The organism is Nocardia flavorosea (assembly GCF_015477805.1).
GTDB lineage: Bacteria > Actinomycetota > Actinomycetes > Mycobacteriales > Mycobacteriaceae > Nocardia > Nocardia flavorosea_A.
Genome location: NZ_JADLQL010000001.1, coordinates 918,362 through 1,149,047 on the forward strand (window position 1 = coordinate 918,362; position 230,686 = coordinate 1,149,047).

The 230,686-nt window shown below is 67.6% G+C and carries 195 protein-coding genes and 1 pseudogene (2 of these 196 cut by a window edge); 107 read left to right on the forward strand and 89 right to left on the reverse strand.

Annotated elements, in window-relative coordinates:
- Both IU448_RS04130 and IU448_RS04135 read left to right on the forward strand, forming a co-directional pair.
- On the forward strand, positions 1–2,847 hold the 3' portion of the coding sequence (locus IU448_RS04130) for a non-ribosomal peptide synthetase (RefSeq protein WP_195054122.1). The gene continues 2,133 nt to the left of window position 1, outside the view; only the last 2,847 of its 4,980 coding nucleotides appear in the window; the start codon falls outside the window, past its left edge; it ends in the stop codon at positions 2,845–2,847.
- Positions 2,844–7,220 (forward strand): non-ribosomal peptide synthetase, encoded by a 4,377-nt coding sequence (locus IU448_RS04135; protein ID WP_195054123.1) that lies wholly within the window; start codon positions 2,844–2,846, stop codon positions 7,218–7,220. The genes IU448_RS04130 and IU448_RS04135 overlap by 4 nt, the downstream gene beginning before the upstream one ends.
- Positions 7,221–7,256: 36 nt before the next feature.
- On the opposite strand, the gene IU448_RS04140 is transcribed toward IU448_RS04135, so the two are convergent.
- Positions 7,257–7,712, reverse strand: a complete 456-nt coding sequence (locus IU448_RS04140; protein WP_195054124.1) for a winged helix-turn-helix transcriptional regulator — start codon at positions 7,710–7,712, stop codon at positions 7,257–7,259.
- An 11-nt stretch (positions 7,713–7,723) separates the two neighbouring features.
- Between IU448_RS04140 and IU448_RS04145 the strand changes: the two genes are divergently transcribed.
- A complete protein-coding gene (locus IU448_RS04145) occupies positions 7,724–9,013 on the forward strand; it encodes an MFS transporter (protein ID WP_228812018.1) in 1,290 nt (429 codons plus the stop codon).
- Positions 9,014–9,346: 333 nt separating this feature from the next.
- The gene (locus tag IU448_RS04150; RefSeq protein ID WP_195054126.1) at positions 9,347–9,697 is read left to right on the forward strand and encodes a hypothetical protein; all 351 of its coding nucleotides are present in this window, start codon (positions 9,347–9,349) and stop codon (positions 9,695–9,697) included.
- 93 nt (positions 9,698–9,790) lie between these two features.
- Here the strand turns inward: IU448_RS04150 and IU448_RS04155 are convergent, their stop codons facing one another.
- Genes IU448_RS04155 through IU448_RS04165 form a run of 3 tightly spaced genes read right to left on the reverse strand, consistent with a single transcriptional unit; the run spans position 9,791 to position 13,010 of the window.
- Positions 9,791–10,663 carry a sugar phosphate isomerase/epimerase family protein gene (locus IU448_RS04155; protein ID WP_195054127.1) on the reverse strand — a complete coding sequence of 291 codons (873 nt, stop codon included), beginning with the start codon at positions 10,661–10,663 and terminating at the stop codon, positions 9,791–9,793.
- On the reverse strand, positions 10,660–11,850 hold the full coding sequence (locus tag IU448_RS04160; protein ID WP_195054128.1) for a dihydrodipicolinate synthase family protein: 1,191 nt from the start codon (positions 11,848–11,850) through the stop codon (positions 10,660–10,662). The genes IU448_RS04155 and IU448_RS04160 overlap by 4 nt, the downstream gene beginning before the upstream one ends.
- A complete protein-coding gene (locus IU448_RS04165) occupies positions 11,847–13,010 on the reverse strand; it encodes a Gfo/Idh/MocA family protein (RefSeq protein ID WP_195054129.1) in 1,164 nt (387 codons plus the stop codon). The genes IU448_RS04160 and IU448_RS04165 overlap by 4 nt, the downstream gene beginning before the upstream one ends.
- A gap of 174 nt (positions 13,011–13,184) precedes the next feature.
- On the opposite strand from IU448_RS04165, the gene IU448_RS04170 reads away from it, so the two are divergent.
- The 5 genes from IU448_RS04170 to IU448_RS04190 all read left to right on the forward strand — a co-directional run bounded on the left by IU448_RS04170 (position 13,185) and on the right by IU448_RS04190 (position 18,329).
- Positions 13,185–14,225: a LacI family DNA-binding transcriptional regulator gene (locus IU448_RS04170; protein WP_195054130.1), complete on the forward strand. Its 1,041-nt coding sequence runs from the start codon at positions 13,185–13,187 to the stop codon at positions 14,223–14,225.
- Between the two features lie 256 nt (positions 14,226–14,481).
- Positions 14,482–15,225 (forward strand): ABC transporter permease, encoded by a 744-nt coding sequence (locus IU448_RS04175; protein WP_324188501.1) that lies wholly within the window; start codon positions 14,482–14,484, stop codon positions 15,223–15,225.
- A 43-nt stretch (positions 15,226–15,268) separates the two neighbouring features.
- Positions 15,269–16,309, forward strand: coding sequence for an ABC transporter substrate-binding protein (locus IU448_RS04180; protein ID WP_195054132.1), 1,041 nt, complete (start codon positions 15,269–15,271; stop codon positions 16,307–16,309).
- A gap of 17 nt (positions 16,310–16,326) precedes the next feature.
- A complete protein-coding gene (locus IU448_RS04185) occupies positions 16,327–17,130 on the forward strand; it encodes an ABC transporter ATP-binding protein (protein WP_195054133.1) in 804 nt (267 codons plus the stop codon).
- A 41-nt stretch (positions 17,131–17,171) separates the two neighbouring features.
- Positions 17,172–18,329 (forward strand): glycerate kinase, encoded by a 1,158-nt coding sequence (locus tag IU448_RS04190; protein ID WP_195054134.1) that lies wholly within the window; start codon positions 17,172–17,174, stop codon positions 18,327–18,329.
- Positions 18,330–18,424: 95 nt separating this feature from the next.
- Here IU448_RS04190 and IU448_RS04195 read toward each other — a convergent pair whose 3' ends face one another.
- Positions 18,425–18,784, reverse strand: a complete 360-nt coding sequence (locus tag IU448_RS04195) for a hypothetical protein (protein ID WP_195054135.1) — start codon at positions 18,782–18,784, stop codon at positions 18,425–18,427.
- Positions 18,785–18,837: 53 nt separating this feature from the next.
- Positions 18,838–19,767, reverse strand: coding sequence for a siderophore-interacting protein (locus IU448_RS04200; protein WP_195054136.1), 930 nt, complete (start codon positions 19,765–19,767; stop codon positions 18,838–18,840).
- Positions 19,768–19,911: 144 nt separating this feature from the next.
- Here IU448_RS04200 and IU448_RS04205 point away from each other — a divergent pair, with 144 nt between their 5' ends.
- The gene (locus IU448_RS04205; protein ID WP_195054137.1) at positions 19,912–20,727 is read left to right on the forward strand and encodes a hypothetical protein; all 816 of its coding nucleotides are present in this window, start codon (positions 19,912–19,914) and stop codon (positions 20,725–20,727) included.
- On the opposite strand, the gene IU448_RS04210 is transcribed toward IU448_RS04205, so the two are convergent.
- Positions 20,608–21,606, reverse strand: a complete 999-nt coding sequence (locus tag IU448_RS04210; RefSeq protein ID WP_195054138.1) for an MBL fold metallo-hydrolase — start codon at positions 21,604–21,606, stop codon at positions 20,608–20,610. The genes IU448_RS04205 and IU448_RS04210 overlap by 120 nt on opposite strands.
- 173 nt (positions 21,607–21,779) lie before the next feature.
- On the opposite strand from IU448_RS04210, the gene IU448_RS04215 reads away from it, so the two are divergent.
- The 4 genes from IU448_RS04215 to IU448_RS04230 all read left to right on the forward strand — a co-directional run bounded on the left by IU448_RS04215 (position 21,780) and on the right by IU448_RS04230 (position 25,064).
- Positions 21,780–22,142 (forward strand): hypothetical protein, encoded by a 363-nt coding sequence (locus IU448_RS04215; protein WP_195054139.1) that lies wholly within the window; start codon positions 21,780–21,782, stop codon positions 22,140–22,142.
- Between the two features lie 317 nt (positions 22,143–22,459).
- A complete protein-coding gene (locus IU448_RS04220; RefSeq protein ID WP_195054140.1) occupies positions 22,460–23,434 on the forward strand; it encodes an ATP-binding cassette domain-containing protein in 975 nt (324 codons plus the stop codon).
- Positions 23,434–24,255 carry an ABC transporter permease gene (locus tag IU448_RS04225; RefSeq protein ID WP_195054141.1) on the forward strand — a complete coding sequence of 274 codons (822 nt, stop codon included), beginning with the start codon at positions 23,434–23,436 and terminating at the stop codon, positions 24,253–24,255. Before IU448_RS04220 ends, IU448_RS04225 begins: the two co-directional genes overlap by 1 nt.
- A gap of 8 nt (positions 24,256–24,263) precedes the next feature.
- The gene (locus IU448_RS04230) at positions 24,264–25,064 is read left to right on the forward strand and encodes an ABC transporter permease (RefSeq protein ID WP_228812019.1); all 801 of its coding nucleotides are present in this window, start codon (positions 24,264–24,266) and stop codon (positions 25,062–25,064) included.
- 57 nt (positions 25,065–25,121) lie between these two features.
- On the opposite strand, the gene IU448_RS04235 is transcribed toward IU448_RS04230, so the two are convergent.
- The 15 genes from IU448_RS04235 to IU448_RS04305 all read right to left on the reverse strand — a co-directional run bounded on the left by IU448_RS04235 (position 25,122) and on the right by IU448_RS04305 (position 49,218).
- Positions 25,122–25,913: an ABC transporter permease gene (locus IU448_RS04235; RefSeq protein WP_195054143.1), complete on the reverse strand. Its 792-nt coding sequence runs from the start codon at positions 25,911–25,913 to the stop codon at positions 25,122–25,124.
- Positions 25,910–26,647: an ABC transporter ATP-binding protein gene (locus IU448_RS04240; RefSeq protein ID WP_195054144.1), complete on the reverse strand. Its 738-nt coding sequence runs from the start codon at positions 26,645–26,647 to the stop codon at positions 25,910–25,912. The genes IU448_RS04235 and IU448_RS04240 overlap by 4 nt, the downstream gene beginning before the upstream one ends.
- A 110-nt stretch (positions 26,648–26,757) precedes the next feature.
- Positions 26,758–27,240, reverse strand: a complete 483-nt coding sequence (locus IU448_RS04245; protein WP_195054145.1) for a hypothetical protein — start codon at positions 27,238–27,240, stop codon at positions 26,758–26,760.
- Between the two features lie 124 nt (positions 27,241–27,364).
- The gene (locus tag IU448_RS04250; RefSeq protein WP_195054146.1) at positions 27,365–29,002 is read right to left on the reverse strand and encodes a long-chain-fatty-acid--CoA ligase; all 1,638 of its coding nucleotides are present in this window, start codon (positions 29,000–29,002) and stop codon (positions 27,365–27,367) included.
- 44 nt (positions 29,003–29,046) lie between these two features.
- Positions 29,047–30,303 carry a wax ester/triacylglycerol synthase domain-containing protein gene (locus tag IU448_RS04255; protein ID WP_195054147.1) on the reverse strand — a complete coding sequence of 419 codons (1,257 nt, stop codon included), beginning with the start codon at positions 30,301–30,303 and terminating at the stop codon, positions 29,047–29,049.
- Positions 30,300–31,463, reverse strand: coding sequence for an acyl-CoA dehydrogenase family protein (locus tag IU448_RS04260; protein ID WP_195054148.1), 1,164 nt, complete (start codon positions 31,461–31,463; stop codon positions 30,300–30,302). Before IU448_RS04260 ends, IU448_RS04255 begins: the two co-directional genes overlap by 4 nt.
- Positions 31,460–31,708 carry an acyl carrier protein gene (locus tag IU448_RS04265; protein WP_195054149.1) on the reverse strand — a complete coding sequence of 83 codons (249 nt, stop codon included), beginning with the start codon at positions 31,706–31,708 and terminating at the stop codon, positions 31,460–31,462. Before IU448_RS04265 ends, IU448_RS04260 begins: the two co-directional genes overlap by 4 nt.
- Positions 31,709–31,863: 155 nt before the next feature.
- Entirely contained in the window at positions 31,864–33,183 is a 1,320-nt protein-coding gene (locus IU448_RS04270) for a lysine N(6)-hydroxylase/L-ornithine N(5)-oxygenase family protein (RefSeq protein WP_195054150.1), read from the reverse strand.
- Positions 33,176–34,717 carry a pyridoxal phosphate-dependent decarboxylase family protein gene (locus tag IU448_RS04275; protein WP_324188503.1) on the reverse strand — a complete coding sequence of 514 codons (1,542 nt, stop codon included), beginning with the start codon at positions 34,715–34,717 and terminating at the stop codon, positions 33,176–33,178. Before IU448_RS04275 ends, IU448_RS04270 begins: the two co-directional genes overlap by 8 nt.
- A 93-nt stretch (positions 34,718–34,810) precedes the next feature.
- Positions 34,811–36,283, reverse strand: a complete 1,473-nt coding sequence (locus IU448_RS04280; protein ID WP_195054152.1) for a condensation domain-containing protein — start codon at positions 36,281–36,283, stop codon at positions 34,811–34,813.
- On the reverse strand, positions 36,280–38,634 hold the full coding sequence (locus IU448_RS04285) for a penicillin acylase family protein (protein ID WP_195054153.1): 2,355 nt from the start codon (positions 38,632–38,634) through the stop codon (positions 36,280–36,282). Before IU448_RS04285 ends, IU448_RS04280 begins: the two co-directional genes overlap by 4 nt.
- On the reverse strand, positions 38,631–40,460 hold the full coding sequence (locus IU448_RS04290) for an IucA/IucC family protein (protein WP_195054154.1): 1,830 nt from the start codon (positions 40,458–40,460) through the stop codon (positions 38,631–38,633). The genes IU448_RS04285 and IU448_RS04290 overlap by 4 nt, the downstream gene beginning before the upstream one ends.
- On the reverse strand, positions 40,457–44,458 hold the full coding sequence (locus IU448_RS04295) for a non-ribosomal peptide synthetase (protein WP_195054155.1): 4,002 nt from the start codon (positions 44,456–44,458) through the stop codon (positions 40,457–40,459). Before IU448_RS04295 ends, IU448_RS04290 begins: the two co-directional genes overlap by 4 nt.
- A 267-nt stretch (positions 44,459–44,725) precedes the next feature.
- A complete protein-coding gene (locus IU448_RS04300) occupies positions 44,726–46,480 on the reverse strand; it encodes an ABC transporter ATP-binding protein (protein ID WP_195054156.1) in 1,755 nt (584 codons plus the stop codon).
- Positions 46,477–49,218, reverse strand: a complete 2,742-nt coding sequence (locus tag IU448_RS04305; protein WP_195054157.1) for an ABC transporter ATP-binding protein/permease — start codon at positions 49,216–49,218, stop codon at positions 46,477–46,479. The genes IU448_RS04300 and IU448_RS04305 overlap by 4 nt, the downstream gene beginning before the upstream one ends.
- Positions 49,219–49,576: 358 nt before the next feature.
- On the opposite strand from IU448_RS04305, the gene IU448_RS04310 reads away from it, so the two are divergent.
- Entirely contained in the window at positions 49,577–50,890 is a 1,314-nt protein-coding gene (locus tag IU448_RS04310; RefSeq protein ID WP_195054158.1) for a salicylate synthase, read from the forward strand.
- An 87-nt stretch (positions 50,891–50,977) separates the two neighbouring features.
- Here the strand turns inward: IU448_RS04310 and IU448_RS04315 are convergent, their stop codons facing one another.
- Positions 50,978–52,591, reverse strand: coding sequence for a (2,3-dihydroxybenzoyl)adenylate synthase (locus IU448_RS04315; RefSeq protein ID WP_416382954.1), 1,614 nt, complete (start codon positions 52,589–52,591; stop codon positions 50,978–50,980).
- A gap of 274 nt (positions 52,592–52,865) precedes the next feature.
- A complete protein-coding gene (locus IU448_RS04320; RefSeq protein ID WP_195054159.1) occupies positions 52,866–53,651 on the reverse strand; it encodes an IclR family transcriptional regulator in 786 nt (261 codons plus the stop codon).
- Positions 53,652–53,826: 175 nt separating this feature from the next.
- Here IU448_RS04320 and IU448_RS04325 point away from each other — a divergent pair, with 175 nt between their 5' ends.
- The 6 genes from IU448_RS04325 (at position 53,827) to IU448_RS04350 (ending at position 59,753) form a co-directional block, all read left to right on the forward strand.
- The gene (locus IU448_RS04325; protein ID WP_195054160.1) at positions 53,827–54,588 is read left to right on the forward strand and encodes a CoA transferase subunit A; all 762 of its coding nucleotides are present in this window, start codon (positions 53,827–53,829) and stop codon (positions 54,586–54,588) included.
- Positions 54,585–55,229 (forward strand): 3-oxoacid CoA-transferase subunit B, encoded by a 645-nt coding sequence (locus tag IU448_RS04330; protein WP_195054161.1) that lies wholly within the window; start codon positions 54,585–54,587, stop codon positions 55,227–55,229. The genes IU448_RS04325 and IU448_RS04330 overlap by 4 nt, the downstream gene beginning before the upstream one ends.
- A gap of 157 nt (positions 55,230–55,386) precedes the next feature.
- On the forward strand, positions 55,387–55,917 hold the full coding sequence (locus IU448_RS04335) for a nuclear transport factor 2 family protein (protein WP_228812020.1): 531 nt from the start codon (positions 55,387–55,389) through the stop codon (positions 55,915–55,917).
- Positions 55,918–56,005: 88 nt separating this feature from the next.
- Positions 56,006–57,529, forward strand: a complete 1,524-nt coding sequence (locus IU448_RS04340) for a UDP-N-acetylmuramoyl-L-alanyl-D-glutamate--2,6-diaminopimelate ligase (protein ID WP_195054162.1) — start codon at positions 56,006–56,008, stop codon at positions 57,527–57,529.
- Between the two features lie 227 nt (positions 57,530–57,756).
- Complete coding sequence (locus IU448_RS04345; protein WP_195054163.1) at positions 57,757–58,200, forward strand: RrF2 family transcriptional regulator; 444 nt, start codon at positions 57,757–57,759, stop codon at positions 58,198–58,200.
- A gap of 314 nt (positions 58,201–58,514) precedes the next feature.
- Positions 58,515–59,753, forward strand: a complete 1,239-nt coding sequence (locus tag IU448_RS04350; protein WP_195054164.1) for a globin domain-containing protein — start codon at positions 58,515–58,517, stop codon at positions 59,751–59,753.
- A gap of 35 nt (positions 59,754–59,788) precedes the next feature.
- Here IU448_RS04350 and IU448_RS04355 read toward each other — a convergent pair whose 3' ends face one another.
- A complete protein-coding gene (locus IU448_RS04355; protein WP_195054165.1) occupies positions 59,789–60,382 on the reverse strand; it encodes a TetR/AcrR family transcriptional regulator in 594 nt (197 codons plus the stop codon).
- A 177-nt stretch (positions 60,383–60,559) separates the two neighbouring features.
- Between IU448_RS04355 and IU448_RS04360 the strand changes: the two genes are divergently transcribed.
- Positions 60,560–62,815 (forward strand): MMPL family transporter, encoded by a 2,256-nt coding sequence (locus IU448_RS04360; RefSeq protein WP_195054166.1) that lies wholly within the window; start codon positions 60,560–60,562, stop codon positions 62,813–62,815.
- 91 nt (positions 62,816–62,906) lie between these two features.
- Positions 62,907–63,530, forward strand: a complete 624-nt coding sequence (locus IU448_RS04365; protein ID WP_195054167.1) for a hypothetical protein — start codon at positions 62,907–62,909, stop codon at positions 63,528–63,530.
- A gap of 38 nt (positions 63,531–63,568) precedes the next feature.
- Here IU448_RS04365 and IU448_RS04370 read toward each other — a convergent pair whose 3' ends face one another.
- The 3 genes from IU448_RS04370 to IU448_RS04380 all read right to left on the reverse strand — a co-directional run bounded on the left by IU448_RS04370 (position 63,569) and on the right by IU448_RS04380 (position 65,344).
- A complete protein-coding gene (locus tag IU448_RS04370; protein WP_195054168.1) occupies positions 63,569–64,624 on the reverse strand; it encodes an FAD-dependent oxidoreductase in 1,056 nt (351 codons plus the stop codon).
- A 213-nt stretch (positions 64,625–64,837) separates the two neighbouring features.
- Positions 64,838–65,014 (reverse strand): hypothetical protein, encoded by a 177-nt coding sequence (locus IU448_RS04375; protein ID WP_195054169.1) that lies wholly within the window; start codon positions 65,012–65,014, stop codon positions 64,838–64,840.
- Between the two features lie 168 nt (positions 65,015–65,182).
- Positions 65,183–65,344, reverse strand: coding sequence for a hypothetical protein (locus tag IU448_RS04380; RefSeq protein ID WP_195054170.1), 162 nt, complete (start codon positions 65,342–65,344; stop codon positions 65,183–65,185).
- 223 nt (positions 65,345–65,567) lie between these two features.
- On the opposite strand from IU448_RS04380, the gene IU448_RS04385 reads away from it, so the two are divergent.
- The 3 genes from IU448_RS04385 (at position 65,568) to IU448_RS04395 (ending at position 68,073) form a co-directional block, all read left to right on the forward strand.
- On the forward strand, positions 65,568–67,211 hold the full coding sequence (locus tag IU448_RS04385; RefSeq protein ID WP_195054171.1) for an alkaline phosphatase D family protein: 1,644 nt from the start codon (positions 65,568–65,570) through the stop codon (positions 67,209–67,211).
- Between the two features lie 185 nt (positions 67,212–67,396).
- On the forward strand, positions 67,397–67,678 hold the full coding sequence (locus IU448_RS04390) for an ArsR/SmtB family transcription factor (RefSeq protein ID WP_195054172.1): 282 nt from the start codon (positions 67,397–67,399) through the stop codon (positions 67,676–67,678).
- A 2-nt stretch (positions 67,679–67,680) separates the two neighbouring features.
- The gene (locus IU448_RS04395; RefSeq protein ID WP_195055021.1) at positions 67,681–68,073 is read left to right on the forward strand and encodes a VOC family protein; all 393 of its coding nucleotides are present in this window, start codon (positions 67,681–67,683) and stop codon (positions 68,071–68,073) included.
- A 44-nt stretch (positions 68,074–68,117) separates the two neighbouring features.
- Here the strand turns inward: IU448_RS04395 and IU448_RS04400 are convergent, their stop codons facing one another.
- Complete coding sequence (locus tag IU448_RS04400) at positions 68,118–68,891, reverse strand: SDR family NAD(P)-dependent oxidoreductase (RefSeq protein WP_195054173.1); 774 nt, start codon at positions 68,889–68,891, stop codon at positions 68,118–68,120.
- A 130-nt stretch (positions 68,892–69,021) separates the two neighbouring features.
- On the opposite strand from IU448_RS04400, the gene dinB reads away from it, so the two are divergent.
- Together dinB and IU448_RS04410 are read left to right on the forward strand one after the other, a co-directional pair.
- The gene (gene dinB, locus IU448_RS04405; RefSeq protein WP_195054174.1) at positions 69,022–70,293 is read left to right on the forward strand and encodes a DNA polymerase IV; all 1,272 of its coding nucleotides are present in this window, start codon (positions 69,022–69,024) and stop codon (positions 70,291–70,293) included.
- Positions 70,294–70,419: 126 nt separating this feature from the next.
- Positions 70,420–72,516, forward strand: a complete 2,097-nt coding sequence (locus tag IU448_RS04410; protein WP_195054175.1) for a neutral/alkaline ceramidase — start codon at positions 70,420–70,422, stop codon at positions 72,514–72,516.
- A gap of 39 nt (positions 72,517–72,555) precedes the next feature.
- On the opposite strand, the gene IU448_RS04415 is transcribed toward IU448_RS04410, so the two are convergent.
- A complete protein-coding gene (locus IU448_RS04415) occupies positions 72,556–73,014 on the reverse strand; it encodes a CBS domain-containing protein (protein ID WP_195054176.1) in 459 nt (152 codons plus the stop codon).
- A gap of 419 nt (positions 73,015–73,433) precedes the next feature.
- Here IU448_RS04415 and IU448_RS04420 point away from each other — a divergent pair, with 419 nt between their 5' ends.
- From IU448_RS04420 to IU448_RS04430, 3 genes are all read left to right on the forward strand, one after another.
- Positions 73,434–74,303 carry a universal stress protein gene (locus IU448_RS04420; RefSeq protein WP_324188504.1) on the forward strand — a complete coding sequence of 290 codons (870 nt, stop codon included), beginning with the start codon at positions 73,434–73,436 and terminating at the stop codon, positions 74,301–74,303.
- Between the two features lie 75 nt (positions 74,304–74,378).
- Positions 74,379–75,017 carry a response regulator gene (locus IU448_RS04425; RefSeq protein ID WP_195054177.1) on the forward strand — a complete coding sequence of 213 codons (639 nt, stop codon included), beginning with the start codon at positions 74,379–74,381 and terminating at the stop codon, positions 75,015–75,017.
- Between the two features lie 63 nt (positions 75,018–75,080).
- The gene (locus tag IU448_RS04430; protein WP_195055023.1) at positions 75,081–76,838 is read left to right on the forward strand and encodes a GAF domain-containing sensor histidine kinase; all 1,758 of its coding nucleotides are present in this window, start codon (positions 75,081–75,083) and stop codon (positions 76,836–76,838) included.
- Between the two features lie 65 nt (positions 76,839–76,903).
- On the opposite strand, the gene IU448_RS04435 is transcribed toward IU448_RS04430, so the two are convergent.
- Entirely contained in the window at positions 76,904–77,686 is a 783-nt protein-coding gene (locus IU448_RS04435) for a dienelactone hydrolase family protein (protein ID WP_228812021.1), read from the reverse strand.
- Positions 77,687–77,967: 281 nt separating this feature from the next.
- Here IU448_RS04435 and IU448_RS04440 point away from each other — a divergent pair, with 281 nt between their 5' ends.
- The 7 genes from IU448_RS04440 (at position 77,968) to IU448_RS04470 (ending at position 84,487) form a co-directional block, all read left to right on the forward strand.
- Positions 77,968–78,948, forward strand: coding sequence for a GlxA family transcriptional regulator (locus IU448_RS04440; protein ID WP_195054179.1), 981 nt, complete (start codon positions 77,968–77,970; stop codon positions 78,946–78,948).
- Positions 78,949–79,078: 130 nt separating this feature from the next.
- Complete coding sequence (locus tag IU448_RS04445) at positions 79,079–79,723, forward strand: HD domain-containing protein (protein ID WP_195054180.1); 645 nt, start codon at positions 79,079–79,081, stop codon at positions 79,721–79,723.
- A gap of 63 nt (positions 79,724–79,786) precedes the next feature.
- Positions 79,787–80,095 (forward strand): antibiotic biosynthesis monooxygenase family protein, encoded by a 309-nt coding sequence (locus IU448_RS04450; protein WP_195054181.1) that lies wholly within the window; start codon positions 79,787–79,789, stop codon positions 80,093–80,095.
- Positions 80,096–80,303: 208 nt separating this feature from the next.
- Positions 80,304–81,197, forward strand: coding sequence for an SDR family NAD(P)-dependent oxidoreductase (locus IU448_RS04455; RefSeq protein ID WP_195054182.1), 894 nt, complete (start codon positions 80,304–80,306; stop codon positions 81,195–81,197).
- 1 nt (position 81,198) lies between these two features.
- On the forward strand, positions 81,199–82,122 hold the full coding sequence (locus IU448_RS04460) for a ferritin-like domain-containing protein (protein WP_195054183.1): 924 nt from the start codon (positions 81,199–81,201) through the stop codon (positions 82,120–82,122).
- Positions 82,123–82,133: 11 nt separating this feature from the next.
- Positions 82,134–83,654, forward strand: coding sequence for a flavin-containing monooxygenase (locus IU448_RS04465; protein ID WP_195054184.1), 1,521 nt, complete (start codon positions 82,134–82,136; stop codon positions 83,652–83,654).
- 59 nt (positions 83,655–83,713) lie between these two features.
- Positions 83,714–84,487, forward strand: a complete 774-nt coding sequence (locus IU448_RS04470; RefSeq protein WP_195054185.1) for a MerR family transcriptional regulator — start codon at positions 83,714–83,716, stop codon at positions 84,485–84,487.
- A gap of 21 nt (positions 84,488–84,508) precedes the next feature.
- Here the strand turns inward: IU448_RS04470 and IU448_RS04475 are convergent.
- From IU448_RS04475 to IU448_RS04490, 4 genes and pseudogenes are all read right to left on the reverse strand, one after another.
- Positions 84,509–84,781, reverse strand: a pseudogene (locus tag IU448_RS04475) (multicopper oxidase domain-containing protein); the annotation flags it as partial.
- A 153-nt stretch (positions 84,782–84,934) separates the two neighbouring features.
- Entirely contained in the window at positions 84,935–85,957 is a 1,023-nt protein-coding gene (locus IU448_RS04480; RefSeq protein ID WP_195054187.1) for an NADP-dependent oxidoreductase, read from the reverse strand.
- A gap of 29 nt (positions 85,958–85,986) precedes the next feature.
- A complete protein-coding gene (locus IU448_RS04485) occupies positions 85,987–86,358 on the reverse strand; it encodes a hypothetical protein (protein WP_195054188.1) in 372 nt (123 codons plus the stop codon).
- On the reverse strand, positions 86,355–86,738 hold the full coding sequence (locus tag IU448_RS04490) for a nuclear transport factor 2 family protein (RefSeq protein ID WP_195054189.1): 384 nt from the start codon (positions 86,736–86,738) through the stop codon (positions 86,355–86,357). Before IU448_RS04490 ends, IU448_RS04485 begins: the two co-directional genes overlap by 4 nt.
- 92 nt (positions 86,739–86,830) lie before the next feature.
- Between IU448_RS04490 and IU448_RS04495 the strand changes: the two genes are divergently transcribed.
- The 14 genes from IU448_RS04495 to IU448_RS04560 all read left to right on the forward strand — a co-directional run bounded on the left by IU448_RS04495 (position 86,831) and on the right by IU448_RS04560 (position 100,145).
- Positions 86,831–87,973, forward strand: coding sequence for an acyl-CoA dehydrogenase family protein (locus IU448_RS04495; RefSeq protein WP_195054190.1), 1,143 nt, complete (start codon positions 86,831–86,833; stop codon positions 87,971–87,973).
- 101 nt (positions 87,974–88,074) lie between these two features.
- The gene (locus IU448_RS04500) at positions 88,075–88,863 is read left to right on the forward strand and encodes an enoyl-CoA hydratase/isomerase family protein (protein WP_195054191.1); all 789 of its coding nucleotides are present in this window, start codon (positions 88,075–88,077) and stop codon (positions 88,861–88,863) included.
- A gap of 35 nt (positions 88,864–88,898) precedes the next feature.
- Positions 88,899–89,273 (forward strand): Zn-ribbon domain-containing OB-fold protein, encoded by a 375-nt coding sequence (locus tag IU448_RS04505; protein ID WP_195054192.1) that lies wholly within the window; start codon positions 88,899–88,901, stop codon positions 89,271–89,273.
- Complete coding sequence (locus IU448_RS04510; protein ID WP_195054193.1) at positions 89,270–90,421, forward strand: thiolase family protein; 1,152 nt, start codon at positions 89,270–89,272, stop codon at positions 90,419–90,421. The genes IU448_RS04505 and IU448_RS04510 overlap by 4 nt, the downstream gene beginning before the upstream one ends.
- A gap of 10 nt (positions 90,422–90,431) precedes the next feature.
- The gene (locus IU448_RS04515; RefSeq protein ID WP_324188506.1) at positions 90,432–91,640 is read left to right on the forward strand and encodes an acyl-CoA dehydrogenase family protein; all 1,209 of its coding nucleotides are present in this window, start codon (positions 90,432–90,434) and stop codon (positions 91,638–91,640) included.
- Entirely contained in the window at positions 91,637–92,587 is a 951-nt protein-coding gene (locus tag IU448_RS04520) for a phosphotransferase family protein (protein ID WP_195054195.1), read from the forward strand. The genes IU448_RS04515 and IU448_RS04520 overlap by 4 nt, the downstream gene beginning before the upstream one ends.
- A 30-nt stretch (positions 92,588–92,617) precedes the next feature.
- Positions 92,618–93,820 (forward strand): acyl-CoA dehydrogenase family protein, encoded by a 1,203-nt coding sequence (locus tag IU448_RS04525; RefSeq protein WP_195054196.1) that lies wholly within the window; start codon positions 92,618–92,620, stop codon positions 93,818–93,820.
- Entirely contained in the window at positions 93,817–94,572 is a 756-nt protein-coding gene (locus IU448_RS04530) for an SDR family NAD(P)-dependent oxidoreductase (RefSeq protein WP_195054197.1), read from the forward strand. The genes IU448_RS04525 and IU448_RS04530 overlap by 4 nt, the downstream gene beginning before the upstream one ends.
- A gap of 12 nt (positions 94,573–94,584) precedes the next feature.
- Entirely contained in the window at positions 94,585–95,355 is a 771-nt protein-coding gene (locus IU448_RS04535) for an SDR family NAD(P)-dependent oxidoreductase (protein ID WP_195054198.1), read from the forward strand.
- Positions 95,355–96,395: an NAD(P)-dependent alcohol dehydrogenase gene (locus IU448_RS04540; protein WP_195054199.1), complete on the forward strand. Its 1,041-nt coding sequence runs from the start codon at positions 95,355–95,357 to the stop codon at positions 96,393–96,395. Before IU448_RS04535 ends, IU448_RS04540 begins: the two co-directional genes overlap by 1 nt.
- Before the next feature lie 71 nt (positions 96,396–96,466).
- Positions 96,467–97,981 (forward strand): class I adenylate-forming enzyme family protein, encoded by a 1,515-nt coding sequence (locus IU448_RS04545; protein WP_195054200.1) that lies wholly within the window; start codon positions 96,467–96,469, stop codon positions 97,979–97,981.
- Between the two features lie 48 nt (positions 97,982–98,029).
- Positions 98,030–98,653, forward strand: coding sequence for a TetR/AcrR family transcriptional regulator (locus IU448_RS04550; RefSeq protein ID WP_195054201.1), 624 nt, complete (start codon positions 98,030–98,032; stop codon positions 98,651–98,653).
- A gap of 140 nt (positions 98,654–98,793) precedes the next feature.
- Positions 98,794–99,129 (forward strand): EthD domain-containing protein, encoded by a 336-nt coding sequence (locus IU448_RS04555; RefSeq protein WP_195054202.1) that lies wholly within the window; start codon positions 98,794–98,796, stop codon positions 99,127–99,129.
- Positions 99,126–100,145, forward strand: coding sequence for an MBL fold metallo-hydrolase (locus IU448_RS04560; RefSeq protein WP_195054203.1), 1,020 nt, complete (start codon positions 99,126–99,128; stop codon positions 100,143–100,145). The genes IU448_RS04555 and IU448_RS04560 overlap by 4 nt, the downstream gene beginning before the upstream one ends.
- A 500-nt stretch (positions 100,146–100,645) precedes the next feature.
- Here the strand turns inward: IU448_RS04560 and IU448_RS04565 are convergent, their stop codons facing one another.
- Genes IU448_RS04565 through IU448_RS04585 form a run of 5 tightly spaced genes read right to left on the reverse strand, consistent with a single transcriptional unit; the run spans position 100,646 to position 106,180 of the window.
- Positions 100,646–101,410: an SDR family NAD(P)-dependent oxidoreductase gene (locus IU448_RS04565; protein WP_195054204.1), complete on the reverse strand. Its 765-nt coding sequence runs from the start codon at positions 101,408–101,410 to the stop codon at positions 100,646–100,648.
- Between the two features lie 46 nt (positions 101,411–101,456).
- Positions 101,457–103,154 (reverse strand): ABC transporter permease, encoded by a 1,698-nt coding sequence (locus IU448_RS04570; RefSeq protein WP_195054205.1) that lies wholly within the window; start codon positions 103,152–103,154, stop codon positions 101,457–101,459.
- On the reverse strand, positions 103,154–104,317 hold the full coding sequence (locus IU448_RS04575) for an ABC transporter ATP-binding protein (protein ID WP_195054206.1): 1,164 nt from the start codon (positions 104,315–104,317) through the stop codon (positions 103,154–103,156). Before IU448_RS04575 ends, IU448_RS04570 begins: the two co-directional genes overlap by 1 nt.
- Before the next feature lies 1 nt (position 104,318).
- A complete protein-coding gene (locus IU448_RS04580; protein WP_195054207.1) occupies positions 104,319–105,101 on the reverse strand; it encodes an SDR family NAD(P)-dependent oxidoreductase in 783 nt (260 codons plus the stop codon).
- Positions 105,102–105,142: 41 nt separating this feature from the next.
- Positions 105,143–106,180, reverse strand: a complete 1,038-nt coding sequence (locus IU448_RS04585; protein WP_195054208.1) for an ABC transporter substrate-binding protein — start codon at positions 106,178–106,180, stop codon at positions 105,143–105,145.
- A gap of 121 nt (positions 106,181–106,301) precedes the next feature.
- On the opposite strand from IU448_RS04585, the gene IU448_RS04590 reads away from it, so the two are divergent.
- From IU448_RS04590 to IU448_RS04610, 5 genes are all read left to right on the forward strand, one after another.
- Entirely contained in the window at positions 106,302–108,254 is a 1,953-nt protein-coding gene (locus tag IU448_RS04590) for an FAD-dependent oxidoreductase (protein WP_195054209.1), read from the forward strand.
- Positions 108,255–108,354: 100 nt separating this feature from the next.
- On the forward strand, positions 108,355–109,398 hold the full coding sequence (locus IU448_RS04595) for an ABC transporter substrate-binding protein (protein WP_195054210.1): 1,044 nt from the start codon (positions 108,355–108,357) through the stop codon (positions 109,396–109,398).
- A 35-nt stretch (positions 109,399–109,433) separates the two neighbouring features.
- Positions 109,434–110,222, forward strand: coding sequence for an SDR family NAD(P)-dependent oxidoreductase (locus IU448_RS04600; protein ID WP_195054211.1), 789 nt, complete (start codon positions 109,434–109,436; stop codon positions 110,220–110,222).
- A gap of 28 nt (positions 110,223–110,250) precedes the next feature.
- Complete coding sequence (locus IU448_RS04605) at positions 110,251–111,606, forward strand: FAD-binding protein (protein ID WP_195054212.1); 1,356 nt, start codon at positions 110,251–110,253, stop codon at positions 111,604–111,606.
- A gap of 158 nt (positions 111,607–111,764) precedes the next feature.
- On the forward strand, positions 111,765–112,202 hold the full coding sequence (locus IU448_RS04610) for a DUF4440 domain-containing protein (RefSeq protein WP_195054213.1): 438 nt from the start codon (positions 111,765–111,767) through the stop codon (positions 112,200–112,202).
- Between the two features lie 224 nt (positions 112,203–112,426).
- Here IU448_RS04610 and IU448_RS04615 read toward each other — a convergent pair whose 3' ends face one another.
- The 3 genes from IU448_RS04615 to IU448_RS04625 all read right to left on the reverse strand — a co-directional run bounded on the left by IU448_RS04615 (position 112,427) and on the right by IU448_RS04625 (position 116,845).
- Positions 112,427–113,680: an arginine deiminase gene (locus IU448_RS04615; RefSeq protein ID WP_195054214.1), complete on the reverse strand. Its 1,254-nt coding sequence runs from the start codon at positions 113,678–113,680 to the stop codon at positions 112,427–112,429.
- Between the two features lie 49 nt (positions 113,681–113,729).
- Positions 113,730–115,169 carry a basic amino acid/polyamine antiporter gene (locus IU448_RS04620; protein ID WP_195054215.1) on the reverse strand — a complete coding sequence of 480 codons (1,440 nt, stop codon included), beginning with the start codon at positions 115,167–115,169 and terminating at the stop codon, positions 113,730–113,732.
- A gap of 458 nt (positions 115,170–115,627) precedes the next feature.
- Positions 115,628–116,845 (reverse strand): MFS transporter, encoded by a 1,218-nt coding sequence (locus IU448_RS04625; protein WP_416382955.1) that lies wholly within the window; start codon positions 116,843–116,845, stop codon positions 115,628–115,630.
- Positions 116,846–117,351: 506 nt separating this feature from the next.
- Between IU448_RS04625 and IU448_RS04630 the strand changes: the two genes are divergently transcribed.
- The gene (locus tag IU448_RS04630) at positions 117,352–118,242 is read left to right on the forward strand and encodes an alpha/beta hydrolase (RefSeq protein ID WP_195054216.1); all 891 of its coding nucleotides are present in this window, start codon (positions 117,352–117,354) and stop codon (positions 118,240–118,242) included.
- Here the strand turns inward: IU448_RS04630 and IU448_RS04635 are convergent.
- The 3 genes from IU448_RS04635 to IU448_RS04645 all read right to left on the reverse strand — a co-directional run bounded on the left by IU448_RS04635 (position 118,229) and on the right by IU448_RS04645 (position 121,264).
- On the reverse strand, positions 118,229–119,278 hold the full coding sequence (locus IU448_RS04635; RefSeq protein WP_195054217.1) for a homogentisate 1,2-dioxygenase: 1,050 nt from the start codon (positions 119,276–119,278) through the stop codon (positions 118,229–118,231). The genes IU448_RS04630 and IU448_RS04635 overlap by 14 nt on opposite strands.
- Before the next feature lie 126 nt (positions 119,279–119,404).
- A complete protein-coding gene (locus IU448_RS04640) occupies positions 119,405–120,256 on the reverse strand; it encodes a crotonase/enoyl-CoA hydratase family protein (RefSeq protein ID WP_195054218.1) in 852 nt (283 codons plus the stop codon).
- A gap of 102 nt (positions 120,257–120,358) precedes the next feature.
- On the reverse strand, positions 120,359–121,264 hold the full coding sequence (locus tag IU448_RS04645) for a LysR family transcriptional regulator (RefSeq protein ID WP_195054219.1): 906 nt from the start codon (positions 121,262–121,264) through the stop codon (positions 120,359–120,361).
- Positions 121,265–121,390: 126 nt separating this feature from the next.
- On the opposite strand from IU448_RS04645, the gene IU448_RS04650 reads away from it, so the two are divergent.
- The 5 genes from IU448_RS04650 to erm all read left to right on the forward strand — a co-directional run bounded on the left by IU448_RS04650 (position 121,391) and on the right by erm (position 130,880).
- Entirely contained in the window at positions 121,391–122,386 is a 996-nt protein-coding gene (locus IU448_RS04650) for a YeiH family protein (RefSeq protein ID WP_195055025.1), read from the forward strand.
- 434 nt (positions 122,387–122,820) lie between these two features.
- Positions 122,821–124,080 (forward strand): cytochrome P450, encoded by a 1,260-nt coding sequence (locus IU448_RS04655; protein WP_324188507.1) that lies wholly within the window; start codon positions 122,821–122,823, stop codon positions 124,078–124,080.
- Positions 124,081–124,872: 792 nt separating this feature from the next.
- Entirely contained in the window at positions 124,873–127,707 is a 2,835-nt protein-coding gene (locus tag IU448_RS04660) for a hypothetical protein (RefSeq protein ID WP_195054220.1), read from the forward strand.
- A 354-nt stretch (positions 127,708–128,061) separates the two neighbouring features.
- Complete coding sequence (locus IU448_RS04665; RefSeq protein WP_228812022.1) at positions 128,062–129,618, forward strand: MFS transporter; 1,557 nt, start codon at positions 128,062–128,064, stop codon at positions 129,616–129,618.
- A gap of 431 nt (positions 129,619–130,049) precedes the next feature.
- Positions 130,050–130,880, forward strand: coding sequence for a 23S ribosomal RNA methyltransferase Erm (erm, locus tag IU448_RS04670; protein WP_195054221.1), 831 nt, complete (start codon positions 130,050–130,052; stop codon positions 130,878–130,880).
- Positions 130,881–130,947: 67 nt separating this feature from the next.
- Here erm and thpD read toward each other — a convergent pair whose 3' ends face one another.
- The 11 genes from thpD to IU448_RS04725 form a co-directional block, all read right to left on the reverse strand.
- Positions 130,948–131,817 carry an ectoine hydroxylase gene (thpD, locus tag IU448_RS04675; RefSeq protein WP_195054222.1) on the reverse strand — a complete coding sequence of 290 codons (870 nt, stop codon included), beginning with the start codon at positions 131,815–131,817 and terminating at the stop codon, positions 130,948–130,950.
- 18 nt (positions 131,818–131,835) lie between these two features.
- Positions 131,836–132,231, reverse strand: a complete 396-nt coding sequence (locus IU448_RS04680; RefSeq protein ID WP_062978384.1) for an ectoine synthase — start codon at positions 132,229–132,231, stop codon at positions 131,836–131,838.
- 14 nt (positions 132,232–132,245) lie between these two features.
- On the reverse strand, positions 132,246–133,505 hold the full coding sequence (gene ectB, locus IU448_RS04685) for a diaminobutyrate--2-oxoglutarate transaminase (RefSeq protein ID WP_195054223.1): 1,260 nt from the start codon (positions 133,503–133,505) through the stop codon (positions 132,246–132,248).
- Positions 133,505–134,140, reverse strand: coding sequence for a diaminobutyrate acetyltransferase (gene ectA, locus IU448_RS04690; protein WP_195054224.1), 636 nt, complete (start codon positions 134,138–134,140; stop codon positions 133,505–133,507). Before ectA ends, ectB begins: the two co-directional genes overlap by 1 nt.
- A 72-nt stretch (positions 134,141–134,212) precedes the next feature.
- Complete coding sequence (locus IU448_RS04695) at positions 134,213–135,307, reverse strand: sensor histidine kinase (RefSeq protein ID WP_195054225.1); 1,095 nt, start codon at positions 135,305–135,307, stop codon at positions 134,213–134,215.
- A 3-nt stretch (positions 135,308–135,310) separates the two neighbouring features.
- The gene (locus IU448_RS04700) at positions 135,311–136,024 is read right to left on the reverse strand and encodes a response regulator transcription factor (RefSeq protein WP_195054226.1); all 714 of its coding nucleotides are present in this window, start codon (positions 136,022–136,024) and stop codon (positions 135,311–135,313) included.
- A 160-nt stretch (positions 136,025–136,184) separates the two neighbouring features.
- A complete protein-coding gene (locus tag IU448_RS04705; protein WP_195054227.1) occupies positions 136,185–136,490 on the reverse strand; it encodes a hypothetical protein in 306 nt (101 codons plus the stop codon).
- A 212-nt stretch (positions 136,491–136,702) separates the two neighbouring features.
- Positions 136,703–137,812: a PP2C family protein-serine/threonine phosphatase gene (locus tag IU448_RS04710; protein WP_228812023.1), complete on the reverse strand. Its 1,110-nt coding sequence runs from the start codon at positions 137,810–137,812 to the stop codon at positions 136,703–136,705.
- Between the two features lie 132 nt (positions 137,813–137,944).
- Positions 137,945–139,318, reverse strand: a complete 1,374-nt coding sequence (locus tag IU448_RS04715) for an FAD-dependent oxidoreductase (RefSeq protein ID WP_195054228.1) — start codon at positions 139,316–139,318, stop codon at positions 137,945–137,947.
- A gap of 94 nt (positions 139,319–139,412) precedes the next feature.
- Positions 139,413–140,933 (reverse strand): flavin-containing monooxygenase, encoded by a 1,521-nt coding sequence (locus IU448_RS04720; RefSeq protein WP_195054229.1) that lies wholly within the window; start codon positions 140,931–140,933, stop codon positions 139,413–139,415.
- A gap of 205 nt (positions 140,934–141,138) precedes the next feature.
- Entirely contained in the window at positions 141,139–142,020 is an 882-nt protein-coding gene (locus tag IU448_RS04725) for a TIGR03621 family F420-dependent LLM class oxidoreductase (RefSeq protein WP_195054230.1), read from the reverse strand.
- Between the two features lie 107 nt (positions 142,021–142,127).
- Between IU448_RS04725 and IU448_RS04730 the strand changes: the two genes are divergently transcribed.
- Both IU448_RS04730 and IU448_RS04735 read left to right on the forward strand, forming a co-directional pair.
- The gene (locus IU448_RS04730; protein ID WP_195054231.1) at positions 142,128–142,436 is read left to right on the forward strand and encodes a hypothetical protein; all 309 of its coding nucleotides are present in this window, start codon (positions 142,128–142,130) and stop codon (positions 142,434–142,436) included.
- Between the two features lie 312 nt (positions 142,437–142,748).
- Positions 142,749–143,141 carry a DUF779 domain-containing protein gene (locus IU448_RS04735; RefSeq protein WP_195054232.1) on the forward strand — a complete coding sequence of 131 codons (393 nt, stop codon included), beginning with the start codon at positions 142,749–142,751 and terminating at the stop codon, positions 143,139–143,141.
- A gap of 14 nt (positions 143,142–143,155) precedes the next feature.
- Here IU448_RS04735 and IU448_RS04740 read toward each other — a convergent pair whose 3' ends face one another.
- Positions 143,156–144,709, reverse strand: a complete 1,554-nt coding sequence (locus tag IU448_RS04740) for a succinic semialdehyde dehydrogenase (RefSeq protein ID WP_195054233.1) — start codon at positions 144,707–144,709, stop codon at positions 143,156–143,158.
- Between the two features lie 169 nt (positions 144,710–144,878).
- Between IU448_RS04740 and IU448_RS04745 the strand changes: the two genes are divergently transcribed.
- Genes IU448_RS04745 through IU448_RS04760 form a run of 4 tightly spaced genes read left to right on the forward strand, consistent with a single transcriptional unit; the run spans position 144,879 to position 148,621 of the window.
- Positions 144,879–147,209 (forward strand): nitrate- and nitrite sensing domain-containing protein, encoded by a 2,331-nt coding sequence (locus IU448_RS04745; protein WP_195054234.1) that lies wholly within the window; start codon positions 144,879–144,881, stop codon positions 147,207–147,209.
- Positions 147,210–147,629 (forward strand): roadblock/LC7 domain-containing protein, encoded by a 420-nt coding sequence (locus tag IU448_RS04750; protein WP_195054235.1) that lies wholly within the window; start codon positions 147,210–147,212, stop codon positions 147,627–147,629.
- 16 nt (positions 147,630–147,645) lie between these two features.
- Positions 147,646–148,020, forward strand: a complete 375-nt coding sequence (locus IU448_RS04755; RefSeq protein WP_195054236.1) for a DUF742 domain-containing protein — start codon at positions 147,646–147,648, stop codon at positions 148,018–148,020.
- A 10-nt stretch (positions 148,021–148,030) separates the two neighbouring features.
- Positions 148,031–148,621 (forward strand): GTP-binding protein, encoded by a 591-nt coding sequence (locus tag IU448_RS04760; RefSeq protein WP_033242397.1) that lies wholly within the window; start codon positions 148,031–148,033, stop codon positions 148,619–148,621.
- 112 nt (positions 148,622–148,733) lie between these two features.
- On the opposite strand, the gene IU448_RS04765 is transcribed toward IU448_RS04760, so the two are convergent.
- Positions 148,734–149,135, reverse strand: coding sequence for an NUDIX hydrolase (locus IU448_RS04765; RefSeq protein ID WP_228812249.1), 402 nt, complete (start codon positions 149,133–149,135; stop codon positions 148,734–148,736).
- Between the two features lie 162 nt (positions 149,136–149,297).
- On the opposite strand from IU448_RS04765, the gene IU448_RS04770 reads away from it, so the two are divergent.
- From IU448_RS04770 to nuoN, 14 genes are all read left to right on the forward strand, one after another.
- Positions 149,298–149,633 (forward strand): hypothetical protein, encoded by a 336-nt coding sequence (locus IU448_RS04770; RefSeq protein WP_228812250.1) that lies wholly within the window; start codon positions 149,298–149,300, stop codon positions 149,631–149,633.
- Between the two features lie 429 nt (positions 149,634–150,062).
- Entirely contained in the window at positions 150,063–150,443 is a 381-nt protein-coding gene (locus tag IU448_RS04775) for an NADH-quinone oxidoreductase subunit A (protein WP_195054238.1), read from the forward strand.
- 68 nt (positions 150,444–150,511) lie between these two features.
- Positions 150,512–151,066 carry a NuoB/complex I 20 kDa subunit family protein gene (locus IU448_RS04780; protein WP_195054239.1) on the forward strand — a complete coding sequence of 185 codons (555 nt, stop codon included), beginning with the start codon at positions 150,512–150,514 and terminating at the stop codon, positions 151,064–151,066.
- On the forward strand, positions 151,063–151,788 hold the full coding sequence (locus tag IU448_RS04785) for an NADH-quinone oxidoreductase subunit C (protein WP_195054240.1): 726 nt from the start codon (positions 151,063–151,065) through the stop codon (positions 151,786–151,788). The genes IU448_RS04780 and IU448_RS04785 overlap by 4 nt, the downstream gene beginning before the upstream one ends.
- On the forward strand, positions 151,788–153,170 hold the full coding sequence (locus IU448_RS04790) for an NADH-quinone oxidoreductase subunit D (RefSeq protein WP_228812024.1): 1,383 nt from the start codon (positions 151,788–151,790) through the stop codon (positions 153,168–153,170). Before IU448_RS04785 ends, IU448_RS04790 begins: the two co-directional genes overlap by 1 nt.
- Positions 153,167–153,886 (forward strand): NADH-quinone oxidoreductase subunit NuoE, encoded by a 720-nt coding sequence (nuoE, locus tag IU448_RS04795; RefSeq protein WP_195054241.1) that lies wholly within the window; start codon positions 153,167–153,169, stop codon positions 153,884–153,886. The genes IU448_RS04790 and nuoE overlap by 4 nt, the downstream gene beginning before the upstream one ends.
- Positions 153,883–155,211, forward strand: coding sequence for an NADH-quinone oxidoreductase subunit NuoF (nuoF, locus tag IU448_RS04800; protein WP_195054242.1), 1,329 nt, complete (start codon positions 153,883–153,885; stop codon positions 155,209–155,211). Before nuoE ends, nuoF begins: the two co-directional genes overlap by 4 nt.
- Positions 155,208–157,694, forward strand: a complete 2,487-nt coding sequence (locus IU448_RS04805) for an NADH-quinone oxidoreductase subunit G (RefSeq protein ID WP_195054243.1) — start codon at positions 155,208–155,210, stop codon at positions 157,692–157,694. The genes nuoF and IU448_RS04805 overlap by 4 nt, the downstream gene beginning before the upstream one ends.
- Positions 157,687–159,498 (forward strand): NADH-quinone oxidoreductase subunit NuoH, encoded by a 1,812-nt coding sequence (nuoH, locus tag IU448_RS04810; RefSeq protein WP_195054244.1) that lies wholly within the window; start codon positions 157,687–157,689, stop codon positions 159,496–159,498. Before IU448_RS04805 ends, nuoH begins: the two co-directional genes overlap by 8 nt.
- Complete coding sequence (locus IU448_RS04815; protein ID WP_195054245.1) at positions 159,495–160,361, forward strand: NADH-quinone oxidoreductase subunit J; 867 nt, start codon at positions 159,495–159,497, stop codon at positions 160,359–160,361. Before nuoH ends, IU448_RS04815 begins: the two co-directional genes overlap by 4 nt.
- On the forward strand, positions 160,358–160,657 hold the full coding sequence (gene nuoK, locus IU448_RS04820) for an NADH-quinone oxidoreductase subunit NuoK (RefSeq protein WP_068036553.1): 300 nt from the start codon (positions 160,358–160,360) through the stop codon (positions 160,655–160,657). Before IU448_RS04815 ends, nuoK begins: the two co-directional genes overlap by 4 nt.
- A gap of 76 nt (positions 160,658–160,733) precedes the next feature.
- Positions 160,734–162,620, forward strand: coding sequence for an NADH-quinone oxidoreductase subunit L (nuoL, locus tag IU448_RS04825; protein ID WP_195054246.1), 1,887 nt, complete (start codon positions 160,734–160,736; stop codon positions 162,618–162,620).
- Positions 162,617–164,239: an NADH-quinone oxidoreductase subunit M gene (locus IU448_RS04830; protein ID WP_195054247.1), complete on the forward strand. Its 1,623-nt coding sequence runs from the start codon at positions 162,617–162,619 to the stop codon at positions 164,237–164,239. Before nuoL ends, IU448_RS04830 begins: the two co-directional genes overlap by 4 nt.
- A complete protein-coding gene (gene nuoN, locus IU448_RS04835) occupies positions 164,229–165,851 on the forward strand; it encodes an NADH-quinone oxidoreductase subunit NuoN (protein ID WP_195054248.1) in 1,623 nt (540 codons plus the stop codon). The genes IU448_RS04830 and nuoN overlap by 11 nt, the downstream gene beginning before the upstream one ends.
- Positions 165,852–165,864: 13 nt before the next feature.
- Here nuoN and IU448_RS04840 read toward each other — a convergent pair whose 3' ends face one another.
- Both IU448_RS04840 and IU448_RS04845 read right to left on the reverse strand, forming a co-directional pair.
- Positions 165,865–166,872, reverse strand: coding sequence for a phosphotransferase family protein (locus tag IU448_RS04840; protein ID WP_195054249.1), 1,008 nt, complete (start codon positions 166,870–166,872; stop codon positions 165,865–165,867).
- Between the two features lie 11 nt (positions 166,873–166,883).
- On the reverse strand, positions 166,884–168,092 hold the full coding sequence (locus IU448_RS04845) for an acyl-CoA dehydrogenase family protein (protein ID WP_195054250.1): 1,209 nt from the start codon (positions 168,090–168,092) through the stop codon (positions 166,884–166,886).
- Positions 168,093–168,223: 131 nt separating this feature from the next.
- On the opposite strand from IU448_RS04845, the gene IU448_RS04850 reads away from it, so the two are divergent.
- The gene (locus IU448_RS04850) at positions 168,224–169,261 is read left to right on the forward strand and encodes a TetR family transcriptional regulator (protein WP_195054251.1); all 1,038 of its coding nucleotides are present in this window, start codon (positions 168,224–168,226) and stop codon (positions 169,259–169,261) included.
- A 58-nt stretch (positions 169,262–169,319) separates the two neighbouring features.
- Positions 169,320–169,670: a hypothetical protein gene (locus IU448_RS04855; RefSeq protein WP_195054252.1), complete on the forward strand. Its 351-nt coding sequence runs from the start codon at positions 169,320–169,322 to the stop codon at positions 169,668–169,670.
- Positions 169,671–170,592: 922 nt separating this feature from the next.
- Here IU448_RS04855 and IU448_RS04860 read toward each other — a convergent pair.
- Positions 170,593–171,294 (reverse strand): class I SAM-dependent methyltransferase, encoded by a 702-nt coding sequence (locus IU448_RS04860; protein WP_195054253.1) that lies wholly within the window; start codon positions 171,292–171,294, stop codon positions 170,593–170,595.
- 466 nt (positions 171,295–171,760) lie between these two features.
- Here IU448_RS04860 and IU448_RS04865 point away from each other — a divergent pair, with 466 nt between their 5' ends.
- Positions 171,761–172,510, forward strand: a complete 750-nt coding sequence (locus IU448_RS04865) for an MHYT domain-containing protein (protein ID WP_195054254.1) — start codon at positions 171,761–171,763, stop codon at positions 172,508–172,510.
- 13 nt (positions 172,511–172,523) lie between these two features.
- Here the strand turns inward: IU448_RS04865 and IU448_RS04870 are convergent, their stop codons facing one another.
- The 4 genes from IU448_RS04870 to IU448_RS04885 form a co-directional block, all read right to left on the reverse strand.
- The gene (locus tag IU448_RS04870) at positions 172,524–172,682 is read right to left on the reverse strand and encodes a DUF1269 domain-containing protein (protein WP_195054255.1); all 159 of its coding nucleotides are present in this window, start codon (positions 172,680–172,682) and stop codon (positions 172,524–172,526) included.
- A gap of 13 nt (positions 172,683–172,695) precedes the next feature.
- Positions 172,696–173,355, reverse strand: a complete 660-nt coding sequence (locus IU448_RS04875) for a GAP family protein (protein ID WP_195054256.1) — start codon at positions 173,353–173,355, stop codon at positions 172,696–172,698.
- 96 nt (positions 173,356–173,451) lie between these two features.
- Entirely contained in the window at positions 173,452–173,865 is a 414-nt protein-coding gene (locus IU448_RS04880; RefSeq protein WP_195054257.1) for a DUF7144 family membrane protein, read from the reverse strand.
- A gap of 88 nt (positions 173,866–173,953) precedes the next feature.
- Positions 173,954–175,111 (reverse strand): TIGR00341 family protein, encoded by a 1,158-nt coding sequence (locus IU448_RS04885; RefSeq protein ID WP_267466992.1) that lies wholly within the window; start codon positions 175,109–175,111, stop codon positions 173,954–173,956.
- 211 nt (positions 175,112–175,322) lie between these two features.
- On the opposite strand from IU448_RS04885, the gene IU448_RS04890 reads away from it, so the two are divergent.
- Entirely contained in the window at positions 175,323–175,556 is a 234-nt protein-coding gene (locus IU448_RS04890) for a hypothetical protein (RefSeq protein ID WP_195054259.1), read from the forward strand.
- Positions 175,557–175,592: 36 nt separating this feature from the next.
- Here IU448_RS04890 and IU448_RS04895 read toward each other — a convergent pair whose 3' ends face one another.
- Positions 175,593–176,444 (reverse strand): hypothetical protein, encoded by an 852-nt coding sequence (locus IU448_RS04895; RefSeq protein WP_195054260.1) that lies wholly within the window; start codon positions 176,442–176,444, stop codon positions 175,593–175,595.
- Positions 176,445–176,555: 111 nt separating this feature from the next.
- Between IU448_RS04895 and IU448_RS04900 the strand changes: the two genes are divergently transcribed.
- Complete coding sequence (locus IU448_RS04900; RefSeq protein ID WP_195054261.1) at positions 176,556–177,521, forward strand: phosphatase PAP2 family protein; 966 nt, start codon at positions 176,556–176,558, stop codon at positions 177,519–177,521.
- Positions 177,522–177,534: 13 nt separating this feature from the next.
- Here IU448_RS04900 and IU448_RS04905 read toward each other — a convergent pair whose 3' ends face one another.
- On the reverse strand, positions 177,535–178,128 hold the full coding sequence (locus IU448_RS04905; RefSeq protein WP_195054262.1) for a TetR family transcriptional regulator: 594 nt from the start codon (positions 178,126–178,128) through the stop codon (positions 177,535–177,537).
- A 109-nt stretch (positions 178,129–178,237) separates the two neighbouring features.
- Positions 178,238–179,785, reverse strand: coding sequence for an acyl-CoA carboxylase subunit beta (locus IU448_RS04910; protein WP_195055031.1), 1,548 nt, complete (start codon positions 179,783–179,785; stop codon positions 178,238–178,240).
- A gap of 109 nt (positions 179,786–179,894) precedes the next feature.
- Between IU448_RS04910 and IU448_RS04915 the strand changes: the two genes are divergently transcribed.
- Together IU448_RS04915 and IU448_RS04920 are read left to right on the forward strand one after the other, a co-directional pair.
- Entirely contained in the window at positions 179,895–181,580 is a 1,686-nt protein-coding gene (locus tag IU448_RS04915; RefSeq protein WP_195054263.1) for a hypothetical protein, read from the forward strand.
- 238 nt (positions 181,581–181,818) lie between these two features.
- Positions 181,819–182,796, forward strand: coding sequence for a glycosyltransferase family 9 protein (locus IU448_RS04920; RefSeq protein ID WP_195054264.1), 978 nt, complete (start codon positions 181,819–181,821; stop codon positions 182,794–182,796).
- A gap of 28 nt (positions 182,797–182,824) precedes the next feature.
- Here the strand turns inward: IU448_RS04920 and IU448_RS04925 are convergent, their stop codons facing one another.
- On the reverse strand, positions 182,825–183,142 hold the full coding sequence (locus IU448_RS04925) for an ArsR/SmtB family transcription factor (RefSeq protein WP_195054265.1): 318 nt from the start codon (positions 183,140–183,142) through the stop codon (positions 182,825–182,827).
- A 187-nt stretch (positions 183,143–183,329) separates the two neighbouring features.
- On the opposite strand from IU448_RS04925, the gene IU448_RS04930 reads away from it, so the two are divergent.
- Entirely contained in the window at positions 183,330–184,040 is a 711-nt protein-coding gene (locus IU448_RS04930) for a M23 family metallopeptidase (RefSeq protein ID WP_195054266.1), read from the forward strand.
- A 428-nt stretch (positions 184,041–184,468) separates the two neighbouring features.
- Here IU448_RS04930 and IU448_RS04935 read toward each other — a convergent pair whose 3' ends face one another.
- Positions 184,469–184,792, reverse strand: a complete 324-nt coding sequence (locus IU448_RS04935) for a hypothetical protein (protein ID WP_195054267.1) — start codon at positions 184,790–184,792, stop codon at positions 184,469–184,471.
- Positions 184,793–185,215: 423 nt separating this feature from the next.
- Between IU448_RS04935 and IU448_RS04940 the strand changes: the two genes are divergently transcribed.
- Positions 185,216–185,551: an RNA polymerase-binding protein RbpA gene (locus IU448_RS04940; RefSeq protein WP_068036680.1), complete on the forward strand. Its 336-nt coding sequence runs from the start codon at positions 185,216–185,218 to the stop codon at positions 185,549–185,551.
- Between the two features lie 140 nt (positions 185,552–185,691).
- Here IU448_RS04940 and IU448_RS04945 read toward each other — a convergent pair whose 3' ends face one another.
- From IU448_RS04945 to IU448_RS04965, 5 genes are all read right to left on the reverse strand, one after another.
- Complete coding sequence (locus IU448_RS04945; RefSeq protein ID WP_195055032.1) at positions 185,692–186,474, reverse strand: ABC transporter permease; 783 nt, start codon at positions 186,472–186,474, stop codon at positions 185,692–185,694.
- Between the two features lie 122 nt (positions 186,475–186,596).
- Positions 186,597–187,589, reverse strand: coding sequence for an ATP-binding cassette domain-containing protein (locus IU448_RS04950; protein WP_195054268.1), 993 nt, complete (start codon positions 187,587–187,589; stop codon positions 186,597–186,599).
- Between the two features lie 46 nt (positions 187,590–187,635).
- A complete protein-coding gene (locus IU448_RS04955) occupies positions 187,636–201,141 on the reverse strand; it encodes an amino acid adenylation domain-containing protein (RefSeq protein ID WP_195054269.1) in 13,506 nt (4,501 codons plus the stop codon).
- Between the two features lie 375 nt (positions 201,142–201,516).
- Complete coding sequence (gene lnt / locus IU448_RS04960) at positions 201,517–203,181, reverse strand: apolipoprotein N-acyltransferase (protein WP_195054270.1); 1,665 nt, start codon at positions 203,179–203,181, stop codon at positions 201,517–201,519.
- 734 nt (positions 203,182–203,915) lie between these two features.
- Positions 203,916–205,514: an amidohydrolase gene (locus tag IU448_RS04965; protein ID WP_195054271.1), complete on the reverse strand. Its 1,599-nt coding sequence runs from the start codon at positions 205,512–205,514 to the stop codon at positions 203,916–203,918.
- Between the two features lie 86 nt (positions 205,515–205,600).
- Here IU448_RS04965 and IU448_RS04970 point away from each other — a divergent pair, with 86 nt between their 5' ends.
- Complete coding sequence (locus IU448_RS04970) at positions 205,601–205,999, forward strand: PPOX class F420-dependent oxidoreductase (RefSeq protein WP_195054272.1); 399 nt, start codon at positions 205,601–205,603, stop codon at positions 205,997–205,999.
- 83 nt (positions 206,000–206,082) lie between these two features.
- On the opposite strand, the gene IU448_RS04975 is transcribed toward IU448_RS04970, so the two are convergent.
- Positions 206,083–206,811 carry a glyoxalase gene (locus IU448_RS04975; RefSeq protein WP_195054273.1) on the reverse strand — a complete coding sequence of 243 codons (729 nt, stop codon included), beginning with the start codon at positions 206,809–206,811 and terminating at the stop codon, positions 206,083–206,085.
- 100 nt (positions 206,812–206,911) lie between these two features.
- On the opposite strand from IU448_RS04975, the gene IU448_RS04980 reads away from it, so the two are divergent.
- Positions 206,912–207,463: a PadR family transcriptional regulator gene (locus tag IU448_RS04980; protein ID WP_195054274.1), complete on the forward strand. Its 552-nt coding sequence runs from the start codon at positions 206,912–206,914 to the stop codon at positions 207,461–207,463.
- Positions 207,464–207,632: 169 nt separating this feature from the next.
- On the opposite strand, the gene IU448_RS04985 is transcribed toward IU448_RS04980, so the two are convergent.
- The 3 genes from IU448_RS04985 to IU448_RS04995 all read right to left on the reverse strand — a co-directional run bounded on the left by IU448_RS04985 (position 207,633) and on the right by IU448_RS04995 (position 210,150).
- On the reverse strand, positions 207,633–208,154 hold the full coding sequence (locus IU448_RS04985; protein ID WP_195055033.1) for an FxsA family protein: 522 nt from the start codon (positions 208,152–208,154) through the stop codon (positions 207,633–207,635).
- 139 nt (positions 208,155–208,293) lie between these two features.
- Entirely contained in the window at positions 208,294–208,953 is a 660-nt protein-coding gene (locus tag IU448_RS04990) for a response regulator (protein WP_195054275.1), read from the reverse strand.
- Positions 208,954–208,980: 27 nt separating this feature from the next.
- On the reverse strand, positions 208,981–210,150 hold the full coding sequence (locus tag IU448_RS04995) for a sensor histidine kinase (RefSeq protein ID WP_195054276.1): 1,170 nt from the start codon (positions 210,148–210,150) through the stop codon (positions 208,981–208,983).
- Positions 210,151–210,434: 284 nt separating this feature from the next.
- On the opposite strand from IU448_RS04995, the gene IU448_RS05000 reads away from it, so the two are divergent.
- Positions 210,435–211,202 carry a TSUP family transporter gene (locus IU448_RS05000; protein ID WP_195054277.1) on the forward strand — a complete coding sequence of 256 codons (768 nt, stop codon included), beginning with the start codon at positions 210,435–210,437 and terminating at the stop codon, positions 211,200–211,202.
- Between the two features lie 29 nt (positions 211,203–211,231).
- Here the strand turns inward: IU448_RS05000 and IU448_RS05005 are convergent, their stop codons facing one another.
- A complete protein-coding gene (locus IU448_RS05005) occupies positions 211,232–212,098 on the reverse strand; it encodes an SDR family NAD(P)-dependent oxidoreductase (protein ID WP_195054278.1) in 867 nt (288 codons plus the stop codon).
- Positions 212,099–212,207: 109 nt separating this feature from the next.
- On the opposite strand from IU448_RS05005, the gene IU448_RS05010 reads away from it, so the two are divergent.
- From IU448_RS05010 to IU448_RS05030, 5 genes are all read left to right on the forward strand, one after another.
- Positions 212,208–212,804 (forward strand): TetR/AcrR family transcriptional regulator, encoded by a 597-nt coding sequence (locus tag IU448_RS05010; protein WP_195054279.1) that lies wholly within the window; start codon positions 212,208–212,210, stop codon positions 212,802–212,804.
- A gap of 329 nt (positions 212,805–213,133) precedes the next feature.
- Positions 213,134–213,673 (forward strand): RNA polymerase sigma factor, encoded by a 540-nt coding sequence (locus IU448_RS05015; protein WP_324188509.1) that lies wholly within the window; start codon positions 213,134–213,136, stop codon positions 213,671–213,673.
- Between the two features lie 17 nt (positions 213,674–213,690).
- The gene (locus tag IU448_RS05020) at positions 213,691–214,164 is read left to right on the forward strand and encodes a peroxiredoxin family protein (RefSeq protein ID WP_195054281.1); all 474 of its coding nucleotides are present in this window, start codon (positions 213,691–213,693) and stop codon (positions 214,162–214,164) included.
- An 82-nt stretch (positions 214,165–214,246) separates the two neighbouring features.
- On the forward strand, positions 214,247–215,797 hold the full coding sequence (locus IU448_RS05025; RefSeq protein ID WP_195055034.1) for a TldD/PmbA family protein: 1,551 nt from the start codon (positions 214,247–214,249) through the stop codon (positions 215,795–215,797).
- A 5-nt stretch (positions 215,798–215,802) separates the two neighbouring features.
- The gene (locus tag IU448_RS05030; protein WP_195055035.1) at positions 215,803–217,194 is read left to right on the forward strand and encodes a metallopeptidase TldD-related protein; all 1,392 of its coding nucleotides are present in this window, start codon (positions 215,803–215,805) and stop codon (positions 217,192–217,194) included.
- A 424-nt stretch (positions 217,195–217,618) separates the two neighbouring features.
- Here the strand turns inward: IU448_RS05030 and map are convergent, their stop codons facing one another.
- A complete protein-coding gene (gene map / locus IU448_RS05035; RefSeq protein WP_195054282.1) occupies positions 217,619–218,386 on the reverse strand; it encodes a type I methionyl aminopeptidase in 768 nt (255 codons plus the stop codon).
- A gap of 75 nt (positions 218,387–218,461) precedes the next feature.
- Between map and IU448_RS05040 the strand changes: the two genes are divergently transcribed.
- On the forward strand, positions 218,462–218,725 hold the full coding sequence (locus tag IU448_RS05040) for a helix-turn-helix transcriptional regulator (protein ID WP_195055036.1): 264 nt from the start codon (positions 218,462–218,464) through the stop codon (positions 218,723–218,725).
- 405 nt (positions 218,726–219,130) lie between these two features.
- Here the strand turns inward: IU448_RS05040 and IU448_RS05045 are convergent, their stop codons facing one another.
- Positions 219,131–219,958: a mycofactocin-coupled SDR family oxidoreductase gene (locus IU448_RS05045; protein WP_195054283.1), complete on the reverse strand. Its 828-nt coding sequence runs from the start codon at positions 219,956–219,958 to the stop codon at positions 219,131–219,133.
- A gap of 233 nt (positions 219,959–220,191) precedes the next feature.
- On the opposite strand from IU448_RS05045, the gene IU448_RS05050 reads away from it, so the two are divergent.
- On the forward strand, positions 220,192–221,430 hold the full coding sequence (locus tag IU448_RS05050; protein WP_195054284.1) for a cytochrome P450: 1,239 nt from the start codon (positions 220,192–220,194) through the stop codon (positions 221,428–221,430).
- 4 nt (positions 221,431–221,434) lie between these two features.
- Here IU448_RS05050 and IU448_RS05055 read toward each other — a convergent pair whose 3' ends face one another.
- From IU448_RS05055 to IU448_RS05070, 4 genes are all read right to left on the reverse strand, one after another.
- Positions 221,435–222,223 (reverse strand): polysaccharide deacetylase family protein, encoded by a 789-nt coding sequence (locus IU448_RS05055; protein WP_195055037.1) that lies wholly within the window; start codon positions 222,221–222,223, stop codon positions 221,435–221,437.
- Between the two features lie 167 nt (positions 222,224–222,390).
- Entirely contained in the window at positions 222,391–222,627 is a 237-nt protein-coding gene (locus IU448_RS05060) for a hypothetical protein (protein WP_195054285.1), read from the reverse strand.
- A 54-nt stretch (positions 222,628–222,681) separates the two neighbouring features.
- Positions 222,682–223,629 carry an endonuclease/exonuclease/phosphatase family protein gene (locus IU448_RS05065; protein ID WP_195054286.1) on the reverse strand — a complete coding sequence of 316 codons (948 nt, stop codon included), beginning with the start codon at positions 223,627–223,629 and terminating at the stop codon, positions 222,682–222,684.
- Between the two features lie 57 nt (positions 223,630–223,686).
- Positions 223,687–224,247, reverse strand: a complete 561-nt coding sequence (locus IU448_RS05070; protein ID WP_280458269.1) for a TetR/AcrR family transcriptional regulator — start codon at positions 224,245–224,247, stop codon at positions 223,687–223,689.
- Between the two features lie 80 nt (positions 224,248–224,327).
- Here IU448_RS05070 and IU448_RS05075 point away from each other — a divergent pair, with 80 nt between their 5' ends.
- Positions 224,328–225,182 carry an SDR family NAD(P)-dependent oxidoreductase gene (locus IU448_RS05075; RefSeq protein ID WP_195054287.1) on the forward strand — a complete coding sequence of 285 codons (855 nt, stop codon included), beginning with the start codon at positions 224,328–224,330 and terminating at the stop codon, positions 225,180–225,182.
- A gap of 36 nt (positions 225,183–225,218) precedes the next feature.
- Here the strand turns inward: IU448_RS05075 and IU448_RS05080 are convergent, their stop codons facing one another.
- Positions 225,219–226,676: an MFS transporter gene (locus IU448_RS05080; protein WP_324188510.1), complete on the reverse strand. Its 1,458-nt coding sequence runs from the start codon at positions 226,674–226,676 to the stop codon at positions 225,219–225,221.
- A gap of 53 nt (positions 226,677–226,729) precedes the next feature.
- Between IU448_RS05080 and IU448_RS05085 the strand changes: the two genes are divergently transcribed.
- From IU448_RS05085 to IU448_RS05100, 4 genes are all read left to right on the forward strand, one after another.
- On the forward strand, positions 226,730–227,482 hold the full coding sequence (locus IU448_RS05085) for a TetR/AcrR family transcriptional regulator (RefSeq protein WP_195054288.1): 753 nt from the start codon (positions 226,730–226,732) through the stop codon (positions 227,480–227,482).
- 37 nt (positions 227,483–227,519) lie between these two features.
- Complete coding sequence (locus tag IU448_RS05090; RefSeq protein ID WP_195054289.1) at positions 227,520–228,293, forward strand: nucleotidyltransferase domain-containing protein; 774 nt, start codon at positions 227,520–227,522, stop codon at positions 228,291–228,293.
- 283 nt (positions 228,294–228,576) lie between these two features.
- Positions 228,577–229,068: a hypothetical protein gene (locus IU448_RS05095; protein ID WP_195054290.1), complete on the forward strand. Its 492-nt coding sequence runs from the start codon at positions 228,577–228,579 to the stop codon at positions 229,066–229,068.
- 386 nt (positions 229,069–229,454) lie between these two features.
- Positions 229,455–229,946, forward strand: a complete 492-nt coding sequence (locus IU448_RS05100) for a hypothetical protein (RefSeq protein ID WP_195054291.1) — start codon at positions 229,455–229,457, stop codon at positions 229,944–229,946.
- 176 nt (positions 229,947–230,122) lie between these two features.
- Here the strand turns inward: IU448_RS05100 and cobN are convergent, their stop codons facing one another.
- Positions 230,123–230,686, reverse strand: the end of a protein-coding gene (cobN, locus tag IU448_RS05105; RefSeq protein ID WP_195054292.1) for a cobaltochelatase subunit CobN. Its footprint extends 3,069 nt past the window's final position; only the last 564 of its 3,633 coding nucleotides appear in the window; its start codon lies beyond the right edge, outside the window; its stop codon occupies positions 230,123–230,125.

Sequence of the window (230,686 nt, forward strand, 5' to 3'; positions counted from 1 at the left end):
GTCCACGTCACACCCGCGCAGGTTTTCGAACGGCCCACCGTCGCGGGGCTGGCCACGGTCGCCACGACCGGTGCGCCCGAGCGGCATATGCTCGCCGAACTACCCGGCGGCGGAGTGGGCGAGATACCGCTGCCGCCCGCCGTCCGCGCACTGATCGAGCGCGCCGCATCCGGACGCGTGCCGTTCGACCGGTACGCCCAGCACATGGTGCTCGACCTGCCCGCGGGAATCACCGCAACCACACTGCGACAAGTGATCGGCGCGGTCGTCGACCAGCACGATATGCTGCGCGCACGGCTCTACCGCGACGCGGGCGGCGAGTGGCGCCTCTTCGCCGACCCACCCGGATCCTTCGAGATCGGGCCGGTTCTCGGCCGGGTCGATATCTCGTCGGCCGATGATGCCGAAGAAGCCGCGATCCTCGCTCGTGAGACGGAAGCCGCGATCGCCCGGCTCGACCCAGCGAACGGGGTCGTGTTGCGGTGCGTCTGGCTCGATCGGGGCCGTGACGATCGCAGTGGGCTCCTCGTTGTCGTAATCCACCACATCGCGGTGGACGGTGTGTCCTGGCGCATCCTGATCCCGGACTTCGTCGCGGCATGGGCCCGGCTCGAGTCGGGCCGGCCGCCGCGGTTGCCCGCCACGGGCACCTCGGTGCGGCGATGGGCCCACGCGCTGCGCGACAGAGCATCCGACCCAGGGCTATTCGCCCAGGGTGACCTCTGGCGGGAGCTGCTGCGGGGGCCCGATCCGCTGTTCACCGATCGTCGCCTCGATCCGCAAATCGACCACCACTCCACGATGCGCCGTATCGTCTGCGAGTTCGACGCGGCGACCACCTCCGCCGTCGTGACCACGGTTCCTCCGCGCTACGGCACCGATACGAACACCGTCTTGTTGACCGCGCTGACTCTGGCTGTGGTCGCGTGGCGCGGCGGTGACAGCTCTGTCGTTCCCGTGCGGATGGAATCCCACGGCAGGCACGGCGATCTCGTGCCCGGTGCCGATCTCGCACGTACGGTCGGCTGGTTCACCGCAGCATATCCGTGCCGTTTCGACCTGACAGGTATCGATATCGCGGACGCGATCGTGGGCGGGCCCGCCCTCGCCGCAGCGGCGAAAACCGTCAAGGAACAAATCCTTGCCGTACCCGAGGGCGGCATCGGCTACGGCTTGCTGCGCTACTTCGATACCGGTGTCGACCTGCCTGCCGAGACCACTCAACTGTCGTTCACGTATCTGGGCGCGATCTCCGCAGCGAACGGCCCCTGGCTGCCCACGGCCCTCGCGAGCAACCGTGATCCGATCGACCCCGGCCTACCTGCCGAGGTGGCCCTCGCGGTCGATACCGCGGTCGTCGGTGATCGGCTCACCGCGGGCTTCTCGTTCCCCGAAACCCTGATCCGCCCCGACCGCGTCCACGACTTCGCCGAGCTGTTCGGGACGGTCCTGCGCACCCTCGCGCGACACGCGGCCGATCCGGCCGCCGGCGGGTGGACCCCCTCGGACTTCTCCCCCGCCGGTCTGCGGCAATCCGAGATCGATCGCTGGGAGCGCCATTACGGCCGATTGTGCGATATCCGGGCGCTCACACCGATCCAGGAGAAGTTCGCCGACCTCGCGCCCGTGGACGGACCGGAGGTCCACACCCTCCAGGTGGTGCTGACCTGCGAAGGAACTCCCGATCTCGCACGTTTGCGTGCTGCCGCCCAGCATGTCGTGGATCGGCATTCCGCGCTGCGGGCAGCGTTCGTCCGCGACGGCGGCGGCCGCTGGCGTCAGCTCGTCGTCGCGACCGCGCCGATCGAGATCGGGGAAATCGACCTGGGCGAACACGGTACCGAACTGGACGATATCCTGGCCGCGGAACAGGTGCGCCCATTCGACCTGGAAACCCCACCGCTCATCCGGTTCCTGCTGATCCGGACCGCGCAGCGCCGTTACGTGCTGTCGGTGACCAATCATCGGTTGCTGTTCGACGGCTGGTCCGCGCCGATCCTGATGCGAAACCTGCTGAGCGCCTTCGCGCTCGGTGGGGACGGCCCGGACGAGGTGGACGACGGGTTCGCCACCTTCCTGCGCTGGCGGGCCGCGCAGAACCAAGGGCCCGCCGCCGCGGCCTGGCACGCTGCCCTGCACGATCTCGCCGGTCCGACTCTGGTCGCCGCGACGGGCGCCGCACCACGCGATCCGGTGCGGTCGCATACCGAGCACACGGTGACGCTGACGGCCGCGCGCACCGCCGCACTGGCCGACGTTGCCGCCGCATCCGGTGTCACGCTGAACACCGTCCTGCAGTACGTGTGGGCGTCGGTGCTGGGTGATCTCACCGGGTCCGACGACGTCGTGTTCGGCGCGGTGGTCTCCGGACGGCCCGCGAGTATTCCCGGCGTCGACGCCATGGTCGGCTCGTTCATCAACACCGTGCCGGTGCGGGTGCGCCGCCGCGACGACCGGCCGATAGGCGCTCGGCTACGAGCGCTGCAGGCCGAGCAGGCGGTACTACTCGATCACCACCATCTCGGGCCCGCCGAGATCGAGGCCGCGGCCGGCGTTCCGGTGCGCGAATACTTCGACACACTGCTGGTGTTCGAGTCGTATCCGGTCGATATCGCGCCGACCCCCATCACCGTGGGCGATCTGGTGCTGACCGATCTGTCGTCACGGGAGATCACTCTGTTTCCGCTGACCGCGACGGTATGGCCGCGCGACCGGCTGACAGTGGCCCTGAATTGGCACCGCGATCTGCTGGACGACGATCTGGCGCGCCGGGTGATCGCCCGGCTGGAAGCCGAACTGGAACGGGTCGCGACCCTGCCCGCCGACGGCGCGAACGGAGAGAGATGACGCAGACGACGGATTGCCGGATCGACTTCCCACTGACCGCGGCGCAGCAGGAGATCTGGGCCTACACCACTCTGAACGGCGCGGACCATCGCTACCACCTGGAGGGCTACGTCCATCTGCGCGGGCACATCGATCCCGGCCTGTTCGAACGCGCGCTGCGCGGCGTCGTCTCGGCCGCCGAGACCTTACGCATCCGGCTCGACACCGACGGCCCCGAACCACGCCAGGTGATCGAGGACTGCACCGAATGGATCCTGCGCCGAGGCGATTTCGGTGCGGCATCCGATCCGGTCGAGGCGGCACTGGCCTACCTGCGCGCCGAACCACCCGCCTTCGACCTGGCCGTCGCACCACTGTTCGACCACTACCTGCTGGACCTCGGTGCGGCGGGTCATCTCTGGGCCCTCCGGGCCCACCACATCGTCCTCGACGGCGCCGCATCGCTGGCACTCATCCGGGCGGTCGCGCGGGCCTACACCGCGTTGCTCGGTGGTGAGCCCGCACCGGAATTCGCCGATACGGTCGCGGGATATGTCGAGCAGGACGGGCGGTATCGCGCCTCGCGACGGTTCACCGACGACCGCGCGTTCTGGTCCGGACGGCTCGCCGGGCTGCCCGACGCGCCGATGTTCACCCATCCCCCTGTCACCGTCGGCGCGTCCGGGCCGATACGGCATTCGGGTAGTCCCGCCGACGGCGACTGGCGGGAATTCGAGCAGGCGGCAGCGCGATTCGGCGTGGACCCGCCGGCCCTGCTGGCCGCGACGACGGCGCTGCTGCTGCACGCCGACTCCGGGGCGCGCACGGTGGTCCTCGGCCTACCGGTACCGGCCAAACGCTCCTGGCGCGCGCTCGGGATGACCTCGAACGTCGTCGGACTGCGCGTCGAGGTCGATCCCGGCGCGTCCATCGGCGCACTGGCCGCGGCGACGCAGGCAGAGCTGCGAACGGTACTGCGTCACCAGCATTACCGGCGATTCGACCTGCTCGCCGACGGCACGTCCCCGGGCGGCGAGCACCGGATCACCGGCCCGGTGCTCAACCTCCTCCCCGCCACGCCCGGAATCCACTTCGGTGACGTGGTGGCCCGGCTGATCCCGGCATCCAGCGGATACACCGAGGTATTCGGCATCGCCGTCTATCTCGGTGACGGGCCGCCGCGCATCGATATGGACACCACCGCCGATCGGTGCGATCCCGCGGCCCTGGCGAGTCTGCACAACCGCTTCCTGACCGCGATGAACGATGTGGCGGCGGCGTGCGCGGATACGCCCGCCGGCCGGCTGACCCGCGCGCCCGCGGTGGTCGTGCCGCGCAGCCCGCACGAGGATCCGGCGGGCGTGACGGACCACGGGATCGCGGAGGTCTTCGATTCGGTCGTTCGCCGGCACCCCGAACGCCCTGCGCTCTGGTACGAGGGTGAGCACATCGGCTATCGCGAACTGCAGGTCCGCGCGCAACGGTTCGCCCACCACCTCGCGTCCCGGCACGGTGTCGGACTCGGGACGCCGGTGGGACTGCGCCTGCCGCGCACCCCGGAGCTGGTCGTCGCGGCGCTGGCGCTGCTGCGGCTCGGCGCGATCTGCGTTCCGCTGCACGAGCAGGACCCGCCCGACCGCATCGCCTGGATACTGTCCCATTCCGGTGCCGAACTCGTTGTCGACGATATCGCGCTGGTGCGCAACGTCTCGCGGTCCGGCGGGCCGGTACCGACCCCACCGGCCCGCCCGGTACCCGCTGATGCGGCGGCCTGGCTGATGTTCACCTCCGGATCGACCGGTGCACCGAAAGGTGTACTCACCACGCACCGGGCGATGGTGGCGCGCGCGGTCGACCGGATCGCCGCGGGGCCGGAATACGCACGAATGCTGATGCATTCGCCACACGTCTGGGACATGGTCGTCTGGGAACTCTGGATGCCGCTACTACAGGGGCACTCCGTCGTGATCGCGACACCGGACCGGCTCGGAGCCGAAGACTTCCGCCAGGTGCTACGGGCGGGAGAGGTCACTGCGGCGTTGCTGGCGACCGGGCTGTTCCAGGTCCTCGTCGACGATATACCGGACAGCCTCGGCCGGCTGCGCACCTTGTCGACCGCCGGTGACATCCTGCCTCTCGATACCGTGCGAGCGATGCGCGCGGCGGCGCCCGGACTGCCCATCGTCAACATCTACGGTCCGGTGGAGGCCACCGCCTACGCCACCACCTACTCGATTCCGACCGGGCCGCTGCCCGACGAGGCGATTCCGGTCGGCCGGGCCGTGGACCACACCGAGGTCCTGATTCTCGACGCCCTGCTGCGCCCGGTACCGCCGGGCACGGTCGGTGAGATCTATCTGACCGGAGCGGGCCTCGCACAGGGATATCACCGGATGCCCGGCCGCACCGCAACCGTCTTCACGGCCAACCCCTTCGGCGCCCCGGGGTCACGGATGTACCGGACCGGCGATCACGGCAGCTGGGGCGCCGATGGCGCCGTGCGGTTCCTCGGCCGCGGGGACCGGCAGGTCAAGGTCAACGGCATCCGGGTGGAGCCCGGCGAGATCGAACACGCGATCCGGAATATGCCCGGGGTGACCGCGGCGGTCGTCACAGCGCACCGGGTGGCGGCGGGTAAGAGCCTGGTCGCCCATGTGGTCGCCGCCGAACCGATCGACACCGCGGTGATGCGGACCCGGCTGGCGCGAGTCCTGCCCGCTTATCTGCTGCCGGCCGTGATCGTGCAGATCCCCGCGCTACCGCTGACGGCCAACGGCAAGGTCGACCGGACCGCGCTGACCATACCCGCTGCAGCCGACGCGGAGCCCCCGCGGACACCGCGCCGGCAGATCCTCGCCGGGCTGTTCGCCGACGCCGTCGGACAGCAGCGGGTCGGCGTCCAGGACGATTTCTTCCGTATCGGCGGGAACTCCCTCGCCGCGATCCGGCTCGCGGCGGCGGCGAGCCGGACCTTCGGTGTCGTGGTGAGTCCGCGCGATCTGCTCGACGCGCCCACCGTCGCCGCGCTGGAGCGGCGCATCGCCGAGCGCGGCGCCGACGCCGGCGCTGCCGACCGGGAATCAGTGGCCGTCGCATATCGGGAAAGTGACGGGACCGCCTCGAGTCCCGGTGACGCGATTCCACTCGCACCGAGCCAGCAGCGACTCTGGACGGTCAACTATCTCGGCGACGGCGCCGCCGATTACTTGATGCCCGCCGCCGTGGACCTCCTCGGTCCACTCGACGCGCCGAGCGTGCGGGCGGCAATCCGCGATGTGGTGCGCAGGCACGAGATACTGCGGACCACCCTGCCTTTCACTGCTTCGGGGCCGATCCAGCGGATCACGGCATTCGACGAGGACGCTGTCGACTACCGCGAAGTCACCGACCTCGCGGACCTGAACCTATTGCTGGCAGCGGAGCTGGACCGCGGTTTCCGGCTGCTCACCGAGGTGCCGCTGCGGGTGCGGTTGTACCGGCTGACGCCCGAACATCACGTTCTGCTCGTGATCCTGCATCACTGCGCAGGCGACGCCGAATCGCTGGCGCTGTTGCTGCGCGAATTCGAATTCGCCTACCTCGCACGCGCCGCAGGCGCGGCACCCGGCTGGCCGACGCCGCCGGTCCAGTTCGCGGATTACGCCCGATGGTTGCGTGACCACGACGAAGATCCCGCCCACGCGCAGTACTGGAGTGACCGGCTGGCCGGACTGGAGTACACCCCGCCGCTGGCCGTCGACCACCCCCGGTCCGCTGCCGGTGGATACCCGGCGGCGCTGCTGCCGTTCACACTCGACGCGGCCACCCACGCCGCAGTGCGGGACACCGCCCGTCGCAGGGGGGCGACCACCTACGCCGTCTTGCACGCAGCCCTCGTCCACGCCCTCACCGATATGGGTGCCGGGCCAGATCTGCTCATCGGCACGGCTTTGAGCGGACGCGATCGCCCCGAACTCGACACGATGCTCGGCTGCGCGGCCGAGATAGTACTGATTCGCACCGACCGCACCGCAGCACCCGCCGCCGGACCACTGATCGACCAGATTCGCGACCGCATCCTGGAAGCCCACGAGAACAGGCGCTACCCGTTCGAGCGAACCACGGCCGCCCACACCGGACCGGACCGCCCACTGCCGCAGATCGTCACCACGTTCTTCCGCGATATCCCGGTCCCGGGCGGCGCGGGCGATATCGAGGTCCGGCTGCGCGAACTGCCACCGCAACGAGCGGAGTTCGAGATCCTCATTCAGCTCGGAGAGGCCATCGGCCCGGGCGGCGAGCCGGCCGGCATCCACGGCGAGATCCGCTACGCCGCACCGCTGTGGGAGGCCACGACTATCACCGCGCTCGTACGCGGCCTGCGATCCGCGATCACCGCACTGTCGAATGGGTAGACGGCCCGGCGCCGAAGGTGCCCAGGAGTGTTCCGATCAGTTGTTTCGCACGACGGTGGTCGAGTCGATATCGACGTGATCCCCGTGCGAGTCGGTAGGGCGCAACCGGGCGAGCGGGTGGCCGCTCTCGTCCACGAGAACTGAGCGCGCCTCGTTGTCGGCGAACGTGTATCGCTCGCCCCACTGACGCATAGCCACGATGACGGTGAAGAGGTCGCGGCCCGGGTCGGTGAGTACGTAGACCTGACGGCGTCCGGATTCGGCTGTCTTTCGCTCGAGGATGCCGTGATCGACGAGGCGACGGAGCCGGTCGGTGAGGATGTTACGCGCGACCCCGGTGCGCTGTTGGAAGTCGGTGAACGACCGAGCACTGTCCATCGCATCGCGAATGATCAGCAGGCTCCACCGGTCCCCGACAAGGTCGAGCGTACGCGCGACCGGACATGTCGGGTCGGTCCAGGTTGCGCCGTCGAGGCGTACGACCGGCTCCATGACACCTCCCGATGAGTTGCAGAACGAAACCATTCTGCCATACTCCAAACAGTTGCAAAGTGCTACTGATTGGAGAAGGTGTGGGCATCACGTATGGCCAAAGGATGCTGCTCGCAGCGGTCTGCTCGGCCGCCGTCGCGACGATCTACGTCGCCCAGCCCGTACTCGCGCAGATCGGGCGAGACCTGCGAGTGCCCGAGTCCGACCTGGGATGGATCGTGGCAGCAGGACAGATCGGCTACCTGGTCGGCCTGGCTGCCCTCGTTCCCTTGGGGGACATGCTGGACCGGCGCAAGCTCATCGGGGGTCAACTCCTTCTCGTCGCCGTCGGCATGCTGGTGGCGGCGGTCACTTCGACTGCGTGGCTGTTGCTCATCGGTCTCGCGACGACGGGGCTGTTCGCCGTTGTCGTACAGACCACCGTCGCATTCGCTGCCGACCTGTCGGCGCCTACCGAGCGTGGTCGCACGCTCGGAATCGTCACTTCCGGTGTCATCATCGGGATCCTCGGGGCCCGCGTCCTGGCGGGATTCCTCACTGACCTGTGGGGGTGGCGAAGCGTCTATGTCACGCTCACGCTGCTGCTCGTCGTGCTCTCGATCGTGGTTCTGAAGCAGCTGCCGGCAGACCCCCGTTCAAATCGCAGAACCTACGGCGACGTGCTGACCGCGCTCGGGCACCTCTTCCGTGAGCCGCTGTTCATCTCGCGCGGGTTGATCGCATTCTTCCTTTTCGCGTCCTTCGGCACGCTTTGGAGCGGTCTTGCGCTGCCACTGGCAGCCGGACCGTGGCAGCTGAGCACGGCTCAAATCGGCATGTTCGGAATCGCCGGGCTCGCTGGGGCGCTGGGGGCCGCACGGGCAGGCCGATGGGCAGACGCCGGCAGAGCTGATCCCGTGACCGGTGTTGCACTGGCACTGCTGGCACTGTCCTGGCTCGCATCCGGGCAGGCGACCTGGTCACTCTGGATGGTGATCGTCGGTGTCATCGTCCTGGACTTCGCGGTGCAAGCCGTGCACGTCAGCAGCCAGTCTCTTCTCACCGCTGCCTACCCGGGCCGGACCAGCAGTGTCATCGGTGGCTACATGATCTTCTACTCGCTCGGCTCTGCCCTCGGCGCGACCGCCACGACCACGATGTACTCCACTTCAGGGTGGACAGGATCTGCCGTTCTCGGTGCCGGCTTCGCACTCGGCGGACTACTCACCTGGGCGCTGAGCCGGCGCACGGTCACCAGAACGCGCCACGACACTGCCGGTCACAGATCAGTTCGCACCGGCGCGATGCAGAAGGAAGGCTGAGGATGCCTCATCAGAACGCGCCGTTGCCCGTCGAAGGTCGGCGACGACTGATCGAGCGGTGCAAGACCCGGCCGGTCGCCCACGTGGCAGTCGAGCTGAGCACCTCACGCGCGTGCACGCCGGGATGAATCAACCGCTACCGGCGATGCGGCGCAGCCGGACTCGCCGATCGGTCCGCCGCACCGCGCAACAGCTGCGCCGTAATTCTGCGAACGCGGCACAAACTCCCTGGACATCCCAGCGAGGCCGGCGGATGATTCAGCAGCGAATAAGGAATGGCCGACCGAGGGCCGTGGGACAGTATTCGCCGAACCGACCGACCGAGGCATGGCGATGATCGAACGCAAAACACTGACCCTGTGGCGGCCCACGGGGCCGGAGGAATTGGCGCTGGTCGAGGCATCGGAATGGAAGGCGTGGCCGCCGCGGCTGCTCGAGCAGCCGATCTTCTACCCGGTGTTGAACGAGGACTATGCGATACGCATCGCACGCGACTGGAACGTTGCCGCATCGGGCGTCGGCTACGTGACCCGGTTCCGAATCGATGCCGACTTCGCGGCCAGGTATCCCGTCCGCCAGGCAGGCGGGCAAACGATCCTCGAACTGTGGGTGCCCGCCGAGGAACTCGAAGAATTCAACCGCCACATCGTGGGCCGCATCGACGTGGTGCACGAATTCCGATAGGTCCACAAGCCTGGCGCGGGTAGGTCGGGGATATCGACGAGCGCTCATCGGTTCGACTGCCGCCCGGCCGCCGAACCCGAGGTTGTCCCCCGCTCAGTCCACGAGGGCCGGCAAGACCAAGTCGCGGTAGCGCTGCTTCATCGTCTCGAGCACTTCCCGGCCGTCGCCGGCCCAGATATCGGCATTGAAGATCTCGACCTCGACGTCACCTCGGTAACCGGCGGCGCGAACCCATCCGCCGATGGCCGCGAAGTCGATGACGCCGTCGCCCATCATGCCGCGCGACAGCAGCGGGTCGGGGGTCATCGGGTTCAGCCAGTCACATACCTGATATGAGCTGATCCGTCCGGCGGCGCCGGCCTGTGCGATGTGTTCTGCGAGGGCCGGGTCCCACCAGATATGGAAGGTGTCGACCACCACGCCCACGGTGTCCGCCGGATACGGCTCGGCCATCGTCAACGCCTGGCCGAGAGTGGAAACCACGGCTCGGTCGGCGCAGAACATGGGATGGAGTGGCTCGAGGGCGAGGCGGACGCCGCGTTCGGCCGCATACGGGACGAGCAGTGCAAGCCGCTCGTCCACCAGTGCCCGGGCGGCCGCGAGGTCACGGTCGGGCATACCGCCCACCACCATCACCAGTTCCCGGGTCCCCAGTGTCGCCGCGTCGTCGATGGCACGGCGGTTGTCGTCGAGTGCCGCCTGCGCCTCGCCCGGTCCGGTCAGGAAGCCGCCGCGGCACAGGCTGGATACACGCAGCCCCGCGTCGGCGACGATCTTTGCCGCCGACGCGGCACCGATTTCGTCGACACGATCGCGCCACAATCCGATCGCGCCGAGCCCCGCGCGGGCGGCGCCGTCGGCCGCTTCGGCGAGTGTCCATCGCTTGGTGGTCACGGTATTCAGCGACAGTGAACGGTATGGATCGGCCGGATCGAACGGAGACTCCTGTGCCGCAAGCATTGTCATGACGTCAATCCGTTCAGTTCGAGATATATCCGCATGCGATGCGCGGCCAGTTCCGGGTCCGACAAGAGCCCAGCCTTGTCCGCGAGCCGGAACAGTTCGGCCAGATGGGTCACGGACCGTCCCGTGGACAGCCCGCCGACCATCGAGAAACCGGGTTGCCTGCCGTTGAGCCAGGACAGGAACGCGATTCCGGTCTTGTAGTAATAGGTCGGCGCGGCGAAGATATGGCGCCCGAGCGCCTGGGTGGCGCCGAGGATATCCGACGCCCGCGTCGAATTGCCGGTGTCGAGTTCCTGTAGCGCGGTGGACGCGGCCGGGTAGATCGCCGCGAAGATGCCCAGCAGCGCATCCGAATACCCTTGCGCGTCACCGACGATCAGCTCCGGATAGTTGAAATCGTCGCCGGTGTACAACCGCACGCCCTCGGGGAGCGCGCGTCGCAGGGCGATCTCGTGTGCCGCGTCGAGCAGTGAAACCTTGACTCCGTCGATTTTCGATCGGTTGTTCTCGATGAGCATGCGGAAGGTCTCGGTGGCGGTGTCGATATCGGCGCTACCCCAGTATCCGTACAGCGCGGGATCGAACATGGTGCCGAGCCAGTGCAGGATCACCGGCCGATCCACGCCGGCCAGCAATTTCTCGTAGACGGATACATAGTCGGCTGCCGACCGGGCGACCTGCGCCAACGCCCGGGAAGCCATCAGGATCACCTGGGCTCCGGCCTCGGTGACCACGTCGATCTGCTCGCGATAGGCGTCGACGATCGCGGCGAGACCGGCCGGTCCGGTGGGTAGCCCGGCGAGGTCGAGCTGATCGGTTCCGGCTCCGCAGGCCAGCCTGCCACCGGCCGACGCGGCCTCGGCGCCGGAGCGCCGGATCAGTTCCGCTGTCGCTTGCCAGTCGAGCCCCATTCCGCGCTGGGCGGTGTCCATGGCGTCGGCGACACCCAGCCCGTAGGACCACAGTTCGTGCCGATAGGCCAGTGTCGCGTCCCAATCGACGGCGGCGGGCGCACCTGGTGTGTTGTCCGCCGTAGCGCGCGGAATGACATGCGCGGCAGCGAAGGCCACACGCGAGGTGATCGGCCGTGTCGGCCGCGTCCACGCGCCCGGAGCACCGAGAACGTAGGTTTCGAGCCGGCCGCCGAGGGGCAGCACGACCGACACACCCGTGGATGCCGCGGTCACAGGGTCACCTCCGGGATCTCGATCCGGCGGCCTTCTGCGGAGCTACGCAGTCCCAGTTCGGCGAGTTGCACCCCGCGCGCGGCGGAGAGCATCCCGTAGCGGTGCGGCCGTCCGTTCACCACGTCGGTGAGAAACTCCTCCCACTGCAACTTGAATCCGTTGTCGAGCTCCGCGTTCGCCGGCACGTCCAACCACTGGTCGCGGAACGGCTCGGTGACCGGAAGGTCCGGGTTCCAGACCGGTTTCGGTGTGTGCGAGCGATGCTGGGCAACACATTTGCGCAGGCCGGCGACGGCGGATCCGTGCGTGCCGTCGATCTGGAACTCGACGAGCTCATCACGGTACACGCGCACCGCCCACGACGAGTTGATCTGGGCGATCACGCCGTTCTCCATCTCGAAGATCCCGTAGGCGGCATCGTCGGCGGTGGCCGGATACGGCTTGCCCGCTTCGTCCCACCGGGTGGGGATGTGGGTGGCCGCCTTCGCGGTGACTGCCTCGACCTTGCCGAGCAACCCCTCGAGCACGTAGTTCCAATGGCAGAACATGTCGACGACGATGCCGCCGCCGTCTTCGGCCCGGTAGTTCCAACTGGGTCGCTGGGCGGGCTGGCCGTCGCCTTCGAAGACCCAGTATCCGAATTCGCCGCGCAGCGAGAGGATCCGGCCGAAGAAGTTTTCGTCGACGAGCCGGCGCAACTTCACCAGACCGGGGAGGTAGAGCTTGTCGTGGACGACGCCCGCGGTGACCCCGGCGTTCGCGGCGACCCGGGCGAGTTCGACGGCCTCGGTCAAGGTTTCGGCGGTCGGTTTCTCGGTGAAGACGTGCTTACCCGCCTTCATCGCGGCGGCCAGGGCCTCGGCGCGCCGGGAGGTGACCTGGGCGTCGAAGTAGATATCGATCGAGGGATCGGCGATCACGGCGGCGGCGTCGGTACTCCATTCGGCGATCTCGTGGCGTTCGGCGAGTTCGGCCAGTTTGGTGGCATTGCGGCCGACGAGGACCGGCTCCACCCGGATACGGGTGCCGTCCGGGAGCAGCAGCCCGCCGCTGTCGCGGATCGGGAGGATGGAACGCACCAGGTGCTGGCGGTAGCCCATACGGCCGGTGACACCGTTCATGGCGATGCGGAGCGTGCGCTGCGGAGAGGAATCGGGCATGGCTGGGTGCCTCTTCTGATTTGCGTGGCTGACGACCGCGGAATGGGTCGTGGACGGCGCGGTGGGAGCCGCAGCTGTCGAGTGGACAAGTCAGCGTCGGAATGCGCTTTCCAAGCTATGCTAGTCCCGAAGTCCGGTCAACCCCACGCGCACGAGAAAACGAGGCACGAAGCCATGGCGGCTGTGAGATTGCAAGATGTCGCGAACCGGGCAGGCGTCTCCCAGGCAACCGCGTCCCGAGTGCTGAACGGTTCGGCACGGGTGCCCGGCGAAGACGTCGCCGACCGGGTTCGCGCGGCCGCCGCCGAGCTGGGGTATGTGGCAAACGCCCAAGCCCAGGCCCTTGCACGGGCCTCGACCGGCCTCATCGGACTCGTCGTGCACGATATCGCCGACCCCTACTTCTCCTCGATCGTGCAGGGCGTGCAGGCGGCGGCACGCAGCGCCGGCAAACTCGTCCTGCTGTCCAGCACACAACGCGATTTCGATATCGAACGCGAATCCGTGAGCACCTTCATCTCCCATCGCGCCGACGCGATCATCCTGGCGGGCTCGCGCCAGAGCGGCGATCTCGACCGCGATCTCGAGAAAGACTGTGCGCGATACCTGGACAACAACGGCAAAGTGGTCGTGGTCGGACAGCCGCTCCCCTTCGGTGCCGCAGTGGAGCCCGAAAACCACGCAGCCTCTGCTCAACTCGCCTACGCCCTGCTCGAGCAGGGCCACCGGGATTTCGCGGTGATCGGCGGTCCGGGCAATATCAGGACCGCCGTCGACCGGCGCAACGGCTTCGTCGAAGCGCTCGCGACGCAGGGCGTGACACCGCTGGTGGAAATCGCGGGCGACTTCTCCCGGGACGGGGGTTTCAGCGCCGCTCGCCGCCTCGCCGCAGCACTGGAACTGCGCCCCGGACAGGCCGGGGACATAACACCCTGCGTTTTCGCCGTCAGCGACGTGATGGCCATCGGAGCGATCGCGGCGTGGCGCGAACTCGGCCTCACGGTGCCCGATGATATCTGCGTCGCCGGGTTCGACGATATCCCGACGCTGCGCGATCATGTGCCGAGCCTTTCGACGGTGGCGCTGTCGCTGGTCGACATCGGCGAACGTGCCGTGGCGCTCGCACTCGACGACTCCGCGACGGCCGCACATATCCACGAATTCGTGCCGGGTCGCGTGATCCTGCGCGACAGCAGTATTTTGCGACGGGCCTGACCTGCACGAACACGAAACCCTTGACACTGTGTGGCCGGTCACACTAGCCTCTGTTCCAGCGTCGGAAAGCGCATTCCCGGCGGGTGTAGTGTGAACCCCGCTCCACTACTAGCTCTTAGGACTCCAGATGGCGGTAGTCACGTCCGTCGAGGCCGGTTCCTCCGCACCGAAAGCGACCGAACCCGCTCGCATTCGGCGCCGGAAACTCCCACCCCCATCCACAATATGGTCGTCCATATGGCGGCCGCTCGCCCTGGTGGCAGTGCTTGTCGCCGCTTGGTGGGCCGTCACCGAATTCGAACTCGTCGAACCGTATATTCTGCCGTCACCGGCGGATACCTGGCGCACCGCCGCCGACAACTCGGCGTATCTGCTCCAGAACACATGGGTCACCACCTACGAAACCGTGGTCGGTTTCGTTATCGCCGCAGTGATCGGCGAAGCCGTCGCACTGGTGATGATCTACTCCCGCGGCGTCGAGCGGACGATGTATCCGCTCATCCTTTTCGCTCAGGTCATCCCCAAGATCGCGATTGCTCCGCTGTTCATCGTCTGGCTCGGGTTCGGCACCAGCCCCAAGATCCTCGTCGCCGTATTGATGGCTTTCTTCCCGATCGTCATCGCCGGTATGGCCGGGCTGCGCTCGGTCGATCCCGAAATACTCGAACTCACGTCCACCATGGGTGCGAGCAACTGGAAAACGTTCGTGAAGGTGCGTTTTCCGGCATCACTGCCGCAGTTGATGTCCGGCCTCAAGATCGCCGCCACTCTCGCGGTCACCGGTGCCGTCGTCGGTGAATTCGTCGGCGCGAACGAAGGCCTCGGCTACGTGATTCTGCAAGCCAACGGAAATATCGACACCGCCATGCTCTTCGCCGCCCTGATCATCATGTCCCTGCTGGGCATCATCCTGTTCGCGATCATCGAAATCGCCGAACAGTTCCTTATCCCCTGGCACGCCTCTCGCCGATCCACGGCCTCCGCCGTCGGCACGGTCTGAGCATGCCGAACCACCGCATTCACGCCACAGCTGGAGAACTCGCATGAAATTCGTAACTCGCAGACTCACGACGATGGCCGCCGCTGCGGCTGCTTCACTTCTGTTGTCGACCGGCTGCGGGGCCGGCGGCAACGACGCGAAGGACCCCGGCGCCGACGGGGAGACCACCACGGTGTCGCTGATGCTCAACTGGTATCCCTATGGGGAACACGCCCCGTTCTATTACGGTGTGCAGGAGGGCATATTCGCCAAGCACGGAATCGACCTCGATATTTCGGCCGGCCAGGGCTCCACCAAAACCACACAGGCCACCGGCTCCCAGCAGACCGATTTCGGCTGGGCCGATACCCCGGCCGTGCTGAGCAATATCGATAAGGGCGTGAAGGTCAAAAGCGTCGGCGTATTCCTCCAGACCACGCCGTCGGCAGTGCAGGTCTTCGCCGATTCGAATATCCGCACACCCGCAGACCTGGCAGGGAAAACGATCGCCGTCTCCGCGGGCGACGCACCGACCACCACCTTCCCGGTCTACCTCGACAAAGCGGGCGTTGCGGCGGATCAGGTAACCCAGCAGAGCCTCGACTCGGCAGGCAAGATGTCGGCGATGCTCTCCGGCCGCGTCGACGGCCTCATCGGGTTCGCGCACGATCAGGGCCCCACCATCGCGAACAAGAGCGGCCGGGAGGTTCGCTATCTGCGGTATTCCGACCAAGGACTGAGCTTCTTCAGCAACGGGCTCATCGCGAACGAGGCCACCATCGAATCCTCACCCGAGCTGGTACAGGCCATGGTCGATGCGACCAGCGAGGCCTTCGCCGCGGCCGTCGCGCACCCGGAGGCCGCGGTAGCGGCGATGGAAGGCAAGGATCCGCAACTGCCGCCGCAGGAGGTCCTGCTCCAGCAGTGGCAGCAGACCGTCCCGCTGCTCAGCACGCCGGAAACCGAAGGTGCAGCGCCGGGCACCAACTCCGAAGCCGATTGGCGCGCCACCGTCGAGGTCCTCAGCAATGCGAAACTCCTCGACAAGGCCGAGGACCCGGCCAAGTACTGGGAATCGGCGTTCACCCCCACCAGCAAGCCGTGACCGGAGCAGGTGACGATATGAGCACACCCACCGACACCCTCCCCCGCACCGATACCGCCGTCGCGGTAGCGGACCTGACCGTACGGTTCTCGTCCAAACGCGGCGAGGTGACCGCGCTCCACGATATCGGGCTGCACGTACGCCGGGGCGAATTCGTTTCGATCGTCGGCCCGTCCGGCTGCGGCAAATCGACACTGCTGAAAGTCGTCGCCGGCCTCACCGATCCGAGCGGGGGCAGCGTCGAACTCGGCGGCGTCCCGGTACGCGGGGCACAGCGCAATATCGGCTACGTATTCCAGCGGTCGGCACTGCTGGAATGGCGGACCGTCCGCAAGAACATCCTGCTCCAGGCCGAGATGCGCGGTTTGAACAAACGGGCGGCCGAGGCCGAATGCGCGCGCCTCATCGAGATGACCGGGCTCGGCGGATTCGAGAACGCCCTGCCGCACGAACTCTCCGGCGGTATGCAGCAGCGGGTCTCCCTGTGCCGGGCCCTGTTGCACGAACCGGAAGTGCTGCTGATGGACGAGCCGTTCGGCGCGCTCGACGCACTCACCCGGGAACGGATGAATATCGAACTGCATCGGATCTGGCGCGAAACGGGCACAACGGTCCTGCTGGTCACCCATTCGGTGGCCGAGGCGGTCTACCTCGCCAACCGGGTGGTCGTGATGAGCCCGCGGCCGGGCCGGATCGTCGAACTGCTCGACGTGGACCTGCCGGCCCACCGGGAGTACGCCACGACGATGGAACAGCCCGAATTCATCAGCGTCGCCAACCGGGTCCGGGAATTGCTCGGCGCGGCAGCGCACGCGGACTGATACTCGATCCACCGCCCACATACCGACAGGAAGCCGACCGCGTGAAGGTCCTGATTGCCCCCGACAAGTTCAAGGGAAGCCTCTCGGCATCCGAGGTGGCCGACCGGCTGGCGGAGGGCTTGGCGGCGGCGGGGGTCGACAGTCACCGGATGCCGCTGGCCGACGGCGGTGACGGGAGCGTGGACGCGGCGATCGCGGCCGGATTCACGCCACGACCGGTGACTGTGGCCGGGGCGGCGGGTACCCCGGCATACGGGCGGATCGCCGCCGGCCACGGCACCGCGGTGATCGAGGTCGCCGGCACCTGCGGTCTCACCACCCTGCCGAACGGTCGCAAGCTGCCGTTGGACGCGAGCAGCCTCGGTATGGGACAAGCCATCTCGCAAGCACTGCGTTATCGGCCGCGCCGATTGGTCCTCGCCCTCGGCGGCAGCGCGAGTACCGACGGCGGGATGGGACTGCTCGCTGCGCTGGGCTACACGTTCGCCGATGCGAACGGGGTACGACTGCGTGGCTGCGGACGGTCTTTGGGGCGAGTCCATACGATCGACTCCTCGCGGGCCGCGCGGCTCACCGGAGTCGAGATCGTGGTCGCCGGCGATGTCACCAATCCCCTGCTCGGGCCGAACGGTGCGGCAGCAGTGTACGGCCCGCAGAAGGGGGCCACCGGAGAAGAGGTGCGGTTTCTCGACGCCGGTCTGAACAACCTCGTACAAGCGTTCGCCCGTAGTGGCTACCCGGACGCGAGAGCTGCCGCGGAGGCGGCCGGAGCTGGTAGCGCGGGCGGAATGGGCTTTGCCGCGTTGATGCTCGGCGCCGAAATCGTATCGGGTGCCGGCTACTTCCTCGATCTGCTCGACTTCGACCGCCATCTACCCGGGTGCGATCTGGTCGTCACCGGGGAGGGAAGTATCGACGAGCAGACCGTGAACGGCAAATTGCCCACAGTGGTGGCCCGCCGCTCATACCCCGTTCCAGTTGTCGCTGTCGCCGGCCGGAGCACCCTGCGCCCCGACCGTTGGGGCGCCGCAGGGTTCACCGATATGCACACCCTGGGCGACCACACCGACCGGGATACGACCGACGACCCCGGCCTGACCCGCCGGCTACTCACCCGGATCGGCCGGCAGATCGGATGTGCCGCCGCATACGGTTCCGCCGGGGTCGGAGCTGGCAAGCAGCCGGGTCTGCGTCGTTGACTGTTCTCCGAAACTCGATGTACCGGTCCCGTTCGCTCCCCTGGACGGACGACTACCTCCGTCGGCCACCGTGCTGGTGGAGCCCTATAGCCTGCTCACCGAGAAGAACTGTCCGTCGGCGGCCGGTCGTAGAAGATCCGCTCGACCGTCTCCCGGAGTGGTCGATCCAACCGCTTCCCGCCGGTGTCGAATCCAGGCGCCGGATTATCGGCGAACCCACCGATCTGCTGCTTCTCCCCGTCCGCCGTCCCGGCCCAGACCTCGGTGTCCGGGGGCCGCCAGATGACCAGCAGGTCGGGATAGTGCGACAGTTCGGCCGACATCGAATCCGGTCCGCGGAACGTCAGAACAACCTTGCCCGCCGCGGGGAATTCATACGTCATCGCCTCCGGCTCGACGATAATCGAAAAATGGTGGCTGTCCGGCTGGGCCGTGACCGCCAGTGTGAACTCCATCTGCTGATTGTGCCGGACATTCCCGGAAAAGCCGACTGTCCGGTCTGATTCGTCTAGCTGATCGGCGTCGCCCGAGGCTCGAGCACAAGATCGCGGCCGACGCCGCCCAGATCGATGGACTCGGCCAACTCCGGATCGCGGATATCGGCACCGGCGGTGGCGGCATGCCGATAGGCCATCAGGTTCACCGAATCGTTCTCGGTGCTGGTGACGCCACGTTTCCAGTAAGCCCTGGCGAGGAGATCGCAGCGATCGACTCCCCATACACCGACGGCATGCGCGCGGATATCGCGCACCGCGGCCGCTTCGGCAGCGACCCAGACCTGAGTTCGGCGACCGCCGGCTATCGAGGCAGGTGCGTGATCGACGACCCGGGTGATATCGGCGAGGTGGTGCAGCGTCAGTTTCGGATGGGGCGCAACGAGTTCGATATCGGCAGGGTCCGGGGTGGCGACATATGCCGATACGGCATGATCCGGGTCGAGACCGTCGAGAATGGCCGAGATGGCCGGGAGTGCGGTGCCGTCGCCGATCAGCACATGATCACGGATTCCGGCGCCGACCGCCCATTCGGGTCGCATTCCGGACAGCGATACCGGGTCGCCGGGGCGCGCGGCAGCGAGCCAGTCGATTCCCACACCGTGATCGTGCCGCGCCACGTCCATGGTCAACCGGCGTGCCGCCGGGTCGAATCCGCGGACGGTGAAAGCGCGAAGTACCGGCTCCACGGTATCGTCGGGCCGTTGCGGAAGCCCGGACCCGCTGCGTGCCGGTGTCGGCACCGCGGAGATCCGCGCAGGTGGCAGCATGAGTTTGAATGCGTCGGCCGGATGCGGGTCGCGATATTCGTCCAGAGCCGTTCCTTCCAGGACGACGCGAGTGAATCCCGGCGTGAGGGAACCGATCCCCGCAACGGACAATTCGAGCGATAACAGCCGACGGCCCCGCGTTCGCTGCCAGACCCCCGCCTTGATCGACTCCACTGCGCCACCTCTCGATATTAGGCCACCCTAATTTCGATGGTAGCCCATCCCCGGATGCACGGGCGAGACCACGCGATGCAGCCTCGGGGCTGATCGAAAACACCGACTGCATCGGGGACGCGGCCTGGACGTACTGTGGCCGACGTGGCCGACTCCGATCATTCCGGGCCCGTGACGAGCTCCGCGGAATTGGTGGCGGCATGCCGCGAAGACACCGCGGTGCTGACCGAACGGCTCATTTCCGCGATCTTCACCGACAATCCCGAGTGGACCGACTACTCGGCAGTGGCCCGGGTGGACCTGGAGCAAGGTTGCCGGCGGTTCCTCGGTCGGGTGCTGGATCGCGTCGAGCAGAACGAGCTCCACGCCGAGCACGACGAGGTCGCCGCGGCGATCGGCGCGCACCGGGCGGTACAGGGCGTGCCGTTGGAGGCGATGCTGCGCACCTTCCGGCTGGGTGGGCGGATCGTCTGGGAGGCGCTGCTGGACCGGGGCGGCGCGCTGCCGGCGCCGGACTTCCGGGAGATGGGCACGACGATGTGGGCGGTCATCGACGGCATGTCCTCGGCGCTGGTCACCTCCTATCGCGGTGCGGAACTCGACCGGGTTCGGCTCGACGAACGCCGCCGCCACGCGTTGATCGAGGATGTGCTGGCCGGACGTGGGCGCGATGCCCGGTTTGCCCGGCAGTCACTGACCGATCCCGGCCGAGGACACGATCGCGGTATCCGGAATGCGGTCGGGCCGGCCTGTTCGCTGGTCCGGCCCGGCTGCCGAGGCCGGCCATCGAGCCCGTGTCGAGGGTCGCCGGGTCGGATTCTGTCGACCCGAACGGAAGCCCTACCTACGAGCGAAACGGGCCGGTTCCTCACCCGGCACCTGGACAACGAGCTCTCTTGCCACGAGGTGACGGAGGTGGGCAGCCGCCTCGGACAGCGCCATGTTCTTTCCCAGCGGTGAGATCTCCGCCCACGGCTTGTACCATTTCATCCGCTCGGCGACCTGCCACACCGTGAGCCGGTCATCGCCGAAAGCGCTGTACAGGTGATCCAGTCGCTCCTCGTGATGGTCGATCAAGGACGCCGCGCGACCCCCGACGTCGTCGATCGGAAGCCCGTGCGCGCCGAGCCCGCGCGTGACGCCCATTGCCTGCACCCGCCGCAGCGAATCGGTGAACTCCGCCAACGCGTCGCGCGCTTCGAGCGGGTAGACGAAATTGCCGACGTGCGGTGTCGTCTTCTGGAGAATGTGGTCGCCGGTGAACAGCACATCGGCGTCCTCGAGATAGAAGCACACGTGGCCGGGGGTATGCCCCGGGGTGTAGACCGCGCGCAGGTCGCGGCCGGTGAGCGCAATACGCTCGCCGTCGACGAGAGTGCGGTCGGGAGCCGAGTCGCGGCTCACCCGCGTCTCCTCGTGCACGGCGCGCTCGTATGCCTCCACATCGGCGTCGGCGGCGCCGGCCCGGGCCAGGTTCTTCTTCTGACCCGCCAACCACGCCGCGTCTCTGTCCGCTGTCATATCGGCAAACAGCGAATGATCGGCTTCGTGCATCGCGATCCACGCGCCCGAAACCTGCCGCACCCGGCCGCACAAGCCGCTGTGATCCGGGTGGAAGTGGGTGAGAACGACACCTTCGACATCCCGCACCGAGAAACCGATGGTTTCGAGCCCTGCAGTGAGCCCGTCCCACGCGTTGTCGTCGTACCAGCCGGCATCGATGAGCACAATTCCGCGCGGCGACTCCAGGGCGTATACGAGGGTGTTCCCGAGCGGGTTACCGGTGATCGGAACCGGGATCCGGAAAATACCGTCACCCACAGATATCGCGGTGTCCATCACTCCACCATATTCCTTAGGAACTATAAGTAATTTATTGGATCCCAGTACCAACTGATCGACCGGCGACGCGCTGTCCGAGGTGGCATGCTTTCCAGATGTGTGCACGTGTGGTGCGCTCGCGTGCGGAGCGGATGAGTGTGTATCGCCGAGTCTTGGAGACTCGGGATCCGATGACCGGCCCGGATCGCCTGCGCGAATTGGCCGCGGATCCGGTCCTGCCGGTCCGGCTGTGGACGGCCCGCAATCCCAACGTTCCGGCGGACGCGTTCGTACGTCTCATTGTCGATGAGGACAACCCCGTCCGGTGGAACGCGATCACGAATCCCGGCGTGCCGCCGGCGGCGCTAAGGCACGTCGCAGCACTGGAAGCGGACCGGCACGGGGACCAGGACTTCACGCTGCGTGAAAATCTGGCACATCATCCGAACGCCACCGCTGAGTTCCGAGCGGAGTTGATCAAGGCCGGAACCTGCCGAAATCCCGCCAGTTGCCCGGAACCGTGGTACTACCGCAACCGCTTCCACGGTAGGTGACAGGCGCCGTCTTCAGCCGGTGTCCGCCCGGCGGCCGAACAGCAGCCCTCGCCACAGTGAGCAGGAGGTGGACGTCCGCGATCACCTCGTGTCGTTGCCGGCCCACAACCGTCTGGACCGATCCCGATCTCTTCCGTGCACACGCCGGACCTGAGCAGCCTGCGAGTTCGGCTCTGCCGGAACCCGACCGGCATGGATTTCCGAATTGCCTCGGCGGCACAGCCATTCCCCCCACACCAACGAAAGATAGTATAGCCTTCCCTAAGTGCCGGACGGGGTGGCTTCGCCGCACCCGCAGAGAACCCGGTGCCGATGCGATGACCTCCATAGAAGGAGTACATGTGGCTGCGATCAAGGTCACCGATCTCGTCAAGACATACGGTGAGGTGGCGGCCCTCAAAGGTATCTCGTTCGAGGTCGAACGCGGCGAGATACTCGGCCTGCTCGGCCCGAACGGAAGTGGTAAGACCACAACGGTCACATTGCTGTCCACGCTGCAACGCCCCACTTCGGGCAGCGCACGGATCTGTGGTGACGATGTGGTCGCCGAGGCGGCCCGGGTGCGTGAACATATCTCGCTCACCGGGCAATACGCGTCTCTGGACGAGGGGCTCACGACCGTGGAGAACCTGTCCGTGTTCGGCCGGCTCACCGGTTTGCGCGGGTCGCGACTGCGCACCCGCATCGACGAACTCGCCGAGCAGTTCGACCTCACCGCGGTGCGCAATCAGCGAGTCGGCACACTCTCCGGCGGGATGCGGCGCCGGGTCGATATCGCCGGCGCCCTCGTCACCCGGCCCGAGGTGCTGTTCCTCGACGAACCGACCACCGGTCTGGATCCACGCAGTCGCGCCGCGGTCTGGGATACCGTCGCCGGCCTGCGGAAGGAAGGGATCACGGTCCTGCTGACCACCCAGTACCTCGAGGAAGCCGACCGGCTCGCCGATCGCATCGTGATGCTCAACCGCGGGACCGTGGTCGCCGCCGGTACGCCGGGTCAGCTGAAAAAGCAGGTGGGCGCGGCTGTGTGCGAAGTGACCCTCGTGGAGCGGGCCGATACGGCCCGGGTCCTCGAATTGCTCGAGGGGCTGGAACTCGTCGAATCACCGGCGGACGGCACGGCCGCGGGGCCGCAGGCCCATCCGCGACTGGTGGTCCGGGCGCCGAACGGGATGGCGACGGTGTCCGGCGTTATCGACCGATTGGACACCGCGGGAATCGATGTGGTCGATATCGGCCTGCGCCAGCCCTCGCTGGACGAGGTGTTCCTCCAACTGACCGAGACGGTCTGATGACGACGACCGCTGTCGAGCACGGGCCGACCATGAATACCACCGCTACTGCCGTGCCCCGGAGTTCGGTCGGGCTGGTACCGGCCACTGCCACGCTCGCCCGCCAGAAGATTTCGGCCGCGATCCGCTCGGGTGATGTCATCTTCGCCGTCTTCGGGCCGGTGGTGTTCTTCCTCTGCTTCTATACGCCGCTGCACCGCCAGTTCGAACTCGGCGGGGGCGACTATGCGCAATTCCTGACGCCGATAATTCTTTTGCAGGCCGGGCTGTTCACCGCTATCACCGCGACCGAGACCGCCGGGCAGGACGCACGCGCCGGTGTGCACGAGCGGATGATGTCGCTGCCGATCCCGCGCGTCGCCCCGTTCCTCGGGCGTATGGCCTGGGTCGTGGTGCGGATGGTCCTGACGCTCGGCGGCGGGCTCGCCATCGGCTGCGCCCTGGGCTTCCGGTTCCAGGGCACGATCGTGGAAACCTTTTCCTTCGTCCTTCTCGTCGTCGTATTCGGCTCGGCGCTGAGCATGGTCACCGATGCGATCGGCACGGTGGCCCGTAATTCGGTGTCGATCGCGAGCGTTCTCATGATCCCGCAACTGATCCTGGTGATGGAATCGACCGGCCTGGTCGCCGCGCAGGCATTCCCCGACTGGGTACAGCCGTTCGTACGCAATCAGCCGATGTCGGTCTACGCCGACACGCTCCGGGCGCTCGCCTCGGGCTCCGCGGTCGAACCACTCGCGGTGCTGCTCTGGTCGGTGGCGCTGCTCGCCATCGGCGTTACGGCAATTGTGGTGGCGGGTCGAGCGCAGGTGAAACGATGACGGAGACGATGACATACCCAGCAACCTGGCCGCGCCGGCAGACCGTGCCGGTACTGCGCCATTCGATCGTCCAGGCGGGTGCGCTACTGCGATCCTGGTCGCGCGATCCGGGGATCGTGGTCCAGTCGATAGTTTTTCCCGCCTTCATGCTGTTGATGTTCCAGTTGGTGCTGGGCAAAACCGTGACCTCGATGGGCGGCGGTGACAGCATCTTCGGCAACACCGGCCTGGTGGCGCTGGTGGGTGCATTGTTCGGCACGCTGGCCACGGCCATCAGCCTCATCCACGAACGCGATACCGGGCTGCTGGCCCGGATGTGGACGCTGCCGGTGCCACGTCCCGGTTTCCTTGCCGGACGGCTGCTCGCCGAAGCACTGCGCACCGGGATAGCCACTGTTGTGCTGTTCGCCGTCGCGGTCCCCCTCGGGTTCCGGTTCGAGCAGGGCATCGCTGCCGGTATCGGCGCGGTGCTGGTGGCCATGCTGTTCGCGGTCGGGATCGCGGTACCGGTGATCGCCATGGCGACGGTTGCCTCCGGCCGGCAGGCCGTCCAGCAGCTCAATGGCTTCTTCTTGCTGCTGTTGTTCTTCAACGGAGGTTTCGCGCCCGTCGGCGAGTACCCCGGCTGGCTGCAGCCGGTGGTCCGCCATCAGCCCATGACACCGGCGATCGACACGGTTCGTGGTTTGACCGAGGGCGGGCCGGTGGCGCAGCCACTGGCCGCCACGGTGCTGTGGACGATCGGGCTGATCGTCGTGTTCGGCCCGGTGGCGTCCCGCGGCTACCGGCATGCCGCGGAACGCCGCTGACAATGCGGCGGTGCGCACCGCTTTTCCGAGCGGTGCGCACCGGAGTCCCGGCCTCGATCAGTCGCTTTTCATATCGCCGGTGGACAGGCGCAGGATGCCGAGCACGAAGATGATCAGGCACGGCACCGCGAAGTACAGCAGTGATCCGTTCGGGCCGCCGAAGTAGCTTTCGATGGTGGAGAGCTGGCCGACGCCCAGTTCGCCGTTCTTGAACGGCGACAACCGCTGCAGCATGCGCCCGAGGTCGTTGTTGACGAAAGTGACGAAAACTTCGATGCCGAATTTCCACAGCAGCACGATCATCACCACCAGGCCGGGTTTCGGCAGGAGTGCGGCCAATCCCAGGCCGAGAGCACAGACCAGCATCGTGAAAACGGGCACGCAGATCAGCAGGCGGATACCGGTGCCGGAGAAGGCGTCCACATCGCCCCATACGTCCGGGAACAGATACGGAAAGCCGCCCAGCAGCAGGAGCGTGGTCGCTCCGGCGACCGCACCGGAAAGCAGGCCGAACACGATCAGCTTCGCGACAGGCAGCAGCCAGCGGCGGGCCTGGATTCCGGCGACCGTCTCGACGGTCTTGTCCTTGAATTCATTGCTCAGCGAGGACACCGCGCCCGACATGAGAATGAAAGTCGAGAAGATCAGCACCCAGTAGGTGGTATTGCTGGTCTCCATTCCGCCGTAACCGTTGATGGTTTGGGCCTGGGATGCCTTGGCGATGCCGAAGTTGAGCGCCACCGGAATCAGGATCGCGAGCGGGACGATCGTGTACCACAGCGGGTTATGCCACGACAGTTTCGTGAGTTCGCTGCGGATCGAGCGAACAAGATAGCGAGCGAGCATCATTGTTCCCCCTTGCCCGTGGTGTATTCGACGCTGTCCGCGGTGAGTTCGAGGTAAGCCGATTCCAGCGGTCGCGGGCCGGAGCCACGGACGACCAACTCGTCCTTGCTCGTATCGGACAGCACTTTCCCCTTGCCCATGATGACGATCCGATCACCGGTGATTTCGACCTCGGTGAGATTGTGCGAAGCCACCAGCAGGCATTTCCCCTCGGCGGCGAGCCCGGTGACGAGTTCGCGCAACCACAGCGTGCCCTCGACGTCCAACCCGTTGGCCGGTTCGTCCAGAACCAGAGTCCGCGGATCGCCCAGTAGCGCCGCGGCGATACCGAGTCGCTGCAGCATGCCGTAGGAGAATTTGCCGACCGGGCGTCGAGCGACCTTTTCCAGCCCGACCCGTTCCAGTACCCGGCCGACGGCGGCCGCCGGCACTCCCCCCAAGCGCGCCTGCCACAGCAGATGCTGGGTCGCCGTATGCCGGGGATTGCGGGTGAACGCGCCGAGACCGAAACCGATTTCGCTTATGGTGTCCCGGAAATCCAGGAGGCCCTTACCGTTGATAGTGAGCTTCCCGCCGGTAGGCCGGGTCAGGCCGGCGATCATCCGCATAACGGTGGTTTTGCCGGCGCCGTTGGGCCCGAGCAGATAGGTGATCGAGCCCGGTTCGGCTTCGAAGCTGACATCGTCTACGGCTACGTTGTCGCCGAAGCGTTTGGACACGCCGCGAACACTGATCATCGATACATTCCTGAACGAGGTGAATTGCTGGTGCAGATGCGCATACGCGCAGCGACTCCCCGTTCGGCCGTCGCGGCGCCGGGGAGTCGCTGCGGAGATAGTGCGGGGAATCAGTATCCGAAGTCCGGGTTACCGGCGCACTGCATTTCGGCGCAGATCGCTTTCCAGTCGTACTTCCACAGACCGCCTTCACGGACGAAGTGATAGTTGGTGGAGGTGGCCGGGAAGCCTGCCATCACGCCCTCGACCCGCACCGACATGGAATTACCCGAGACATTGACATTGCCGACGGCGCGGCCCTGGATCGAGAAGAAATCCATGGTCTGACTGTTCGCCATGACCTTCTCGATCGCGCCCCGCGCCTGCGCGCCGTTATAGCTGACCTCGAGTTTGGGGGCGATACCGATATTCGGATTCCAGAAAGCAGCGAACTGCCGCTCGAGCTGGCCGAGATTCGGCACCTCGTCGCGAATGTAGAGGTCGCCGACCTTGCCGTCGCGAATCGACACATCGGCCGCGGCGGGATGGGCCAGGCCCAGACCCAGTAAAGCGGCGAAAACCACGGCGGAAACAATCCTGATGAGCTTTGGCATGGCGGTCCCTTCGAGCCAAATGAGAAACAGACCCGAGCCTCCGGGCCGGTCCAACAATAATCCGCGTAAGTTAGGACAGTCAATCCTAACTTCGCGCCGATCGGTGTACACGGAACGCGTCCGATCAGGACGAAATCAGGTGCGCGGCCGACGAACGACGCAGCTTGCCCGACGGCGTCTTGGGCAGCGCGCCCTTGTGCACGATCGTGACGACTGCCGGGGCGATGCCGATATCGTCGTACACCGCGCGCGCCACTTCCTTACGGATCCGCTCGCTCGCCTCGGCGTCCTCGGCGAGGTCGGATTCGGCGATCACCGCGATGCCCTCGCGCGCCATCCCCGGCAGCCGCACGGCCACTGCCGCCACGCTGCCGGCGCGTACGCCACCGACTTCCGCCGCCGCACGCTCCACCGTGGTGGGCGCGATATTACGGCCGGAAACAATGATGATGTCCTTTTTACGTCCGGTCACCACGGTCTCACCGGTATCGGTGCGGTACCCCAGATCACCGGTGGCAAGCCAGCCTTCGGCGTCCACGGCCGATACATACCCCTCGGGCAGGAGGTACCGCCGGGCCACCGCGTCGCCGCGGACCAGGATCTCGCCGATACGGTCGGCCGGTAGCGCCGCGCCGGCGGCATCGACCACCTTCAATTCGATCCCGATGACCGGTGTTCCCAACCGCATCAGTGTTCGCGACAGGCCGCCGGAATCGCGTTCGACCACACCTGCGACTTCGGCCCGTGCGGAATCGATGACATCCACCGAATACCGCGCGGCGGCATCGGTGAACGATGTCGCCAGGGTGGTCTCGGCCATCCCGTAGGCCGGCATCAGAGCTTCCGGCCGGAAGCCGAATCGTTCTGTCGCGTCCAGAAATTCCAGCAGAGTCGCTTCGTCGACGATCTCCGCACCATTGACCGCGACCCGCAGACAGGACAGGTCGTAGGCCCCGTCGGGCGCGCGGCGCAGCCGCCGGGCCAGCAGTGAATAGGCGAAATTGGGCGCCGCGGTGTAATTTCCGTCGAATCGACCGATCAGCTCCGCCCAGGACAGTGGACTTTTCAGGAACGCGAGCGGTGGCACGATCACCGTTGTCGCCTGCGCCAGCAGCGGCGTCATGAGCATGCCGATCATCCCCATATCGTGGTAGAGCGGCAACCAGCTGACACCCACCCACTCGGCGGTGAAACCGGTCCGGTCCACCATGGCAGCATGATTCTGGTGCAGGTTCCGGTAGGAGATCGCCACCGCCTTTGGCACACCGGTGGTGCCGGAGGTCAGCTGCAGGATCGCGGTATCGTCCTCGGCGGTCGGCATATGCTCGATCGATTCGGTTCGTTCGGCCAGTTCGCCGAGTACGGCAACGGGGGCACCGAGGTCGAGACCGCGCACGGCCTCGGTGAACGGCTCGCTCAGTACCACCACCCGGGCACCCAGCATCTCGATCACGGCACGCGTATCCGACAGCCAGGTCTCGAGATTCATCCGCGGGGTGGGCTGATGCAGCATGGTGAACGCCGCGCCACGCATCCAGATCGCCTGGACGGCAACGGTGACGTCGTCGGCCGGGCCCGCGAGGATGGCGACGGAATCGCCGGGTAGCACACCGGCTTCGGCCAGTCCGGCGGCCACCCGGCGGGCCGTGCCCCGCAGCTGATCCCAGGATCGGAAAGTAAGCTCCGACGCGTCCGGCCCGCTCCACAAGCCTGTGGCCTCGGAAACCGGTTCGTCGAAAAGCGACTGGGTGATTCTGCTCATCGGAATTCCATTTCTGCCCACCGGATACTGCCGGCCGGGGCGCACTAAGCCTCGCCGATTACCCGGTCGAAGTGCTCGATGAAGGTGTCGGCGTACCCGGACGGCAGGGCCGCGGGGTCGATGACGATACCGAACGATGTCCGCTTGCCCAGAATGAGCGATGTCACCGAGAACGAATAACCGGCCAGCGGCGACAGCGCGGTCAGTTCCGTGATCGGTTTCCCGAGCACGGAACGCACCCGGGAGAAACCGGGATTGATACCGATATGGATATCGGGGCTCATATGTTTCATGGCCGCGCCGCCGATGATCCGCCGCAGTGCCCAGGGCAGCGCCGGTTCCGTCGCGGGCGCCGCGGAAGCCAGTTCGGGGCGGCGCCGCTCGACGACGGCCAATTCCGCTTTGCATCGCTGGATCTGCCGGTCGAGATCCGGTTCGTTGCCGGCCAGATTGAGCGGCGTGACGATCACGGCATTACCGGTGTGCCGGAATTCCGGATCGTTGGTCACCGGCAGGGTCACCCGGATGATTTCGGCGGGGACGCAACCGGGCGGGGCAAGGCTGATCGCGCGGCCGACGGCGGCGAGCAGGAACTCGTGCACCGAGGCGCCGTGCGCTTTGGCAGCGCGGCGAAGGTCGCGGGTGGACGCACTGTACAGGGCGTATTCCCGGCGGCCGGATGTGGTGAGTTTCGGCCAGGCACGGCCGGTCTTGCCGGCGGCATGCTGTTCGGCGAAGGCGGCCTTGGCCTCCTTCAGCACGGCCGGATCGATCTCGGGCGTACGGAACCGGGGGCTGGTCGCGAATCGCTCGAACTCGGCGAGTTCCGCGGCCGACCCGTCGGCCAGTAGTGCGGCGAAGGCGGCACCGGCGATACCGTCGGATACCGCGTGGTGCACCCGTAGCAGGAAGTACTGGGAGCCCGCGCCGGCCGGGGTGAACAGGGTCAGATGCCACATCGGCTGCGGCCGGGGCAGCGGCGTCTCGAGCAGCACAGTGATCTGCTGGTTCAACTCCGTCGCGTCGGCGTAGCCCGCCGCGGCGAGATGCCGGTTCACATCGACTTTCTCGGCTACCGTCTCGCGCGGGCGGCGCCACCGTCCGCGGTCGATGCCGAGCCGGAACAACTCGAACAGTTCACTGCGCTCGCGCACCCGTTCGCGCACGTCACCGTGATCCAGGTGGCCGCCGTCGGCGGACAGTTCGAGCAACATCGCCCAGTGCATCGGGCTGCTGTCGGTATCCAGGTGCAGGTAGGTGTGATCCGTCGGGGTCAGCTTCGTCACCGGGGCATCGGTCATTGCGTATCCACTTTCGCGAGGAGGGCCCGATAGCCGTCCGTATCCGGTTTCATGGCCGCGGCCACCAACTCCCACAGCACCTCATCGGTGCCGCCACCGACGCGCGCCAATTTCATGTCCCGGAACCAGCGGTTCAACGGGAGCCCGATATCGAGGTAACCGATACCGCCCCAGATGTGCAGGCACTGGGAGGCCACTTCTTCGCCGAGCCCGGCCGCGGTGGCCTTGAGCGAGGCGGCGGTTCGCAGGTTGATTCGCCCCTCGGCGGCGACACCGGCGAGCGCGTAGCGCAGCAGATCGACCCGCGACTGCAACTCGGCGACGCGTAACCGCAACGCCTGATGATCGTAGAGCCGCTTGTCGAACTGGGTGCGGTCGTACATGCGGGCGAGAGTTACGCCGAGCATGCGCTCGCAGGACGCGGCGATCTGACCGGCCACCGAATAGCGTTCGTGCGCCAGCCCCCAGCTGATCACTGCCAGGCCGGTGCCGGGACGGGCGAGGAGCGCTTCCGCCGGAATCCATGTGTCGATGCCGACCGCGGCGGTGTCCAACGGTCCGGCACCGAGCTTGTTGTAGGGCTTACCGACCTGCACCTGTGCAACCGGCACCACGGCCAGCGCGACATTGCCCGATCCGGTTGCCGGGTCGTCGCCGCGGCTGCGCCCGACGACGATCATATAGTCGGCGATCGGCGCGAGGGAGACGAACTTCTTGTGGCCGACGACCCGGTATCCGCCGTTCTCCGGCTCGATCCGGGTCTGGGCGTTCTGCAGGTCCGAGCCGCCGGATTCTTCCGACGCCGCGATGCACAGCACCGTATCGGCCGCGATCGCCTCCTCGGCGAGCTGCCGCAGGAAATCGGTGCGCCCGAATCGGCGCAGCATGGCGATCGCCGAATCGTGCAGGCTGACTCCGACGCCGATCCCCGCCGAACCGAGCGCACCCAGTTCACGGGCCAGTGCGAAATGGTCGCCGAGATCGGTCAGCTTCCGGTTGTCCCATTTACGCGCGAAAACGCCTTCGGCACCGAGGTGTTCGAGCAGGACTCGCGGAAACTCGTTGTCCTGTTCGGCCTGTTCGGTCCACTGGACCACGCGGTCGTCGAAGGCCCGGGCGAGCAGATCGGCGTACGAATCCGCGGGGGCGGCGACTGTCATGCCACGGCGCCGGACTTGGCACGGATCAGATCCTCCAGATCCCCGACCGACGCCGCCTCGGCCATCTCCCGCTCGGTGAGCTTGACGCCCAGACGCTCTTCGATTGCCACGACGCCGATGGCGAAGGCGACCGAATCGATGCCGAGATCCTCCACCAGGAGTGCATCCCGGTCGAGGTCGGTCAGCGACAGGTCGAGATCTTCTTCCAGGATGCTGTTGAGCACATCGCGAATTCGGTCGGACATCTAGAACTCCTCAAAATACTGTTCGGATCCGCCGGACGGGGGCCGGCGATTTTCCTCCGGCCGGACCGGAGGAACGCCACTGGTGGTGTCCGGCGAGCCGGCGCGGCTGCCATGAACACCGGAAGCACAAGGCAGGTCGGACTGACAAAGAGTGGCTAGTCCTGCTCGACGACCTCCTCGCCGGTGACCCCGAAGCTGGTGAACGCCGTATTCCGCGGAATGCGGTAGACCTCGCGCCCGGTCACGGTGTTGAGGATCTTGGCGTTGCGCACAGCACCGATGTCCAGGTTCGGCGCGGAGACACCGTGGCTGTGTTCCTCGGCGTTGGCCACGAACAATCGATCCCGCAGCGCATCGTCGGCACGTACCGAATGGTTGTTCTCGACTATCGGACGGCCGCGCGAATCACGGCGCAGGTGCTCTTCCAGAGGTCCCAGGAAGTCGGTTCTACGGTGCCGGTACCCGGTGGCGGCGATCACCAGGTCGGCGGTGTGTGCGATTTTCGTCCCGGTGTCGCGGTGCTGTCCCCGGACCCGGAGGCGGCCTTCGGGCAACGTCTCGAGGCCCTCGACCGCGACACCGTTACGCAACTCCACGGGCCGCGACTTCTCCAGCAACTGACGCCGGTAGAGCAGATCGTGCAGGCGTTCCAGGGTTTCGGTGGAGATGCCCTTGTGGAACTGCCAGTGCCCGGCCCGCACTCGGTCGCGGGTGTCCTCCGGCAGACTGTGGAAATAGTCCATGTAGGCCGGAGTGGTCATCTCCAAGGACAGCTTGGTGAAATCCAGCGGCGCGAACCACGGCGTGCGGGTCCACCAGCGCACGGCCGGACCACCGCGCAGATTCTCTTCGAGCAGGTCGATGACGATTTCGGCACCGGACTGACCGGAGCCGATCACGGTGACCGCGTCCGCGCAATGAGCGTTGTCCCGGTGGTACAGGTACTGGGCGCTGTGCACCAGCGCGGCGGAATCGGTCGAGAGTGCTTCCGGAATCGAGGGTTCGGTGCCCACCCCGACCACCACATGTTCGGCATACAGCGTCGAGGTGGTGCCGAGGCCGGATATCGACACCTCGAAATGCCCGCGAACGGCATCCCAGCGCACCGCGTCGACGGTGCTGCCGAACCGCAGCGAGTCCAGCTTCCGGACTGCCCACAGCAGGTACGCCTCGTACTCGCGCCGGGTGGGGAACCAGTCCTCACGCACCAGGAACGGGTACAGCCGGTCGACGTCGGCCAGATAGGCCAGGAACGACATCGGATGCGTCGGGTCGACCAGCGAGACCAGATCGGACAGAAAGCTGACCTGTAGTTTCGCCTCGTCGAACAGGAGACCGGGATGCCAGCGGAATTCCGGCGCGGAATCGACTACGAGTATGTCGAGGCCGTCGATCGTGGAGGCCATGGCCGCCAGCGATAGGTTGAACGGCCCGCAACCGATCCCCAGAACGTCTACTTTCCGTATGTCACTCATGGATCTTCACCATCTCGTCGTGCGCGCTGCGCAGCCCTTCCGATTCCACTTCCAGCCCGGCACGCAGCAGTTCATCGAACAGGACATCGATATCGCGTTCGGTGGTCTCGGGGTTGAGCAGAGTGAGCTTCACGCAGGTGCGGGGCTCGCCCTCGCCGTGCACGCGCACCTGGGTGCGGCCGATGAGCGCCTTACCGGAGCTGATCAGGCGCCGGCGCAGTTCCCCGTTCACCTGGTCGAGGTCCAGGTCCTCACAGCGGTAGCGGAATACGACGGTGGTCATGGTGACCGGTGCGACGAGCTCGAGCTGCGGCTCGGTCGCGATACGACGCTCGGCATGGCGCGCGAGAGCGTGGCAGGTATCGAGCATCTCGCCCAGCCCGGTGCGGCCGTAGGCGAGAAAGGTGGCCAGGACCTTGAGCACATCGGGGCGGCGGGTGGTCTGCAAGGTCTGGCCGAGCAGGCCACCGAAACCGGCCTCGATATCGTCGTCCGGGTTGAGGTAGGCCACCGACCGGTTCAGCGAGGAGAATCGTCGGTGATCGGCGAGCAGCAGCACACTGGCTGCGGCAGGCTGCCAGCCGATCTTGTGCAGGTCCAGAGTCACCGAGTCGGCCCGGTCGAGGCCGGTGAGCAGCCCGGCCAGCTTATCGGAGAACAGCGTGCCGAAACCGTATGCGGCATCGACGTGCATCCAGACATCGTGGCGCGCGGCGATATCGGCGATCTCGGGCAGCGGATCGACAGACCCGAAGTCGGTGGTGCCCGCCGTGGCCACGACCGCGACCGGGGTGTGGCTCTCGGCGAGTTCGGTGAGCAGTTCGTCGAGGGCCTCCGGGATCATCCGGTGCGCGGAATCGACCGGAACTCCGATCGCGGCGCTCTCCCCGAGACCGAGTGCGGCGCAGGCGCGATGGACCGAGAAATGCGCGATCCGGGAACACAGCACCACCGGGCGGGGCAGGCCGCTCACACCGTTGCGGCGGATATCGATGCCGAGCCGGGCGGCGCTGTAGTCGCGAGCGATCAGCAGTGCGAGCAGGTTCGAGTAGGAACCACCGGGACCGAAGACGCCACCGGACCGTTCGGTGAAACCGGCCAGTTCGGCGAGCGCGCTGATGGTCCATTTCTCGATCGCCAGAGTTGCCGGCCCCGAATCGTAGGTATCCAGCGATGCGTTGGTGGCGCTGGCCAGCGCATCGGCGACCACGGCCACCCGCAGCGAGGGCGGCTGCAGATGCGCCGCCGCATGCCGGTGGGTCAGGTCCAGGCCGTAGGCCGCGATCAGTTCGGCCACCCGGTCGAGCGCCGCGGCCTCGCCCATCCCGTTGTCCGGAACCCGCTCCGGGCCCAGTTGCCCGGCCACCGCGTCGAGTACTTCGGCCGGATTTCCCCAGGGCAGCGGTGCGCCGTGGTGCCGGGTGCGGACCGGATCGGCCAGCCGCGCGAGACCGCGGCCGACTGCCGTCCAGCCCTCTCCCGGCGTGACGAACTCGGATCTCTGTCTTCGGGGGACTGCGATTTTCTCTGACACGGGTAGCCTCATCGACTCGAATACGGATAACGACTGCGTTCGGCCCCCGTTCGTCCCCACCGCGACGCCCGACGCAATTTTCGACAGCGTGATCTAGGTGGTTCCGGCCGTGGATTCGCGGACCGTCCGGACGAATTCGTTCAGGGGGCGGTCCAGTGCACGCGGAATGGCCGTGACGACTGCGGACACCAGTACTCCTGCCTCGCGGGCGAGTTCGGCGCCGACTACCTCCGGCTGATAGTCGATCTCCAAGTGGACGCGTTCGTCGGCACCGCGTTCGAACGCCAGCGTCAGCGGATAGTTGCCGACGCCGTGGAACACCGACTCGCAGTTCACCCGGCCCCGCTCCGGCCTCGGGATGCCGCGTAGCGGCGCGTTCCGCACCGAAGCCATGATTTCGGCGACGGGGAAGCGCCCGCCCGCGGTGCGCAGCGCGGTCAGCACGGTGCCGTAGTCGACGGTGGCGAATTCCATCGCCCGGTATACCACCGACACCGCCGCGCGCAGGGCATCGCGCACGCTCGCCGCGGGCTCGAAACCGAAGCGCATCGGGACGATGTTGCCGCTGTAGCCGACCCGGTCGGGGCCGGCCCCGGGATCACGATTGTCGGCGGGCACCAGCAGGACGTGGTCGGCGGCACCGGTGAGCGCGTACACGCTCACGGCACAAACGCCGATGAGAAGCGCGTTGAGGGTGGCACCCACTTCGCGGGCGACACCGTCCATGGCCTCGATGCCGGCCGGCTCGATCGGGGTTTCGACACGGATACCGGCGGCATCGACGAGCGGAGCGAGCCAGCTCTGCTCGGCGCTGTCCGCCGGTAGCTCACCGGACAGTGGATACCGGACGTCCGCGGCCGCCCACGTGTCCTGGGCGTGCTGTAGTGCCCGGGCGATCTCGCCGGGGCTCGCGGCCGTCGCCGGCCGCACCGGACGGCCGGCGTCGGCGGGCCGGGAGCCGGAGACCAGCGTGCCCAGCAGCAGGGGCCAGGAAGTGTCGTCCACCGCCAGGTGATGCACGACCAGCGCCATCGTGGCCGTGCCGTCGGCATTCGCGTAGATCCGCGCCCGCAACGGCGGTTCCCGGGTCAGGTCGAAAGGCATCTGCGCCGATGCCTCGGCGGCCGCCCGGATCTGCGCTCGGCCCATCGGTTTCCCCGCAGCGGTCGCGACAGGGCCCGGCGGCAGCGTGCCCCACTCCCAGACGGCCCCGGGCTCGACCCAGCGGCCGGTGTGCTCCACGGGTTCCCGGCGCGGTTCCGCGTCGGCCTCGGCGACGATCACCGAGCTGAGCACGGCCGCACCACCCACCATGAGCTCGAACGCGGCGATCACCGAGTCGATCGTGTGGGTGCCGGTGAAGTCCAGGATCAGGCCGATATTGTGGGATACCGAGTTCGGGTCGAGCTGGTAGATCTTCCACATCCGGCGTTCGGCGACGCCGAGACCGCCGGTGGCAGCCGTCTCGATGGTCGCGGGGTTCGCGACCGGGCCGCCACCGGCTCCCGCGACAGCGAGGCGCCGGCGCAGGACTTCCAGTCGTGCATCGGTCAATAATGTCGTCATACTTCTTCCTGCCTCCGGGTGAGCGGGGCCTGCGCCGGTGCAGCGGGCACCGGCTGCGCGAACCGCGTGGTCCCGGCAATCCGGGTGAATTCATCGCGCTGCACCGCGGTGTCCCGCACTGTCGTCCAGTCGCTGACGATGTCGATCAGCTCCCCCCGTGCCCAGACCGGCGCCTGATCTTCGAACCAGGGCGAACGCGGATCGCCACTGACGCCCAGCGGCACGATCCACCGGCTCGCGTCACGGTCGGCCAGGTCCCACGCATACCGAGCGGCCGACCCGACACCGCACGCATGCGAAAAGCCCACCGCGCTGGCGTTGGCCATAACGCATTCGGCATCTCCGCCCAGCGGCTGCGGCCGCGGGCGCAACTGCCGCGCGACCTCGGGATGCTTCGGTGTGGCCCCGACCAGATCCCATCCGTGGATAGGAGCGAGTACGTGCACACTCCCCCACGTCGGCAGCGGCGAAGCGCCGGCGGACTCCGCGACCGCCTCGAGTGCGCCGGTGAGCAAGCCGGGGATATCGACGCCCAGCGCCGGGGCACCGCCGACAACCGATTCCAGCGCGGCCGCGATCCGGGTCTGCGCCAGAAACCACGGGGTGAAGGTGACGCCGAACCCGTGCGGTGCGGCCAGCCCGGCCAGAGCGGGATCGGCGGTGATCGCCCGGACCAGGTGTGCTCGTAGCTCGGCGAACAGGTACGCGTCGGTACTGTCGGCGTGCATCCGGCGGTCCCATTCCAGCAGCCGTCTCCGCAGCCGGTCGGCGGCCGCGCTCAACCCGGTCAGCGGCGGGAGCAGGCGAAGCAATGCGTCGGCCGCGGCGTTGTGCACATCGGCATGGACGCGTTCGCAGTCGGCCACCGTCATGGCCGGTGCGTCCGCGAGAAGCGCATCGATACGGTCGGCGCGATGGGGCGGCACGGTTTCGGTGGTGGTCGGCTGGAGCGCAAGCGTTTCGGGGATACGCTGGTTCGCGATCACCGAATAGCCGGGCACGAGGGCATCGAACCGGTCGTCGCGCACCGATTCGGTCACGTAGCCGCGCCACTGGTAGCGCTCGTCCCAGCCGGGCACCGGCAGCCAGTAGTTCTCCGGGGCCCGCAGCGGGAACTTTCCGGTGACATGGTGGGTGAGCCGCCCGGCGGTGTCGGCGATGACGATCCGGTTGACGGGCTCGACCCACCGGCCGAGCGCTCGTTGCACCTCGGCGGCGTTCGCGGCGAACAGCACATCCAGCGCGGCGTCGAAAGTCGTCTCGGGATCGGTGAGCATGGGCGTTCGCAGGCTCACCGCGAACGGTGCTTCCGGACCGCCGAATACGACCGCGCCGTTGCCCGTGGTGATGATCTCGAGCTCGACCGGGTCGCCGTCGCGGACCAGAATCCGCTCGGTTCGGGTCTCGGCGGGGCGAGGGCCGTCGGCGGTGGCCGCGAGCACGCCGGCGCCGGTCCGGGTGAGCCGCTCGAGGTACAGATCCTGGTAGTCGGCCATCCCGTTGGTGATGCCCCAGGCCACGGTCCCGGCGTGGGCGAAATGCGGCGTACCGGGTACCCCGGCGAAGGCGAAGCCGACAATGTCGAATTCCGGTGCCGCCAGATGGAACTGCTGGTAGATACCGGGCAGTTCCAGGAACCGGTGCGGATCGCCCGCGATCAGCGGTGCACCGGTCGCGGTGCGAGCTGCGGCGACGCCCCAGGCATTGCTGCCGGACAGGGCATCACCGAACGACTCCGTCACCGAGGCGATCCGCTCGGGGCCGGTGGGGAAACCCGCCAGCAGTTCGGTGAGGAATGCGTCGTCCGGATACTCGGGCACCGTGTCACCGGCCGGATCCACCCCTTCGCAATCGAACAAGGTCAACGCGTCACGGCCGAGCGCGCGCACCGCATGCAACCGCCACAGCTTGGTGAGGAAACGGCCGAACAGGATGTGGTGCATGAGGAACACCGCGATCGGTGTCCACGGCTGCCAGGGTGCCGGACGGTGCGCGAGTTCGGTCAGTTCCGGGGCCTCGGCCGTTTCGAGGGTGCTGTTGACTCCCTCGGCATAGGCCGCGAGCAAGCAGCGGGTACGTGCCGAGGACGCCTGGTAGATCCGGCGGGCGGCGCGATCCATTCCGGAGCGGCGGGCAAAGGCGTCCCATTCGACGGTGTCCGCACCGAAAACCTCCGCGGTACGACCTTCGGCACGCAACCGCAGGAATTCGATCTGCCAGGCGCGGTCGGTCCCGCATGCATATCCCTGGCCGAACAGTGCGCCCTCGGCCGAAGCCGCGGTGATATGCGGGATGCCCCGGTCGTCCCGGATGATTTCCAGATCGGGTCTGCCGTCGGTTGTGGTGTTCACGCGGCATGCACCTGCTTTCCGGCTGCCGTGATCGCGGATCGGTGCCGGGCGATGGGATTCACCAGCGCGTGCTCGTCGTCCACCAGTGTCGAATACGAGTCACCGAGGTTCACCATGCGGCGGCTGTTCGCCATCTGCAGTCGATTCATATGAATGGCCGGGAAGGTCGGCACGAACAGATCCCATTTCTCGAAGCGATCGGCCAGATCCGGATGCCCGGCCTGGAATTCGGCGATACTGTGCGCGACCACGGTCCAGAATTCCGCGTCGGTGACCAGCCCGCTCTCGTGCAGCAGCGCTGCGAGGTGGCGCAGGAAATCGTCGAACACATCCGAGAGCACACCGAGATTGCGGATTTCGTCGCCTTCTTCGGTGACCGCACGACGACAGTCCTCCGGGATATCGTCGGGCGCGTCGAATATGCAGATCTCTTCACCGATGTCCTTGAGGATTGCGCGCACCGGCACCCCGCCTTCGAGTACGAGGATCAGATTCTCGCCGTGCGGAGAGAACTTGAACTCGTAGCGATAGAGGAGATAGACGATCGGGTGCAGATAGGCCCGCAGATACCGGGCCAGCCACTCCCGCGCGGCCAGCCCCGATACCTCGATGAACGCCCCGACCAGCGGAATACCGTTGTGGTCGATATGCAGCAGGGCGGCCATGGTGGTCAGCTGTTCGTGCTCGGCGACCCGGGGCACGGGGCTTTCCCGCCACAGCGCGCTCAGCAGCTTGCGGTATTCCGAGCCCGGCCGGGTGAGGGCGGTGAGCGTGGTATTGCGGTAACCGATGGCGGCGACCTCGTAGATCAGTTCGAAGCCGATCGAGGCCAGGTACCGGTCGCCGTGCAACCGACCGCGGACCCAGTCGTTGATCAGCGGGGTGGTGCGCATGTAGTCGGCGGACATACCCCGGGTGAAGCCCATATTGACGATCGACAGCGCCGTTTTCACATAGTGGCGTGCCGGAGCCGACACGTTGAACGCGGTCCGGATGGACTGCTGCGGCTGGTACCGATCCGGCCCCGCACCCAGCGGCACGATCCGGTGTTCGGCGATATCGAGCGCGTAGATCCGGGCGACTTTCGCCGACCACTGCCACGGATGTACCGGCATGTAGTAATAGGACGCCGGGTCGAGCCCCTGCCCGGTGAGCACGCGATCGAACCGGGCCAGGGTGCCGGCGCCGAGTTCGTCGCGCACCAGGCTGTCGTAATCGATACCCGAGACCGCGGCGAAATCGGTGTTCGCCCGGAGCACCGCAACCCAGATCAGAGCGAATCGGCCGCCCGATTCCGGCGCGTACCGCTCGATATCGTCGGCAGTGAATCCGAGCCGGCCCGCATTGGCGACCAGGCACGGGTGGCCTTCGGTCATCGTCTTCTCGATGGTCTGGAAATCCGCGACCGCGAGATCCGCCGCCGGGATCCGGCGCGAATCGGGACGGTTCATGCTGATCGTGGCGGTGTTGACGAATTCCTCGAGGTATTCCGGTAGCGCATCGCCCGGGATACCGAGCCGGCCGCTCAGGTCGACGAGCAGGTCGATCGAGTCGATCGGCAGTTGCTCGCCCCGGCGGATTCGCCGCAGCGACGCCGGGTCGATGCACCAGCTGTCGAGCGACAGGACCTCGGCGCGGAACCGGTATTCGGTCTCGCGATCGTCGGAGTGAACGACGTACTCGCCCGGGGACAGCTCGGTGGGCCGGAGGAACCGTTCATGACAGAATTCGGCCAGTATCTTCCGGGCGAGCCGGGTGTTGTAGACCTGACGGTACGAGCAGGTGGAATCGGGTAGCTCGGCGGCATCCGGGATATCGATGCTCACGACTCGACCTCTCCGGCCAGGGTACGGCCGTTATCGGTCGCCCGGGCAAAATCTTCACGGGTGCAGTAGCTGAGCCGGGCAATTTTTCCCGGCACCGGGAAATCACCGGCGACCCGGAACCCGACGGCGGCGTTGAGCCGCTGCACATCGGTATTGCGCACATCGGGTTCGACCACCACACGATGGGCGCCGGCCTCGAAGAATACGGTGCGCATGATGTGCAGCATGACCGCACCCGTGAAACCGGGCAGCCGCCGCTCGCTGCTGGATACCAGCAGATGCATACCGATATCACCGGATTCGTAGACGTAGCCGGTACCCGGCCGGGCCAGATCGCTTGTCTGCGGGTTGTACAGCTCGAAGAGGAACTGACGTTCACCCTCGAAGTACCCGATGCGCATGCCGAATCGCGGATCCGGATCGGCGCCGGCATCGCGGATCAGCTTTTCCACCTCGCCGAGCGAACTGTTCAGCATGTCCCAGTAGTGGGATTTGGGGTGGTTGAGCCATCGGTGCACCGATTCCAGATCCCGGTCCACATCGATTCTGCGGGACTGGAAATGATACGTCGTGGCGCCGGCACCGGCCTCGGCCCGAACCTGCTCGTCGGATAGTTGCGCCACGTCGAGGAAGATTTCGGCGACCTGCGCTGTCCGCTCACCTTCCAGTTCGACGAGTCGTTCGGCCAGTGCCGCCAGGGTGCGCCGCCGGAAGATATCGGACACCGTCAGGCGCGGCACGTCCAGCCATTGGCGTACCTGTGCGACGAACGCGGTGGCCAGCACGGAATCACCGCCGAGCGCGAGAAAATCGTCGGTGACCCCGATGGGGCGGGTACTCAGCAGTTCGCCGAGCACGGTGACCAGGGCTGCTTCCAGCGGGGTGCGGGGGGCGACGGATTCCACCCGGTCGACGGCCGCGATCAGGGTACCGATCGCGACGCGATCGTATTTGCCGTTCGAGGTGAGCGGCAGCTCGTCGAGCACGGTGACGGTCCGCGGGATCATATGGGCGGGAAGCACTTCGGCGAGTGCCGCGCGGATCGCGGCACCGTCCGCGCGGCCGGCGGTCACGGCCGCGCCCAGTTCCCTTCCATCCGACCAGGCCACCGCGGCGGTCACGGTGTCCAGGGTCAGCAGGCCGGCCTCGACCTCGCCGAGTTCCACCCGGTACCCCCGGATCTTGACCATATGGTCGGCCCGGCCGAGGAAGTCGAGGAAGCCGCCCGGCAGGTACCGCACCAAATCTCCGGTGCGGTACCAGCGGACGCCGTCGTAGTCCACGAATCTGTCCGCGGTGCGATCGGAGTCGCCCCGGTACCCGCCGGCCACGCCCGCACCGCCGATCCACAGCTCACCGGGGACGAGATCGGGCCGGTCCCGGCCGGCCCGATCGACCGACCGGCACCGCACACCGTCCAGCGGGACGCCGTAGGGGACGAAAGCCGCGCCCGCGGGCACGTCGGCGGCTTCGCAGATGGTCGAGTGGATCGCGGTTTCGGTGGTACCGCCGAGGCCGGCGACCCGGCATTGCGGCAGTTGTCGCGCCACACGGTCGAGCAGGGAGACGGGTACCTTGTCGCCGCCCATGATCACCACCCGTAGCGATTCGGGCAGCGGCGCGAGGTCCAGCAGCATGCCCAGGATCGACGGCACGCAGTTGAGCACGGTGACAGCCCCGTCCCGCAGCAGCCGGGACCATTCGTCGACTCGGGTGTCCTCGTCGGCGCCGGGGACCACTACGGCCCCGCCGACGGCGAGCAACCCGAAGATATCGAAGACCGAGAGATCGAACTCCAGCGACGAGACCAGCAGGCTGCGGTCCCCGGCACCGAGACCGAATCGTCCGGTCAGGTCGGTGAGGGTCGCCACCGCGGCACGATGGGGCACCTCGACCCCCTTGGGCTGTCCCGTCGAACCCGAGGTGAACAGGATGTAGGCGAACGCATCCGGCGAGACCGGCACCGGTTCGACAGCCGTGGCGGTCCGCGCGGCCGCCAGGTCGAGGACCCGGCTCGGCGAATCCGCCCAGCGCTCCGGCCGATCGGTGAGGACGGCGGCAGGGGTCGCGACCGTGGCGATCCGTTCTCTGCGCATCCGTGGCTGAGTGGGCGCCATCGGCACGTAAGCGGCCCCGGCGGTGAGCACACCGATCGCTGCGATGATCTGGTCACCGCTCTTGGGCAAATCGACGATCACGGTATCGCCGGACCGCACGCCCGCCGCGTGCAGCGCGCCCGCAATGCGCCGAGCCTCCCCGGCGACCTCGATATGGGTCCAGGTCCGGGTGTCGGTGACGATGGCGGGTGCATCTGCGCGGCGGTCGGCCGCGGCCAGGAAGTGCCCGTGCAGAGTGCCGTCGAAAGCGTCGGTTTCCGGTAGCGGACGCTCGGTCGCCCGCCGCTGCGCCAGTACCTCGTCCGGGACCGGATCGGGCGCGGGACCGTCCCACTGCCCTGCGATCAGCAGGTCCAGCAGGCGCACGTAGTAGGCGAACATCGCCCGCGCGGTCCGCAGTTCGAGATCGGACGCCCGCACGTCCCAGTTCAGCAGCAGACCGCCCGCCACCTCGGTGATTTGGGCATCCAGCAGTACCTGTGGGCCCTGGGAGACGATCCAGGACGGTTCGCCGAGCACATCGGTGACAGCCTGCGAGAACAGCTCGCCGAGACCCAGCGCACTGGTGAAAACCACCGGCGATACCACGGGTTCGCCACGGCGGCGGCCGAGTTCGCGCAGCACATCCAGACCGCCGAAACTGCCGTGCGCGGCGGCCTCGTGCATCGCGGTACGCATCTGCCCGGCCCGCTCGGCCAGGGTCGCGGGTGCGCGCAGATCGGCATCTATCACGAGCGAGGAGGTGAAATCGCCGACCACCTTGTCGACATCGGCGTGCACCATATCGCGGTCGAACAGCGGGACGGTGAGCAGGAAGCGCGGGGTGGCCGAGTATGCGCCGACGGCCTCTGCGAACACGGCTGCCACCGCGGCTGCGGGTGTCACGCCGCGGCGATGCGCGTGGTCTTCCAGACGGCGCCGGTCGCCGGCGTCGATGACGTGATGGAGCCGGACAGTGGCGGCATCCCGGTGGGCTCGGTCTTCGTTCCCGGGCAGTTCCGGCGGGCCCGGCAGGTCGGCGATCTTCTGCTGCCACCAGGCGATATCCTCGGCGCGAGCGGTACGCCCGGCCCGGTGCGCCGACAGTTCCGGGAAGGTGACGCCCAACTCCGGCAACTCCTCGCCGCGGTAGAGATGGGCCAGATCGTCGACGAGCACCCGATAGCTCATGGCGTCGGCGGCGATCATGTCCACATCCAGGTGCACCCGCGAGCCGCCGGCGGGGAGCCGGGTCAGTTCGATGCGCAGCACCTCGCCGTCCTCGATCGGCAGCGCACGGTGCGTTCCCTCGTTCCGGCGGCGCTCCAGGATTTCGGCGGCCGCCTGCGGAGTTTCCGATGACAGGTCGTGCATTGCGAAAACATCCGCATGCTGTCCGATGATCTGCCGTCCGTCGGGCAGCACCCGCAGCCGCAGCATCGGGTGACGCGCCACCAGTGCTGTCACGGCTGCCCGGAAACGTTCCGGATCGAGTTCGCGACCGTCGAACTCCACATAGAGGTGGGCGGCCACCCCACCGTAGGTGAGGCTGCTGGAGCGACCGATCCAATACGCGTGCTGCATCGGCGCCAAGGGGAAGGGCTGCTCGATATCCATTGCGGGAGTGGCGTCGCGAGTAGCATCCGGCTGATCCGGGGCGTCGCCGGGCCGCACGAGCTCCGCCCACGCGCCGATCGTCGGCGCGGTGGCCAGCCGCGCGAAGTCGATATCCATTCCCCGCTTACGCCACCGGCCGGCCAGGCGCATCATGCGCAGCGAGTCCAAACCCTGTGTGACCAGGTCGGTATCGAGTTCGAGAGATTCCGGGGAGACACCCAGGATCGCTCCCACCTCTGCCCGGATATCGATATCCGCACTCGTGTCCGGACGAGCAACCACCATGAGAGCGCCTCTCGAAGATCAACATCTAGCGGGCTTAGCCTACCCTAATGATTTAGGTTAGGCTAACCAACCCTTGACACCAGGAGGCCGCACGGAAACCACTGCACAGCAGCGCAACCGTGAGCGCCCGCGCATCAAGGTATTCAAAGGTAGCTTAGCCTAAGCTAAGCGAAGTAGAAATGGGATGTTTCCACTTTCCCCTCGGCCGGAACGGAACCGGGGCACCCGCCTGCCACGGATGCGCCGCCCGACGACCGGCCGTGGCCGTCAGAGCAGGCCCACCGCCGCGGAGTCGGCACCGATCCGCCATCCGGCAGCCGCGTGCTGCTGCGCCCAGAATTCGGCGAAACGACCATTCGCGGCACGCAACTCGTCGACCGTGCCGTCCTCGACGATCCGGCCCTCGTCCAGAAACAGCACCCGATCCGCTCCCGCGATGGTGGCGAGGCGATGCGTCACCACCACCCGCGTCCGCTGCTGCGGGTCACCCGTGATGGCAGCCACCACCGCGGCCTCGTTCTCCGCGTCGAGCGCACTGGTGCCCTCGTCCACGAGCAACACCGACGACGGTTTCAGCAGCGCTCGCGCAATCGACACGCGCTGGCGCTCACCGCCCGACAAGGCGGTCCCTGCCTCCCCGACCAGGGTGTCCAGCCCGTCCGGCAGCCGCGCCGCGAGCTCGTCGACCCGGGCCAGGCGCAATGCCTGGGCGAACTGTTCCGGATCGGCCTCCGGCGCACCTGCCGCGACGTTCTCCCGGATGGTGCCGGCAAAGAGATACGGCTGCTGGAACACCATGCTGACCACGGCCGGACGATGCGCGGCATCGAGAGCACCGCGGTCCACACCGGCAACGGTGACACTGCCGGACCCCGGCGCTTCCAGACCCGATACCAGTGCGAGCAGCGTGCTCTTACCGGATCCCGACGGTCCGACCACCGCCGTCACCTTGCCGGCCTCGAACTCGACATCGAAACCGTCCAGCACCGGTTCGTCGCCATAGGCGAAACACACCTGGCGCAACGCAACCGGAGCCGGCTCGTCGGCATCGCGCGCCGCCGTGCTGTTCCGCTCCGGTTCGGGCGCCTCGACGACGGTGCGGATATCCTGCAACGCACCACGACTGGTTTCCAGCGCCGTCGCGAGATCGCCGAACGCCGCGAACGGCTCCAGAAACCGCACCACCACGACGATCAGCGCAACGGCCTCGGGAATCCCGATGGCGCCGGCGACTGCCAGCCATGCGACGGTTCCCGCCATCAGCAGGAGCACGAGCTGGCTCGCCAGACCGAACAGCACCTGCCCCGGAATGTTCAGCAGCAGCAACCGAGTCGTCGCACCGTGCTGGGCGGCCAGTGCCGCACCGGTCTCGTTGCGGGCCGGCTCCGCGCGTCGCGCCGCCCGCAGCGCGGCCTGGGTTCGAGCGAACTCCAGAATGCGCTCGGTGAGCACACTGTTGGCTTCCTTGGACACTGTGGTGGCTTGCCGGGTGAGCAGGCCGGTCAGCCACAGCGCACCCAGCATCAACGGCAGCGCCAGCAGCGCGACCAGACCCAGCTGCCAGGCGATCGGCACCAACGCGACCGCGATCGCCACCGGTAGCGCAACCGCCTGGAACAGTGGCGTCACCAGGTAACCTACGAGGCCCACCAGATCCGGGCCGGTGGTGGCGATCGCGCGCCGGGTGACCGCCGAGTTGTCCTCGGTGAACCAGCGCAGCGGAATTCGCGCCACCTGAGCCGATACCGAGCGCTGGGCATTGTCGAGAAGGTGGAATCCCAGGTCGAAACCGATCCGCGAGGTGATCGTGTCCACGACCCAGCCGGCGACGACGGCGACCGTCAACGCCCCCACCCACCGCCACGCACCGGCCGGGTTGTCTCCGAACAGTTCCGTGACCAATGGCACCACCAGCACCACGGCGATCGCCCGCAGGATCACCGAAATGATCAGGAGACCGAAATATCCGGTGGTCCGGCTGCGCTGCTCGACCGGCAGCAGACTCAGCATGGTGCGGATCATCGGGCGGTCTCCTTCGTATCGGCGCCGGCGTTCCACAACTGCCGATAGCGGCCGCCGGCGGCGAGTAGTTCGCTGTGCGTTCCGGATTCGGCGATCCGGCCGGCCTCCAGGACCACGATCCGGTCGGCCTCGGTGATCGTGCGCAGCCGATGCGCGATCACCAGGACCGTCCGCCCGATGGTCAGCCGGTTGAGCGCCTGCTGCACCAGATACTCCGATTCCGGGTCGGCATACGCCGTGGCCTCGTCGAGCACGAGTACGGGGGTGTCGGCCAGCAGCGCCCGGGCGATGGTGAGCCGCTGCCGTTCCCCTCCGGACATGGTGCTGTCGGCGCCCAGCATGGTGTCGTACCCCTGTGGCAACCGCAGAATCCGGTCGTGGATCCGGGCGTCCCGCGCGGCCCGCTCGATCGCGTCATCGGAGGCATCGGGCACCGCCAGGGCGATATTCTCCCGGACCGTACCGCGGATCAGCTGGGCATCCTGGAAGACGAACCCGACCTGCGCGTACAGCTCGTCCGGCGGCAGTGTCGTGATATCTCGGCCGCCCACCCGGATCGCACCGGAACCGACATCGTGGAAACGGGCCAGCAGTGCGGCCACTGTCGACTTTCCGGCGCCCGAGGAACCGACCAGCGCGGTGACGGTACCGGGTTCCAGGGTGAGCGAGATGTTCTCGATCACCGGCGCGCCGGGCCGATAGCCGAAGGTCACCTCGTCGAACACCACTCGGCCCGGCTCGGCCGCCGGAGCCGGTTGCCCCGAGCGCACCTCGAGCTCGTCGGTGTCCAATACGACCTGGATCTTCTGCGCCGCTTCCCGGCCCTCGCGCAACCCCATCATCCCGTAGCCGATGCCGAGCAGGCGCGAGCCGAAGGTGGTGCCGAGGAACAGGAACGGCAGCAGATCCACCGGCGCCAGGCTATCCGCCGCGATCAGCGCAGTGCCGGCCACCAAGATCAGCCACAGGAAAGTGACCGGCCGGGTGATGAGGTCCATCGCCGACTTCTTGCCGACGAACGGCCGCTGCCATCCGTCCAGGAAGCCGATGTATTGATCCAGGCTGCGCCGGAACGGCGACGCGGCCGAACCGCCGAATACCCGGATCACCGGCTGACCGTCCATATAGGAGGTCGCCTCGCGTTTCATCCGCTCGCCCCAGCGCTGCGCCTGCATCGTCTTGGGGCCCGATGTCGCCATCATCGTCATCATCGTGAATATGTAGGCGAGGATGGGGATCAGCAGCACCAGGCCCATGCGCCAGTCCACGAAGAACAGGTAGACCAGCACCGCCAGCGGCGCCACCACCGCGGCCACCGCGTCCACCACCGCATGCGTGATCAGATAATGCAGCGACAGTGTGTCGCCGTTGATCAGTTTGTCCACCTGCCCCGAACTGCGCGCGGTGAACCAGCCCAGCGGCAGTTTCGCCAGTTTGCCCAGCAACCGGCCCCGCAGATCACGACTGAACCGCGCGTCGACCGAGTGCAACCACAGTTGCAACGCCGATTCCACCAGTAGGCCCAACCCGGACAATCCCAGCGCCCACAGGCCGATACGCCACAGTGTGTCGGTTGCGCTGCCCGCGAGAAGCTCCCGCGCCAGTTCCACCAACAGCACGTAGGGCGCCAACTGGATCAGCGTGACGAAGAATTGGAGGATGCCCGCCGCATAGAGCTTCGGTTTGACGCCGGCGAACAGGCGGCTGCCCGCTTGGGAACGCCAGCTACCGGCCCGGATGGATCGCGCCGCCGGCGCCGAACTGCTCCCGGTGTCCTGCCCTGCGCCGTCCCCGTCGGCGCGCGGCGCGCCGTCCGCGGCATTCGGCACTGCCGCGACGACCGCGCCGGACCCGGATTCGATTTCGACGGCCTTCGGCGCCGGACCACCAGGCGCCTTCGACACACCATCGGCCGAAACAGCGGCGACACCCCCGCTCTCCGCGGCACCGCCCGGGGGCAGGCCGGGGGCCGCCGCGGCGCGTTCCTCGCCACCGCGCTCCTTGCCCATCGCCCGGCCGTGCACCCAGTACGCCTGGGCGTACACATCCGTCTTGGGGAAGCCGAATTCCTTCACCCGCGCCCGAAGATGCTTCAGGGCCTTCGATTCCGGCCCCATCCAGGCGTACCAGTTCGACCAGTCCCGCACTTCCAGGGCCGCGGCAAGGGCTTCCTCCGAGGTCCGCGGCACCCAGTGCACCCGCGCCAACGGGTGCTGCACCAGCGGGATCAGCAGATCGTCCTCGTGATGCTGTTCGAGGTACACCTCGACGGCCACCTGATGCGGTAACGCGGCCAGGATCGTATTTATCGCCGGAATGGATGCCGAATCACCGATGAGCAGATACCCGGCCGGCAGATCCTCCGATACGGAGAAACCCCGGGACCCGAACGAGGTCACCTCGATCGTCTCACCGCCGGTGACGTTCAAGGCCCACGCCGAGGCCGGTCCCGCGGGCTCGTGCAGTACGAAATCCACCGCGAACCGGCCGGCGGTATCCGGATCGACCTCCGCGATCGTGTATCCGCGCTGGAACTCGGCGTCCGTTCCCTTGTTGTCCGGGAACCACATCCGCAGCCATGCCGTGGGTTCGATATCGATATCCGCCAGCAGGGTCGGCGCGCTCAACCAGACCCGGCGCATACGCGGTGTCGGTTGCTCTGTACTCGTGACGGTGGCGGTGTGGTACTGAACGCCGAAGGCGTTCAGTACCACACCTTGAAATCCTCTGCGCGCCATTGCGGTATGTGCCCTCCGATACCAGACTCGATGACCGTCAGGTCACCTGCCGAACAACACGGCGCACGAGTCGGGCGCACCGCCTCCTGCGCCGCCATCCCGTCTCCCATTTCGGGACACGCCCGGCAACTTTGGTTAGCCTACACATACCAAGGGTTCGAAAACCAGAGCCGGGAAACCGGCCGCGCCACATCCACGAATCGAAGGCCGGTACTCCCGCAGACAGGTTCACCACCCACTACAGCCGTCTCACAGGGCGGCATGACCAGCCCTTTCGCGCCACACCACGAACCCGCCCCACCAAGGTAAGGCTATGCTAGCCTAATTCTTCGCTGGTACGCATGATCTTGGAGGACCGTTGTCGATCACGGATGAACGTTCACAGGCGGAGTATGTGACCGATCCGGTGGCAGCGGTAGCGGGGCTGGCGGGGGCCGACCTGTTCGGCGAGTACGTGGTCTACGAACGCCCCGGAGAGTGGGTGTTCGCGGCCGATCCGATCGGCACTGTCGAGCTGGGCGTCGAGGAACTGCGGGTCGAATGGGACGGGCACAGTCGTTCACGCCGGTGGACAGGCAGGCCCGCACACGCCCTCGACCAGGCCCTGCGCGCGCTGCCCCTCGAGGGCCGGAATGTGTACGGATGGATCGGTTTCGAATTCTGCGCATGGGCGCTGGAGGCCACTGCCCATGTGGCAGCGCCGACGACACTCGCGCATCTGATGATCCCGCGTATCGAGGTACGGATCGCGACATCGGGGATCCAGGTCTGTGGTGCGACCCCCGAGGAGACCCGGGCCATCCACGATCTCGTCGTGGCCGCGCAGGACAGTGCGACGCCGATCCCGCATCCGACGGATATCCGCAGCGACCGGACCGGCTACCGCGAACGAGTTGCCGAGGCGTCCGCGGAAATCCGGGACGGCCGGTACCGAAAGGTCATCCTGTCGCGAAAGGTCGAGTTGCCCTTCATGGTCGACGTACCGGCCACCTACCGGCTCGGCCGGGCACACAACACCCCCGCTCGCTCCTTCCTGCTGCGGCTGGGCGGGTTGGCGGCAGCGGGATTCAGTCCGGAATTGGTCGTTTCCGTCGACGACGGCCGCGTGATCACCACCAAGCCGATGGCCGGCACCCGACGATTCGGCCGCAGCCACGCGGCCGATCTCGCCGCGCGGGCGGATCTGCTCGGCGATCCCAAGGAGATCGCCGAGCATGCGATGTCGGTGAACACCTCGTTCACCGAGGTCACCGGTATCGCCGCCCCCGGCACACCGGCCATCAGCGAGTTCATGACGGTGCGGGAACGCGGTAGTGTCCAGCACCTCACCTCCACCGTGCGCGGCCTGCTCCCCGCCGACCGCACCAGCTGGGACGCCCTGGAAGCGCTGTTCCCGGCTGTCACCGCCGCGGGAATCCCCAAACGTGAAGGCGTCGACGCCATCTTCCGGCTCGACCGCGATCCGCGCGGATTGTATTCCGGTGCGGTGCTGAAGGTCTCCTCCACCGGCTCACTGGAGGCCACGCTGGTACTGCGGGCGGTCTACCAAACCATCCACGGCGCATGGCTACGGGCTGGTGCCGGGATCATCGAACAATCCACCCCCGAGCGCGAATTCGAGGAAACCTGCGAGAAACTGGAAAGTATCGCGCCCTACGTCGTCGCGGCATAACGGGACAACGCCGGGCGACCGGCGCCCACCCGCGCTCGCCGCGGGACCCCGCGCTCGAACGGTTTGCGCCGGCCGGAGACCCGTCCGTCAGCCCGCGTTGCGCAGGGCTTTCTTATCGATCTTGCCCACCGCGGTCGTGGGCAGGACCTCCGCGCGCCGCAGCACATCGGGCAGCTTGTACGTGGCCACACCGCGAGCGGTCAGGAATGTCTTGATCGCGGGCAGCGTCGGCATCTCACCGTCGACGACCAGGACGGCACAGACCTTCTCGCCGAGCGCGGCGTCGGGCAGCCCGACGGCAGCGGCGTGGCGGACCGCCGGATGCGCGAGCAGATGCTCCTCGAGTTCATCGCAGGAAACGTTCTCACCGCCGCGGTTGATGACGTCTTTGATGCGACCCGAAACAACGAGATGACCGCTGGGCAGGAGGCGCACCAGATCGCCGCTGCGATAGTAACCGTCGGGAGTGAAGGCGCGGGCGTTGTGCTCGGGGGCCCGATAGTAGCCGCGAATCGTGTAGGGGCCCTTGGTGAGCAGCTCCCCCTCGTCCCCGGGAGCGACATCGTTGCCGTCACCGTCGACCACGCGGATTTCGTCGGCCGGGGACAGCGGCCGGCCCTGCGTGGCGTGCACCAGCTCGTCCGGATCGTCGAGACGGGTGAAGTTGAGCAGGCCCTCGGCCATCCCGAACACCTGCTGCAACCGGGCCCGCAGCGCAGGCTCGACCTCGCGAGCGTTCACCTCGGCCAGCCGGGCGCCGCCGACCTGGAGCAACCGCAGCGACGACAGGTCCGCCTCCTCCCATTCCACTGCTGCACACCACAGTTGGGCCAGCGGCGGTACGACCGCGGTCACGGTCACCCGATGCCGTTCGATCACGGCGAACGCGTTCTCCGGACTGGGCTCGGTGACGAAGGCGACCGCGCCGCCCACGGCGACGGTGCCGAGGATTCCGGGGCAGGCGAGCGGGAAGTTGTGTGCCGCGGGAAGGGCCGCCAGGTACACATCGTCCTCGGTCAGTTCGCACAGCCGGGCGCTTGCGGTCGCGTTGTAGACATAGTCGTCATGGGTGCGGGCGATCAGCTTCGGCAGCCCGGTGGTGCCGCCGGAAACCAGCATGAGCGCGATATCGCCCGGATCGACCACGGGCAGCGAATCACCGTCGCGCGGGACGGAATCGAGGGCGGCGAACGGACCGGGGTCACCGAGCACGAGTACGTGCCGCAGCGACGGCACTGCCGCCCGGACCTCGGCGGCCAGCTCGCGGTAGTCGAAGTCACCCAGCCGGTCGGCGACGATATAGCCCACTGCTTCGGAAAGCCGCGCCAGATGCTCGATCTCGCTGCGCCGATGCGCGGGCAAAGTGAGCACCGGGATTATTCCGGCCCGCAACAGCCCGAACAACACCGGCACGAACTCGACCACATTCGGCAGTTGCACCACGACCCGGTCCCCGGGGGCCATCCCGAGCGCACGGAATCCGTGTGCCATCCGATCGGCTTCCGCGTCCAGCGTCGCATAACTGCACGCCGCGCCACCGAGTAACGCAGTCCGCTGCGGAGACCTTTTCGCGGTCTCACGCAGCAGCTCACCGAGCGAGCGACCCTGCCAATAGCCGGCGCTGCGGTATTCGGCGGCCTGTTCGGCGGGAAAGGGAACGTAGCCGTCGCGATAGGTGGTGGACGCGGTAGGGGGTGTCACGATACGCCTCTCAGATATCGGCACGGGAGCCGTTGCTTAGGCTTACCTTACATTGACAGCCGGTATCGCTGCGACTCGATGAGCGACGCTTCCCTTACGACGTACCGTCCGTACTGTCGCGGTGGCTGTAGGTCCGAATGCGCCTACTGGACGCGCCCGAACCCCACCGTTGCGTTGCAACCGTTTCGACACCACAACTGTCGCACCCGGGCCGGCAGCCGGGCGGAACCCGGCGAGCGGTCGGCGACCCGAGCGGGCCGACGACCGTCGAGATTCACCGAATGCGTCCCGCGGGGCGGCGGCGTAGCTCCCGAGACAGGTTGTGGGCGTGGCGCAGTAGCAGACGACCCAGCTCGGGGCGACGGTCGGCACGGAATCGGCTCTCGACACCGGTGAGGCTGAGCGCCCACTGGGGTTCGTCGCGCCGGTCGAACACCGCCGCCGCCATACCCCAGCTGCCCTCGACGAGCAGGCCCGGGTTCACGCACCATCCCGATTCCCTGGTGGCCGCCACTCGCCGGGTGAGCTCACCGCGCGCGTGTGCCGCACCCCAGTCCCCGCTCAGATCGATATGGGCGAGATAGTCCTCGATATCGCGGTCGGGCAGGTGCGCGAGGATCACCAAACCCGCCGACGCGACGCCGAGCGGAAAACGGATCCCGGGATACAGCACATGGGAGCGGAGCGGGAAACTACCTTCCTCGCTGGTGAGGCATACCGTCTCGTCACCGCGACGGGCGGACAGGAATGCGCTCTCCCCCGTCTCGCGGGCCAGTTCCCGCAGCACGGGCCGGGCCGCGTGCGTGATGTCGTAGCGCTCGGCCGCGAGGGAGCCCATGAGGAACAGTTCCGGACCGAGCAGCCACCGGCCCGACCCGGCGTCACGATCCAGGAAACCTTCGTCGGCGAGGGCAACGAGCAGTCGATGCGCTGTGGGCCGCGCCAAACCGGCCCGGCGCGCCAGCTCGCTGGTCGTCACGCCCTGTTCGCCTTCTGCGGCGACCGCGCGCAGCAGCGACACCGCGCGTCCGACCACCGACGGATTGGGCTCAGCGCTCATACCTCGACCATACGTTCACTGAATGGACGGTGCACAGTGTGGTGTCCACTCGACGAGCAATTCCTACTTCGCTCGCCCCGAGTGCTTGCCAGTCGATATGGGCGAATGCTGTGGTGGAAACACCGCGGGAGCAGCGTTTGCTGAGTGAACGTAATCGACGAAAGGCAAGCTGGGAATGGAATCGAAAGTGGTGGAGACCGCCGCCGCTGCCGTCGCCGATATCGGTTCGGGGGCGACCCTGGCGGTCGGCGGGTTCGGGCTGTGCGGCGTCCCGGACGCCCTGATCGCCGCCATCGCCGCGGGCGAGGCAGGCGATCTCGCGGTGTTCTCCAACAACTGCGGAGTCGACGACTACGGGCTGGGAATCCTGTTGTCCGCGGGCCGTATCGCCCGGGTGACCGCCTCCTACGTCGGGGAGAACAAGGAATTCGCCCGGCAGTATCTCGGCGGCGAACTCGAAGTCGAACTCCTGCCCCAGGGCACTCTCGCCGAACGACTGCGGGCCGGCGGCGCGGGCATCCCCGCCTTCTATACACCGGCCGGGGTCGGAACTCCGATCAGCGAGGGCGGGTTGCCGTGGCGGTACGCACCGGACGGGTCGGTGGCGGTCGCCTCGCCGCCCAAGGAGGTGCGCGTGTTCGGGGGCCGCCGCTATGTGCTCGAGGAGAGCATCGTCGCCGATTATGCCCTCGTGCACGCCGTCGCCGGCGATACCGACGGCAACCTGGTGTTCGAGAAAACGGCCCGGAATTTCAACCCACTGGCCGCGATGGCCGGGCGGGTGACCATCGCCCAGGTCGAGCGACTCGTCGCCCCCGGCGAACTGGACCCCGGCCACGTCCACCTACCGGGCGTGTTCGTCCAGCGGGTCGTGCACACCGGGCCCCAGAACAAACGAATCGAGAAGCGCACCGTACGGCAGGAGGCCACCCGATGAGCTGGACGCGCACCGAAATGGCCGCCCGCGCGGCCCGTGAACTCACGGCCGGCGAATACGTCAACCTCGGCATCGGCCTGCCCACTCTGATCCCCAACCATCTGCCCGACGACGTGCAGGTCGTCCTGCACAGCGAGAACGGGATCCTCGGCACCGGCCCCTACCCCACCGAGGACGCGGTCGACGCCGACCTCATCAATGCCGGCAAGGAAACCGTCACCGTCGAACCGGGGGCCGCATTCTTCGACTCCGCACTGTCGTTCGGCATGATCCGCGGCGGCCATATCGATACCGCGATCCTCGGCGGTATGCAGGTCTCACGAACCGGTGACCTGGCCAACTGGATGGTGCCCGGCGCGATGGTCAAAGGCATGGGTGGCGCGATGGACCTGGTCCACGGCGCCCGCCGGGTGATCGTGCTGATGGAACACACCACTCGCGACGGCTCGCCGAAAATCGTCGACACCTGCACCCTGCCGCTGACCGGACAAGCCGTCGTCCACCGGGTGATCACCGATCTCGCCGTCCTCGATATCGCCGGTGGTCAAGTGGTCCTGCGCGAAACCGCACCCGGAGTGAGCGTCGAACAGGTGCGGCAAGCGACCGGGACAGCACTCACCGTGAGCACCGCTGCGGTCTGACGCCCGGACATCGCAAGGCATAGTCACCGGACTGGTTGTGCTCGTCGCGGTCCTGGCGCGCGTGGCCCAGGTCCGCGGGCCGGCCATGACCGGTGCCGGTGTTTCGGAGCCCACGGTCCGGGTACCGCATGCGTCGACACGACGAGGAGGTGCGAGCGTGAGCGTGGCCGACGACCAGGACGACTACGACCCCGACGCGGACCCGGAAATGCTGCAGCCACAGCGTCTTCGTCCGCAGCCCGACCAGGCCGAGGGCGCCGACGACCCCGCCGAAACCGGGGAAACCGGGCCCGACCGGCTCTCCGCCCGCACAACCGGCGAAGTCTTCGACGACCACCTGCGCCTGGCACAGGTCCGGGACGTCGACACCGATCTCGAACGCAACTACGCCCACGACTGCGTCATCCTCACCGGCCGCGGGGTCTACCACGGTCATGACGGCGTCCGCAGTCTCGCGGATGCCCTGGCGGCGGAACTACCGGAGGGGCGATGGCACTATCGTCTCCGCCTGGTGGAGGGCACCATGGCCTATCTCGAATGGTCCGCCGACGCCGGGGCGGCCGCCGTCGAGGACGGCGCCGACAGTTTCCTGATCGTCGACGGCAAGATCGCCACCCAGACGATCCACTACACCGTCCGCGCACCCGACGGCCGTATCGTCATCGGCCCCGACGGACGACGGAGGTGACCCGAGCCTCCGGGCCCTCCGGCGACGTTCGCCCGGAGAAAGATCACGGTTGCCCGGATATCCGGCCGTGGGGTGGTTCACTGTGACCATGACCTCGCCGTCCGAGAGTGTCGATCGCCCGCGCCTGCAACAGAAGCGCGCACTGAACGATCTGGCGACGCGGCTGGGTGTGCCCTGGACCTGCGCGGCGGCCTGCGACGGCGCAACATCGATCACCGGACTCTCCCAGGATTCGCGCCTGGTTTCCGCCGGCGAGATGTACGCGGCGCTCCCCGGCGCGAACCATCACGGTGCCGATTTCGCCGGCGAGGCCGCCGCACGCGGCGCAATCGCGGCGATCAGCGACCGGCCCTGCGCGGGATTACCGACCTTCGTGGTCGCCGATCCGCGGCGCGCCCTCGGTCCGCTCGCCTCCTGGGTCTACGGCGAACCGTCACAACACCTCGACGTCATCGGCGTCACCGGAACAAACGGCAAAACCAGCACAAGTTATCTGCTCAGCGCCGGCCTGAGCGGGGCGCGCGTCGAGAACGGGCTGATCACCGGCATCACCGCCCGCGGACCACAGGGCGCGTACCCGACCGTACGGACGACCCCGGAAGCCGGTGAACTGCAACGGACACTGGCCGCGTTTCGTACCCACGGCGCCCGTGCCGTCGCGATGGAAGTGTCCAGTCATGCCCTGGCACTGCACCGGGTGGAGGGCACCCGCTTCCGTATCGGCATCTTCACCAATCTGGCCGCAGACCACCTCGATTTCCACAGCGACCTCGACGACTACTTCTCGGCGAAGGCCACACTGTTCGAGCCCGAGCGCTGCGATACCGCGGTCGTCGATATCGACGACGACCACGGAAAACGGCTCGCCGCCGCACTGGACATCCCTTACCGCACCGTCTCGACGCAGTCCACGGCCGCGGACTTCTACGCCGACCGCATCCGAGCCGACGAGCACGGCACCTCGTTCGTTGTCCACGGCGGCGGTCGTAGCGCCACGGTCGAGTTGAAGCTGCTGGGAGCACACCAGGCCGACAACGCGCTCGGCGCCATCGCCGCGCTCGACCTGCTGGGGATCGATCTCGACGCGACCATCGCCGGTATGGAAGACCTGGACTGCGTTCCCGGCCGTATGCAGCGGATCGACGCCGGCCAGCCCTTCCTCGCCTTCGTGGATTACATGCACAACACCGCCGGTCAGCAGCGGCAATTCCCCTACCTTCGGTCGTTGACCGCAGGCAAGGTCATCGCCGTCATCGGCGCCACCGGAGAACGCGACCCGGGCAAACGCGGACCGCTGGGGAGGACGGCGGGCGATTTCGCGGATACCGTGATCGTCACCGACGAAAGCCCCTTCTCCGAAAGTGCCGCCGCCCTCCGGCACGCTGTCGCCGCCGGGGCCCGCGCCGCCCACCACGCCGAAGTCATCCTCCAACCCGGCCGCGCCGATGCGATCGCCCTGGCCACCACGCTCGCACAGCCCGGTGATGTCGTAGTCGTCGCCGGTCGAGGGCACGACCCGGTACAAACATTCGGCGCCACCACGTTTGCCTTCGACGATCGGGACGAGTTGCGCCACGCAATACACCGGTCGGCACTCCAACGGCTGCGATAATCGCGGCCGGCGTCGGTGATCGCAGGGCGGTCAACAGCAAGGCCTCGAGTTCGGCCGGTGGCACGGGCGCGCGACCACGGCGATGCCTTCGTCGCCTTCCAGGAGGCGAACGAACCGGCTACCTCGGCTTCGGCTCGCGCGGCGGGCTGAGCCCCCACTGCGGACGGCGTGCCGAACGCCACATCGAAAAATTCGCGTTTCAAACACCGGATTAATAGGCTGGTCCGGTGCAACTGTCCCGCTTCAGCGATCTCGGCCTGCGGGTGATGATGCGCCTGGCCGTCAGCGGGGCCGTCGCCGAACGGGTCACCGTCAAAATCGTCGCCCGCCAGGTGAATGCATCGGAACACCACATCGCGAAAGCGGTGACCGAACTCGCCGAGCTGGGCCTGGTGGATTCCCACCGCGGGCGCACCGGTGGCATCTTTCTCACCGAGCGCGGGCGCACGGCCACCGTCGGGCAGATCGTGCGGGGTCTGGAGCGACGCACCGAGGTCGTGGCATGCACGGGCGCCCGACCGTGTCCATTGGCATCGGCGTGCCGGTTACGGCATATGCTGGCCGACGCCCAGGAGAGTTTCTACCGGAATCTCGACCAGTACACCCTGGCCGATCTGGTCGACAGCCGGACGGTGCAATTACTCTATATGCCGGCAATTCCGGAAAGTTAGACATTCCACTCACCGATAATCTCCGCGTGACCGGATAAATCCACGATTTCGCTGCGGAGGAATTGATTACAACAGCGAACTCTGCCGGCTTTTTCCATCCCCCTCTGTGTCGCGCACGGCCCCGAGCCGCCGGTGATTCCGCCTGCGGTCCCGACGTTTTCGCCCAGTCCCGCCGACGGTGTGGCGCGGCCGACATATTCCGCACAATGGCGGGTAATTGACTTCACGCCGCCGCGGCCTATTCCGCGCGATCGAATTCGATACCGTGTTCTCGTGGCATTCGAGCCGCAAACAAGCTCGACGAGGAGAACAGCATGACAACCGTCGCGACATCGGCTCCGGACCTTCCCGCGGAATTGGAAGAACACCACGCCGAAGTGGTCCGCGCGACTCTCCCGGTGATCGCCGCGCATATCGACGACATCACCGCATTGTTCTACAAGAAGATGTTCGCCGCCCGCCCCGATCTTCTTGCCGACCTGTTCAACCGCGGCAACCAGGCACAGGGCGCGCAGCAGCGGGCGCTGGCCGCGTCGATTGCCACCTTCGCCACCCACCTGGTGGATCCGGCGCTGCCGCATCCAGCGGAGATGCTCGCCCGGATCGGGCACAAGCATGCCTCCCTGGGGATCGTGGCCGAGCAGTACCCGGTGGTGCACGAGCATCTGTTCGCCGCGATCGTCGATGTGCTGGGCGCCGATACCGTCACTGCGGAGATCGCCGCGGCATGGGATCGCGTCTACTGGCTGATGGCCGATACCCTCGTCGAATTCGAGCGTGGGCTCTATGCCGGCGCCGGGGTGGCGCCCGGTGATGTGTTCCGCGAGACAGTGGTCACCGAACGTATCGACGACCCGTCCGGGGTGGTCACCTTCGTCGTGGAATCCACGGACCCGACCCGCCCGCTGCCGGATTTCGTGCCGGGGCAGTATGTTTCCGTCGGCGCGACGCTTCCCGACGGGGCCCGGCAGCTACGGCAGTACAGCCTGGTCCGGGCTCCGGGCGACGGACGGCTCGCCTTCGCCGTACGGCCGGTGGCCGCGACCGCGGCCCAACCTGCCGGGGAGGTCTCCAACCACCTGTCCGGTCATCTCGCGGTCGGCGACAACCTGGCGATCACCCTGCCGTTCGGCGACCTCACCATCGATCCCGCGGCGGCCACACCGCTGGTGCTGATCTCGGCCGGAATCGGCATCACGCCGATGATCGGCATTCTCGAACACCTCGCCGCCGGTGGCTCGCAACGTCGGGTGCTCGCCGCGCATGCCGACCGCGATACCGGTTCCCACCCGTTGCGGGCGGTCCAGCGCGGCCTCGTGGCCGCGCTGCCGAACGCCGCCCTGGAACTCTGGTACGAAAAGCACACCGGCGAGGGCCGGCCCGGCACACTCACCGTGGCCGAACTCGAATTGCCCGCGGACGCCGATTTCTATCTGTGTGGCGGCGCGGGGTTCCTCCGGTCGGTTCGCGCCCAGTTGACCGCCGCGGGGATTCCACCGGAACGTGTGCACTTCGAACTGTTCAGCCCGGACGACTGGCTGTTGCCCGAGTGAGCCGACCGGATAGCCCGGTGCCGGGGTTCCGAGGGCTAGGGGCGTAAGGCGGCCAGGGCGAGACGGGCGTAGCGGCGCCATACCGCGGGATCGCGGATATCGAGGTCGATGAGCGCGCGGGCGACACCGGACACCAGGATCTGCACATCCATCCCGGTGGCGTCCGCGCGCAGGCTTCCCTGTCTCCGTCCGAGCGTCAGGATTTCCTCCAGCCGGTCCCCCAGACCCTGGTCGAGTCCTTCGAAACCGCTGAGTACCTCGATCATCAACCGGTCCTGGGCCAGCCGGGTGGTCACCTGCTCCAGCAGTCCCTCGAGCGCGCGGTAGGCGTCGTCGCGCGCTGCGGCGACCGCGGTGGCGGCGAGTTCGTGGAACCACTCGATATGCTGCTGCGCCAGCGCGCGCACCAGGTCGGCCTTGGCCGGATAACTGCGGTAGACCGTGGCCTTGCCGACTCCGGCCCGGGCGGCGACCTGCGGGATGGTGGCGCCGATACCGTGTTCGGTGAACACTTCCCGCGCCGCGGCCAGTACCCGCTCGTGGTTCAGCCGGGCGTCCGCCCGGCGGCCCGCCCAGTTCTGCGCGTCGTCGCGCGTGGTATCCGGCAGCGCTGCCGACCTACCGGTCATGGTGTCGCCTCCACGAAATCCGCATCCATCCTGCCGGATCGAGATGCACGTCTCTTCCCGGACACAGGGTGAGTTGCTCCACAACTTCCTCGCCGAAGTGGACCCTCGGGTCCGCTCGCTTCTACCCTGAAGCATAACCGGACCATTGGGTCCACATAATCGCTCGGAGGAAAGCGCATGGCGTGGCAGTTGTTCCGGCTCGGCCGCTGGTCGTTCGTGCACCGCAGGGTGGTGGCGGCGATCTGGGTGGCGTTACTGGCCGTTCTGGCGGTCGCGGCGATGACCTTGTCCGGGAAGACCAGCGATAAATTCGAGCTGCCCGGTATCGAATCCACGCAGGCCTTCGAACTCATCGAACAGCGCAACCCGCACGCCGCACCGGACGGCGCGACCGCACGTCTGGTGTTCGAGGCCCCCGGGGGCCGGTCGCTCACCGAACCGTCCTACAACTCGGCGGTCGCCACGGCGTTACGGGAACTGTCCACCGAGAACGTGCAGTCGGTGGCCGACCCCTTCACCGGAGGCACCCTCTCTCCCGACGGCCGGGTCGGCTACGCCGCGGTGACCTACAGCAAAACCGCGAACGAACTTTCCGACGCCGACCGGTCCGCGCTGGAAACCGCCGCCCACAACGCGGAACAGGCCGGCCTCGACGTCGCCATCGGCGGTGACGCACTGGCCGCGTTCGAGATGCCACTGGCGGAAGTCGTCGGTATCGCGGTGGCGCTGGTGGTACTCGCGATCACCTTCGGATCGCTGGTCGCCGCGGGGATGCCGCTGTTGACCGCGCTCGTCGGCGTCGGCGTCGGCATGCTCGCCATCACCACTCTCACCGGGTTCGTCGAACTCGGCTCCACAACTCCCGCGCTGGGCACCATGCTCGGCCTGGCGGTCGGGATCGACTACGCCCTGTTCATCATGTCTCGCTACCAGAGCGAGGTCCGCGCCGGACGTCCGCTCGCGGAAGCGGCCGGCCGGGCGGTCGGCACCGCCGGGTCCGCGGTCGTCTTCGCCGGAGCGACCGTCATCATCGCGCTGGTCGGTCTGGCGGTGTGCAATATCGGATTCCTCACCCAGATGGGCCTGGCCGGCGCGTTCACGGTCGCTGTCGCCGTACTCATCTCGCTGACCCTGCTCCCGGCCATCCTCGGATTCGCCGGTGACAAGGTCATGCGGGGCAAGCCCCGCTATCTGAAGCAGCAGACCGGCGACACGGAATTCCGCACCCACGGCCGGCGCTGGGTGGAAGGTATCGCCCGGCACAAATGGCTCGCCCTGGCCGGCGGTATCGCCGTCGCCGCCGTCGCCGCGCTGCCGATGGCCTCCATGCAGCTGGCGTTGCCCGACGATTCCAGCAAACCCGCCGGTAGCGACGCCCGCGTCGCCTACGACCTGATCGCCGAGAACTTCGGCGCCGGCGCCAACGGTCCGCTGGTCGTGGTCGTCGACACCGCGAACGCGGCCGACCCCGCGGCGGCTGTGCATACGGTCACCGCCGATCTGCAGAACCTGGCCGGCCGGTCAGATTCCGGTATCGCCGCAGTCGTCCCCGCGCTCACCAGCGATACGCCGCAGGCCCGGCAGATCTTCGCCCAGCAGCTCGAGACGGTCCGGTTCGCCACCATCACGGTCATTCCCGACTCCGGCCCCTCGGATCAGGCCACCAAGGACCTGGTCGCCGACATCCGGGCCACCGTCGCCGGCCTACCGGCGGAGACCGGCGCCCGCGCCCTGGTCACCGGACAGACCGCGGTCGGCGTCGATATCGCCGACAAGCTCACCCAGGTGTTCCCGCTCTACCTCGCCGTGGTGGTGGGCTTGGCGATCATCCTGCTGATCGCGGTGTTCCGTTCGATCTGGGTTCCGGTCAAGGCCGCACTGGGCTTCCTGCTCTCGGTCGGTGTCTCGCTCGGCGCCACCGTCGCGGTCTTCCAATGGGGCTGGCTGAACGAGCTCGTCGGCCTGGACACCACCAGCCCGGTGCTGTTCATTCTGCCGATCCTGCTGACCGGTATCCTCTTCGGTCTCGCGATGGACTACGAGGTCTTCCTCGTCACCCGGATGCGTGAGGCCTACGTTCACGGGACCCCGGCGCGGCGGGCGGTGCTCGACGGGTTCGCCCACAGCGCCCGCGTGGTGGTGGCCGCCGCGATCATCATGATCGGCGTCTTCGCCGGGTTCGCCCTCGTCGACGACGTCATCCTGAAATCCATCGGCTTCGCCCTAGCGGTGGGTGTGCTGGCGGATGCGTTCCTGGTCCGGATGCTCATCGTTCCCGCGGTCATGCTGATCGTCGGCGAGCGGATCTGGTGGATGCCGAAATGGCTGTCCCCGCTCGTGCCCGGTTTCGATATCGAGGGCGAACGACTCGCCGAGAGGCTCGACACGGCATCCACCGAACCCGCCCCGGAGCGAGTACTCGCCGGAAACTGAGCGGAACCACGCGGACCCACAGCGCCCGGCCGTTTCCCAACCGCAACCTCTCCGTGGTGTGGACGACGCGGTCCCGGGTACCCGGGGCCGCGTGAGAACTGCGAATACGAGCCCGGACAGCACGTTGCCCCGGAAGAACCGTCGCCCGTCACGCGGATGCGCGTGGTGGCCGGCGGTTCTCTCCGCGATTGCACTGCTGATCACCGGTTGTTCTGCCGGGCAGGAAGCCCAGACCGCCGAACAGGCGCCGGCGATCAACGGTACGAACGGCAGCGTCGGCGCCATCGACCTGGAGAATGTCTACCTGCACGCCGAGGTCGCCGATCAGCCCTCCCCGATCTACACCGATGTCCGGCTGGCGTTCACCGCGGTGAATACGAGCCAAACGGAATCGGACCGGCTGGTCGAGATCGAATCACCGGCTGCCGAATCGGTGGCGATCCAGGGCCCCGGGCCCGCACTGGAACTGGGCCCGCAGAGCAGCCTTGCCGCGGGCGAACCCGTTCAGAATCTCGATCCGGAAACCGCTCCGGACCAACCGATCACAGTCGCCGTCACCATGAAGGATCCCGGCGCATCGCCCGGGCTGACCTTTCCGTTCGATTTCACTTTCGAAAAAGCCGGCACCGTCCGGCTGACGGTCCCGTTCGACGTCTGGACGCCGGGTGAATCACAACCCACCGAGCGCCCCCTGCCACCCTCGGTGACTCCGTAACGGCAACGCGGAGCCGCGCGCGTATGCAGACTCCGCTGTCACTGCGTGGCGGCAGCGCTGCGCATCCGGCGGGCCACCTGATGCCGTTCCTCGGTTATCGCGCGGCGGCGGATCGACATGGCTGCGGCGGGCGACTCCCCCGCCATGATCGCCTCGTACACGGCCACCACGTCCTCGATGCACTCCCGGGCGCCGACACCGGCCGCCGGGGTGATGGCGTGGTCGGCATCGCCGACCAGCACCACCGGTTGGGCGGGCGGCGCCGCGGGACCGAGTGCAACGTTGCGGGCGTTGGAGATATGCACCCGTTCGGTCGCGGCCACCAGCTCAGCGGTCAACTCGCGGACCGGTCCGGGCGCCGCGGCCACGACCGCCGCGGCCCACTCCCCGACCCGCCGGATTCCGGTCTCCGGCGCAGCCAACGGCGCCCGGGTAATCCGCAGAAACCACAGGGCCGCACCGGCTCCGGGCCGCCAGATATGTCCGACTGTTGCGGCCGGACGACCATCGGAACCGGCTGCCGCATCGAAATGCAGGACGAAGGGGTCCGTCGGGCACTGCACCGCACGTTCGGTCATCCCGTAGATCACCACATCCCCCGCATATTCCGCCGACCGGTGCGGTTCGATACCGGCACGCGCCACCGAATCGATACCATCGGCGCCGATTACGAGTTCCCGGGTAGTCACCGTACTGCCGACGAACCGCAGCACGGTGCCCTCGACGGGATCCACCCGGACCGCGGTGACCGGGTCGTTGTACCGGATGTCCGCGCCGGATTCCGCCGCGAACCTGTTCAGCACCGCCATCAGATCGCGGCGCAACCAGAACCGGTGCCCCGCACTGGGACGTCGCTGGGTGACACCGCCGTCCGGGGTGTACCGCAGTTCGTCGAGCGCATACGACGCGGCATGCAGGTCTCGTTCCGGCACACCAAGGTCGATCAGGCCACGATGCCCGCGACCGTCGAGGATCAGGAACGCTCCGCCACCGTCCCCGCGACGCTGTTCGTAGACGGTGACCGGCCGGCCGGATCCGGCCAGCGCACCGGCCAGTGCGGTTCCGGCGATACCGCCGCCGAGGACAGTGACCATCCTGAATCCTTCCGTCGCGGTGCACGGCTCGTCACCGGTGTGTATCGGGACCGGCTTTCGAGGACCGACCTTAAAGGACTGCGGCTCGATACACCGTGACATCGGTATCGCCCGGCCCGAGTACCCGTGTCTGCGCGCGCCGGGGTAGCCGAGGCGGGAATTTCCGTGCCCGGTGGCGCCGCCGGCTGTCCCGGGCACAGCGAACCCGCGTCATCACGAGGATGTGGCGAGTTCCGCCGCGATCGCGTCGATACCACGCATACCGGCGGCGATCAGCGGATGCCGCCCACTGCCCCGGCGGATAATCTGCCCGCGAGTGCGGGGCGGGGCCGTGGAATCGGCGATACCGGTCATCCGCGCCGGGTGTTCCGGCGGGGCGGTACCTGCCACTGACCCGTCATAGGCCGACAATAGCGAAATCAACCGATATTACTCGGGAACGCCGAGACGTAGCGACTCACCTCGTCATACGTACGCGGACGCGACCAGCCTGATTCGCCGACCGCCGGCGGCGGCGCGCGCCACCGCGAGGACTCGGCGGAACGGTGCGTCCCGGATTCAGCGGTACGCGTCGCGGATTTCCCGGTCCCGTGGATGTTTGGGCTTGCGCCGGTAGCCCTTTCCCGAGGGAATGGGTTGCGCGGCGCTGGAACGACGGAGTTGCTGGCGTCGGCGCCAGCCGGTGAGGTCCGGGCGTTCGGGTTCGTCAGGGACAGGCATTGCTACTCCGGTCGGTGGGAGAATTCGGTCGGATCTCGGTCTCGTACTCGTTCATGGCATAAATGATCGCGCGGGCAGCGCATTTGCGCCCGCGAATATTTTCGCGGCACAGGTCCGCGTTGACCGCCGCCGATCCGCGCACGGTCACGAACAGTGGCCGGCGCGAACCGCCCGGCACGATTCGATTTGCCGATTCGCTCGCCGTCCACTGTGATCGGTGCACGTGAGCGGAGACAGGATCGTTGCGAAAGCCGCCGGCCCGGGCGTGCTGGGTCGCCGGGCGTTGTTTCAGGCCGGCGCAGTGACAGCAGCCGGTGTGCTGACCGCGCCGGCCGCCGGCGCGGCAGTACCGGTATTCGGCCATGGTGTCGCTTCCGGAGATCCGCTGCCCGACGGAATGATTCTGTGGACGCGGGTGACCGTCGGCGCGGAAGCGGTGCCGGGCTCCGGCGCCGGGGCGCCGGCCGCCGTGCGCTGGGAGGTGGCCGAGGATCCTGATTTCACCGCGATGGTGGCATCGGGAAGCGTGAACGCCTCCGCGGCGAGCGACCACACCGTGAAGGTCGATGTGCGGGGCCTGGCTCCCGCGCGGGATTACTGGTACCGATTCACCGCCCTGGGCGAAGGATCGCCCGTGGGCCGCACCCGTACGGCGCCGCCCGCCGCGACCGCTCCCGCGCGACTGCGTTTCGGCGTGGTGTCGTGCTCGAACTGGGAGGCCGGTTATTTCGCCGCCTACCGGCACCTGGCCGGCCGCGACGATCTCGACGCGGTCGTGCATCTGGGCGACTACCTCTACGAGTACGCGGCGGGGTCCTACGGTGGCGACGCCGGGTCCATCCGGCGCCACGAACCGGCGCACGAGATCGTCTCGCTCGCCGACTACCGGGTCCGGCACGGACAGTACAAGACCGATCCCGATCTCCAGGCGCTGCACGCCCGGCTACCGTTCATCTGCACATGGGATGACCATGAGTCGGCCGATAACTCCTGGTCCGGCGGTGCCGGTAACCACGACCCGGGCGCGGAGGGCGACTGGCCGGCCCGCCGGGCCGCCTCGGTGCGCGCGTACCTGGAATGGATGCCGGTCCGAGCCGAGGACACGGCCTCGGCGCCCCGGATCTACCGCCGGTTGCGGTTCGGCACGCTGGCCGAGCTGTCCATGCTGGATCTCCGCAGTTATCGCGACGCCGCGCCACGATTCGGCTCCCGCGACGTCGACGCCCCGGCCCGCACCATCACCGGTGCAGCCCAGATGGATTGGCTCACGGCCGGGCTGGTTTCGGGTTCGGCACGCTGGCAGCTGGTCGGCAACTCGGTGATGATCTCGCCGCTGGCCTTCCCGCCCATGGACCCGGCCACCACAGCCGCGGTGACCGAGGTTCTCGGGATACCGCGGGAGGGCTTGGCGCCCAACACCGATCAATGGGACGGGTATACGGCCGACCGGCGGCGTCTGCTGACGACTCTCACCGACCTGGACGCGACGAATATCGTCTTTCTCACCGGCGATATCCACAGTTCGTGGGCCTCGGACGTCCCGCTCGACGCGGGGTCCTATCCGCACTGCCCCACTGCGGGGGCGGAGTTCGTGGTCCCCTCGGTGACGTCCCTCGGCATCGGCGATCTGCTACCGGGCCCGCCGCGCACGGGGGCGGTCGCGCTGGAGAACTCGATCCGTACGCTCAACCCGCATATCCGCTACACCGAGCTCGATTCGCACGGCTACGGCGTAGTCGACATCGCCGCCGAGCGGGTGCGCATGGAGTGGTTCTATACGGCGGATATCACCTCACCGGGGGCGGGGGCCGCGCTCGGCGCTTCCTGGGTCCTGCCGCACGGCGGCCGGCTCCGGCCGGGAACCTGAGGGCGTAATCGAGGGTTGCGCGGGCGCCCCGGCCGGCCGCCGAAGGCGTTGCGGCCCGCTTCACCCGGGCCGAACGCCGTGTGCCCGGGTGTTGTCGGCGTACCGCCGTCCGGCCTCGCGACCCGCACCGCCGGTTCGACCGCCCACACTTGATAGGCAAGTAATTACTTGCGTATAGTGGTTCCGTGCACGCCGACCAGGGTCCGATCTTCAAAGCACTCGCCGACCCGACCCGGCGGGCAATTCTCGACGAACTGGCCGACCGAGACGGACAGACACTGTTCGAATTGTGCGGGCGGCTCACCATGATGCACGGCCTGTCGTCCACCCGACAGGCGATCTCCCAGCATCTCGACCACCTGGCCGCCGCGGGCCTGGTGCACACGCGCCGCGCCGGACGGCACAAATTCCATTATCTCGACCGCGCGCCCCTGCGCGGTCTCACCGACCGCTGGCTGGAGGAATAATGCTGAGGATCAATATCACCAGCGTCTACGTCGACGATCAGGACGAAGCCCTGCGCTTCTACACCGAGATACTCGGATTCCGGAAGAAGACCGATGTTCCGGTCGGCGATGCCTCCTGGCTGACCGTGGTCTCTCCCGCCGAACCCGACGGCGTCGAATTACTGCTCGAACCGACCGGCCATCCCGCCGCCAAGGTGTACAAGGAGGCCCTGGTGGCGGACGGGATACCTTTCACCTCCTTCGCGGTGGAGGATCTCGCGGCCGAATACGAGCGGCTGTGCGGGCTCGGCGTGCGGTTCACGCAGAAGCCGGTCGACTACGGCACCGTGAAAACCGCGGTTTTCGACGACACCTGCGGCAACCTCATCCAGATCGCCCAGGAAACCCCGGCGTAGACCGCACACCCGACAGCAAGCGACGCCGCCGGCGCCGGAGGCGATCAGGCGGTGTATCCCCCGTCCACGTCCAGTGTCTGCCCGGAAATGAAATCCGCTCGATCCGAGGCGAGGAACGCGACCGCTTCGGCGATATCCTGTGCATCGCCGAAGCGACGCAGCGGAATATTTGCCCGGGCGATCTCGAGGGCCGCCTCCTCGAGATCACCGGATCCGATCAGCCGTTCGGCCATCCCGTCGGTGAGCATTCCGGGGCCCACACAGTTGACCCGGACGCCATAGCGCCCCTCCTCCACGGCCAGCCCCCGGGCTACCGCCTCAACCGCCCCCTTCGTCCCGGCGGACAACCCGTCCCGGACCGGGTATCTCCGGGTCGCGGCGGTGGTCACGGCGACCACGGCCCCGCGCGAATCCCGCAGCAGCGGCAAGGTGGCATGCATCAGATTGAAGAACGCCGCGGCATCGCCGAGTAGCTGGTCGCGGTATTGCTGTGGCGGCACTCTGCTCAGGTGGACCATGGGAACATGCGGGCCGGCGGCGTACACCACCGTGTGCAGGCCACCGAACCGTTCACGGAACCGAGCGACGATATCGGCCACCGCGTCCGGATCCGCCAGATCCAGCGGCCATGCCGAGACCGAACGACCGAGTCGCACAATATCGCCGGCCAGGGCATCGGCCTTCGCCCGGTTCACCCGATAGGTGAACCCGATATCGCTGCCGCGCCCGGCGAGCAGCCGCACCACCGCGGCGCCGATTCCACCGGTCCCGCCGACTACCAGCGCAGCTCCGGGACGCCCGGAGAAATCGTCCACCATCCCACCTCCAACCTACCAAGCATTTGCTTGCTGAGCGTAGCAGTAAGACATCCACTCCATCAGCCCCAGCTGCGACTACGCCTCGTTGCGGCCTGCTGTTTTCCGAACGACCGAGTGTTAATGTGAACATATGTTCGAATCAGGCGACGGTTTGCGGCAGCGTGGGCGCACTCGTCACTCAGCCGCCTCCGCCCCGCGGCCCCGGATCGCCGCGCGGTCGCAGGCATCGATCCTGCACGCCGATCTGGATTCGTTCTACGCCTCGGTCGAACAGCGAGACGAGCCACATCTGCGCGGGAAACCGGTACTGGTGGGCGGCGGGGTCGTGCTCGCCGCCAGCTACGAAGCCAAGGCCCACGGGGTGCGGACCCCGATGAATACCGGCCGGGCGCTGCAGCTGTGCCCGGAAGCGATCGTGGTGCCGCCGCGAATGTCCGAATACGCACGGGCCAGCAAAGAGGTGTTCGCGATCTTCGCCGATACCACACCCATCGTGGAGGGCATTTCCATCGACGAGGCATTTCTCGATGTGGCGGGGCTGCGGCGAGTGGCCGGGGAACCGCATACCATCGCCACGGCACTGCGCGCACGGGTGCGGCGCGAGGTCGGCCTGCCCATCTCGGTGGGCATCGCCGGCACCAAATTCCTGGCCAAGGTCGCCAGCGCGGTATCGAAACCGGACGGATTGTTGCTGGTGGAGCACGGCGGCGAACTCGAGTTCCTGCACCCCCTGCCAGTACATCGCCTCTGGGGAGTCGGACCGGTGACGGCAGCAGCCCTGCGCGGGCACGGTATCGAGCGGATCGGACAGCTGGCCGAGCTGGGTGAGCCGGGCCTGCGATCGATCGTCGGCCGGGCCGCGGCGCGGCATCTGCACGCCCTGGCCTGGGCCCGCGACCCGCGCCGGGTGGAAACCGGACGGCGGCGGCGCTCGATCGGCGCGCAGCGCGCACTCGGCCGCGGGGCGCGGTCGCCGGCCGAGATCGAGGGGTATCTGCACGGTCTCATCGATCGCCTCGCCCGGCGGCTGCGGGCGGCGGATCGCGTATGCCGGACCGTGGTGCTGCGTCTGCGTTTCGACGATTTCAGCCGCGCGACCCGCTCGCACACCCTGCTCGATTCCACCGATCACACCGATACGATCCTGCGCACGGCGCGTGGACTGCTGACCGAGGCCCGGCCGCTGATCGATGAACGCGGACTCACCCTGATCGGATCGGCACTGACCAACCTGGACGACGCGGACCCGCGCCAGCTCGCGCTTCCCTTCGATCACGGACCCGCGCCGGAGCTGGATACCACTCTCGACGAGGTGCGCACCCGCTTCGGGTCGAGCGCCGTCACCCGCGCCGCCCTTCTCGGCCGGGGCGAAGGGCTGTCCGTGCCGCTGCTGCCGGACTGATCGCGGCCGTATTTCCGCCTGGCGCACGGCCCCTCCGGCACACCGTGAACTGAACAATTGACCAACCGTATCTGGACGAACGTTCAACAGTGTGGTTCGCTGCCACTCGACAGGAAAGGAACCGCGATGGCAGCGACCCCCGAATCCCGCACCGCCCCCGGCCAGTCCGGCGACCGGTCCGCCGCGCTACCGCGCCGCACCGTACTGGCCGGTGCTGCGGCAGGGACCTTCGCCCTCGGTTCGGTCACCGCACTCGGCCCCGGTGCCCCCGCGACGGCGGCGCCGCAATCCGGCGAATACCTGATCGGGATGGGAATCTCCGATATCACCGGGCCCGCCGCCGAATGCGGGATGATGGGGTATTCCCAGCAGGATCAGACCACCGCCGGGATCCATCTGCGGCCCCGCGCCCGCGCGTTCGTCATCGTCGCCGGTACCGAGCGGGTGGTCTTCGCGGTCGCGGAAAACGCGATGATCTTCCAGTCGGTGCACCGGGGTGTGCTCACCGAACTGGCCCGGCGCTTCGGCGACCTCTACACCGAACGCAACGTACTGCTCACCTCCACGCACTCCCATGCCGTATGCGGCGGCGCAAGTCACGACTACGCCTACAACCTGTCGATCCTCGGATTCCAGCAGCAGGTCTACGATGCCGAGGTCGGCGGACTGGTCGAGGCGATCACCGCCGCCCACGCCGATCTCGCACCCGGCACCATGGCGCTGGGCCGCGCCGAACTGCACGACGCGAGCGTGAACCGGTCCCGAGTCGCATTCGATCGCAACCCCGCCGCAGACAAGGCCCACTTCCCCGGCGCCATCGATCCGGCCGTCACCGCCCTGTCGATCACCCGGGCCGGACGGCCGGCGGGGGCGATCACCTGGTTCGCCACCCACAACACGTCGATGACCAACAAGAACCGGCTGATCAGCTCGGACAATAAGGGTTACGCGGCGTTCACCTGCGAACACACCGAGCACGGCGTCCGCTACCTCGACGAGAGTCCACCCGGTTTCGTCGCCGCCTTCGCGCAGACCAATGCCGGTGACATGTCACCGAACTTGAACCTGCGACCGGGTTCGGGGCCCACGGAGGACGAATTCGACAACACCCGGATCATCGGCGAACGGCAGTACCACGCCTCCCGCGCGGCGCTGGCCGCGGCCCGCCCGCTGACGGGCCCGGTCGGGTCCGTGTTCTGCTATATCGATCTGGCAGACGTCACCGTGGACGGCCGGTTCACTCCGGACGGCACGGTCGGCCGTACGGCGCCCGCCGCCGCGGGCGTCTCCCTGCTGGCGGGCAGTGTCGAGGACGGGCCCGGCCTGCCCGGCGGGCCGATCCCCGAAGGTGTGCGCAACCCCTTCATCGACGCACTGGGCGACCCGCACCTGCCCGCGCCCGACTGGCTCGCCGACGCCCAGGCGCCCAAGGCGATCGCGGTGCCGTTCAGCCTGCTGCCACCTGCCCCGTGGGTGCCGAATATCGTGCCGATCCAGATCGTGCGCATCGGGCAGCTGTATCTGGCAGCGGCCGGAGGTGAGTTCACCATTGTCGCGGGGCTGCGCGTACGCCGGGCCGTCGCGGCGGCACTGGGCGTGGATATCGCCCAGGTCCTGTTGCAGGGCTATGCCAACGCGTACCACGAGTACGTCACGACTCCGGAGGAATACGACGCCCAGCAGTACGAAGGGGCGTCCACCCTGTTCGGTCGCTGTACCCTGCCCGCTTACCAGCAGGAGTTCACCCGCCTGGCCGCGGCATTCGCCGCGGGCACGCCCGTGGCGCGCGGCCCGGCCCCGCGCGATATCTCGCATCTGCAGCCGAATTTCGTTCCCGCGCCCGGCCCGGATACCGCACCGCCCGGGTCCGATTTCGGCGCGGTGCTCACCCAACCGGCGCCCACCTACACCGCCGGCACCCGGGCGAGCGTCGAGTTCGTCTCCGCCCATCCCAAGCACAACCCGCGCCGCAACGACACCTTCCTTGAAGTCCAGCGGTCGATCGACGGCCGCTGGACCCGGATCGCCAACGAAGGCGAATGGAATGTGCGCTTCCACTGGAGCAAACGCCCACCGGCGACCTCCATCGCGGCCTTCACGTGGGACATCCCCGGCGGCACACCGGCCGGGCGGTACCGGTTCGCCCATCGGGCCGACCGCCTGTCTCCCGACGGGACCCTGCACCCCGTCACCGGCACGAGCAACGAGTTCGAGATCCGCTGACCCCCTGCCGCTGCCGACCGGCCGTCTCCGCGGCGGCGATCAAACCCCGAGGGCGGGTTCACCGACCCGGGCCGGCAGTTGCTGCTCACAGACCGCCTCCACGAATTCGCCGGTCTGCGTATCCGATACGCCGTGGGCGATATCCGCCTCGGTGATGATGCCGACCAGCCGGCCGTGCTCGGTGACGGGCAGGCGGCGGATCTGGTACTGCTGCATGAGCGCCAGGATCTCGCCGAACTCCGTATCCGCCTCGACGCTGCGCAGTTCGTCGCCCTGGGCGAATTCGCCGGCCGTCGCCGTCGCGGGATTTCGGCCCAGTGCCAGGCAGTTCACCACGATATCCCGGTCGGTGACGATTCCGACCGGATGTCCCTCACCGTCGCAGATCGGCAGCGCCCCGATATCGCGCTGCCGCATCTGCTGAGCGGCGGTGTCCATGGTGTCGCGCACACCGATGGTCACCACATCGGTGTGCATGAGCTCGCGTGCTGTGATCATCGTGCTCTCCTTCCACCGTGATGCAACCCTGCCGGGGACTCACCTTGCTGTGCTGCGAGTGTTTCCACCCCATGGTCCGCGCCGCGGGGATCGCTGTCCAGACTCGTCCGGCACCCGGCCGGCCCGGCCGCCGCGCCCGCTCGGGCCGACGGGCGGCACCGGCCGGTCGGCCGACCTCATCGAACCGATGCTCGGGTGCACGGCATTGCCGCAGACCGGCTACGCGGTACCACTGCAGGTGATCATGGAGTCCTCACTCAACAGGGTCTTTCGGCCCTTCCTGAAGAGGACCATCGCCCGCATCCTCCGCTCCGTGCCGCGTTCTAGTGTCGGCGGCGAGTCTGTACAGCGGAGTTGGCCCGGCTACGCCGAATGCGGTTGGTCGAGGGCAGCAGACCACCCGAGCGAAAGGAATCCCCGTGACCGCGCGCACGCGAGCCCCCGTTGTCGTCGGCATCGACGGGTCGTCCGGATCGATGGCCGCACTCTGGTGGGCGGTACGCACCGCGGCACGTCACCGCACCGCGCTGCATCTGGTGTCCGCCGTCGCGGTCCCCGGGGAACCCGGCCCCGACCACGGCGCCGATGTCTGCGACGATCGGGCGCTGCGCGACGATGCGGCGACTTTGCTGTCCACCGCCCGCGATCTCGCGCGCGACCGCGCCGGAGGCGAATTGGATATCGTCTGCACGGTTGCCGATGCGCGGCCGGAGACCGTGCTGATCGACTGTTCCGAGGACGCCCGCACCGTCGTCGTCGGAGTCCGCGGTGTCGGGGCCGTCGGCCGGGGTGTGCTCGGTTCGGTCAGTACCTCCCTGGCACGCCATGCCCACTGCCCTGTCGCCGTGATCCCGGTGCCCGACAGTGGCGTGGCCGATCTCCCGCCCCGGCCCGTCGTGGTGGGTGTGGACGGATCCGCGTGTGGCGCGGAGGCGGTGCGGATCGCCTTCGAGGAGGCGTCTCGGCGTTCCGTCGGCGTTGTGGCAGTCACGACCTGGTCGGAGCTTTCGCCACACGGGGCACGCGCCGCCATGCACGCGCGGGCGCAGGCTCTGCAATCGCGGAGCCTGGCCGAGCAGGCCGAATGGTATCCCGATGTACCCGTGACCCAGATCGTCGTGGAGGACCGGCCGGCCCGGCGCATCCTGGCCGAGGCCGACCGCGCCCAGCTCGTGGTCGTCGGCAGTCACGGCCGTGGCGGTTTCGCCGGGATGACGCTGGGTTCCGTCGGCCAAGCGGTCCTGCACGGCACCCAGGTCCCGTTGATCGTCGCCCGCCCCCGGAACTGACCGAACTCTCCACTGCGGCCCGCGCCCCGCCGCTCCCGTTTAAGCTTGGACAGAACTCGGGAGAGGGGGCTCGGTGTGATCACGGTATTCCTCGTCGACGACCACGAGATCGTCCGGCGCGGTGTCGCGGACCTCATCGACGCCGAAGACGATATGGAAGTCATCGGCGAGGCGGGCGATGCGGCGCGGGCGTTGGCACGTATACCCGCGCTTCGCCCCGATGTGGCGGTTCTCGACGTGCGCCTGCCCGACGGCAACGGGATCGAGCTGTGCCGCGAATTATGTTCGGCCCGCCCGGATCTGCCCTGTCTCATCCTCACCTCCTTCACCGACGAACAGGCAATGCTCGACGCCATCCTGGCGGGCGCGCGCGGGTATGTCGTCAAGGACATCACCACGCTCGCGCTCATCAGCGCCATCCGCGATATCGCGGCCGGCCGGTCGCTGCTCGACAACCGGGCCGCGGCCGCACTCATGCGCAAATTCCGCTCCGAGGCCGAGGCCGCCGCGGGCCCGCTGTCCGGGTTGACCGATCGGGAGCGGGCCCTGCTCGCCCTGGTCGGCGAGGGACTGACCAACCGCCAGATCGCCGAGCGGCTGTGCCTGGCGGAGAAGACCGTCAAGAATTATGTGTCGAGGTTGCTGTCCAAGCTCGGGGTGCAGCGGCGCACCCAGGCGGCGGTCCTTGCCACCAAGTACCAGAATCCGGCCTGAACAGCGACTGCCCGGATCGGACCGACGCCGGATCCGTGCGGCGGATGACAGAATGCGACGGTGATGGGACACCACCGGGGCGGCGAAATAGGCGTGCGGAGAACGGTTTCGGCCGGGTCGGAGCGAACCCCGGTCTCGGAAACGCTCTCCCAGTTCCGGCTTCGTGAACTGCTGCTGGAAATGCAGGACCGGATCGCGCAGATCATCGATGTCCGGGACCGGATGGACCGGCTGATCGAAGCCATGCTCGTCATCACCGCCGAACTGAATCTGGACGAAACCCTGCGCACGATCGTGCACACGGCCATCGAACTCGTGGACGCCCGGTACGGCGCGCTGGGGGTGCGCGATACCGAGCAGAGCGGTCACGAACTGGCCGAATTCATCCACGAAGGAATCGATCTCGAAACCCATACCCGGATCGGTCATCTTCCCCGCGGCCACGGGATGCTCGGCCTGCTGTTCCAGCAACCCGAACCCATCCGGCTCACCGACCTGTCCGTGCATCCGTCCTCGGTCGGTTTTCCGCCGCAGCATCCCCCGATGCGCAGCTTTCTCGGTGTTCCGGTCAAGGTGCGCGACGAGGTGTTCGGCAACCTGTATCTCACCGAGAAGTCCGGTGGTCACCCGTTCACCGAGGACGACGAGGTCGTCGTCCAGGCGCTGGCTGCGGCGGCCGGTATCGCGATCGAGAACGCCTACCTCTACGAACAGTCCCGGGTTCGCCAGCGCTGGCTGGAAGCCACCAAGGACGTCGCCACCGAACTGCTCGAGCGCGGCGAACCCAACGACGTTCTCGATCTGGTCGTCGATCGAGCGCTGGCGCTGACGGATTCGGCCTATACGTTCATCGCGCTCCCGGAAGAGCCCGATCTGCCCGCGGCCGAGGTCGGCGAACTGGTGGTCGTGGCCGCCGCCGGATCCGACGGCGCCGAACTGGCCGGACAGCGGATCGCGTTGCACGATTCCCATTCCGGCCGGGCTTTCCGGCAGGGACGACCGGTCGCGGCGGACCGGCCGGATTCCCCACCGCACCCGGATATCGCGGGCGATGCCGGCCCGACGCTCGCCCTGCCGCTCCGGGTCGGCGGAACACCGATCGGCGTACTCACCATGGTCCGCCCGCCCGGGGCCCGGCCGCTCAACGATCACGCGAAAACAATGATGCTCGTCATCGCCGACCAGGCCGCTCTCGCGTTGCGGCTCGCGGCGAGCCAGCGGCGGATGCGCGAGCTCGACGTGGTCGCCGATCGCGACCGGATCGCTCGCGACCTGCACGATCACGTTATCCAGCGGTTGTTCGTGGTGGGCCTGTCCCTGCAGGGCACCTTGCAGCGGGCCCGCACGCCGGAAGTCCGCGACAGGCTCAGCTCCACCATCGACGATATCCAGGATATCGTGCAGGATATCCGGCATTCGATCTTCGATCTGCACAGCGGGACGGTGGATCTGCGCCGGCATCTGCACCGGCTGTTCGCCGAGATGACCGCGGAAACCGAGCTGCGCACCAACCTGCGGATGACCGGGCCCGTCACCGTTCTCGCTGCACCGCTGACCGACGATGTGGAGGCGGTGCTGCGGGAAACCGTCAGCAATGCCATCCGGCACGCACAGGCGTCCACCCTGTCGGTCGAACTGCGCGTCGGCGACGAGGTCACGGTCACGGTCAGTGACAACGGGAAAGGAATACCTCCCGATATCGGCCGGCGCAGCGGCCTGGCGAACCTGACCGCTCGCGCAGTGGCCGCCGGCGGCCACTGCGATATCGAACCCATCCCCGGCGGCGGGACGACCGTGCGCTGGCAAGCGCCCCTACCGTGACCCACGCCGACGGACTACGGCTACCAAGCCCGTGTGCGCCGGTGCGCGAGCGACCCATCAACCGGCTACTCCCGACCGTCTCCGCTGACGGAGTTCTCGGACACGCTCGCAGACCCGCCCGGGGGCAGGGTTGCCAGTAGTTCGCGGTAGTGCCGTTCAGCAGCCGCGGGGTCGTAGGCGGAGGTATCGGCCTGGGTGAAGCCGTGCCGGGCCCCCTCGTAGACCTCGGTGCGGTGCCGGACGCCGGCGGTGGCCAATGCCTCGTCGAACCGGTCGATATGTTCCGGCGTCATATGGTCGTCCTCGCCCGCGTGGGCGAAATACAGTTCCGCGGTGATGTTTCCGGCCATCAGATGCGGACTGTCCGGGGTGTCGGTGACGAGCGGCCCGCCGTGAAATCCTGCCACCGCCCCGACTCGGCCGGGAAACATGGCGGCGACCAGCACCGCAAGCCGCGCCCCCATGCAGTAACCGGTGACACCGACCTTCCCCGCGGCCACCTGCGGTGCTGCCGCCAGCCACTCGAGGTAGGCGGCGGCATCCGAACGCAGCAGCTCCGGTGTGAGCTCGCGGATCATCGGGAAGACCTGCTGGAAGATCTCCGGCCGCTGTTCCGGATCGATGAAATCCGGCAGTTCGATCACCGGCGCACGCCCGTGCCGGTAGTAGGCGTTCGGCAGTAGAACCGTGTAACCGTGGGCGGCGATACGGTCGGCCAGCGACCGCAGACCGGGCCGCAGGCCGAAACCGTCCTGGATCACCAGTACTCCCGGATGGGGAGCGCCGTCGCCGGGGTAGGCGAGATACGCGTCGGCCACCCCATCGGCCGTCCGCACGTCGACCGGCATTCCTTGTATTGCAACCATCGGTGAACCCTTCTGTCGTAGTCGATGTTCTGCGATCGATTCGACGAAGGCGGAGCCCGGGCAGTACAGCGGAATCCTGTGCAGCACAGCGGACCCGTACCCGCCCGCGCGGCGCTCAGAACAGCACCGGGTAGCCCATCTGTGTGTGGCGCAATGCCGTCCCGGTAATCATCGCCACAGACCCTAGCAACGTCGCACCGATGGCGCGATCTGTGGGATGTATGTCGTTGACGCCACCCCACGTACAGCAGAAGGTGGGGAGTGTGCAGCAACGCCGTGTCGTATTCGTCGTCTTCGATGATTTCCAAGCGCTCGACCTGGTCGGCCCCTACGAGGTTTTTCAGGGCGCCGGTGAGTACGACTGCCGGGTCGTGGCCACCCGTCCGGGATGCGTGCGGTCCGACAGCGGGTTACCAGTAGGTGTCGACTGCGGTGTGGACGATGTGGACCCGGCGACCGTGGATACGCTCGTAGTCGTCGGCGGGCCCGGCGTCGAGACCGCCCGCGACGATCCCCGCCTCATGCGGTGGATCCGGGCCGCCGCGGGGGCCCGCCGCGTCGCCTCGGTGTGCACCGGCGCGTTCCTGCTCGCCGCGGCAGGGGTAATCGATGGGAAGCGGGTTACCACGCATTGGGCGTTCACCGCGCAACTCGCCCGCGAGTTTCCGCGGGTCGGCGTCGAGGGCGATCCGATTTTCGTGCGCGACGGAAATACCTGGTCCTCGGCGGGCGTGACCGCCGGGATGGATCTCGCGCTGGCTCTCGTGGAGGATGATCTCGGCCGCCGGGTCGCCCTCGAACTGGCGCGTTTCCTCGTGTTGTTCCTGCGCCGTCCCGGCGGGCAGACCCAGTTCAGCACGGCGCTGTGGCGACCACAGCCCGCGACCGACCCGGTGCGGTCGGCCGTGGCGGCCATCCACGCCGAACCCGGCGCCCGACACAGTATCGGCGATCTCGCGGCACGGTCCGGATTGAGTCCCCGCCACTTCCAGCGCCGTTTCAGCGCCGAACTCGGTGTCGGACCGGCGGCCTATGTCGAGCAAGTCCGGATCGAAGCGGCTCAGACGGCATTGGTCGACGGCGATCCAGTGGACACCGTCGCCCGGCGGTGTGGTTTCGGTACCGCCGAATCACTACGTCGCGCCTTCCATCGACGGCTCGGGGTTTCGCCCGCGGCCTACCGGGACCGCTTCCGCTCCACCACTCCCGCCGCCGTCACGGCGCAACCCGCCGTAACCGCCTGACCGAAACCTCGACCGGCCCCCCTCTCCCAGCCCGGCGATAACGACCGGCCCCGGCCTGCACGGGCCCGGCCGTCCACCGGCATGCGTCAACGCACCTCTGCCACATGTCCTTTCACCCCGAGGAGTTCCCATGTCCCTGGACCTACCGACCACGCCCCGGGCGCGCGCGGCGCAGACCGTGATCGATACCGAACTGACCCCCGCGCTGCGCAATCACAGCGTCCGCTCGTTCCTGTTCGCCCGGGCCGCGGCCGCCGACCGTGGACTGCGGCCCGGCGTGGACTACGACGAAGAAACCGTGTACCTCATCTGCGCCCTGCACGATATCGGCCTGGCCGAAGTCGCCAACGGCGACCGACGATTCGAGGTCGACGGCGCCGACTACGCCGCTGAATTCCTGGAATCCCACGGCGTGACCGACGAGCGAGTCGACATCATCTGGGATGCCATCGCCGCCCACACCACCGGACTCAGCGATTCCCCCGTCTACCGTCGCCGCCGCCCCGCCGCCATCTGGGTCGCCGTCGACGGTATCGCCATCGATATCGGCGGCAACGCAGACATGCTCCCCCGGGGATACGCCGACCGCGTACACACGGACTATCCGCGACTCGGCGGAATCCGCGCACTGACCCGCCTCGTCGAAGAGCAAGCCGTCGCGAATCCCGCGAAGGCGCAACCGGGTTCGCTGCCCGGTGAAATCGTCCGCCTCACCCACCCGGAACTGGTGCCCACCTGGCAGGACATCATCGCCGCAGGCGGCTGGGGCGACTAGCGACACGCCGGCACGAACCCTTGGTCTCCCTTCCCCACCGTTCAGAACAGTCAGGAGTCTGTCGTGACCGATCCCGGTGTCACCTTCATCAACGTCATCGAACTCCCCGCCGAGGCGGTCGACGAGTTCATCGCCCACTGGCGCGAACGGGTAGCTCGTATGCGGTCCGCCCCCGGCTTCCGAGATGTCCGCCTGCACCGCGCACTGCTCCCGGACTCCCGGTTCCAGCTGGTCAATATCGCCCATTGGGACAGCGCCGAGGACTGCCGCGCCGCCGGCGCCGATCCGATTGTCACGGCCTCGGTGGCGGAAGCGGAGAAGTCCGCCGTCGCGTACCCGAGCCTCTATCGAGTTGTCGCCGAATTCAGCTGAACTGCGAAATCATCGATCGACGGACCAGGACAAGACCCCGGCATCAACACCGCCCCGACCGGGCGTCCGACCAGCCCGGGAATCGGTACGGCCGCCATCGACACAATCCGCCATTGACAAATGGCACATTCGTAAATGATCCTTACAGGTATGAACAGGTCGACGAGGACCTCACCACCGGTGTCCACGGCACGAAAGGTGGGCTGACATGCTCGGACTCGATATCTTCCGGCCCTTCGGCCCGCCGCCACGCAGCCGCGGCGCCCGGGCGGTCGTCACCGGCGCGGGCAGCGGTATCGGCCGGGCCTTCGCCCACGAGCTGGCCGCTCGCGGGGGCCGGATCGTCTGCGCCGATATCGACGAGGATCGTGCAGCCGAAACGGTGGCATCGATCGGGCGCGAGTATCCGGGCGTTGCCTACCCATTCCGCTGCGATGTGGCGAAACGCGACGATGTCGAGGTGCTGGCCCGCTACGCCGAATCCGTTTTCGACGGCCCCGCCACCCTGGTGATCAACAACGCCGGGGTCGGGTCGGGCGGGCTGCCCGTCGGCGAGATCGGTTTCGCCGAATGGGAGCGCACCCTGGGCATCAATCTGTGGGGCGTCGTCCACGGGTGCGAGATCTTTGCTCCACGGCTACGCGAGGCCGGCCACGGCGGCATCATCAATGTCGCCTCGGCCGCGTCGTTCGGCACCGCACCGCGGATGGCCGCCTACAACACCGGGAAGGCCGGGGTGCTCGCGCTGTCGGAGACGATGGCCGCGGAATTCGGCGGAACCGATATCGCGGTGACCGTACTGTGCCCGACCTTCGTCCGCACCAATATCGCGCGTGACGCACCGGTCCCTGCGGGGCCCCGCGAACTCGCCGACACCCTGATGCGCTGGACCGGGTTCTCCCCCGAAAGCATCGCCCGGACCACGCTCGACGCGCACGACCGCGGCCGGTTACACGTCGTCCCGCAACTCGACGCGCAACTGCTCTGGTTACTGAAGCGGCTGTTCCCCGGCCAGTACACAGCCGTGGCCGGTCTGCTCGCGCGACTGTTGCCCGACGAGGAAGCGGCAGCGTCCATCACCCCGGAAAGAACAGGAGTCTGAGATGGCGACCATGGACTTCGACGATATGCTCGGCAAGATCAAGGACCGGCAGTGGGCGCTGGCCGATATCGATTGGGACGCGCCCGGCGCGGAAACGCTCACTGCCGAACAGCACGCCCGCCTGAAGCCGTTCATGGCAGATCTGATGTGGATCGAGAACGTGGGTGCGCGCGGTTTCGCGGCGATGGCGAAAAAAGCGCCCACCGAGACCCTGCGGGAGATCTACCGCTGGTTCCATGCGGAGGAACAACGGCATGCCAATGCCGAACTGGCGCTGATGCGCCGCTGGGGAATGCTGGACGGCGACGAGATCCCGCAGCCGAATATCAATGTCAAACTCGTGATCGACTTCCTGGACAAATACTCCGACGATATGTCGCTGTCGTTCCTGGGCACCGTCATCCCGATGCTGGAGGTCGCGCTGGACGGCGCCCTGGTGAAGTTCATCATGGACGAGATCGAAGACCCGGTCTGCCAGGAAACGTTCCGCCGGATCAATGCCGACGAATCCCGCCATCTCGCCGTCGATTTCGCGGTGATGGATGTGCTCGGGCACGCGGAGCTGCGTAAACTGCTCATCGACCTGGTCGGCGGCTGGGTGAAACCGACGTTTCTCATCGGGGTCCTCAGCTATGTGCCGTTGCTGAACAAAATGCGCGACAATATCGTCGCGATGGGTGTGGACGAGCAGAAGCTCTACACAGCCATGGAGCGCTACCGCAAGGTGGGCGAGCGTAGCGAATTCGTGCGCCGGCTCCCGATGTATCAGATCGTGAAATTGCAGGCGAATTGGGTTGTCGACCGCGGCCACCCCTATCACCTTCTCGCCGACGCGCTGGTGAAGATCACCGGGGCCATCCCGCGGCAGCTGCTGCGTAAGGACCCGACCTGGTCCAAAGAGTTGACCTACACCCCCGCCGCGTGAACGAGGACACCATGACCACCAACCATGCGGCGCCGCTCGACGTCGCCGTGATCGGTGCCGGCTTCGCCGGAATAGGCACCGCGATACGTCTGCGCCAGAGCGGTATCGATAATTTCGCCGTATTCGAGCGGGGGTCCGCGATCGGCGGTACCTGGCGTGACAACACCTACCCGGGCGCTGCCTGCGATATTCCGTCGCGGCTGTACTCCTACAGTTTCGCACCCAATCCGGAGTGGTCGCACACCTACTCCGGGAGTGCTGAAATCCTCGGCTATATCGAGTCGATTACGGCGAAGTACGACGTTACGCCGCATATTCGCTTGCAGCACAATGTCACCGGTATGTCGTTCGACGAGGAAACCGGTCTGTGGGATATCACATTCGAGGGCCGCGAACCTGTCCGGGCGCGGGCGGTGGTGCTGGCCTCCGGGCCCCTCACCGAACCCGGCTTCCCCGATATTCCGGGGATCGACACATTCACCGGGCATAAAATCCACAGCGCGCGGTGGGACCACGATTACGACTTCACCGGCAAACGGGTCGCGGTGGTCGGTACCGGGGCGAGCGCGGTCCAGATCATCCCCGAATTGGTTCGCAAGGCCGGTTCGGTCAAGGTTTTCCAGCGCACGCCCGGCTGGGTGCTGCCCCGGGTCAACCACCGCACCGGCGCCCTGGCCAAAGAGATCTACCGGCAGGTTCCGGGGGCGGAAACGCTGGCCCGGCAGGCCTGGTTCTACGGTCACGAATCGGTGGCGCTGGGCGTCGTGTGGAATACGCCCCTCACCCGGGTGGTCGAATTGGTCGGGCGCGCGCAGTTGCGGCGCCAGGTGCGCGATCCGTGGCTGCGCCGTCAGCTCACCCCGGAATTCCGGGCCGGTTGCAAACGTCTGCTCATGTCCGACGACTACTACCCGGCGCTACAGCGCGACAACTGCAAGCTGATCACCTGGCCGATCGCGCGGATAGCCCCGGACGGTATCCGCACGGCCGAGGGAATCGAACACCGGGCCGACTGCATCGTGTTCGCGACCGGCTTCGATGTCTCCAAGAAAGGCACTCCGATCCCGATCACGGGACGTGACGGCCGGGTGCTCGCCGACGAATGGCGACGCGGCGCATTCGCGTACCGCAGCGTCACGGTGTCGGGGTATCCGAACCTGTTCCTCACCTTCGGTCCCAATTCCGGCCCGGGACACAATTCGGCGCTGGTGTATATGGAATCGCAGATCGACTATCTGGTTCGCGCCGTCCGGATAATCCTGGATCGCGACCTGACAATGCTCGACGTCCGCCCGGACCGCCAAGAACGTTACAACGCGGCGATTCAGCGCCGGCTGGGCGCGACCACCTGGAATTCGGGCTGCCGGAGCTGGTATCTCACCGAGGACGGTTTCAACCCGACCATGTACCCGGGTTTCGCCACCCAGTACCGCCACCAGCTGCGCGACGTCGACCTCGACGACTACACGGTGACGACCGCCCGGATCGGCCATTCCGCCGACGTCGCTCCCGGCGTTCTGAGCGGCGGCTAGACTCGATCACTCGAACCGGGGGCAACCGGGCGGTAGGCGGGCGAGGAGGTGCGGCGGAGATGCCGAGGTATCGGATCGACGATCTGGCCCGTGCCGCGGGCACCACCTCCCGCAATGTCCGCGCCTACCAGGAGCGCGGGCTGCTCCCGCCGCCCGCGGCCAAGGACGGCCGCGCCAGTATCTACGACGATTCCCACCTCGAACGGCTCCGTCTCATCGACGCGCTGCTGCAACGCGGCTTCACCACCGCGCATATCTCCGATTTCATTACCAGCTGGGAGACGGGCAAGGACCTCACCGAGGTACTGGGCCTGCAGCACGCGGTCACCGCCAACTGGTCGCAGGAGGAACCGTTCGAGGTCTCCCGGGAACTGCTCACCACCATCCTCGGCGCCCGATCCGAGGAACTGGTGGACAAACTGCGCCGGATGGACCTGGTCCGCACCGACGGCGATACCGTGACGATCACCGATACCCAGCTACTCACCTCGTTCACCGAACTCCACGAGTACGGGATCGACCTGGGCACCCTGATCTCGGTATATGCCGAGGTCGCAACCCGGATCGACGATATCAGCGGGATCCTCATCCGCGCGGCGAAGAAACATATCGTCGATGAACACGGGCCGGGTTGGCTGCCCGATACCAATGAAGAGATCGCCGAAACCACCCGCATGCTCAACACCATGCGCGAACTCGGCGTCGCCGCCGTGCACAGCAGCCTGGCCCGTTCCTTGGACGCGACGCTCGCGCGCGAACTCGGTGACTACCTCGCCACCGCCGCCGAGCGCGAACGCGAACGCAAAGCGGGCGGCGTGGAACGCGGCCGCTGATCCGCCGGGTGCCACCCGTTCTTACTCGAGGGACTTGTCACCCCAGCGGATGCATCGCAGCAAACCGCCGGCAGCGAGGACCGCCTCGAGCTGTCCCGTGTAGGTCATCCGGTTCTCGGACACGAACTCGGGAGTCAGCTTTCTCGATTGCTGCAGTAGCAGCATCCCCGCCAGACCCGCGTAGACGTCGGCGCGCATGATGCCCATCGGATGGTCGTGGTACCGGCGGGTCCCGGCGTCCTGCCGCAGCGGATAGCGGTGGTCGACGCTCTGCCCCGGCATGATCAGCTGTTCGGGATGCCCGTCGCTGTCCGGCCGCCCGCGAGTCCGCCCAGCGCACCCGCGACCGCCCCGCGCGCCGCCCGATCGCCCAGTTCATGATCGTGCCTGTCGCTCGCACCGGGCGTTTACCATACCATCGAGTATGGTCCGGTGCCCGCGGAATCGTCAGAAGGCGAGCCGGCAGAGGGTTTTCCCCATGGTGAGCCCGGACAACATCGCCGGCAGAGCTGTGCTCGCCGACTCGATCCCGTCGAAGACGGTTTCCCGGTAGACCAACCGGCCGTCCGCGAGGTAGCTGCTCACTTCACGGCGCATCGATTCCTCGAGATGCAGGAAAGACCCCGCGCGGAAACCGCGCATCCGCAGGCCTTTCGACACCATGGTGAACAGGTTCGGCGGTCCCGGCGGTGCGGCGCCGTCGTAACCGGAGACCGCGCCGCACAGCGCGATCCGGCCGGACGGACGGAGGGCGTCCAGGGCGGCGGTGAGGTGATCACCGCCGACATTGTCGAAATAGGTATCGATACCGCCGGGCGCGAGCGCTGCCAGCGATTCCGGTAGCGGGGCGTCGTGGTAATCGAAGGCGGCGATGCCGAGTTCGTCCCGCAGGAACGCGACCTTCGCAGGGCTTCCGGCGGAGCCGAGCACGGTGGCGCCGCGAATCTTCGCGAGTTGCGCGGCCAGCGCGCCGACCGCGCCCGCGGCGGACGAAACCCACAGAGTGTCGGCCGGGCCGAGGTCCAGGATTTCGAACAGCCCCACGTAGGCGGTGAGGCCGGCGCTGCCGAGCGGCCCGAGGAACCACTGGGGCGGAAGGTCTGCGGCGTCGATCCGGGACACGGCGCCGTAGCCGCCGATGGTCTGTGTCCGGGCGCCTACCAGCGCGTACTCCCGGTATCCGAGAGTATGCGAAACCAGATCACCGACGGCGAAATCCGGGGATCTCGATTCGACGACGGTGCCGAGAGCGAGCCCGGACAGCTCGTCGCCCGGCCGCAGCGGTGGCAGATACCCGTGGGGAGTGGTTTCGGCGAGCCGGATCCGGATCGATGGGTCGATCGACAACCAGGTGTTGCGGACGAGTACCTCTCCCGGGCCCGGTTCCGGAATCGGCTCCTCGGCCAGCTCGAGGTCGGTGGCGGCCAGTTTCCCGGCCGGGCGGCGGGCCAGCCGCACGTGACGATTCACCTTGTGGTTCCTTCGTTCCGGCGCGCGGGTCAGCGCACGAACGCGACCTCGGGGGTCCGGGCAATGAGCAGGCGGCGGACGGCGCCGGTGGAGTCGAGTTGCGCGGTCGCGTTGAACGACGCCTCGAACGCCCCGTCGCGGGTGGTGCGACCGACGACCAGCTCGTACGCACCGGCCACGGCGCCGATATCGATGTGGTGGATCAGCGTGCTCTTTTCGCGTTGCGCCAGGTAGGCAACCAAACCCGCTCGGTCACCGACGAATTCGGCGCTCCGCCCGGCCCCTTTGGAGAATTGCACGGACATGGTGAAATCATCGGCGATCATGCCGAGCACCCGGTCCGGGTCGTCGGAGTCCATATAGCCGAACCATCGGGTGAGTACCGGGACCGCCGTCGTCATGCCTGAGCTCCTTCATCCGGAGTTTGTACTGGTAACAGCGCGAAATCCGCGCTGAACGCGACCTGATACCGGTCGATCCGGCCGTCGGCGCCGATATGCATGGCGGCGACGAACCAGCCGGTGGTCACGGAGTCGTTCTCGGTGACCGCACCGTGCGCGAACTGCATATCGCCGTCGACGGCCACCCGCAGCAGCCGGTGTTTACGGTTCACCTTCGGCCTGCCGTTCAGGTAGTCGAACATGGCCGCGCGACCGCGGTCCCGGTTGACTCCCGTCGGCAGGACCATCGCGAATTCGATGTCCTCGGCCAGCATCGCCGTCGCATCCCGCAGTTCGCCGCTGTCGACCGTCGCGTAGTAGTCCTCGATCACGTGGGTCATGAAATGAACTTAGTTCAGCCCACCTCTTCTTGTCGAGAGGGTCAGCGGCTAGGCTCGATTCTATCGAATTGAACTCAACTCAAGGGGAAAGAATGTCTCCGACCTCGGCAGCCGGCGCCGAACACCCCTGGCCACGTTCGGAACCTCCAGGACTCACCCCCGACCCCGAACAGATTCAGCTACGCGAAGCACTGCGGGGATTGCTCGGGAAGTACAGCGATATCGAACAGGTCCGCGCAGCCGCGGACACCGGACCCGGATACTCACCGCAGCTGTGGCGAATTCTCGTCGACGAGATGTCGGTGACCAGCCTGGCGGTACCGGAGGACAACGGCGGCCTCGGTTACGGAACGGCCGAGCTCGCGGTCGTCCTCGAAGAATGCGGGCGGGCGCTGGTCTGCGAACCCGTCTACAGCTCCGCAGTCCTCGGCACACAGGCACTACTGACGGCCCCGGAAGCCGAAGGCAATCCGCTTCCGGACGTTCTCGCCGGGAACCTCGTCGCCACGATGAGTTCACTCGGTCGGGCCACCGACGATCTCCGGGCCGCGCCGAGCCCACACGGCTGGCGAGTCGGCGGCGCGGTCACCCACCTCATCGGCGGGCACGGCGCCGATATCGTCATCGCCTCGGCCGAAACCGCCGACGGCCCGCGACTGTTCGCGCTGCGCCCACCGGAGGATGCGCTGCGTACCGAACTGCGGGTACTCGACCCGACTCGGCGGCAAGCCGATCTGTCGGTGCGGGACTGCCCGGCCGTGGCGCTCACCACTGCGGACACCACCGCGACGGTGCGCACCCGGCTGCGGGACCTGGCGACGCTCGCCCTCGCCTGCGAGAACACCGGAATCGTCGAACGCCTGCTGGAGATGACCGTGGGGTACGCCGGCACCCGGCACCAGTTCGGCCGGGCTATCGGATCGTTCCAGGCGGTCAAACATCGACTGGCCGATCTGCTGGTATCGCTGGAACGCGCGCGCTCGGCGTCGCGGTACGCAGCCGCGCTCTACGCCGAGGACCCCGATTCGGCCCGGCTGGCGGTGGCCGTGGCCGGCGCGGTGTGTACCGACGCCGCCGTCCACGCCGCGGCCGAGGCGGTGCAGCTCCACGGCGGTGTGGGGTTCACCTGGGAACATCCCGCGCATTCCTATTTCCGCCGGGCACTGGGAAACGAAGCAGCACAGGGCGATGCGCGCAATCACCGCGCCCGTATCGCCGCACTGATCGGCGTGTGACCAGCCGCGACGTTCTCCGGAAATCCGTATTGACGCGCTTCGCGACGTCGAGTACAACTGAAGTGAATCCAGTTCAGGAACCGATCCCGAAAGAGGCTCCGATGATCGACACCGACCACATCGTCCTGGAGAAAGACGGCGAAATCGCACGCGTCTGGCTCAACCGCCCGCACAAGAAAAACGCGGTCACGGTGGAACTGCTGCACCGGCTCGACGAGATCATCGTCGAGGTCGACAACGACCCCGAGCTGAAGGTGCTGGTGCTGCGCGGTCGCAACAACACGTTCTGCTCCGGTTTCGATCTCGACGAACTGCGCGAGAACTACGTCGGCAAAACCAATGCCATGGACGTCGCCGTGCTCTCCGCGAAGGTCTGCGACCGGCTGTACTCGATGAACACGCCATCGGTCGCGGTGCTCGAGGGCTACGTCACCGCGGGCGGATTCGAGCTCATGATCTCCTGCGATTTCGCGGTCGCCGCCGACGATGCCAAGATCGGCGACTTCCACATCCGGCGAGCCCTGTTCGGCGGCGCCGGCCCGATCTACCGGCTCCCCCGGATGATCGGTATCCGCAAGACCAAAGAGCTGATGCTCACCGGCAAACTGCTCAGCGGCCGCGAAGCCGCCGATTTCGACCTGATCAACGCTTCCGCCCCCGCGGCGGAACTGGATGGACTCGTCGCCGATTTCATCGCCCCCATCGTGGACAAGAGCCCGTTCGCCATGAAGCTCACCAAGATGACCATCGACCGCGGCCTGGATGCCGATATCCAGTCGCTGATGGTGATGGAACACCTCGCCGTCGGCAATGCCCTGCAGTCCGAGGACGCGCGCGAAGGCGTGAACGCCTTCCTGGAGAAGCGTGAGCCGAAATGGGTCGGGCGCTGAAACCCCGCTAACAGCGACGAATCGGAAGGGACGACATGGGCGAGCAGGTGAAACCGAGACTGGAAGGCAGCAGGTGCGCGGTATGCGGCACGGTCGGTTATCCGGCGAGCGCGAACTGCGCGCGCTGCGCCGCGCCGACCGCCGAACCGTTGACACTGAGCACGAAAGGCATGGTGTGGGCGCATACCGTGCAACGGTTCGCACCGAAATCGCCGCCGTATGTCGTTCCTGCCGACGGCTTCACGCCGTACGCGGTCGGCTATGTCGAACTCCCCGAGGGCATCAGGATCGAGGCAGTTCTCGACTGCGACGATTTCGCCGATCTGGACCGGGCACCGGTGCGCCTCGTCGCCGTGACTCCGGTGCCCCGGTTCGCCACCCTGTCCCGTCTGCAGAGTGAGGTCCGGTGACCCAGCAGGTTTCGATAATCGGCAGCGGACTGTCCCGGTTCGGTCGGCAGCCCGGGGTCAGCGGGCGGCAACTCGCCATCCAGGCGATCGGTAATGCGCTCGCCGATGCCGGGTTGACCTGGCCCGATATCCAGGTCGCCTATGGCGGCAGCGACGGATCCGGGCTGGCCGACACCCTGGTGGCCGAACTCGGCTTCACCGGGATCCCGTTCACCAACGTCAAGAACGGTTGCGCTACGGGTGGTAGTGCCCTGTTCTCCGCTGTCAACGCGGTGCGTTCGGGCGCCGCGGAGATCGCCTTGGCGGTCGGTTTCGACAAACATCCCCGGGGCGCCTTCGATCCCGACCCCGCCGACTGGGGCTTGCCCGAGGGATACGGCACGGCCGGGCTCATGGTGACGACACAGTTCTTCGGCGCCAAGATCGGCCGCTATATGCGGGAACACGGTATCTCGGCGGCGACGCTGGCCGCCGTCGCCGAGAAGGCGTACCGCAACGGCAGTCGCAATCCGAATGCCTGGCGCCGCGAACCGATGTCGGCGCAGCAGATCCTGTCGGCCGAGCTGGTCAACGATCCGCTCACCAAGTTCATGTTCTGCTCGCCGGGTGAAGGTGGCGCGGCCGTGGTCGTCGCGAGCGAAACCGTCGTCCGCCGTCTCGGCGGCCGGCCGGTGCGATTGCGGGCGATCAGTCATCGCACCCGGCGGTTCGGCTCCTTCGAGGTGTTCAGCCCCGCTGTCCAGGGCACCGGCGAACCGACCAGTGTCAGCGCGGATGCCGCCGCGGCGGCATTCGAACAGGCCGGTATCGGCCCGGAAGAGATCGGCGTCGCGCAACTCCAGGACACCGAAAGCGGCGCGGAGATCATGCATATGGCCGAATGCGGGTTCTGTGCCCACGGGGAGCAGGAGGCGATGATCGCCGCGGGCGCCACCGAAATCGACGGCCGGCTGCCGGTCAACACCGACGGCGGATGTATCGCCAACGGCGAGCCGATCGGCGCCTCGGGCCTGCGGCAGGTGCACGAGATCGTCACCCAACTGCGCGGCGAGGCAGGCGCTCGGCAGGTACCGGGGGCGCCGAAAACCGGATTCACCCATGTGTACGGCGCCCCCGGGATCAGCGCCTGCACGGTTCTGTCGGTCTGAGGTGGACACAGTGAGTACACAGCAGCTTCCCGGCCTCGCCGAATTCACCGAACAGGCCCGGGCCTGGCTCGCGGGGTCGGCGGCCCCGCGTACCGAATCCGCGTGGGGCGACGGCGACGATTCGGTGGCGGTCTTCGAGAACTGGACCGCGGCCGAAGAACGGCGGCACACCGACGACATCCGCGCCTACGAACAAGCCAAATTCGATGCGGGCTGGGGCGCGCTCACCTGGCCCGCCGACTACGGCGGCCGGGGACTGCCGATGTCCTACGCACTGGCGTTCCGGCGCGTAGAAGAACAGTTCGAGGTCCCCCGGCGCACCGAAATGTTCTCCGTCACCCAGCAATTGGTGGCGCCGGCAATCGAGCAGTGGGGTACCGAACAGCAACGGGAACGCTATGTGCGGGCGATGCTGCGTACCGATCTCATCGCCTGTCAGCTGTTCTCCGAAACCGAGGCCGGTTCGGACCTCGCAGCGGTGCGCACCCGCGCGACCCGCAATGCCGACGGCACCTGGACACTCGACGGTCACAAGGTGTGGACATCCGGGGCCCGGGTCGCCGACCTCGGGGTCGCGGTATGCCGGACCGATCCCGCGGCGGCGAAACACGCGGGGCTCACCGTGTTTCTCGTACCGATGGACACGCCGGGGATCACCGTCCGGCCGATCCGGCAGATGACCGGCGGCAGTTCCTTCAACGAGGTGTACCTCGACAGCGTGGTGCTCGACGACGGGTTCCGGCTCGGGCCGGTCGGCAAGGGCTGGCAGGTGGCGCTCACCGTGCTCGCCGCCGAACGGCTCGACGGCGCCGGGCTGGGTCTGGCGAACGCGGATCAGGCGGTGGAACTGGCTCGCCACCTGGGCCGCGAACTGACCGAGCTCGAACGCGACCGGGTCGCGGACCTGGTGACCCGTAGTTATGTCCAGCGGATCGCGGGAATGCGAGTGGCCGCGGCGGTGGTCGCGGGCCGCGATCCCGGACCGGAGGCGTCGGCCGGCAAATTGCTCGCCACCGACACCATGGCCCGGACCTCCGAGGTCGTGCGGCTACTGCTGGGCCGGGAACTGATCGCGGATTCCGGGCGCTGGGGCACCTATGCCTGGGCCGAGCACGTACTCGGCGCGCCCGGGTACCGGATTGCCGGCGGTACGGACGAGATCCAGCACAACATCATCGCCGAGCGGGTGCTCGGCCTACCCAAGGAGCCGCGGCCATGACGCTGGAACAGCGGGTACGCCACCGGTTGCGCACCGACCCGGATATCGAGATCACCGGGTTCGAGACGCTGCCCGGCGGGCATTCGGGCCTCACCTACCGGGTCACCACCACCGGCCCGGAGTTCGTGGTGAAGGCGGTGCCCGAGGGCCGCCGGCCGGTCGGCCGCCACGATATGCTGCGGCAGGCCCGGGTGATGCGGGCGCTGGCCGGTACCGACGTGCCGGTGCCCCGCATCGTGGCCGTCGACGACGCCGAGCCCGCCTGGTTCGCCATGGAATTCGTCACCGGGGAATCGCTGGAACCGGTCCTGGACGACCCGGCCGTCGAACCCACCCTGGCGGCGGCCCGGATGCGGCGGGCCGCCGAGGTGCTGCCCCGGCTGCATGCGGTCGACCCCGGCTCGGTGCCGGGCGCCGAAACCGCCCTGACACCGGCCGACGAATTGGCGCGCTGGGCACGCACGTTGGGCGCGGTGCCGCCCGAGCTGGTCGCGGGCGGCGAGCGGCTGCTCGACCTGCTGGGCCGGACGATTCCCGAACCTGTGCCCCCGACGCTCGTACACGGCGACTACCGGCTCGGCAATATCATCGCCGCCGGTACCGAACCGGTCGCGCTGATCGACTGGGAGATCTGGAGCGCGGGCGACCCGCGCGTGGAACTCGGCTGGTTCCTGGTATTCGCCGACGGCACGAATTTCCCGGAGGTGGGCCGCATCGTGCGAGGTCTGCCCGATCCCGCCGAACTCGTGGAACGCTACCGCGCGGGTGGTCCGCAACTGCCCGATCTGCCCTGGTTCGACGCGCTCGGCCGGCTCAAGATGGCCGCCATCATGGGCCACAACCTGCGGCGCCACCGCGAAGGCCGGCACCACGATCCGGACCAGGAAAAACTGCCCGCCACCATCGATCGCCTCATCGAGACCGGAACCGCGCTCCTCGCCGGTTGAGGTCCTGTCCCCCTATTCAGGAGCCGTACAGTGGATTTCGCCTACTCCACCCGCACCCGCGAGCTGCTCGACCGGCTCGGACAATTCATGGAAGAGTACGTCTACCCCGCCGAACGGGTGTACGACGAACAGATCGCCGCCGCGGGCAACCCGCACGAACAACCGCAGATCATGCGCGAACTCCAGGCCGAGGCAAGGCGGCAGGGGCTGTGGAATCTGTTCATGACCCACGACGGCCTCGGCGCCGGGCTCTCCAATCTGGAATACGCCCCGCTGGCCGAGATGGTGGGCCGGTCGATCATCGGCAACGAGACGATCAACTGTTCGGCCCCCGATACCGGCAATATGGAAATCCTCGCCATGTTCGGAACCGAACAACAAAAGCAGCGGTGGCTGAAACCGCTGCTGGACTGCGAGATCCGCTCGGCGTTCGCCATGACCGAGCCGGCAGTGGCCAGTTCCGACGCCACCAACATCACCTCCACCATCCGCCGCGACGGGGACCACTACGTCCTCAACGGCCGCAAATGGTACATCTCCGGAATCCTCGATCCGGATTGCAAACTGATCATCTTCATGGGCAAATCCGACCCGGCCGCCCCGGCCTACCGACGGCAGAGCATGATCCTGGTGCCCGCCGACGCACCCGGTATCGAGGTGCTCCGGGACCTGCCGATGTTCGGGTTCCACGATCGGCTGGGGCACGGTGAGGTGCAGTTCACCGATGTGCGGGTACCGGCGGAGAACATGCTCGGCAGCGAAGGCGATGGTTTCGCGATCGCTCAGGGCCGGCTCGGGCCCGGCCGGATGCATTACGCCATGCGCGCCATCGGAATGGCCGAACGCGCCCTGGAACTCATGTGCCGGCGGTCGCTGCAACGCACGGCGTTCGGCGGACCGCTGGCCGACCGCGGGGTGGTGCGGGAATGGATCGCGCGCAGCCGGATCGAGATCGATCAGATCCGGCTGCTGACGCTACAGGCATCCTGGCTGATGGATACGAAGGGCAACGCGGCGGCGCGTTCGGAGGTCGCGGCCATCAAGGTCTCGGCGATGGAGGTCGCGCACAAGGTGGCCGACCGCGCGGTGCAGACCTTCGGCGCTGCGGGGGTCAGCAACGACACCGTCCTGGCCCGGATGCACGCCATCACCCGCGCGCTGCAGATCGCCGACGGCCCCAACGAAGTACATCTGCGCACCATCGCGCGTCTCGAGGTGAAAAAGTACCGATGAGCACAACGGATCTGAGCGGCAAAGTCGCGTTGGTGACCGGCGCCAGCCGCGGACTGGGACTGGCCATCGCACGTGGATTACGCGATGCGGGCGCCGGCGTGATCGTCTCCAGCCGCAAACTCTCGGCCTGTGAAGCGGCCGTCGCCGCGCTCGGCGACGGGCCGGGCGGCGCGTACCCACTGGAATTGCATGTGGGCCGGTGGGACACCCTCGAGCCGGCGATCGACGGGATCATCGAACGTTTCGGCAGCCTCGACATCCTGGTCAACAATGCCGGGATCGCCCCGCTCGCCGAGAACCTGGCATCGGTTACCGAAAGCCTGTGGGACAAGACCATCGAGGTGAATCTGAAAGGCCCGTTCCGCCTCATGGCGGTCGCCGGGGCCCGGATGGCCGCCGCAGGCGGAGGTTCGATCATCAATATCTCGAGCATCGGCGCGGTGCGACCGAGCCCACCGGAGGCGATGTACGCCGCCGCCAAGAACGGGCTCAACGCGCTCACCATGGCTTTCGCGCAGGAATATGCGCCGGCAGTGCGGGTGAACTGCGTAATGCCGGGCGGGTTCGCCACCGACATGTCCGAACACTGGGACGACGAGTTCGTGGGCAAGATCATCGACCGGTTGCCCGCCGGACGGCTCGGCGATCCGGCCGAGATCGCCGGGCTGGTAACCCATCTCGCGAGCGGTGCCGCCGGTTATACGACGGGTGCGCTGATCCCGGTCGACGGTGGCCGTACCGCGGTGTACTGAAAGGCGGCGCAGATGAACGCACCGGCATTGCAGGATCTTTTCGGATTGGACGGCCGGGTCGCCGTGGTCACCGGAGCGTCCTCCGGCCTCGGGGCCGGTTTCGCGCGGGCGCTCGCCGCGGCGGGCGCCACCGTCTACGCGGCCGCCCGCCGAGTGGACCGGATACAGGCGCTCGCCGCGGAAGAACCCCGGATCATCCCGGTACGCTGCGATGTCACCGACCCCGGTGACCGCGCCGAATTGGTGGATGGCTGCTACGAGCAGTACGGACGCCTGGACATCCTGGTCAACAACGCGGGCCGGCCCGGACCGCCGAATGCGGAGCAGGAGACCGACGCGGAGTTCCGCGCCATCCTGGACCTCAACCTGCTGTCCGGCTTCCATCTGTCGGCCTGCGCGGCATCCCGGCTGCCCGACGGCGAACGCGCGTCGTATATCAATATCTCCTCCGTGATCGGTCTCGTATCGACCGCACCTATCGGCGGCGCCAGCTATGCCGCCTCCAAGGCCGGAACCCTCGGATTGACTCGCGAACTGGCCGGACAGTGGGGCCGCCGCGGTATCCGGGTGAATGCCGTGGTCCCCGGCTGGTTCGATACCGAGATGACCGATGGCTTGTTCACCAACGACAAATCCGCGGGCTGGGTACGGCGGAACACGATGCTCGGGCGGGGCGGCCGGACCGGTGAAGTGGACGGTGCGGTGGTTTTCCTGGCCTCGGACGCCTCCTCGTATATGACCGGGCAGGCGCTCGTCGTCGACGGCGGCTGGACAGCGCGCTGATGCTGGCCGTACAGCTCACCGCCTGGGGCGCCGAACCAGAACTCCGCGAGATCCCCACTCCCCGGCCGCATGGTGCGGAACTGCTCGTCCGGGTAGCAGCGGCCGGTTTGTGCCGTTCGGACCTCCATGTCATGGATGCGGCCGCGGGCAGTTTCGACTACCCGCTGCCACTCACCCTGGGACACGAGGTGGCCGGAACCGTGGTGGCGGCGGGACCGGACGCCGATCGGGCCTGGCTGGGCGAACAGGTGGTGGTGCACGGTATCTGGAGTTGCGGCGGCTGCCGCAACTGCCTGCGCGGTCGGCAGAACTACTGCCTGCGCCTGCGCCCGCGCGACGGTCGCGGCGCACCCATCGGCAACGGGCTCGGTTATCCGGGCGGACTGGCCGAAGCGATGATCGTTCCGGCGAGCCGCTTCCTGGTGCGGTCGGCCGGGGTCGACCCGGTGCTCTGCGCGCCGCTCGCCGACGCCGGTCTGACCGCCTATCATGCGGTCCGGGAACACCGAGATCTCCTCGACGCACAGAGCGTATGCGTGGTGATCGGCGTCGGCGGCCTGGGTCATCTCGCGCTTCAGGTGCTGCGCGATTTCGGCGTCGGACGTATCGTCGCGGTCGACACCCGCTCGGACGCACGGGATATGGCCCGCGGGCTGGGAGCCGATGCCGTATTCGGCGATATCGGCTCCGCCGCCGCGGCCTTGGGCGAGGGCGCGGACCTGATCCTGGATTTCGCCGGCGCACCGGATACGGTCGCACCGGCCGCCGCCTCGCTGGCGCCCGGTGGGCGATTATCGGTGGTCGGTAGCGCCGGCGGACGTATCGAAGCCGGTAAGGATGTGGGGCTGGCAGCCGGGTGGGGAATCACGGCCCCGTTCTGGGGTCCCCACGCGGATCTGGTGGCAGTGGTCGATATGGCCCGGCGGGGCGCTCTGCACGCCACCGCACAGACCTATCCGCTCACCGCGGCGACCGAGGTCTACCGACAACTGCGGTCGGGGCGGATCACCGGCCGCGCGGTTCTGGTCCCGCCGCCGTGAGCGGCGCAAACCGCCCCACGGCGATCCGGGGGCGGGTAAACAGAGAGCACAGCGGCACGAGGAACGGGTAGATGAAAGCACTTGCGCAGGAGATGCTCGAGCGGGCCCGCCGGACTCCGGCGGAAATCGCCGTGGTCGACGAGCACGGACAACACACCGTGGGCGAGGTCATGGCGACAGCGCATACGCTCGCCGAACGTATCGCGGGCATCGACGGCCGGGGCCCGACGGTGATCATCCAGGCCGACAACACCTGGCGCACGCTCGCCACGGCGCTGGCCGTCGGCCTGCGAGGTGGAGTCGTGGCGGTGTTCAGCCCGCATGCCACCGAATCGGAATTCCGGCTCGCGCTCGAGGATATCGAGCCCGATCTGGTGATCGGCGAGCCCGCGACCCTGAGTCGATGGGATGTGCCCGCGACCGAGTTCCCCGCGACCGCCGCCGCCTTCGGCAACCATCTACTGCGTTCCCGTGGCATACCATTCGGCCCGGTACAGCGGTGGCGTGGCGGCAGCGCCATCGCCATGACCTCCGGCTCCACCGGCCGGCCCAAATGCGTGGTGCAATCCGAGGACGCCATCCGCTACGCCTGCCGCAGCACTATCGACGCAGTCGGGCTGCGCCCGGGCGAATCGGTGGGCGCGTTCGTACCGCTGTCCTCGGTGGCCGCGTTCTGCTTCGGCATGTATCTACCGGCATTACTGGGCGGCACCATGGTCACCATCGGCAGGTGGACTCCGGTGGCCGCGCTCGACGCCGTCGCGGAGCATCGGGTCGCGTGGACGATGCTGGTGCCGACCATGGCCCTGCAACTCTCGGTCACCGGCAACAGCGCCGGGCGGCTGGCCGGTATGCGGGCCATGACCGTGGGCGGTGGGCCGATGAACCAGCGGGCTCTGGCCGACGCCGAGACCAAGCTGGGCACCACCTTCCTGCGGGTCTTCGGAATGTCGGAATGTCTCGGTCATACGACCCCGCGGCTCGATGATCCCCCGGAGATCCGGCTGGGACGCGACGGCCGGCCGTTTCCCGGAACCGTTGTCCGCGCGGTCGACGAATCGGGTGTCCGGCTGCCGGTCGGCGCGATCGGCGACGCGCAGGTGAAAGGGCCTTCGCTGTTCGTCGGCTACGCCCGCGGCGGCGTCCCGATCCAGCCCGAACTCACCGCCGACGGATTCCTGCCCACCGGCGATCTCGTGGAGGTCGCCGCGGACGGGTCCATCCGGGTGATGGGCCGGCAGAAGCAGATCATCATCCGTGGCGGTCGCAATATCGATATCAACGAAATGGAGTCGGCGATCGCGGCGCTACCGGGGATCGTGCAGGTCTGCGTGGTGCCGGTGCCCGACGAACTGCTGGGCGAGCGAGCGGCGGCCCTGGTCGTCGCCGACGGCGGCATGCCGACGCTGGACAGCGTCACCGACCAGCTGGCCGCGGCGGATTTTCCGAAGTTCAAATGGCCGGAATACCTCTTCTCGGTCGCCGACCTGCCGCAGAACCGGGTCGGGAAACTGTCCCGGCCGGACGCGATCGCGCTGGCCATCCGACTCGCCGCAGCTGACTCGAATTCATCTCAGGTCGGGTAGTAGAGTTGACCGATCCACACACAGTCGAATTTTGGGGGCAGGTAACTCATGACCGTTGACACCGGAGCCCGGCGGGAAAGCCCGCGGTCGAAACGCAACAGCATTCTGACGGCCGCCATCGAACAGTTCGGGCGGATCGGTTACGAGCATACGAAATGGGCCTCCATCGCCGACGAGGTCGGCATCGGCCAGACCGCGCTCTACCACTACTTCGAGTCGAAAGCGCACTGTCTGCTCACGATCATGCGCCTGGAGCTGGCCGATTCGGTCGATCGTTTCGTCTCGGCGACCGAGAACGAGACCGATCCCGAGAAAGCCCTGCGCGCCGCGGTGGCCGCCGCCCTGCGCGCCGAACCGATCGATGCACTGCAACGCCGCATTCTGCAGAACCATATGGACCTGCTGGCCCAGCCGCGCCAATCGGAGAAAGAGGAAGCCGAACGGATCCGGTCACGGGAACTGGTTCAGGAGATCGAACAGAACTGGACCGAACTGATCGAGCGGGGTATCGAGGCCGGTGTTTTCACCGGTGGCGATCCCAAGATCCTCGGCCGGATGGTACTGGCCGTGGTGATCAGCGTCTGGCGCTGGTACCGCCCGGACGGCGCACTGACCTTGACCGAGATCACCGAAACCGTCACCGATACCGCGGTACGGATGGTGCGCGCTTGATGAACGCTCCGGCACGATGCCGGACCACCGGTTCCGCACCCCCGGGGCCAGGACACTACGTCTGATCTCCGGGGCGGCGGCAACCGGGCGGTGCCGTCGCCTACCCCACCAACCCGAACAGAATTCAGTTAGGAGATACCGTGTACAACCTCATCGTGCTGGCATCCCGGCCCAGCGATTGGTCGCACGAACAGTTCATCGATTGGTGGCGTGGCGAACACGCCGAGGTGACCTACCCGCTGCCCGGCCTGCTGCGCTGGCAGCACACCGAACTCCTCGACACCTTCGACGACAAATCGGCCGGGTGGGACGGCTTGTCGATCCTCAGCTTCGAATCCCGCGAAGCGCTCGACGTCGCGCTGGCGAGCCCCGAATGGAAAGCCGCCGTCCAGCATGTCGGCGCGATGCGCGGCCGCCGCATGATCTGGTTCGGCGAAGAACAAACCATGGTGGCTTCGGCCGGCAGCGACGAATGAGCACACACTGGGCCGAGCCCGGCTGCTACCCGGTCGCCGACGGTATCCACCGTATTCCACTGCAGCTACCGCAGGACGGACTACGCGCGGTGAACGTCTACGCACTGGAAACCGATACCGGGCTCGCCCTGATCGACGGTGGCTGGCACCGCCCGGACACCTACCGCGAGCTCACCGCCGCACTCGCGCGAATCGGCCGATCCCCCAGCGATATCCACGATGTCCTGGTCACCCATATCCACCGCGACCACTACACCTTCGCGGTGGAGCTGCGGCGCCGCCACGGCTGCCGAGTCCATCTCGGCGCCGGCGAATCCGCCGGGCTGGCAGCGATCCGCGCACTCGGCAACAACGTGCCCACGAGCTCCCTGCGCGAACTACGCCGCGCCGGCGCCACCGGTATCGCGGCGCGTGCCTACGCCGACAGTATCGGCGAACCGTTCGACGTCGCCGACTGGACCGCCCCCGACCGCTGGCTACAGCCCGGGCCGCTCACCCTCGGCGGGTACGAACTCGAAGTTTTCGCCACACCGGGGCACACCAAGGGACACCTGGTCTTTCAGGACCGCGCCCGGCGCCTGCTGTTCACCGGCGACCATCTGCTGCCGACCATCACCCCCTCCATCGGTTTCGAACTGGGCACCTGGGAACTGCCGCTGGACAATTTCCTGAATTCGCTCGCCCTGCTCCGCGACGACGACGATCAGACCATGCTGCCCGCCCACGGTCCCGACGGCGGCAGCGCCGGCCGGCGGGCCCGAGACCTGCTCGAGCATCACGACCGGCGGTTCGCGCAGATCCGGACCGCCGTCGCCGAACTCGCGCCATGCACGGGCCTGGAAGTCGCCCGCGCGCTGACCTGGACGCGCCGGGAGCGCCCCTTCGAGACCCTCGATACGTTCAATCAGATGGTGGCCACCTGCGAAACATTGGCGCACCTCGATGTTCTGGTCGACCGGAATGTACTGAGCACCGAAGCCGACTCCGGCGTAGACATCTTCGCGCCCGCCCGCTGACCGCACTCGGTCCACCCGGCAGTCCCCCGTATCTCGGGGTCGGGCCCCAGCGCCCAGCGGTCCCATTTTCACGATATCGACCGGGGTCCGGATACCCGGCGCGACCCCGGCTCACGTATTCGGTTTCCGCGCCGGCCCTCGCTCAGCGCAACGTCACCGACCCCCGGTGCTCGACCCCACCGTCCGGCGCCACCGGCACCGCACTCGCCACGAATACGATCTGCAGTAGCGCAACTGCACTACAGATTTGCAATGCCGCCTCCGACGTACCCGCCGACCGACGGACCGATGTGCCGAGTCGACGAACGGGATCGCCGTGCCGAACGGATGGAGACCTCGACGGCCGGCCACGGTACCTCGAAGTGGAGACCGGACAGGTGGTTCGACTCGGCAGCTCGGCGCACCGGCGACGGCGTCGCCGCAGGCCCGGCCTGCATATGCCTTATCGCCGGGGGTGCCTCCACCCTCATCCGATGGAGACACCCCCGGCGTCCGCGCTGTCAGGCGCAGGTCCAGCCCCCGTCCACATACAGTTCACTGCCGGTGACGAAGGTCGAGTCGTCCCCGGCCAGGAAAGCCACCGCGGCGGCTACTTCTTCGGCCCGTCCGAGCCGATCCATCGGCGTGTTCGCGAGCATCGCGCGATACCGGTCGGTGCCTTCGTAGCGTTCGAGGAGTTGTTCGGTTTCGATGAAGCCGGGATGTATCGAGTTGACCCGCACCCCTTTCGCCGCCCAGTGCAGGGCGGCGTTCTTCGTCATGGTCCGTACCGCGCCCTTGGCGGCCGCGTAGGCGACGCTGTTACCGAGTCCGCCGACGGTTCCCAGGATCGAGCAGAGATTGACGATCGCCCCGCCCCCGCTCTGCTCGATCAAGGCTCCGGCATGTTTCATTCCCAGCCAAGTGCCGGTCTGGCTCACCTCGATCACCCGGTTGTAGCGGTCGATATCTTCGTCGACCACCGAGGCCAGGCTGCCGATTGCGCCGTTGTTGACCAGGGCGTCCAGTCGGCCGTACCGATCGCGCACCGCGCTGACCGTGGCGCCCCATTCCACCTCCCGGGCGATATCGAGAGGCCGGGTGAGATGGCGGTCCGGCCGGTCCAAGGTGGCGACGAGGTCGGCGCAGGCCGCCTCGCCGAGGTCGGTGACCACGAGCACGGCGCCTTCCGCGGCGAGCCGGCGCACGATCTCCACACCGATACCGCCGGTCGAGCCGGTCACCAGGACCACCTTGCCGGTCAACCGCGACGGACCCGTAGCCATGGCAGGCCTTTCTGTTTCGAGGACTGGGACGCGGACGAGCCGCGGTTCACAACTTGTTCAGCACATTCCGGCCGCCGACGAGCATCGCGACCCCCACACCCGCGGTGGTGACCGCGGTCATCAGCAGCGCCATCGCGGCCACGAGCGGATATGAGCCGTTCTGCCACAGATCGAACAGCAGAGTGCCCATCACCTGCGTGGTCGAAGCGCGCACCAGTAGCGAGGCGGCGAATTCATGCGTCAGCAGGATGAACATCAACGCGACGGCACTGAGGATGGTGGGCCGCATCAACGGCAGCATCACCCGCAGATTCGTCATCAGCGGCGAGGCCCCGCTGGTCGCCGATGCCTCACTGTAGGTGTTGCCGAGCGAAAGCATGGCGGTCATCTGCATCCGGGTCGCGTAGGGCAACATCAGCACGATGTAGACCAGGATGATCACGGTCTGGGTTCCGTACAGGATGAGCGGCGGCTCGGTATAGGTGAGCAGGAAGCCGACACCGAAGATCACCGCCGGAATGCCCAGGGGCAGGGCGGTGATCAAATCGGCGAGCAATGCCATGATCTTGAACTGCCGCCCGCGGACCAGCAGGGTGGCCATCAGGTAGCCCAGTGGTACGCAGATCAGCACGGCGGCCAGTGAGGTCGACACACTGGTGAGCACGGAACTCACGATGGCACTGTCGGCGGCCAGGGTACGGAAGTTGTCCAGGGTGAGCAGGTCCCAGGACAGCGATCCGGACCAGTACGGGGTGAGCGCGACGATGATCAAGCCGATCAGCGGGATGATCAGCGCGAACAGGGCATAGACGATAATGGTCACCGTGGCCCACAGCGAGCGGCCGCCGGCCGGCGCGAAGGATTTGCCACCATGAGTGACGAATCGGGACTGGTTGCCCAGCAGTCCTTTCTGGATCAGCACCAGCACCAGCCCGAAGATCACCAGCGGAGAACCGGCGGCGGCCGCCGCGGCGAAATCCGACGGCGATTCCGAGACCCGGCGATACATTTCGGTGGTCAGCACCTTCACGCCGTAGTTCTGACCGAGCAGCAGCGGGCCCGTGAACTGGCCGAGCCCGAGCAGCAACGCGATACCGCCGCCGTAGATCAGCGACGGCCGCAGCAGCGGCAGGACGACGCGGAAGAACACTCCCACGGTGGAGGATCCGCTGATCTGCGCGGCCTCCAGATGTTCGGCACCGATGTTCTGCATCCCGGCGCTGACGAACAGGTACACGAACGAGGTGAGCCCGAACCCGGTGAGAATGATGATCCACGGCACGGTGTACACATCGATCGGCCCGGAATCCGAACCGCTCCACCAGGGCAGCTTCCGCAACAGCACATTCAGGTAGCCCGGCCCGGGTGAGAGCAGGAACGCCCAGCCCACGATATTGGCGACCGCGGGCATCACGATCGGCAGGATCGGGATGATCCGCAAGAACCCGAACCGTTGCGGCAGCCGGCTCGCCGCGAACGCGAGCAGCGTACCGAGCACCATGGCGATCACCAGCGACCCCAGCGCGAGCGCGACGGTGGTCCGGATGGTTTCGCCGATATCGAAGCGGGTGTACTGCGCCCGGTATCCGCGGGCACCGTCCTCGAAGGCCAGCGACTGCAATCGGATCATCGGCAACACCACGAGGTATGCCAGTACGGCAAGCAGGGCGAAATACCCGAGCCGGGTCCGCCACTGCGCCGGTATCGCGAAGGGACGATTCGCGGCGGCGGTCACGGTGGCCATCAGGCGCGGCCTCCCGTGGTGACGGCGACGGGCGACGGCGCGGCGGTGGTCTCGTCCCCGGGGACCGCGAAAACACGCAGACTCGCCGGGGAGAAGCTCACGACCAGCGGTGCGCCCGGACGGCTACCGCGCAAGGCCGCACTGTGCTGGGCGGCCGGTGCCCGCAGAATCAGCTGTTCACCACCGGTTTCGACGGTGACATCGAAGTACCGTCCGCCGTATTCGTAGGTCACCAGCTCGGCATGCAGCGCGACATTGCCCACCGGGACCTCCTCGGTCCTGGCGTGCAGCAGCACATCGTCGGGCCGCAACCGGGCCACGGCGGCGGTGCGCCGGTCGGCGGAATCACGGACCACACCATGCGCCAGATCGATCGGATCGCCGGCGGCGGTCTCCCAGCCGTCGTGTCCGCGCCGCAGCGACAGTTTGTTGCTCATCCCGATGAAGGCGGCGACATAGTCCGATACCGGATTCTCGAAGACGACTTCGGGAGCGTCGTACTGTTCGATCCGGCCCGCTTTCATGATGGCGAGCCGGTCGCCCAGTGCGAATGCCTCGGACTGATCGTGGGTGACGAATACCGCCGTGAAACCGAGTTTCTGGTGCAGCCGGTGGATCTGGGTACGCACCTGATCACGCAGCCGAGCGTCGAGGTTGCTCAGCGGTTCGTCGAACAGGACCAGATCCGGCCGCGCGACCAGACCACGGGCGACGGCGACCCGCTGCTGCTGCCCGCCGCTGAGCTGCGCCGGATACCGGTCGAGCAACTGCCCGCAATCGACCATCTCGGCGGCGGCCTCCACCGCTCCCCCGGCGACGGCTTCCTTCATTTTCCGCACCTTCAGCGGATAGCGGATATTGTCACGGACGGTCATATGCGGCCACAGCGCGTACGACTGGAAAACCATGCCGATATTGCGCTTGTACGCGGGCACATTCAGCCGGGCGTCGGCATCGAAAACGGACCGCTCCTTGAATGCGATCGTGCCGCCCTGTGGTGTTTCCAGCCCGGCGAGACAACGCAGTGTTGTTGTTTTCCCGCACCCGCTCGGCCCGAGCAGGACCAGGAATTCGCCCTCCTCGATCGTCAGGTCGAGCCGGTCGACCACGACATTGCTGCCATAGGTCTTCGTCAGGCCGGAAACGGTGAATTGCGACGTCATCTCATGCCTTCTGGGTCGATAGTCTGGGAGTGCGTACGCCGGCGGCGGTTCCGCCGTCGACGAGAAGATCGGTGCCGGTGACATAGCTGCTGCCGGCGCCGGCCAGGAATGCGATCACCGCCGCCACTTCGGCGGGTGCGCCCCGGCGCTGCATCGGAATACTGCGGACATATGCCTCGACGTCATCGGCGGCGAATCCGGGCGCCGACGTGATCTCGGTGGTGATGCTGCCGGGACACACCGAATTCACCCGGACACCCTGTCCGGCCAGTTCCAGTGCGGCGACCTTGGTCAGCGCGCGTACACCGAATTTGGCGGCGCCGTAAGCGCCGAGTTCGGCGGTGGCGAGCACACCGCGCAGCGACGAGATGTTCACGACCGACCCACCACCGGTCATCGCCGCCGCCGCTGTTCTCAGCCCGAGGAATGTCGCGACCAGATGCTGGTCGACCATCCGGCGGAAATCGTCGAGCGTGGTCTGCGCCAGGGTCGCCTTCATCGCGGTTCCCGCACTGTTGACCAGCACGTTCATAGGATGCCCCGACTGCTCCATCACATCGGCCACGGCCTGCCAGCCGGCTTCGTCGGTGACGTCGAGGTGGTGGTAGTGGGCGCGGGGGCCCAGCGCCGACGTCCGTTTCCGGCCGGCGATATCGTCGATATCGGTGAGGTAGACCGTCGCGCCCTTCGCGGCAAACAGTTCGGCGGTCGCCCCGCCTATTCCCCCGGACGCCCCGGTCACCAGTACGTGGGTGCCGTGCCAGGGCTCGGCCGTATCGTCCATACCTGTCCTTCGTCGATGGTTCCGGTAACGGTGGAGCGGGATCAGCTCTGGAAGCGCCGGGCCCATTCCTGGGAGTACTGCGCGACCTTGTCCGGCGTCAGATCACGGGTATCGGGTGCAGCGATATCCTGGGCCTGCACCACGGCGCCCGGGATATCGGGCAGCGCCGCGGCGTAGCCGTCGTTCAGCGCCGTCTGCCCTTCGCGAGTTGCCAGGAAGTCGACCAGTACCTGGGCGGCATTCGGGTGCGGCGCCACACTCACCGCGTGGCTGTACCAGGGTGTCCCCCACGGCTTCGCCGGGAGGGCCCAGTCGACCGGGGCGCCCGCGGCCACCTCGGTCACCAGCGGCTGGACCGAAGGGGTCACCACGATCTCGCCCGAGGTGAGAGCCTGTGCGATACCGAGCGCACTCGGATATACCCGCGGTTCCAGCTCGGCCATCCGCTCCCAGTAGTCGGCGCCATAGGTATCGGCGTAGTAGCGGTAGAGATCGACATACGAGGCGATGCCGGTCGGGTTGACGATGCCGATCTTGCCGGTGTATTTCGGGTCGAGGATGTCATCCGGGGCGGTCAGGCCATCCGGCACCGCCCGGGTATTCCAGCCCAGCGCGAAGACGGCCGCGCTGCTGAGCGCGAAGCGGTTCTCCAGCACACTGGTCCGCGGCCGGTATTCCGGCGCCCGCAGACTCGGGCCGACCAGTTCGGTCGAATAGTTGCCGGATTGGGCCGCGTTGGTGATCCAGGTGGCGTCGGTGAGCATATGGACATCCGCGGTCCCGCGACCGGTCCGGTTCTCGGTTTCCACCCGGGGATTGATATCGGCGTCCGTGCCTCGCACGAATTCCAGGTCGATACGCGGATACTCCGTCTCGAACGCCTCCTCGAGCCGCTCGAGATTGGCCGGTTTCTGGCTCGAATAGAGCAGGACGCTGCCTTCGTTCTCGGCGGCGGCGACCACGTCGTCCCAGGTGCCCGATACCGGTGCCGTCGTTCCCGGACCCGTCCCACAGGCAGTGAGGACGGAGGTGACGGCGAGAGCCGCGACGGCCGCCGTGACCTGTAACAGCAACTTCATAGTGCGAATACCCACATCCCGCAGAACTGAACTGATGTCAGTTTGAAACTATGCCATACCCATTGTGGTGTCAATCACCTTGTGGCAATAATATGAAGTGAATCCAGTTCAAGGAGGAACTTTGGTCTCCCCTCTCCTGTCGTCCCCGTTCCGGATAGGCGGTCTCGAGCTGCGTAATCGCCTGGTAGCGACCGCGCACGGCTCCGGTGTGGTCAGTGCCGGCGCCGCCCAGCCGGGCGATGACGACTACTGGCGACGGTGCGCCGCCGGGGGTGCGGCCATGGTGATCGCGGGCGGAACGGTCGTCGCCTCCGACTCCGGCAACCGGACAGGAAACATCACCGACGCCTCGCTGCCCGATGCGGTTCCCGGGCTGAGGCGGCGCGCCCGGGCGATCACCGAGGGCGGCGCCGTACCGGTCTGCCAGCTCGTACACCTCGGACGCGAAACCCTGGGCGCCGAGATCTGGGAGCATCCGGTAGCACCGTCGGCCGTCCGGTCCCCACGCGAGCCGGTCCGCGCGCGAGTAATGTCGGATGCCGATATCGACCGGGTGATCGCCGATTTCGTCCGCAGTTCCCGCCACGCCACCGCAGCGGGTTTCGCCGCCGTGGAGTTGCACGCCGCCCACGGATACCTGCTGGCGCAGTTCCTCTCCCCGGTCACGAACATCCGGGCCGATGCCGTCACTCCCGCCGGCCGGGCCGCGATCCTGCACCGGCTGCACGCCGAAATCACCGCGGCCTGTCCCGGTGTCGCCGTCGGCGTGCGGGTTTCGGTGGACGGCGCCGAGGAAGCGGGTCTGGACGCCGACGGCCTGTGCGAACTACTGCCCCTGCTGGACATGTTCGACTACCTCAACATCACGGCGGGCGTGCGCACTACCTACGTCCGCGATATGGCGACCACCCAGCCTCCGCTGCTGCCCCTGCTGGGCCGGCTGCGGACTGCGACCACCCGCCCGTTGCTGGTTTCCCAGGCGTTCCGGTCGCGACCGGAGATCGAAGGGGCCCTCGCCGCCGGCGCGGACCTGGCCGGCATGGCGCGGCCTTTCGTCGCCGACCCCGAGTTCGCGGCGAAACTGCTGCGCGGCAACGACTCCCGCATCCGGCCGTGTGTATCGTGCAATGAGGACTGCCGTTCGTTCACCCCGGTACTGCTGTGCACGGTGAATCCCACCCTGGCGCCGCCCGGTCACTCGGCACGCCCGGCGCGACCCGTACAGTTCGGCCGGCCGCACAACACAACCGGGCGGGTCGTCGTCGCCGTCGTCGGTGCCGGACCGGCGGGCCTGGAGGCCGCTCTCCGGTTGGCGTCGTCGCACGAGGTCACCCTCTTCGACGCGGACCCCTGGATCGGCGGCCAACTCCGGATCGCCGCGCAGGCACCGAATCGGACGGGCTGGTCGGCACTGCTGCGCTACTACCAGGACAACCTGGGCGGCGTCCGGACCGAACTCGGACACCGGGTGTCTCCGGCAGATCTCACCGATTTCGACGAGATCATCGTGGCAACCGGAGCCACCGAAGCCGGCACGCCCGGCGCCGTGACGACCACCTCGGTCCTGACCGATCCCCGGCAGATCCGGCCCGGTTCCCGCGTGGTGGTGGTCGACGACGGCTTCGGCTACTGGCCCGCACTCGGCGCCGTGGAGGCCGCGCTGACCGGTGGGGCCGGGCAGGTCACGGTGCTCACCCCCGGTCCCGCGATCGCGGCGGGTATCCCGGCCGAGAGCCGGGTGCAACTGCTGCGGCGGTTGGCGGGACGCCCGGTCGATTTCATCGTCCAGGCCGGATCGGTCGAGGTGAGCGGCGCGGGACCCGACGTCGTGGTGGGCTACCGCACCCTGCTGTCCGGGGAGTCGCGGGAGCTGACCTGCGCTCGGGTCGTGGTCGCCGGGGAACGGATCGCCACCGAGTGGCGCGCCTTCCCCGACCGACTGCCGCAGGCGAGAGTGCAGATCATCGGTGACGCACTCGTCCCCCGGCGGGTATCGCATGCCGTCGCCGAGGGGTACGCGGCCGCGGAAACGATTATCGGCGGCGTGCGGCCGGTGCCGGCGGACGCCGGGTGACAGCGCCCCAGAGAACTGCGCCGGTACCGGCGTGACCGGCGAGCGGCCGGACCGGGATGTCTCGGCCCGGCCCGTAGCCACGGAAAAGGATGAGGTACATATGCGGAAAACCCTTCGAACGAAGGCTGCCGGAACGGCAGCAGTGCTGGCTGCGATCACGTTGACGCTGGCCGGATGTGGTGGTGCCACCGCGGTCTCCCGGCCGGTATCGGGATCCTGGGACGAGGTGGTGGCAGCGGCCAACGAAGAAGGCGCCGTCACGATCTACTCCACCCAGGCGCAACCGGTACTGGCGGATCTGGAGAAAGCCTTCGAAACGGCCTACCCCGGTATCGATCTGAGTGTGGTCCGGGGCGTGGACGCCGATCTGCTCTCCCGGATCGACGCCGAGGCCCGTACCGGCAAGGGCGCCGGGGATATCGCGGTCATCACCGATGTCGCCTGGATGCAGGCGGCAGCAGATACCGACCACGCCGTCGAGGTGATCGGTCCCGCGTTCGACGCGCCCGACTACCGGCGCGCCGACAGCCTCGTCGACGGGAAGTTCTTCCTCGAGGGCGCGGTGGTCCTCGGCTTCGGGTGGAACACCGGCGCATACCCGAAGGGCATCCGGTCGGCCGAAGACCTGCTCGATCCCGTACTGAAAGGCAAGATCGGCATCGTCACACCGGCCACCTCGCCGACCTACATCGACTACTACGACCACATCGAGGAGCATTACGGCGGCCGCGAATTCCTCGAGAAGCTCGCACAGGACGAACCCCGCATCTACCCGAGCTCACAACCACTCGGCCAGGCACTGGCCTCGGGCGAGATCGTTGCCGCGCTGATGTGCAATCCGATGCTGCCGGAGCGTGCCGCGGGCGCTCCCGTGGATTGGACCGCCGGCCCACACGTCTGGGGCGCACGCTGGTACGGGCTCGCGCTCGGTTCCGCGCCCCACCCCAATGCAGCGCAGGTACTCGCCGATTTCATGGTGAGCCGGCCGGGCCAGGAGGCGACGTCGCCGGGTTACGGGTCGGTCCTGCCCGGTATCGAGGGAGCGCTGGCGGTGGCGCAGGACGTTCCGGACCAGAACCTCGAGGTGACCATCGGCGAAGGAGCCGAAAAGTACCGCAACGACTGGGAGGACATCTTCCAGTGAGCGCCGCAACACCAACAGCACAGGAGGAACCGGCCGTGCCTGCACAGCAGTTCACCGGAAAGGTGGCGCTGGTGACCGGCGCCGGATCGGGGATCGGCGCTGCCACCGCACGACTGTTCGCCCAGCGCGGCGCGGCGGCGGTCCACCTCTGCGATATCGACCGGCAGGCCGCCGCCGGGGTGGCGGCGGATATCGCCGGCGGAGTACCGGTGGAACTGGACGTGGCCGATTCGGCTCAGGTCGACCGGGCATTCGCCACCGTGCTGGCCCGGCACCGGCGCGTCGATATCGTCGTCCACGCGGCCGGTGTCGACGATCCGCGCAGTAAACAGCGCATCTACGCGGCCGCCGAACAGAACCGGCCGCCGGATGTGCTGGCCCACCTCGAGGACGCCGACTGGCGGCGTATTCTCTCGATCAATCTGGACGGCACCTTCCATGTCCTGCGCGCTGCGGTCCGCACGATGAAGGAAACCGGTGGCGGTGCGATCGTCACTGTGGGTTCGTCCGCCGCATTCGACACCTTGGCCGGCTATCCGCACTACGCGGCGTCCAAGGCGGGTGTGCATGCGCTCAGCCAGTCGGTGGCGAAAGAGGTGGCGCATCTCGGAATCCGAGTGAACACCGTCGCGCCGGGACCGGTCGATACCGGGATGGCCCGCCGTACGCCGCCGCACCTGCGGGCGGCCATGACCGAAGGCGCCGCGCGCGGTTACGCCACCGCCGAGGAACTGGCCGACAACATCCTGTATCTCGCCGCACCGTCGGCCGCCAACGTGGTAGGCGCAGTGCTGTTGAGCAACGGCGGCCGGTTCACCGTCTGACCGCCGGATCGAGCAACGAGGAGCAAGTATGCAGAGGATCGAAACCGACGTCCTGGTGATCGGCGCGGGTATGGCGGGCCTCACCGCCGCGGCCCGTTCGCTCGACCGCGGCGCGTCGGTCGTGGTGGTCGAGAAAGCCGAAACCGTCGGGGGCTCGGCGCGCTTCGCCGGCTACGCCTGGACCGCGCCCGACCGCTCGGTGATGGAGGGGGTGAATCCGGACGGCGATCCGGCGCTGCGCACCGCACTGGTCGACGGATTCGCCGACGGGATCGCCTGGATCCGGGCGCTCGGCGTGTACTGCGCCGACGCGGTGCCGATCCTGCGTTACGGCCGGGGCCACCAATTCGACACCAACCAGTACCTCGACGAATGCCGCCGCCGGGTAACCACCGGCGGGCAACTGTTCACCGGGACCGAGACGTCGGCCCTGCGCACCGAGGACGGCGCGGTGACCGGTGCCCGAATACGCCGGCCCGACGGCACGGAAATCGAGATAATCAGCGGCGCGGTCGTTCTGGCGACCGGGGGTTTCCAGGCCGATAGCGCGCTCGTCGCCGAGCACATCCATCCCCGCGCCGCCGAGATGCAGGTGCGTGCCAATCCGGTGAGCGCGGGCGACGGTCTGCGCCTGGCCGAAAGCGTGGGCGCCGCGACCGGGAACACGCGCTCGGGCTTCTACGGGCACCTGGTGCCGACGCATGTCCCGTTCCGCGATCCCGCCGATTTCGTGGCGCTGTCGCTGTACTACAGCGAGCACGCACTGCTGTTCAACCTCGGCAACCGGCGATTCACCGACGAAACCCAGGGGGATCACCTCACTGCGATGCATCTTCTCGAACAGCCGGAATCTCGCGGACTACTGGTTGCCGACGAACGGGTGTACCGGGAGTGGGTACTCGGCAGCTACGTCGAGGGGGCGATCGCGGTGGACAAGTTCGAGCTCACCCAGCGTCGCGGTGGCCGCTGCGGTATCGCGGAGACCCTGGCGGATTTCGCCTATCTGCCGCCGGAGTGGGGATACGACGGGGCGGCCGTCGCCGAGCAGATCAGGCAGGTCAACGCCGCCGGTGCCGATATCCGGCCCACCCGGGCCCACGACACCCGACCGCTGGACGCCGGCCCGTACTACATCATCGAAACCTGCCCCGCGCTGACGTTCCCGTTCCACGGCATCCGGATCGACGCCACCGCACGAGTCCTGTCCGCGGCGGGCGGCACGATACCGGGGCTTTTCGCCGCGGGTTCCGATACCGGCGGTCTCTACCACTACGCCTACGCCGGTGGGATCGCCCCCGCACTCGTCTTCGGTCTGGCCGCCGCCGATGCCGCGACCGGGCACCCGCGGGCCGTTCCAGGCGTACCCGCGGCGAATATCGGGTAGCCACATAATGCGCTGGGCCGCCGATGAGGGGCGGTCCAGCGCGGGTCCCTCGCCGATCGTCGATCGGCGAGGGGCGGGTGGGATCACCTTCCGCGGACCGCCGCGCGGAAACCGGCTCGATGACCTGATCCCGGCCACCGCGGCACTATTCTGCTCGGATGACGGAAACTCCCCGGTCACCCGGCCGCACCGGCGCCGCCGATATCGCGGCCGATATCGAGCGGGTCCACGATCTACTCGCGACTTGGCTGGGTTCGGCCGCGTCGCCGCGGGTTCTGGATACTTTCGCCGCCGCCCACGACGAGGACTTCTCGATGGTCACGGCCGCGGGAACGGTGGTCCGCAAACGCGAACTACTGTCCGGCCTGCACCGGGCACGAAACAGCCGGCCCGGGCTGGTGATCGAGATATCCGACATCGAAACTCTGTCCGAGACAGGCGATACCACCGTGGTCCGCTTCGTCGAATGCCAGCGTGACGGTGGCGGGCAGGAGTACCGCCGGACGACCGCGGTGGTCCGGGTGGGTCCGGAGCAGTCGTGCCGTTGGCTGGCCCTCCAGGAGACGACGGTGACCGCGGACGAGCATCTCCGGTAGGAACCGGGAGGCATTCGAGTACTGCTGCCGCGCAGTGGACGATTCCCTCCTTCCGGAAACGAGCAGGGCGCCGGCGCGTCGAGAGCCCAGGGGGTGGGGAGCCTGGACCGAACCGGTGAAGATCGCGAAATGGTGGGGCCGGCCGATTTCCACAGCACCGTCAACGTGCGGGACGGCGGGCGATTCGATGTGGTAGTGCTCGGCCGGACGGCACCGGCCAGGGCTCAGTCGATCGGATCGCGCGCGATCGGGCAGGTCATACAGTGACCGCCGCCGCGACCTCGGCCCAGCTCGGCGCCGACGATCGTGATCACCTCGACCCCGGCCCGGCGCAGTGCGGCATTGGTCTGGGTGTTGCGGTCGTAGGTGAACACCACACCGGGGGCGAGTGCGACCGCATTGTTACCGGAGTCCCACTGCTGGCGCTCGGAGGCGTACATATCACCGGCGGTTTCGACGACCCGCAGCGCCGGGAAGCCGAGCTCCCGCGCGACGACGTCGACGAACGGTGTCCCCTGTTCGTCGGTGATGTCCACACCCGGCGCCTTGTCGGCGGGCCGGAGGGTGAACGGATGGATACCGTCGACGATCCGGGGATGGACGGTCACCAGGTCGCGGTCGGCGAAGGTGAACACGGTATCCAGGTGCATCGCGGCACGGAGTTTGGGCATACCCGCCACGACGACGGTATCGGCGGCCTGCGCGTCGAACAATGCCTTCGCGAACTGGGTGATCGCCTGGCGGGATGTCCGTTCGCTCATTCCCACCAGCACCGTGCGGTTACCGACCGGCATGACATCTCCGCCTTCCAGTGTGGCCTGGCCCCAATCCTGTTCGGGGTCACCCCACCACACGGTCGAATCCGAGTAGCCGGGGTGGAACCGGTAGATGGCCTTCATCAGCAGTGTTTCGTCGTGGCGGGCGGGCCAGTACAGCGGATTGAGGGTGAGGCCGCCGTAGACCCAGCAGGTGGTGTCGCGGGTGTACAGGGTGTTGGGCAGGGGCGGCATCAGATACTCGGGGGTGCCGAGGGATTCGCGGGCCAGCGCGAGGTAGGGGGTGCGGTAGTCGGCGGGCAGATCCGTGGTCGACAGACCACCGATGAGCAAGCGGGACAACTCGCGCGGGCTCAGGGAATCGAGATAGGCCCGAGTGGCATCGAGCAGCCCCAGCCCGACCCGGTTCGCGATGATCTTGCGATCCAGCAGCCAGGTACGGGCCTCGGGAACGGCCATGGTTTCGGCCAGCAGATCGTGTAGTTCGACGACTTCCACCCCGCGATCGGTGAGTTCGCCGACGAAATCCGAGTGGTCGCGCTGGGCGGCCTCGACCCACATCACATCGTCGAAGAGCAGTTCGTCGGAGTTGGTCGGGGTCAGCCGTTCGTGTGCCAGGCCGGGCGAGCAGACGAGGACTTTGCGCAACTGGCCGACCTCCGAATGGACGCCGTGCCGGATGGGTATGGAGTTCACGGTCATTGCGCTACCTTCCGTCGTCTGAACCGGGGTTCTGGGCAAGCGGATGCGGTCACAGGGTCACCCACCCCGCCACGAGAGCGACGATGCCGAGCACCGCGCCTGCCGCGACCAGCGCGAACAGAGTGGCTTCGGGGGGCGTGAAGACCCGGCGACCTTGTTCGCGGCGGGCGAGGACGAACAGCACGGTCGCCGGCGCGTAGAAGATCAGCGAGACGAGCACGAACTTAGGGCCCGCCGCATACAGCAGGAATGCGGTGTAGAGGGTGGCCAGTATTGCGATCGTGAGATCAGCGCGCCAGGTCGCCGGCCGCTCGTCGGCATAGGTTTCGCGGGTCAGGCAGAGTTTCAGCGCGTAGAGCGCGGCGAGCAGGAACGGGATCAGCGTCAGCGAGGCGGTCAGATCGAGTGCGAAATCGAACGCGTCCTGCGAGAACATGGTGATGATCAGGACCACCTGCGACAGCGAGGTACTCAGCAGCAGCGCGTTGATCGGGACGTCGCGGTCGGTGGAGCGCGCCAGGAACGCCGGCATATCCGCGTCCCCGGCCGCCACGAACAGCACTTCCGCGGCCATCAGCGCCCAGGCCAGATAGGCGCCCAGCACCGAGATGATCAACCCCGCGCTGACGAACGCGGTACCCCACGAACCGACGGCCGCGTCCAGCACACCTGCCATCGACGGCTGTCGCAGTTCGGCGATCTGCCCGCTCGGCATGATGCCGTAGGACACCACCGTCACCGAGGCGAAGATCGCCAGCACGCTGAGGAATCCCAGGATTGTGGCCCGCCCGACGTCCTCGCGGCGCCGGGCGTGCCGGGAGTACACACTCGCGCCCTCGACCCCCAGGAATACGAACACCGTCACCAGCATGGTGTCGCTCACCTGCTCGAACAGTGACCCCGCGTAGTCCGCGCCGCGGAAATTGTCCGCGAAAACCGCCGGGTCCAGCAGGAAGACGGCGAGCAGGACGAACACCAGGATCGGCACCAGTTTGGCGATGGTGACGATCCTGTTGATGGCGGCGGCCTCCTTGGTGCCGCGCCGGATCAGCAGAAAGAAACCCCAGAGACCGAACGAGGAGAGGACCACCGCGATCAGTGTGTCCCCCGTGCCGAGCGCCGGTATCCACTCGCCCAGCGTGCTCATGATCAGCACCCAGTAGGTGACGTTTCCGACGCAGGCACTGGCCCAGTAGCCGGCGGCGGAGTAGAAACCGGTGAATTCGCCGAACCCTGCTTTGGCGTATGCGTAGACGCCGGCATCGAGACCGGGTTTGCGGACGGCGAGCCGCTGGAACACCAGCGCCAGCATGAGCATGCCGGTACCGGCGATGACCCAGGCGACGATCGCACCACCCACACCGGTTTCCTGCGCGAACCGCCGCGGCAGCGAGAAAACCCCGGCGCCCACCATGGATCCGACCACCATCGCCGTGAGCGTGAGAACCGTAACCTTCGCCGCCCGTTCCGGCGCCTGCTGCTGGGCCATCCACCCGACCTCTCCGCTCGCCCCGCTACCGAGTAACACCGCAGATCATCAGCCGACAACTCACGACCGATGATGCCGTACGGCCGTCGATGCGCGGGTCAACCCGGAGCGGAGTGAATGCGAGCGTGCCGCCGGGGCGGATACGGGCACCGTCTCCCTCGGCCGTATGCGAGGTACCGCGGGGCCGCGGCGGTTGCCGTGGGCGCGGACTGTGCAGCGGCGTTGAGGCAGCGTGCATCGAGGTCCTACCTGGGCGATCGCTGCGGGCGGCCGGATATCGCGCATTCCTCGGGCACCGTATCCGGCACACGTTCCCCGGTGCGCCCCGGCACGCGATGCCGTGCCCGCGGCGGGAGACCGATGCGACACGCCGGAGCGCGCGGTCGACGTGTTCCGGTGGGGCGAACAGGGCCGCAGACCCGTGCTCACGTCCCGGTGCCGACGGATCCGCCAGGTCCTCAGGTGCGCCGGGCCGCCCACACCGTGCCGGTGAAAAGGAGGACGCCCAAGAGGGCAAGCCCGGCTCCGACCACGGCGGGCGCCGTATAGCCGTAGCCCGCGGCGATCACCAGCCCGCCGATCCAGGCACCGGCCGCGTTCGCGATGTTCAGGGCGGCGTGGTTCAGCGCCGCCGCCAGGGTCTGGGCGTCGGCGGCCACATCCATGAGCCGGGTCTGCAGTCCGGGTGCGAGGGCCGCGCCCGCTGCCCCGACAAGCAGCGCGCCGATCCCCGCGGTGACCGGATTGTGGGCGGCGGCCACGAATACCGTCAGGATCACCATCATCGCGCCCATGGCCAGGAAGATGGACCGATCCACACCGCGGTCGGCGAGCACACCGCCGACGATATTGCCCAGCACCATGCCGACCCCGAACAGCATCAGCACCACCGGCACCAGCCCGGCGCTCAAACCGGCCACATCGGTGAGGGTCGTGCTCACATACGTGTAGACCGCGAACATGCCACCGAATCCGATCGCACCCACGGCCAAGGTGAGCAGCACCTGCGGCCGGCGCAGGGCCCCCAGTTCGGTGAGCGGGTTGGTGACGGCGATCCCGGTCAGTACCGGCACACAGCGCACCAGGGCCGCCACGGTGGCCACGCCGATCACCCCGACCAGGACGAAGGCACTGCGCCATCCGAGGTGCTGCCCCAGCCAGGTCGCGGCGGGAACACCGAGAACATTGGCGGTACTCAGCCCGAGCATCACGGCCGCCACTGCCTTCGCACGCTGCCCCGCGGGAGCCAGCGTCGCCGCGGCCAGTGACGCGACCCCGAAATAGGCGCCGTGCGGCAGCCCGGCCACGAAACGCGCCGCGACGAGAGTCGCGAAGTTCGGCGCGAAGGCCGAGGCCAGATTGCCGACCGTGAACGCCACCATGAGCAGGACCAGCAGACGTTTGCGCGCCACCGACGCACACGCCGCCGCGATCACCGGCGCCCCGACCACCACCCCGAGCGCATACGCGGAGACGGCATGCCCGGCGGTGGGCTCGGATACGGCGAACGCGTCCGCTATATCGGGCAGCAGCCCCATCGTCACGAATTCGGTGGTACCGATCCCGAAGCCGCCGAGCGCCAGCGCCAGCATCGCCGGGATATGCCAGCTGGTACGAGCAGTCGGCCCCGGGGGCGCGGTCGTGCCGGTAGCGGTAGAAGTCACGCTTTCGTGCAACAGATGGCCCGTGGGCAGGTTTCCTCATCCAGATTGTGAGTTCGCCCACCGGAGCTGCACCTGCCGGCGATCGGCCTGGATAGCCCGGACGAGACCTCGACGGGCCGGCCACCGCTCCGGAGCGAGCTGAGGCCGGGCACCGGGCGGTGTCTCGCGGTTCAGGCCGAACAGGCAGTCACGGGCCGGTGTCGTCTACACCGATCGGACATCTGCCGTCTTCGGCGATATCCCGCTACGGGGCATGTTCATCCTCGGCGCTGCCGATGTCATGGTTCCCGCCGCGGCGTGGCACCCGGACGAAACCGCAGCCGCGGCCCCGGAGCCGGCGCGGGGTTGTCGGCCTCGCCTCGATCGACCAGGCATCCGACCGGGCGGCCCGGACGATACGATCGCCGGGGCCACGAAGTCCCGGGATCGTGCCGGCGAACACCCGGGATTTCCGTACCACGAAACGCGAGGGAACACGCCCAGAATCTCGGGCGGCACGCCAGAGACGAGGACGGCGGATGCACGATCTACAGGTCCGGGACCTGACACTCGACGGACTCCGCGGCGCGGTCCCGGTCCGGGATTACCTGCCTGCCGGCTCTGATCCGGCGGCGGCGCCGCTGCTGTGGATTCACGGTGGTGCTTTCGTCTCCGGTGGGCTCGATCAGGATGAGTCCCATGCGGTGGCGTTGCGGGTGGCCGGGTCCGGCCGGCGGGTACGCACCGTCGACTATGCGCTCGTGCCGCGGTTCCGGGTCTGGGGCCCGCCGGTACTGCGCCCCTCGGACAACCGGTACCCGGCGCCGTTGGACGATGTCCTCACCGCCGCCACCGACCTCATGGCGGACGGAAAGCGGATCGTGATCGGTGGCGCCAGCGCGGGCGCCTGTCTGGCCGCGTCGGCCGCGCTGCGGCTGCGCGACCGGTCCGCGGAGGTGCCGGTGGGCATGATCCTCGCCTACGCGACTCTGCACGCCGAACTGCCGCCGCTGCCGGATTCCGTCCGGGCGCGAGTGCGGGGACGGCGCCGGATCGCCACCTACACGCCGCAGATGATCCGCCGGATGAACCTCAACTACGTGGGGTCGCCGCAACTGCTCGCGGATCCGGACGTTTTCCCGGGCGGCGGTGAACTCGCCGGCCTGCCGCCGGTGCTGCTGCTCGATGCCGCCTACGACACGCTCAGCGCATCGAGTACCGCCTTCGCCGGGGAACTCACCGAGGCGGGGGTCGCGGCCGAGCACCGAGTGATTCCGGGCACGCGGCACGGATTCCTGGACCGTCCCGATTCCCCTGGTTTCCGTGCCGGGACCACGTCGATCCTGGACTGGCTCGGCCGCACCGCGCGCGACGGCCGGCCCCGATGCCGGAAGGGTCCGGCGGAGGGGACCGGACTCAGCGTGCGGTGACCGGTTGTCCTTCGGCCGGATGGACCCCGTACTGGTCGGTTTCCATCAGATGCGCGATATCGCGGCCGGCCGGGGTCATCGTCAGCGGGGACCGGGTCTCCAGCAGCCAGGCGCGGTAGCCGGGCTGGACGTTCTCTTCCGGCCCCTGGTGCAGGATGCCCTTGGGAGTCCAGGTGATCGTGCCGGGCGTATCGACCGAACCCCACGGCGAAGGACCCGTGGCGTAGCAGATGACCTCGTCGAAATCGGCATTGTGATGGACCGGGGGCCGCGCGCTGTGCCGGCTGCCGACACCGAAAATGTAATCGCGGCCGGAAGTGCTGCTCATCAACTGGGCGGGCGCCAATCCCCCCTCGGCGACAGCGAGGCCCTGCACATGCTCGATATTGAATCGGGCCACCAGCGGAGCGCCGATGACATCGAGGCACGGGATCGGGTCGACATCGTAGAAGTAGGAGGTGAACCTGTTACCCGTGCGAACCACGATCTCGTATTCGTCGTCCACCGGAAGTCCGGGCCGGCCGTGCGGGACGGGGCGGTCCAGGTGGAGGTCGGGGTTGAAGGTCGCGGGTGCGCCCTCGGGGTCCAGGCGTAGTTCGCTGGTGGTGACCACGATGAATTCGTTGATCTCTTCGGCGATTTCACCCCAGCGGTAGGTGACGGCACGCGGGATGAGGACGAAATCTCCCGCGCGGACGTCGAGCGTGCCGACCTCGGTATCGAGTTGTCCGCGACCGGAGACGATGTAGTGCAGTTCGTCGGCCCAGACGTTCACGTAACCGAAGGTCGTGGCGGCGGAACGGCGGTTCAGCTCGAGACTTGTCCCCTCGCCCTCCAGGATCGCCACCGGAAGCGCTTTGGGTTCGGCGAATACCTGTTCCGGCAGATCCCAAGTGTGGAACCGGCGCGGTAGGTATTCGCCGCGGGCCCGCAGGAAACGAGGCCGGTACTGGGCCCGGACGATGGTCGTGTTCGGACCGGCGAAACCGTTCCGGGAGAAGAGTTCGATATTGGGCGCCAGGACTTCGTCCGGCATGTAGCACCTCCGAAAAACGTTGTGCCACAGATCCTAGACAAGAGACACCATGTCCGCGCACTTTTGCGAACTCACGATTCCAAAGTTAACTGGTACCGAAAGTACACTCGCGCTGGCGAATCCGGCTCACCCCCGGAACGGCGGGACCGGCAGATCGGTGCCGAAAATATCCGGGGTATCGCGCAGCACACTGTCGGGAAACTGCGCCGCCCGTTTCTCCAGGAACGACGAAACACCCTCCTGCGCATCGGCGCTCGACCCGCGACTGCGGATACCGCGGGATTCCACCCGGTGCGCGATCATCGGATGATCGGCGCCCAGCCCGCGCCACAGCATCTGCCGCGACAACCCCACCGACACCGGCGCCGAATGCTCGGTGACACGACGAGCCAGGGCATCGGCCTCGTCCAGCAGGCTTTCCGGCGAATACAATCCGTAGAACAACCCGGCCTCGTATGCCTCCGACACCTCCACGAGCCGACCGGAATACACCCAGTCCAGCGCCTTCTGCATGGAAACCAGCCGCGGCAGGAACCAGCTGGAACAGGATTCGGGGACGATACCGCGCCGGTTGAAGACGAACCCGATCCGGGCGCCCTCGACCGCCAGCCGGAAATCGGCGGCCAGGGTCATGGTGATACCGACCCCCACGGCGGGACCGTTGACGGCGGCGATAATGGGTTTACGCGATTGGAACATGCGCAGCACCACTTCCCCGCCGCCGTCGCGGAAGGATTCCGAGTCGTCGCCGTCGGGCGCGACGAAGGTCTGCCCGCCGGCCGAGAGATCGGCGCCGGCGCAGAAGGCCCGGCCCGCACCGGTGACGATGATTGCGCGTACCCCGTCGTCGCGGTCGCAGGTGTCGAACGCCTCGATCAGCTCCTCGCCCATTGCGGTGGTGAACGCATTGAGCTGGGCCGGGCGGTCCAGGGTGATGGTGGCAACGGAATCGGAAACAGCGAGGCGGATATCGGCCATAACCGACAGCATGCCACGTGTGTCCCGGACAGTGCGCCCTGAAGGATGGCTGCCCGTACACGACGGAGCTCACGCCGGCCCGAACTCACCGAACGTGGGGGCTCAGGCCCTGGTGGCGCACTGTACGAGCAGGTCCGCCGCGCCGGCCGGCGGGGCCGCGCGGCGCCAGATCACCCGGAACTGCCGGTCGAGGACCACCGCGCCGGCGAGCGCCACCCGGCGTAACGCACCACTCGCGAGTTCGGGGGCGGCGACGAGCGAACTGAGCACGGCCGGAGCCATTCCGGTCCGGGCAGCCGCGACAATGGCGACCGCGGAGCCCAGTTCGGCGGCCGGCGGGGCCGGCGGCCCGTACCCGCTCAGGATCTCCCAGACAGTGTCCCGGGTACCGGAGCCCGGTTCGCGCCACAGCAGTGGTGTAGCGACCAGCTCACGCAATGTGACCGGCTCGGCCCGGGTGGCCCACGGGTGCGCGGGGCCCACCACCAGCAGCAGCTCATCGGCGCCGAGTGTCCGGCCACCGAGGTCCGGCGGCGGATGGGGGCCTTCGACGAAGCCGAGGTCGGCGTCACCGGCACGCACCATGGCTTCCACCTGCGTGGTGTTGTCCACCTCGAGCGATACCGCGATATCCGGCCGGATCCCGCGCAGCGCCGCCAGCCATTGCGGCATGCGGTGGTCGGCAATGGTTTTCGAGGCCGCGATGCGCAGGCGCAGGGCGTCGGTGCGGTGCAGCGCGGCGACGGTGTCGTTGAACGACCGGGCCGCGTCCAGCACCGTCCGCGCCGCGACGACCGCGGTCCGGCCGGCGTCGGTGAGCGTGGAGCCGGTGGGGCCGCGGTCGAGCAGGCGCACACGCAGCCGCCGTTCGAGCGCGCTGATCCGCATGCTCGCCGCCGGCTGGCTCATCGCGTGCCGGCGTGCCGCCGCGCCCAGGCTGCCCGTATCTGCGACCGAGACCAGCAGGTCCAGTACGGCGAGATCGGGGGTTCCGGGTGGCAGGGTCACAAGCTCGATTATGGGTGGTCGCCGACTCGGCCTGCCCGGCACCCATCAGCGCCGCTTATGAGCTCCTGCGGACTCGACGGCTACCGGTCCCGGATCAGGTCCGACAACGTGGGATCGGTGAACGAGATGTATCGCAGAATTCCGGGACTCGGCCTCGCCGCCGGCCTCGCGACGGTAGCGACGCTGCTCGGCGCGCTCGTACCGGTCGCGGGCGCACCGGTCCTGGCCCTGGTCGCCGGCGCCGCGGTCGGTATGCGCGCCGGAGCTCAGGTGGCGGATTCGGGCCGGTTCGGGCCGGGGCTGAACTGGGCGCGGCAGCATCTGCTGGGCGCGGCGATCGTGCTGCTCGGGCTCGGTCTCCCGATGGGCGCGGTGTTCACGGTCGGCCGCGAAACCGCCGTGGTCCTGCTCGGGACCCTGGGCGCGGGCGCTGTGGCCGCGCTGATCGTCGGCCGGTTACTGGCGCTGCATCGTGAATCGGTGATCCTGATCGCCGCCGGAACCACGATCTGCGGCGCCTCCGCCATCGCCGCCACCACCGCGGTACTGAAACCGGACCGTGAACGCGTCGCCTACGCGCTCGGTACCATCTTCGTCTTCAATATTGTCGCGGTCCTCGCCTATCCCCCGCTCGGCCGGGCCCTCGGGATGTCGGAGGAGGCGTTCGGCCTGTGGGCCGGGACCGCGATCAACGACACCTCGTCCGTACTCGCTGCCGGTATCGCGTTCGGACCGGCGGCCGCGAGTTTCGCGGTGATCGTGAAACTGGTCCGCAGCCTGATGATCGTCCCGCTCTGCGTGGGCTTGCATTTCACCGGCCGCCGGTCCGGCAGGCACGCCGCCGCCGGAACCTCGCTGTGGCGGACCATCCCCGTGTTCGTGGTGCTGTTCCTCGCCGCCTCGCTCATCGCCGGCACCGGCGCCCTGCCGTCGTCCTGGACCGCGCACCTCACCGCGCTCAGTTCCTGGCTGGTCGCCGCCGTACTCGCCGCGATCGGCACGTCGCTCACCTGGCGGCGACTACGAGCGGCCGGGTCACGACCACTGCTGTTCGGCGGCGTACTCGCGGTGGTCCTCGCGCTCTCGGCGCTCGCCCTGCAGTGGTCCACCGGCTGGCGCTGACGCTGCGCCCGGCCAACGGCTGCGGCAGTCCACCCGAACAGCCCAGCCGGGAGAAGAAGCCGTCCGCCGACGACATGCGGCCCCGTCCCGACCGGACAGGGCCGCATGCGGCCGCCCTGCGTATCCACCACAACACTGCCGAACACCGGCTGCGCCGGAGTCAGCAGTAGACCGGCCGCAATATCCGGACAAGCACCGATCCCGTCGAACTTCCGGTCGCGGTCGAACTTCGGCAGGCACCGGCGCTCATCCGACGCGAACGCTGATCTTCCCCGGCGACCCGCAGCGCGACGGCGTCCCGCACAGCGGCTGTTCAGGTGGGTATCATTTCCGGCCGTGCGCGAAAGGCGTACCGGCCGAACCCTTTCGAGCAGGTCGTTCCGGCCGTTCCGGACCGCGCCCGGAGTCTCGGCGCACAACCGCAGGGGGTACCAGTGTCTGGGCAGTCCCGGCCGGCGTCCACGCGACGTCGCGGCAGCACCATCACACCGGCGGATTCCACCGGCTCCCGGATTCCGCTGTACTCGCGCGAATTCGCGACCGACCCGCACGGGTTCTACCGGTGGATGCGGCGGCGATTCGGCACGCTCGTCCCGGTGGACCTCGCGCCCGGAATACCCGCCACCCTGGTGGTGGACGACCGGACCGCGCGCCGAATCCTCGATGATCCCACCGGTTTCCCGTCCGACCCCCGCGCCTGGCAGCAGAAGGCACCGGCCGGTTTGCCGATCGTGCCGATGATGCAGTGGCGGCCCAATCCGCTGCGCAGCCACGGCCCCGACCATGACCGCTACCGTGCCGCCACCGTGGACGCGCTGGCCGGTGTGGATCCGAATTCGCTGCGGGGCACCATTTCACGGATCGCGATGGACCTGATCAACCGGTTCTGTTCGGAGGGTGCGGCCGATCTGCTCGACCGCTATGTGGTGCCGCTGGTGTTCCGGACGATGGACGATATCCTCGGCTGCCCGCCCGAACTCGGCGATCCGCTGCGGGTGGCGTTGACCGAAATGATCGATGGGGCCGCCGCCGACGATTCCGAGGCTCGTATCCAGCGGCTGCTCACCGAACTGATTGCCGGTAAACGTGCCGAACCCGGCGATGATGTCACCAGCCGGCTGGTCCGGCATCCGGCGAGCCTTTCCGACGAGGAACTCGTCCACCAACTGCTGGGCCTGTACTGGACCGGGATCGAACCGCCGCGCAATCTGATCGCCGGCACGCTACTGCTGATACTCACCGATCCCCGGTTCGCGAGCGATCAGACCGGTTTCGCGCCACCCACCCGCGCGGCGCTCGACGAGGTGTTGGCAAGCGACCCGCCGCTGGCGAATCACAGCATCACCTATCCCCCGCTGCCCGTCGTGGTCGACGATGTCGCGCTTCCCGCGGACCAGCCGGTACTCATCGGCGCGGCCGCTTGCCACGGCGACCCGGACCACCCGGGTACGGCCCTGCCCAGAGCGGACCGGGACCTGGCATGGGGCGGCGGCGCGCACGCATGCCCGGCCCGGGCGCGGACGATCTCCCGCCTCCTCGCCGAGGAGGCAGTCGATCAACTGCTCGACGCGCTTCCCGATCTGAGCCCCGCGTTCGATCCGGATCGGGCGATCTGGCGTCCTGGCCCCTTCCATCGCGCGCTTCTCGCACTGCCGGTTCGATTCCCGCCCGCACCGGGAATGCCGCTGGGCTGATCACCGTCGCGGGCCTTACCCGGTCCTCGTCGGTAGGTGCCCGTGACGATCGACGCCCTGACGCGGCGGCCCGTGCGGGCGATTACCCCGGTGTACGCGCTCCCGATCCAGCTACGCAGGCCACCGATGATCACTCCGGCCGTTGTCCCGTCCAACCCCGTTCAAGGCATGATCATGGAACGGAGCCGGGTTCTTGCCCTTTGTCGTCCGGCGGCGGATGCATGGTCATCCTGTAGAAGGCCGGGACGGGATGCCGTGGTGTAGTCTGTCGGTGTCGCCGTTCGCGCATTTCTCGCCTCCGGTTTATGTGTAACCCTCGGTAACACATACTTACGGCGGGTCGGTTTCGATACTCCGGCGGTTCCCCGCTGGTCTACCGGACTCCCTACGAGTGCACGGCCCAGCACCGCGTACAGGTCGCGGAGCCAGGCGCGGTCGGTGTGTCCGTCGATTTCTTCGACCGGGTGGTGCGTTCGGCATCGATGTGGAACAGTCGCGCACACCAGCTCGACACAGAACCTGTTCCTACCACGCGCCACGCAGCCCGGCGCGGCGCTGCAACTCCGCCCGCCACCGACGTCACGGAGATCCGGCCGGCGGTCTGGGCGCGCTGCCGGGCAGCGCACTCACCACCGCCCGGTGTATGCGCTCTCGGGACGTTCGAACGCGAGATGGCCGCACTCGAATGTGTCCCACGGAATCCCCACACACGCCGCGTATTCGGCGAGTACGGTATAGCCACCGCATTGCTGCGGGGTGATTCGAAGCGGTGGGAAAGGCGGGGCACAGGATATGCACGATCCGGGATCGCCGGGTGTCGGATTCATTCCGTCGCAGGCCGACAGGTCCGCACCGGTATCGGGGGCCGGTCAATTGCCCAGGTATCTACGCGGCGGATATCGCGATGCCACACCGTTGCTGACGCCAACTCCGCGGCCACCCTCCGGACCGCGGCACAGCGCAGAGCCGGCACCACAGCGCCGCACCCTCGCCGCCCGCTATCGCAGCGCCGATCCGATCGATCTCGACGGCGCCACGGTATATCCCATGTACAGCGAACAGTTGCCGGCCCCGGCGTCGGCGCTGACCATGACTCTGCTGTCGGCGACGCCACCGGCCCCATTGGCCGCCGTCGGTATCGGCCTGTCGGTCATCGACGGCTACATCGATCTCGACGACCGGCACCTGGCCGGGGTCGATATCTGGCGCGACGCGCTGGAACGCGGGATCACCTTCGATCTGGTCGCGGATTCGGCGAACGCCCTGTTCGCGCTCACCCCGGTCTGGTCGATTGCCGCGGGCGAACCCCAATCGTGGTCCGGGAACTACGGAATCGTCGTCGAGCGCACGGATACGGGCCGGACCGTTCTGTGGTGCAGTATGGGGGAAGGCCCACCCCATTTCGCCGATCTGGTGATCGAGGTGCGGAGCACGCCGCTGGCCCCGTACCCGCGCCTGTTCATGTCCGGAGCGATCCCCACCGTTTCCACGGCCGCGCCCCGCGAACTCCGGCCCAACAGGCACCATTGGGAGCAACCCGATGCCCCCGCCTCGGACGACCCCGAACACGACCTGGGCGCACCGCATCATGAACTCACCGCCGACCATTGCCCACCGGCACCGCCCGCCGGTGATCCCGCACCGACACCCGCCACCGGCGCCTCCGCAGCGGTATCCACCACACACGAGCCCGCACCGACCCCGGGTACTCACGAGCTCGAGCAGGCGCCCACCGACCCATTGTCCGTCCCCAACGCACCGGCACACACCACCGCCGATCCTCCGGCGGCCCACACAGTCTCGATGCACACCACAAGCGACCCGCTGCCCGCAACCACCCCATCGGCCCACACGACAGCCGACGCACCGACCGCGAGCACCATGTCGTCGCATCCCGAAGCCGGCCGCGCGGTAGTGCCGCTCGTATCGGCACCGGCCGGAGCCAACCCACCACCCGACTCCGAGGCAACGGCGCACACCACAATCGACCGACCAATCGCATCCGCGGAATCGGCACTCACCACAGCCGAGTCTCCGACGGCACCCCACACATCGGCACTCACCACAACCGGTTCTCCGGAGGAGTCCCGCGTGCCGACCGTATCGACATCCACCACGACCAGCCCGGGTCCCACGCCCAGCGCGCCGGCACACCCCACAGCCGACTCCCTGCACACGCGCACCGGGTCGAAGCACACCACGGCCGGCCCGCTGCCGGCCGTACCGGAGTCCGTCACGGCCGATTCGCCGCACGTCGCGCCCAACGCGTCGGCACCGTCCACAGTCGCCTCTCCGGCAGTGCCGACCGTATCGACACCTACCGAGACCAACCCACTGTCCGCATCCACCATGCCGACTCCCACCGCACGCGGTTTCACGACCGCACTCACGGCAACCGACACCCTGACAGCGACCACACCCCACAGCCACCCGACGGCATCGACGGCGCACAACGCGCTGACCGGCCCCATAGACCTCGACCATTCGGCGGCGCCCATGGACAACCCCCGGCCGGCAGCCCGCAATTCGCCCGGGGCACACAACAATGCCGACTGGTTGACAACACCCGCCGCCGATTCGCCGGTGGAATCCCCCTCCGGTGCAACGACGACAACAGCCGCTGCACTCGGTTTCCCGAACGAATCGCCGAATGCCGAAACCGCGCCGACGACCCCCGGGCTCGGTTTTCCGAGCATATCTCCTATCGGCGAAACTGCGACGCCGACCGCCCGATCGGCTGCTGTGCCGAAATCCGGGGAAGACGATGCCGAGATACAGGGCTATCCCTGTAGTTTCGCCGATATCCTGCTGTCCACTCCGGCGCGCGATGACGGTCCCGGCGCCGCCGGGAGTCCGGAGGCCACCGCTGCGCATCATGCGCTGGTCGATGATCTCGCCGGCTACGACGATCCGCTCACCGGAACAGAAGCGAACCACCGCTTCCGGGAGAACACGGACGCGGCCCACCGTGTCTCGGACGACACGGATTCGTATTCGGGCACCGGGCGGCACGGCTGGGTCGAGAATCCGGAACTGACCGGTCTGGTCCCGGTTGTCCGCGATGCCGGATTCACCGACTACGGCCCGGAACCGCCCCGGCAGCCGGCGACCGATTCCACCGCCACGACTTCCCTGTACGGCACACCGCTGCTCGCCGGAGACCGAGCGGCCACGGAATTCGCGGTGCACGACGACTCCTCACTCATCGACACTATCGCCGATGATTCGCTCGCCCCGGTACCACCCGCCGACCGGCCGCCTGTGGACGACGGAGCCGACCTCACCCGGCTCCACTCGCTCGGCGCGGTGGCGCACGCCCAGGGTGATGACGACCGCGCGCACCTGCTGTGGACCCGCGCCGCCCGGGCGGGGCATCTGGGCGCCATCTACGACCTCGGCGCACTATCGCTGCGCCGCGACGATCCCCGGGCGGCGGAGCGGTGGTGGCGGGCCGCGGCCGCCCGGCGGATGATTCCCGCCATGGCCGAACTCGCGGTTCTGCTGGAAAAGCGCGGCGCCGGTGCGGAGGCCCGGATGTGGCGTACCCAGGCGGTTGCCGAAGAGGTGATCGCCACCGCGACCCGCCGCCCGGCCGCCGGCGAAACCCTCACCGGTATGCGTCTCTGAGGGGGCACGGACGGCCTTTCCGCCTCGAAATCGTTTGAAACGGCGGCCGGGTTCCGGCGAAGATATCGCGACCATCACGGATAGGCCCGCCGGATTCCCCGATACCGGTCGGTCGCCGGCCGCCGGTCTGCTCCGGATCGAAATGTTCCACGCAGCTGCGATCGAACCCGCTACCGCGCACCGGCCGGGCACACCGCCGAAACCGACGGACGCGGCTATCGGGGAGAACACCGGCCGGGTTGTCGCGCGACCACCCGGCGGCTCCGATGAGTTTCGGGCGCGGGGGCGGTCCAAGGTGGTGATATGCCCACCGGTCACCGCTTGACCTAAACCAATGTCGAGGTTGTTGAGTTCATGAGTATGGAAGCCCAGAATCGGCCTGCCGACGTGACCGGTACCCGCCTCGACCTCGCCGACCCGGCAGTACGGACTTTCGCCCAGCTGCTGGTGAACATACTGCTCGTCTCGTTCACCAACTTCACGGTCTGGTTCGGTATCACGTTCTTCGTCTACCTCGAGACCCGTTCCGTTTTCGCCACCGGAATGATCGCCGGCATCTTCCTGGTCGCGATGGCCGGCACCGGCGTGTGGTTCGGCAGTATCGTCGACCATCACCGCAAGAAGTCGGTGATGCAGGCCTCCGCGCTGGTATCGCTGGCGATCTATTCGGTCGCTCTGGTGTTCTACCTGGTCACCCCGGCCGAGGAATGGCGCGATGCGGCCGGTAGCCACCTGTGGGTGCTCATCGTGCTGGTGATGGCCGGCGTGATCGCCGGCGGTCTGCGCACGATCGCGCTGCCGACCGTGGTCACCGCCATGTTCGATGCCCGTGTCCGGGATCGGGCCAACGGCCTGGTCGGCACGACCACCGGTATATCGCAACTGGCGACATCTGTCGCCAGCGCACTGCTCGTCGGCTGGAACGGAATGCTGGGTGTGCTGGTGATGGCCGTCGTCGTCCTCACCGCAGCTGTGCTGCACCTGCGACGTCTCGGTTTCCCGGACACGCTGTCCCACGCCGCGGCCGCCGGCGACCCCAAACGGGTCGACCTGCGGGGAACGGTGCGGATCATCCGCGCAATTCCGGGCATGATCCCGTTGATCGCCTTCACGGCGCTGAACAATCTCCTCTTCGGTGGGTTGATGGCGCTGATGGACCCCTACGCCCTGTCGATGATGTCGGTGCAGGCGTGGGGCATCATCTGGGGCGCGCTGAGCGCGGTGATGATCGCCGGTGGCCTGCTGGTGGCCAGAACCGGCACCTCGAGGAATCCGGTGCGGTTGATCCTGCTGATCAACCTGGCGCTGTGGGCGGTGATGCTGGTGTTCCCCCTGCGGGATTCGGTATTGCTGCTGGTGGGCGGAATGGCAGTGTTCATGGCGCTCATGCCGTTCGCGGAGGCCGCCGAACAGACCGTCTTGCAGAAGGTGGTCCCGTACGAGCGGCAGGGCCGGGTGTTCGGTTTCGCGCAGAGCGTGGAACAAGCGGCCTCTCCGCTCACTGCATTCCTGATCAGCCCACTGGCACAGTTCTTCTTCATCCCGTTCATGACCGACGGTTCGGGCGCCCGCTGGATCGGCGGCTGGTTCGGCACCGGCGAAGCCCGTGGTATGGCACTGGTGTTCGTCCTGCTCGGTGTCCTCGGACTACTGTTCACCGGTTACGCTCTCGGCAGCAGGCATTACCGCCACCTGAGCCGCAGCTACCGGGTGGGTGGCCTCCCGCATGAGGCGCACCCGGTGCACGGCCCGAGCACGACAGATCCCGACTGCGCGGTCCCCGACGACGCCGCGGGCCTCGGCACGCCGCCGATCGATCCTCCTGCGACCGCCTTCGCCACCGAGCTCGTCGATCCGGCACCGGACCAACCGCGCGACGCAACCGGATGCGAACCCGCCGGCGTGCGGTGAGCAGACACAACCCGGTCAGCACACGCGGCGGCATGGCTGGATACCCACCGGCACCGGGGCCGGCGGAGGAACCGCGAGATCACGCCGTCCGGACGGCGGCGTCCTTGTCGGATCTGCCGGAAAACGGCTGGACGAGTTTCCGCAGGCAGTCTTAGGGTGACCGGTATGGGAACTTTGTGCACCACCGGAGTGTGCGCGGGCGCGTACTACCTCCGCCTGCGCACGGCAGCTCGGACTCTGCCGGCGCACCCCGCACTCCGCTGACGCCACCGGGTCGTTCCGTCGACGGAACTTCCCGACCGTAGGCAATACCGGTCCGCTCGACCGGTATTCCGTCGAGTTCATCCGGCGCTTCGGCGCCGCGTCCCGCACCGGCATGGGTCCGGGCGAATCAGCGCACTCCGATTCGACCCACTTCCCCGGAGGACCCCATGTCCCGCCCGCGCACCCATATGCTCGCGACCCGGAAAAGGTTGTCGCAGAATTTCCTGACCGATCCCGCCACCGCCCGCCGGATCGTGGCTTCCGCCGGCCTCAGCCGCGGCGATCTCGTCCTGGAGGTCGGCCCCGGCGACGGTATGCTCACCCGCCACCTGCTCCGGTACACAGACCGGGTGGTGGCCTACGAAAAGGACCCGAGCTACGCCCGCCGGCTCGCGGTACGGTACGCCGGCGACGAACGAGTCTGCGTCGTGCACAGGGATTTCCGTTTCACCGAACCGCCGGATCGACCGTTCGCTGTCATCGGCAATATCCCGTTCGGTGTGAGCACGGATATCCTGCGCTGGTGCCTGGCCGCGCCGCGGCTCACCGCCGCCACATTGCTCACCCAATACGAATTCGCCCGGAAATACAGTGGCGATTACGGCCGCTGGACCAAATCGACCGTAGTCCATTGGCCGGATTGGCTTCCGGCCCTGGGCGAACGGGTCGATCGCGGTGAATTCTTTCCGGTGCCCCGAGTCGACGGCGCAATACTGCGGATCGTGCGTCGCCCGGTACCGCTCCTACCACCGGGCGCCCGCGGGGACTACCGGCGAATGGTCGAAACGGGATTCTCGGGAGTAGGCGGCTCACTCGCCGCCTCGCTGCGGCGCGCGTATCCCGCCCGGGCGGTGACACAAGGCTGCGCGGCGGCCGGTATCGCGACCGACCTGCCGGTGGGGCTGGTTCCGCCGGCGGCATGGCTCACCCTGTACCACCGGCTACACGCGGTCACGCCGCCGCAGCACGACCGCCCGGCGCGCCGGCGACGCCGCTGACCCGGACACGACGACGGGGACGAACCCGCCGGGATTCGTCCCCGTCGCCATGGGCGAGATGTCCCTTCTACACCGCCGTGAAGTCGCGACTCGCGATATAGTCCGGTCGGCGTGCCGGAGCCGCGAACGGTTCTTCCAAGGTGTTCTCCACACTGTTGAACACCAGGAAGATATTCGACCGCGGGAACGGCGTGATGTTGTTCGCCGACGCGTGCATGATGTTCGAATCGAACAGCAACGCCGACCCGGCCGGGCCGGTGAACTGCTCGATTCCGTATTTATGGGCCAGTTCGGTGATATCGGCCTGGCTCGGTACCCCGATCTCCTGCTCGCGCAGCGATTCGCGGTAGTGATCCGCCGGTGTTTCGCCCTGGCAGGGCACGAAGGTGCGATGCGATCCCGGCATCACCATCAGGCTGCCGTTGTACGGGTAATTATCCGTCAACGCGATGGACAGACTCACCGCCCTCGGCACCGGCATTCCGTCTTCGGCGTGCCAGGTCTCGAAATCGGAATGCCAGTAGAAGCCCGTACCGAAGCCGGGAAGGTAATTGACCCGGCTCTGGTGGATGTACACATCCGAACCCAGAACCTGTCGGGCCAGATCCACGACCCGGGATTCGCGTACCAGCTCCTTCACCGCCGGGCTCAGCGTATGCACATCGAATACCGAGCGCACCCGCTGCGACGTCTTCTCCACGATGAGCCGGTCGTCACCCCGCAAATCCGGATCGTTGGCCAGCCGGTCGATTTCGGCGGCGAACCCGGCCACCTCTTCGGGGCTGAGCAAACGATCCAGAATCGCGTAACCGTCGGTATCGAACGCAGCCAGCTCCGCGTTGCCGATCCGGCCCCATACCGTCGCGTCGTGTCGCTCCTGCAGCGGCAACCGCTCGGCGGTTCTGGTCGGATAGCGATCGATCCGATTGTCAACCAACGTCGTTCGTCCTTCCTCTCAGTCGGCCGGAACGGCGATCAACGGATAAACGCCGTTCTCGTCGTGCACCTCCTGCCCCGTGACAGGAGGATTGAACACGCACAGCATCCGCATCCGTGTCCGTGTCCGCACCTCGTGCTTCTCGTGCCCGTCGAGCAGGTACATGGTGCCCGGGGCGAGATCGTAGGTGCGGTCGTTGGTCAGATCGGTCAGGGTTCCTTCCCCCTCGACCAACCAGACCGCTTCCACATGGTTCTGATAGTGGAAGACGTGGGTGGTGCCGGCCTCGATGGTGGTCTCGTGGAACGAGAACCCGACACCATCGCCGCCCAGCACGATCCGTTTGCTACGCCAACCCTCCGCACCGACATCGCGGTGGGTGCCGGTGATCTCGTCGGTGGTGCGCACGATCATTTCGGTAGTTCCTCTCAGCTGCAGACGGTCTCGACGGCATCGCCCAGGATGCGCAGACCGTGGTCGAGCTCGTCGTCGGTGATGGTCAGCGGCGGCAGCAGTTTCACAACCTCGTCCGACGCTCCGGAGGTCTCGGCCAGCAGGCCACGTTCGAACGCGACCTGGCAAACCTTTCCGGCCTGCGAAGCGTCGTCGAAGACCAGGCCGTGCACCAAACCGCGGCCCCGAGTCGAGATTCCCGGTACGGCCACGGCGATATCGTTCAACGCCGTGGCCACCCGCTTACCCTTGGTGCCGGTGGACTTCTCCAATACATCATCGGACCAATAATGCTCGAGCGCCACCTGCGCGGTCACGAAGGACGGATTGTTACCCCGGAAGGTGCCGTTGTGTTCACCCGGTGACCACACATCGTGTTCCGGCTTGAACAGCACGAGCGCCATCGGCAGGCCGTAACCGCCGATCGACTTGGACAGGGTGACGATATCGGGGGTGATCCCGGCCGCTTCGAAGGAGAAGAACGGACCGGTGCGACCGCAGCCCATCTGCACATCGTCGACGATGAGCAGGATGCCGCGGGCCGAGCACAGCGAGGCCAGGTGCCGCAGCCATTCGGCGCGGGCCAGGTTGACCCCGCCCTCGCCCTGCACGGTTTCCACGATCACGGCGGCCGGCCGGTCCAGGCCGGACGAGGAATCGTCGAGCACTCGCTCCATCCACTGGAAGTCGGTGGTGGTGCCGTCGAAGTAGCCGTCGTAGGGCATCGGCGTCGCATGGTTGAGCGGAACACCGGCCCCGGCCCGCTTCATGGCGTTACCGGTCACCGACAACGCACCCAGGGTCATCCCGTGGAAGGCATTGGTGAAGCTGAGGATGGTCTGGCGACCGGTCACCTTACGTGCCAGTTTCAGCGCCGCCTCCACCGCGTTGGCGCCGGTCGGGCCGGGGAACTGGACCTTGTAGTCCAGGCCGCGCGGCGCCAGCAGGGTATCGCGGATGGTCTCCAGGAGTTTGCGTTTGGCGACAGTGGACATGTCCAGACCATGGGTTACACCGTCACCGGTCAGGTAATCGATCAGGGCCGTCTTGAGCAGCGGGTTGTTGTGGCCGTAGTTCAGCGCGCCCGCGCCGGCGAAGAAATCGAGGAAGTCCCGGCCGTTCTCGTCGCGGAGCCACGGCCCCTGAGCGGTCTCGAACACCGCGGGCCAGGAGCGGCAGTAGCCGCGGACGTTGGATTCCAGGTCGTCGAAGATCGTCGTTTCAGGGGTAATCATCAGTGATCCCTTTCGTTTTTACGGGCGATCGGGGAGATGGTGTAAAGGTCCTCGGCGGCGTGGCTGTCCGGGAACACATCCGGTTCGAACAGTGTGCTGCGCACCATTTCGGCGCCGCGGCGGCGAGCCAGCGAGGCGAACATGGCAATCGAGGCGGGGTTATCGGGGGACACGGTGGTCTCCATCGTGTCGACGGCACCGCCGGCCGGATGATCCGGCGCGGTGACTGTATCGACCAGCCAGTCCAGCATGGCGACCCCGGTTCCGCGGCCACGCTGGTCGGCGTCCACAGCGACCTGCCAGATGAACAGGGTGCCGGGCGCATCGGGTCTCAGGTAGCCGGTGATGAAACCGACGACGCGGCCGTCGCTCTCGGCCACCACTGAGGAGGCAGCGAAATCTCGGCACCACAGGAGATAGGCATAGCTCGAATTGACGTCCAGGACCTGCGACTCGTCGGCGATCTGCCACAATCGCGCGGCGTCCGTGATCCGCGGTGCGCGCAGGCGCACGCCGGTACTGGCGGGCTCCGCATCGGTAGCGGCGGACGAGGTGGTCGAGCCGGCGCCGGGGGTACCGGCGGTCTGCGTGCCGGTCGAGCCGGCAATCTGCGTGGACTCAGTGTGTAAAGACATACAACTCCGATGTCTGCTTGCAGTACTTTCCCAGGCTTACGAATCAACTTTGAGGTGGCCTGGTCGAGTTCTTTACGATTGTGTTACAGGCTTATGACGCCCCTCTCGATCGATGGCAGGAAGCCGGAGGACGAACCGGGCGCCCCCGCCGGGGCGTTCGGTACATTCGACCCGGCCGCGGTGGGTAGCCACGGTCTCGGCGACGAGCGCCAGGCCGATTCCGGTACCGCCGGTGGTGGACCGGCGGCTGTTGCGGGTAGTTGCGAAACGTTCGAATATTCGGTCGCGATCGGCCGGTGCGACCCCGGGACCGGCGTCATCCACCTCGATAACGGCTTCCGCGCCGTCTCGGCGCACCGTCACCGCTACCGCTCCCCCACCGTGCCGGTCGGCATTCTTCAGCACATTCAGCAGCGCGCGCTCCAGTTCCAGTTTACGGCCCAGCACGGTGACAGGCGCGGCCACTGTGAGCAGTTCGGCAGGCCGGTGACTGTCGCGCAGCGTATGTACCAGCAGGTCTCCCACGGAGACGGGATCCGCGTCACCGTGATGCATACCCGCCTCCACCCGCGCCAGGGCGAGTAGATCGTCGAGCAGCCGGCGCAAATGCTGCACCTCGGCACTCACCAGGTCCAGGGCCTGCTGGGATCGCGGCGGAAGTTCCGCACGTGAGCGTTCCAGTACACCCACCGCGGTGGTCAGGGTGGTCATCGGGGTGCGCAGCTCATGGCTCACATCGCCGAACAGCCGATGTTCGCGATCGATCCGGCGCTGGAGCGAATCGACCATCCGGTTGAAGGACGCGACCGTACTCGCGAGGTCCTGATCGTTGCTGTCCGGCAGCCGGGTGCCCAGTTCACCGGAGGCGATGAGCGCGGCCGCCTCGGCGACGTCGCGTAGCGGTTTGAGCATGCGCCGGCCCACCGCGACTCCGACCGCGGCACCGACCAGCGCCGCGGCAACGGCACATCCCACCAGCAGCGCCGGACGGTGATGCAGCCGGTCGCTGAAGGTGCGGTTCTCATCGCTGACCACGGCGAACACCGCCAGGACGAGCACCAGCGCCATCAGGCCGGAGGAGGCCGCGAACGCGGTCGTCACCCGGCTGCGCAGGCTCCAGCGCCCCGGATCGCGTTCGACCCGGGCCACAGTCGTTGTTCCGGCCATCGATCAGCGCTGTACGTCCAGCCGGTAACCGAGGCCACGCACGGTGACCACGATCTGCGGATCGGAGGGGTCGCGCTCGATTTTGGTACGCAATCTGCGCATATGGACATCCACGATTCGCTCGTCACCGAAGAATCCCCGGTCCCAGACGCGCTCCAGCAGAACATCACGGCTCAGGACCCGGCCCGGAGCATCGGCCAACTCACACAGGAGCCGGAACTCGGTGATGGTGAGGTTGATCTCCTCATCGCCGCGGCGGACAGCGCCGCCCTCCGGCGAAAGGATCAAGGGTGCGGTGGGGTCGGCGTCCAAGACGACTTCGATCGGCGCCGTCTCGCGTTCCACCGACAGCCGCGCGCGCCGGCGCAGGGCCCGCATGCGCGCGGTGATCTCCTTGATCTCGAACGGTTTGGTGACGAAATCGTCGGCGCCGGCCTCCAGGGCGGCCACCACGTCGTGGGTATCGTCGCGCGCGCTCACCACGATGATCGGCACATCGTGGTCGCGGCGGATCTCCCGGATGCAGGTGAATCCGTCCATTCCGCCGAGCATCAGATCGACGATCATCACATCGGGTACGCCGATCGTCCGCAGATGGGTGAGCGCGGCCTCGGCTTCCTCGGCCTCGGCGACGTCGTAGCCTTCGTCCTCCATGGCCAGGCGTAAAGCACCCCGGACCCGGTCGTCGTCTTCCACGATCATCAGGTTCGCGCTCAATTTTCAATCCCTTGCAGACGCACGTGGCGTGCCGCGGCGCGGGTTTCGCATCCCCAAACCGACGCGACAGCCCGCTACTCAGCTTACTCGAGCAACCTTCCGGTTATACGAGTAGCCGCAATGCCTGCGAAGTAAACCCCCGAAGTGAAATGACTCACTGTCAGATGTCGTGCGCATGCTCCAGGCGGAAGAAGTTACTCGGCGTTCCGTCGGCGCGAAGTTCCTGGTAACGAAAGCTCAGCTTGCGCGCGTCGAAGCTGGCGAACCAGTCGGTCCAGCTGACCGGCTGGAGCACCGCGCCGCCGTAGTGCGGGAAGTCCAGGCGCAGGACTCCCACCTCTCCGTCGTACTGACTGCCGGGCGTCGTCGCCGGATTGGCACCGCGCCGCTGGGCCCACTGGCGGATGATCTCATGATTCGTGGTGACCATGGTTGTTCCGGGAGCGGCGGAAAGGCCACCCTTCATGACGAACCTCCTTGCGGTAGGTGCGTACGTGCTCACCGTGCGACCCTCGTGGCCACACCGGCTTTCCGGACTTGTACCCGGCTTCGCACTTTTGCAAACACAGCGGACAGGCAAATGTCCTGTGTGTCCGCACCGTCGAACCGACGGTGAACGGCGCCCGATACCGGCTCCCCCGCGGATTTGCCACAGATTCGCCGAGGCCGGGAAACCGATCACCTGCCGCCGGAAATCGGGGCCAGAGCCACCGTGATGTTATCGCTGCCGCCACAGACGACCGCATAGTCGACCAGCGCCCGCGCGCCGTCGCTCGTCGGCATCCCGAGCGCGCGCTGCGCCAGCTCGATCGGCCCGGGTAGATAGTTCCACAGACCGTCGGTGCACAGCAGCAGCGAACCCGGACCGTCCACGTAATAGGACCGGATGCTATCTCCCGACCAGGGCTGCTGCCCGGCGTCCGCGCCGAGCCAGCGCATCAGGGTATGCGCCCGCGGATCGGCCATGGCGGCCTGCTCGTCCATGGCACCCGCTTCGATCAGCGTCTGCGCCCACGAATCGTCGACCGTCAGTTTCTGCGGCCCGGTGAGCGGGCCGGCGTGCCCCGGACGCGCCGGCTGATCCGAAACCCGGTCTCCGGCGGCCAGCCAATAGGCACGGCTGTCGCCGATATTCGATACGGTCACCGAAACCCGGCCGTCGGCCTCGGTGCGCACGATCGCCGAAACATAGGTGCACGACGGCGCATCCCCGTCCGGCCCGACCAGATTGCGTACCGCCTCCGATGCCGCCGCCATGCCCGCGGCCGTCGCCTCCTCGGCCGTCCGGTGCTCGGCGAGCGCGGTCAGGCAGGCATCCACCCCGGTGCGAGCGGCGGTCCCGGAGGCGGCCTGCGGATCCGGCGAGGACGAAACACCGTCGCACACCACCAGTACGAGAGTCTCCGGTTGCCCGCTGTCGTCGGGAACCACCGCGGCGGCCACCGCGTCCTCGTTGCGTGCGTGCACGATACCGCGGTCGGTTACCAGACCGGCAATTCCGAGATCCGCCTCGAACCGGTCCTGAACTCGATGCGGATGATCGCAACCGGGACAGCGCGGCCCGCGCCCCTGAGTTCCGCAGTGCACGCAGACCACATCGGACAGACCGTCGTCCGGCAACGCCACCCGGTGGATCCCCGGGGCGAGAGCCTGCCGCGGCACGGTCCGCTCCGCGGCGGCGGCCCGGCGGCGAGTGTCCAAGGTGTCGCGGACCGCCGGCATGGGTTCGGTCACCGCGTCGAGGATGTCACCGGGTTCGGCGCCCCCGGCATTCGTCTCCCGGTTCATCCGGTCACCGCACTCTCGAGTAGATCCCGGCGCCCCCCGACCCGGATACCGCGAGTCCGCACACCGCCCCCTTCGTTCGACCCGTTGCGTTCTGACGATCGAAGATAGTACGCGGTGGCCGGGTGAGCGCGTTCATCCACGCTCCCCAACCGCGCGTACGGCTTTGCGGGCCGCAACCAGCACGGGATCCCAGACCGGCGAGAACGGCGGGGCATACCCCAGATCGAGTGTGGTCAGCTGCGCCACAGTCATCCCCGCGGTCAACGCGACCGCCGCGATATCGACCCGTTTGCCGGCGCCTTCCCGGCCGACGATCTGCACGCCGAGCAGCCGTCCGGTGAGACGTTCGGCCAGCATCTTGACCGTCATCGGTGCCGGGTCCGGGTAATAACCGGCGCGGCTGGTGGATTCGATCGTCGCCGTCACGTACTGCAGACCGGCGTCCCGGGCATCCTTCTCCCGCAACCCGGTTCGCGCCACCTCGAGATCGCAGACCTTGCTGACGGCGGTGCCGACCACACCGGGAAATGTCGCATAGCCGCCACCGATATTGGCACCGATGATCTGACCGTGCTTGTTGGCGTGGGTGCCCAGCGGGATATGGCGGCGCATACCCGAGACGAGGTCGAGCACCTCGACACAGTCACCCCCCGCCCAGATGTTGTCGTGCCCGATGACCTGCATCGCGGAATCGGTCAGAATCCCGCCGTAGCCGCCGATCGGTAGCCCGGCCGCACGGGCCAGTTCGGTCTCCGGGGCGACCCCGATCCCGAGCACCACCACGTCCGCAGGGTATTCGGTACTACCCGCTACCACGGCGCGGGCCCGGCCGTCGGCGCCGGTGCGGATCGCGGTGATCTCGCGGCCGCCGGCCACCACGATGTCCATTCCGCCCAATGCTTCGCGCACCAGGGCGCCCATATCGGGATCGAGCGTAGACATCGGTTCGGCCCCGCGGTGCACGATCGTGACCTCGAAACCGCGGCGAATCAATGCCTCCGCCATCTCGACCCCGATATATCCCGCACCGGCCACCACGGCTCGACGTCCCCCGGTGGCGGCCAGGGTCGCGATGAGCGCCTCACCGTCGTCGAGTGTCTGCACTCCGTGCACACCGGGCGCATCGACACCGGGCAACGGCGGACGGATGGGTCGCGCGCCGGTCGCGAGCACCAGTTGGTCGTAGCCCGTCCATGTTTCGGCACCGGTCGCCAGATCGCGGCTGCGCACCCGGTCGCCGGCGATATCGAGTTCGACGACTTCGCTGCGCAATCGCACGTCGATCGCCCGCGCGCGGTGCTCGGCCGGGGTGCGAGCGATCAGCTGATCCCTGTTGCCGACCTGCCCGCCGACCCAGTAGGGAATCCCGCAGGCGGAGTAGGAGGTGAAATGCCCGCGTTCGAAGACCACGATCTCCAGGTCGCCGGCCTCCCGGTACCGGCGTGCCTGCGCGGCCGCCGACATACCGGCCGCGTCACCGCCGACGATCACCAACCGCTCGGTCATACGACCAACCTACCCAGTCGGTCACGGTCCGCCGCGCTGCCACCTGCGACCGCGCAGCCCCTGCTGCCCCCGCGCTCAGGCGGGACAGCACCGATCAGCGGGAGCCGGTGCCGGCCGTGCGTGCCGGGCGGCGCGCACCGGCACTCGACCGGCCGGCACTGTCGGTGAAGGTCAGGATGCCGTCCTCGATCGGGCTCTTACGCAGGTAGGAACGGTCCCGGAAATAGCTGTTGACCACCTTCCACGGTCCGCCGGTGCCCTGACGCGGCATCACCGCGTCACCGCGCTGGATATAGCCGGAACTGAGCGCACCACCCATCACCGAGACCTCGGAGCGGTCGCTGTCGCGCGCAGTCACCACGAACCGTGTGTAGCCGCGTTCCCGCATCCGGTTGAGCACCTTGCAGAAGTATTCCGCGGCGAGATCAGCTTTCAGGGTCCACGAGGCGTTGGTGTATCCGAGAACCATCAGCGCGTTCGGTACACCGTCGAGCAGCGCCCCCTTGTACATGACCCGTTCCCGCGTCACCACCGGTTCGCCGTCGACTTCCAGGGTGACCCCGCCCAGGATCTGGATGGTCAGGCCGGTGGCGGTGACGACGATATCGGCGTCTATTTCCTCGCCCGAGGAGAGCCGGATGCCGTTCTCGGTGAACGTGTCGATGGTGTCGGTGCGAATCGATGCCTGCCCGCGGCGCAGCGCCTTGAACAGGTCGCCGTCGGGTACCACGCACAGCCGCTGATCCCACGGCGCGTAGTCGGGGCTGAAATGCCGCATATCGATATCGGATCCCACCGCCGACCGGACCCAGTTCAGGAACATTTTCCGGGCCAAGGCCGGTTGCCTGCGCGAGAGCTGGTAGCTGGCCTGCTGGACGGCGATATTGCGTGCGCGGCCGACTCGGTAGGTGAGGCCGGCCGGGGATTTGACCTTCGTGAGACCGACCGCGACCGGGTCGTCGGCCGGGATCGAGGCAATATAGGTGGGCGAACGCTGCAGCATCGTCACGTGTGCGGCCGTGGCGACCATCGACGGCACCAGCGTGATGGCGGTGGCCCCGCTGCCGATCACCACGACCTTCTTCCCCCGGTAGTCGAGATCTTCGGGCCAGTGCTGGGGATGGACGATCCGCCCGGTGAAGTTCTCCTCCCCGGGGAACGACGGCCGGTAGCCCTTGTCGTAGTCGTAGTAGCCGGTACAGCCGACCAGGAAACTGCCGGTCCACAATTCCTCGGCACCGGTCGCTTCTTCGACGACCCGGACGGTCCAGCGGTTGTCCGCACCGGACCAGCTCGCCGAAACCACTTTCCGGCCGAAGTTGATATGCGGGGTGACTCCGTACTCGGCGGCGGTTTCCTCGATATAGCGGCGGATCCCGGCGCCGTCGGCGAGCATCTTCGTTCCGCGCCAGGGCCGGAAACCGTAGCCGAAGGAGTACATATCGGAGTCCGAGCGGATTCCGGGGTATCGGAAGAGGTCCCAGGTTCCGCCGATGGCGGTGCGCCGTTCCAGGATCGCGTAGCTGCGCCCGGTGCTCTCCTTCTCCAGGTGACAGGCCACATCGATACCGGACAGACCGGCTCCGATGATCAGTACGTCGACATGCCGCGTCATTGCGTTCCTCGTCTGCTCGTGCCGGGTTCGCCGTCGAGCACGACAGACGCACCTTTTACCTGTAACCGACAGTATCTTATATCGCGGCCGGTTCGGGCGCGACCCGTCGAAGCGCCGCAGGGCCGACATACCCCGCCCCGCCTTTTAACGTGATATTCACCTCAATTTTTCTTTTCTTCTATGGACATCGCCGCCGGCATCCTGCTCACCGGAATTCGGCGATGACCGGCGCGAAGGTATCCATATCGGGTTCGAGCACGGTGATATAGCCGAACCCGAACCGCTCCCGATTCGCCCGTAGCCGGTCGGCGATCTCCCGGGGACCGCCCAGCAGCACCGTGGGCAGTTCGTCCACCGCGGCCAGCACCTCGGGCGCCACGGCCGAGGCGTACCTGTCGAGGAATTCGGCGCGCTTGCCGGCGGGCACCACCGACTGGACCAGGATGTTCAACTCCACCTCGGCGGCACGCTCCCCCAGCGCGGCCCGGACGAAACCGACCCGTTCATCGATTTCCGCCGGTCCGGCCAACCGCAGCCCGCCGGCGGTCGTGGCGGCGGCGCCGGTCAGCGCGACGACGGAGGCGTAGCGAGCGGCGAGGGTGAGCATCCGGTCGCCCCAGCCGCCGATGAGCAGTGGCGGGCCACCCGGCCGCGCGGGCTGCGGCCCGAAGCCGGGATCGGCGAACAGATCGCGCAGCGTTCGCACAGTCTGCTCGACATACTCGACTCGGCTCGCCCCGCTGCCGAAAGGGATACCGGCGGTATCGAATTCGGCACGCACATAACCCGCGCCCAGCCCCAGTTCCAGCCTGCCCTGGACGAAGCGATCCGTTCCGGCGACCTCCCGGGCCAGTAGCACGGGATTGTAGAAGGGCACGTTGAGAACGAAGGTGTTCAACCGCACTCGTTCGGTGTTCTCGGCGGCCAGTACCAGGGCGGGAAACGGCGGCGCCATGCCGAGATGGTCGGCTACGCCGATCACGTCGTAACCCAGTTGCTCGGCCCGCCGGCATTTGTGTACCCATTCGTCGCGGGAATGCGGCACGACCATGTTGACGCCGAACCGGAAGTCTGTCGGTGAACTCATACCTTCTGCATACCCGCACGGCTTCGCCCCGGCGAGCCACCGGACATAGGGTGGGTACTCGTCCCGGGCAGGCGCGGCGCCGGTCCGAGCCACCAGGAGGATTGTCGATGAATGCCACGAAAACCCGGTACGGGCTGTTGATCGCGGCCGCCACGCTCGCACTGGCCGGGTGCACCGAGATCGAGCAGGCGTTGAACAAGGGCGGCGATACACCTTGCCGCGAGTACATCGCGCAGGATCCGGAAACCAAACGGGTCACCATCACCAAATTCCTCGAGGAACAGCGCGGGCAGGCACCGACCGGCACCAATGTGGACCTGTCCATGGCGGCCGTCGACGGTTTGTGCACCGTTCAGGCCAATGCCGACACCCCCATCGAACGGGCCGATCTGGCCGGTATCTTCATCCGGAAATAGCACGCCTGCCACTGCGGTTTCCCTTGCCGACACCGGACGAGCGGGCTTCCGGCCGCCTCCGCGCCGCCACCTGCCCTATACCACAAGCCTTTTCGCCAGGCCATTGACACCCACTCGCCTCCGCCGACGTGATACGCAAGAATGTGTTCGCAAAAGTGCTGGCGAAGTAGCGATCCGGATACCGGGCGGTGGCGAGCGGAATCGGTGCGCCCGGCCGGTGCCGGCACCGGAACCCAGTTGCAAGGAGCGCGGAATGTTTCATCGGATCGGATCGGTAGCGCCGCGGTGCCGCAGCGCGGCGCGGAGTTCCTGATGGCGTATCGCAGCGACCGCGTAGCGGTGACCGACAGAGCCCGCAACGCGTTACGCGAATTGATCGAACAGCACGGCCCCATCCTGCTCTACCTGCGCCGTCACGACGCGGGCGAACCAGCGCCCGACTGGCTGCCCATCCGCGATTTCCGGGCGGCTACGGGCGATACTCTCTTCGGCCGGCTGGCCTGGCATACCGAACTGTGGATGAGCGAGCAGGCCTACGAGCATTTCGAACGCGATCACCTGACCGTGGACGTCCCCGCCGACGCCGGGCCACCGGCCGGTGGTGACGAACCCGCGGCGGATACCGCGGTGTTCCTGCTGCGCGCCCGCCGGCTCAGCGCCGCCGAGAACGCCGCCTTCGAAGCTCGCAAACGTAGCCGGGGCTGAACCGCTCGCGGTGATCACCGTCCGGGCAGGTATTTCAGCCCGCGCGCGATGGTCATCAGGATCGGCTGCCACAACTCCTGCGGGATCAGCGGCGGCGGATCCAGGTTCAGGAAGCGAGTGGTCACCACCGACTGGGCTTCGGTGAATTTCAACAGTCCGCCGGGGCCGTGCCGGCGGCCGACCCCGGACGCCTCCATCCCGCCCATGGGCGCGGCGGTAGTTCCCCAGGCCGGGGCGTAGCCCTCGTCGACACACACCGTGCCCGTCCGCAACCGGCGGGCGATCCGCTCTCCTTCGGCCGACGTGGCAGCCCACACACTGGCGTTCAGCCCGTAGTCGGTATCGTTGGCCGCCGCGATCGCCTCGTCCACGGATTCGACGGGGTAGACAGCCACCAGCGGCCCGAAGGTTTCGTTGCGGCCACAGATCATCTCATCGGTCACGCCGGCGAGCACGGTCGGTTCGAAGAACAGCGGCCCGATATCGGGCCGGGCGTTGCCGCCGGTGAGTACCCGGGCACCCCGGGCGACGGCATCGGCGAGGTGACGGGTGACGGTTTCGAACTGCGGCTTCGAGATGAGGGAGCCGATATCGGCCGAATTATCGTAGGCCGCGCCCAGTTTCGCCGATTCGACGGTAGCTGTGAATTTTTCGGTGAACTCGTCGGCGACGGATTTCTCGACATAGATCCGTTCGATGGAGATACACAACTGCCCGGCGTTGGAAAAGCATGCCCGCACCGCCGCGCGGGCCGCCCGGCCGATATTCGCGCCCGCGGTGACGATCATCGGGTTCTTACCGCCCAGTTCCGCGGAAAACCCGATCAGCCGGGCACCGCACCGCTGTGCCAGTGCCCGGCCGGTCTCGGTGGAACCGGTGAACATCAGATAGTCACATCGGTCCACCATGGCTTCGCCCACAACCGGCCCGGGACCGGGCACGACCGCCAGCAGGTCGCGCGGCAGGCCCGCACGGTAGAGCAGTTCGGCCCCCGCGAGCGCGGAGAACGGTGTCCGGCTGTCCGGTTTCAGCAGTACCGCGTTCCCGGCCAGCAGCGCGGGAATCGCATCGCCGAGCGATAGCACCAGCGGATAGTTCCACGGCGAGATCACCGCGACGACACCTTTGGGCCGGGCACCGACCCGGGCCCGGTTGAGAATCGGAAAGGCCCCGGGCACCTGCTGTTCGTCCAGCAGTCCGGGCGCGATCCGCGCGAAATAGCGGGCCGCGAACATCAGGCCCATGATCTCTTCCTGTGCCGCCCACCGGGCCTTGCCGGTTTCGGCCTGGATGACATCCATCAGCACCGCGCGCTGCGCGACGACCAACTCCCGGAAACGGTGTAGCACTCGGGCACGTTCGGTGGCCGGGCGGGCAGCCCAGTGCGTTTGCGCGGCCCGGGCCCGCGCGACCGCGGTGTCCACATCCGCCGCGGTGCCCACCGGCATCGACCCCAGCGGCGCCCCGGTGAAGACCTCATCGATCGTGCGCTGCGCGCGTGCTGCGGTCTCGTCGACCGCGGCCCCTGCGCTCAAGCGGTCGAAGACCGCGGTATCCGGGACGGGCATCGGTGCCTCCTACCTGGTCGGTAATCCACGCGATACGGACGAATCTACCCATCCGGCACGCCCGGGGGCGGTCACGCGGCCGAAACCACTGTCGGTCGCGAGGTCGAAGGGAGTCCTGTTCAATGGGATCCGATGTGCCGGAAGCGGGGCGAAAGGTTACTTTGTGGCGATGTTCAGAGCGAGGCTCGGTGTCCGCGCCCGGATCCTGGCGATCGCGCTCATCCCGAGTTTGACCCTGTTGGTGGTCGGTGTGGGCGCGACCGGCTATCTGATCGACCAGGGCCAGCACGACCGGCAGGTGACCGAGGCGATGCGGGCGGCGTCCGGCCCCACCCGCACGGTGTACGACATCGTTCAGGACGAACGCCGCCTCACCCTTGCCTACCTCGCCGGTGATACGGATGCGGCCGATGCACTGACCGCTGTACGGCCCGACAGCGAACGGGCGCTACTCGGCCTGCTCGACGCCTCCCAGCAGCTACGCGAACTGCAACCCGACCAGATCACCGACGATGTCGGCTCGTTCGCGACGCTCACCCAGCAGCTGGGCAATATCCGGGGCGCGGTCGACAGCCGCTCGGTTTCGGCCGGCGATGCCTACACCTTCTACGCGCGGCTGCTGGATGCGCTCGCGGTCGGTGCGCAGCTCTCGCAGTCCTTCGCGCCGGATGCGCATTCGGCCACCCAGCTCACCCTCGCCACCCGCATCATGCACATGCTGGAGGCCACCTCCCGTAGCCATGCGCTGGCCGGTGCGGCGCTGCGGTCCGGCCGGCCGGTGGCACTACCAGATGAGTACATCCAGCAGACCGGCTTCTACCACATCGAAACAGCGCTGCTGGCCCGCGAGCTCGACCCGGAGCTCGGTGAACGGCTGAACAATCTGCTCAGCAGCCCGCAATGGCAGCTGCTGACCCGCACCGAGAACACACTCATCGCCCGCAGCCTCCCGGGCTCGGACGGTGACGGCGCCTCGGAGCTGCCGCCCGCCCAGTTCGCCGCCTGGCAGGATGCGGCCGACCATGTCGATCACGAGATGCTCGAACTCTGGGACGAGCAGAACCTGGTCATGCAGCGGGCCGCACTGGATGCCGCGGCCCGCACCACGACGCAATCGCTGCTGATCGGGCTCGCCGTCCTGGTGGTGTCCGCGGCGGCGTTCGGCATCTCCCTGGTTCTGGCCAACCGGTTCATCCACCGCCTGGTGCGGTTGCGCGACCATACGCTGGCCCTGGCCGACGAGCGGCTGCCGGATATGCTCGACCGGCTCCGCGCCGGCGAGGAGGTCGACGACACCGCGGCCACGGCGAAACTCCACTTCGGCCACGACGAACTCGGTGCGGTGGCCACGGCGTTCGAACATGCGCACGCGGTCGCCGTCACGGCCGCTGTCACCGAGGCCCGCAACCGGGAAGGCGTCAAATCGATCTTCCTGAACATCGCGCACCGCAGCCAGATCGTGGTGCACAAACAGCTGGAGATCCTCGACGAGGCCGAACGGCGCGAAGAGGATCCGGCGATGCTGGACGTATTGTTCAAACTCGACCATCTGGCCACCCGGGAACGCCGTAACGCGGAGAACCTCATCGTGCTCGGCGGCGGGAAACCGGGCAGGCAGTGGCGTACCCCCGTACCGCTGGTCGATCTGGTGCGCAGTGCCGTCGGCGAAACCCAGGACTATCCGCGGGTGCGTCTGGCCCGGCTGCCCGAGCTGCGGGTCGCGGGTAGCGCGGTCGGTGATCTCATCCATCTGCTCGCCGAACTCGTCGACAACGCGACCTCGTTCTCACCGCCGCAGTCACGAGTCCAGGTGACCGGGTCGGTTATCGGCAAGGGCGTGGCCATCGAGATCACCGATCAGGGCATGGGGATCCCGGCCGACAGCCGCGACCGGCTCAACGAGATCTTGCAGAACCCACCCGACTTCGAGGTCGCCTCGCTGCAGCGGGACTCCCGGCTGGGGATCTTCGTGGTCGCGCAGCTGGCCCACCGGCACGGTATTTCGGTACAACTGCGGGAATCCGAGTACGGCGGCGTACGGGCGGTCGTGATCGTTCCGTCCGCCCTGCTCACCGATCCCGCGGAGGAGACCGCGCCACTGACCGGGTTGACGCGCCCGGCCGCCCCGGTACCGGCCCCCGAAGAACGCGCAGCGGCCCCGGCGGCCACCCTTGTCGAGGACCGCCCGCGCCCTGATCCGGTGCCGACGGGCCGCCCGACGGCGGAGACCGGTTCGGCCACCACCGAACCGGAGGTGCTGCCCGACGGTCGTCCGGCTTTACCACGCCGTACCAGGCAGGCTAAAGTCGCACCGCGACCGGAAGATTCGGGCGCCCAGCAGGCCGCAGCGGCGCGGCCGCGCTCGGCCGAACAAGCCCGAGATCTGATGGCGGCGATCGAGATCGGTACCCGGCAGGGCCGTAGGCCTCTGCCCGCCGCGGATTCCGGCGCCGCGAACCCGGCGCCGGACGGCGCATCCCCGGATGAACAGGAAGGCTAAGTGTCAACTTCCACTCAAGGTGACCTGAACTGGCTGCTCGACGATCTCGTCGAGCGACTCGCTGGGGTCCGGCTGGCGGTCGTACTGTCCACCGACGGAATGCTGCTCGGCCACTCCTCGAAAATGGACCGCACCGAGGCCGAGCATTTCGCGGCGATGTCGTCGACGCTGCACGGCCTGGCTCGTAGCGCGGGCGCACGATTCGAGGGGGGTAACGTCCGGCAGGCGGTGATCGAACTCGATCGGGCCGTCCTGTTCGTGACCTCCGCGGGCGACAACGCCTGCATCGCGGTCCAGGCGGCCGCGGACGCGAACCTCGGCATGGTGGCCTACGAGATGAACCTGACCGTACAGCGGGTCGGTACCCATCTCTCGACCAGTTCCCGCAGCGGAACCGGGGACCGACCACAGCAGTCGTGAGAACAGCGATACGGCGATGACCGGTACACGGGATTCCTGGTTCGACGACGATGCCGGACCGCTGGTGCGGCCGTACGCGATCACCCGGGGGCGAACCGTCGGTGCCGGACACGATCTGGATATGCTCACGATCGTGGTCAGAGCCCACGGAGCCCCGCCACTACGTCGTACCGAACCCGAATATCTAGATATCGTGCAGTTGTGCACGGAACCACAGACAGTGGCGGAGGTGGCAGCCGCCTTGAAACTGCCGCTGGCGGTGACCAAGATTCTCGTCGGAGATCTGATCGGTGACAGCCATCTGATCTTCCGGACTCCGGTGCAGATGGAGTCCGGACCCGGCGACTTCAACATATTGCGAGCGGTACTGGATGGAATCCGAAAAATTTGACCCTGCCCGGATGGACCCCGCGGCGCCGGCCCTGGCCGCGTCGGTCAAGGTCCTCATCGCCGGCGGCTTCGGCGTCGGCAAAACCACCATGGTGGCCTCGATCAGTGAGATTCCGCCGCTGCGGACCGAGGAGATGATCACCGAACTCAGCACGGGGATCGATGATCTGTCGGGTGTCGAATCCAAGACCACCACGACGGTGGCGCTGGACTTCGGCCGGATCACCATCGACAAGGATCTGGTGCTGTACCTCTTCGGTACGCCCGGCCAGGACCGTTTCTGGTTCCTGTGGGACGAACTGGCGCGCGGCGCGCTGGGAGCGGTGGTGCTGGCCGATACTCGCAGGCTCGGTAACTCCTTCGCCGCCATCGACTACTTCGAACGGCGCGGACTGCCGTTCCTCGTGGCGGTCAACTGTTTCGACGGTGCACCGCGCTACACCGTGGACGAGGTCCGCGACGCCCTGGATCTGGACGGCTCGATGCCGGTGATGCTCTGCGACGCGCGGGATCGGGTGTCGGCGAAGAACGTGCTGCTCAGCTTGATCGAGTATCTGATCGATCGGGCCACCCGGCCGGATCTGACCGCCAATCCCGGGTGATCCGCTCAGGCGGAGCCGCTCGCCGGCTCCGCCTGAGCGCGTCGGGTTCGGAACCGGTAGGTAGCCTGAACACGTACGGCCCGCGCTCAGGCGCAACAGGCACAGCCGAAGCTCAGCGCAAGGCGCCCGCCGCGTGCAGTTCGTCGAACAGCAACTGGTCCACCGGTGGTACGTGCGGGCGGTCGGCGTAGCCGAACCACGCGAGCTCGGCGATCTCGCTGCTCGCGGTCAACTGCCCGCGGTAGTCGGCGCGGTAACAGCTCATCCGGACCCGGGCGGCGCCGTCGGCGGCCTCGTAGACGCCCACCGGTTCGACGGTTTCGGTGACCAGTCCGACAGTGAGTTCTTCGGCGATCTCACGAATCAGGGTCTGCTCGTCGGATTCGCCCGCTTCGCGTTTTCCGCCCGGGATGTAGAAGATCTCCTTACCCGCCGGGCGGGCACACAGGATGCGCCCGTCCACGATCAGCACCCACGCGACCGTATCGATGAGATCATCGGCCATTTCGTCCATCACGCCGGCAGCTTAGACCAGCGCGGCGCGCGGACCATCTCGGCCAAGCTGCCCCCATCCGCGCGGTCGTGGACGTACCATGCGGACGTGGCCGATGCGAATCCTCCCGCCGTGCTGCGGGTCCTGGTCTACAGCAACGACGCCGATACCCGGGGTCAGGTGATGCTCGCGCTCGGGCGTCGCCCGCATCCGGACCTACCGCCGCTGGAGTATCTCGAGGTCGCCACCGCCCCGGTGGTGCTGGAGCGGATGGATGCCGGCGCGGCCGATCTCGCCGTTCTCGACGGTGAATCCGCGCCGGTCGGCGGGATGGGCCTGGCCAAACAACTCAAGGACGAGCTGGCCGAATGCCCGCCGCTGATCGTGCTCACCGGCCGTGCCGACGATGCCTGGCTGGCGAACTGGTCGCGCGCCGAGGCTGTTGCCGCCCATCCGATCGACCCGTTGCGGCTCACCGAGATCGTGGTCGCCCTGCTTCGCCGCCGCCCGGCTGCCTGAGCACTTCGTACCCGCAGCGGCAGCGGCACGTCACCACGAACATGCGCGCGCCCGGGTGCAATGGACACCGCCTGAGCGCGCCCGGCCCCGAGGCGGGATGGAAGCGTACCCATGGCGGGCTCGGCTCGGGCGCATCGGACACCGCCGGAGCCGATTAGGTTCATTCGCTCATAAATCTCAGTCCCGAATTCGATCAAACCGGTCTGTTGATCCGCGTTCTTCCTGCCGCGACAGTTGTAGGCTGTGCTGTAGCTCACATGAGCGCGGGAGATGACATATAACCCGCGACACCGAAATCCTCCCCAGCCCATTCTCGATTCCGGGGGAGATCCGGCGGCGCGGGCCGTCCCCATCGCCCGCCCGGCCCCGTTCGCGGGTCCCGCGGCACAACCGCCGGGCCCGGAGTTCGCAAGGAGGGGAAGCGCAGTCGTGAACACCGAACTGCCGATACTGGTCCTCGGCGCGGTTGCCGCCGCGTTCGCGATCATCTCGGTCCTGATCGCCGGCCTCATCGGCCCGAAGCGCTACAACCGCGCGAAACTACAAGCCTACGAATGCGGTATCGAACCGACGCCGCACGCGGTGGCCGGCAGCGCGGGAAGCACTACCGGCCAACGTTTTCCGGTGAAGTACTACCTCACCGCGATGCTGTTCATCATTTTCGATATCGAGATCGTGTTCCTCTACCCGTGGGCGGTCCATATCGATGCGCTCGGGGTTTTCGGCCTGGTCGCGATGGCTCTGTTCATCGTCAATGTCTCGGTCGCCTATGCCTACGAATGGCGGCGCGGCGGCCTCGGCTGGGACTGAACCGCGAACCTCCGATCAGCCGCGGCCCGTGCTCCGGCACGGGCCCATAGCCCAGGGAGTAGTCGGATATGGGTTTGGAAGAGAAACTGCCCAGCGGTTTCGTACTCAGCACGGTCGAGGCCATGGCGGGGTACATGCGCAAGGGTTCGGTATGGCCGGCCACCTTCGGCCTGGCCTGCTGCGCCATCGAGATGATGGCGACCGGCGGCGGCCGGTTCGATTCGGCGCGTTTCGGTATGGAGGTTTTCCGTGCCTCGCCGCGGCAGGCCGATCTGATGATCGTCGCGGGACGGGTCAGCCAGAAGATGGCGCCCGTGCTGCGCCAGGTCTACGACCAGATGACCGAGCCGAAATGGGTACTGGCCATGGGGGTCTGCGCGTCGTCGGGCGGAATGTTCAACAACTACGCGATCGTCCAGGGAGTGGACCATGTGGTGCCGGTCGATATCTACCTGCCGGGTTGCCCCCCGCGACCGGAAATGCTGCTCAACGCGATCATTGCCCTGCACGACAAGATTCAGCACACCCCGATGGGGGTGAATCGCGCCGAAGCGATCCGGGCGGCGGAGCAGGCCGCCCTCGCCGCGACCCCGACGATCCGGATGGAGGGGTTGCTGCGATGAGCGCCGACCGTCCCGAATCCACCGACAGCCGCGCCGTCGAACCCGAACAGCCGATCGGCTCCCAGGACGAGGTGATCGGCCGCCGCCGCGGCATGTTCGGTATCTCCGGTAGCGGTGACACCTCCGGTTACGGGCGTCTCGTGCACGAGATCGCTCTGCCGGGCGGCACACCCCCGCCGTATGGGGGCTACTTCGATACGGTCGTCGACCTGCTGCGCACCGCGCTCGGCACCGGCGCCGGATTCGAGGCGGCGATCGAGAAAGTGGTCGTGGACCGCGACGAACTCACCCTGCACGTACGCCGGGACCAGTTGGTGGCGGTGGCGCGGGCATTGCGCGACGATCCCGCCCTGCGGTTCGAATTGTGTCTCGGGGTGAGCGGCGTGCACTACCCCGGCGAGACCGGCCGCGAACTGCACGCCGTCTACCACCTGAACTCGATCACCCACGGTCGGCGGCTGCGCCTCGAGGTGGCGGCGCCCGATACGGACCCGCATATCCCCTCGCTGTACCGCGTGTATCCCACCTGCGACTGGCACGAACGGGAAACCTACGACTTCTTCGGTATCCGGTTCGACGGGCATCCCTCGCTGACCCGGATCACCATGCCCGACGACTGGCGCGGTCACCCCCAGCGCAAGGACTACCCGCTCGGCGGGATACCGGTCGAGTACAAGGGCGCGCGCATTCCGCCGCCCGATGAGCGGAGGACCTACAGCTGATGAGTGAAATCGATATCCGGCCCGGCGTATCCGGTCAGCCGGACCACGACGACTCCGGTACCGGCGCCGCCTCCACCGCACCGGGTGCGGATTCCGGTCAGCAGGTGGTAACGGTCGCGGGCCAGGACTGGGACGATGTCGCCGATGCGCTCCGTGGCGCCGGGGAAGAACGCATCGTCGTCAATATGGGGCCGCAGCATCCCTCCACGCACGGCGTGCTGCGGCTCATCCTCGAGATCGAGGGCGAAACCGTGGTGGAGGCCCGCTGCGGAATCGGCTACCTGCACACCGGGATCGAGAAGAACCTGGAGTTCCGCACCTGGGCGCAGGGCGTCACCTTCGTCACCCGAATGGACTATCTGTCGCCGTTCTTCAACGAGACGGCCTTCTGCCTGGGCGTGGAACGGCTCCTCGGGATCACCGGCGATATTCCCGAGCGCGCCACCGTGATCCGGGTTCTGCTCATGGAACTCAACCGCATCTCCTCACATCTGGTGGCGCTCGCCACGGGAGGTATGGAGCTCGGTGCGCTCACCCCGATGCTGTTCGGTTTCCGGGAAAGGGAACTGATTCTGGACGTCTTCGAGGCCATCACCGGCCTGCGGATGAATCACGCCTTCATCCGGCCCGGCGGCATCGCCCAGGACCTGCCCGACGACGGGGTCACGAAGGTGCGGGAACTGCTGGAGCTGATGCCGAAACGGCTCCGGGATATGGAGCATCTGCTCACCCACAATCCGATCTTCAAGGCCCGCACCGAAGGCATCGGCTATCTGGACCTCACCGGATGTATCGCCCTCGGTGTCACCGGCCCGGTGCTGCGGTCCACCGGACTCCCGCACGATCTGCGCAAGTCCGATCCCTATTGCGGATACGAGAACTACGAATTCGATATCCCCACCACCGATACCTGTGACTGCTACGGCCGCTACCTCATCCGGATCGAGGAGATGAAGGAGTCGCTGAAGATCGTGGAGCAGTGTCTGGACCGGCTGCGTCCCGGGCCGGTGATGGTCTCGGACAAGAAGATCGCCTGGCCGGCGGATCTCACCCTGGGCGAGGACGGCCTGGGCAACTCACCACGGCATATCGGCAAAATCATGGGCACCTCGATGGAGGGGCTCATCCACCATTTCAAACTCGTCACCGAGGGCATCCGGGTGCCACCGGGGCAGGTCTACGCCGCGGTGGAATCACCGCGCGGGGAACTGGGGGTGCATATGGTCAGCGACGGTGGTACCCGGCCCTATCGCGTGCATTATCGCGATCCATCCTTCACGAACCTGCAGGCCGTGGCCGCGATGTGTGAGGGCGGCATGGTCGCCGATGTGATCGCCGCCGTGGCCAGTATCGATCCGGTGATGGGCGGGGTGGACCGATGACCGAGATCCTGCTGCGCCTGAGCACCCGGCCGCAACCCTATCCGGACGACGTCCGGGCCCGGCTCGAACCGGATGCGAAGGAGATCATCGGCCGGTACCCGTATCCGCGTTCGGCGCTGCTTCCGCTACTGCACCTCGTGCAGTCGGAAGAAGGCTGTGTGAGCAGCACCGGTATCGAATTCTGCGCCGAGTTGCTGGGCCTCACCGCCGCCGAGGTGACGGCGGTCGCGACCTTCTACTCCATGTACCGGCGCACTCCCACCGGTGATTACCACGTCGGTGTCTGCACGAATACGCTGTGCGCGGTCCTCGGCGGCGACGCCATCCTCGCCGTACTGCGCGAGCATCTGGGTATCGCGCACGGGGAGACCACCGATGACGGGAAGATCACCCTCGAACACATCGAATGCAACGCCGCCTGCGATTACGCGCCGGTCGTCATGGTGAACTGGGAATTCTTCGACAACCAGACACCCGAATCGGCGAAGACCCTGGTCGACGATCTCCGCGACGGTCAATCCGTCCGGCCGACCCGCGGGGCGCCGTTGTGTACCTTCCGCGAAACCGCACGCGTACTGGCCGGATTCCCCGATCCCCGCCCCGGTGTGCTGGACGGCGAGCCGGGCGGTCCGACGCTGGCGGGTCTGGAGATCGCGCGCGAACAGGGAATGCGTGCCCCGGAGGTCCCGGAGACCGGTGAGGACGGTGCCCGATGACCTTGACACCGGTACTGAGCAGGTTGTGGAATCTGCCGAACTCCTGGACCCTCGACACCTACCGTGCGCATGGGGGGTATGAGGCGTTGCCGATCGCGTTCGGCATGACACCCGACGAAGTCATCGCCACGGTCAAGGACGCCGGGCTGCGCGGCCGTGGCGGAGCCGGTTTCCCCACCGGGATGAAATGGGGTTTCATCCCGCAGGGTCCCGAACCCGACGGTACGGTCAAACCGCACTACCTGGTGGTCAATGCCGACGAATCCGAGCCCGGCACCTGCAAGGACATCCCCTTGATGCTCGCGGCCCCGCATTCGCTCGTCGAGGGGGTGATCGTCGCGGCCTACGCCATCCGCGCCGCGCATGCGTTCATCTACCTGCGCGGTGAAGTGGTCCCGGTGCTGCGCCGGTTGCAGGCGGCTGTCGCCGAGGCCTACGCGGCCGGATTGCTGGGCTCCGACATCCTGGGCTCGGGTTACGATCTCGAACTCACCGTGCATGCGGGGGCCGGCGCCTATATCTGTGGTGAGGAAACCGCTCTCCTGGATTCGCTGGAGGGCCGCCGCGGCCAGCCCCGGCTGCGGCCGCCGTTTCCCGCGGTCGCCGGGCTCTACGCCAGCCCGACGGTGGTCAACAATGTCGAATCCATCGCCAGCGTACCGCCGATTCTCCGCAACGGGCCGAGCTGGTTCCGGGCCATGGGCACCGAGAAATCGCCGGGTTTCACGCTGTACTCGCTCTCCGGGCATATCACCCGGCCGGGCCAGTACGAGGCACCGCTCGGGGTGACCCTGCGAGAGCTGCTCGGATACGCGGGCGGGGTCCGGGCGGGCCATCGGCTGAAGTTCTGGACACCGGGCGGGTCCTCCACTCCCCTGTTCACCGCCGAACATCTCGACGTACCCCTGGACTACGAGAACGTGATGACGCACGGGTCGATGCTGGGCACCAAAGCGCTGCAGATCTTCGACGACACCACCTGTGTGGTCCGGGCCGTGCTGCGCTGGACGGAGTTCTACGCGCACGAATCGTGCGGTAAATGCACGCCGTGCCGGGAGGGCACCTATTGGCTGGTGCAGCTGCTCACCCGGCTCGAAGCGGGCCTCGGCACCTCGGCCGACCTGGACAAACTCCTGGATATCGCCGACAACATCAACGGTAAATCGTTCTGCGCGCTCGGCGACGGCGCCGCCAGCCCGATCGTGTCCTCCATGAAGTACTTCCGCGACGAATACATCGCCCATCTGGAACGAGGCGGCTGCCCCTTCGACCCGGCACGCGCCACCGCCTGGGCCCCGACCGCGGCCGGAGAGGTAATCCGATGACAGCTACCGTTCGTTCCGATTCCGCCGATCTGCAGCCCGCCGACCTGGTCACCCTGACGATCGACGGCACCACGGTGAGTGTTCCGGCCGGGACACTGCTCATCCGGGCCGCCGAGCTGATCGGCGTCCAGATCCCGCGTTTCTGTGATCATCCGCTGCTGGCGCCCGTCGGCGCCTGCCGGCAATGCCTGGTGGAAGTGGAAGGTCAGCGCAAACCGGTGGCTTCCTGCACCATGGCGGTCGCCGAAGGCATGGTGGCCCGCACCCAGTTGAGTTCGGCGGCCGCGGCGAAGGCACAGCAGGGCGTGATGGAACTGCTGCTGATCAACCACCCGCTGGATTGCCCGGTCTGCGATAAGGGCGGCGAATGCCCGCTGCAGAACCAGGCCATGTCCACCGGGCGCACCGAAACCCGGTTCGAAGGGGTCAAACGAACTTTTCCCAAACCGATTCCGCTGTCGAGCGCGGTACTGCTGGACCGAGAACGCTGTGTGCTGTGCGCGCGCTGCACCCGGTTCTCCCAGCAGATCGCCGGAGATCCCTTCATCGAATTACTCGATCGCGGCGCACTCCAGCAGGTCGGCACCGCCGAGCACGAACCGCTCGACTCGTACTTCTCCGGGAACACCGTGCAGATCTGCCCGGTCGGCGCGCTCACCGGGACCAGCTACCGGTTCCGGGCCCGTCCCTTCGACCTGGTGTCCAGCCCCAGTGTCTGCGAACACTGCGCCTCCGGCTGCGCCCAGCGCACCGATCACCGGCGCGGAAAGGTGATGCGCCGGCTGGCCGGTGACGACCCGCAGGTCAACGAGGAATGGAACTGCGACAAAGGCCGGTGGGCATTCGCCTACGCCACCGAACGGGACCGCATCACCACTCCGCTGCTGCGTGGTTCCGACGGCGAACTGGCACCCTGTTCGTGGCCGGAGGCACTGGCTGCCGCCGCACGTGGGCTGCGGGCCGGAGTGGGGAACGCGGCGGTGCTGCCGGGCGGGCGGGTCACCGAGGAGGAGGCTTACGCCTACGCGAAGTTCGCCCGGGTGGTGCTGGGCACCAACGATATCGATTTCCGGGCTCGCGCCCATTCCGCCGAGGAGGCCGAGTTCCTCGGCGCGTGGGTCGCCGGGCACACCGACTCGGTCACCTACGACAGCCTGGCCACCGCACCGGTGGTTCTGCTCGCAGGTTTCGAGCCGGAAGAGGAGTCACCCATCGTCTACCTGCGGCTGCGCAAGCAGGCGCGTCTGCGGGCCTTGCCCATCTACTCGGTCGCCGCGTACGCCTCCCGCGGTCTGGAACGGATATCGGGCACGCTGGTTCCGACGGTCCCGGGCGCCGAAGCGCAAACTCTCGCCGCGCTCGGCGGAGCCGACGGACCGGCGTCGACCTCGGCTGTAGCGGAGCCCGTTTCGGCGAACCTGGCACAGTTGCTGCGCGAACCCGGCGCGGTGATCCTGGCCGGCGAACGGCTGGCCGCTGTCCCCGGGGCGCTGTCGGCGGCGATCCGGCTCGCCGCCGATACCGGCGCCGCACTCGCGTGGATACCACGCCGGGCCGGTGAGCGCGGCGCGGTGGAGGCGGGCGCCCTGCCGGGTCTGCTGCCGGGCGGTCGGCCCATCACCGACGCGCAGGCTCGCCGGCAAGTCTGCGCGGTATGGGGCATCGACGAACTTCCGATAACTCCGGGGCGCGATACGGGCACGGTCCTCGACGGCACCGGCCGCGTCGGCAGCCTCGTCATCGGCGGCGTCGAACTCGCCGATCTTCCCGAACCGGCCGCGGCCCGGGCGACGCTCGCACGGGCCGATTTCATCGTCTCCCTGGAGCAACGGCACAGCGAGATCACCGCGTACGCCGACGTGGTGTTCCCGGTCGCGACAGCAATGGAGAAATCCGGTACCTACCGCACCTGGGAGGGTCGCCCGAGACCGTTCACCGCGGCGCTCACCGACAGCACGGTGCGCCGGACCGCCGCCCCGCTCTCGGACCAGCGGGTATTGCACAGCCTCGCCGCGGAACTCGGTATCGCGCTGAGCCTGCCCGATACCGCCGCCGCTCGCGCCGAACTCGATCGGCTCTCCGGCTGGTCCGGGCCCACCGTCACCGCACCCGCGTATCCGCCCCGCCGGATGACCGACCCCGCGGCCGGAACCGCGATCCTGGCCGGCTGGCGAATGCTGCTCGATCGCGGGCGGCTACAGGACGGTGAGCCGAATCTCGCGGGGATCGCCCGGGCGCCGGTGGCCCGGATGTCGGCGGCCACCGCGGCGGAAACGGGAGTGGCCGAAGGTGATCCGGTCACGGTCGGCACCGAAAACGGTGCCGTCACCCTCCCGCTGGTGGTCACCCCCATGCCCGACCGGGTGGTGTGGCTGCCGATGAATTCTCCCGGCTGCTCGGTCCACACCGATCTGGGCGCCGGACCGGGCAGCGTCGTCACCGTGCGGCGTGCCGAACCGACGGAGGTCTCCGATCATGACTGACCTGTCCCTCTTCGGCCTCGACCCGCTGTGGCTGGTCGCCGCCAAAGCCGTCGCCGTTTTCGTCTTCCTGCTCTTGACCGTTCTGTTCGGGGTACTGGTGGAACGCAAGGTCGTCGCCTGGATGCAGATGCGGGTGGGGCCCAACCGGGTCGGCCCCAAGGGCCTGCTGCAGAGCGCGGCCGACGGGGTGAAGATGGCGTTCAAGGAGGACATCGTCCCCGCGATCGTGGACAAGCCGATTTTCGTTCTCGCCCCGATCATCTCGGTGATCGCCGCGGTGATGGCGTTCGCGGTGATCCCGTTCGGGCCGGAGGTGTCGATCCTGGGGAACAACACTGCCCTGCAGCTCACCGACCTGCCGGTGGGTGTGCTCTACATCCTGGCGATCACCTCGATCGGGGTGTACGGAATCGTACTTGCCGGATGGGCCTCCGGGTCGACCTATCCGCTGCTCGGCGGCCTGCGTTCCACCGCCCAGGTGATCTCCTACGAAATCGCTATGGCCCTGTGTTTCGCGGCCGTGTTCCTGCTCGGCGGCACCATGGCGACCTCGGGCATCATCGCCGCCCAGCAGCCCACCTGGTATGTGTTCCTGCTGCTGCCGTCGTTCCTGATCTATTGCATCTCGATGGTCGGCGAGACCAACCGCGCGCCGTTCGATCTGCCCGAAGCCGAAGGCGAGCTCGTCGGCGGTTTCCACACCGAATACTCGTCGCTGAAGTTCGCGATGTTCATGCTCGCCGAGTATGTGAACATGGCGACAGTCTCCGCGCTGGCGACCACCATGTTCCTGGGCGGCTGGCGCGCTCCCTTCCCGATCAACCTCTGGGCGGGTGCGAATTCGGGCTGGTGGCCGCTGCTCTGGTTCACCGCCAAGGTGTGGATGTTCCTGTTCGTCTTCATCTGGTTGCGTGGCACCCTGCCGCGGCTGCGTTACGACCAGTTCATGAACCTCGGCTGGAAACTGCTGATCCCGACCTCGCTGGCGTGGGTGATGGTCGTAGCCACCGCCCGTGTCCTGGATCTGGAGGGTTATGCGGCGGCCACACCGATCCTGGTGATCGCCGGTCTCCTGGTGACCGCGCTGTTGATCGGTGTGTTCCTGCGGGCCGGCCGTACTCCTGCCCCGGCTCCCGAATTCCCGCCGGACGACGATATCGCCGCACCCACCACGCAGCAATCGAGCGGTTCCGAGGTATTCCTCGGCTTCCCGACCCCGCCCCTCCCCGAGCGGACCTCCACCATCAGCTCCTCGCCCGGGCTGTTCGAACCGCTGGCCGGTTTCGCGGTGACCGCCGCCACCATGTTCAAGAAGCCCAATACCGAGTTCTACCCCGAGGAAAAGGTACCTACCGCGCCGCGCTATCACGGCCGGCACCAGCTCAACCGGCACCCGGACGGGCTGGAGAAATGCATCGGCTGCGAACTGTGCGCCTGGGCCTGCCCGGCCGACGCGATCTACGTCGAGGGCGCCGACAACACCGAGGAGCAACGCTTCTCGCCCGGTGAACGCTACGGCCGCGTCTATCAGATCAACTATCTGCGCTGTATCGGATGCGGCCTGTGCATCGAGGCCTGCCCCACCCGGGCACTGACGATGACCAACGACTACGAGCTCACCGATGACAACCGGGCCGACCTCATCTACGAGAAGGATCAGCTGCTCGCGCCTCTGGGACCGGATATGCAGCCTCCACCGCACGCCATGCAGCCCGGCACCACCGAAGCCGACTACTACCTCGGCCGGGTGCACGGCGATACCGGACGACCCGTCGCCGGCGTGGCACAGGCAGGTACCCGATGAGCCCCGCGACCACACTCTTGGCAGCCGCCCCCGTCACCGAGACCGGAGCCGGTGAAGCCGTACAGTTCTGGATCCTGGCGCCGCTGGCGGTAGTCGGTGCGCTCGGTATGGTTTTCGCGGCCAAAGCCGTCCATTCGGCGATCTGCCTGGCCGCCACCATGATCAGCCTCGCCGTTTTCTATATCGCCCAGGACGCGCTGTTCCTCGGTGTCGTCCAGATCGTCGTATATACCGGCGCCGTCATGATGCTGTTCCTGTTCGTGCTCATGCTGGTCGGTGTCGATTCCGCGGAATCCCTGCGGGAGACGCTGCGCGGACAGCGGATCGCCGCCGCGTTGGTGGGTATCGGCTTCGGGATTCTGCTGTGCACCGGGATCGCGCACGGTATCCGGCGTTCCGGTATCGCCTTCCCCGCATCCGGTTTCCCGGGGCAGGACGTGATCGGCGCGCTCGCGGAGTTGATCTTCGTGCGTTATGTGTGGGCCTTCGAACTCACCGGAGCGCTGCTCATCGCCGCCACCATCGGCGCCATGCTGCTGGCGCACCGCGAACAGTTCAGCCCGAAACTCGGCCAGCGCGAACTGTCCCGGCGGCGGTTCCGCGATGCCGGCCACCGGCCGACACCGCTACCGACTCCCGGCGTCTACGCCCGGCACAATGCCGTCGACATCCCCGCCCGGCTCCCGGACGGCTCCTTCGAGGAACTGTCGGTCTCCACCATCCTGCGGCATCGCCGCGCCCGAGCGCTCACCGATGCGGCGGTCCTGTCCGTCGCCGCCGCGCCGCCCGGCACCGGGGATACCGCACCGCCCGGCACCGGACACTCCACCGCTCGCCCGGCCGATGAGGAAGGTAACCGGTGAACCCCGAGAACTATCTGTTCCTGTCCGCGCTGTTGTTCACGATCGGCGCCGCGGGAGTGTTGTTGCGGAGCAACGCCATCATCGTGTTCATGTGCATCGAACTGATGCTCAACGCGGTCAATCTCGCGTTCGTGACCTTCGCCCGGATGCATGCGAACCTCGACGGCCAAGTCTTCGCGTTCTTCACGATGGTGGTCGCCGCGGCCGAGGTCGTGGTGGGACTGGCCATCATCGTCACCATTTTCCGCGCCCGCCGCTCGACCTCGGTCGACGACGCCAACCTGCTGAAGTTCTGACATGTTCGGGTCAAACGCGGAAGCGGCAGCGCAGTGTAACCACGCAGCGCTCCCGGACAGGTCGAAAGGACGCTAGATGGACACCGCAACGCTGTGGCTGCTGCCCGCCCTGCCCCTCGCCGGCGCCGCCGTCCTGCTGCTCACCGGCCGCCGAGCCGATGCCTGGGGCCATCTGCTCGCGACCTTCGCCGCGCTCGCCTCCTTCGCCGTCGCGATCGTGGCCTTCGTGGGCATGCTGGGCCGGGCCGATCCCGACCGCGCGGTGGCCGCGGACCTGTTCAGCTGGGTCCCCGTCGCCGGCCTACAGGTCGATTTCGGCCTGGCGCTGGATCAGTTGTCGATCTGTTTCGCGCTGCTCATCACCGGCGTCGGCTCGCTGATCCACATCTATTCGGTCGGATATATGAGTGACGACCCCGGCCGCCGCCGGTTCTTCGCCTATCTCAACCTCTTCCTCGCGGCCATGCTGCTGCTGGTGCTGGCGAACAACTATCTGGTGCTATACCTGGGCTGGGAGGGTGTCGGCCTGGCCTCGTATCTGCTGATCGGCTTCTGGTATCACAAGCCGACCGCGGCGACAGCGGCCAAGAAGGCGTTCGTGGTGAACCGGGTCGGTGATATGGGATTGGCGCTGGCCATGATGGTCATGTTCGCCACCTTCGGTTCGGTCGGTTTCGACGCCGTCTTCGGGTCCGCTTCCGCCGCAAGCGACGGCACGCTCACCGCGATCGGACTGCTCCTGCTGCTGGCCGCCTGTGGTAAGTCCGCGCAGGTGCCGTTGCAGTCCTGGCTCGGGGACGCAATGGAAGGCCCCACCCCGGTCTCGGCACTCATCCACGCCGCCACCATGGTCACCGCGGGGGTGTACCTGATCGCCCGCTCCAATCCGGTCTACAACCTCGCGCCCACCGCACAGGTTGCGGTCGTGCTGGTCGGGGCGGTGACTCTGCTCTTCGGCGCGATCATCGGCTGCGCCAAGGACGACATCAAGAAGGCACTCGCCGCATCGACCATGAGCCAGATCGGCTATATGGTGCTGGCCGTCGGCCTCGGGCCGGCGGGCTACGCAGTGGCCATCATGCATCTGCTGACCCACGGCTTCTTCAAGGCCGGCCTGTTCCTCGGCGCCGGGTCGGTGATGCACGCCATGGACGATGAAACCGATATGCGCCGCTACGGCGGATTGCGTACGTTACTGCCGATCACCTATGTCACCTTCGGACTCGGATATCTCGCGATCATCGGCGTACCGCCGTTCGCCGGGTTCTTCTCCAAGGACCGCATCATCGAGGCCGCGTTCGCCGCAGAGGGCGTCGCCGGGCCGATCCTGGGTACCGTCACCCTGATCGGCGCCGGGCTCACCGCCTTCTACATGACCCGGGTCATGCTGCTCACGTTCTTCGGTGAGCGCCGCTGGAAACCCGATAACCACCCGCACGAATCCCCCGGTGTGATGACCGGCCCGATGATCCTGCTGGCGCTCGGTTCCGTCGGTGCCGGTGCGGTATTCGTCTGGGGGTCGTCACTGCAGAACTGGCTGGCTCCGGTCGTCGGCGAGCACCACGGCGAGCCCGCACTGCCGGTACCCGTGATCACCGGGCTCGCGCTCGGGGTGGTCGCGATCGGCGTCGCGCTCGCCTACCGGCAGTACGGGCGCGCGAAGGTACCGGACACCGCGCCTGCGGCGGTCTCCGCTGTGACCGTGGCCGCTCGCCGTGACCTTTACGGGGATGCGGTCAACGAGGCGGCGTTCATGCGGCCCGGCCGGCATCTCACCCGGGCGCTGGTTTTCCTCGACAACCGCGGTATCGACGGACTCGTCAACGGTTGCGCCGCCCTCATCGGCGGTTTGTCCGCGCGGGCACGCCGAGTCCAGACCGGATTCGTCCGTTCGTACGCCCTGTCCATGTTCACCGGCGCGGCCCTGGTGGCCGCCGCCCTGCTGGCCGTGAGGATCTGGTGAGCGCCGTGCCCTGGTTGACCGTGCTCTGGCTGCTTCCCGTGGTGGGTGCGGCTGTTGTACTCCTGCTGCCCGCCGCCCGGCGGAATGCAGCCCGCTGGACCGGCCTGTCGTTCGCGGTGGCGACCCTGGCCGTGGCGCTCGCCGTCGCCATGGCCTTCCAGCCGGGCGGCGAACAGTTCCAGTTCGTCGAATCCCACACCTGGATACCGGCATTCGGTGCGGGCTACACCCTGGGCGTCGACGGAATCGCGCTGGTGCTCACGCTGCTCACCGCCGGGCTGGTGCCGCTGCTGATCGTCGCGGGCTGGCACGACGACCGCGAGGTCGGGTCCGGGCGGCGCGCGGCGCATATCTATATCGCCCTCACCCTGCTGGTCGAGGGGATGGTGCTGGTTTCCTTCCTGGCCCTCGACATCCTGCTGTTCTATGTGTTCTTCGAGGCCATGCTCATTCCGATGTATTTCCTCATCGGCGGGTTCGGACCACGCACCGACAGCGCGGCCGTCCGGCAGCAGCGCTCACGGGCCGCGGTGAAATTCCTGCTGTACAACCTGCTCGGCGGGTTGATCATGCTGGCGGCGGTGATCGGTCTGTACGTGCTCACCGTCCAACAGGATCTCGGTGCCGACGGGGCGGGCACGTTCGATCTGCGCGCGGTGGTGGCGGCGGCGAACGCCGGCGATCTCGGCGCGGGCCCGGCCGTGCTCAATGCCCTGTTCCTGGGGTTCATGTTCGCGTTCGCGGTGAAAGCGCCGCTGTGGCCGCTGCACACCTGGCTGCCGGATGCCGCGGTCTCCGCGACACCGGCCAGCGCGGTGCTGATGATGGCCGTGGTGGACAAGGTCGGCACCTTCGGCATGCTGCGCTACTGTCTGCTGTTGTTCCCGGCCGCCTCGGATACGTACGCGCCCTTGGTGATCGCCCTGGCCGTGATCGGCATCCTCTACGGTGCGCTGCTTGCGATCGGGCAGACCGATGTGATGCGACTGATCGCCTACACCTCGATCTCGCATTTCGGTTTCATCGTGCTCGGTATCTTCGCCATGACCAGCCAGAGCCAGACCGGCGCGACCCTGTACATGGTGAACCACGGCATATCCACCGCGGCGCTGTTCCTCGTGGCCGGCTTCCTGGTGTCCCGCCGGGGCAGTCGGCTCATCGCCGATTACGGCGGAGTACAGAAGGTGGCTCCGGTCCTGGCCGGCACGTTCTTCATCGCCGGACTGGCCACGCTGTCGCTACCGGGCCTGGCGCCGTTCGTCAGTGAGTTCCTCGTGCTCATCGGCACATTCAGCCGCTACCAGGTGGCCGCGATCCTAGCCACGGGAGCCCTGGTGCTGGCCGCGATCTACGTGCTGTGGCTCTACCAGCGGATGATGACGGGGCCGGTGACCGAGGGCAACGAGGGCATCCGCGACCTGGTACCTCGGGAACTGGTCGTGGTGGTTCCGCTGGTCGGTGCTCTGATCTTCCTCGGGGTGTATCCGAAACCGGTGCTCGATTTCATCGATCCCGCTGTGCACCAGACCCTCACCACCATCGGCAGTGTCGATCCCCCACCGCCGGTCCCGGTACAACCGGAGGCGGCGAATACCGGAGGTGTGCCCCATGAGCGCTGATCCACGCGGCAGTGACATCCTCGCCACCTCGATACCGGCGCCGAGTATCGAATATCACGCGCTGGCCCCGATTCTGATCGTTTTCGGGGCAGCTGTGCTCGGGGTCCTGGTGGATGCGTTCTTACCGCGATCCCGCCGGTATCCGACTCAGGTGGCGCTCACCCTCATCGCTCTCGTCGCCGCGTTGACCGCGGTGGTGCTCCTTTCCGGCACGCGGATGACCGCCGTCGCCGATGCGGTCGCGGTCGACGGGGTGACGCTGTTCCTTCAGGGCACATTGCTGGTGGTCGGGATTCTGGCGGTACTCTTCGTCGCCGAACGTGGCCCGCTTCCACGGCCGCGGTCGGGCCCCGGTACCTGGAGTCGCGCCGCAGCCGTCCCCGACTACGGAATGGACGCGTTCACGCCGCAAGCGTCCGCCGTGCCCGGCAGCGGTGCCGAACGGTCCGCGGCAACCGCGGGTGTCACGCCCACCGAGGTGTTTCCACTCCTGCTGCTGGCCCTCGGTGGTTTGCTGCTTTTCCCGGCGGCCAACGATCTGCTCACCATGTTCGTCGCGCTCGAAGTACTGTCGCTGCCGCTGTACCTGTTGTGCGGGCTGGCGCGCCGGCGCCGGTTGCTCTCGCAGGAGGCAGCGCTGAAGTACTTCCTGCTCGGGGCGTTCTCGTCGGCGTTCTTCCTCTACGGGGTAGCGCTGCTCTACGGCCAGGCCGGGACCGTCCGGCTGACCGGTATCGCCGAGGCGCTCGCGGCCGAATCCGGTGCGCCGACACTCGCGTTGCTCGGTGTCGCCATGCTGGCGGTGGGCCTGTTGTTCAAGATCGGCGCGGTTCCGTTCCAGGCTTGGGTGCCCGATGTGTACCAGGGCGCGCCCACACCGATCACCGCCTTCATGGCCGCGGCCACGAAGATCGCGGCGATCGGTGCCCTGTTGCGGGTGCTGCAGGTAGGTGTGGCCGAGATCGCCGACGATTGGCGGCCGGTGCTGGCCGCCGTCGCCGTGGCCACGATGGTGGTCGGTGCCGTGCTGGCGATCACGCAGACCGATATGAAACGTATGCTCGCGTATTCCTCGATCGCGCACACGGGTTTCTTGCTGACGGCGCTGGTCGCGGCGAACGACCGCGGTATCTCGTCGACACTGTTCTACCTGTTCGTCTACGGATTGGGCACGCTCGGCGCGTTCGCGATCGTGAGTATGGTGCGCGAATCCGACGGGACCGAAGCCACCGCACTGTCGCGCTGGGCCGGTCTGGGCAGGCGCGCCCCGTGGCTCGCCACCGTCTTCGCCCTGTTGCTGCTGTCGTTCGCCGGTATCCCGGTCACTGCGGGGTTCGTTGCCAAGTTCGCGGTTTTCCAGGCGGCGGCCGCCGGTGATGCCGGGCTGCTCGTGATCGTGGGCGTACTGGCGAGCGCGGTTGCGGCCTTCTTCTATATCCGGGTGATCGTGCTGATGTTCTTCACCGATCCCCCGGCCGATCCGCCGATCGTGGTCAGGCCACCGGCCACCATGGTGTCGATCGCCGTTGCCGCAGTGGCCACGCTGGTTCTGGGCATCGCGCCGCAACCGCTGCTGGATATGGCCGGCCGGGCCGCCGAATTCGTGGGCTGACCGGCCGGCCCGGTCATTTCCGCCCGGTCTTCAGCGCCCGCAACCCGGCCGCCATGAACTCCGGCGTGGCCTCGGCCGCCCGGCCGGCCGCCGAACCCGCGTCGGAGCCGTGGCGGGCCCGGTGGGTGATCCCTTCGCCGATCACACCGAGCTTGAAGTTGGCGAGGGCGAGGTAGAAACCCCAGTGGCCGAGATCGCGACCCGACGCGACGGCGTATGCCTGGGCGAGTGCGTCGGGAGTGGGCATCCGGTCGCTGGTCCAGGCGGCCCGGGAACCGAGCACCAGATCGAAGACCGGCGTCCGGTACACGCACATCAGAGCGGCGTCGGTAAGTGGATCGCCGAGTGTGGACAGTTCCCAGTCGACCACGGCGCGCACCTGGCCGGGGTTCGCCGAATCGAGGATGGTGTTGTCGATTCGGTAGTCGCCGTGCACGATCGAGGCCGCCGATTCCGCCGGAACCGCGTCCACCAGCGCCGTGTGCAGGGCCGCGACATCGGCGAGTTCACGGGTTTTGACCCGTTCCCACTGGGAGGCCCACAGGTTGACCTGACGAGTCAGGAATCCGGCCGGCCGGCCGAACCGTTCGAGGCCCACCGCCGCGGGGTCGACTGCGTGCAGCTCCGCGAGGACCCGCACCAACTCCGTGACACCGGCACCCACTTGTTCGTCGCTGAGCGCGGCGAGGTCGTCCTGATCGCGGATCACCGACCCGTCGACGAATTCGACGACCGTCATCGGGGCGCCGAGCGTGGTGCCTTCCGCATCGAACGCGACCGTTCTCGCCACGGGCACCGCGGAATTCTGCAGCGCGTCGGTCACCGTGTACTCGCGCGCCATATCGTGTGCCGACGGAGTGAGCCCGGCCACCGGTGGGCGGCGTACGACCCACCGGGAGATATCGTCGGCCGCGGTGAAGGTCAGGTTCGACCGGCCACCGCTGATCAACTCCACCCGTAGTTCACCGCGCACCTCGATACCCTGTTCCCGAAGGAACCGCTCGAGCGCGGCGACGTCCATACCCGGTAGGTTCATTCGCTGTCCCGAAGTGCGCGTTTGGCGGCGCCGACCGTACGTTTGGCGATTGCCCACCGATGGACCTCCGAGGGCCCGTCGTAGATCCGGAACGGGCGCACCTCACGCGAGAGCCGCGCCAGCGGCAGATCACCGGACACCCCGAGACCACCGCACATCTGCATACTGCGGTCGACGATCCGGAAGATCGCCTCGGCCGCAAAGGTCTTCGCGATCGAGGTGGCATTACCGGCGGACTCGCCACGGTCGAGCTCCCAGCAGGCCCGGGTCAGCAGGGCCCGGGTGGCGGCGATATCGATCTCGTTGTCGGCGACCATCTTCTGCACCATGCCGAGATCGCCCAGTTTCGAACCGAAACCTTCCCGCCGAGCCACCTGGGCCACCGCCACATCGTGTCCCCGGCGCGCAGCACCGAGCCACCGCATCACATGCGTCATCCGGGCCGGTCCGAGCCGGACCTGCGCGTATTCGAATCCGCGGTCGACCTCGCCCAGCACCGCCGACTCGGAGACCAGCACATCTTCGAAGAACACTTCGCAGTGACCGCCGACCATCGACCGGTCCAACGTGTCGAGATGGCGCCCGACCCGGATGCCTGGAGTGTCGGCCGGGGCCAGGAACATCGTCGCGCCGCCCCGTTCTCCGGGTTCGCCCGAGGTGCGCGCCATGATGATGAACAAGCCTGCACCGTCGGCTCCGGTGATGAAATGCTTGGCGCCGTTGATCCGCCACCCGCCCTCGGCCCGGACCGCACGGGTCGCCAGCGCCGAAGGATCCGACCCGGCACCGGGAGCCGGCTCGGTCATGGCGAACGCCGAACGCACCTCACCGTGCGCGAGCGGCGCGAGATACTGCGCTTTCTGCTCCGGGTTGGCGATATGCGCGAGCATGTGCACATTGCCCTCGTCCGGCGCGGCGATATTCAGTGCCGTCGGCCCGAACAGGGAGTACCCCGCCTCCTCGAAGACCGGGGCCCGATCCGACATCCCCAGACCGTGCCCGCCGTACTCGACCGGCGCGTGCGGCGCGAACACCCCCGCGTCCCGGGCTGCTTGCTGCAACTCGACGCGGAACTCGTCACCCCCCGCCGCGGCGATATCACCGTCGTGCGCGTCCTCGAGCGGCACGACGTGTTCGCGGATGAAACTGCGGGTTCGATCGACGAGCGTTTGCACCTCGCCAGGAAGGGACAGATCGATCGCCACGGGTTGACTCCTCCATCTCGTGCGCCGAACGATCGCTCGGCAATCACCGTCCAAGCAGAGTGTCATGCCTCGATTGATGCTGTCAATCGAGGTCAGGACCAGACGGTCAGTGTTCAGGTATTCTGAACAGCATGAGCGACTCGGACCAGGCGCGGCACAGCGTGGGCGCGAGGGTGCGGCAGGCCAGGATTGCGGCGGGACTCTCGTTGCGGGCGGTCGCGCAGCGGATGGAAATCAGTCCGGCAACCCTCAGCGCCGTGGAGAACGGCAAGACCGGCGTATCCATCCCGCGCCTGCGCGCGCTGGCGACTGTCCTCGGCACCACTGTGTCGTGGCTGGTCGGCGAACAGGAACTGCCCACCACCGGAACATCGCGACCGGATATCGCGCGCGCGAACCGCACCGAATTACGCACCGGGCCGACCGAGACCTGGCGGGCTTTCCCGCCGCTGGATATCGATCCGGTCCTCGCGGCGGCCATCGCCTCGTTCGTCGAAACCGGGTATCACGGCGCCACCATGCGTTCGATCGCGCGGCGCGCCGGCATGAGCGTGCCCGGCGTGTACCACCACTACCACGACAAACAAGAACTACTGGTGCGGGCGCTCGACTTGACCATGGAGGAATTGCACTGGCGGGTTCGAGCGGCGCGGCGCGATGCGAACACCGCGTGTGCCCGCGTTTCCCACATCGTCGAAGCGCTCGCCCTTTTCCATACCCACCGCCGCGAACTCGCGTTCATCGGAGCCAGCGAAATGCGCAGCCTGACCCACGACAATCGCGTGCGGATCACCGATTCCCGCAACGAACTCCAGTACCTTCTCGACGAGGACATCGACGCGGCCCTCAGCGAAGAGGGCCTGAGCATCGGCGGGGCCCGAGTCGCCGGCCGGGCGATCGCGACAATGTGCACGTCACTACCCCAATGGTTCCGGCTCGACGGACCCGCGACACCCGAGCAGATCGCGGTCGAATACGCCGGCTTCGCCCTCGATCTGCTCGGTATTCGAGTTCGCGGGTCCAGGACGGTTTCCGGATGCCGTTCGGCGCCGGACTCGCCACATCGAACCCCGGCGAGCACTGAATCGCCGGCTTCCCGGACCGCTACCGGAACACCCGGAAGGGACCCCGGTACCACCGGGTCCGAACAGCGCGCGGATGCGGAGTAGATTCCGATTTACGACTCTATGTAGTAGCCGATCGAGAGATCGAGTAGCGTTCTGTTGTATGGAAATCGTCTACAACGTTGTGGTCGTCACCCATCTGCTCGGGATGGCGGCCCTCGTCGGCGGATACGCCGCCGGGCGGCCCGCGGTCAACGAGGTGATGGTCTGGGGCGCGCGGGCACAGCTCATCACCGGTGTAATCCTGGTCGGGCTGGCCGAATCGGTGTCTTCACTAAACACCGACCTGAACATGATGAAGATCGGGATCAAGCTGGTGATCGCGGTACTGGTGGCCGGGTTCGCGGAAGTAGCGCGGGCCGATGCGAAACGCGGTAAGGATGCGGCCTGGATGCCCGACGCGGCCGGTGGGCTGGCAATCGTCAATGTGCTGATCGCCGCGCTCTGGACCTGATATCGGACCCGATTGATTGCCACCGCGTCGCCACCCACCGGGCATCGGCCGGGAACGCCCTATTAATTCGCCGCCCAGCCGACAGGTTCGTCCACTGGCGGCGGTGCACGGGCTGGAGCGGCGAAACCGGGTCACCGACTGGTGCCGCTCCGAACAAAATCGCCGGTATCAAATATCGTCCCGAGAGCAGTCGGCACCGCTGCCGCCGGAAATGATTCACAGCCCGAAGTTATTGCCCGACGGGCGGTCACATGGTCGCACCGGCTCAGGTCGTGGATACATCACACCGCCTGTGTCGTGAACCCGAACAGCAGAGCCCAGCACGCGAACGGCGATTTCAGAAGATTCGATCCACGGTCGATCGATACCCCGATTCCGAATTTTCAAGAGCCCCATCGGCAACCGAATTTCATCGTCGAAAAACAGGAAATAACAGGGTGATTCGGGAAATAGGAGAACGGCCCGCCGGACATTGGTCCGGCGGGCCGTTCATGCAGGTCTACCTGCTCGTACGAGCCACTTGTCACTCGGCGGAGAAGCTCGTCAGATCGCCGAATCCGCTGAAGATGCTCCCGAACGCGCCCAGCAGAGTCCCGAGGTTTCCCAGGTCGACAGAACCCATTTCCTTCTCCAATCAATCATCCAACCGGTGACGCCTTGTGCGTCGCCCACATTGGTAGTGACGTAATTCGAACGTACCCGTTCCGTTTTGCAAACGTTATACGAAACCGAGGTTAATAGAATTCAAATACAACCGGAGCCGGAAATACGATACATGGAATTACACCAATGTATTTCATCGAATTATATTGCGCGAGCCGGTCACTCGTTTCGAAATGGAGATATCGGACATTCACGGAATGCGCGGGACGCCGGACAGGTGGTGAGCCGGCGCCCGCCGATCCACCCCCGCTGCGTCCGATCAGCCGCGATGAGCCGAGAGCAGCCAGGCCGGAACCGACTTTCGACCCTGCGGCTCGTCGCGCATGGTCTCCAGCCGGAACATCGGGGCGTCCATCGGGGCTTCCAGCACGGCGGCGGGGATATTGCCGTGGATGCGCGCCGGCTCGACCTCCTCGACCACCCAGTACTTCGACACCGCCGCCCGCAACTCGTCGGCGGAGACCGGGGCCGGCCCCGGACCCACATTCTCGGGAAACGCGGTCCGGTCGAAGACAAGTGCGAAGTAGGACGCGCCGGGCGCCGCGGCCCGGGCGATCGAGCGCAGGTAGCCGTCCCGGGCCTCGACCGGTATCGAATGAAAGAGGGTACTGTCCACGACGGTGCCGAAACGCCCGTCGTAGCCGCTGAACGAGGTGATATCCGCAACCTCGAACGTGGCGTTGTCCAGGCCGCGACGGCGAGCCTCGGCGCGGGCGGATTCGATCGCGGTCGGCGCGAGGTCCAGCCCTACAGTGGTGTAGCCGCGGGCGGCGAGCTCCAGGGAGATCGCGCCTTCACCGCATCCGGCGTCGAGGATCTCACCGTGAAACCGCCCCCGCTCGATGAGCGCGGCGAGCGCGGGCTGCGGTTCCCCGATACTCCAGGGCGGCGCGGCGCCGGGCCCGAAGGGTCCGCCCGTGCGGTAGATGTCTTCGAATTCGAACTCACCCGGAGTAGTCATAACCAATGACTATCAGCCGGCCCTGCCCGTGTACATGTAACCGTTCGACGATATCCGGCGATACCTCTTTTGCAGACCACCCGGGCGCAACAGCAGGGAACTCGAGGAAAGTTTCGACAGCCCCGGTTACGGAGTGGCTACCACCGACTTCGAACCGGTCGACACATTTACGTTTCAGATCTCCGCAGACACCGATCGATTTCGCCGACCCCATCGTCATATCGCGGACAGACCTGAAACATCCTACGAGTGGGGTCTTTACGGGGGTTACACCGAAACACTCCGCCCCGGCCATCCGATTCGGCAACCCCTTCCAGAGAATGCAATATTGCGTAATCACACCGGCGATGCATCGAATGTGATGCAAACCACCGCAAATCGGCAAACAATCAGCACACTTCGCGGATCCGCCTGTCGTACTGTCTATCTCGGATAACAGGACCGGGATTTCCCGGCGGAAAATTGGATGGACATGCTTCACCTGGAACACTTCGCACTGGGCTGGCTCACGCCCGCACTGGCGTACTTTCTCTCGGCCACCGGCTGCGCCATCGGGCTCCAGTGCACCAAACAGGCCCGCCGTGGGCGGCGCCGGCTCGGCTGGTTGGTCATGGCCTCGATCGCGATCGGAGGCACCGGTATCTGGGTCATGCATTTCGTTGCGATGCTGGGTTTTTCGATCGACGGTGCCCAAATCCGATTCGACGTCCCGCTCACAGTGCTCAGCGCGGTCCTCGCAATCGGCGTCGTCGCGGTCGGCCTGTACCTGGTGAGCACGCCCGGTTCGGGACTCGCCACCCTGCTCACCGGGGGTGTGATCACCGGGCTGGGAATCGGCGCCATGCACTACACGGGCATGGCGGCGATGCAGACCGACGCGCAGATCGATTACGACCCCGCCCGTATCGCCCTGTCCCTGCTGATCGCCATGGGCGCGGCCACCGTCACCCTGTGGTTCAGCCTGCGCTCCTGGGGTGCCCTCTCCACGGTGGGCGCGGCGCTGGTGATGGCGGCGGGCGTGGCGACCATGCATTACACCGGAATGTCGGCAATGCACGCCCATGCCGCGGAGCACGCCGCGGAACCGAAAGGCGCCGAAGCACTGGAAGTCCTCGGCCCACTGATCGGCGTGATCAGTATCGTGACCGTCGGGCTCCTGATCGGCATCAGTATGACGTTGACGGACCCGCATCGAACCTCGGCACCGGAACGCTGACAGCGCACCGGATTCAATCGGCGAACGCCCGGCGCAAATTCTCCTCCTGTGCGTGTGACAGGTCGGTCGATAACAGTTCCGGGCTCTGCCCGTGGAATTCGTCCCGGGCCCGGTCCATCACAGCATCCGAACTGAGGATGAACAGCGCCGAGGTAAGCCTCCGCGCTTCCATCCGGACACGGCATTCACCCGAGCCCGCCGATACCTTTGCCGAGCACAACCGCGCCCATGATCAGCAGAACAATCGCCATCACCGCGTGGTTGTTCGTCTGGAGCCAGTCCTTGGTGGTGGCCAGCGCACCCGATATCCGATTCGCCGCGGCCAGATAACCGCACACCGGAACCAGCACCGATGCGGCCGCGACCAGCGTGTAAACCAGCAGCGCCGCGATATCGCCGCAGAGACCGAGCCCCCCGGTGCCGATCACGATACCCGCGGAGACGCACAGCAACAGGTTTTTCGGATTCACGGCCGACAGGACCACCGCCAGACCGGCTGCTTTCCCGAAGGTGAACTCGTCGATCGCCCGCATCCACTTCGGCGTCGACGTATCCGCACGAGACCACCACTGCCGCAGCGCGAGCACGATCAGCAGTACCCCTAGGACGGTCTTGACCCACGCCCCGGCCGTTCCCCCTCCTCCGCTGCCGGACCCCAGCGAACCCGCTGCCGTGAGCACGATCGCGGTCACCAGCAGAATTCCCGTCACCCATCCCACGGCGAAGCCGATTCCGGTGATACGAGCATTGCGTGACAACAGCATCAGCACGACCGCCACGATCGGAATCGGTGAAATCGCCACACCGACCGCCAGCGGCAACAGATCACCGACTACCGTGCCCATATCGGAATTCCTCTCCGCCGGTGTGCCGATCCAGGTCACCCGGGCGACCGGTGCAAAGCGGTTCAACCGGCGGGTCGCGGGGCGCGCGGCCCCGGCTCATCGCCGGTCGGGTGTCCAGGTGGTCACGGCCCAGATCACCACGATGTCCAGGGCTATCACGAGAATCGACCACCACGGGTAGTACGGGAGCCACAGGAAATTGCCGATAATCGACAGGGCGGCCAGGAATACCGCGGTGACCCGCGCCCAGACCGCCCCGGCCAGCAGGCCGACTGCCGCGATCACGATCAGCGCACCCACCACGATATGCACCCAGCCCCACGTCGTGGTGTCCAGTCGATACAGGTAATCCCGCCCCTCGACGAACAGGTCGTCGGCGGCGACGGCGGAACCGCCGGCGAAAATGGACAGCACCCCCACCGTGAGCAGTAGCACCGCGACCCCGAGCGAGGTCACGGCCGCGACGCCCTGCGAGACCGGGTTGCGGGGTGTACCTGTCGTGTGCGTCATGTGTCCTCCTGGTCCGAACCCCCGTGGACAGATATGCCGTATCCGCGCCGACGGCCGCGTCACCCGGATCGGATGAAGTCGCCGGGACTCAGTTCGCGATCCGGCTGCCCACCGTATGCACGACTACGACGTCGGGATGCCAGGGCACCAGGTCGTGCACCGACCGCTCGAGGCTGTCGGTGGCTGGTAGATCGCCCGGTGACAGCACCTGGATCGTCGCGGTATCGGAGTGCAGGGCGACATCGGTGACCTGCGCGCCGGGAATATCTGCCAGCCAGTGACGAGTCGCGTCGGCGATCTGGTCGGCCCACAGCGAGGACAGCGAATTCACCAGCATCGGGATGGCCACCACTATCAGCCCCGCCGCCAGAACCGCATACGCGCGCCCGCGCCGCCGGGCACCCGCCCCGGCTTCGGCCGGATAGCCGGTGACCACCAGGATCACGGTGGCGGTGATGACCATGGCGACCATATTCGACGCGAACAGGACAAAGGCGCCCAGCGCGAGTCCCGGCGCGCTCGAACCCAGGCAGACACCCACCACCGCCAGCGGTGGCACCAGTGAGATCGCAATCGCCACCCCGGGCAGGACATCGCCGACATCGCGCCGGATGATCGCCACAACACCCACCAGCCCGGTGGCCAGCGCGGCGGTGAGATCCATCAGTTTGGGTGATGTCCGGCCGATCACCTGCGAATTCGACAGTACATTCGTCGGATTCGGCAGCACCTGCGCGAACAGGAAACCCACCAGAACGACCAAGACGATCCCGGCCAGAACGAGCAGCAGGCTCCGGGCGACGAACTCCCCGCGGCCGGTGGCGATTCCCAGTCCGACCCCCAGGATCGGCACCGACAGCGGGGCGACGATCATTGCGCCGATCACGGTCGCGGTCGAATCGCCGATCACCCCGGACGCGGCGATGATGCCGGAGAGAGTCAGCATGATCCAGAAGGCGGAACGCTTCGTGGTCGTTTCACCGATCCCCAGGTCGAGCCGGTCGGTGAGCTCATCGAGCGTGCGTCGTCGACTTGCGGGAACCAGCAGTGACATGGGCATGACCTCGATCCGGTGCGCGCGACACACGAGAAGCGCCGTGCCCGACCGCCGCCGCACCACCGGTGGGGTTCCGACGACCTGGCCGGCTACCGGTCGATTGTGCTCAGCGGTTCTGGATGCGGCCTCATCCACAAAGGGTGAGACCGCGCACGATCCGGTACCACGCACAGGATGCGGGTGCACCATTCGCTCAGCTCTCCGGTTCGCGCACCCGGACCTGGACGTAGGCGGCCAGGGGCGGTCGGCGCCGAGTCCGCGGCGCTGGTCGGCGGCGCACACGCCCAGGCGTGCGCGGTTCCGGCGTGTTTGCCAGGTACCGGGCCGGGTACGGCGTCCGATGACACCAGGCCGGCGGCACGGTCGGGCGCCGGCCGACAACACTCGGGAGGTGTGGACGATGGCCACCTGCGTTACCTGCGGTAACGATTACGACAAGACGTTCACTGTGAGCCGCGATGGGCAATCGTGGACATTCGACAGTTTCGAATGCGCCGCGAGCGAGCTCGCACCGGTATGCGCGCACTGCGGCTGCCGGGTACTCGGCCACGGTGTCGAGGCGGCGGAACAGGTCTTCTGCTGTGCGCACTGCGCACGCCGGGCCGGGCACCGGTCGCTGGCCGATCACGCATAGGTACGGGTCGGGGAGGTAGCGCCCTTCCTCGGGCGCTCATTCCGACTTCCGCTGTGCCCGCTCCAGTTCGGTTGTCGCGCTGCGGACATCTCGACGGGCGGCACGTTCGGCCTGCTGCGCGAAACGATGGTGTTCTTCGGCGGCGGCGAGCTCGGCACGCAGTTCCGCCAACCGGCCCTCGCTGCGCCGTAGTTCCTCCGCGGCCTGCCGGGCATCGTGTTCGGCGGCGTCCAGGGCGCTACGCGCTCGCCGTTGCGCGGCCCGTAGCTCCTCTTCCCGACGTGCCCGGTGTTGCGCCTGCTCATCATCCGATCGCTTTGCGCGCGGGCGGTTTGTGGCCGCTCTCCGCCCGCGCGGCTTGTCCCCGGCCCCGGCGGCGTCTTCGTCCTCCCGTACGACGGCCAGGTCCGGGCCCACGGGGCCGAAACCCGCGTAGTTCGCTGCCGAGGCGAGTGTCGCAGTGCGGACCCGTTCGGCCACCTCGGGGTCGGCGAGGGCGGCGGTCAGCGTCTCACCGACCTGGCGGAGCACGGCATCGGTCGCCGGCTGCCCGTGCTCGGCGGCAACCGCACCGGCGCGGGCCGCGAGCGCGTCGACCACCTGCCGGCGCTGCGCGGTGAGCGAGCGCAGTTGTTTCCCGGACAGTTCCCGCTGCGCGGTACGCAGGTCCGCACCGAGCCGCAGCAGAGCCGCCACCTCGTCGGGTGCGGCCCGGACCAGCATGTTCACCGTCCACGCCGCCACGGTGGGTTTGCGCAGGGCTGCGATATCGGCGGCCAGTTTCATGTCCCCCGCCGCCTTGGCGGCACGTACCTGCTCGTTGCGCGCAGCCACGAACTGCGCGGGTGTGCGCCCGTACAGATCCGCGGCCACATCGCCCACTCTCATACCGTCCGAGCCTAACGCGCGCGGAAAACGAACGGCCGCGACTGGGCGGCGGATGTCATTTCCCGGTGGCCGCCCGTTCATCTGGCAGTCGGATGGTGGAAAACTGGGAAGATGGGTGCCCCCGCAATCGAGGCGCTGACCGGGCAGCGGCCGCGCCGGCTGCTGCGCAGCGGCGTGTGGTCGGCCTATCTGCTGGCTTTGGCGGTTGTCACCGTCGTGTTCGGACTGCCGACCGACCGGATCTACCAGGCCGTCTGGCTCATCGCCGGGATCGTCGCGTTCAATCCGGACCGCCCGTGGCGCGACCATGTGCGCACGCTGATCGATTGGATCCCGCTGATCGCCGCGCTGGTGGTCTACGACCACACCCGTGGTATCGCCAACACCCTCGGAATGCCGGTGCGGGTCGAGGAATTGGTCACGGCGGAGAGTTGGTTGTTCGGCGGCACCATTCCGACGGTGTGGCTACAGGACCACCTCGTCCACGACGGCACCCAACCGTGGTGGACCGTGTTCACCGGGCTGGTCTACACCAGCCACTTCGTACTTCCGTGGTTGATCGCCGCGATCTTCTATGTACAGTCCCGGGAGCGCTGGTCGAAGTACATGCGCCGGATCGTGTTGTTGTCCTATCTCGGTCTGCTGACCTATGTCCTGTTGCCGGCCGCTCCCCCGTGGTATGCGGCCCGCGAAGGCGTGATCGATACCGAGGTCTACCGGGGTACCGGGTTCGGGTTCCACCTGGTGGCGGTGAATATCAGTGGCGACTGGCTTGCGGCCCAAGGCAACCCAGTGGCGGCACTGCCGTCACTGCATTCCGCGTTCGCCCTGCTGGTGACGGTTGCGCTGTGGCCGCTGGTCCGGAACCGGTGGTGGAAGATTCCGCTGGCCCTGTTCCCCTTGGCCATGGCGTTCACGCTGGTCTACGGAGGCGAACACTATGTGGTCGATGTGCTGGCGGGCTGGGTGTATGTCGGGCTCACGATTCTGCTGGCCCGCGCCTGGGAACGACGGCGAAAACCTGCCGAGCCGCCGGTGGAGCCCGAGCCCGAGCCGGACGCGCAGCCGGCATCGTAGCTGCCCGGCGGTGTTATTCCCGTCCGGCCCACGGGGCCAGTAGCAGGGCGCACGCTCGGCGCATATCGGCCGCGGCCTCCGCCGCATCCAGTTGCCCCGCCGTGGCCCAGGTCATGATGCCGTAGGCGGTTTGTTCCACCAGCCGCGCGAGCTGGTAATCGCCGACGTCCGGGTCGGTGATGTCTGCGACGGCGAGGATGCGGTCGCGCATCCCGATCTCGTTGGCGGCGGTACCGGCCGATCGCACGGCATTGGCCGACACCAGCATGGCCCGGCCCAGCCGGGGACTGCGCAGCAGCGCGACCACCGCGGTCTCCAGGAAATCCGCCACGGCGCCCACCGGGTCGCCCGGTTTCCCCTGAGGCGCGGGCAAGTCCTCGACAGCGTTCGCCAGTACTCCCCAGTACAGGTGATGCTTCGACGGGTAGTACCGGTACAGGGTGCCCAGCGCGACTCCGGCGGCCGTTGCGATCTCCGACATCTGGACCCGCTCCAGGCCCGCTTCCGCACCGAGCCGGGCGGCCGCGCGCAGAATGGCGCGCCGGCGTGCCTGCTGCCCCGTGGTGGACGGTTGCCCCGGCTCACGGGGCTCCGCTATCCGTGGCACGGGCCCACCTCCGAATCGAAAAACTAGAATTCACTCTAGCAGCCGGGCGAGTCCGGCAGTCGACCGTATCCCATCGGGTGCCGGTACCACGGCGCGATCACCGCACCCGCTACAGGGGCATGAGGTGGTGTTTACGCGGCCCGTGCCGGACGGACTTGTCGCGGAGCAGGCGTAGCGCCCGGCGGATCTCCAACCGGGTCTGCGAGGGTTCGATCACCGCGTCGACATATCCGCGTTCGGCCGCCGTCCACGGCGTCGCCACTGCCGTGTTGTAGAAGTCGACCATCTGCTGCCGCAGGACCGGACGCTCCGCCTCGGACACGGCGGCGAGCTGCCGGCGCTGGGTCAGGCCCACGGCAGCCTCGGCCCCCATCACGGCGATCCGCGCGGTCGGCCAGGCGAGATTGATATCGCCGCCCAGTTGTTTGCAGCCCATCACCGCGTAGCCGCCGCCGTAGGCCTTGCGCACCACCACGGTGACGATCGGTACGGTGGCCTCGACCACCGCGTAGAAGAACCGGCCGCCACGTTTGATCACGCCGATCTTCTCCTCCTCCACCCCGGGCAGCACACCGGGCGTATCGACGACGAAGACGAGCGGCAGGTCGAAGGCATCGCACAAGCGAATGAAATGTGCCGCCTTGTCCGAGCCGCGGGCGTCGATCGCGCCGCTGGACACCAGCGGCTGATTGGCCACCACGCCGACACTGCGGCCGTCGACGCGGGCGAAACCGGTGATCATATTGCGCGCCGTCGCATCGCCGACCTCGTGGAATTCACCGTCGTCGAAGATCCGCAGCAGGACGTCGTACATGTCGTAGCCGGCACGATCGGAATCCGGGACGAGCGAATCGAGCTCGCGGTCGGAATCGGTGAGTCCGGGTTCGAGGCCGGGGTTGACCAGCGGCGGCCGGTCGAAACAGTTGGACGGCATGAAGCTCAGATAATTGCGCACCCACGCGAAAGCGGCTTCCTCGTCGGCGGCGACGTGATGGATATTGCCGTTCTGGGCCTGATTGTGGGCACTGCCGAGTTCTTCGAGCGTGATCTCTTCGCCGGTGGTCTCCCGGATGATGTCGGGGCCGGTGACGAACATATAGGCGGATTCGGTCGCGACCAGCACATCGGTGTTGATCGGTGAGTACACCGCCCCGGCCGCGCATTTACCGAGCATCACCGAAACCTGCGGCACCACCCCCGACAGCCCCAGCTGCCGCCGGCTCATGGCCGCGTACCAGGCCAGCGAGGTGACCGCATCCTGTACCCGGGCGCCCCCGGAATCGTTGATCGCCACGAACGGGCAGCCGATCTCGGCGGCGAGATCCATGGCCGCGGCGACCTTGCGACCGAACATCTCGCCGACGGAGCCGCCGAATACCGTCTGATCGTGGGCGATGACCACGACGGGGCGGTCCTCGATCATGCCGTGCCCGGTGACGACGCCGTCACCGTAGAGGCTGCCGGGATCGCCGGGCTGCCGGACCAGTGCGCCGATTTCCACGAAACTGCCCTTGTCGAGGAGCATATCGATACGCTCGCGGGGGCTGCGGATACCTTTGGCGGCCCGTTTGGCGGCTCCCGCCGGGCCGGCCGGTTCGTGCGCAACCGCCAGATTCTCCTGCAGTTGTTTCAGTTTTGCAGCGGTCGTCGCCTCCACCTGCATGCCCTTCGTCGTCTCGATCGAGCTCTGGATATCGCTGTGCCGTGACGACACTAGCTCCAATAGACGCGTTCACAGCGCTGTGCACTGCAATAGACTGTCCGGCATGTCGTCTACAGCAATACATCGCACACCCGACCCGAGCTATCAGCGGCGCAGCGGCCGAGCGCTCGAAGAACGGACGAAGGCGATGATCGTGGCGGCAGCCGAGCAAGTGATGACAGCCCGCCTCGGCGAGGCGGACACCGACGATGCGCTCGCCCATCTCACCACCGCCGATATCTGCGCCCAGGCCAGTGGATACATCCGCCGCGACGGCACCGAGGGACCGATCCCGAAGGCCACGATGTGGAAACACTTCAAAACAATCGAGGCCCTGGCCGCGGCGGTGGCCGATACCATGACCGCAGCCGACCGGCCGGTTCCCGACCAGGTACTCCGGCTGGCGGCGGGTCGCACGGCGACCCCACCGGCGGGCGTGGACACCCGGCGGCTCGAAGCCAGATTCGCCGGCCGGCACTACGACCTCGATCAACTGGCGGACCAGTTCGAGCGCGCCGCCGCCGCGGCCGACCGCACCGATATGCTCTACTGGGCCGCCGAACTCGCCGAGCGCGGCCTGCGCGAACGCCGCCGGGGCGATCACACCCCGGTCGCCGCCGCCCGCGACTGGGCACGGCGCGGCTTGGAACTGGCCGATCCGGCCTCCCGCCTCGACTGCATGATGGGCATCCGCTGTGCCCGCGCCGCGGCCGCGGCCGAAGCGGTGCTGTCGCGGAATCTCGATTACGAACCAACAGGTCTCAGCCGGATCCGCACGATCAGGGAAGCCGAACTCGAATTCGCCGAGGCACTCGGCTGGGACCTGCACCGGCTGCTCGCCCGATTCCACATCGACCACGCACGCGCGCTCGCCGAGGAGGATCCGCAGCGCGAGATGCGGTGCGTGCACACCGTCGCCCGGGAACTGCCCGCACTCTGCGCGCCGGATTCGGGCCGCGGCCACGAACCGCAGGATCGCCTGCACGCCGGTGAACTGGCCGAGATCATTGCCGCACTGTGCCGGGTCGATATGGCCTACAACTGTGCTCCCGGGCACGGTGAGCAGTTCGCCGCGCTGTTCGGTGACGGTGTGCAGGCACTGATGCTGGATCTGCTGGCCTGCTTCGCGGTCACCACCGACGAGCGCAGGCGGCACGAGGGCAACGTCCGAGCGTTGTTGCGCCTTACCGAATTCGTGCGCCGTACCGAACGCGCCGCCGATCCCGCGGCGGTGGCCGCGGCTGTCGAGGACTACCGGCAAGCCGCCGTGGACCTGCTGCGCACCGCCGAATTCGGCCCGCTACGAGACCTCTTGGTCGCGCAGTACCTCACCGCCAAGGCACAGTCGCTGGCCGCGGCGGAAGCGGATACGAATACGGCCGGGCCGGCCATCGAACCGACCGCCGGATCGATCGTTCACCCGAGACCCGAAGGCCTGATCCAGGCTGCCGTCCAGTTCTACGATCACGCCGCCCGGGTGACCAGCCCGCGTGGATCCGCCGGTGTCCTCCGCGCCCGGGCCGCGCAGGCCGGTACCGAACTGCGACAATCGATTCCGGCCTCGAATGATCGGCATACCGCGTTGACCGCAGTACCCGGCGGGGGTGAATTCGACAGCATCGCCCGGGCCATCAACGATCTCGTGCTCATCATCATCAGCCGTCGCAACAGGTTCACCGATGCCGAAATCACGCGATTGCTCGAACTGGTCGACCCGATGTATTACTACATCACCGCCGGCCGGAATTGACCGGAGCACCATGAGCGGCTGTGGCCGGCTCCTCCCCCTTACCGGCCGGCACAGCGACCGGTCACGGCCGACCACCGCATATTCTGTGAGCCACGACATGTGATCCAGGCCGCGATCGGCCAACGTTTGCCCACCGACCTCACGGGTAGTCAACGAAAGGAATGCTCTCGTCGTGGTCCACCCCTCGGGATGGTGCGGGGAGGGGGCGCAATGGGCAACAGGTGGCTAGGAGAGTCGGGTGTCGGTAGTTCTCGTGCTTCAGGCACGCGGTCTCGGTGAACTGCTCACCGCTGTTCCGGCGTTGCGTGCCCTGCGACGGGCCCGGCGTAACGATCATCTCGTCCTCGCGACCCCGCATCGCCTACGCCCGATCGTCGAATTGATCGCCCTGGTGGACGAGATGGTGCCGATCGCCGATCCGCAGGGATTGCGCTGGGACGGGCCGAAGCCTTCGCTCGCCGTCAATCTGCACGGCGCCGAAGCCACGCCGATCGTGGAGCTCGCCAAAACCGGCGCCGAACGTATCCTCACCTACCGCAATCCGGCGTTCCCGGAGATTCCCGGCCCGGACTGGCACGACGATCGGCATCCGATCGACCGCTGGTGCCACCTGCTGGAGTTCGACGGGATCGGCGCCGACCGGCGCAATCTCGGGCTGGTACCGCCGGTGGCCACCACCAGCCACCGCGACTGCGTGGTCGTGCATGTCGGTGCGGGCGCTACCGCGCGGCAGTGGCCGGCCGATCGGTTCGCCGCGGTGATCCGGCATCTGCTGGTCCTGGGCCACGAGGTGGTCCTCACCGGCAACGAAGGCGATCGCGAACGCGCCCACGGTATCGCCTCCCGGGCGGGGCTGGCCGGACAGCGGGTGCTGGCCGGTAACCAGAATCTGATCGAACTGTCGGCCACCGTCGCCGAGGCCTCGGTGGTGCTGTGCGGCGATACCGGCGTCGCGCACCTCGCGACCGCGTTCGGGACGCGCACGGTGCAACTGTTCGGCCCCACCGCCCCCGCGCAGAGCGGACCGCCCGGGCACCTGCTCAACCGGCACGAAGTGCTGTGGGCGGGTCGCATCGGGGACCGCGAGGGCGCCACACCCGACCCCGGTCTCCTGCAGATCGGCGCCGCCGAGGTGATCGCGGCACTGGACCGGCAGCTGAGCAAGCGCCGCTCCGAGGCCGGGGTGACGGGCGCCGCGTACCGCCGGGTGGGCTGACCGCCTACGGGGCCGGGGCAGCCCGGTCTCATACGCGTCCGCGCGCCTCGCTCACTGCGGCGGCATAGGCGGCGAGGGCACTCGGCCAGAACTGCTCCAGGTAGTCGCGGGCGTCTCCGAGGCCGCGCGGATCGAGCGAATAGAGCCGCCGGTTGCCCACCGGGCGCACCATCACCAGGCGCGCTTCGCGCAGTACCCGCAGATGCTGCGATACGGCCGAACTGCTGATCCCCACCTGTTTCGCCAACTCCCCCACCGACCGCGGCCCAGAGGGCAACGCTTCGAATATCGCCCGCCGGGTGGGGTCGGCGAGGGCGATCAGCGGCGCAACTCTGTTAGCGACCACTCATACAGTGTCTCCATCGGGCAACCCCTCGGTCAAACCCCCGCCGAATGTCTCATTTGCGCAGCTCGGCACGGCAAATTTCGGGTTTCGTTACCGTTCGGTTATCAGCGACCTGGGCTTATACACCCAGGGTGACGGTTGCCACACGCTTGCTGACTCCGCGTGCAAGTCCCCTAACTTGTAACTCATGCCCGTGACCCTTCCGTTACCTCTCCGCAAGCTCACGGTGCCGTCGATCGGCCGTCGTCGCGTAACGACGCAGGTTGTCGCCACCACGACTGCGCTGTGCGCCGGTTTCGGCCTCCTCGCCGCAGGGGCCGATTCCGATAACGAAAACATCAAGAACGTGGCCGCCACCGCGCCCGCCGAGCAGGTCGCCGACGATGCGCCCGCCGCCGAGCAGCAGGCCCACTCCCACGATCCGGCGGCCTGGGACCCGAACAAGCCCGCGGCCGACAATCAGCCCGTCGCGTTCCCCTTCCTGCCGCCGCCCCGGCCTACCACCGTACGTCCGGTCGACGCCGTGGTCAGCTCCGGTTTCGGCCCGCGCTGGGGTGCCAACCACTTCGGTATCGACTTCGCCGGTCAGCAGGGTGTGCCGATCCGCTCGGTCACCGACGGTGTGGTGATCGAGGCCGGTCCGGCCACCGGGTTCGGCCTGTGGGTCCGTGTCCAGCAGGACGACGGTACCGTCGGCGTGTACGGGCATATGCAGGACATTCTGGTCCACGTCGGCCAGCCGGTACGGGCCGGCGATGTGATCGCCACCGTCGGCAGCCGCGGCCAGTCCACCGGACCGCATCTGCACTACGAGGTGCATCAGCCGGGTGTCGGCAAGATCGACCCGCAGCCGTGGTTCGCCGCGCGCGGCCTCGACGTCATGAACTTCCCGGGCTGACCTGCCCCGCACCCATTCCGGCGGCCGGCACCGGCACCCCGGTAGCGGATCCACTCGGTCCCGCAGCGGGACGTTGCGGGTGCGGTGCCGTTCCTGCCGCCGGTCCACGTTCGCGATATCACCGCCCGGCGAGCCGGAGTTTCCGGCCGCTCCACAATCTCCGATCTTCGTCGGGTGATCGGATGCCTGCACCGGCCATTGCTGCTCTGTACCGCAGCGATGGCCGGTCTGGTGTTTCTACCCGATCGCGACGGTTGCCGAGGATCGGCAGCTGCTCGATGATTCCGTGCCGCTGAAGTACCGCAGCTCTCGTTGCGAATCTGCTGATTGCCGTGATCGTTTCGATACGGCCCGGCGCGAATAGGCCGACCGTCCGGGCGATTCGCGCCGGACCGGCGAGGCGGGATACCGATCACCCGCGGCCGGGATCAACGCAAGCGTTCGGCGTCCCGGGCGAGTTCCACCAGCACCGCGCTGAGACGTGCGAGTTCGTCGTTATCCGCTCCCTCGTCGATGGCCGTCGCCACATCCTCGGCGGCACAGCGCGCCGCGAACCAGCGATCCGCGAGAGCGGCAGCTTCGGCCGCACTGAGCACCACCGAATCAGCGGGGATACCAGTGCCCTTCACATTGTTGCGGTGCTCATAGGCGCGCTGACGGCAGGACTGCCGGCAATACCGGCGCCGCCGCCCCGCTTCCGTATCAACGATTTCCCGACCACACCACAGACAGGACTGCAACCGGCGCGACATGACCCGACACCCTAATAGGCGCTCGCTCAGCAGCACACACCGCACACCGCGCAGAGTTCCCAGGCCCGACGCCGTACAATTACAAGGCTCTCCCGAACTGGGAACGGAACGACCCTCGCGAACGTTGACAAGAACAGGGCGCACGGCCGTAACCGGCACGAACCGCGGTTCATATAGCGGGAACGGCCCGCAGACGTGACCCGAACGGTCGGCGGAAGGTAACGGCCGGCGATACGCGAACCCACGAAGTTCGCGACAGCACAACCACAGGGGTCAACCCACCGGTTCGCCCCGGGCGGGTTCCGGTGCACCGCAGTGGATACGCCGAGAGGTGTTTCCGATCCGGTGACCGGAACCGAACAACCGGGAACCCGCGGACCTGCGCGCGGTAACGCGCCGACAACACAGAGAGGACCTGTACAGATGGCAGATCGCGTACTCCGGGGCAGCCGGCTCGGAGCGGTGAGCTACGAAACCGACCGCGACCATGATCTGGCTCCGCGCCGGATCGCCCGGTACCGGACCGACAATGGTGAAGAATTCGATGTCCCGTTCGCCGACGACGCCGAGATCCCGCCGACCTGGCTGTGCAAGAACGGTCAGGAAGGGGTACTGCTCGAAGGCACCTCGCAGGAGGCCAAGAAGGTGAAGCCGCCGCGCACGCATTGGGACATGCTGCTGGAACGGCGCAGTAAGGAAGAGCTCGAGGAACTGCTGAAGGAGCGCCTGGAACTGCTCAAGACCCGCCGCCGGGGCTGAGTCGCAGCTCTTCGGGAGTTGTGGATCGGGGCGCGACCCGAACACCGGCTGACAAAGGCCGTACCCGCCGGATGATCCGGCGAGTACGGCCTTTGCCGTGTTTCGGTGGTGGGGCCGGGTGGCGGCTCCACCACGCTGGTTCAGCGGCTGGCCACCCGGCGGTAGCGCAGCAGTGCCAGCGGCATCGCTATGAGCAGGATCACCACCGAGCAGATCACGGCGTATTCCACACAGTGCTCGGCCGGCCAGCCGGTCGGCGCCTCGAACGTCGGCGGCGCACTGTTGTCGAACAGTTTCCGGCCGGTCGCCGCGACCGCGGTGATCGGATTCCATTCGGCGATCGTGCGCAGCGGGCCGGGCAGGGTTTCCGCGGAGATGAACGCCGAGGAGATGAACGACAGCGGGAACAACCAGATCAGCCCGGCGCTCTGCGCGACCTCCACATTCGGCGCGAGCAGGCCGGTGAGCGCGCCCACCCACGACATGGCGAAGGCGAACAACAAGATCACACCGTAGGCGAGTGCGGCATCGGCGAGACTGCCCTCGATACTCCAGCCGACGATATATCCGCAGACGGTCATCACCAGCAAGCTCAGCACACTCACCACGAGATCCGACAGGGTCCGGCCCATCAGCACCGCCAGCCGCGACATGGGCAGCGCCCGCATCCGGTCGATGATGCCCTTCTCGAGGTCGCCGGCCAGACCGACGGTGGTGAACGCGGCGCTGAACGCGACGGTCTGCGCCATGATCCCGGCGATCAGGAATTCCCGGTATTCGCCACCGCCGAGGGAGGCGCCGAAAACGTAGGCGAACAGGAAGACAAACATCAGCGGCTGCACGGTGGCGGTGACCAGCAGTGTGGGTACCCGCATGATGGTGAGCAGGTTGCGGTGCGCGACGATCGCGCTGTCGCGAACGATCCGCAGCCGGGGCTCGGCCGATTTCGGGATCCGGTGCGAGGCGGGCGCGTGTTCGGTTTCCGCGGTGTCCTCCTCGGTCCGGCCGGTGGTTTCGGTTTTCTCGACCGCCACTTCTGCGGTGCTCACGACATGATCTCCTCGGGTACATCGCTGCTGGTTTCCGGCTCGGAGTCCGGGGTCGCCGGAGAGCCGGTGAGGGACAGGAATACGTCGTCGAGACTGGGCCGATGCACGCGGGCATCGACTGCCAGTACGTCTGCGTCGTCGAGGCGGCGCAGCGCTTCGACCATGGTGCGGGACCCGTCGGCGACCACCACCGATACCTCGTCGGCACTTGCCTCGTGCGCGGGTTCGCCGAGGCCGACATCGGCGAGCACCCGCAGGGCGGGCGCCGGATCCTGGCCGGGTGCCAGGGTGACGGTGAGCCGGTCCCCGCCGATCGAGGATTTGAGTTCGTCGGCCGAACCGCGGGCGATGACGCGGCCCTTGTCGATCACCGTGATCTGATCGGCCAGCCGGTCGGCTTCCTCCAGATACTGGGTGGTCAGCAGGACGGTGGTGCCGTCGCGTACGAGATCACCGATCACCCGCCACATATCGGTGCGGGCCCGCGGGTCCAGGCCGGTGGTCGGCTCGTCGAGTACCACCACCGGCGGCCGGGCGATCAGTGCGCCGGCCAGGTCGAGCCGGCGGGTCATACCACCGGAGTAGGTTCCGGCGCGGCGGTCGGCTGCGTCCTCGAGCCCGAACTGCCCGAGCAGTTCGCGGGCCCGGTCGGCGGCGCTCTCGCGACTCATTCCATAGAGCCGGGCGACCATGCGCAGGTTCTCGTAGCCGGTGAGGTTGGCGTCCACCGCCGCGTACTGGCCGGACAATCCGATCAGGCGGCGGGCGGCGGCCGGATCGTGCAGTACATCGACCCCCGCGACCCGCACCGTTCCGGCGTTGGGCCGCAGCAGCGTGGTCACGATACGGACCGTGGTGGTTTTCCCGGCGCCGTTGGGGCCGAGCAGACCCATCACGGTGCCGGCGGGTATTTCGAGATCGACATCGTCCAAAACGCGGACCCGGCCGTAGTTCTTCACCAGGCCGGTGATCTGTACCGCGGGCTTCACTGAGCGTTCTCCTTCGTTTCGGTACCGGGCTGGTCCCCGCGCGCAATCAGGTGCGCAGGCGCGCGCGGAGGTGTTCGCGCAGTACGGGTCCGATCACCGCGAGGGATTGCGCCGTGGTCATCTCCGCGTGCGTGCATTCGATGTCATGAGCTGTCACCGCGCCGGTGACGAACTGCTGCCAGGCGCCGGGGCGGCGGTCGGCTGCGGCCCGGTTCACCGGATCGGTGGCGGCGGCGAAGAACAGCAGGTCGCCGTCGAATACGCCGGGCCGGAACCCGTTGGCCTGTACCGTGCCGTCGGCGTAGCCGGCGTAGAGCCGTTCCAAATGCTCGAGAGTGAGCGCCGCGAACGGCCCGGGCCGGGATCGCAACATTTCGGCGGCCTCGGCCAGGGTGGGTTCCGCGCCGTCGACGCCGAGGTCGCCGCCGAATTCGCCGATGATCTCGGTGATCGTCGGCATCGCGTGTTCGGCCAGATCGTCGGAGAGCCGGTAGCTGTCCAGCATGGTCAGCGAGGCGACCTCCTCACCGTCCGCCTGCAACCGGACGGCGATCTCGTGGGCGATGAGACCGCCCAGCGACCAGCCGAGCAACTGGTAGGGCCCGTGCGGCTGCACCGACCGGATATGACTCAGATAGTGCTCGGCGACCTCGGCGATCGAGCCGAATCCGGGCTTCCCCGTCGCCTGCGGCGCCTGCAGTCCGTAGACCGGCTGATCGGCGGGCAGTTCGGCGAGCAATCCGGCGTAGCACCAGGACAGCCCGATAGCGGGGTGGATACAGAACAGCGGGGCGCGGCCCGATCCGGAATCGGGTCGCAGCGGCAGCAGCGGCGCGAGGGCAAGAGCCATCGCGTCGTCCGCGGTGCCGTCGCCGAGCCGCGCGGCGAGTGCGGCCGGGGTGGATTCCCCGAACAGCAGTTGCATCGGCAGGTCCAGTCCGGCCGCACGCGCCTGGGCGACCACCTTCGTGGCGAGCAGGGAGTTACCGCCCAATTCGAAGAAACCGTCCCCCGCGCCGACGCGTTCGACTCCGAGAACGTCGGCGAAGATTTCACACAGGGTGGCTTCTACGGGGTTCGCCGGGGCCCGGTATCCCTCGCCCGCCGCGAACACGGGCTCGGGCAGTGCGGCCCGGTCGAGTTTGCCCACCGGGGTCAGCGGCAGCCGGTCGATCAGCATGATCGACTGCGGGACCATGTAGTTGGGCACGAATTCGGACAGGTGCGCGGTCAGCTCGGTCGCGGTGGTACCGGGTGCGGCCTTCACATACGACACCAGCGCGGTGGCCCCCGCCGGGGTGCGGTGCCCCGCGGTATGCGAGAACTCCACCGCTGGATGCCGGCTCAGGGCGGAGTCGATCTCGCCGAGTTCGATCCGGAAGCCGCGGATCTTCACCTGGTGGTCGGTCCGGCCGACGTATTCGATATCGCTGGGGCCACCGTCGGCACCCGTCCGGATCCGCACCAGGTCGCCGGTGCGGTACATCCGCTCGCCCGGTTTCCCGAAGGGGTTGGCGACGAACCGCTGCGCGGTGAGCCCGGGGCGATCGTGGTAGCCGCGGGCCAACGCGCCGCCCGCGAGATACAACTCACCGGTGACGCCGAGCGGGGCGGGCCGCAACCGGGAATCCAGCACCATCGCGGCCACCCCGCGGATCGGTTCCCCGATCGGGATCGGCCCGGACGGCACCAGCGGATCCGAGACCACAGTGACGATGGTGGTCTCGGTGGGCCCGTAGACATTGTGCAGGTTGCGGCCCGGCGCCCAGCGGGCCACGACTTCGGCGGGCAGCGCCTCACCACCCACCAGCACATGCTGGAAGTCGGTGATACCGGCCGGGTCCACCGTGGCGAGGGCGGCCGTGGTGATGAAGGCGTGGGTGATGCGTTCGGCGATGAGTACCCGCGCCAGTTCCGTTCCGCCGACCACCCCGGGCGGAGTCAGGACCAGGGTGGCGGCACCGCCGAGCGCGAACAGCAGATCCAGCATGGCGGCGTCGAAACTCGGCGTCGCGAAATGCAGAATGCGGCTGCCGGGCCGGACATCGAACCGCTGCGCGGTTTCCGCCGCGAAGTTCGACAGACCGCGATGGGTGACCACGACCCCCTTCGGAGTACCGGTGGATCCGGAAGTGTAGATGACATAGGCCGGGTGGTCCATCCGCAACGGCCCGGTCCGTTCCGCATCGGTGATCGGTGCGCTGGAGGCGTCCAGCACCTCCTCCCGGAAATCGGGATCGTCGAGGGCCAGCCACTGGACTGCACCCGCCAGTTGCGGCCGGTACTCGGCGAGCGTGAGCCCGAGCGCGGCACCGGAATCGGTGAGCATATGACTGATCCGGGCCGCCGGATAACCTGGGTCGACCGGAACGAACGCAGCGCCGGTCTTGGTTACCGCCAGTACCGTCGCCACCGATTCCACGGTGCGCGGAATCCCCAGCGCCACCAGGGTTTCCGGGCCGACACCGTAACCGACGAGAACCCGCGCGAGCCGGTTGCTCCACCGGTCGAGGGCATCGTAGGTGACCTCCACGCCCGCGGCGGCCAGCGCGACCGCGCGCCGGTCGACCGAGGCGGCCGCCGCGAAAACCTCCGGCAGCGTGACCGGCTGGTCCGGATCGGCCCGGCGCAGCGGGGCCAGCGCCGACCATTCCGCCGGTTCCAGCAACTCCAGCTCGCCGATGACCGCGGCCGGGTCGGCCGCGACGGCGGCGAGCAGCCGGACCAGCCGGCGGCCGAGCCGGGCGGCGGTCGATTCGTCGAACAGGTCCGCACTGTAGTTGACCGCGACGGCTATACCGTCCGGCGACCGATCCTCGCCCCGGCATTCGGTCAGCGTGAACTGGAGATCGAATTTCGCGATACCGGCGTCGATATCCATCGCCTCGATACTCAGTCCCGGCAGTTCCACTGCCCGCACCGGCTCGTCGCGCACCGACAGCATCACCTGGAACAGCGGATGGTGCGATTGCGACCGCACCGGGTTCAGTACCTCGACGAGCCGTTCGAACGGCAATTCGGCATGCGCGAAGGCGTCGAGATCGGCCTCCCGCACCGTATCGAGCAGATCGGTGAATTGCCGGCCGGAATCGACCGGTGTCCGCAACACCAGGGTGTTGACGAACATACCGATCATCCGGTCGAGTTCGGGGTGGCCACGGCCCGCGACCGGGGTGCCGACGGCGATATCGCCGGCCCCGGTCAGGCGGTGCAGCAGTACCGCCAGCGCGGCGTGCAACACCATGAACACGCTCACGTTGTGCCGGGCGGCGAGATCGCGCAGATCCCGGTGCGCGGCTGCGTCGAGCCGTTCCGTCACCGTGCCGCCGCGGTAGGACGGCACGGGCGGACGTGGCCGGTCGGCGGGTACGGCGAGGAGTTCCGGTGAGCCGTCGAGCGCGTCGCGCCAGTACCCGAGCTGTCCACTGATCACCGAGTCCGGATCGTCCTCGGCACCGAGCAGTTCACGCTGCCACAGCGTGTAGTCGATGTATTGCAGCTGTTCGGCCGCGGGTCGCGGCTCGGCGCCGAGCCGCACCGTCCGGTACGCATCCGCCACATCGGCCGCCAGCGGTTCCAGCGACCAGCCGTCCATCGCAATGTGATGTACCACCAGAACCAGGATGTGATCGTCCGGCGAGATGATGAACAACCCTGCCCGCAAGGGGATCTGCGTGGACAGGTCGAACCCCGGGGCGATGAACCGCGCAATATCGGGGCGCGGTTCGCCGGTGATCACCTGGGTCTGCAACTCGACCGCGGCGCCGGGGAGCTCGCGTACCAGCTGGGTGGGTTCCCCGTCGATCTCCGGAAACACCGTCCGCAGGGTTTCGTGCTGCTGCTGCACCGTGTGCAGGGCGGTCGCCAGCGCCGCCCGGTCGAGCGGGCCGCGCAACCGCAGCACCACCGGAATGTTGTAGGCGCCGGGGGTGGCCGCCGGATCGGAACCACCGAACCGGTTGAGGAACCACAGCCGCTGCTGGGCCGGGGACAGCGGAACCCGGGCGGGCCGTTCGCGCCGTACCAGCGCGGGGCCGCTCTCACCGGCGTTCTCACCGTCCAACCGGGCGGCCAGTTCGGCGACGGTGGGCGCGGTGAAGACCGAACGTACCGCCAGCCGCACACCCGTAGCCGCTTCCAGCCGCCCGACCAGCTGGGTCGCCAGCAGAGAGTTGCCGCCGATCTCGAAGAAATTGTCGCCGATATCGGTGACGGGTGCGTCCACCAGATCACCCATGATCTCGGCGACCAGGCATTCGGTGGCGGTCTGCGGGGCCCGCCCGGCGGCCCCGGAGGGCAGCGCATGCGGTTCGGGTAGTGCCGCGATATCCAGTTTGCCGACCGGGGTCAGCGGAATCTCGTCCAGCAGTGTGAAGGCGGTGGGCACCATATGGCGGGGCAGCCGCTGCGCGAGATATTCGCGCAGCTGCTCGGGTTCCGGCCGGCGGCCGGGATCGGACGGGTGCACATAGGCCACCAGGCGGTCCACCCCGGCTACCCGGCGTACCGCGGTGTGCGCGAAATGCACCGCCGGATGGGCGGAGAGCGCGCCGGCGATCTCGCCGAGCTCGATGCGGAACCCGCGCATCTTCACCTGGTTGTCGCTGCGGCCCAGATACCGTAGGTCACCGTCGGCGGTCCAGCGGACCACATCGCCGGTGCGGTACATCCTGGCACCGGCGGGACCGTACGGGTCGGCGACGAATCGGGCCGCGGTGAGACCGAACCGTTCGTGATAGCCCTGGGCCAGGCCGGGTCCGCCGAGATACAGCTCGCCGGGCACACCGGTGGGCACGGGACGCAGGTGTTCGTCGAGGACCACCGCCCGTACCCCGCGGATCAGCGACGCCAGACCGGCGGGCCGGTCCGGCACCACCGGGGTCACCGAGACCACGACGGTGGTTTCGGTGGGCCCGTAGCCGTTGAACATCCGCCGGCCCGGTGCCCAGCGCGCCACCAGTTCGGGGCCGACGTGTTCGCCGCCGACCATCAGGCCGCGCAACCGCGGCAGCGGCCACCGGTCCGGGTCGATGGTGGCAAGGGCGGCCGGGGTGATGAAGGTGTGTGTCACTTCGGCACGGGTCATGAGGTCGGCCAGTTCGTCGCCGCCGTACACCTCCGGCGGGACGATCACCATGGCGGCACCGGGACCGATGGCGAGCAACAGGTCCAGCACCGCGGCGTCGAAACTCGGCGACGAGAAATGCAGTGTCCGCGCCCCGGGGTGGATGGCGAGCCGATCCCGGAACTCGTCGGCGAGATCGGCCAGCGAACCGTGGGTGGCGATGACGCCCTTGGGTTTCCCCGTGGACCCGGAGGTGTAGATCAGGTACGCCGGATCGGCGACCCGGACCGGGCGGACCCGGTCGGCATCGGTGACCGGGTCCGCCGGGACACCGGTTTCGCGCCGCCCGGCGGGAGTGTCGAGCAGCAGCCAATCGATATGGTCGCCGCCCGCGGCGCGCAGCGTCTCCGCATGTCCTGCGCGGCTGATCCCGACGATGCAGCCGGAATCGGCGAGCATATGCGCAACCCGCTCGGCGGGATAGTTAGGATCCACCGGAACGAACGCAGCCCCGGATTTGGCGATGGCCAGCATGGCGGTGACCGAATCGGCGGACCGGGTGAGCCCGAGCGCGACCCGGTCTCCGGCGCCCAGACCGCGCCGGATCAACGCCCGCGCCAGCCGGTTGGCCCGCCGATCCAGTTCGGCGTAGGTGAGTACGGTGTCCTCGGCGTAGAGCGCCGGGCGGGCACCGTGCGCGAGAACGGTCGAGGCGAACAGACCGGCCAGGGTACGCGGGATTCCGGGGACCGGACCGCGGGCGGGGCTGTAGGTGGCGCGTTCGGAATCGGTGCGCGTATCGATATCGCCCACCGCGATATCGGGTCGTGCGGTGACGGCGGCCAGGACCCGCAGGAACCGCTCGGCCAGAGTGTGCACCGTAGTGGCGTCGAACAGTTCGTCGGCGTAGACGAATTCGAGTTCCCCGGTGCCGAGATCGCCGGCCCGGAGCTCGAGATCGAATTTCGCGCGGGCGATATCGAGCGGGGCCGCGTCCACTGCGAGCCCGGGCAGTTCCAGGGTCGGTACCGGGGTGTCCTGGACGGTGAGCGCAACCTGGAACAGCGGATGCCGGCCGGTGGCGCGCGGATCGTTGCCCAGTGCCGAAACCACCTGTTCGAACGGGATGTCGGCATGGGCCAGGGCGGCGAGTTCGGTATCCCGGTCTGCCCGCAGCAGATCCGTGAAGGTCCGGGCCGGGTCTACCTCGGAACGCAGCACCAGAGTGTTGACGAACATGCCGACCAGCTCGTCGAGCCGCCGATCGGTCCGCCCGGCGACCGGGGTACCGATGGCGATATCGCGGCCGCCGGTCACCGAACGCAGCAGTACGGCAAGCGCCGACCGCAACAACATGAACGGGCTCACCCCCTGGTCGCGGGCCAGTTCCGCCACCGCACGCCGCAGGGGCGCCGGGATCGGGTACCGTACGCTCCCCGCGGTCTGCTGTGGTTCGGCCGGGCGGGGCCGGTCGTAGGGCAGGGGCAGCTCATCGGGCAGCCCGGCGAGCCGGTCACGCCAGTAGCCGAGTTGCCGGGCGGCGAGGCTGTCCGGGTCGGTGGCGGCGCCGAGGTACTCCCGCTGCCACAGTCCGAAATCGGCGTACTGCACCTCGAGCGGAAGCCATTCGGGCGCGCGGCCGGCACATCGGGCCTGATAGGCCAGAGCGAGGTCGCGGGTGAGCGGTGCCAGCGACCAGCCGTCCGCGGCGATATGGTGTACCACCACGCCCAGCCGGTACCGGTCCGCGCCGATCCGCAACAGGACGGCGCGCAGCGGGGCTCCGGTGGTGAGATCGAAACCGGTGGTCGCCGCTTCGTGCAGGGCCGCGGCGGCACCGGCCGGATCGGTATCACGAACCTCCAGCGGGGGCAACGCCCAACTGCCGGGCAATATCCGCTGCTGGGCCCCGTTTCCGTCGTCGGGGTAGGCGGTGCGCAGCACCTCGTGCCGTTCGACGATATCGCCGAAGGCGGCACGCAGTGCCGCTACCTCGAGGGCACCGTCGATATCGAGCACGAAGGCGATGTTGTAGGCGCTGGATTCGGGTGCGAAGCGGTTGAGGAACCACAGCCGCTGCTGCGGCAGCGACAACGGGAGACGTTGCGGCCGTGGATCCCGGGCGGTCAGCGGCATCCGGACCGTCACCGGCGTCCGGGTGACGAGTTCGGCCAGGGCGGCAACGGTCGGGGCGTCGAAAACGGTGCGCACGGGCAGGTCCACGCCGAAACGGTCGTACAGACCGCCCACCAGCCGGGTCGCCAGCAGCGAATTACCGCCGAGGTCGAAGAATCCGTCCTCGACCCCGGTGATTTCCCGGCCCAGCACCTCGGTGAACACCTCGGCCACCCGCCGCTCGGTATCGGTGGCCGGCGGCCGGGAGGTCGCGGCGGTGACCGCGAAAACCGGTTCCGGCAGCGCCTTCCGGTCGAGCTTGCCCGAGGGGGCGGTGGGGAATTCCGGCAGCACGGTGACGGCGTCGGGCACCATATAGCCGGGCAGCCGGCCCCGGGCCGTCGCGCGCACTGCGGCCGGGTCGACGCCCGCGTCGGCGACGATATAGGCGGCGAGACGTTGCCGGCCCCGCGGGTCGGTATGCACAACGGTCAACGCGCGCCGCACCCCGGGATGGGTGCGCAGGACGTGGTCGATCTCGGACAGTTCGATCCGGAAACCGCGCAGTTTCACCTGATCGTCCGCGCGCCCCAGGAACCGCAGCCGACCGGAACGGTCGGCCACGACCAGGTCACCGGTGCGATACATCCGTTCCCCGCGGCGGCCGTAGGGATTGGCCGGGAACCGGGCAGCGGTGAGCGCATACCGCCCGTGATATCCGCGGGCCACGCCCGGCCCGGACAGATACAGCTCGCCGGGCGTCCCCGGCGGCACCGGGCGCAACCGGGAGTCGAGAACGAAAAGCCGCATACCGCGCACCGGATGGCCGAGCGGTACCGGTCGGCCCGGCCGCATGGGTCCGGACATGGTGGCGGCGACGGTGGCCTCGGACGGGCCGTACATATTGTGCATGCGGTACCGGCCGGCCCAGGTGGCCACCAGTTCGGGACCGCACGCCTCCCCGCCCACCATGACCGTCTGCAGCCGGTCCAGCCCGGCCGGGTCGACGGTGGCCAGCGCGGCGGGGGTGACGAACGCGTGGGTGACGCCTTCGACCCGCAGGAAGGTCGCGAGTTCGCTGCCGCCGTAGATCTGCGGGGGCGCGATCACGACGGTGGCGCCGCAGACGAAACCGAGCAACAGTTCCAGCACCGACGCGTCGAAGCTCGGCGAGGAGAAATGCAGTGTGCGCGCGGCCGGGGTGACCCCGAACAGGTAACACTGTTCCGCGGCGAACGAGGCCAGCCCGCCGTGCGTGACGATGACGGCCTTCGGGGTGCCGGTGGATCCGGAGGTGTAGATCAGATAGGCCGGGTGGAAGGTACGCACCGGCCGGATCCGGTCCGCGTCGGTTACCGGTGCGGGCGATACTGCCGCGCAGGCCGATTCCAGCTCCGGCGTACCGAGCACCGACCACCGCCGGACGGCTCCCGGTTGCTGCGATACCAGGTCCAGCTGTTCCGGGCCGGTGACGCCCAGCAGGGCACCGGAATCGGTGAGCATATGTGCGATCCGGTCACGCGGATAGCCCGGATCGACCGGTACATACGCCGCACCGGTTTTGGCGACCGCCCAGATCGCGGTGATCGCGGCCGGCCCACGCGGCAAGGCGATCGCGACGACGGTTTCCGGGCCGGCCCCCTGCGCGATGAGCAACCGGGCCAGCCGGTTCGCCCGCTCGTCCAGTTCCCGATAGGTGGTGTCACGGCCATCGAAGCGCACCGCGATACCGTCCGGGTCACGGACCGCGGACCGGCCGAGAAGTTCGGCCAGCGACACCGGCGGTTCCGCCGGACCACCCGCCAGCGGTACGAGATTGCCGTATTCGCGCCGGTCCAGGACATCGATATCGCCGACCGGGCGCTGCGGCGCGGCCACCGCGGCATCGAGTACGGCGACGAACCGCCGGGCGATCGACTGCACGGTACGTTCGTCGAACACATCGGTGGCATAGCCGATTTCGGCGTGCAGTTCACCACCGGAGTTGTCGTCGTGTACCTCGAGCTGGAGATCGAATTTCGCGATATCGGCGTCCAGCGCCAGGATCTCGGTCCGCACCCCGGGCAGGGTCAGGTCGAATTCACCGGCATTGTCGTAGGACAGCATCACCTGGAACAGCGGGTGGCGCGCACCGGAACGCTCCGGGTTCACCACCTCCACCAGCCGCTCGAACGGCACATCGGCGTTGGCGAAGGCATTGAGATCGGTTTCCCGCACGATATCGAGCATCCGGTCGAAATCGGCGGTGGGATCGACTTCGGTTCGCAACACCAGCGTGTTGACGAACATCCCGACCAGCTCGTCCAGCGCGGGATCGCTACGGCCCGCGATCGGGGTACCGATGACGATATCGGTACTACCGCAGATCCGGGACAGCAGAGTCGCCAGTGCGGCATGAACCACCATGAACATACTCGCACCGCGGGTGGCCGCCAGTTCCGCCGCCGCGCGGCGGGTACCGGCCGGGATGGTGAACGCGACCCGCCCGCCCTCGGTGGACCGGTGCGCGGGCCGCGGCCGGTCGAGCGGGAGATCGAGCTGGTCCGGCAGGCCGGCGAGTTCGGCACCCCAGTGGGTGATCTGGCGGCTCAGCGCACTGGCCGGGTCGGATTCCTCACCGAGCAGTTCGCGCTGCCACAGCGCGAAATCGGCGTATTGCACGGGCAGCGGAGTCCAGCCGGGCGCCCGGCCCGCGGCCCGGGCGGTGACCGCGACGGTGAGATCGCGGACCAGTGGCGCCACCGACCAGCCGTCGCCGCAAATATGGTGCAGCACCAGCACCAGCACATGACAGTCGGTGTCGACGGCGTACAGCGCGACCCGGAACGGGAACTCCGTGCGCAGGTCGAACGGCCGCGTGACGAATTCGGCGGCCAACTCCCGGACTCCGCCGGCGCCGACCTCCTCCGGCACCAGCGTCAACGGCACCTCCGCGGGCGGATGGACCGATTGCTGCGGGCCCGCCCCTTGGTCGGGGAAGGTGGTGCGCAGGCTTTCGTGCCGTTCGAGCACGTCACGCAGGCCGGCGCGCAGCGCATCGATATCGAGGTTGCCGTCGAGCTGTACGGCCAGCGGCATATTGTAGGCCGCGGCGTGTTCGGCGAACCGGTTGAGGATCCACAGTCGCTGCTGTGCCGGGGAGAGCGGAATACGTTCGGGGCGGTGCACCGGCACGAGCCGCGGCGAGGCGAGGTCCGGCTCGTGCACGGTGAACCGGTCGGTGAGCGCGGCGATACTGCCGGCCTCGAAGAGGTCGCGAATCGTCAGGGCAGTGCCCAGCGCGGTATTGATCCGCGCCACCGCCCGCGCGGCCACCAGCGAATTCCCGCCCAGTTCGAAGAAGCCGTCGTCGATACCGACCTCGGGTACGCCGAGCAGTTCGGCGAAGATCGTGGCCAGTACCTCTTCGACCTCCGTGCGCGGCGCGGTCCGCACCCGGTCGCCGGTGGGGCCGGGCGCCGGCAGTGCGGACCGATCGATCTTGCCGTTGCTGTTCAGCGGTAGTTCGGGCAGTACGGTGACCGTCGTGGGCACCATATACCCCGGTAGCGTGCGCGCCAGCCCGGCTCGCAGCTCCGTGGTGTCGAGTGCCTCGTCACCACGGACCACGACATAGGCGGCCAGCTGATCGCCCGCGGGGGTGGCGTGGGCGATACAGACCGCGCGGGCGATCCGCTCGTCGTCCAGCAGTGCCGCCTCGATCTCGCCGAGTTCGATCCGAAGCCCGCGGATCTTCACCTGGAAATCGGTGCGGCCCAGGTATTCCAGGACGCCGCGGCGCGTATCCGGCGACGCGAGCTGCCAGCGCGCCAGATCACCGGTCCGGTACATCCGCGCGCCGGGGCGGAAGGGGTCGGCGACAAATCGCTCGGCGGTCAACGGGGCCTGCCCGAGATATCCGCGGGCCAGCTGCACACCGGACAGGTACAGTTCGCCCACCGCACCGGGGGCGACCGGGCGCAATGCGTGGTCGAGCACGTAGGTCCGGGTATTCCACACCGGTGAACCGATCGGTACGGCGACCGGATCCGGCGGGCACTCCCAGTAGGTCACATCGACCGCGGCCTCGGTGGGGCCGTACAGGTTGTGCAGCTGCGGGCCGGGCAATGCGGCCTTGAAATCACGAACCGTCGCGGGCGGCAGTGCCTCACCGCTGCAGAACACGCGCCGTAGTGACACACAGTCGGCCACCTCTGTATCGGTGACGAAAACCGAGAGCATGGACGGAACGAAATGGGCCGTGGTGACCTGTTGTTCACGGACGAGCCGGGCCAGATAGCCCGGATCGCGGTGACCGTCCGGCTGCGCCACCACCAGCCGGGCTCCGGTCTGCAACGGCCAGAAGAACTCCCAGACCGAGACATCGAAGGTCGCCGGGGTCTTCTGCAGCACCGTATCGGTGTGGTCGAGCGGGTACTCGTGCTGCATCCAGCGCAACCGGTTCACGATCGCGCGGTGGGTGACGCCGACCCCCTTCGGGGCCCCGGTCGACCCGGATGTGTAGATCACGTAGGCGAGGTGATCGCCGCGCAGCGGCAGGGTCCGGTCGCTGTCGGTGACCGGCTCCGGGTCCATCCCGGACAGATCCACCGTGTCGACGGTGATCGCCGCGATGGCGCCGGGCAGTTCGAGGCCGTCGCGGGCCGCGGCCAGCAGCGCGACCGGCCGGGCCCGGTGCACGATCTGTTCCAGCCGCTGGACCGGATGTTCGGGGTCCAGCGGCAGATAGGCGGCACCGGACTTGATCACGGCGTACATCGCGACCACCAGGTCGAGGCTACGGCGCAGGCACAGTGCCACCACCTGCTCCGGGCCGGCTCCCGCCGCGATCAGCAGGCGCGCCAGCCTGTTCGCGCGGGCGTCGAGTTCCCGGTAGGTCAGCGCGGCGTCGTCGAACCGCACGGCCTCCGCATCCGGTGTGCGTGCCGCGCGATCAGCGAAAATACCTGCCAGCGTGCCCGGTTCCACGGCTGCGGTGGTGTCGTTCCAGGTGTGCAGGACTTGCCGGTGCTCGGTTTCGGTGAGCGCGGTCAGCTCCCGCACCGGAGTGTCGCGGCCGGCGGCCACGAAACGTTCCAGGAAATCCAGGTACCGCTGTCGGTGTGCCGCGACCTCGGCGTCGCTGTAGAGCTGCGGGTTGGCTTCGAAATCGAGCTGGATCCCGGCGCCGTCGCTGTTGTAGAGGTTGACCGACAGATCCTCGACCGGACCCGTCGCCAGCACGTGCACGGAGACCTCGAGATCGGCGAACCGCAGCGGCCGGGCGAACAGCATGATGTTGATCATCGGGCCGAAGAAGCCGCGGGTATCGCGGTCGTATCCGCAATCGCGGCGGATATCGTCGTGCCGGTAGCGTTGATGGCGCAGCGCCCCGGTGATCTGGCCGCCCACGGCGCGCACCACATCGTCGAGGGTGGTCGCGGGTCCGAATCGGATCCGCAGCGGCACCACATTCGAGACGACCCCGGCCGAGCGGCGCAGCGATACGGTGGTGCGCGCCGACACCGGCAGGCTCAGCACCACATCGTCCTGCCCGGTCATCGCCCGCACATAGCAGGCCATCGCTGCCGCGAAAACGACCGGATTGGAGGAATCGCGCTGTTCGGCGGCGGCCGCGACCGCGGCCTCGGTCTCCGCGCTCAGGACGCCGGTGGCCAGCCGGCGCCCCGCGATCGCCGTGGCCGGCGCATTGGTCACGGTGGAAAGGCTGACGACTTCGCCCGCTCCGTCGAGCACCTCTTTCCAGTACGCACCGTCGGCGGCGCGGCGCGATGAGTTCCGGTAGTCGATCTCGCCGGCGTACAACTCCGCCAGCGGTGCCGCCCGCGAAACCGACGGTTCGCCGCCCTCCGCGTAGGCGGTGTAGATCTCGGCGGTACGGATCAGCGCGTTCATCGCGGCATAGCCGTCGAGAAGGATGTGGTGCACCCGGGAGTACCAGATGTAATCGCGTTCCCCGGTGCGCAGAACGGCGTTGAAGACCAGCGGATCGCGGTCGATATCGATCGGCGTACGGGTATCGTCGTGCATCCAGCGCAGCGCCGCGGCGTGCGGGTCGGGCTCGTCACGCAGGTCCAGCCGGGCCCAGCCGGGGCGCGCGGTGGGATCGAGCACCTGATGCGGTACACCGTCCACCTGCACGATGCGCTGCAGGACCACCTCGGTTTCCACGCCGAAGCGTTCGATCGCGTAGAGCAGCAGGCCCGGGTCCAGGTCACCGTGGAACTCCACGTATTCGGCGATGATGAGAGGGATCTCCGGCTGAATCCGCTGGGCGTACCACATCGCGGTCTGTGCCGGTGTGAGCGGAAAAGGTTCGGCCGAAAGCTCTGCCGACGAACTGTTATCGACCCCGGTGGCCGACGATCTCATCAATCACTCCGTTCTACAGCTCGACACTCCCCGAACAGCCCACGGCCGACCGATACCGGTCGTGGGTGTGATTCACGACTGGTTATTCGGAGCATCACGTTGAATGGATTGGCAGTCGAAACCGAATGGTTACCTGGAGCCGGAACAGCGTTCGGACCACGGTGTCCGAATTCCGGCGCCGTCATACACTTCCAGGCGGAATTCCGCCTTACTTCTTACCCGGCGGCCCGGGCGTTGCCTAGATACTACGCATCGGGGGCGAGTCTGTTTACCCTCCGCGGGCAAAAAATAAACCGGTCACTTGCGGTTACCGTATCGACGACCGGCGAAGTACCGGCAAACCCTCCACGGACGGCGGCAACCCCGGCCGCGGAGTCAGGGACGGACGGCGGCTTCCCCGCTGTCGGCATGGCGCGCGCCCGCCCGCCGACGGAGTACCGCGAGCACCACGCCCACTGCTGTCACGAGTACGGCAGCCAATTCCGGCCACGGCCCCAGCGCGGTCGCCGCAGTGGTGGAAGTACGCAGCGGAACGTCGGCAACCAGCGCTTCCGGCACGAACAACGCACTTTCCTGCCGGACGCTTCCGTCGGCGGCGATGATCGCACTGACGCCCGAGGTCGCGGCGACGACCAGCGACCGCCCGTGCTCCACCGCCCGCACCCTGGACATCGCAAGTTGCTGGTAAGTCATTTCACTGTCACCGAAAGTCGCATTATTTGTCGGCACCGCCAACAATTGCGCACCCGACTGCAGCGAATCCCGGAACGCCCGGTCGAAAGCAACCTCGTAACAGGTTGCTATCCCGATTTCCGTACCTGAAGTCCGAATTGTTCCGTCACCGTGCCCCGGGACGAAGTACCCGGCCCGGTCCGCATAGTCGGAAAAAAGCCGGAAGAAGCCGCGCATCGGCAGGTATTCACCGAAAGGCTGCACGATTTTTTTATCGTGCCGCTCGCCCGGGCCACCCGCTGCGGTCCAGACCATTACCGAATTCGTCGTGGTGCGGTCATCGTTGACCAGCACCGCCCCCACCAGAATCGGCGCGGCGATACGCCGTGCGGCTTCGGAGATGAGCGCAGCCGCGTCCGGATTGCGCAACGGGTCGATATCGGACGAGTTCTCGGGCCAGACGACCACATCCGGAGCCGGGAACCGCCCGGCGGCCACCTCATCGGCGAGCTGTTCGGTCCGCCGGACGTGATTGTCGAGTACGGCTCGGCGCTGGGCGTTGAAGTCCAGGCCCAGGCGCGGCACGCTACCCTGGATGGCCGCCACCGTGAGGGTGCTGTCTCCCTCCATCGGAGCCGGCAGCGCCGCGCGCAGACCGAGCCCGGCCGCCGGGAGCAGCAGACAGGCCAGTGCGGCGGCGATCGGGGCCGCACGGCGCCCGCGCGCCACCGCTTCGGATGTTGCATTCGCCTCATGGTCACCGAGGAGTTCGTGACGAACCGCCAAGAGGACTGCCGCGGCGCACGTACCGCTGAGCGCGACAGTGAAACTCACCAGTGGCGCCCCGCCGAGCATCGCCAGCGGCAGAAACCATCCGTCCGCCTGACCGAACGCCAACCGGCCCCACGGGAAGCCGCCGAACGGGAAGCTCGATCTACCCCATTCCGCCGCAGTCCAGGCCAGCGCGATCCACAGCGGCCAGCCGGGCAGCCGGCCCAGCAACCGGGCCAGCAACCCGAACAAACCGCCATACACCGCACACGCGGTCGACAGCGCGATCCACGGCAGTGGGCCCACATAGATCCCCGTCCACGGCAACAACGGGAGAAAGAACCCGAGTCCGGCGAGGAAGCCGTAGCCGAAACCGGACCGCAGCCCGGTCCCGCTCCGCAGCACAAGGGTCAGCAGCGCGATCCCGACGGGTGCGAGAAACCACCACGGCCGCGGCGGGAAGCTGCCGAACAGCAGCAGCCCGGCCACCACCGCCGCAAGCGATCGCGTCGCCGCGGGATATCGCCCCAGCCGCTCGGACCACCGGTTCGCCGTCCTGACACCCTGTTCCACACCCCTATCCTCGCGTCCCCTCATCCCAGGGGCACGCCCGCCCTGCACCGATGTGCCCGAGCGCACCCGGCATGGGAGTTCACCCGCTTCGCGAACCGGGCTCCCCGGCGCGGCGAACTGCGACAGCCTCCCGCACCGAGCCCGGTACTCGTGCAGTCCGGCCCGGATCACCGCGGTGCAGTGCACCGGCCGGAAACCTGCGCACACCGAACCACCGGGCCGCCGCGGAGACACCACTGCCCGGTGCTCCGAGACTCCCGCGCCCGCAGACATCCAGAGTGGTACCCGGTATGTACAGACAAAGCCGATCGCGTGTTCGCCACCGACTGCGCAGGCAGAGGTTCCGGGCGGGCGTCGACGCCAGCGGCGGCCATCCCGAAGGTGCGCGGCCCCGGCCGGTACTGCTCGTCGCCGACCTTTGCCGTCGATAGGTCTCGCTGCGCGGACGTCCGGCACCTAGGAGAACACGGTCGATAGGTCGTCCGCACGCAATCCTGCAGACAGCCGGGCGGCGGCCGCGCTCTGTCAGGAGACGACGCCGACACCGCGCGAACTGATCCACGCAAGTCCACCGCACCCCGGCTCACCTGCTCCCGCAGGGACCAGATCAACGCGTTCACTTCCGGCCAGGGATTCCGACGCAGCGAGCATGCCCGACCGCGATATGACCGGTCTCGTGACCGATGAGGAACACGGGCCCATCCGGTTCGCGGGCAACGGCGCTGAGCCCGAGCAGGTCACCGCAGACCATCCCGGCGTCACGCAGCGAAAATTGTGGTGCCTCGGTGCACCGTGCGCACGCAGCGCGGTAGCTCGGCATCGGGGGTCAGCGGCGGCAGTCCCGGCACCCGGGAACGTGGATCGGTCGACCAGCGTTGCACCGAATCCGCGGGTGCGGCGACCACGAGTTCGTCGGCCTCCCACACCGCGTAGGAAGCAGGCGCACCGGGTACCAGCGTCCCGGCCACGCCGTCGCGGACTCCCCCGGCCCGCCAGGCTCCCCGGGTTGCCGCGGCGAAAGCGGCACGGGGCGAGAGGCCGTGTCCGGGAGTGCGGTGGTGCACGGCAGCCCGCACCGCCGCCCATGGTTCCAGCGCCGTGACCGGCGCATCCGAGCCGATGGCCAGCGAGACCCCGGCCGCGGCCATGGCCGCGAACGGGTTCAGCGCCGCGGCGCGAGTGGCGCCCAGGCGTTCGGCGTACATACCGTCGGCGCCGCCCCATTCGCGGTCGAACGCGGGTTGCACACCGGCGATGATCCCCCAGCGGGCGAGCGCCTCGATATGAGAACTGTCGAGCAGTTCGGCGTGTTCGACGCGGTGGCCGCACGCCGCGACCGTGGGACCACCGAGTTCAGCGGCCACCTGTCCGATACCCGCGACCACCGCGTCCATGGCCGCATCACCGATCGCGTGGAACCCGGCCTGCACACCGGCTTCGGTGCAGGCGCGCACATGGTCGGCGATCTGCCCGGCATCCAGGTAGGAGACGCCGGTTCCGGGCGCGTCCGAGTAGGGGTCACGCAGCCACGCGGTATGCGATCCCAGGGAACCGTCGACGAACAGGTCCCCGGCCAGTCCGTGCGCGCCGAGATCGTGCCGCAGTTCGCGCACCTCGTCGGCGGTCCGTACCGCCCTCCCCCAGTACGCCTGCACCTGCACGCCGTGCTCGAAGGCGAGCAGCTCGCGCAGATCGGTTTCTCCTTCTATATCGGGGCCGGCGCATTCGTGCACCGCGACCACCCCGCGCGCGGCCGCGATATCCAGCGCCGCCCGCCGCGCGGCGTCCCGCTGTTCCCGGGTGAGCAGAGCCCGCGCCGCCGCCCGCACCAGATGATGGGCGTCGGCCCGGACCGGTTCACCGGTCCGATAGCCCGCCGCGTGTACCAGACCCGGGACCTTGTCCAGCAGGGCCGAGGAGGCGATCGCCGAATGACCGTCGACCCGCGCCAGATATACCGGACGGCCGCGCGGTACGGCGGCATCGATCTCGGCCACGGTCGGCGGCCGGCCTTCCGGCCAGCGCGTTTCGTCCCAGCCGTCGGCCAGAATCACCCCGCCGGGCCGATCAGCGGCGAACTTCGCCACCAGCTCCAGACACTGCGCCAGGGAATTCGCTTCGGACAGGTCCAGCCCCGACCGTTGCAGACCGTAGGCGGTGGTGTGCAGATGCGGCTCGACGAACGCCGGAGTCACCAGCGCGCCGCCGAGGTCGATCACCTCGGCATCGGGATGCAGCGCCCGCCCCACATGATCGGCGCCCAGCCATACCACCATGCCGTCGGTCACCGCGAGCGCCGTGGCCTCGGGTGCGCTCGCACTGTAGATCCGACCTCCGACCAGCAACTGCGTACTCACAGTGGACCAGTGTGCCGCACCGGTCCGCGACCGTTGCGACCGGTCGCGCCCGCACTCGTGGCCCGCTTCCGAATTACTCTGCGTACATGTCCAACACGCTCGGTGCGGTCGGCACCGCCGACTATGTCCTGCTCACCACATTCCGCAAGGACGGCACCCCCGTCCCGACCCCGTTGTGGGCAGTCGCCGAAGAAGGCAAACTGTACGTCTGGACCGTCACCGATTCCTGGAAGGTCAAGCGCCTGCGCCGCAATCCCGAGATAACGGTTCAACCCTGCGACTACCGCGGCAACCCGCGCGGCGAAGTGATGCACGGTACCGGTCGCATCCTCGACGAATACGGCAGCGAGCACGTCCGCAAGCTGATCCGGCGCAAATACAAGCTGTCGGGACCGTTGATCGTCCTCGGCAGTATTCTGCGCCGCGGTAAGAAGGGCACGGTCGGCATCGAGCTCATCCTGTCGGCCACTACCGGCACCGGGTAACCCGCCCCGATCGCCGCCGGAGCCGCCCGGGGTGCCGCCGCGGTTCGCCGCGGAAGCGCTGGTCCACTTCTGGAGGTCGGCGTTCACCGTCCATCGGCGTCGAGCCAGGCGGCGAGATCGTCGGCGGCATCGAGTTCGCCGGCGAGTTCGGCTCGTTCGGATTCGGTCAGCGACAGTGCCGCGAGGTCGGCGCGTCGCGCGTCGGCCTTGGCCGGGTTCTCCAGCGCCACAGCCAGTTCGGCGAGCGCCGCGTACGCCCGGGCGAGGTCCTTGCGGCCGGCGTCGGCTCCGTGACGGCGCACCCCGGCCTCGAGTGCTCGTTCCGCGGCCTTGTCATCGTCCTTGAAATCCCGCAGAATCCGGGCGTTGTCGATGACCTTGGCCAGCCCGGAGAGCTCGGCCGAGCCGCCGTATTCGACCTCTTCCGGTTCTCCCGCCTGGATATAGGTGATCCAGTTACCGTCCGGATCGACCGTGCTGAACCGGGTCTGTCCCGGCCGGAACCGAGTGATCCGCCCGAACCCGTTGGTCGGCATCTTCCCGTACCGCTCCCGTAGCGCGGCGGTGAAATCGCGGTGCCGGCCCGCAATATCGTCGACCATGATCAGACATGCGGCTGTTTCGCTTGCCTGCCGTTCGTGCCCGGTGGCCGGTGCCCCGTAGTAGTGGATCTCGCAGTCGTGCGCGCGCAATGCCCCGTAGACGTAGGGCTTGTGCTGTTCGTGCGTGACCGTGTAGCCCAGCGTGCGCCAGAACTCCAGGGTGCGGGCCAGGTCGTGGGTGGACAGTACGGGGACCGCGGTATCGCCCATGAGGACCTCCAATAATCAATTTTGACTACCCGAAGGTATCGGCAGCAATTCGGGTCGTCAAATTTGACTACCGTACTGTTCCGGTGACGAAGGGAGTCCGATGTCGGCGGTACGGCTACTGGTTCTCGGGGTGACACGACGGCAACAGCCGACCCACGGTTACGCGGTCCGCCGCGAGCTGTTGTCCTGGCGCGCGGACACCTGGACCAATGTGCAGCCGGGCTCCATCTACCACGCCGTCAAACAACTCACCCAGGAAGGCAAGCTGCGCACCCTGGGCACCGAAGGCGGCAGCCGCGGCCCGGGCCGAACCCTGTTCGAGCTGACCCCCGATGGCGAAACGGAATTCTTCGAACGCCTCGATACCGCACTGACCAGCGTCGATATGGAAGAACTCGGCGCCGGAATCGCTTTCATGGACGCACTCCCCCGCGCGGAGGTGATCGCGAAACTCGAACAGCAGCGCATCCGCAGCCACGCCGTCCGCAACGATCTTCTCGCCATGATCGCCGACTACCCCGGACGCTACGAACCCCCGCACTTCACCGATCTACTCGAACTGTGGAGCGGGGTCTTCGACAACCTCACCGGCTGGACCTCGGGTGTCCTCGACCGGCTGGAGCGCGGCGAATACCGGCTGTCCGGCGACTGACGCCCACCACCGCTCATTCGCCCGGCGGAGAAATGGACCGGGCCCCGGGGATTACCAGGCCATCCCTGAGCCTGCCGCGGCAATCATCGAGTCCACGGATGCACCCCCGATCCGGTGGCCGAGACCGAACGAGGCGGAGGTAGCGTGGCGACGCCGAAACGCGGAACGATCAGTTGCGGGCGCCGGGCTCGGAACTGTCAGGGATGACCGCGCGCTTGTCCAGCGCGATCGCCGAGCGCGGGGGCTCGTCGGTGTACCACTCGTCCACCACGACACCATCGACGATATCGGCGTCCACAACCGTCACCGACTGCCGCGGCATGGTGGCGGCGATCGCGGCGACCCGGCGAGCGGCCAGTGCGGCGAGCAGCGGACGGAACAGCGCGCGGGTGGGCGGGAGCAGCATGAGCAGCCCCACCACCGAGGTGACCAGGCCGGGGACGAACATGAGGACACTGCCCAATGCCACCAAAGCACCGTCGGCGACCGCGGCACCCGGGGTGATCTCCGCACGGGAGGCGCGGCGGAACTGTTCACCCACGCGCCGCCACTGGGAGCCGAGCAGCAGCATGCCCGCGGCGGAGCTGGCGATGAGCAGCAGAATCGCCGGAACCGCGCCGAGCCAGGACACGGCAGCGGCGAAAACAGCGATCTCGACGACGAGATAGACGATGAAGCCGAGGGCAGGCAGGCGCGGGTCGGGCCCGGCGGCGGTAGCGGAGCGTGACCACGCAGGGCCCTCGGGCCTGCCGGATGGATACTGCATGGGCGAACCTTTCGGTCGGACTACCCGTACAACGCACGAGATGTCCGTTTTGCTCCCGGACCGGTCAACCGCCGGGCCGCACCAGCCCGGTTTCGTAGGCCAGCACCACCGCCTGGACGCGGTCACGCAGATCGAGTTTTGTCAGCACCCGGCCGACATGAGTTTTGACCGTGGCTTCGGACAGGAACAACCGGCCGGCGATTTCGGCGTTCGACCGGCCCGCGGCGATCTCCTCCAGCACCTCGCGCTCCCGCGCCGTGAGCACATCCAGGACCGAAGGATCGCGGGACGGCGCAGGCTGCTCGGCGATCAGGCGGTCGAGCAGACGTTTGGTGACCTTCGGCGAAACCACCGCATCCCCGGCGGCGACGCTGCGGATGGCGGAGATCAGATCCTCCGGCGGGGTGTCTTTGAGCAGGAACCCACTGGCCCCGGCACGCAGCGCACCCAACGCGTGCTCGTCGAGGTCGAAGGTCGTCATCACCAGCACCCGGGCGCCGTGGCCGGCCTCGAGAATCCGGCCGGTGGCGGTGACACCGTCGACCACCGGCATCCGGACATCCATCAGCACGATATCCGGTTTCAGTTCGGCGGCCTGACTGATGGCGGTGGCGCCGTTCTCGGCCTCACCGACCACTTCGAGATCGGGGTGGGCACCGAGCACCATCTTCAGACCGACACGCATCAGTTCCTGGTCGTCGACAACGAGCACGGTGATCGGCACGAACACCAATGTAGTGGCGGTGGCCGGTTATTCCGCATCCGGCGATGTCAGCGGGATCCGGGCGTGCACCCGCCACGCCCCCTCGGCGGTTCGGCCGGCCTCCAGGCTGCCGCCGAGTATCGCCATCCGTTCCCGCATCCCGGCCAAACCCAGCCCGCTGCCCTGGATCCGGGCCTGCGGGTGCACCGGTACGCCACCGGAGTCGGTGATCTCGATCTCGACGTCCCGGACGTGCCGGTGCACTCGTACCCATGCCTTCGGATGGGCACCGGCATGCCGGAGAGTGTTGGTCAGCGCCTCCTGCACGATGCGGTGTACGCCCAATCCGACCTCAGGAGCGATATCGTCCAGCTCACCCGAGAGTTCGAGCTCGACCGCCAGGCCGGCGTCGCGCATGAGCTGCGCCACTCTGGCCAGCCCTGCCGTGCCGTGCTGAGGCACTTGGTCGGGTGCGTGTTCGGTGCGCAGCAGTGCGACGGTGCGGCGCAGTTCGCGCAACGCGTCCCGCCCGGTACCGGCGATGGTGACCAGAGCCTGTTCGGTCGTGTCCGGCGCGGTGCGCAGCGCATAGCGGGCGCCGTCGGCCTGGACGATCATCACGCTCACCGCGTGCGCGACCACATCGTGCAGCTCGCGGGCGATCCGGGTGCGTTCGGCCGAGACCGCGTCGTGCGCCCGCCGCTCCCGTTCGGATTCGGCGACAGCGTGCCGGGCCGCCACTTCGGCGTCGTAGGCGCGCCGGGCGCCCGCGAATTCGGCCAGCACCCAGCAGAAAGCGAAGTAGATCACGACGAATGCCAGATCGCTGAGCTTGAATCCGGTCGCCGCCGCCATCCCGTAGGCGGTATCGGCCACCAGCGCCAGCGCGTACAAAAACCCTTCCAGCCGGCCGATATACGCCACCAGCGTGTAGAGCATGATCCCGTGCCCGAGCAGCGCGGCGTGCACTGTGGGATCACCGACGATGTAGCCGATGGTGCTGGTACAGAACGACAGCACCATGAAGGTCACCGCCATCGCCCGCGGATAGACCCGCCGCAAGGCGATCGGCAGCGGGAGCAGCACGGAGAACACCAGGAACGCGGCCGGGTTCGCGCTCTCGCGGGCGATCACCAGATCGAGGATCAGCAGTAACAGCGCGAGCATGGAATCGGCGACGACAGGTTTGTCTCGAAGCCACAAACTGAACCGGCGCACGAAACCAGCTTAGAGCCGGGCCGCCGGCCGGTAACCGCAGCAGTGTCCGGTAGCTACCGGCGACGTACCCGCAGTCGCGTCCGCACGTCCCCGGCTTCCGGATGACATGTGGCGGACCCGGCGAAACCGGAGTCCGAAGGGATGCGTTGCACAACCGTTCGGACAGCGGCACCGAGCGGAGCCGGTTCCCGTCGCGACCGGCCCGGCTGTATATCCTGACCTGTCGTGCGCTCATCGTCTCCGCTGGTCATTGTTCATTTTTCTGTCGATGCCCCGATCACCCGATGGAGCTGACCGACTGGGTGGTGCTGCTCTCCGCCGCCACGGCGGCCGGCTGGGTCGATGCGGTGGTGGGTGGCGGTGGGCTGATCGTGCTGCCGACGTTGCTGCTGGTATCGCCGGGCATTGCGCCGCAGACCGCGCTCGGCACCAACAAACTCGCCGCGGTCGCCGGTACCGCAACCGCGGCGGTCACCTTCGCCCGCAAGGTACCGCTGCAGTGGCGGTTGCTTGTCCCGGCCGCGGTACTGGCGGCGATCACCGCCGCGGCCGGCGCGGCAGCAGTCTCCTTGATCGACCGCGACCTGTTCATCCCGATCGTGCTGGTGGTGCTGGTGGGCGTGGCGATATTCGTCACCGCTCGGCCGTCGATCGGCATCACCCTCGCGACCCATCCGCCGTCACGCCGCAAAGCGGTGCTGGTGATCGCGCTGGCCGCCGGGCTGATCGGCGCCTACGACGGCCTGCTCGGTCCAGGCACGGGCACGTTCCTCATCATCACATTCGCGACCCTCCTGGGGACCGAATTCGTACGCGCCGCCGCGATGGCCAAGGTGATCAATTGCGGGTCGAATGTCGGTGCGCTGATCTTTTTCGGGTGCACCGGCCACATCCTGTGGGCGCTGGGTGCGGCCATGGCCGTGGCCAATATCGCGGGGGCGGTGGTCGGGTCACGGATGGCGCTGGCTCGGGGTGCGAAATTCGTTCGCGTGGTCCTGCTCGTGGTCGTCGTGGCGATGGTGATCCGGCTGGGCTGGCAGCAGTTCGCCTGAGCCGCTGCCGCCCCGGCCGGTCACCCGGATCACGCACCAGAGGGGACGGGCCGCTCCGAACGTCCCTCATGGGCGTGCGATCCCGCTGCGCCGGCGACCGCTCCCGTTACCCGTTTCGCGATCCGCGCCACCAGGGTGCGCGGCCGCCGCGGCATCAGGTGCGCGGCCGCGAAGTTCTGGCGGCCGGGAACGATATAACCCTTGTTGCGCGCGAGAGCCCGCAACGAGGCCTGCACGACTTCGGTCGTGGTGCCCATCGAGCCCGTTACGGCGGCGTCGCGAGTACCGACCACATCGAAGAACCCGGTTTCGGTGGGGCCGGGACACACCGCGAGTACCTTGATACCGCGCTCGCGGTATTCGCTCCACAACGCCAGGCTGAAGTTGAGCACGAACGCTTTGCCCGCGGCGTAGGTCGCGAAGTACGGCGCGGGCTGTAATGCCGCGGTGGAAGCGATATTGACCACTTCACCGTATCCGCGCGCCACCATCCCCGGGATCAGCCGATGGGTAAGCCCCTCCAGGGAAACAACATTGATCATCAACTGGCTGTGGTCTATCTCGGCGGCAATATCTTCGTACCGGCCGGCGCTGCCGAAGCCGGCGTTGTTGACGAGCACGTCGATCGAAATACCTCGTGCGGCCAGTGCGGTCACGACCCGTTCGGCGGCCCGGGGTTCGGTCAGGTCCTGGACCACCACCTCGACCGCGACGCCATAACCGGCGCGCAGTTCGGCAGCCAGCGATTCCAGGCGATCCGCCGAGCGCGCAACCAGGACGAGATCGTCGCCCCGGGCAGCGAGCGCAGTGGCGAACTCGGCGCCGATCCCCGAGGAGGCACCGGTGACGAGCGCGGTTCTGGTCGAGCGATTGATATCGAACTCTTCGGATTCCATGCACGAAACAGTAGCAGTTTCTCCATAAACCGCAACATATAAGTTGCAGTTACCTCTGAAGTCGCTTCGTTCGAGTAAGCTATCGAGGAAGTCCACCCGAGAGGAGCCCATGCACCCGCCCACCGGAGCTCGACCACTTCGCGCCGATGCCGAACGCACCGTGCGCACCATCCTCGACGCCGCCGAACGTGTCCTCGGCCAGAATCCGAACGCGACATTGGAACAGATCGCCGAGGCCGCAGGAGTCGCGCGCACCACCGTGCACCGCCGATTCGCCAATCGAGACGATCTCGTCCGGACCATGGCGATCGAGGCGTGGCAACGGATGGACGCCGCCGTCGACGCCGCCCGCCCGTACACCGCACCACCGCTGGTGGCGCTGCACCAGGCCACCGCCAACGTCGTCGCGATCAAACACGGCGCCGCGTACGCCTTGGACCGGGTGGGTCCCGCAGATGATGAGGTCGCCGAAATCCAAGCCGCGGTGTTCGGCAAATGCGATGCCGTTCTCCGCCGTGCGCAAGCCGAGGGGGTCGTCCCGGCCGAAGCGGACCTCGACTGGGTCCGGCGTGTCTACTTGGCACTCATCACCGAAACCGTCCACGGCGAAACCGACGCCGATCCACCAGCCGATCCGGACACTCTCGCCCGCCGAGTGATCGATACGCTGCTGCACGGGACCGCCGGTCGTCCCCGGGATCGCTGACCCGGTGGCGAACCTTCCGATCGGCCGGAGCCGCCGCCCCCAGCCCCGCCGGTCATCCGAGCCCCCGGCTGCACTGCACCGCGGTGACCATATGATTCGCCGGCTTCGGCGGGTCGTCCGTGGTGGCCCCCAAGTCGATCGAGAACGGGAACCGGCGCCGTGCTCCGGCGGTCACGGTGGTGTTCTGGGCTCGGTGCGAATCCTTTCGCGGGCTAGCACGCTCATATAGGTTATGAGACTGCGACCGAAACAAAGCAGCGCGATAGGCAATGCCCCGCCCGCTCCACACTCACCGGCCGCCGCACCGGGCCCTCGAGGAGGTGAGTGGAGTGGGCCGTGACTGGGCCGGTGAACAGCTCGTCCTGGCGGCCCAGCGCGGTGATCCGGAAGCGATCTCGGCGGTCGTGCAGGGGGCCCACCCGCATGTGCGGCGCTTCGCCCAGCATTTGTGCGCGTCGTCCGCCGATGCCGAAGACGCCGCGCAAGAGGCCCTGATCACGCTGTATCGCAAGATCGGGACCCTGAATGCCACCGCGGCTCTCGCGTCGTGGATGTTCCGTATCGTCCGCAACGAATGCCTGCGTCGTGCCCGATACCTGCTCGATCGCGGGCCGCTGACCGCCGACTTCGCCCCGGAGATCGTTGCCTCGGCGGAGGACGAGGTCTTGCACCGCCTCGACGCCGACCAGCTCACACAGGCGATCAGTGCGTTACCCGATCTCCAGCGCCGAGTCCTGATCATGCGCGATGTGCTCGGCTACCCCGGGCGTGCGACAGCCGATGCCCTCGGCCTGAGCACCACGGCGATGAAATCGCAATTGCACCGGGCACGCACCGCTATCCGCCACAACCTCGACCGTAACCCGTGAATCGAAGGGAACCCCCCATGCTCACATCCGGATCCCCCGCACCCGACCTCGTACTCGAGGACACCACGGGGCAGCCCTGGCGGTTGTCCCACCACCGCGGTGTACACAACGTTCTGCTGTATTTCATGCGGTCGACGTCGTGCCCGATCTGCAACCGGCACGTTCGCGATCTCATTGCCCGGCGAGACGAATTCGACGCCGACAACGTTCATATCGCCATCGTGGTACCCGAGGACCGCGATGCGGGGCAGGCATGGAAGACCAGGCGCGGGATCCCGTTCCCTGTCCTGTCCGGCGCCGCGACACCGTCGTACGAGACGGTCGGGCTCGCCCGCAAAATCTTCGGTTCGATGCAGCAGTCCGGCACCCTCCTCGTCGACCGCGACGGCATCGTGCGGCACGCCCATGGCGCCACCCTGCCCCTCAACAGTTACGACAAGAAGGGACTCGCGACTGCCGTCGAATCCCTACGCAGCCACACGCTCAGGTGACACCCGCCGGATCGAGCGCCCGGCGCAGGATCCGAGCAGTCGCCGGAAATATTCCGCGGTTGGTAAGTTGGTCGGGGTGAACATGGCGACGTCCACCGAACCCGGCGGGCACTCTTGCGGGCACGATATCGATCCCGAATTCGCGGATCTACCGCTGCGGAGTCTGACCGATGCGGCGCTGTCCGCGGCCCGCGCGGCCGGCGCCGAACACGCGGATCTGCGGGTGCACCGGCTGTGCACGCAGTCGATCAGGTTACGTGACGGCCGCGTGGAGGCGTTGACCGATACCGTGGAACTGGGTTTCGCGGTACGGGTCATCGTGGACGGCACCTGGGGTTTCGCCTCGCATGCGGTGCTGAATCCGGAAACCGCCGCGCAAGTCGCGCGTTCGGCGGTGGCGGTCGCGACGAGTCTGCGGGCGCTGAACCGGGAGCGGGTCACGCTGGCGGACGAACCCCGTTACGACAACGCGCGCTGGGTCTCCGCCTACGGGATCGATCCCTTCACGATCCCGTCCGCTGACAAAGTGGCGCTGCTGCAGCACTATTCGGGCCGGCTGTCGGCCGCGGACGGGGTCGATCACGTCACCGCGGCCCTGTTGCAAGTCAAGGAACAGACCTACTACGCCGATACGGCAGGCTCGGCGATCATCCAGCAGCGGGTGCGCCTGCAACCCGAACTGGAGGCGATCACGGTCGATACCGCCTCCGGCGGGTTCGAGACCATGCGGACGCTGGCACCGCCGGTCGGACGCGGCTGGGAATACGTCACCGGTGCGGACGGTGTGTGGGACTGGGATACGGAACTGAGCCGGATCCCGGAGTGGCTGACCGAGAAGGTGCAGGCACCGAGCGTGGTGCCGGGCCCGACCGATCTGGTCATCGACCCCACCAACCTGTGGCTGACCATCCACGAATCCATCGGGCACGCCACCGAATACGACCGGGCCATCGGCTACGAATCCGCCTACGCCGGCACCTCGTTCGCCACCCCCGATCTACTCGGCACACTCCGATACGGAACGCCGGTCATGCACGTCACCGCCGACCGGGTGCAGCGGCACGGCCTGGCGACCGTCGGCTACGACGACGACGGGGTGGCCGGCCAGCGCTGGGACCTGATCCGCGACGGCGTCCTGGTGGGCTACCAGCTCGATCGGGTGTTCGCGCCCCGCCTCGGCCTGGACCGGTCCAACGGCTGTTCGTACGCCGATTCCCCACACCATGTGCCGATCCAGCGGATGGCGAATGTCTCCCTGCAGCCGGACCCGCAGCGCGACACCAGCACCCGGGAACTGATCTCGCGGGTCACCGACGGTATCTACATCGTGGGCGATAAGAGCTGGTCGATCGATATGCAGCGCTACAACTTCCAATTCACCGGCCAGCGGTTCTTCCGGATTCGCAACGGCGAACTGGACGGCCAGCTGCGTGATGTGGCCTATCAGGCCACCACCACCGATTTCTGGGGTTCGATGGAGGCGGTCGGCGGCCCGTCGACCTGGCAGTTGGGTGGCGCGTTCAACTGCGGTAAGGCGCAACCGGGGCAAGTGGCAGCCGTCAGTCACGGCTGTCCGTCGGTCCTGGTACGCGGTGTGAACGTGCTCAATACGCGGACGGAGGCAGGGCAGTGACGGCACTGACCGGCGCGGGGGTACTGCCCGCGAATGCGGTGGTCGAGCGGGCCCTCGGGTTGTCCCGGGCCGACGAGGCGATAGTGATCGTCACCGACGAAGCCGAGGCGTCGCTGCGCTGGGCCGGTAATTCCATGACCACCAACGGCGCTTCGGTGGCGCGGCGCTGGTCGGTGATCTCGGTGCTGCGTGCCGGCCCGCGGTCGGCGCGGGTCGGCAGCGTGGCCTCCACCAGCGTGGACCCCACCGATATCGAGGCCGTGGTGCGGGCCAGCGAGGCGGCCGCAGCGGCCGCCGAACCCGCCCGCGATGCGATGCCGCTGCTCGGTGCGGCGGATACGGCGCCGGATTGGGAGCATCCCGCCGCCGGCACCGGTATCGAAGTGTTCTCCGGTCTGGCCGCCGACCTGTCCACCGGATTCGACGGCACCGACCGCCTCTACGGTTTCGCGCACCACCAGGTGCACACCACCTGGCTCGGCACCTCCACCGGTATCCGCCGCCGCTACACCCAGCCCACCGGGTCGGTGGAAATCAACGGCAAACGTGGAAACGGTACGGAGCCGGCCAGCGCTTGGGTGGGCACCGGAACCACGGATTTTCGCGATGTGGACACCTCCGGCCTGCTCAGCGAACTGTCCCGGCGGCTCGACTGGTCGGCGCGGCGGGTGGAACTGCCGGCCGGTCGCTACGAAACCCTGCTGCCGCCGTCGGCCGTCGCCGATCTGCTGATCTATATGTATTGGTCGATGGAGGGCCGCGGGGCGCATGAGGGCCATACGGCGTTCGCCGCCCCCGGCGGTACGCGAATCGGCGAGAAACTCACCGATATCCCGCTGACTCTCACCTCCGACCCCGCCGCGCCCGGCCTGGAATGCCTCCCGTTCGTGGCCACCCAGGCGTCCTCGGAAACGGTTTCGGTCTTCGACAACGGGATGGCCGCCCCGCGGGCCGACTGGCTCCGCGACGGGGCGATCGCGGATCTGGTGTATCCACGCGCCACCGCCGCCGACTACGCCACCTCCCCCAGCGTCCCGGTGCAGAATCTGCTGTTGACCGGCGGTTCGGCAGCGAGTCTCGACGAGATGATCGCCCGCACCGAACGCGGTCTGCTGCTCACCACGCTCTGGTACATCCGCGAGGTAGACCCCACCACACTGCTGCTCACCGGACTCACCCGGGACGGGGTGTATCTGGTGGAGAACGGCGAGGTCACCGCGGCGGTCAACAATTTCCGTTTCAACGAGAGCCCCCTGGACCTGCTGCGCCGGGCCACCGAGGCCGGCGCGACCGAGCAGACGCTGCCCCGCGAATGGAAGGACTGGTTCACCCGGACGGCCATGCCACCGCTGCGGATCCCGGATTTCCACATGTCCTCGGTGAGCCGGGCCACCTGAGTTCCCCGGGCGCAGCCACCGACCCCGATCACGACCGTTACGTAGCAGCGGCATCGTCACCGAGTATGAGATCGGGTGGTGGAAGCCGAGGTCGGCGGATCGCCGATGGTTCACACGATTACACCGGATCCGGCTCGGCGCGCGTCGACGTGCGCTCAACGGCAGCGCTGTACAACTTCGGTTGGCCCCGAGCCGGCGTGAACGCTCGCCGTTCGGGCCGCTCGGGGCCACATGAGCGCATGGTTCCCGGCACGGCGGGGGATCGACTCCGCGATGATTGCCGCCGGCGGCCATCGAAGGTTCGGCGGACGCTCGCCGGGTAGGCGGTACGGTGCAAAAGTCCGTCCGGGTGCCCGAACGCCCGACATCGGTGCTCGTCGGCGTCCTGCAGGTCCTGGCTGCGCACCTGTGGCCGCTGTGCCGCTCACCCCGCGGTGGTGAGCACCCGCGGACCGTCCGGAGTGATCGCGATGGTGTGTTCGGAATGCGCGGTGCGTGACCCGTCGGCCGAGCGGATGGTCCAGCCGTCCGGGTCGGTGACGATCCGGTCGGTGGTTTTCGCGAACCACGGTTCGATCGCGATGGTCAGCCCGGGTTTCAGCGGGAATCCGCGTCCCGGTCGCCCGGCGTTGGATACGTGCGGGTCCTCATGCATGGTGCGGCCGAGTCCGTGACCACCGAATTCGGTGTTCACCGGGTAGCCGTGGGACCGCGCCACCGCGGAGATCGCCGCCGAGATATCGCCCATCCGGTTCCCCGGTTGCGCTGCCGCTATCGCCGCCGCGAGGGCCTCCTCGGTGGCTCGGATCAACCGCTGGTCCTCGGGATCGGGTGTGCCGACGATCACGGTGGTGGCGGCGTCGGCGACCCAGCCGTCGATACTCACCGCGAGGTCCATGGTCAGCACATCGCCGTCACGCAGTGCGTAGTCGAACGGCAGTCCGTGCAGCACGGCGTCGTTGACCGACAGGCATACCGTATTACGGAACGGCCCCCGCCCGAACGACGGCGCGTAATCCCAGTAGCACGATTGCGCGCCGCGCTCCCGGATCCTTTCCCGCACAATCTTTTCCAGCTCGAGCAGATTCACCCCCACCGCGGCCGCGGCGCGCAGTTCGGCCAGGGTCTGCGCCACGAACGCCCCGGTGACGCGCATCCGCTCGATCTCCTCGGGCGTTTTCAGTTCCACCATCACAACCTCCATCAGTCTCCGGTATTTCAATACCGTTTCTTGCGGTACTTTAATACCACTCTTAAACTGATGACCATGGTCCGCCTCCCCCTGACCCCCGCCCAGATCGAAGCCGGCCGCCGCCTCGGCGTCCGGATCCGGGCCGCCCGCGCCGACCGGGACCTCGGCGAGGTCGCCCGCACGGCCGGCATCTCACCGGAAACCCTGCGCAAAATCGAAACCGGCCGGCTGCCCTCGCCCAGTTTCGGCACGGTGGTCTCGCTGAGCCGCGCACTCGACCTCCCCCTCGAAGAGCTCGCCGGAATCTGGACCGCGGACAAACTCGCCGAATCCGCCTGACCGCGAACCCCGCGCCGGCGGGAATCACCCGAGCGGTCTGGATGTCCCCGCACGCACGCGGGAGCCACTCGGGCCGCGGCCGATCGAGCCGCCGACACAGGACACTGTCGGCCGGCTGCCCGGCCGAGCGACCAAAGTGACGGCCGGGCCGGCGATGGAACAGCCACTCGGGCTATAGGCCGCGACCAGAGAGATCACCCAGTTCCGTCGCGCGGGAACTGTCGCCCCAACGTGCGCCTCGATCAATGTCAGCGGCGAGGTGATCACTCCCGGCGTACAACTCGTCCAGCTCGCGGCTGCTTCCTCCGCTGTAACGGAGCCGTGTTCCCGTTCCAGCCGATCGACGAGTTCGCCGAGCAGGTTTGCGCCGACGCCGCTCCACAACAACAGCGGCGCCGGACCTGCTTACAGCGTCCCGCCCGCGTCGACCATCTGGGTGGTCCCGGTGACATAGCGGGCGGCGTCGGAGACGAGGTGCAGGACCGTATCGGTGATGTCCTGCGGCTCGGCCGCCACGACCGGGAGGCTGTTGAGGGTGCGGGCCGCCTCGTCGAAATCGGCACGGGTCGGGTTCTCCAGGTCCGGCCGGAACAACCGGTAGGTCGCATCGTTGAGGACCATGGGCGTGGCCACCGTCGACGGGTGCACCGTGTTCACCCGGATGTTCTGCGGGGCAAGTTCTTTGGCCAGCACCTTCATCAACATCACCAGCCCGGCCTTGGAAGCCGCATAGTGCGCGATGTTCTCGTTGGCACGGACCGCCGCCAGCGAACTCGTGATCACGACCGAACCGCCGCGTCCACCGTCGATCACGTGCGGGACCGCGGCCTTCAGCGTTTTCCACACGCCGGTGAGGTTGATATCGATCATGTCCTGCCAGACCTCTTCGCTCATTTCGAGCGTCGGTGCGGGGCTGGAGATTCCGGCGTTGGCGACCACGATATCGAGCCGCTCGAAGAGCTTTACGCCCTCGGATACCGCGGCGGCCTGGGCCGCGTAATCGCGGACATCGGCATTACGGGCGATGATCCGGCGGCCGGTGGCCTCGACCAGGCGGACCGTCTCGGCGAGATCGTCGGCATCGGCGAGCGGGTAGGGAACACTGTCGACTTTCGCGGTGGTGTCGATGGCGATGATATCGGCGCCTTCACGCGCGAAACCTATTGCGTGACTGCGCCCCTGCCCGCGCCCGGCACCGGTGATGAAGGCGACTTTGCCGTCCAGTTTGCCCATGAGCTACTCCCGATTCGCGATAGATGACCCGACGCTCGGCACACCAGCGAGAATATGACACCAACTGACATAAGTCGACAGTGTCATCGGTCGTGGGAAGACGTTGGCCCGTACCGGTATCCGGCCGTGCCCTATGATTTCGAAACCCCGCAGCGTCGCGGTACCGGCCTAGTTTCGCCAGGGCCGACGTCTCGTTTTCCATGTTGTTGTCCCTAGACCTGCCTGGAGAAGCCATGACCGACCTGTCGACTGCCGGGCGTGCTCACACCGCCCCCGGACGAGGCATCGAAGAGCGCGTCCCGTTGTACACCGCCGAATTCGCCGCCCACCCACATCGCGCATACCGCGAAATGCGCGAACGTTACGGCTCTCTGGTGCCGGTCGAGCTGGCTCCCGGGGTTCCCGCAACCCTGGTGATCGGATATCGCAGCGCATTGCGGATCCTCAACGACCCCGACCGTTTCCCCGCCGACCCCCGCACCTGGGAGAAAACCGTCGCCGGTGACTGCCCTGTGCTGCCGGTCCTGCAGTGGCGGCCGAACGCCCCGCGTAGCGCGGGCACCGAACACATCCGCTATCGCCGGGCGACCACAGCAGCCCTCGACGGAGTCGACCTGCATGCCGCACGCCACACCGTGGAGCAGTTCGCGGTTCCGCTGATCAACAAATTCTGTTCGACAGGAGCGGCCGATCTGGTCCGCGAGTACGCGTTCCCACTCGCCTTCGAGGTCATCAACGCCATGCTCGGCTGCCCGCCGGAGATCAGCGAGCGCGCCGCCGCCGCGACCGCCGCCATCTTCGACGGCATCGACGCCGAAGCCGGCAACCGGAGATTCGGCGAAGCCGTCGCCGATCTCGTGGCGTTCAAACGCAGCACCCCCGGCGACGACATCACCACCCGGCTACTGAACGACCCCGCCGACTTCGACGACGCAGAAATGCTGCACCAGGTGCTGTCGCTCTACGGCGTCGGGATGGGGCCGATGCAGAGCCTGATCATCAACGCGTTGAGTCTCATGCTGACCGACGACCGTTTCGCCGACGAAATGCTCGGCGGCGCCGTCTCGACCCGAGACGCCCTCGACGAGGTGTTGTTCGACGATCCGCCGCTGCCGAACGCCAGTGTCACCTACCCCCGTCAGCCGATCCTCGTCGGCAACACCTGGCTGCCGGCCGATCAACCCGTGGTGATCAGCCTCGCCGGCTGCAACAACGATCCGGAGATCCGCGACGGCAACCACGCCGGCAACCGCGCCCATCTGGCCTGGGGCGCCGGCCCGCATGTCTGCCCCGCCCAGCACACGGCGTATGTGGTCGGGCAGGAGGCGATCGATCAACTGCTCGATGCCCTTCCCGAACTCCGGCTGGCGATACCCACCGCGGAACTGACCTGGCGGCCCGGTCCGCTGCACCGCACGCTCGCCGCGCTACCCGTCACCTTCCCACCCGCGCCCCCCTTGCACATTCCCTGAATTCTCACACGACGGTGAGCACATCGTCGAGGGTCACCAGGGACAGATTGCGTTCGCGGATGATATCCACCAACTGCCCGTAGCAGCGCGTAACCGGCGCATGGTTGGCGTGCCCGATGACGATCGTCTGTGGATTGAAGTATTTGCGCGCGCATTCGACCAGATACTGCTCGGTGATGAGCCCGGAATCCGACAGGGACCCGTACCACATCACCGGCACTCGGTACCCGAGATCGGCGGCGATCCGGTCCACCGCCGCATTGTGCCGGCCGAACGGGGGCCGGTAGTAGGGGCTGCCGTCCACACCGAAGGTGTTGCGCAAGAACAGTTTGCATTGCGACAGTTCATCTGCTACCGAAGATTCGGACAGCACCGTCAGATCAGCGTGGTCCCAGGTGTGGTTTGCCAGCTGGATCTGCCCGGACTCCACCAGCGGGCGGAGTTCGTCGCGATGTTCGGACCAGGACCGGTAGTAGGCCGTGACGAAAAAGGTGAATCGGGCCCCGGTATCTTTCGCGAACTGTATGTAGGCACCGACGACCTCCGCGCTCGCCCCATCGTCCACAGTGAGCGCCATGCAGCTCCCCGGCCCCGGCAGCGCCGTGATGGTGGCGGGCGGAACGGCAGTCTTCGGACCGCCGGGCGGGGGCGGCAGCAACGCCGGACGAACCGGCACCTGCCCGGCCGCCTCCGGGACTTGCGCGGCAGCGGGATCTCCCTGCGCCGCAGTGCATCCGGTCAGCGCAACCGCTGTCCCCGCAGCCAGCATCGACAATATCGAACGCCTGTCCATCGCCACCCCGATCACATCGCATCGCGCTACCGAGAAGACCTACCGACATGCTGTATGTGCTCGGCACTCTACCGGTGCGGGATACGCGCCCCGGGGATCGCCACGCGTACGGTGGCGACGGGCGGTGGATTCGCGGAGGCAATGATTCACGAACTCGTATCGGCCGGTTACCGGTGGCGTTTCGAGGTCGTGGACTTCGTTTTCTTGCTCTTGCCCTTACCGTCGCTGTCCGGTTCCCATTCGTAACCGGGCGTGCCCTTTTCGCAGTAGGAGTCGGCGACCTTGGTATCGGTGGCGTCGAATTCACACCAGCGGTCGCTGCTGCATGCGGCCGACCCCAGGCCGGCGGCGAGGGTGATGACCGCGGTGCAGGTGACGGTGCGCAGACGGGTGCCGGAAAACATGGTCTATCTCCTGTGGGGGTAGCTGGTTTTTCGAAGAGACCGGCGGGCAGCGGATCAGGCCGACAACCGGAGGCGAGCGAGTACGGCCCGATGGTCCGAGCCGGGGATGGTGAGGGTTTCTATGTGGTCGGTGCTTCCGCCTGCCACCAGAATATGATCGATCCCGATCACCGGCCCCCAGGATCGGTCGTTCGGATAGGTGAGCATCCGGCCCGCCCCCGCCTGCTCCGCCGCGGCCGCGAATCGGCCGCCCACCAGCCTGCGGAAGGCGGCGTGATCGCTGGTGGCGTTGAAATCGGCGCCGACGATCGCCGGGCCGTCGGTGGTCTCCAGAAGAGTGGCGGCGGCGGACAACTCCTTCAGCCACACCCGGTGGTCGATATTCGGCGGCAGCGGATGGAAAGCGAAAACCGTGACCGGGCCGAGCGCGGGGTGGGTAAGCGTGGCCGACAGGTTGGCCATCACGAACTCCTCGTGACGGGCGGTATCCGACAGTGGGAAGCGGCTGTAGATACCGGTTCCGCCGCCCCCGAGGCCGGGATCCAGATAGTGGTATGGGAGCAGCGCGTCGATACCGGATGCCGTCAGCCGGGTTACGGAATCGGGGGTGAGTTCGTCGACGGTGAGGATGTCGACCCGCTGTTCGCGGACAGCCGCAACGACCGCACCGGTATCGGCACCGCCGAACAACAGATTCGTCTGCAGGACTGTCAGTTCGGTACCCGTGGCGGCGTTGCCGTCCGGCACGTACAGCGGGAGCTGGGTCCACAGCACACCGGCCAGCGCGATTCCGGCCGCCACGGCACTGCGCCAGCCCCGGGCGAACAGGAACAACAGCAGTGCCGCCAATGCCCCGAGCATGAGGTAGGTTGCCCCGGAGGCGAGCAGGATGAGTTCCCGCCGCTGCCAGCCACCCAGGTAGAGCGTGATGCCGGCCAGCGCGGCGAGCAGCGCACACCACCCCATGCCGAGCAGTATCCGGCGCATCACCCCGTTCGTCATACCCGTCAACCTATCCGTTGCGGTTGCGAAAACCTTTCCGCGGCCTTGTCACCCGTCTCACTGCGCAGCCAGACCCCGCAGAACGAGATCCACATGGTGGGCGAGGGCGTTCCTGTCGGCATCGGGGATCAACTGGGCGATGCGAATGAGTCCGAGTAGCTGATAGGCGATATCCGCCGCGGTGATATCGGGTGCAAGGGTGTGGTCGGTGCGCGCACGGTGGACGGCCTCGCGGCCGATGTCGGTGAGGTGTGCGAGGCAGCGTTCCAGGTCGGCGTTCGACGGGGGTCCCGCGGCCAACAGGTCGACCATCGCCTGATTCTGCAGGAGCTGCGTGGTTGTCGCGGTGAAGAGTACGCGCAGGCCTGCCAGAGCGGACATACTGTCCGGAAGGCCGGCTTCGGCGAGTTGGGCCAGATCCGTTCCGGTAACGGCCTGCACGAGGCTCTCACGGGTTGGAAAGTGACGGTAGAGGGTGCCGATACCGACGCCGGCGGCGGCGGCTATGGCGCGCATATCCACCGATATCCCGGTGTCCCGCAACTCGTTACGCGCGGCGGTGAGAATTCGTTCGCGGTTGGCGGTGGCATCCCGCCGTTGTTTCCGGTCCACTGCCACCGGCCCATCATAGCGAACCGGAACATCCGTTCCGCTCGTAGTAGGCTGATCCGGAACTAATGTTCCGGAAAGGGTTGGGTATGCGAACGATCGTGATCACCGGCGGCACGGACGGTATGGGTGCCGCACTCGCCCGGCACTACCTCGCCGTGGGCGACCGTGTCGTCGTGATCGGCCGCGATCAGGCCAAGTTCGAGGCACTGCGCGCCACGGCCGCATCACCCGCGAACCAGGGCGCGACCGGCTCGACGACCTTCGATTCCGGTGCGGCGCGCGCGGAGTTCGTCGCGGCCGACCTGTCGTCGATCGCCGACAGCCGCCGGGTGGTCGAGCAGTTGCGGCGGGAACACGAAAGCATCGACGCGCTGGTACTCGCGGCATCGTTCATCCGGCGGCACCGGCATTTGACCGCCGAGGGACACGAGGCATCGTGGGTCCTATTCTTCGTGTCGAAATACCTGCTCGTCACCGGACTCGCCGACCGCCTCCGCGCGGCCGGACGGCCGATCGTGGTGAATACCGCAGTCCCCGGGACACGTGCCGATGCCATCGACTTCGACGATCCGGGGATGAGCCGGGGATTCTCCTTCGCCCGCGCCAACGCACAGCAGCGCCGGGCCAATGAACTTCTGGGTCTGCTCGCCACCGCGGAAGACCCGCGCCTCGCCTATGTGACCTGGGGACCCAAGGGACTGGTGAGAACCGGTTTCACCGGCGAGGTGGGGCCGGGTATGAAGATGGCCGCCGCGGTATTGGGCGCCATCGCGGGTAAACACCCGGATGTCGCGGTCCGCCCGATCATCGACCTGATCGACGCGCCCACACCGGGCCGGGCCGCCTACCGCGGCGCGAAGCCCGCACCGCTCGTCGGAGGCGAGCACGATCGCGAGGATATCGCGCGGCTCGCGGAGATGATCGACCGCGACTTTCGGTGAGACCGGGCAACTCGGCAACCTCGCGATCGGACGCGCTCAGTTTCCCACGGCGACGGGTTCCGATCGGTCGGCCGGGACCGGACGGGCGCGTAGCAGAACCAGGCCCAGTAGCGCGGCCGCGAGACTGAATCCGGCGCTCACCCACGCGCCCACCGAGACCGCACCGCTGAACGCCGTTTTCGCGACGTCGGCATACCCGAGTTCGAAAGCCGCGCCGATGGACTCGCGGGCCGGCGCCGGTGCGCCGTCGGGCATTCGGTCGGTGAAGACGCCGGCCAGCACGCTGCCGAGGATCGCGATACCGAGCGCCATCCCCACCTGTTGCAGCGTGTCGTTGAGCGCCGACCCCACACCCGCGTGCCGTAGCGGAATGGTGTTCATGATGGCGGTATAGGCGGCCGGACCGGCCAGGCCGCCACCGACTCCCATGACCAGCATGCTCACCAGTACCCATAGATATCCGTCACCGACGGCGAGGACCGTGAACGCCACCGCCATCACGGACAAACCGGAGACGATGAGGGTTTTGTTCGGCAGATTCTTGCCCAGGGTGGCGCCGATACCGTTGAACACCGCTCCGGCGAGGGCGTAGGGCAGCAGCGCCAGACCGGCCTTCATCGGCCCGTAGCCGAGAACGAACTGCAGATACTGGGTGAGCATCAGCATCACCGCACCCATCCCGAACACCATCAGCAGCACCGTGGCACAGGTGCCGGTGAAATCCCGGTTGGCGAACAAGCCGAGCGGCAGCATCGGATGCTCCTGCCGCCGCTCCCACAGCACGAACGCGACCGCCGAGACGACGGCGAACAGCAGGACGGGGATATTCCACTCCCGCTCGATGATCAGGTAGACGGTGGAGCCCAGCGCCACCACCGACAGCAGCACGCCCACCAGGTCGATCGGGCGTTGTTCGCCGGTGGTTTCCGGCATGAGTACGAGGGCGGCCACGATCGCCAGCGCGGCCACCGGAATGTTCAGCAGGAAAACCGAACCCCACCAGTAGTGCTCGAGCAGTAGCCCGCCGAGGACGGGTCCGGCGACGATGCCGAGGATCGACACGGTGGACCAGGCGGCCAGGGCCATCCGGCGTTCGGTTTCGTCGAAGGTGGTCATCAGGATGGACAGCGTCGAGGGCATCAGCAGTGCGCCGCCGATTCCCATCACCGCGCGGGCCGCGACCACCTGCCACGGTTCGGCTGCCAGGACCGCCGCCAGCGAGCCCACCGCCAGGACAACCAACCCGAGGATCAGCATCCGCCGCCGCCCGAACCGGTCCGAAAGGCTTCCGGCGATGAGCAGTAGGCCGGCGAAGACCAGGACGTAGGAGTCGAGGATCCACTGGATATCGGCGGGGGTCGCGTCGAGTTCACGGATCAGCGAGGGGATGGCGATATTGAGCACGGTGCTGTCGATCATCAGCACCAGCAGGGATAGGCACAGCGCCGCGAGGATCAGCCACCGGCGCGGATCTCGTACAGTGTTCGATTCCACTCGAACACTGTACGATCAAATCGAACGTTGTGCGAGTCGCCTAGGATTGATTCGTGGCCAAGAAGTTCGACTCCGTATGGACCCGCGCAGCACGGCAGCCCCGGACCTCGGGCCTGACCAGGGACCACATCGTGCAGGCCGCCATTGCACTGCTGGACGAGGAAGGTCTCGAGGCGCTGAGCATGCGAAAACTCGGCGCGCACCTCGGCGCCGGCGCCACCAGCCTGTACTGGTACGTCGCGAACAAGAACGAACTGCTCGAGCTGGCGCTCGACGAGTTCTGGGGCCTGGTCGACGACGGGGGCGGACTGGAGGAAGCGGGCACTCTCCGTGAGGTGCTCACCACCTACGCCTACAACATGCGGTCCGTACTGCTCGCCCACCCCTGGGCGGCCACCCTCATCGGCCAATTGCCGAGCTGGGGGCCGCGGGCCTTCCAGCTCGGTGAACGGCTCCGCCGGACCTTCACGGCGGCCGGTTTCCGGAAGCTGGACGTGTACCTCGCAGGCGGCACGGTGAACAGTTACGTTCTCGGGCAGGTGGTTCCGATCATCGCCATGGAGAAGGCACAGGGCGGCCCCGTCCGGCGGGCGGATCTGGCCGAAACACTGGACGAACTGGCCACGGACTATCCGGCGATGCGTGCCGATTACCGCACCGTGATGCCCGAGGATTCGACGGTCGGCCAGGCGCTCGGCTTCGACTTCGGGCTGGTGTGCGTCCTGGACGGGCTGGAAACCCGGCTGCGTACGCAACGGAACACCGATACGGTATCCGGCGAGACCCGGACCGCCGGCCCGGCGTGAGCAGCACCCGGGGCCATTCCGCACCAGGAAGGATTGCGTGCGCACCGACGACGATTTCCCGGCCCATGTCGCCGACCGTCTGGCCGCCCTGCCCGGAGTCGTCGCGGTTTCACTCGGCGGTTCCCGGGCCCAGGGCACGCACACACCGGACAGCGACTGGGATTTCGCGCTCTACTATCGTGACCGATTCGACCCCGCCGACCTCAGAGCCGTCGGCTGGCCCGGCGAGGTCGCCGATATCGGCGCCTGGGGCGGAGTCTTCAACGGTGGCGCCTGGCTGACGATCGACGGCCGCGCCGTCGACGTGCACTACCGGGATCTCACCGTGATCGAGTACGAACTCGCCGAGGCCGAACAGGGCCGATTCCGCTGGGAGCCGCTGGCGTTCCATCTGGCAGGTATTCCCAGCTACCTGGTGGTCGGCGAACTCGCCGTATCCCGGGTATTACGGGGCGAACTGCCGAAACCCGCATTTCCGGCAGCGATGCGGACGGTGGCGCCACCGATCTGGTGGCGGCAGGCGGATCTCGGCCTGCGCTACGCCCGCTCCGCGTATGCGCCCCGCGGCCGGGTCACCGAAACCGCCGGCGCGCTGGCCACCGCGGCGATGCAGACAGCGCATGCGATCCTGGCGGCCCGCGGCGAATGGGTGACCAATGAAAAACGACTGCTCGAACGCGCCGGGCTGCGGGAGATGGACGCGATCATCACTCGATTGCGCCCGGACCCGGAAGTACTGGCCGAACAGATCGACACCGCCCGGCAGGTGCTCGAGAATACGGCCGCACCGGAACCTGCCATTCGCCCCTGATGTCCGTAGCTACTGTCCGGCTGCACGGCCGCTGCGCCGCAGCTCGGGCGGTATGCGGCTCGCCTCCGGCCGCCTCCGCTTCCGTTCGCGGGTAACGGTGCGGTCTCTCCAAGATCGAACATCACAGCTTCGGTACCAATGGTCTCCCGGGTTGGGCACAGCGGCGGGTCGCCCTTAGGCTCGCGGAGGGCCGAGCACATACGCCCCGATTGCCGCGCCGCGACGGTCTGCCACCATGCGGAAGCCGGCGCCGAATGAAACGAGAACCCGGAGAAGGATGAGGATGAAAAAGATCGTCGTGACCGCCGCCGCGGTTGTCCTGCCCCTCGTCTTCGCAGGCCCGGCCGTCTCCGAACCCACCCCGGCCGAACCGGGCCCACCCGCCGCGGTCCTCGCCGAACCGGCCGCCAGCGGGCCGCTGGGCACCACCTTCCCGATCCGTACGGGCGGCGATATGGCGATAACGGTCCGTTCCTCCGAGGCCGAGGTCGCGCCCCGCACGGCGGATGGTTCGGTACTCGTCTTCGAGGTGAGCGCCGAACAGACCGCGGGTAAGCCGTATTTCCTGCCGACCGTGGACCTGCGGCTGATCACCACGGGCGGCGATATGGTCTACCCGCTCACGAATATCGCCGAGGCATATCCCGGTGGGTTCGTGGAGCCGGGACAGCCGCGCAGCGGGCTGGTCGCCTTCGAGCTGTCCGCACAGCAGCAGCCCCAGGAAATCGTTTTCGCAACGAACGACGATTTCGTCCAAGGCGCCTGGACTCTCTGACAAACGTCAACTCGCAGATGATCAGGCACCGCCCTCGGCATCCTGTCGGGCAGCGGCCCGCCGCAGCGGCACGGGCAGGATCCCGGCACACCCCCGCGCCTGAGCGGCCGAAACCGCATATGACGCGCCGATTTGTCACGACGAGGCATCGTCAAGATCGAGTACTACGCCTTCGGCAAGATCACCGCCGCCCGGGTTCGGCAGACACCGGGCAGGGCATACCCTCGCTGTAGGCCTGGTGCCCTCGCGTGAACGAGTGCTCATGCGTGAGCGTGTGGCCTTGCGGTAACCAGCACTCCGGACGTCGCGGGCCGAGCGGTTCGCACGTCTGCCCGGAACTCGAGCGACCAGTGCCCGGTAGCGACCGAAACCGCCGAAGGAGCACCATGAAAAAGCTCATCACCGCATTCGCGATCGCCCTTCCCGCCCTGTCCGCAGCCCCGGCCGTAGCCGCTCCCGGCCCCGCCGAACCGCCGGCCCCACAAGCAGAGATCCTCGCCGAACAGCCCACCGAAGCGGTGCCGCTGGGAACCCGCATCCAGGTCCAGAGCCTGGGCGATATGGCCGTCACCGTGCGGCCCGCCGGTCAGACCATGCCGCCCCGGATGGATGACGCACAGGTCCTCGTCTACGACGTCGAGGTCGAAGCCTTGGGCGATATCGCTGCCATCAGTGAGTACGACCTCAATATGGCCACCACCGGCGGCGAGAACCTCGGCGCGCTCGCCGATATCCCGGGTGGTTTGAGGTTCGGGGTGCTCGACCCAGGCGAAGTACGGCGCGGACTCATCGCTTTCGAGCTTCCGCACGGGCAGGACCCTGTGGCGATAATCTTCGCGACCGGCAACGGCTACATCCAGGGCACCTGGGCGGCGTGAGTCTTCGGCCGGCGTGCCGGACGCTCGACAGAGGGAAGCGTCCGGTTGCGCGGACGATCCGGTGGGGGTGGATCCAGCGCACCGGGCTCGCTTGCCCAGACCCGGTGCAACGATGGCCGAACCGGTGCAGGTGGTATCAGAGCTGCTTGCCGCGGTCTGTCGACCCAACCGACCGATTACTCCAGTTCGCCCTCGGCCTCCAGGTAGATCTGCCGCAACCGGTCCAGGGTTTCGGTTTCCGGCTCGGCCCACATCTTCCGCTCGGCAGCCTCGAGTAGGCGTTCGGCGATTCCGTGCAACGCCCACGGATTGGACTGCTCCATGAATTTGCGGTTCGTCTCGTCGAAAACGTAGCTTTCGGCGAGCTTCTCGTACATCCAGTCGGCCACCACATCGGTGGTGGCGTCGTAGCCGAACAGGTAGTCCACCGTGGCCGCCATCTCGAACGCGCCCTTGTAGCCGTGGCGGCGCATGGCCTCGAGCCAGCGGGGGTTCACCACGCGGGCACGGAACACCCGGGTCGTCTCCTCGGAGAGAGTGCGCGTGCGCACCGAATCGGGGCGGGTGCTGTCACCGATATAGGCCTCCGGGTTCTTTCCGGTCAGCGCCCGCACCGTGGCGACCATTCCACCGTGATACTGGAAGTAGTCGTCGGAATCGGCGATATCGTGTTCGCGGGTATCGGTGTTCTTGGCGGCCACCGTGATCCGGCGGTACGCGGTACGCATATCGTCGGCCGC

Excerpts from the sequence above, each read along its gene's own strand:
- IU448_RS04530 (WP_195054197.1), top strand. The coding sequence starts at position 93,817 with ATGAGCACAACGGATCTGAGCGGCAAAGTCGCGTTGGTGACCGGCGCC.
- IU448_RS04640 (WP_195054218.1), bottom strand. The coding sequence starts at position 120,256 with ATGGCCGATATCCGCCTCGCTGTTTCCGATTCCGTTGCCACCATCACC.
- IU448_RS04145 (WP_228812018.1), top strand. The coding sequence starts at position 7,724 with ATGAGTTGCAGAACGAAACCATTCTGCCATACTCCAAACAGTTGCAAA.
- IU448_RS04580 (WP_195054207.1), bottom strand. The coding sequence starts at position 105,101 with ATGGACGATACGGCCGAGCCCTGGCACGGCACCCACGTACTGGTGACC.
- lnt (WP_195054270.1), bottom strand. The coding sequence starts at position 203,181 with ATGAGGGGACGCGAGGATAGGGGTGTGGAACAGGGTGTCAGGACGGCG.
- IU448_RS04455 (WP_195054182.1), top strand. The coding sequence starts at position 80,304 with ATGCTCGGACTCGATATCTTCCGGCCCTTCGGCCCGCCGCCACGCAGC.
- IU448_RS04220 (WP_195054140.1), top strand. The coding sequence starts at position 22,460 with ATGACCTCCATAGAAGGAGTACATGTGGCTGCGATCAAGGTCACCGAT.
- IU448_RS04230 (WP_228812019.1), top strand. The coding sequence starts at position 24,264 with ATGACATACCCAGCAACCTGGCCGCGCCGGCAGACCGTGCCGGTACTG.
- IU448_RS04695 (WP_195054225.1), bottom strand. The coding sequence starts at position 135,307 with ATGGCCGGAACAACGACTGTGGCCCGGGTCGAACGCGATCCGGGGCGC.
- IU448_RS04500 (WP_195054191.1), top strand. The coding sequence starts at position 88,075 with ATGATCGACACCGACCACATCGTCCTGGAGAAAGACGGCGAAATCGCA.
- IU448_RS04840 (WP_195054249.1), bottom strand. The coding sequence starts at position 166,872 with ATGGACGTCGCCGCGCTCGAGCGGTTCCTTCGGGAACAGGGTATCGAG.
- IU448_RS04165 (WP_195054129.1), bottom strand. The coding sequence starts at position 13,010 with ATGCCCGATTCCTCTCCGCAGCGCACGCTCCGCATCGCCATGAACGGT.
- IU448_RS04135 (WP_195054123.1), top strand. The coding sequence starts at position 2,844 with ATGACGCAGACGACGGATTGCCGGATCGACTTCCCACTGACCGCGGCG.
- IU448_RS04880 (WP_195054257.1), bottom strand. The coding sequence starts at position 173,865 with ATGACGCACACGACAGGTACACCCCGCAACCCGGTCTCGCAGGGCGTC.
- IU448_RS04155 (WP_195054127.1), bottom strand. The coding sequence starts at position 10,663 with ATGACAATGCTTGCGGCACAGGAGTCTCCGTTCGATCCGGCCGATCCA.
- IU448_RS04715 (WP_195054228.1), bottom strand. The coding sequence starts at position 139,318 with ATGACCGAGCGGTTGGTGATCGTCGGCGGTGACGCGGCCGGTATGTCG.
- IU448_RS04485 (WP_195054188.1), bottom strand. The coding sequence starts at position 86,358 with ATGACGACGGCGGTCCCGGTACTCACCCGATGGTTCGGCTATATGGAC.
- IU448_RS04325 (WP_195054160.1), top strand. The coding sequence starts at position 53,827 with ATGGAATCGAAAGTGGTGGAGACCGCCGCCGCTGCCGTCGCCGATATC.
- IU448_RS05060 (WP_195054285.1), bottom strand. The coding sequence starts at position 222,627 with ATGTTTTCCGGCACCCGTCTGCGCACCGTCACCTGCACCGCGGTCATC.
- nuoL (WP_195054246.1), top strand. The coding sequence starts at position 160,734 with ATGGACACCGCAACGCTGTGGCTGCTGCCCGCCCTGCCCCTCGCCGGC.
- IU448_RS04255 (WP_195054147.1), bottom strand. The coding sequence starts at position 30,303 with ATGACCGATGCCCCGGTGACGAAGCTGACCCCGACGGATCACACCTAC.
- IU448_RS04605 (WP_195054212.1), top strand. The coding sequence starts at position 110,251 with ATGCAGAGGATCGAAACCGACGTCCTGGTGATCGGCGCGGGTATGGCG.
- IU448_RS04270 (WP_195054150.1), bottom strand. The coding sequence starts at position 33,183 with ATGAGTGACATACGGAAAGTAGACGTTCTGGGGATCGGTTGCGGGCCG.
- IU448_RS04895 (WP_195054260.1), bottom strand. The coding sequence starts at position 176,444 with ATGAGAGTGGGCGATGTGGCCGCGGATCTGTACGGGCGCACACCCGCG.
- IU448_RS04735 (WP_195054232.1), top strand. The coding sequence starts at position 142,749 with ATGGCGTATCGCAGCGACCGCGTAGCGGTGACCGACAGAGCCCGCAAC.
- IU448_RS04550 (WP_195054201.1), top strand. The coding sequence starts at position 98,030 with ATGACCGTTGACACCGGAGCCCGGCGGGAAAGCCCGCGGTCGAAACGC.
- IU448_RS05020 (WP_195054281.1), top strand. The coding sequence starts at position 213,691 with ATGCTCACATCCGGATCCCCCGCACCCGACCTCGTACTCGAGGACACC.
- IU448_RS04885 (WP_267466992.1), bottom strand. The coding sequence starts at position 175,111 with ATGGTGCACCCGCATCCTGTGCGTGGTACCGGATCGTGCGCGGTCTCA.
- IU448_RS04660 (WP_195054220.1), top strand. The coding sequence starts at position 124,873 with ATGCACGATCCGGGATCGCCGGGTGTCGGATTCATTCCGTCGCAGGCC.
- IU448_RS04150 (WP_195054126.1), top strand. The coding sequence starts at position 9,347 with ATGATCGAACGCAAAACACTGACCCTGTGGCGGCCCACGGGGCCGGAG.
- IU448_RS04225 (WP_195054141.1), top strand. The coding sequence starts at position 23,434 with ATGACGACGACCGCTGTCGAGCACGGGCCGACCATGAATACCACCGCT.
- IU448_RS04765 (WP_228812249.1), bottom strand. The coding sequence starts at position 149,135 with ATGGACGAAATGGCCGATGATCTCATCGATACGGTCGCGTGGGTGCTG.
- IU448_RS04340 (WP_195054162.1), top strand. The coding sequence starts at position 56,006 with ATGACCTCGCCGTCCGAGAGTGTCGATCGCCCGCGCCTGCAACAGAAG.
- ectB (WP_195054223.1), bottom strand. The coding sequence starts at position 133,505 with ATGATTACCCCTGAAACGACGATCTTCGACGACCTGGAATCCAACGTC.
- IU448_RS04535 (WP_195054198.1), top strand. The coding sequence starts at position 94,585 with ATGAACGCACCGGCATTGCAGGATCTTTTCGGATTGGACGGCCGGGTC.
- IU448_RS04540 (WP_195054199.1), top strand. The coding sequence starts at position 95,355 with ATGCTGGCCGTACAGCTCACCGCCTGGGGCGCCGAACCAGAACTCCGC.
- IU448_RS04930 (WP_195054266.1), top strand. The coding sequence starts at position 183,330 with ATGCCCGTGACCCTTCCGTTACCTCTCCGCAAGCTCACGGTGCCGTCG.
- IU448_RS04725 (WP_195054230.1), bottom strand. The coding sequence starts at position 142,020 with ATGAGTTCACCGACAGACTTCCGGTTCGGCGTCAACATGGTCGTGCCG.
- IU448_RS04650 (WP_195055025.1), top strand. The coding sequence starts at position 121,391 with ATGTATCGCAGAATTCCGGGACTCGGCCTCGCCGCCGGCCTCGCGACG.
- IU448_RS04705 (WP_195054227.1), bottom strand. The coding sequence starts at position 136,490 with ATGAAGGGTGGCCTTTCCGCCGCTCCCGGAACAACCATGGTCACCACG.
- ectA (WP_195054224.1), bottom strand. The coding sequence starts at position 134,140 with ATGTCTTTACACACTGAGTCCACGCAGATTGCCGGCTCGACCGGCACG.
- IU448_RS04300 (WP_195054156.1), bottom strand. The coding sequence starts at position 46,480 with ATGATCCGCACCATGCTGAGTCTGCTGCCGGTCGAGCAGCGCAGCCGG.
- IU448_RS04490 (WP_195054189.1), bottom strand. The coding sequence starts at position 86,738 with ATGACCCACGTGATCGAGGACTACTACGCGACGGTCGACAGCGGCGAA.
- IU448_RS04975 (WP_195054273.1), bottom strand. The coding sequence starts at position 206,811 with ATGGGCGATACCGCGGTCCCCGTACTGTCCACCCACGACCTGGCCCGC.
- IU448_RS04360 (WP_195054166.1), top strand. The coding sequence starts at position 60,560 with ATGGCGTGGCAGTTGTTCCGGCTCGGCCGCTGGTCGTTCGTGCACCGC.
- IU448_RS04185 (WP_195054133.1), top strand. The coding sequence starts at position 16,327 with ATGAGCACACCCACCGACACCCTCCCCCGCACCGATACCGCCGTCGCG.
- IU448_RS04505 (WP_195054192.1), top strand. The coding sequence starts at position 88,899 with ATGGGCGAGCAGGTGAAACCGAGACTGGAAGGCAGCAGGTGCGCGGTA.
- IU448_RS04780 (WP_195054239.1), top strand. The coding sequence starts at position 150,512 with ATGGGTTTGGAAGAGAAACTGCCCAGCGGTTTCGTACTCAGCACGGTC.
- IU448_RS04350 (WP_195054164.1), top strand. The coding sequence starts at position 58,515 with ATGACAACCGTCGCGACATCGGCTCCGGACCTTCCCGCGGAATTGGAA.
- IU448_RS04400 (WP_195054173.1), bottom strand. The coding sequence starts at position 68,891 with ATGGTGGACGATTTCTCCGGGCGTCCCGGAGCTGCGCTGGTAGTCGGC.
- IU448_RS04245 (WP_195054145.1), bottom strand. The coding sequence starts at position 27,240 with ATGCCAAAGCTCATCAGGATTGTTTCCGCCGTGGTTTTCGCCGCTTTA.
- IU448_RS04460 (WP_195054183.1), top strand. The coding sequence starts at position 81,199 with ATGGCGACCATGGACTTCGACGATATGCTCGGCAAGATCAAGGACCGG.
- IU448_RS04940 (WP_068036680.1), top strand. The coding sequence starts at position 185,216 with ATGGCAGATCGCGTACTCCGGGGCAGCCGGCTCGGAGCGGTGAGCTAC.
- nuoE (WP_195054241.1), top strand. The coding sequence starts at position 153,167 with ATGACCGAGATCCTGCTGCGCCTGAGCACCCGGCCGCAACCCTATCCG.
- IU448_RS04865 (WP_195054254.1), top strand. The coding sequence starts at position 171,761 with ATGGACATGCTTCACCTGGAACACTTCGCACTGGGCTGGCTCACGCCC.
- IU448_RS04415 (WP_195054176.1), bottom strand. The coding sequence starts at position 73,014 with ATGATCACAGCACGCGAGCTCATGCACACCGATGTGGTGACCATCGGT.
- IU448_RS04955 (WP_195054269.1), bottom strand. The coding sequence starts at position 201,141 with ATGAGATCGTCGGCCACCGGGGTCGATAACAGTTCGTCGGCAGAGCTT.
- nuoH (WP_195054244.1), top strand. The coding sequence starts at position 157,687 with ATGACTGACCTGTCCCTCTTCGGCCTCGACCCGCTGTGGCTGGTCGCC.
- dinB (WP_195054174.1), top strand. The coding sequence starts at position 69,022 with ATGTTCGAATCAGGCGACGGTTTGCGGCAGCGTGGGCGCACTCGTCAC.
- IU448_RS04380 (WP_195054170.1), bottom strand. The coding sequence starts at position 65,344 with ATGCCTGTCCCTGACGAACCCGAACGCCCGGACCTCACCGGCTGGCGC.
- IU448_RS05025 (WP_195055034.1), top strand. The coding sequence starts at position 214,247 with ATGGCGACGTCCACCGAACCCGGCGGGCACTCTTGCGGGCACGATATC.
- IU448_RS04935 (WP_195054267.1), bottom strand. The coding sequence starts at position 184,792 with ATGTCGCGCCGGTTGCAGTCCTGTCTGTGGTGTGGTCGGGAAATCGTT.
- IU448_RS05095 (WP_195054290.1), top strand. The coding sequence starts at position 228,577 with ATGAAAAAGATCGTCGTGACCGCCGCCGCGGTTGTCCTGCCCCTCGTC.
- nuoF (WP_195054242.1), top strand. The coding sequence starts at position 153,883 with ATGACCTTGACACCGGTACTGAGCAGGTTGTGGAATCTGCCGAACTCC.
- IU448_RS04250 (WP_195054146.1), bottom strand. The coding sequence starts at position 29,002 with ATGAGCAGAATCACCCAGTCGCTTTTCGACGAACCGGTTTCCGAGGCC.
- IU448_RS04815 (WP_195054245.1), top strand. The coding sequence starts at position 159,495 with ATGAGCCCCGCGACCACACTCTTGGCAGCCGCCCCCGTCACCGAGACC.
- IU448_RS04430 (WP_195055023.1), top strand. The coding sequence starts at position 75,081 with ATGGGACACCACCGGGGCGGCGAAATAGGCGTGCGGAGAACGGTTTCG.
- IU448_RS05040 (WP_195055036.1), top strand. The coding sequence starts at position 218,462 with ATGGTCCGCCTCCCCCTGACCCCCGCCCAGATCGAAGCCGGCCGCCGC.
- IU448_RS04710 (WP_228812023.1), bottom strand. The coding sequence starts at position 137,812 with ATGAACCGGGAGACGAATGCCGGGGGCGCCGAACCCGGTGACATCCTC.
- IU448_RS04565 (WP_195054204.1), bottom strand. The coding sequence starts at position 101,410 with ATGGCTACGGGTCCGTCGCGGTTGACCGGCAAGGTGGTCCTGGTGACC.
- erm (WP_195054221.1), top strand. The coding sequence starts at position 130,050 with ATGTCCCGCCCGCGCACCCATATGCTCGCGACCCGGAAAAGGTTGTCG.
- IU448_RS04630 (WP_195054216.1), top strand. The coding sequence starts at position 117,352 with ATGCACGATCTACAGGTCCGGGACCTGACACTCGACGGACTCCGCGGC.
- IU448_RS05000 (WP_195054277.1), top strand. The coding sequence starts at position 210,435 with ATGGAGCTGACCGACTGGGTGGTGCTGCTCTCCGCCGCCACGGCGGCC.
- IU448_RS04665 (WP_228812022.1), top strand. The coding sequence starts at position 128,062 with ATGAGTATGGAAGCCCAGAATCGGCCTGCCGACGTGACCGGTACCCGC.
- IU448_RS04870 (WP_195054255.1), bottom strand. The coding sequence starts at position 172,682 with ATGGAAGCGCGGAGGCTTACCTCGGCGCTGTTCATCCTCAGTTCGGAT.
- IU448_RS04320 (WP_195054159.1), bottom strand. The coding sequence starts at position 53,651 with ATGAGCGCTGAGCCCAATCCGTCGGTGGTCGGACGCGCGGTGTCGCTG.
- IU448_RS04355 (WP_195054165.1), bottom strand. The coding sequence starts at position 60,382 with ATGACCGGTAGGTCGGCAGCGCTGCCGGATACCACGCGCGACGACGCG.
- IU448_RS04970 (WP_195054272.1), top strand. The coding sequence starts at position 205,601 with ATGTCCAACACGCTCGGTGCGGTCGGCACCGCCGACTATGTCCTGCTC.
- IU448_RS04305 (WP_195054157.1), bottom strand. The coding sequence starts at position 49,218 with ATGGCGCGCAGAGGATTTCAAGGTGTGGTACTGAACGCCTTCGGCGTT.
- IU448_RS04240 (WP_195054144.1), bottom strand. The coding sequence starts at position 26,647 with ATGATCAGTGTTCGCGGCGTGTCCAAACGCTTCGGCGACAACGTAGCC.
- IU448_RS05050 (WP_195054284.1), top strand. The coding sequence starts at position 220,192 with ATGACCGACCTGTCGACTGCCGGGCGTGCTCACACCGCCCCCGGACGA.
- IU448_RS04760 (WP_033242397.1), top strand. The coding sequence starts at position 148,031 with ATGGACCCCGCGGCGCCGGCCCTGGCCGCGTCGGTCAAGGTCCTCATC.
- IU448_RS04235 (WP_195054143.1), bottom strand. The coding sequence starts at position 25,913 with ATGATGCTCGCTCGCTATCTTGTTCGCTCGATCCGCAGCGAACTCACG.
- IU448_RS04520 (WP_195054195.1), top strand. The coding sequence starts at position 91,637 with ATGACGCTGGAACAGCGGGTACGCCACCGGTTGCGCACCGACCCGGAT.
- IU448_RS04495 (WP_195054190.1), top strand. The coding sequence starts at position 86,831 with ATGTCTCCGACCTCGGCAGCCGGCGCCGAACACCCCTGGCCACGTTCG.
- IU448_RS04785 (WP_195054240.1), top strand. The coding sequence starts at position 151,063 with ATGAGCGCCGACCGTCCCGAATCCACCGACAGCCGCGCCGTCGAACCC.
- IU448_RS04575 (WP_195054206.1), bottom strand. The coding sequence starts at position 104,317 with ATGACGTCGCAATTCACCGTTTCCGGCCTGACGAAGACCTATGGCAGC.
- IU448_RS04720 (WP_195054229.1), bottom strand. The coding sequence starts at position 140,933 with ATGACGCGGCATGTCGACGTACTGATCATCGGAGCCGGTCTGTCCGGT.
- IU448_RS04265 (WP_195054149.1), bottom strand. The coding sequence starts at position 31,708 with ATGTCCGACCGAATTCGCGATGTGCTCAACAGCATCCTGGAAGAAGAT.
- IU448_RS04445 (WP_195054180.1), top strand. The coding sequence starts at position 79,079 with ATGTCCCTGGACCTACCGACCACGCCCCGGGCGCGCGCGGCGCAGACC.
- IU448_RS04470 (WP_195054185.1), top strand. The coding sequence starts at position 83,714 with ATGCCGAGGTATCGGATCGACGATCTGGCCCGTGCCGCGGGCACCACC.
- IU448_RS04170 (WP_195054130.1), top strand. The coding sequence starts at position 13,185 with ATGGCGGCTGTGAGATTGCAAGATGTCGCGAACCGGGCAGGCGTCTCC.
- IU448_RS04805 (WP_195054243.1), top strand. The coding sequence starts at position 155,208 with ATGACAGCTACCGTTCGTTCCGATTCCGCCGATCTGCAGCCCGCCGAC.
- IU448_RS04195 (WP_195054135.1), bottom strand. The coding sequence starts at position 18,784 with ATGGAGTTCACACTGGCGGTCACGGCCCAGCCGGACAGCCACCATTTT.
- IU448_RS04620 (WP_195054215.1), bottom strand. The coding sequence starts at position 115,169 with ATGGCCCAGCAGCAGGCGCCGGAACGGGCGGCGAAGGTTACGGTTCTC.
- IU448_RS04330 (WP_195054161.1), top strand. The coding sequence starts at position 54,585 with ATGAGCTGGACGCGCACCGAAATGGCCGCCCGCGCGGCCCGTGAACTC.
- IU448_RS04790 (WP_228812024.1), top strand. The coding sequence starts at position 151,788 with ATGAGTGAAATCGATATCCGGCCCGGCGTATCCGGTCAGCCGGACCAC.
- IU448_RS05055 (WP_195055037.1), bottom strand. The coding sequence starts at position 222,223 with ATGGACAGGCGTTCGATATTGTCGATGCTGGCTGCGGGGACAGCGGTT.
- IU448_RS04595 (WP_195054210.1), top strand. The coding sequence starts at position 108,355 with ATGCGGAAAACCCTTCGAACGAAGGCTGCCGGAACGGCAGCAGTGCTG.
- nuoN (WP_195054248.1), top strand. The coding sequence starts at position 164,229 with ATGAGCGCTGATCCACGCGGCAGTGACATCCTCGCCACCTCGATACCG.
- IU448_RS04770 (WP_228812250.1), top strand. The coding sequence starts at position 149,298 with ATGCTCGCGCTCGGGCGTCGCCCGCATCCGGACCTACCGCCGCTGGAG.
- IU448_RS04280 (WP_195054152.1), bottom strand. The coding sequence starts at position 36,283 with ATGACGACATTATTGACCGATGCACGACTGGAAGTCCTGCGCCGGCGC.
- IU448_RS05100 (WP_195054291.1), top strand. The coding sequence starts at position 229,455 with ATGAAAAAGCTCATCACCGCATTCGCGATCGCCCTTCCCGCCCTGTCC.
- IU448_RS04545 (WP_195054200.1), top strand. The coding sequence starts at position 96,467 with ATGAAAGCACTTGCGCAGGAGATGCTCGAGCGGGCCCGCCGGACTCCG.
- IU448_RS04435 (WP_228812021.1), bottom strand. The coding sequence starts at position 77,686 with ATGCCGGTCGACGTGCGGACGGCCGATGGGGTGGCCGACGCGTATCTC.
- IU448_RS04755 (WP_195054236.1), top strand. The coding sequence starts at position 147,646 with ATGACCGGTACACGGGATTCCTGGTTCGACGACGATGCCGGACCGCTG.
- IU448_RS04215 (WP_195054139.1), top strand. The coding sequence starts at position 21,780 with ATGACCGGCCCGGATCGCCTGCGCGAATTGGCCGCGGATCCGGTCCTG.
- IU448_RS04210 (WP_195054138.1), bottom strand. The coding sequence starts at position 21,606 with ATGGACACCGCGATATCTGTGGGTGACGGTATTTTCCGGATCCCGGTT.
- IU448_RS04585 (WP_195054208.1), bottom strand. The coding sequence starts at position 106,180 with ATGAAGTTGCTGTTACAGGTCACGGCGGCCGTCGCGGCTCTCGCCGTC.
- IU448_RS05065 (WP_195054286.1), bottom strand. The coding sequence starts at position 223,629 with ATGACGAACGGGGTGATGCGCCGGATACTGCTCGGCATGGGGTGGTGT.
- IU448_RS04140 (WP_195054124.1), bottom strand. The coding sequence starts at position 7,712 with ATGGAGCCGGTCGTACGCCTCGACGGCGCAACCTGGACCGACCCGACA.
- IU448_RS04370 (WP_195054168.1), bottom strand. The coding sequence starts at position 64,624 with ATGGTCACTGTCCTCGGCGGCGGTATCGCCGGAACCGCACTGGCCGGT.
- IU448_RS04260 (WP_195054148.1), bottom strand. The coding sequence starts at position 31,463 with ATGACAGTCGCCGCCCCCGCGGATTCGTACGCCGATCTGCTCGCCCGG.
- IU448_RS04980 (WP_195054274.1), top strand. The coding sequence starts at position 206,912 with ATGTCGGCGGTACGGCTACTGGTTCTCGGGGTGACACGACGGCAACAG.
- IU448_RS04635 (WP_195054217.1), bottom strand. The coding sequence starts at position 119,278 with ATGCCGGACGAAGTCCTGGCGCCCAATATCGAACTCTTCTCCCGGAAC.
- IU448_RS04465 (WP_195054184.1), top strand. The coding sequence starts at position 82,134 with ATGACCACCAACCATGCGGCGCCGCTCGACGTCGCCGTGATCGGTGCC.
- IU448_RS04850 (WP_195054251.1), top strand. The coding sequence starts at position 168,224 with ATGAGCGACTCGGACCAGGCGCGGCACAGCGTGGGCGCGAGGGTGCGG.
- IU448_RS04900 (WP_195054261.1), top strand. The coding sequence starts at position 176,556 with ATGGGTGCCCCCGCAATCGAGGCGCTGACCGGGCAGCGGCCGCGCCGG.
- IU448_RS05045 (WP_195054283.1), bottom strand. The coding sequence starts at position 219,958 with ATGGGCAAACTGGACGGCAAAGTCGCCTTCATCACCGGTGCCGGGCGC.
- IU448_RS05005 (WP_195054278.1), bottom strand. The coding sequence starts at position 212,098 with ATGGAATCCGAAGAGTTCGATATCAATCGCTCGACCAGAACCGCGCTC.
- IU448_RS04560 (WP_195054203.1), top strand. The coding sequence starts at position 99,126 with ATGAGCACACACTGGGCCGAGCCCGGCTGCTACCCGGTCGCCGACGGT.
- IU448_RS04295 (WP_195054155.1), bottom strand. The coding sequence starts at position 44,458 with ATGGTGGTTGCTCGTCCGGACACGAGTGCGGATATCGATATCCGGGCA.
- IU448_RS04180 (WP_195054132.1), top strand. The coding sequence starts at position 15,269 with ATGAAATTCGTAACTCGCAGACTCACGACGATGGCCGCCGCTGCGGCT.
- IU448_RS04915 (WP_195054263.1), top strand. The coding sequence starts at position 179,895 with ATGTCGTCTACAGCAATACATCGCACACCCGACCCGAGCTATCAGCGG.
- IU448_RS04570 (WP_195054205.1), bottom strand. The coding sequence starts at position 103,154 with ATGGCCACCGTGACCGCCGCCGCGAATCGTCCCTTCGCGATACCGGCG.
- IU448_RS04680 (WP_062978384.1), bottom strand. The coding sequence starts at position 132,231 with ATGATCGTGCGCACCACCGACGAGATCACCGGCACCCACCGCGATGTC.
- IU448_RS04610 (WP_195054213.1), top strand. The coding sequence starts at position 111,765 with ATGACGGAAACTCCCCGGTCACCCGGCCGCACCGGCGCCGCCGATATC.
- IU448_RS04855 (WP_195054252.1), top strand. The coding sequence starts at position 169,320 with ATGGAAATCGTCTACAACGTTGTGGTCGTCACCCATCTGCTCGGGATG.
- IU448_RS04890 (WP_195054259.1), top strand. The coding sequence starts at position 175,323 with ATGGCCACCTGCGTTACCTGCGGTAACGATTACGACAAGACGTTCACT.
- IU448_RS04410 (WP_195054175.1), top strand. The coding sequence starts at position 70,420 with ATGGCAGCGACCCCCGAATCCCGCACCGCCCCCGGCCAGTCCGGCGAC.
- IU448_RS04730 (WP_195054231.1), top strand. The coding sequence starts at position 142,128 with ATGAATGCCACGAAAACCCGGTACGGGCTGTTGATCGCGGCCGCCACG.
- IU448_RS04740 (WP_195054233.1), bottom strand. The coding sequence starts at position 144,709 with ATGCCCGTCCCGGATACCGCGGTCTTCGACCGCTTGAGCGCAGGGGCC.
- IU448_RS04860 (WP_195054253.1), bottom strand. The coding sequence starts at position 171,294 with ATGACTACTCCGGGTGAGTTCGAATTCGAAGACATCTACCGCACGGGC.
- IU448_RS05075 (WP_195054287.1), top strand. The coding sequence starts at position 224,328 with ATGCGAACGATCGTGATCACCGGCGGCACGGACGGTATGGGTGCCGCA.
- IU448_RS04745 (WP_195054234.1), top strand. The coding sequence starts at position 144,879 with ATGTTCAGAGCGAGGCTCGGTGTCCGCGCCCGGATCCTGGCGATCGCG.
- map (WP_195054282.1), bottom strand. The coding sequence starts at position 218,386 with ATGGTGGAACTGAAAACGCCCGAGGAGATCGAGCGGATGCGCGTCACC.
- IU448_RS04875 (WP_195054256.1), bottom strand. The coding sequence starts at position 173,355 with ATGGGCACGGTAGTCGGTGATCTGTTGCCGCTGGCGGTCGGTGTGGCG.
- IU448_RS05010 (WP_195054279.1), top strand. The coding sequence starts at position 212,208 with ATGCACCCGCCCACCGGAGCTCGACCACTTCGCGCCGATGCCGAACGC.
- IU448_RS04615 (WP_195054214.1), bottom strand. The coding sequence starts at position 113,680 with ATGACCGTGAACTCCATACCCATCCGGCACGGCGTCCATTCGGAGGTC.